This window comes from Paenibacillus sp. CFBP 13594 (assembly GCF_014842675.1).
GTDB classification, from domain to species: Bacteria; Bacillota; Bacilli; order Paenibacillales; family Paenibacillaceae; genus Paenibacillus; species Paenibacillus amylolyticus_B.
On record NZ_JACYVQ010000003.1, the window covers coordinates 57,672 to 288,357 of the forward strand.

The 230,686-nt window shown below is 46.3% G+C and carries 188 protein-coding genes and 1 pseudogene (1 of these 189 running past the window's edge); 133 read left to right on the forward strand and 56 right to left on the reverse strand.

The window, feature by feature from the left end; all coding sequences use genetic code 11:
* Positions 1–202: the 3' portion of an S-layer homology domain-containing protein gene (locus IFU39_RS11160; RefSeq protein ID WP_192132617.1), read on the forward strand. The gene continues 4,142 nt to the left of window position 1, outside the view; 202 of the gene's 4,344 nt are visible here — the last part of the coding sequence; its start codon lies beyond the left edge, outside the window; its stop codon occupies positions 200–202.
* 233 nt (positions 203–435) lie between these two features.
* Here the strand turns inward: IFU39_RS11160 and IFU39_RS32655 are convergent, their stop codons facing one another.
* The 4 genes from IFU39_RS32655 to IFU39_RS11180 form a co-directional block, all read right to left on the reverse strand.
* Positions 436–693 carry a hypothetical protein gene (locus tag IFU39_RS32655; RefSeq protein WP_206759555.1) on the reverse strand — a complete coding sequence of 86 codons (258 nt, stop codon included), beginning with the start codon at positions 691–693 and terminating at the stop codon, positions 436–438.
* Positions 690–1,220: a hypothetical protein gene (locus IFU39_RS11170; protein ID WP_192132621.1), complete on the reverse strand. Its 531-nt coding sequence runs from the start codon at positions 1,218–1,220 to the stop codon at positions 690–692. Before IFU39_RS11170 ends, IFU39_RS32655 begins: the two co-directional genes overlap by 4 nt.
* Positions 1,220–1,459, reverse strand: a complete 240-nt coding sequence (locus tag IFU39_RS11175) for a bacteriocin immunity protein (protein ID WP_192132624.1) — start codon at positions 1,457–1,459, stop codon at positions 1,220–1,222. The genes IFU39_RS11170 and IFU39_RS11175 overlap by 1 nt, the downstream gene beginning before the upstream one ends.
* 398 nt (positions 1,460–1,857) lie before the next feature.
* Positions 1,858–2,847 (reverse strand): quinone oxidoreductase family protein, encoded by a 990-nt coding sequence (locus IFU39_RS11180; protein ID WP_192132626.1) that lies wholly within the window; start codon positions 2,845–2,847, stop codon positions 1,858–1,860.
* Positions 2,848–3,028: 181 nt separating this feature from the next.
* Between IFU39_RS11180 and IFU39_RS11185 the strand changes: the two genes are divergently transcribed.
* Genes IFU39_RS11185 through IFU39_RS11200 form a run of 4 tightly spaced genes read left to right on the forward strand, consistent with a single transcriptional unit; the run spans position 3,029 to position 6,455 of the window.
* Positions 3,029–3,889: a LysR family transcriptional regulator gene (locus tag IFU39_RS11185; RefSeq protein ID WP_192132628.1), complete on the forward strand. Its 861-nt coding sequence runs from the start codon at positions 3,029–3,031 to the stop codon at positions 3,887–3,889.
* Positions 3,890–3,942: 53 nt separating this feature from the next.
* The gene (locus IFU39_RS11190) at positions 3,943–5,043 is read left to right on the forward strand and encodes a threonine aldolase family protein (protein WP_192132631.1); all 1,101 of its coding nucleotides are present in this window, start codon (positions 3,943–3,945) and stop codon (positions 5,041–5,043) included.
* Positions 5,044–5,084: 41 nt separating this feature from the next.
* Positions 5,085–5,546 (forward strand): SMI1/KNR4 family protein, encoded by a 462-nt coding sequence (locus IFU39_RS11195; RefSeq protein WP_197997773.1) that lies wholly within the window; start codon positions 5,085–5,087, stop codon positions 5,544–5,546.
* Positions 5,547–5,576: 30 nt separating this feature from the next.
* Complete coding sequence (locus tag IFU39_RS11200; RefSeq protein ID WP_192132635.1) at positions 5,577–6,455, forward strand: LysR family transcriptional regulator; 879 nt, start codon at positions 5,577–5,579, stop codon at positions 6,453–6,455.
* Here the strand turns inward: IFU39_RS11200 and IFU39_RS11205 are convergent.
* Entirely contained in the window at positions 6,452–7,441 is a 990-nt protein-coding gene (locus IFU39_RS11205) for an aldo/keto reductase family protein (protein ID WP_192132637.1), read from the reverse strand. The two genes, IFU39_RS11200 and IFU39_RS11205, sit on opposite strands and share 4 nt — an antisense overlap.
* A 105-nt stretch (positions 7,442–7,546) precedes the next feature.
* On the reverse strand, positions 7,547–8,581 hold the full coding sequence (locus IFU39_RS11210; RefSeq protein WP_105601035.1) for a PocR ligand-binding domain-containing protein: 1,035 nt from the start codon (positions 8,579–8,581) through the stop codon (positions 7,547–7,549).
* A 305-nt stretch (positions 8,582–8,886) separates the two neighbouring features.
* Here IFU39_RS11210 and IFU39_RS11215 point away from each other — a divergent pair, with 305 nt between their 5' ends.
* The 5 genes from IFU39_RS11215 (at position 8,887) to IFU39_RS11235 (ending at position 17,212) form a co-directional block, all read left to right on the forward strand.
* Positions 8,887–10,029 carry a glycerol dehydrogenase gene (locus IFU39_RS11215; RefSeq protein ID WP_017690500.1) on the forward strand — a complete coding sequence of 381 codons (1,143 nt, stop codon included), beginning with the start codon at positions 8,887–8,889 and terminating at the stop codon, positions 10,027–10,029.
* Positions 10,029–11,798: a dihydroxyacetone kinase subunit DhaK gene (dhaK, locus tag IFU39_RS11220; RefSeq protein WP_192132639.1), complete on the forward strand. Its 1,770-nt coding sequence runs from the start codon at positions 10,029–10,031 to the stop codon at positions 11,796–11,798. The genes IFU39_RS11215 and dhaK overlap by 1 nt, the downstream gene beginning before the upstream one ends.
* A 232-nt stretch (positions 11,799–12,030) precedes the next feature.
* Positions 12,031–14,157, forward strand: a complete 2,127-nt coding sequence (locus IFU39_RS11225) for an alpha/beta hydrolase family protein (protein ID WP_244660957.1) — start codon at positions 12,031–12,033, stop codon at positions 14,155–14,157.
* 454 nt (positions 14,158–14,611) lie between these two features.
* A complete protein-coding gene (locus IFU39_RS11230; protein WP_192132643.1) occupies positions 14,612–15,790 on the forward strand; it encodes an alanyl-tRNA editing protein in 1,179 nt (392 codons plus the stop codon).
* Positions 15,791–15,907: 117 nt separating this feature from the next.
* Positions 15,908–17,212 carry a DUF1963 domain-containing protein gene (locus IFU39_RS11235; RefSeq protein WP_192132645.1) on the forward strand — a complete coding sequence of 435 codons (1,305 nt, stop codon included), beginning with the start codon at positions 15,908–15,910 and terminating at the stop codon, positions 17,210–17,212.
* Between the two features lie 161 nt (positions 17,213–17,373).
* On the opposite strand, the gene IFU39_RS11240 is transcribed toward IFU39_RS11235, so the two are convergent.
* Complete coding sequence (locus tag IFU39_RS11240; RefSeq protein WP_192132647.1) at positions 17,374–17,721, reverse strand: DUF1801 domain-containing protein; 348 nt, start codon at positions 17,719–17,721, stop codon at positions 17,374–17,376.
* Entirely contained in the window at positions 17,718–18,293 is a 576-nt protein-coding gene (locus IFU39_RS11245) for a GNAT family N-acetyltransferase (RefSeq protein ID WP_192132649.1), read from the reverse strand. Before IFU39_RS11245 ends, IFU39_RS11240 begins: the two co-directional genes overlap by 4 nt.
* A 181-nt stretch (positions 18,294–18,474) precedes the next feature.
* Between IFU39_RS11245 and IFU39_RS11250 the strand changes: the two genes are divergently transcribed.
* The 3 genes from IFU39_RS11250 to IFU39_RS11260 all read left to right on the forward strand — a co-directional run bounded on the left by IFU39_RS11250 (position 18,475) and on the right by IFU39_RS11260 (position 20,855).
* Positions 18,475–18,930, forward strand: coding sequence for a GNAT family N-acetyltransferase (locus tag IFU39_RS11250; RefSeq protein ID WP_192132652.1), 456 nt, complete (start codon positions 18,475–18,477; stop codon positions 18,928–18,930).
* 155 nt (positions 18,931–19,085) lie between these two features.
* On the forward strand, positions 19,086–19,367 hold the full coding sequence (locus IFU39_RS11255; RefSeq protein ID WP_105601025.1) for a hypothetical protein: 282 nt from the start codon (positions 19,086–19,088) through the stop codon (positions 19,365–19,367).
* Positions 19,368–19,502: 135 nt separating this feature from the next.
* Entirely contained in the window at positions 19,503–20,855 is a 1,353-nt protein-coding gene (locus tag IFU39_RS11260; protein WP_143786512.1) for an amino acid permease, read from the forward strand.
* Positions 20,856–20,958: 103 nt separating this feature from the next.
* On the opposite strand, the gene IFU39_RS11265 is transcribed toward IFU39_RS11260, so the two are convergent.
* Both IFU39_RS11265 and IFU39_RS11270 read right to left on the reverse strand, forming a co-directional pair.
* Positions 20,959–21,933 (reverse strand): alpha/beta hydrolase, encoded by a 975-nt coding sequence (locus tag IFU39_RS11265; RefSeq protein WP_091015915.1) that lies wholly within the window; start codon positions 21,931–21,933, stop codon positions 20,959–20,961.
* Positions 21,930–22,559: a TetR/AcrR family transcriptional regulator gene (locus IFU39_RS11270; RefSeq protein ID WP_091015914.1), complete on the reverse strand. Its 630-nt coding sequence runs from the start codon at positions 22,557–22,559 to the stop codon at positions 21,930–21,932. Before IFU39_RS11270 ends, IFU39_RS11265 begins: the two co-directional genes overlap by 4 nt.
* A 371-nt stretch (positions 22,560–22,930) precedes the next feature.
* On the opposite strand from IFU39_RS11270, the gene IFU39_RS11275 reads away from it, so the two are divergent.
* The gene (locus IFU39_RS11275; RefSeq protein WP_091015912.1) at positions 22,931–24,685 is read left to right on the forward strand and encodes a methyl-accepting chemotaxis protein; all 1,755 of its coding nucleotides are present in this window, start codon (positions 22,931–22,933) and stop codon (positions 24,683–24,685) included.
* A gap of 114 nt (positions 24,686–24,799) precedes the next feature.
* Here the strand turns inward: IFU39_RS11275 and IFU39_RS11280 are convergent, their stop codons facing one another.
* Entirely contained in the window at positions 24,800–25,711 is a 912-nt protein-coding gene (locus tag IFU39_RS11280; protein ID WP_091015910.1) for a LysR family transcriptional regulator, read from the reverse strand.
* 116 nt (positions 25,712–25,827) lie between these two features.
* Between IFU39_RS11280 and IFU39_RS11285 the strand changes: the two genes are divergently transcribed.
* The gene (locus tag IFU39_RS11285) at positions 25,828–26,871 is read left to right on the forward strand and encodes a 2,3-butanediol dehydrogenase (RefSeq protein WP_192132654.1); all 1,044 of its coding nucleotides are present in this window, start codon (positions 25,828–25,830) and stop codon (positions 26,869–26,871) included.
* A gap of 192 nt (positions 26,872–27,063) precedes the next feature.
* On the opposite strand, the gene IFU39_RS11290 is transcribed toward IFU39_RS11285, so the two are convergent.
* The gene (locus IFU39_RS11290; RefSeq protein WP_091015906.1) at positions 27,064–27,576 is read right to left on the reverse strand and encodes a GNAT family N-acetyltransferase; all 513 of its coding nucleotides are present in this window, start codon (positions 27,574–27,576) and stop codon (positions 27,064–27,066) included.
* 129 nt (positions 27,577–27,705) lie between these two features.
* A complete protein-coding gene (locus tag IFU39_RS11295; protein WP_105601015.1) occupies positions 27,706–28,470 on the reverse strand; it encodes a helix-turn-helix transcriptional regulator in 765 nt (254 codons plus the stop codon).
* Between the two features lie 370 nt (positions 28,471–28,840).
* On the opposite strand from IFU39_RS11295, the gene IFU39_RS11300 reads away from it, so the two are divergent.
* From IFU39_RS11300 to IFU39_RS11320, 5 genes are all read left to right on the forward strand, one after another.
* Positions 28,841–31,162, forward strand: coding sequence for a beta-L-arabinofuranosidase domain-containing protein (locus tag IFU39_RS11300; protein ID WP_149846282.1), 2,322 nt, complete (start codon positions 28,841–28,843; stop codon positions 31,160–31,162).
* Positions 31,163–31,244: 82 nt separating this feature from the next.
* A complete protein-coding gene (locus tag IFU39_RS11305) occupies positions 31,245–31,811 on the forward strand; it encodes a Uma2 family endonuclease (RefSeq protein ID WP_149846283.1) in 567 nt (188 codons plus the stop codon).
* Between the two features lie 394 nt (positions 31,812–32,205).
* Positions 32,206–32,937, forward strand: coding sequence for a hypothetical protein (locus tag IFU39_RS11310; protein WP_091016231.1), 732 nt, complete (start codon positions 32,206–32,208; stop codon positions 32,935–32,937).
* Positions 32,938–32,949: 12 nt separating this feature from the next.
* Positions 32,950–34,638, forward strand: coding sequence for a vWA domain-containing protein (locus IFU39_RS11315; RefSeq protein ID WP_192132656.1), 1,689 nt, complete (start codon positions 32,950–32,952; stop codon positions 34,636–34,638).
* Between the two features lie 18 nt (positions 34,639–34,656).
* On the forward strand, positions 34,657–35,796 hold the full coding sequence (locus IFU39_RS11320) for a toxic anion resistance protein (RefSeq protein WP_192132658.1): 1,140 nt from the start codon (positions 34,657–34,659) through the stop codon (positions 35,794–35,796).
* A gap of 124 nt (positions 35,797–35,920) precedes the next feature.
* Here IFU39_RS11320 and IFU39_RS11325 read toward each other — a convergent pair whose 3' ends face one another.
* Positions 35,921–36,544, reverse strand: a complete 624-nt coding sequence (locus tag IFU39_RS11325) for a hypothetical protein (protein ID WP_091015897.1) — start codon at positions 36,542–36,544, stop codon at positions 35,921–35,923.
* Positions 36,545–36,662: 118 nt separating this feature from the next.
* Entirely contained in the window at positions 36,663–37,262 is a 600-nt protein-coding gene (locus IFU39_RS11330; RefSeq protein ID WP_192132660.1) for a TetR/AcrR family transcriptional regulator, read from the reverse strand.
* A gap of 192 nt (positions 37,263–37,454) precedes the next feature.
* Between IFU39_RS11330 and IFU39_RS11335 the strand changes: the two genes are divergently transcribed.
* Positions 37,455–38,213, forward strand: coding sequence for an SDR family oxidoreductase (locus tag IFU39_RS11335; protein ID WP_192132662.1), 759 nt, complete (start codon positions 37,455–37,457; stop codon positions 38,211–38,213).
* Positions 38,214–38,381: 168 nt separating this feature from the next.
* Here the strand turns inward: IFU39_RS11335 and IFU39_RS11340 are convergent, their stop codons facing one another.
* On the reverse strand, positions 38,382–39,416 hold the full coding sequence (locus IFU39_RS11340; RefSeq protein WP_192132664.1) for a LacI family DNA-binding transcriptional regulator: 1,035 nt from the start codon (positions 39,414–39,416) through the stop codon (positions 38,382–38,384).
* A gap of 445 nt (positions 39,417–39,861) precedes the next feature.
* Here IFU39_RS11340 and IFU39_RS11345 point away from each other — a divergent pair, with 445 nt between their 5' ends.
* The 4 genes from IFU39_RS11345 (at position 39,862) to IFU39_RS11360 (ending at position 44,911) form a co-directional block, all read left to right on the forward strand.
* Positions 39,862–41,148 carry a sugar ABC transporter substrate-binding protein gene (locus tag IFU39_RS11345; RefSeq protein WP_105601003.1) on the forward strand — a complete coding sequence of 429 codons (1,287 nt, stop codon included), beginning with the start codon at positions 39,862–39,864 and terminating at the stop codon, positions 41,146–41,148.
* 137 nt (positions 41,149–41,285) lie between these two features.
* Positions 41,286–42,641 (forward strand): sugar ABC transporter permease, encoded by a 1,356-nt coding sequence (locus tag IFU39_RS11350; protein ID WP_105601002.1) that lies wholly within the window; start codon positions 41,286–41,288, stop codon positions 42,639–42,641.
* A complete protein-coding gene (locus IFU39_RS11355; protein WP_091015889.1) occupies positions 42,638–43,474 on the forward strand; it encodes a sugar ABC transporter permease in 837 nt (278 codons plus the stop codon). The genes IFU39_RS11350 and IFU39_RS11355 overlap by 4 nt, the downstream gene beginning before the upstream one ends.
* 150 nt (positions 43,475–43,624) lie before the next feature.
* On the forward strand, positions 43,625–44,911 hold the full coding sequence (locus tag IFU39_RS11360; protein WP_192132666.1) for an MFS transporter: 1,287 nt from the start codon (positions 43,625–43,627) through the stop codon (positions 44,909–44,911).
* Between the two features lie 186 nt (positions 44,912–45,097).
* Here the strand turns inward: IFU39_RS11360 and IFU39_RS11365 are convergent, their stop codons facing one another.
* The gene (locus IFU39_RS11365) at positions 45,098–47,254 is read right to left on the reverse strand and encodes an alpha-amylase family glycosyl hydrolase (protein WP_192132668.1); all 2,157 of its coding nucleotides are present in this window, start codon (positions 47,252–47,254) and stop codon (positions 45,098–45,100) included.
* A 446-nt stretch (positions 47,255–47,700) separates the two neighbouring features.
* Between IFU39_RS11365 and IFU39_RS11370 the strand changes: the two genes are divergently transcribed.
* From IFU39_RS11370 to IFU39_RS11380, 3 genes are read left to right on the forward strand one after another with little or no spacing between them, the layout of a single operon-like run.
* Positions 47,701–49,080, forward strand: coding sequence for an alpha/beta hydrolase-fold protein (locus tag IFU39_RS11370; protein ID WP_192132670.1), 1,380 nt, complete (start codon positions 47,701–47,703; stop codon positions 49,078–49,080).
* On the forward strand, positions 49,077–50,495 hold the full coding sequence (locus tag IFU39_RS11375) for a hypothetical protein (RefSeq protein WP_192132672.1): 1,419 nt from the start codon (positions 49,077–49,079) through the stop codon (positions 50,493–50,495). Before IFU39_RS11370 ends, IFU39_RS11375 begins: the two co-directional genes overlap by 4 nt.
* Complete coding sequence (locus tag IFU39_RS11380; RefSeq protein WP_192132674.1) at positions 50,489–51,850, forward strand: ANL family adenylate-forming protein; 1,362 nt, start codon at positions 50,489–50,491, stop codon at positions 51,848–51,850. The genes IFU39_RS11375 and IFU39_RS11380 overlap by 7 nt, the downstream gene beginning before the upstream one ends.
* Positions 51,851–52,047: 197 nt before the next feature.
* Here IFU39_RS11380 and IFU39_RS11385 read toward each other — a convergent pair whose 3' ends face one another.
* Positions 52,048–53,820 (reverse strand): alpha-glycosidase, encoded by a 1,773-nt coding sequence (locus IFU39_RS11385; protein ID WP_192132676.1) that lies wholly within the window; start codon positions 53,818–53,820, stop codon positions 52,048–52,050.
* A gap of 223 nt (positions 53,821–54,043) precedes the next feature.
* Positions 54,044–54,625, reverse strand: coding sequence for a hypothetical protein (locus IFU39_RS11390; RefSeq protein ID WP_105600992.1), 582 nt, complete (start codon positions 54,623–54,625; stop codon positions 54,044–54,046).
* Between the two features lie 1,063 nt (positions 54,626–55,688).
* Between IFU39_RS11390 and IFU39_RS11395 the strand changes: the two genes are divergently transcribed.
* The 9 genes from IFU39_RS11395 (at position 55,689) to IFU39_RS11440 (ending at position 72,201) form a co-directional block, all read left to right on the forward strand.
* Positions 55,689–56,711: a hypothetical protein gene (locus tag IFU39_RS11395; protein ID WP_091015875.1), complete on the forward strand. Its 1,023-nt coding sequence runs from the start codon at positions 55,689–55,691 to the stop codon at positions 56,709–56,711.
* A gap of 178 nt (positions 56,712–56,889) precedes the next feature.
* Complete coding sequence (locus tag IFU39_RS11400; protein WP_149846289.1) at positions 56,890–58,245, forward strand: diaminobutyrate--2-oxoglutarate transaminase; 1,356 nt, start codon at positions 56,890–56,892, stop codon at positions 58,243–58,245.
* Positions 58,239–59,672 (forward strand): MFS transporter, encoded by a 1,434-nt coding sequence (locus IFU39_RS11405; RefSeq protein ID WP_223199849.1) that lies wholly within the window; start codon positions 58,239–58,241, stop codon positions 59,670–59,672. The genes IFU39_RS11400 and IFU39_RS11405 overlap by 7 nt, the downstream gene beginning before the upstream one ends.
* Positions 59,650–61,437, forward strand: coding sequence for an IucA/IucC family protein (locus IFU39_RS11410; protein WP_223199850.1), 1,788 nt, complete (start codon positions 59,650–59,652; stop codon positions 61,435–61,437). The genes IFU39_RS11405 and IFU39_RS11410 overlap by 23 nt, the downstream gene beginning before the upstream one ends.
* The gene (locus tag IFU39_RS11415; protein WP_149846291.1) at positions 61,412–63,247 is read left to right on the forward strand and encodes an IucA/IucC family protein; all 1,836 of its coding nucleotides are present in this window, start codon (positions 61,412–61,414) and stop codon (positions 63,245–63,247) included. Before IFU39_RS11410 ends, IFU39_RS11415 begins: the two co-directional genes overlap by 26 nt.
* Positions 63,244–65,430 carry an aldolase/citrate lyase family protein gene (locus IFU39_RS32900; RefSeq protein ID WP_223199851.1) on the forward strand — a complete coding sequence of 729 codons (2,187 nt, stop codon included), beginning with the start codon at positions 63,244–63,246 and terminating at the stop codon, positions 65,428–65,430. The genes IFU39_RS11415 and IFU39_RS32900 overlap by 4 nt, the downstream gene beginning before the upstream one ends.
* The gene (locus IFU39_RS11430) at positions 65,390–67,237 is read left to right on the forward strand and encodes an IucA/IucC family protein (protein ID WP_149846292.1); all 1,848 of its coding nucleotides are present in this window, start codon (positions 65,390–65,392) and stop codon (positions 67,235–67,237) included. The genes IFU39_RS32900 and IFU39_RS11430 overlap by 41 nt, the downstream gene beginning before the upstream one ends.
* Positions 67,238–67,446: 209 nt before the next feature.
* Positions 67,447–68,454, forward strand: coding sequence for a restriction endonuclease (locus IFU39_RS11435; protein WP_192132678.1), 1,008 nt, complete (start codon positions 67,447–67,449; stop codon positions 68,452–68,454).
* Between the two features lie 258 nt (positions 68,455–68,712).
* The gene (locus tag IFU39_RS11440; protein WP_192132680.1) at positions 68,713–72,201 is read left to right on the forward strand and encodes a glycoside hydrolase family 2 TIM barrel-domain containing protein; all 3,489 of its coding nucleotides are present in this window, start codon (positions 68,713–68,715) and stop codon (positions 72,199–72,201) included.
* 109 nt (positions 72,202–72,310) lie between these two features.
* On the opposite strand, the gene IFU39_RS11445 is transcribed toward IFU39_RS11440, so the two are convergent.
* Positions 72,311–72,760, reverse strand: a complete 450-nt coding sequence (locus IFU39_RS11445; RefSeq protein ID WP_192132682.1) for a hypothetical protein — start codon at positions 72,758–72,760, stop codon at positions 72,311–72,313.
* Between the two features lie 173 nt (positions 72,761–72,933).
* Here IFU39_RS11445 and IFU39_RS11450 point away from each other — a divergent pair, with 173 nt between their 5' ends.
* Positions 72,934–73,404: a DUF4362 domain-containing protein gene (locus tag IFU39_RS11450; protein ID WP_192132685.1), complete on the forward strand. Its 471-nt coding sequence runs from the start codon at positions 72,934–72,936 to the stop codon at positions 73,402–73,404.
* Positions 73,405–73,502: 98 nt separating this feature from the next.
* Here the strand turns inward: IFU39_RS11450 and IFU39_RS11455 are convergent, their stop codons facing one another.
* On the reverse strand, positions 73,503–73,748 hold the full coding sequence (locus IFU39_RS11455; RefSeq protein ID WP_192132686.1) for a hypothetical protein: 246 nt from the start codon (positions 73,746–73,748) through the stop codon (positions 73,503–73,505).
* 87 nt (positions 73,749–73,835) lie between these two features.
* Between IFU39_RS11455 and IFU39_RS11460 the strand changes: the two genes are divergently transcribed.
* The 11 genes from IFU39_RS11460 to IFU39_RS11510 all read left to right on the forward strand — a co-directional run bounded on the left by IFU39_RS11460 (position 73,836) and on the right by IFU39_RS11510 (position 92,805).
* Positions 73,836–74,216: a hypothetical protein gene (locus IFU39_RS11460; protein WP_192132688.1), complete on the forward strand. Its 381-nt coding sequence runs from the start codon at positions 73,836–73,838 to the stop codon at positions 74,214–74,216.
* A 517-nt stretch (positions 74,217–74,733) separates the two neighbouring features.
* Positions 74,734–75,690: a DUF4183 domain-containing protein gene (locus tag IFU39_RS11465; protein ID WP_192132691.1), complete on the forward strand. Its 957-nt coding sequence runs from the start codon at positions 74,734–74,736 to the stop codon at positions 75,688–75,690.
* An 82-nt stretch (positions 75,691–75,772) separates the two neighbouring features.
* Positions 75,773–76,057, forward strand: coding sequence for a DUF4183 domain-containing protein (locus IFU39_RS11470; RefSeq protein WP_091015856.1), 285 nt, complete (start codon positions 75,773–75,775; stop codon positions 76,055–76,057).
* Between the two features lie 254 nt (positions 76,058–76,311).
* Positions 76,312–77,565 (forward strand): WXG100 family type VII secretion target, encoded by a 1,254-nt coding sequence (locus tag IFU39_RS11475; protein ID WP_192132693.1) that lies wholly within the window; start codon positions 76,312–76,314, stop codon positions 77,563–77,565.
* Positions 77,566–77,583: 18 nt separating this feature from the next.
* Positions 77,584–78,063 carry a hypothetical protein gene (locus IFU39_RS11480; protein WP_149846301.1) on the forward strand — a complete coding sequence of 160 codons (480 nt, stop codon included), beginning with the start codon at positions 77,584–77,586 and terminating at the stop codon, positions 78,061–78,063.
* 202 nt (positions 78,064–78,265) lie between these two features.
* A complete protein-coding gene (locus IFU39_RS11485) occupies positions 78,266–81,403 on the forward strand; it encodes a DEAD/DEAH box helicase (protein ID WP_192132695.1) in 3,138 nt (1,045 codons plus the stop codon).
* A 337-nt stretch (positions 81,404–81,740) separates the two neighbouring features.
* Positions 81,741–83,522 (forward strand): DNA phosphorothioation-dependent restriction protein DptF, encoded by a 1,782-nt coding sequence (gene dptF, locus IFU39_RS11490; RefSeq protein ID WP_192132697.1) that lies wholly within the window; start codon positions 81,741–81,743, stop codon positions 83,520–83,522.
* 4 nt (positions 83,523–83,526) lie between these two features.
* Positions 83,527–84,915, forward strand: coding sequence for a DNA phosphorothioation-dependent restriction protein DptG (dptG, locus tag IFU39_RS11495; protein ID WP_192132699.1), 1,389 nt, complete (start codon positions 83,527–83,529; stop codon positions 84,913–84,915).
* On the forward strand, positions 84,896–90,115 hold the full coding sequence (gene dptH, locus IFU39_RS11500; RefSeq protein WP_192132701.1) for a DNA phosphorothioation-dependent restriction protein DptH: 5,220 nt from the start codon (positions 84,896–84,898) through the stop codon (positions 90,113–90,115). Before dptG ends, dptH begins: the two co-directional genes overlap by 20 nt.
* Before the next feature lie 66 nt (positions 90,116–90,181).
* Positions 90,182–91,462, forward strand: a complete 1,281-nt coding sequence (locus IFU39_RS11505; protein ID WP_192132703.1) for a DNA sulfur modification protein DndB — start codon at positions 90,182–90,184, stop codon at positions 91,460–91,462.
* Complete coding sequence (locus IFU39_RS11510; RefSeq protein WP_206759556.1) at positions 91,453–92,805, forward strand: hypothetical protein; 1,353 nt, start codon at positions 91,453–91,455, stop codon at positions 92,803–92,805. Before IFU39_RS11505 ends, IFU39_RS11510 begins: the two co-directional genes overlap by 10 nt.
* 8 nt (positions 92,806–92,813) lie before the next feature.
* Here IFU39_RS11510 and IFU39_RS11515 read toward each other — a convergent pair whose 3' ends face one another.
* The 6 genes from IFU39_RS11515 to IFU39_RS11540 all read right to left on the reverse strand — a co-directional run bounded on the left by IFU39_RS11515 (position 92,814) and on the right by IFU39_RS11540 (position 99,491).
* The gene (locus IFU39_RS11515; RefSeq protein ID WP_192132707.1) at positions 92,814–93,947 is read right to left on the reverse strand and encodes a cysteine desulfurase family protein; all 1,134 of its coding nucleotides are present in this window, start codon (positions 93,945–93,947) and stop codon (positions 92,814–92,816) included.
* Between the two features lie 16 nt (positions 93,948–93,963).
* Positions 93,964–94,341, reverse strand: a complete 378-nt coding sequence (locus IFU39_RS11520; protein WP_192132710.1) for a DndE family protein — start codon at positions 94,339–94,341, stop codon at positions 93,964–93,966.
* On the reverse strand, positions 94,338–96,344 hold the full coding sequence (dndD, locus tag IFU39_RS11525) for a DNA sulfur modification protein DndD (protein ID WP_192132712.1): 2,007 nt from the start codon (positions 96,342–96,344) through the stop codon (positions 94,338–94,340). The genes IFU39_RS11520 and dndD overlap by 4 nt, the downstream gene beginning before the upstream one ends.
* Before the next feature lie 17 nt (positions 96,345–96,361).
* Positions 96,362–97,864 carry a DNA phosphorothioation system sulfurtransferase DndC gene (gene dndC, locus IFU39_RS11530; protein WP_192132714.1) on the reverse strand — a complete coding sequence of 501 codons (1,503 nt, stop codon included), beginning with the start codon at positions 97,862–97,864 and terminating at the stop codon, positions 96,362–96,364.
* Positions 97,857–98,957 carry a DNA sulfur modification protein DndB gene (gene dndB / locus IFU39_RS11535; RefSeq protein ID WP_192132716.1) on the reverse strand — a complete coding sequence of 367 codons (1,101 nt, stop codon included), beginning with the start codon at positions 98,955–98,957 and terminating at the stop codon, positions 97,857–97,859. The genes dndC and dndB overlap by 8 nt, the downstream gene beginning before the upstream one ends.
* 186 nt (positions 98,958–99,143) lie before the next feature.
* Positions 99,144–99,491: a helix-turn-helix domain-containing protein gene (locus IFU39_RS11540; RefSeq protein ID WP_192132718.1), complete on the reverse strand. Its 348-nt coding sequence runs from the start codon at positions 99,489–99,491 to the stop codon at positions 99,144–99,146.
* A gap of 193 nt (positions 99,492–99,684) precedes the next feature.
* On the opposite strand from IFU39_RS11540, the gene IFU39_RS11545 reads away from it, so the two are divergent.
* The 7 genes and pseudogenes from IFU39_RS11545 (at position 99,685) to IFU39_RS11575 (ending at position 103,363) form a co-directional block, all read left to right on the forward strand.
* Entirely contained in the window at positions 99,685–100,110 is a 426-nt protein-coding gene (locus tag IFU39_RS11545; RefSeq protein ID WP_192132720.1) for a hypothetical protein, read from the forward strand.
* 174 nt (positions 100,111–100,284) lie between these two features.
* Complete coding sequence (locus IFU39_RS32905) at positions 100,285–101,262, forward strand: WXG100 family type VII secretion target (protein WP_244660958.1); 978 nt, start codon at positions 100,285–100,287, stop codon at positions 101,260–101,262.
* Complete coding sequence (locus IFU39_RS32910) at positions 101,160–101,396, forward strand: EndoU domain-containing protein (RefSeq protein WP_342345666.1); 237 nt, start codon at positions 101,160–101,162, stop codon at positions 101,394–101,396. Before IFU39_RS32905 ends, IFU39_RS32910 begins: the two co-directional genes overlap by 103 nt.
* Positions 101,397–101,408: 12 nt before the next feature.
* On the forward strand, positions 101,409–101,720 hold the full coding sequence (locus tag IFU39_RS11560; RefSeq protein ID WP_192132722.1) for a hypothetical protein: 312 nt from the start codon (positions 101,409–101,411) through the stop codon (positions 101,718–101,720).
* 95 nt (positions 101,721–101,815) lie between these two features.
* Complete coding sequence (locus IFU39_RS11565) at positions 101,816–102,181, forward strand: hypothetical protein (RefSeq protein WP_192132724.1); 366 nt, start codon at positions 101,816–101,818, stop codon at positions 102,179–102,181.
* Positions 102,182–102,311: 130 nt separating this feature from the next.
* A complete protein-coding gene (locus IFU39_RS11570; RefSeq protein WP_192132726.1) occupies positions 102,312–102,809 on the forward strand; it encodes a hypothetical protein in 498 nt (165 codons plus the stop codon).
* Between the two features lie 228 nt (positions 102,810–103,037).
* A pseudogene (locus IFU39_RS11575) lies at positions 103,038–103,363 on the forward strand (nucleoside triphosphate pyrophosphohydrolase).
* Positions 103,364–103,630: 267 nt separating this feature from the next.
* Here IFU39_RS11575 and IFU39_RS11580 read toward each other — a convergent pair.
* The 3 genes from IFU39_RS11580 to IFU39_RS11590 are packed head-to-tail and all read right to left on the reverse strand — an operon-like array spanning position 103,631 to position 106,630.
* Positions 103,631–104,413 carry a MerR family transcriptional regulator gene (locus IFU39_RS11580; protein ID WP_192132728.1) on the reverse strand — a complete coding sequence of 261 codons (783 nt, stop codon included), beginning with the start codon at positions 104,411–104,413 and terminating at the stop codon, positions 103,631–103,633.
* Positions 104,388–105,314, reverse strand: coding sequence for a DUF2268 domain-containing protein (locus IFU39_RS11585; RefSeq protein WP_192132730.1), 927 nt, complete (start codon positions 105,312–105,314; stop codon positions 104,388–104,390). The genes IFU39_RS11580 and IFU39_RS11585 overlap by 26 nt, the downstream gene beginning before the upstream one ends.
* Before the next feature lie 59 nt (positions 105,315–105,373).
* Positions 105,374–106,630, reverse strand: a complete 1,257-nt coding sequence (locus IFU39_RS11590; protein ID WP_192132732.1) for an MFS transporter — start codon at positions 106,628–106,630, stop codon at positions 105,374–105,376.
* 276 nt (positions 106,631–106,906) lie between these two features.
* On the opposite strand from IFU39_RS11590, the gene IFU39_RS11595 reads away from it, so the two are divergent.
* Both IFU39_RS11595 and IFU39_RS11600 read left to right on the forward strand, forming a co-directional pair.
* Positions 106,907–108,205: a galactokinase gene (locus tag IFU39_RS11595; protein ID WP_192132734.1), complete on the forward strand. Its 1,299-nt coding sequence runs from the start codon at positions 106,907–106,909 to the stop codon at positions 108,203–108,205.
* Positions 108,206–108,432: 227 nt separating this feature from the next.
* The gene (locus IFU39_RS11600; RefSeq protein ID WP_192132736.1) at positions 108,433–108,714 is read left to right on the forward strand and encodes a hypothetical protein; all 282 of its coding nucleotides are present in this window, start codon (positions 108,433–108,435) and stop codon (positions 108,712–108,714) included.
* A 101-nt stretch (positions 108,715–108,815) separates the two neighbouring features.
* On the opposite strand, the gene IFU39_RS11605 is transcribed toward IFU39_RS11600, so the two are convergent.
* Positions 108,816–109,352: a hypothetical protein gene (locus tag IFU39_RS11605; RefSeq protein WP_192132738.1), complete on the reverse strand. Its 537-nt coding sequence runs from the start codon at positions 109,350–109,352 to the stop codon at positions 108,816–108,818.
* A 191-nt stretch (positions 109,353–109,543) separates the two neighbouring features.
* Here IFU39_RS11605 and IFU39_RS11610 point away from each other — a divergent pair, with 191 nt between their 5' ends.
* From IFU39_RS11610 to IFU39_RS11625, 4 genes are all read left to right on the forward strand, one after another.
* Positions 109,544–109,918, forward strand: coding sequence for a hypothetical protein (locus tag IFU39_RS11610; RefSeq protein WP_192132740.1), 375 nt, complete (start codon positions 109,544–109,546; stop codon positions 109,916–109,918).
* A gap of 117 nt (positions 109,919–110,035) precedes the next feature.
* The gene (locus tag IFU39_RS11615; RefSeq protein ID WP_192132742.1) at positions 110,036–110,341 is read left to right on the forward strand and encodes a hypothetical protein; all 306 of its coding nucleotides are present in this window, start codon (positions 110,036–110,038) and stop codon (positions 110,339–110,341) included.
* A gap of 42 nt (positions 110,342–110,383) precedes the next feature.
* The gene (locus tag IFU39_RS11620) at positions 110,384–110,956 is read left to right on the forward strand and encodes a hypothetical protein (RefSeq protein WP_192132744.1); all 573 of its coding nucleotides are present in this window, start codon (positions 110,384–110,386) and stop codon (positions 110,954–110,956) included.
* Positions 110,957–110,966: 10 nt separating this feature from the next.
* A complete protein-coding gene (locus IFU39_RS11625; protein WP_192132746.1) occupies positions 110,967–111,470 on the forward strand; it encodes a hypothetical protein in 504 nt (167 codons plus the stop codon).
* 87 nt (positions 111,471–111,557) lie between these two features.
* On the opposite strand, the gene IFU39_RS11630 is transcribed toward IFU39_RS11625, so the two are convergent.
* Genes IFU39_RS11630 through IFU39_RS11640 form a run of 3 tightly spaced genes read right to left on the reverse strand, consistent with a single transcriptional unit; the run spans position 111,558 to position 115,313 of the window.
* On the reverse strand, positions 111,558–112,721 hold the full coding sequence (locus tag IFU39_RS11630) for a Ger(x)C family spore germination protein (RefSeq protein ID WP_091015819.1): 1,164 nt from the start codon (positions 112,719–112,721) through the stop codon (positions 111,558–111,560).
* Positions 112,718–114,220 carry a spore germination protein gene (locus tag IFU39_RS11635; protein WP_256975096.1) on the reverse strand — a complete coding sequence of 501 codons (1,503 nt, stop codon included), beginning with the start codon at positions 114,218–114,220 and terminating at the stop codon, positions 112,718–112,720. The genes IFU39_RS11630 and IFU39_RS11635 overlap by 4 nt, the downstream gene beginning before the upstream one ends.
* A complete protein-coding gene (locus tag IFU39_RS11640) occupies positions 114,192–115,313 on the reverse strand; it encodes a GerAB/ArcD/ProY family transporter (protein ID WP_192132750.1) in 1,122 nt (373 codons plus the stop codon). Before IFU39_RS11640 ends, IFU39_RS11635 begins: the two co-directional genes overlap by 29 nt.
* Positions 115,314–115,508: 195 nt before the next feature.
* Here IFU39_RS11640 and IFU39_RS11645 point away from each other — a divergent pair, with 195 nt between their 5' ends.
* The 24 genes from IFU39_RS11645 (at position 115,509) to IFU39_RS11760 (ending at position 142,771) form a co-directional block, all read left to right on the forward strand.
* The gene (locus IFU39_RS11645) at positions 115,509–116,402 is read left to right on the forward strand and encodes an NAD(P)-dependent oxidoreductase (protein ID WP_105600964.1); all 894 of its coding nucleotides are present in this window, start codon (positions 115,509–115,511) and stop codon (positions 116,400–116,402) included.
* Positions 116,403–116,679: 277 nt separating this feature from the next.
* Complete coding sequence (locus tag IFU39_RS11650; RefSeq protein ID WP_036606252.1) at positions 116,680–117,411, forward strand: nuclease-related domain-containing protein; 732 nt, start codon at positions 116,680–116,682, stop codon at positions 117,409–117,411.
* A gap of 263 nt (positions 117,412–117,674) precedes the next feature.
* Complete coding sequence (locus IFU39_RS11655) at positions 117,675–118,565, forward strand: hypothetical protein (RefSeq protein WP_105600963.1); 891 nt, start codon at positions 117,675–117,677, stop codon at positions 118,563–118,565.
* A gap of 227 nt (positions 118,566–118,792) precedes the next feature.
* On the forward strand, positions 118,793–120,568 hold the full coding sequence (locus IFU39_RS11660; RefSeq protein WP_188310519.1) for a cache domain-containing sensor histidine kinase: 1,776 nt from the start codon (positions 118,793–118,795) through the stop codon (positions 120,566–120,568).
* Positions 120,565–121,629 carry a response regulator transcription factor gene (locus IFU39_RS11665; protein WP_091015810.1) on the forward strand — a complete coding sequence of 355 codons (1,065 nt, stop codon included), beginning with the start codon at positions 120,565–120,567 and terminating at the stop codon, positions 121,627–121,629. Before IFU39_RS11660 ends, IFU39_RS11665 begins: the two co-directional genes overlap by 4 nt.
* 271 nt (positions 121,630–121,900) lie before the next feature.
* Positions 121,901–122,818, forward strand: a complete 918-nt coding sequence (locus tag IFU39_RS11670; protein WP_047844113.1) for an ABC transporter permease — start codon at positions 121,901–121,903, stop codon at positions 122,816–122,818.
* 14 nt (positions 122,819–122,832) lie between these two features.
* The gene (locus tag IFU39_RS11675) at positions 122,833–123,702 is read left to right on the forward strand and encodes a carbohydrate ABC transporter permease (RefSeq protein WP_036606256.1); all 870 of its coding nucleotides are present in this window, start codon (positions 122,833–122,835) and stop codon (positions 123,700–123,702) included.
* Positions 123,703–123,762: 60 nt separating this feature from the next.
* Positions 123,763–125,418, forward strand: a complete 1,656-nt coding sequence (locus tag IFU39_RS11680) for an extracellular solute-binding protein (RefSeq protein ID WP_192132752.1) — start codon at positions 123,763–123,765, stop codon at positions 125,416–125,418.
* A gap of 343 nt (positions 125,419–125,761) precedes the next feature.
* Positions 125,762–126,208 (forward strand): tellurite resistance TerB family protein, encoded by a 447-nt coding sequence (locus IFU39_RS11685; RefSeq protein WP_091015805.1) that lies wholly within the window; start codon positions 125,762–125,764, stop codon positions 126,206–126,208.
* A 40-nt stretch (positions 126,209–126,248) separates the two neighbouring features.
* Complete coding sequence (locus tag IFU39_RS11690) at positions 126,249–126,842, forward strand: TerD family protein (RefSeq protein ID WP_091015803.1); 594 nt, start codon at positions 126,249–126,251, stop codon at positions 126,840–126,842.
* Positions 126,843–126,932: 90 nt separating this feature from the next.
* Positions 126,933–127,508 (forward strand): TerD family protein, encoded by a 576-nt coding sequence (locus IFU39_RS11695; RefSeq protein ID WP_149846313.1) that lies wholly within the window; start codon positions 126,933–126,935, stop codon positions 127,506–127,508.
* Between the two features lie 93 nt (positions 127,509–127,601).
* Positions 127,602–128,183, forward strand: a complete 582-nt coding sequence (locus IFU39_RS11700; RefSeq protein WP_036606267.1) for a TerD family protein — start codon at positions 127,602–127,604, stop codon at positions 128,181–128,183.
* Between the two features lie 26 nt (positions 128,184–128,209).
* Positions 128,210–129,466: a TerD family protein gene (locus IFU39_RS11705; protein WP_091015800.1), complete on the forward strand. Its 1,257-nt coding sequence runs from the start codon at positions 128,210–128,212 to the stop codon at positions 129,464–129,466.
* Between the two features lie 209 nt (positions 129,467–129,675).
* A complete protein-coding gene (locus tag IFU39_RS11710) occupies positions 129,676–130,878 on the forward strand; it encodes an HpcH/HpaI aldolase/citrate lyase family protein (RefSeq protein WP_244660959.1) in 1,203 nt (400 codons plus the stop codon).
* Positions 130,808–132,241 carry a phosphoribosyltransferase family protein gene (locus tag IFU39_RS11715; protein ID WP_192132754.1) on the forward strand — a complete coding sequence of 478 codons (1,434 nt, stop codon included), beginning with the start codon at positions 130,808–130,810 and terminating at the stop codon, positions 132,239–132,241. Before IFU39_RS11710 ends, IFU39_RS11715 begins: the two co-directional genes overlap by 71 nt.
* Entirely contained in the window at positions 132,238–133,389 is a 1,152-nt protein-coding gene (locus IFU39_RS11720; protein WP_192132756.1) for a cysteine protease StiP family protein, read from the forward strand. The genes IFU39_RS11715 and IFU39_RS11720 overlap by 4 nt, the downstream gene beginning before the upstream one ends.
* A complete protein-coding gene (locus IFU39_RS11725; protein WP_192133200.1) occupies positions 133,389–134,237 on the forward strand; it encodes a hydrolase in 849 nt (282 codons plus the stop codon). Before IFU39_RS11720 ends, IFU39_RS11725 begins: the two co-directional genes overlap by 1 nt.
* Positions 134,238–135,287 carry an ATP-grasp domain-containing protein gene (locus IFU39_RS11730; RefSeq protein WP_192132775.1) on the forward strand — a complete coding sequence of 350 codons (1,050 nt, stop codon included), beginning with the start codon at positions 134,238–134,240 and terminating at the stop codon, positions 135,285–135,287.
* A 305-nt stretch (positions 135,288–135,592) separates the two neighbouring features.
* Complete coding sequence (locus IFU39_RS11735; protein WP_192132777.1) at positions 135,593–136,345, forward strand: hypothetical protein; 753 nt, start codon at positions 135,593–135,595, stop codon at positions 136,343–136,345.
* Positions 136,346–136,356: 11 nt separating this feature from the next.
* Positions 136,357–137,460 carry a toxic anion resistance protein gene (locus tag IFU39_RS11740; protein WP_036606281.1) on the forward strand — a complete coding sequence of 368 codons (1,104 nt, stop codon included), beginning with the start codon at positions 136,357–136,359 and terminating at the stop codon, positions 137,458–137,460.
* A gap of 140 nt (positions 137,461–137,600) precedes the next feature.
* Positions 137,601–138,167 carry a hypothetical protein gene (locus tag IFU39_RS11745; protein ID WP_192132779.1) on the forward strand — a complete coding sequence of 189 codons (567 nt, stop codon included), beginning with the start codon at positions 137,601–137,603 and terminating at the stop codon, positions 138,165–138,167.
* Positions 138,168–138,533: 366 nt separating this feature from the next.
* The gene (locus tag IFU39_RS11750) at positions 138,534–140,342 is read left to right on the forward strand and encodes an ABC transporter ATP-binding protein (protein ID WP_091015789.1); all 1,809 of its coding nucleotides are present in this window, start codon (positions 138,534–138,536) and stop codon (positions 140,340–140,342) included.
* Positions 140,323–142,161 carry an ABC transporter ATP-binding protein gene (locus IFU39_RS11755; protein ID WP_091015787.1) on the forward strand — a complete coding sequence of 613 codons (1,839 nt, stop codon included), beginning with the start codon at positions 140,323–140,325 and terminating at the stop codon, positions 142,159–142,161. The genes IFU39_RS11750 and IFU39_RS11755 overlap by 20 nt, the downstream gene beginning before the upstream one ends.
* Positions 142,162–142,435: 274 nt before the next feature.
* On the forward strand, positions 142,436–142,771 hold the full coding sequence (locus IFU39_RS11760; RefSeq protein WP_091015786.1) for a hypothetical protein: 336 nt from the start codon (positions 142,436–142,438) through the stop codon (positions 142,769–142,771).
* A gap of 92 nt (positions 142,772–142,863) precedes the next feature.
* Here IFU39_RS11760 and IFU39_RS11765 read toward each other — a convergent pair whose 3' ends face one another.
* Positions 142,864–144,468: a bifunctional metallophosphatase/5'-nucleotidase gene (locus IFU39_RS11765; protein ID WP_192132781.1), complete on the reverse strand. Its 1,605-nt coding sequence runs from the start codon at positions 144,466–144,468 to the stop codon at positions 142,864–142,866.
* A gap of 258 nt (positions 144,469–144,726) precedes the next feature.
* On the opposite strand from IFU39_RS11765, the gene IFU39_RS11770 reads away from it, so the two are divergent.
* The 5 genes from IFU39_RS11770 to IFU39_RS11790 all read left to right on the forward strand — a co-directional run bounded on the left by IFU39_RS11770 (position 144,727) and on the right by IFU39_RS11790 (position 148,927).
* Complete coding sequence (locus IFU39_RS11770; RefSeq protein ID WP_373419829.1) at positions 144,727–145,722, forward strand: phosphate/phosphite/phosphonate ABC transporter substrate-binding protein; 996 nt, start codon at positions 144,727–144,729, stop codon at positions 145,720–145,722.
* Positions 145,723–145,899: 177 nt separating this feature from the next.
* On the forward strand, positions 145,900–146,697 hold the full coding sequence (gene phnC / locus IFU39_RS11775; RefSeq protein ID WP_062837418.1) for a phosphonate ABC transporter ATP-binding protein: 798 nt from the start codon (positions 145,900–145,902) through the stop codon (positions 146,695–146,697).
* Positions 146,694–147,545, forward strand: a complete 852-nt coding sequence (phnE, locus tag IFU39_RS11780) for a phosphonate ABC transporter, permease protein PhnE (protein ID WP_244660960.1) — start codon at positions 146,694–146,696, stop codon at positions 147,543–147,545. Before phnC ends, phnE (IFU39_RS11780) begins: the two co-directional genes overlap by 4 nt.
* On the forward strand, positions 147,542–148,348 hold the full coding sequence (gene phnE, locus IFU39_RS11785) for a phosphonate ABC transporter, permease protein PhnE (protein WP_017690380.1): 807 nt from the start codon (positions 147,542–147,544) through the stop codon (positions 148,346–148,348). The genes phnE (IFU39_RS11780) and phnE (IFU39_RS11785) overlap by 4 nt, the downstream gene beginning before the upstream one ends.
* 318 nt (positions 148,349–148,666) lie before the next feature.
* A complete protein-coding gene (locus tag IFU39_RS11790; RefSeq protein ID WP_192132783.1) occupies positions 148,667–148,927 on the forward strand; it encodes a hypothetical protein in 261 nt (86 codons plus the stop codon).
* 98 nt (positions 148,928–149,025) lie between these two features.
* Here the strand turns inward: IFU39_RS11790 and IFU39_RS11795 are convergent, their stop codons facing one another.
* Both IFU39_RS11795 and IFU39_RS11800 read right to left on the reverse strand, forming a co-directional pair.
* Complete coding sequence (locus IFU39_RS11795; protein WP_397376327.1) at positions 149,026–151,812, reverse strand: DUF5689 domain-containing protein; 2,787 nt, start codon at positions 151,810–151,812, stop codon at positions 149,026–149,028.
* 222 nt (positions 151,813–152,034) lie between these two features.
* On the reverse strand, positions 152,035–152,511 hold the full coding sequence (locus tag IFU39_RS11800) for an RNA polymerase sigma factor (protein ID WP_076253376.1): 477 nt from the start codon (positions 152,509–152,511) through the stop codon (positions 152,035–152,037).
* 215 nt (positions 152,512–152,726) lie between these two features.
* On the opposite strand from IFU39_RS11800, the gene IFU39_RS11805 reads away from it, so the two are divergent.
* From IFU39_RS11805 to IFU39_RS11840, 8 genes are all read left to right on the forward strand, one after another.
* Positions 152,727–153,440, forward strand: a complete 714-nt coding sequence (locus tag IFU39_RS11805; RefSeq protein ID WP_036606313.1) for a response regulator transcription factor — start codon at positions 152,727–152,729, stop codon at positions 153,438–153,440.
* Positions 153,437–154,903, forward strand: a complete 1,467-nt coding sequence (locus IFU39_RS11810) for a sensor histidine kinase (RefSeq protein ID WP_192132787.1) — start codon at positions 153,437–153,439, stop codon at positions 154,901–154,903. The genes IFU39_RS11805 and IFU39_RS11810 overlap by 4 nt, the downstream gene beginning before the upstream one ends.
* A complete protein-coding gene (locus tag IFU39_RS11815; RefSeq protein ID WP_091015774.1) occupies positions 154,900–156,063 on the forward strand; it encodes a hypothetical protein in 1,164 nt (387 codons plus the stop codon). The genes IFU39_RS11810 and IFU39_RS11815 overlap by 4 nt, the downstream gene beginning before the upstream one ends.
* A 213-nt stretch (positions 156,064–156,276) precedes the next feature.
* Complete coding sequence (locus tag IFU39_RS11820; RefSeq protein ID WP_091015773.1) at positions 156,277–156,960, forward strand: ABC transporter ATP-binding protein; 684 nt, start codon at positions 156,277–156,279, stop codon at positions 156,958–156,960.
* Between the two features lie 18 nt (positions 156,961–156,978).
* On the forward strand, positions 156,979–158,349 hold the full coding sequence (locus tag IFU39_RS11825; protein ID WP_192132789.1) for an ABC transporter permease: 1,371 nt from the start codon (positions 156,979–156,981) through the stop codon (positions 158,347–158,349).
* A 28-nt stretch (positions 158,350–158,377) separates the two neighbouring features.
* On the forward strand, positions 158,378–159,454 hold the full coding sequence (locus IFU39_RS11830) for an efflux RND transporter periplasmic adaptor subunit (RefSeq protein ID WP_192132791.1): 1,077 nt from the start codon (positions 158,378–158,380) through the stop codon (positions 159,452–159,454).
* A 571-nt stretch (positions 159,455–160,025) separates the two neighbouring features.
* Positions 160,026–162,470 carry a glycoside hydrolase family 6 protein gene (locus tag IFU39_RS11835; protein WP_192132793.1) on the forward strand — a complete coding sequence of 815 codons (2,445 nt, stop codon included), beginning with the start codon at positions 160,026–160,028 and terminating at the stop codon, positions 162,468–162,470.
* An 854-nt stretch (positions 162,471–163,324) separates the two neighbouring features.
* Positions 163,325–165,661 carry a rhamnogalacturonan lyase gene (locus IFU39_RS11840; protein ID WP_192133203.1) on the forward strand — a complete coding sequence of 779 codons (2,337 nt, stop codon included), beginning with the start codon at positions 163,325–163,327 and terminating at the stop codon, positions 165,659–165,661.
* Between the two features lie 215 nt (positions 165,662–165,876).
* On the opposite strand, the gene IFU39_RS11845 is transcribed toward IFU39_RS11840, so the two are convergent.
* Positions 165,877–166,503, reverse strand: a complete 627-nt coding sequence (locus tag IFU39_RS11845; RefSeq protein ID WP_091015767.1) for a histidine phosphatase family protein — start codon at positions 166,501–166,503, stop codon at positions 165,877–165,879.
* A gap of 180 nt (positions 166,504–166,683) precedes the next feature.
* Here IFU39_RS11845 and IFU39_RS11850 point away from each other — a divergent pair, with 180 nt between their 5' ends.
* Complete coding sequence (locus IFU39_RS11850; protein ID WP_192132796.1) at positions 166,684–167,697, forward strand: AraC family transcriptional regulator; 1,014 nt, start codon at positions 166,684–166,686, stop codon at positions 167,695–167,697.
* Positions 167,698–167,832: 135 nt separating this feature from the next.
* Positions 167,833–169,338, forward strand: a complete 1,506-nt coding sequence (gene melA, locus IFU39_RS11855) for an alpha-glucosidase/alpha-galactosidase (protein WP_091015764.1) — start codon at positions 167,833–167,835, stop codon at positions 169,336–169,338.
* 157 nt (positions 169,339–169,495) lie between these two features.
* Here the strand turns inward: melA and IFU39_RS11860 are convergent, their stop codons facing one another.
* A complete protein-coding gene (locus IFU39_RS11860) occupies positions 169,496–169,654 on the reverse strand; it encodes a hypothetical protein (RefSeq protein WP_192132798.1) in 159 nt (52 codons plus the stop codon).
* 80 nt (positions 169,655–169,734) lie between these two features.
* Here IFU39_RS11860 and IFU39_RS11865 point away from each other — a divergent pair, with 80 nt between their 5' ends.
* The 6 genes from IFU39_RS11865 to IFU39_RS11890 all read left to right on the forward strand — a co-directional run bounded on the left by IFU39_RS11865 (position 169,735) and on the right by IFU39_RS11890 (position 173,802).
* Positions 169,735–170,094 carry a PadR family transcriptional regulator gene (locus IFU39_RS11865; protein WP_091015762.1) on the forward strand — a complete coding sequence of 120 codons (360 nt, stop codon included), beginning with the start codon at positions 169,735–169,737 and terminating at the stop codon, positions 170,092–170,094.
* The gene (locus IFU39_RS11870; protein WP_091015760.1) at positions 170,091–170,786 is read left to right on the forward strand and encodes a permease prefix domain 1-containing protein; all 696 of its coding nucleotides are present in this window, start codon (positions 170,091–170,093) and stop codon (positions 170,784–170,786) included. The genes IFU39_RS11865 and IFU39_RS11870 overlap by 4 nt, the downstream gene beginning before the upstream one ends.
* On the forward strand, positions 170,783–171,340 hold the full coding sequence (locus IFU39_RS11875; protein WP_192132800.1) for a DUF4825 domain-containing protein: 558 nt from the start codon (positions 170,783–170,785) through the stop codon (positions 171,338–171,340). Before IFU39_RS11870 ends, IFU39_RS11875 begins: the two co-directional genes overlap by 4 nt.
* Positions 171,341–171,470: 130 nt before the next feature.
* Positions 171,471–172,241, forward strand: coding sequence for an amino acid ABC transporter substrate-binding protein (locus tag IFU39_RS11880; RefSeq protein WP_036672520.1), 771 nt, complete (start codon positions 171,471–171,473; stop codon positions 172,239–172,241).
* 112 nt (positions 172,242–172,353) lie between these two features.
* A complete protein-coding gene (locus tag IFU39_RS11885) occupies positions 172,354–173,013 on the forward strand; it encodes an amino acid ABC transporter permease (RefSeq protein ID WP_105600918.1) in 660 nt (219 codons plus the stop codon).
* Positions 173,014–173,046: 33 nt separating this feature from the next.
* Positions 173,047–173,802, forward strand: coding sequence for an amino acid ABC transporter ATP-binding protein (locus IFU39_RS11890; RefSeq protein WP_192132802.1), 756 nt, complete (start codon positions 173,047–173,049; stop codon positions 173,800–173,802).
* Between the two features lie 84 nt (positions 173,803–173,886).
* On the opposite strand, the gene IFU39_RS11895 is transcribed toward IFU39_RS11890, so the two are convergent.
* Positions 173,887–174,099: a hypothetical protein gene (locus IFU39_RS11895; protein ID WP_192132804.1), complete on the reverse strand. Its 213-nt coding sequence runs from the start codon at positions 174,097–174,099 to the stop codon at positions 173,887–173,889.
* Between the two features lie 158 nt (positions 174,100–174,257).
* On the opposite strand from IFU39_RS11895, the gene IFU39_RS11900 reads away from it, so the two are divergent.
* Positions 174,258–174,599 carry a DUF4190 domain-containing protein gene (locus IFU39_RS11900; protein ID WP_192132806.1) on the forward strand — a complete coding sequence of 114 codons (342 nt, stop codon included), beginning with the start codon at positions 174,258–174,260 and terminating at the stop codon, positions 174,597–174,599.
* A gap of 129 nt (positions 174,600–174,728) precedes the next feature.
* Here IFU39_RS11900 and IFU39_RS11905 read toward each other — a convergent pair whose 3' ends face one another.
* From IFU39_RS11905 to IFU39_RS11920, 4 genes are all read right to left on the reverse strand, one after another.
* Entirely contained in the window at positions 174,729–176,915 is a 2,187-nt protein-coding gene (locus IFU39_RS11905) for a YhgE/Pip family protein (RefSeq protein WP_192132808.1), read from the reverse strand.
* 77 nt (positions 176,916–176,992) lie between these two features.
* Positions 176,993–177,571 (reverse strand): TetR/AcrR family transcriptional regulator, encoded by a 579-nt coding sequence (locus IFU39_RS11910; protein WP_149846336.1) that lies wholly within the window; start codon positions 177,569–177,571, stop codon positions 176,993–176,995.
* Between the two features lie 315 nt (positions 177,572–177,886).
* The gene (locus IFU39_RS11915; RefSeq protein ID WP_192132810.1) at positions 177,887–178,375 is read right to left on the reverse strand and encodes a hypothetical protein; all 489 of its coding nucleotides are present in this window, start codon (positions 178,373–178,375) and stop codon (positions 177,887–177,889) included.
* A 333-nt stretch (positions 178,376–178,708) separates the two neighbouring features.
* Complete coding sequence (locus IFU39_RS11920; protein WP_192133205.1) at positions 178,709–180,445, reverse strand: methyl-accepting chemotaxis protein; 1,737 nt, start codon at positions 180,443–180,445, stop codon at positions 178,709–178,711.
* Positions 180,446–181,028: 583 nt separating this feature from the next.
* Between IFU39_RS11920 and IFU39_RS11925 the strand changes: the two genes are divergently transcribed.
* The 11 genes from IFU39_RS11925 to IFU39_RS11975 all read left to right on the forward strand — a co-directional run bounded on the left by IFU39_RS11925 (position 181,029) and on the right by IFU39_RS11975 (position 198,809).
* Complete coding sequence (locus IFU39_RS11925; RefSeq protein WP_091015745.1) at positions 181,029–181,238, forward strand: tautomerase family protein; 210 nt, start codon at positions 181,029–181,031, stop codon at positions 181,236–181,238.
* Between the two features lie 56 nt (positions 181,239–181,294).
* Positions 181,295–182,212, forward strand: a complete 918-nt coding sequence (locus IFU39_RS11930; protein WP_197997778.1) for an ABC transporter permease — start codon at positions 181,295–181,297, stop codon at positions 182,210–182,212.
* Positions 182,213–182,224: 12 nt separating this feature from the next.
* The gene (locus tag IFU39_RS11935; RefSeq protein ID WP_074093756.1) at positions 182,225–183,103 is read left to right on the forward strand and encodes a carbohydrate ABC transporter permease; all 879 of its coding nucleotides are present in this window, start codon (positions 182,225–182,227) and stop codon (positions 183,101–183,103) included.
* Between the two features lie 42 nt (positions 183,104–183,145).
* Positions 183,146–184,183: a response regulator transcription factor gene (locus IFU39_RS11940; protein ID WP_192132811.1), complete on the forward strand. Its 1,038-nt coding sequence runs from the start codon at positions 183,146–183,148 to the stop codon at positions 184,181–184,183.
* Positions 184,180–186,018 (forward strand): cache domain-containing sensor histidine kinase, encoded by a 1,839-nt coding sequence (locus tag IFU39_RS11945; RefSeq protein ID WP_192132814.1) that lies wholly within the window; start codon positions 184,180–184,182, stop codon positions 186,016–186,018. Before IFU39_RS11940 ends, IFU39_RS11945 begins: the two co-directional genes overlap by 4 nt.
* 36 nt (positions 186,019–186,054) lie before the next feature.
* Positions 186,055–186,822, forward strand: coding sequence for an SDR family NAD(P)-dependent oxidoreductase (locus IFU39_RS11950; protein ID WP_192132816.1), 768 nt, complete (start codon positions 186,055–186,057; stop codon positions 186,820–186,822).
* Between the two features lie 34 nt (positions 186,823–186,856).
* On the forward strand, positions 186,857–189,226 hold the full coding sequence (locus IFU39_RS11955) for a DUF4962 domain-containing protein (protein WP_192132818.1): 2,370 nt from the start codon (positions 186,857–186,859) through the stop codon (positions 189,224–189,226).
* 360 nt (positions 189,227–189,586) lie between these two features.
* On the forward strand, positions 189,587–191,137 hold the full coding sequence (locus IFU39_RS11960) for an extracellular solute-binding protein (protein WP_192132820.1): 1,551 nt from the start codon (positions 189,587–189,589) through the stop codon (positions 191,135–191,137).
* Between the two features lie 53 nt (positions 191,138–191,190).
* Positions 191,191–195,624, forward strand: coding sequence for an alpha/beta hydrolase fold domain-containing protein (locus tag IFU39_RS11965; RefSeq protein ID WP_261313680.1), 4,434 nt, complete (start codon positions 191,191–191,193; stop codon positions 195,622–195,624).
* A 340-nt stretch (positions 195,625–195,964) separates the two neighbouring features.
* Positions 195,965–197,965 carry a CotH kinase family protein gene (locus tag IFU39_RS11970; protein WP_192132829.1) on the forward strand — a complete coding sequence of 667 codons (2,001 nt, stop codon included), beginning with the start codon at positions 195,965–195,967 and terminating at the stop codon, positions 197,963–197,965.
* Between the two features lie 199 nt (positions 197,966–198,164).
* Positions 198,165–198,809: a Vat family streptogramin A O-acetyltransferase gene (locus IFU39_RS11975; protein ID WP_192132831.1), complete on the forward strand. Its 645-nt coding sequence runs from the start codon at positions 198,165–198,167 to the stop codon at positions 198,807–198,809.
* A gap of 333 nt (positions 198,810–199,142) precedes the next feature.
* Here IFU39_RS11975 and IFU39_RS11980 read toward each other — a convergent pair whose 3' ends face one another.
* Both IFU39_RS11980 and IFU39_RS11985 read right to left on the reverse strand, forming a co-directional pair.
* On the reverse strand, positions 199,143–199,415 hold the full coding sequence (locus tag IFU39_RS11980) for an HU family DNA-binding protein (protein WP_091015726.1): 273 nt from the start codon (positions 199,413–199,415) through the stop codon (positions 199,143–199,145).
* 99 nt (positions 199,416–199,514) lie between these two features.
* On the reverse strand, positions 199,515–199,715 hold the full coding sequence (locus IFU39_RS11985) for a cold-shock protein (protein ID WP_017690333.1): 201 nt from the start codon (positions 199,713–199,715) through the stop codon (positions 199,515–199,517).
* Between the two features lie 168 nt (positions 199,716–199,883).
* Between IFU39_RS11985 and IFU39_RS11990 the strand changes: the two genes are divergently transcribed.
* From IFU39_RS11990 to mglC, 7 genes are all read left to right on the forward strand, one after another.
* On the forward strand, positions 199,884–200,786 hold the full coding sequence (locus tag IFU39_RS11990) for a tyrosine-type recombinase/integrase (protein ID WP_192132833.1): 903 nt from the start codon (positions 199,884–199,886) through the stop codon (positions 200,784–200,786).
* Positions 200,787–201,120: 334 nt separating this feature from the next.
* Complete coding sequence (locus tag IFU39_RS11995) at positions 201,121–202,854, forward strand: response regulator (RefSeq protein ID WP_192132835.1); 1,734 nt, start codon at positions 201,121–201,123, stop codon at positions 202,852–202,854.
* A gap of 50 nt (positions 202,855–202,904) precedes the next feature.
* Complete coding sequence (locus tag IFU39_RS12000) at positions 202,905–204,677, forward strand: cache domain-containing sensor histidine kinase (RefSeq protein ID WP_192132837.1); 1,773 nt, start codon at positions 202,905–202,907, stop codon at positions 204,675–204,677.
* Entirely contained in the window at positions 204,655–205,827 is a 1,173-nt protein-coding gene (locus tag IFU39_RS12005; protein WP_192132839.1) for a substrate-binding domain-containing protein, read from the forward strand. The genes IFU39_RS12000 and IFU39_RS12005 overlap by 23 nt, the downstream gene beginning before the upstream one ends.
* Positions 205,828–206,001: 174 nt before the next feature.
* Positions 206,002–207,063 (forward strand): galactose ABC transporter substrate-binding protein, encoded by a 1,062-nt coding sequence (locus IFU39_RS12010; RefSeq protein WP_036606548.1) that lies wholly within the window; start codon positions 206,002–206,004, stop codon positions 207,061–207,063.
* A 76-nt stretch (positions 207,064–207,139) separates the two neighbouring features.
* Positions 207,140–208,645, forward strand: coding sequence for a sugar ABC transporter ATP-binding protein (locus tag IFU39_RS12015; RefSeq protein WP_091015716.1), 1,506 nt, complete (start codon positions 207,140–207,142; stop codon positions 208,643–208,645).
* Positions 208,646–208,660: 15 nt separating this feature from the next.
* A complete protein-coding gene (mglC, locus tag IFU39_RS12020; RefSeq protein WP_076214373.1) occupies positions 208,661–209,680 on the forward strand; it encodes a galactose/methyl galactoside ABC transporter permease MglC in 1,020 nt (339 codons plus the stop codon).
* A gap of 277 nt (positions 209,681–209,957) precedes the next feature.
* On the opposite strand, the gene IFU39_RS12025 is transcribed toward mglC, so the two are convergent.
* Positions 209,958–210,293 (reverse strand): hypothetical protein, encoded by a 336-nt coding sequence (locus IFU39_RS12025; protein ID WP_192132841.1) that lies wholly within the window; start codon positions 210,291–210,293, stop codon positions 209,958–209,960.
* 274 nt (positions 210,294–210,567) lie between these two features.
* On the opposite strand from IFU39_RS12025, the gene IFU39_RS12030 reads away from it, so the two are divergent.
* Entirely contained in the window at positions 210,568–212,124 is a 1,557-nt protein-coding gene (locus tag IFU39_RS12030; RefSeq protein WP_223199856.1) for an ATP-binding protein, read from the forward strand.
* 137 nt (positions 212,125–212,261) lie between these two features.
* Here the strand turns inward: IFU39_RS12030 and IFU39_RS12035 are convergent, their stop codons facing one another.
* From IFU39_RS12035 to IFU39_RS12045, 3 genes are all read right to left on the reverse strand, one after another.
* On the reverse strand, positions 212,262–214,094 hold the full coding sequence (locus IFU39_RS12035) for an ABC transporter ATP-binding protein (RefSeq protein ID WP_192132843.1): 1,833 nt from the start codon (positions 214,092–214,094) through the stop codon (positions 212,262–212,264).
* Complete coding sequence (locus IFU39_RS12040; protein ID WP_149846353.1) at positions 214,087–215,871, reverse strand: ABC transporter ATP-binding protein; 1,785 nt, start codon at positions 215,869–215,871, stop codon at positions 214,087–214,089. Before IFU39_RS12040 ends, IFU39_RS12035 begins: the two co-directional genes overlap by 8 nt.
* 102 nt (positions 215,872–215,973) lie before the next feature.
* Complete coding sequence (locus tag IFU39_RS12045; protein ID WP_192132845.1) at positions 215,974–216,408, reverse strand: MarR family winged helix-turn-helix transcriptional regulator; 435 nt, start codon at positions 216,406–216,408, stop codon at positions 215,974–215,976.
* A 239-nt stretch (positions 216,409–216,647) separates the two neighbouring features.
* Between IFU39_RS12045 and IFU39_RS12050 the strand changes: the two genes are divergently transcribed.
* The 4 genes from IFU39_RS12050 to IFU39_RS12065 all read left to right on the forward strand — a co-directional run bounded on the left by IFU39_RS12050 (position 216,648) and on the right by IFU39_RS12065 (position 219,815).
* Complete coding sequence (locus tag IFU39_RS12050) at positions 216,648–217,586, forward strand: NUDIX domain-containing protein (protein WP_192132847.1); 939 nt, start codon at positions 216,648–216,650, stop codon at positions 217,584–217,586.
* A gap of 94 nt (positions 217,587–217,680) precedes the next feature.
* A complete protein-coding gene (locus IFU39_RS12055) occupies positions 217,681–218,166 on the forward strand; it encodes an NADAR family protein (RefSeq protein ID WP_192132849.1) in 486 nt (161 codons plus the stop codon).
* Positions 218,159–219,151, forward strand: coding sequence for a TIGR02452 family protein (locus IFU39_RS12060; protein WP_192132851.1), 993 nt, complete (start codon positions 218,159–218,161; stop codon positions 219,149–219,151). The genes IFU39_RS12055 and IFU39_RS12060 overlap by 8 nt, the downstream gene beginning before the upstream one ends.
* A 241-nt stretch (positions 219,152–219,392) precedes the next feature.
* A complete protein-coding gene (locus IFU39_RS12065) occupies positions 219,393–219,815 on the forward strand; it encodes a macro domain-containing protein (RefSeq protein WP_149846355.1) in 423 nt (140 codons plus the stop codon).
* Positions 219,816–219,949: 134 nt separating this feature from the next.
* Here the strand turns inward: IFU39_RS12065 and IFU39_RS12070 are convergent, their stop codons facing one another.
* The 4 genes from IFU39_RS12070 to IFU39_RS12085 all read right to left on the reverse strand — a co-directional run bounded on the left by IFU39_RS12070 (position 219,950) and on the right by IFU39_RS12085 (position 224,877).
* Positions 219,950–220,897: an iron-hydroxamate ABC transporter substrate-binding protein gene (locus IFU39_RS12070; RefSeq protein ID WP_192132853.1), complete on the reverse strand. Its 948-nt coding sequence runs from the start codon at positions 220,895–220,897 to the stop codon at positions 219,950–219,952.
* 60 nt (positions 220,898–220,957) lie between these two features.
* Positions 220,958–221,974, reverse strand: coding sequence for a FecCD family ABC transporter permease (locus IFU39_RS12075; RefSeq protein WP_091015698.1), 1,017 nt, complete (start codon positions 221,972–221,974; stop codon positions 220,958–220,960).
* A gap of 2 nt (positions 221,975–221,976) precedes the next feature.
* Complete coding sequence (locus IFU39_RS12080) at positions 221,977–223,050, reverse strand: FecCD family ABC transporter permease (RefSeq protein ID WP_081745833.1); 1,074 nt, start codon at positions 223,048–223,050, stop codon at positions 221,977–221,979.
* Between the two features lie 99 nt (positions 223,051–223,149).
* Complete coding sequence (locus IFU39_RS12085) at positions 223,150–224,877, reverse strand: AraC family transcriptional regulator (RefSeq protein WP_192132854.1); 1,728 nt, start codon at positions 224,875–224,877, stop codon at positions 223,150–223,152.
* 548 nt (positions 224,878–225,425) lie between these two features.
* On the opposite strand from IFU39_RS12085, the gene IFU39_RS12090 reads away from it, so the two are divergent.
* Together IFU39_RS12090 and IFU39_RS12095 are read left to right on the forward strand one after the other, a co-directional pair.
* A complete protein-coding gene (locus IFU39_RS12090; protein ID WP_192132856.1) occupies positions 225,426–226,427 on the forward strand; it encodes a Gfo/Idh/MocA family protein in 1,002 nt (333 codons plus the stop codon).
* A gap of 21 nt (positions 226,428–226,448) precedes the next feature.
* The gene (locus IFU39_RS12095) at positions 226,449–227,072 is read left to right on the forward strand and encodes a pyroglutamyl-peptidase I (protein WP_192132858.1); all 624 of its coding nucleotides are present in this window, start codon (positions 226,449–226,451) and stop codon (positions 227,070–227,072) included.
* A gap of 727 nt (positions 227,073–227,799) precedes the next feature.
* Here the strand turns inward: IFU39_RS12095 and IFU39_RS12105 are convergent.
* Positions 227,800–228,642, reverse strand: a complete 843-nt coding sequence (locus IFU39_RS12105; RefSeq protein ID WP_091015692.1) for a 1,4-dihydroxy-6-naphthoate synthase — start codon at positions 228,640–228,642, stop codon at positions 227,800–227,802.
* Entirely contained in the window at positions 228,639–229,544 is a 906-nt protein-coding gene (locus tag IFU39_RS12110) for a futalosine hydrolase (protein WP_197997767.1), read from the reverse strand. Before IFU39_RS12110 ends, IFU39_RS12105 begins: the two co-directional genes overlap by 4 nt.
* Between the last annotated feature and the right edge of the window lie 1,142 nt (positions 229,545–230,686).

A 230,686-nucleotide genomic window follows, 5' to 3' on the forward strand; every position in this document is an offset into this window, starting at 1 on the left:
CGTTGCGCTCATTCTGAGAAAAGATGGACGAATCGTAGATGTCCTAGGTGATCCAACTTCACATGATCAATTCATGCCTGCTGGCGGGACGTTTATTCGAAAACGGGGGATATATACAGGTTCACAACAGTTCTCATTAACCGGTGAATGGAATGAGTTTCCTAAAGGGACTCTACAGTACGTAGACAAACATACACCGTAGACTTGTATTTGCTACAATGATGTTCAGTTTAACAGATGGTACGTCCTAATAACGAAATGAAAATCCTCCATGCTCTGAAAGAGAGTATGGAGGATTTTTTCATTTAACCGGATACGGATACATGCAGGATCTAAGAATTTCGTTCTTCTGCTCCTCTGTTCGTTCACGCGGTGCCAATTCTTCTGTATATGAACGCCCCACCTTGGCGCGCATGAAACGTTCCGCATATTCGTTTAGACGAGAGTGAAGTTCTTTGGCGTACTCACCAAATGAGCTGACATCCCGTTCCATTTCCAACACACTGTTAAGTAGCGGACTGCCCGCATAGAGTAAGGGGCCGTCTCTTCAGATTCAAACTTGAGGAACAGAATAGCTTTCTGTAGGGCGTTGATTTCACCTTGGGTGAGGTAAACAGCCTTCGTAGCATGCTCTCCTGATGCTTCTGCTTCTTCTGATGCTCCTGGTGAAAATGGTTCATGGTCCTGATTCATAGATCATCACTTCCTGTTATGGAATGCAGTTCTCGCTTGGCGGAATCGCCGAAATGCGGATGAGATTGAAGAGATTTTAGCGCAAGGACTGCGCCAAGAACATGTTTGTGAGCAGCAAGAATAGCAAAAGCTGCACCTTGAAGTAATATATAGGCATTCCCCGACAATACATCCTGGGCCAACGTAATCTCAGCTTCCGTAGCAGGTAACAAGGTCAGAGTCTGTAAAGCATAAATCTGTACATCCTCATCTTCTTCCGAGTCACGAACAAGTTGTGCGGCAGCATGACGAATTTCATCCAAAAGTGAGGAAGACTCGGCCATGCCCAAAGCTCGCCATGCTTCGATACGGATGAGATCCTCTTCATGTGTATCCGTACCGATAGATAGAACTTGATGTGTAAGTTGGCTATCGGTTAGTTCGATCAGATCACGAAGTGCCTGGATTTTCTCTTCACCACTGATTTCGTTAAAATCAGGGTGTTCATTGTTGTTATGATTGAAATGATTCATATCAGACATCTGCATCATTCACCTCCTGAAGAATATGAAGATGGGGGCGGAAGAATGATCGGACGAGCTGCCAACGCTTCCTCTACAATCTGTTCCGGCGTCAGGTCTCGATCATCCCAGTAAATCAGGTTACTGATCTCAGCGTGAGGCACCCGCTGTTGTAGCTCCGTCAACATGTCATCCAACTCGGCTTCGCTTCCTTCGGCGTCCATCAGTTTGCGAACCAATTCTACCAGATGCGATCGATTGTCCATATGTAATTACACCTCCTGAATAATTAATATCGTGAACCTACTATTCTTTCATGGGCTGATTCAATGGATCATACGTAATGAGCACCGGAAAAAATTTGGGCTCAAGCATCAGACTAATACGTTGTTCGTCTTGATCAGTATAAGAAATGATATAGTTCCCGAAATGAGACTCGTAGTTGAAGTCTTGGAATTGAAAGGAATGTTCGGGACACTTTATCTTCACATATAACGTAGTAACTCCTCGGGCTAAGGTTTCTTTTAACATAGGAATTTGGGCCAAAAGCATAATAGCGACCAGAAAAATTAATATACGTTTAGCGAGACGGGTCAAATGGATTCACCCCAATTATCATAAATCAATATTTAACAAGCTATGAAGGTCTCTCTCAAAACAGATGTCACTCCATACGTATAGCCAGATTACCAAACTGCTCGCCTTTTTCCATGCGTTCGAATGCCTTCGCTACATCTTGCAACGGATATACACTATCGATCACAGGATGTATGTCCTGTTGCTCCACCCATTGCAGCATCTGGACGAACTCCTCACGGCTACCCATAGAGGTGCCGATCAGACTGATCTGCGGGAAGAAGATGGAGCGAATGGGTACGGTCAGATCATCCCCCGAGCTTGCACCATACATCACGATACGTGCACCTGGTCTGATTATATCAAAATATTTGGGGAACATGGCTTGTCCGATGCTATCCAAAATGATGTCCACAGGTTCCAGATCGTTCTGCATACACCAATCGGCATGACTATCTAAAGCATGGGTAGCACCCAAGCGCAGCGCCTCATTTCTTTTGGCCTCACTTCTGGAGGTAACAGTCACTTTGGCACCAGCAGCGACAGCCATGAGCAGGGCATAGGTCGCTACACCACCACCAATACCGGGAATGAGGATATGTTCACCTTGTTTCAGTTCACCGCGAGTGAACAAAGCACGGTAGGCCGTCAACGCCGAAAGGGACAGCACGCCTGCTTCCTCCCAAGATAGGTGGGCTGGCTTAGGCAGGGCATTTTCAGCAGGTAACGTGATATATTGAGCCAGCGTTCCATCCGTAGGACCACCAACAATATCGGGCACGATGGGCACGTTACTTGCAACTTCCCAACCGAGTGTAGGATGGATAATGACTTCATCTCCTATCGCGCACCCTCTTACGCTTTCGCCAATCGCTACGATAATACCTGCTCCATCGGAACCGGGAATGAGCGGGGTGTCCTGGGTTCCGCGTCCTGCCATGATGAATAGATCCCGATGGTTGATACCAGCGGATTTTAATTGAATCTGCACTTCCCCGGCTTCTGGTACACGAGATGTTGACTCTGTATATTGAAGACCTGCAAGGCCGCTCTGGCCTGAATGTACGATAGCTTTCATATTCAATATTCCTCCTGTCGATATAATCAGATTTCACTACTGAGCCTCATTGTACAGATGGTGCAGATTCACGTAAAATGAACAAAAATGATTGTCAGTATCATTGAAAATAATAGATAAACACTTTGCATGAATTAGATGATGAAGAATGCCGATATAACGACGAGCAGGTGATCAAGGTATGGATGCAGGTGATTTGAAAATATTTCAGGCGGTTGCCCGCGAAGGTAGTATCAGTAAAGCTGCACTCGCACTTAATTATGTACAATCCAATGTGACCACACGAATAAAACAGTTGGAGACACAGCTACAAGTACCGCTGTTTCATCGTTCCAATCGGGGGATGTCTCTTACACCAGCGGGCGAGAATCTGCTTGTGTATGCGGATAGAATTTTGCAATTATTATATGAAGCAGAGCAGGCCACACAAGTGGGTAACCCGCCGTCCGGCCTGCTTCGTCTGGGTGCCAGTGAGACAGCAGCTTCCACTTTCCTCACGCCGCTCTTGGCTGAATACAGTTCATGCTACCCTGAGGTACACCATTCGCTTGTCACGGGTGGGACCCATGAGCTGAACCAGAAGGTCATTCAACATGAATTACATGGCGCTTTAATATATGGCCCAATCGATCATCCTGAGCTGAACTATATGAAGATGTATGACGAGGAATTGGTGTTGATCGCTGAACCTGGAGTGCATGAGATACACGAGTTATTGTCCAGGCCGATGTTGTTTTTTGAGATCGGATGCACACATCGCACTCAGGCGGAATCCTTTTTGAAAGATCAGGGTATCCACTCTCTGCGCATTATGGAATATGGAACACTGGACACGATTCTGAATGGAGTATCTGCCGGGCTCGGTGTATCATTGCTGCCGCGGTCTTCAGTTACCAAAGCAGAATTAAGAGGTGAGATCTCAGTGATGTCTTTGCCAGATCCCTATTGCCGGTTGGAAGTAGGATTTGTGTATTCCCGTGGTGAACATATATCTAGTGCGCTGAGCGCTTTGGTTGAGATTATTACAGAACCAGAACTATAAGAGGTTGTTCAAAAGTCTGTTTATGAATATGCACTATAAAGGAGTGAGTGATCTTGAAAGAAACTGCGCTAACGTTGGGTGATGCATTTAATCAGGCAGACTTTATTATAGGTGGTCATGGCAGTCGCCAAGTGAAGGTACTTCAGAACGTACTGGACCAGATCGATGGGGAGGTGTTCAGTGACCACTACGGCAACGGCTCCATCATTGAAGAATTTCAGCAACAGATGGCTGACATTCTCGGCAAGGAATCGGCGGTATTTTTCCCAAGCGGAACGATGGCCCAGCAGATTGCATTACGGATCTGGTGTGACCGCAAAGGTGTAAAACGGGTAGCTTACCACCCTCTGTGTCATCTGGAAATCCATGAGGAAGACGGATTGAAAGAGTTACACCAGATTGAATCGATTTTGCTGGCGGACAAGGATCGGTTGATTCGTTTGGAAGATGTACAGGCGCTTGATCAGGACATTGCCTGCCTGCTGTTGGAACTGCCACAACGCGAGATTGGCGGGCAGTTGCCAGCGTATGAAGAACTGGAAGCGATCTCGGCCTATTGCCGTGAACGCGGGATTAAGCTGCATCTGGACGGGGCACGCCTGTTTGAGATTACTCCCTATTACGAGAAAACGCCTGCGGAGATTTGCAGTCTGTTTGATACGGTGTATGTGTCTTTTTACAAAGGGATCGGGGGCATTGCGGGGGCCATATTGGCCGGAGACACGGATGTGATGCAAGAGTCAAAAGTATGGAAACGGCGGCACGGCGGAGATCTGATCGGTCTGTATCCGTACATTCTGAGCTCCCAGTATTATTTCAATGAACGCATTGGAAAAATGGAGCTTTATTATGAGCAGGCTAAAGAACTGGCATCTCTATTGAATGCATGTCACGGGATACATACCTTGCCCGAAGTCCCGGTATCCAATATGTTCCATGTACATCTTGCGCTCGGTGCTACCGAAGTTGAACCAATCCTTGTGCAAATGGCTCAGCGGTTTGGTATAGGAATGACTTCATATCTGAACAAGACGAGTGCGAACAGCTGTGCTTTTGAATTGTCCACGGGGGATCGTTATGAGAAACTTCCCCAGGATAAGCTGCGTGCAGCACTGGAATGGCTGGATCAAGAATTGCGTACACAGGTGAGATAACAAGCGGATTCTAGTGTAAAGGGGGAGTTCAAGTGAAGTCGATGGAATTGGAACCGATTCGTGATCTTTTGGTGAAAGCTTACGATACGACAATGGGAGAAGGGTGCACGCCGGAAACGCAACAGAGCATTGAGGATATTGAGCAAAAGTATAACGTAAAACTGCCCGCAGCGTACCGTGCACTTCTGCTCGAATTCGGGGCATGTAATTTCGGCGATCCAGCCTTGTATTCAGCCAAAGAACTGGATTGGGCATATCCCGAGTTTCTGGAAATCTACCGTGAAGTTAAGAAAGAGTACCAGCTGACGGATGACCTCAATCCGTTCCCGATTGGTGGATTTGGCGAAGGAAGTATGGCTATGCTCGATCAGACCTCGGGCAAAATCCTGATGTTGATCCACGATGCAGGAGATACACCAATTCGAGAGATTGCAGCAGACTTTAATGATTTAATGACGCAGCTGACGGAGTCCGCGATCTGGGTACAGGAACAGATGAATTAACAGGGAGACGGAAGGAAGCGCAACAGACCTATGGATATTCGTAAGTTAAGATATTTTATCACTGTGGCGGAGGAACTTCATTTTCACCGTGCAGCGGAAAAATTAAACATGACGCAACCACCCCTGAGCCAGCAGATTCAAAATCTGGAGGAAGAGCTTGGCGTAAAGTTATTGGAGCGCACGAGAAAAATGGTTCGTTTGACGCCAGCAGGTGCCATATTTCTGGAACAGGCCAGACTCATCATGGCCCAGCTCGAACGATCCATTCAGCTTACGCAAAAGGCAGATCAGGGCATCATTGGGCATATATCCGTAGCCTTCGTGGATTCCGCTTCGGGCGGGATCATGGTGGAGGTGCTTAGAAAATTTCGCACTGCGTATCCGCAGATTGAATTGACATTACGTGAGATGACTTCGTCCCAACAATTACAGGCATTGGAAGACGGACAGATCCATGTTGGATTTTTGAGATATCAGGAAGATAATCGTCATGTCTCGTTCCGTCCCTGTCAGATGGAAACGTTGATTGCCGTATTGCCAGATCATCACCCGATGGCTTCTCAGACTCAAGTTTCAATTCGAGAACTGGCGGATGAAGATTTTATTTTATTCCCAAGGCATCTGGGTTCTCCGTTCCATCGTCTCGTTCTGGATTATTGCAGGGAGCATGGTGTAGACCCTCGAATTACGCAGGAAGCGATCCAAATGTATACGATTGTGAATCTCGTTGCAGCGGGCATGGGTATTTCCATTGTTCCCTCCTCAGTGGATGTGTTCCAGCGAAAGGGTGTAGTCTTTCTTCCATTACAAGAAAATCCGCCCTCCGTACCGTTGTATACGGCATGGCGGACGGATATGAATCAGGAAGTGGTATCCCGTTTTATGAACTTTGTTGATGAATGTGTTTAACCCGTCTTGGCTGGATCACGCTCAATCCAAGGATTCAGTATTTCATCAATACGAGTCATGATCGCAGAGTCCAGTTTTACACCGGAGGCTTTTACATTTTCCAATACCTGCTCCGGTCGGGATGCACCGATAATGACGGAACTAACATACGTATGCTGTAGAACCCACGCCACAGCGAGTTGAGGAAGAGTTAGGCCAATCTCTTTAGCGAGCGGAACAAGCTGTTGCACAGCGGTAAGAACATCTTCGCGTAACCACTGTCCAGCCAGTTTATTGAAAAAGGGTGCTCCTGCCTCAGCAGCTGCACGTGATCCGGTGGGCAATGCTTCGTTAGGTGCATATTTGCCTGATAGTATACCCTGAGCCAGTGGAGACCATGTAATCTGTCCAAGTCCTGCTTGGTCGCTTGCAGGCACCACTTCTTGCTCAATCACACGCCATAACATTGAATATTGGGGCTGACTTGCAATGAAGGGGACGTGAAGTTCCCGCGCCAAAGCGGCTCCTCTTGCAATCTGATCCGCGTTCCATTCACTCACCCCGATGTAATGAACCTTGCCCTGACGCACCAGATCGGAGAATGCCAGAAACGTCTCTTCCAGCGGAGTGTTGTAATCATAACGGTGAGCGTAATAGACATCGATATAATCAGTCTGTAGCCGCCGTAATGAACCATTGCAGGCTTCCATGATGTGCTTACGTGAAAGTCCGCGGTCATTATGACCTGTGCCGGTTGGGTGACAGACTTTGGTGCACAGTTCAATACTCTCTCTTCGTATATCCTTAAGTGCTTGTCCCAGTACGGTTTCTGCCTTGGTATTGGAGTACACGTCTGCGGTATCAAATGTGGTAATACCTGTCTCCAATGCCGTTCGCACACAAGCTTCTGCTATTCCATCCTCGACTTGCGCTCCATGCGTAATCCAGTTGCCGAGTGAAATCTCACTGACGGTTAATCCACTGTTTCCTAATTTACGATATTCCATTCATGTCGCCTCCCTAAGTCATCTGGACTCCATTGTAACAATGGCAGATTAATAGGTGAAATATCTTTTAACCTCATCTTTGATACGAAAAAAGTATCAGTGAATCTACATTTTCTCCTGGAGGTATTTACGATAGAGAGCAGGCGTAATTTCCTCGAACTTTTTGAATATTTTGATAAAATATCCCGATTCATTGAATCCCAGCTCGTCACTGATCTGTGAGACAGGCATGTCGGTGACCTCCAGCAATTGCTTGGCCCACTTAATCTTGAGTTTTGCAAGGTAGGTTGTGAAGTTCTCACCCGTTTCCTTGGCAAACAGTCTGCTGAAATAACTCGGACTCAGGTGGCATAGATCAGCCATATGTTTGAGCGAAACCTGTTCGCTTTTGTGACTGTGAATGTATTCAAAAGCAGGCTGAAGCACCGGACTGGAGCTTTCCGCATCACTTGGGCTGTTCTTGAGATAGGCATCTGCAATCGCATTGGTCATCTCTTTTTTGATCGACTCGATATTGCGAATGGAGTACCCAGGCAGAATGGTGGAGAGGTTTAACGACTCCTGATTGCCTGAAGCTTTCTCGAACATTTCCACTAACAGATTTTTGTTGAGTGCTTCTTCCACAATGTAGTTGCAGAGCAGGGATAACATGTTGGAGATTTTCACAATCTCTTCATAGGTCATGACAGGCAGCTGGGCGTAATCGTCCTTTAATTCCTCCAGCTTGGCTGCATGCATGGGTACGTTTTTGGACGTGACAATTTGCTCCAAGTCGCTACCCTTTTCGGGGTCGGCGAGTTTCACTTGTCCTGCCATGACAGCGCCGATATATTTGCCATCAATTGTGATCGGAATCGCGATATCTATAATATTGAAATGGCATAAATACACATAAGGCTCGTTCAATCGAACGGCTTCCAGACCACCGCGTGAATCACATTTTTGGCAGTAGGGGAGAAGCTCCGGGTCTTTACGCACATTCTGGCAGAAAGCCTGACAGCTGCTATGACTGGTTACGGGAATGCCTTTATAATCAACGGTGAGGATCGCCAGTTTGGTTACTGTTGCGAGAGAATCTTGTAGACGCTTCCATTTATTAAGGTCGAGAATTTTATTGATATGCAGATATTCTTTGATCATTGGTGCAACCTCCATAGGCTAACCTGATTCATAATTTAGGCCGTTAAAAGTTAGCAAGTTGTACATATTAAGATGTAATGATGACGGGTAATGTATAATGGGAGGTCAAAATTCAACCATCTCATGACAATAACATACCATGATTGCGCTAAAAAGCAAAAAATTACGATTGTAAATTATAATAATTTGTTATCAAAGTCCACTGTAAACCTGCCGCTCATGCGTTATATTAAGGTCAATTGTAAGAAATTAAAATTTGATGTAATCACTACACGATTTCATATCCTTAGGAGGCATATAATATTATGAGAAAAGCATTTATCAGCCCAACTAAATATGTACAAGGCGAAGACGAGTTGTTGAACCTGGGGTACTTTGTTAAATCCTTCGGAGAATCGGCCTTGCTGATTGCACATCCGGATGATGTACAGCGTGTCAAAGCAAAGCTGGATGCAACAGCAGAGAAATTTAATATTACGTTTGTTGAAAGCGGTTTTAAAGGGGAATGTTCCCGTGAGGAAGTTGCTCGTCTGCAAGCGATCGCGAAGGAAAAAGGATGTGACTCTACCATCGGTCTTGGTGGCGGTAAAGCGATCGATGCTGCGAAATGTGTAGCTGAAGGCGAAGCACTGATCATCTGCCCAACGATTGCGGCAACAGACGCACCGACAAGTCACTCGGCTGTATTGTACACACCGGATGGTTCTTTCGATGACTATGCTTACTTCAAACAAAGCCCAAGTGTGGTACTCGTTGATACAACGGTAATTGCTAATGCACCAACACGTTTCCTCGTATCCGGTATGGGAGATGCGCTCTCTACATACTTCGAAGCAAGAGCAACAGCGAAATCCTATTCCCGTGTAAACGCAAGTCTGCCAATGGGTTCCCGCGAAGGATACACACCATCTGCAGTAGGTACAAATGCTGCACTTGCACTGGCAAAACTGTGTTATGAAATGCTGCTGACTGACGGTGCAAAAGCAAAAGTAGCGAGCGACAGTAACGTTGTGACACAAGCGCTGGAAAACATCGTTGAGACCAACATTCTGTTGTCAGGTCTTGGATTCGAAAGTGGCGGTCTGGCCGCAGCACATGCGATCCACAACGGTTTGACTGTTCTGGAAGGCACACATCATTTCTTCCACGGTGAAAAAGTATCCTTCGGTACGATTGCACAACTTGTACTCGAAAATGCACCAACTGAAGAGCTGCATGAAGTCATGGACTTCTGTCTCGAAGTGGGACTGCCGATCAGCTTGGCGGATATCGGTGTAGATACAATTAGTCAGGAAGAACTGTTGAAAGTGGCAGAGATCGCTTGTATTCCGGAAGAATCCATTCACGCCATGCCGTTCCCAATCACTGTTCCTGAAGTGGCTGCTGCCATAGCAGCGGCTGACCGCATGGGTCGTGAGTACAAAGCAGCTCGCCGGGAGGTAAAATAATGAAGAAAATTATTAACCAGGCCGAACATGTTGTTATGGAAATGTGCAACGGGATTGCGCTTGCACACCCGGAGCTTGAATTTCTGAAAAAATATAAAGTCATCAAACGCAGAGAGATCCAGGCTGATAAAGTCAGCCTGATCAGTGGCGGCGGCAGTGGACATGAACCGGCTCACGCAGGTTATGTGGGTAAAGGGATGCTGGATGCAGCCGTATGTGGAGATGTGTTCGCATCCCCTTCCCAAATCCAGGTATACCAAGCGATCAAGGCAACAGCCAGCAATAAGGGAACACTTTTGATCATCAAGAACTACAGCGGCGACATGATGAACTTCAAGAATGCAGCGCATCTGGCTGAAGAAGATGGCATCGACGTACAATATGTGCGTGTTGAGGATGACATCGCTGTACAAGACAGCTTGTATACCGTCGGACGTCGTGGTGTTGCCGGCACTGTACTGGTTCACAAGATTGCCGGAGCAGCAGCGGAAGAAGGCCGCAGTCTGGCAGATGTGAAATCCGTTGCCGAGAAAGCAGCTCAGAACGTGCGCAGTATTGGTTTTGGATTCACATCCTGTACCGTACCCGCCAAAGGCACGCCTACATTCGAAATTGCTGAAGATGAGATGGAATTCGGCGTAGGGATTCATGGTGAGCCAGGGATTCGCCGGGAGAAAATCGTATCGGCTGATGAATTGGCAGGACGTATGGTCGAAGCGTTGCTCGCAGATATGAAGCTGGACAATGATGCATCCGCTGAGATTGCGGTGCTCGTGAATGGTTTTGGTGCAACACCACTGCAAGAACTTTACCTGCTCAACAATTCAGTTCAGCGTGAACTTGCAGGACATGCAGGTCTGAAGGTCGCTACTACGTTTGTGGGCAACTACATGACAAGTATCGATATGGCGGGTGCATCGGTTACGATCCTGAAACTGGATGATGAACTAAAAACGCTGTTGTTCAAGGAAAGTGATACACCTGCATTTAAAGTATCCGGCCCTCCAGTAGCACCAGTGGCGTATTCTGAAGCGCTGGAGGCTGTTGTGGGTGAAGACGCTCCCGTATCTTACGAAGTGGAGACGGATGCATCAGCTGCGGTAATCAAAGGCAATCAATTTTCACTGGACAATGTCGTCTACCTGATCGATAAAATGGGTGAGATCATCATCAAGAACGAAGTACCGTTCTGTGAACTGGATTCCCATGCCGGTGATGGCGATTTTGGTATGAGTGTGGCAAAAGGCTTCCGCCAGTTGAAACGCGAATGGAACCACATCATTAACGAAGATAAAAAAGACATCGGATCGTTCCTGGATGCATGTTCCTTGGTCATCATGGAATATTGTGGCGGCGCATCCGGCCCGATCTGGGGTTCGGCATTCCGTGCAGCTGGCAAAGCTGTAGGGGATAAACAGCAATTAAACGTTGCTGAATTCGCTGAGATGATCCATGCAGCCGTGCAAGGGATTCAGTCTACTGGAGAGCGTTCCTTCGGACGTGGCGCCGTTGTAGGTGATAAAACCTTGATCGATGCACTCGTTCCGTGTGCCGATTCCTGGACACAAAGTGCGGAGTCTGGAGATGACTTCAAAACAGCATTTGCCAAAGGTGCAGCAGCAGCCGTTGAAGGTGCGAAGAAAACCGAAGACATCGTAGCACGTATGGGACGTGCAGGTGCCGTCGGCGATCGTAGTCTGGGCTACCCGGATGCAGGCGCGTATGCGCTGGGTGTTATTTTCACAGAGCTGTCCGAGTCGATGAAATAAGATTGGTTTCAATCATCCAAAATTCAATATGATATGCAGTGATTGACACAGGTAACGGCGCCGGATGTCCGGCGTCTTTATGTGTGCCTTTTTTAGGCCATATTAAGTCAATTTTTACATGTTATCATTTACATCAATGGGTATATCTTATTTTTTCACGCATATGTTCATTTATTTATCTAACATTTTATATTTATTAAAGGAGTTTTCTATGAGAACAGTCACATCATTCTTGAAAAAACCGCAGGGGTTGCTGGTTTTATCACTAGTTCTGGTTATTTTCGGTAGCTTGTTTGCCGGAATGTTCAATACGTCCTTCTATTCCGTGAAGGTCAAAGAGATCAAATTCCAAGCTGAGCACGGAACACTGTCAGGCCTGCTCTACATGCCTAAAGGCGCGGGTGCAGATGACAAACGTCCAGTTATTATTACAACTCACGGGTATCTGAATACCAAAGAAATGCAGGATGCACCTGCCATTGAAATGTCACGACGCGGTTACATCGTGCTTGCACTGGACATGTACGACCATGGCGATTCTCGCTGGAGTGCAGATATTCCTGTGAAGGACCTGTTTGGCACGTTCTGGATCTACTCGCAATTTGATGCCGCCAAATATATCTATGAGCAGGACTTCACCAAAAAAGATGAGCAAGGCAATGCCTATGTCGCAGTTAGCGGTCATTCCATGGGTGGGTTCTCAACATTGCTATCCATGTACATGGATGAGATGAGTTCCCTGCAAACCGGATACCGCATGATCTATACAGGTATCTCCGTTGGTTCGGATTTCTCCTACGCCGCAGCTGTTGCACCTCAAGATCAGCTTCAAGCAGCATATGGCAGCCGGACTGTAGGCATGATTGCAGGTAAGTATGACGAATTCTTCTTCAACAAATCAGATGAAGAAAAAACAGCGGCAGAGAAAGAAGTGCAAGGTACCGTAACTCGTAAGGACTTTGCTGCAACTGCTTCGGGTAAAGCTTTCCTTGGACTTAAGCCAGATGTGCCAAAAGGCGAGACGGACCAATTTAAAGAAGTAACATCCGGTGATCTAACCGTGGATGGTAAGGTGGTACGTGCTTCTCAGACGGGTGAACACATTATGTATACACCGAATCAAACACACCCATGGAACCATTTCTCGGGAACAACGACCGGTCATTTGATCGACTTTTACACGCATGCATTCAATGGTGTGACCTCACCCAACCAGACAAATGTGAATCTGGATTCCGGTAATCAGATCTGGTGGGCTAAGGAAGCCTTAAATTTTGTCGCTCTGATCGGGTTCTTCCTGATGATTGTTCCGCTGATTACGTTGCTGCTCAGACTTCCGTTCTTGCGTAACGCGGCAACAGGTGAGATTGCAACCGTGTCCGCAGCGGTCAATGGGAAACAAAAAACAATGTATTGGCTCGCTATTGCATTCAGCACATTGATCCCAGCAATCTTGTTCCCTACCTTAATGGATAAAGAGGAGAGCGGACTGAATGTACTCCGCATCATTGCTCTGATTTTGCTGATCGTAAGTGTGCTTGGTGCCATTATTGGATTCGTCGTGGCTGGAAGCAAAAGAAACAACTATTCCGCAAGCCGTCGGGTAAACAATATTGCGGTGGGCAGTGTGCTTCTCGCGATCGTATCTCTGGTAATGTGGGTCATCTTCAACTATGCAGATAAGATTTTGGTTACAAGTTCGTATTTCAATGAACCAACAACAAATCAGATTGTGTACTGGGCGTTGGTATCGGCCTTAATTATGATCCTGGTAACCTTTGCATTCCACTATTTCTCTAAAAAGGATGCTGGAACTCGTTTCAGCGATTATGGTATCAGCCTGAACCCTGTTACGATAATTGCCAGCTTGGTAACTGCAGTACTTGCGGTAGTTATTGGGTACTCATTGTTATTCATAGTACAGGCGATCTTCGGAACAGATTTCCGAATCTGGACGTTTGCGGTCCGTACGTTTGAGAGTGAACACTTCATTACCGCATTGCGTTATACCCCGTTTTTCCTGATATATTACTTTGTCAGCGCGGTTGCCCTGAATGCCAATACACGTGGCAAACGCGGGGGCATGTTCCTGGCCATGGTACTGAATGTTGGCGGGTTGGTGCTGTGGTTGCTAGTGCAATACGGCAAAGACTTTATGACAGGTGTGGCGTTGTATCCAGGTCAGGCATTGAATGGCATTTTGCTCTTTGCACTGGTGCCTTGTCTCATCATCGCTGCCGTGTATGCACGCAAATTGTTTGAAAAAACGAATAACGTATGGCTTGCCGCATTTGTGAACACATTATTGTTCACCATGGTTACGGTGGCAAATACCGCACTGTTTTGGAATTTGGTTTAATGTGAAAAAGATATGGAATGCACCTAGGATTACACTTGACCACTCCGATTGCAGACCATACTTGATTTAGACACTCAGGAACTACACAGACAGAAAACCTTTCGATTTCTCTTATCACCGGATTTCCCCCTGAAGGGAGAAATCCGGTGATAAAGGAGTACGCTTCGCTTCTTCAGGTCCTTTCTGTCTGCTTCGCTCTTGTGTCTGTAATAAGTAATATAACTGCAATCTCCATTCCGGTGTAATCATGGGTCAAACCATATCCAACGTTACATTAAACGTGGATATAAGTAAGGGGACCGCTCTGTAGCTTGGCTTACAGAGTGGTCTTTTTGATATGGAGGAGCGGTCTTGTGTGCCTTAAATTGGATTCGCAGTTCCAGATAGTGTAATCTGGAGGTTAGGTGCAGATCGGTAAAAAACCATTTGAACGAGAAGGGATCGGGATGATTCAATGACGCAAAAAATCTATTATGACTCTGCTTATACAAGAGATTGGCATACAACGGTTACAGGCAGAGTGGACAAGGAAGATGGTATATATGTCACACTGGCGGAGACTGCTTTTTACCCGCATGGTGGCGGACAACCTTGTGATCTGGGACAAATTGGTGGCATCGCAGTTCTGGATGTGAACATTGAAGATGGCGAGGTGTGGCATAAGCTGGAACGCGCCCCTGAACAGACTGAGGTACATTGTGAGATTGACTGGGAGCGCAGATTCGATCATATGCAGCAGCATACGGGTCAGCATTTGTTATCGGCAATCACTCTGAAGCTGACTGAAGCCATGACGCTCAGTTTCCATCTTGGAACGGAGTATGACACGATTGATGTGGCTGCGCCTGAACTGGGAGCGAATCAATTGACCGCCATTGAACAAGAAGTGAATCGCCAGATCTATCGTAACGCTCGCATCAACACGTCCTGGGTTACAGCAGAAGAGGCAGCACAATTGCCACTGGTGAAGCAGCCTACGGTAACGGAAGACATTCGTATCGTCGAGATCGAGGGTGTGGAGTATAACGCCTGCGGCGGAACGCATGTGTCGGCGACGGGTGAGATTGGGATCATCAAACTGCTGAAAACTGAAAAAGTGAAAGGCGGCACCCGCATTTATTTCAAATGTGGAACAAGAGCGCTGAATGAATTCACATCCACACAAAACGTGCTCAATAGCATCATGGTTAAATTGAAGACCAGCAAGGACGAATTGTTGGAGCGCATTGAGAAAATGGAGCTGGAGCAAAAACAGCTGCAAACCGAGCTGAATGCAGTGAAAACAACGAACGATGCCTATTATGCGGAGGAACTTCTGGCCGCCCGGCAGGGGCTGGTGATTGCTCAGGTCTTTGAAGACAAATCGCTCAAGGATATGCAGAGCCTTGCCACCAAGCTGACGGCAGACCATGAAGGCCTTGTACTCTTTGCCAGTATCTCAGAGGCCAAAGTTGTTCTGGCACAGAACGGACAGCCGCCTGAATGGGCTTGTGGACCTTTCTTCAAAGGCAATCTTGGAGCCTACAATGGCAAAGGTGGCGGCAGTGAAAAGATGGCTCAGGCAGGCTTTGTCAGCAGTGAAGATGCACTTGCCTTTTACGAATTCACCAAGGATCAGCTGGGACATCACTGATCCTGATTTGTATTTTCCAGATACGAATACGAGATAGGTAGCATTGAAGAAATATGGAGTAAGGAGTAGACACGTCACATTGTGGCGTGTTTTCCATGGATTTTAGGAGGTGGAAAAATGACAGAACGAATTCCGTGTATACGGGAAGGGTGTACAAATACCATTTTACCTACAACAGTGGCGAAAACGGGTGGGTATTGCATGCCTTGCAAGCAGGAGATGGAGCGAGAGGAGCGCCAGAGATACATTGAAGCGAATCGGCGTGACGTAAACTTGTATGCGGGCATCACAGACCCGGTGGGAATTTTGAAAATTATGCACGAACCTCAGGTTCGCGATCCGCTAATTCGCTACGTGCCGTATGAAGAATCTAAAGAACAGGTGTATCTGTCTTTGTCTGTAGAGCAACAAGATCAGATGAAGGATTATGCGATGCAACGGATTCGTACAGGTGATGAAGATATGGCCAAAGACATTCTGGTATATCTGGTCTGCTACCATGATATATCGTTAACTGCCGAAATTCCTGAGCTGCTGGAACAGAAGATTTATTATCCTGCCATTTTGGTTAAAAGTGCCTCGACTGAAGTGCGAGATCATCTCTTGCAGCAGGTAAACACCGATGATGAGAATAGGAACCATATTTTGCTCATGCTGGCTCATATCGGGGATGATGTTGTCGTGCAGCAGTTCAGGCAGTGGAGACAGTCTCCGCCATCCTGGGCGAGCGAATTGTACGTGGCACCTGAGCATTACACCACTGAAGCGGGTTGGGAGCTTACAAAAGACGGGCAGCGCAGGGAATTATTCACTACCCCAAGTTATTCACTCTATAAAGTAAAAGAGAGTGAAGCAACTAACGTGGCAATAGCCGGAGGTTTGCTCTCGATGCTAACTCCTAGCAACAATTGCTGTCCATGGTGTGGTGGTGCGTTAACGACCTTAATTAATCTGGATGTTAAGCATCCGGCACTGCGGGACGTGTCTTGGCATGCCGAGCGACTTCAGTTCCAGACTTGCGTGATATGCAGCAGTTATGGTGTGGTTTACATGGAGCTGGACGCAGGAGGGGAGCCGTTATGGAGTTCACATAACGTGATGCCTGTGGGAGCAGAAGAGATGGACTTGGATGACTATGGTAAACTTGCACCGGATGTGGGCCGGCAGTTTCGGATTGCGGATGCATCACGTCATGCATTCCATGCCAGTGAGTGGGCGATGGAGCCATCGTTATCTCAGGTCGGTGGTCATCCGGGATGGGTCCAGGATGCCGAGTATCCAACGTGTCCATGCTGTTCCATGAGAATGAAGGCTGTAGCACAACTGGATTGGGGTGAAGTTGAGGAGTATGGTGAGGGTATGTATTACATGTTCATATGTGAGCCGTGTCAGATGACCGCCGTATCGTACCAGCAATCTTGATGGTGGAAGCTATGATTAAAAGCTATTATTAGCAATCATCTTATTAGTAATATTACACCGCTGTTAGGGTTGGAATGACAGTCGCAGCAAACAATAGCAAAGGGGCATCCCGTAAGTTCTTGAACTTCATGGGATGCCTTTATAATGTACGTCAGATTTTCCTACAAGTCCGCAGATGCCTGCTTCAGCAGTCCAGCCAACCATTCATAATCCGGTGTATCTTTTTCCTTGAGCTTGATCGTTTTGCGTTCTTCCGAGCCTTCAAATATCCCATCGGGTAGATCAAGTCCAGTTGCATGAAAGATGGTGAAGGACACGGCTTGTTTGGATGGAGAGATGACCGCAGCGTACTTACCGTTTTTCAAAAAATGAGGTTTCTTGTATTGCACACGTTCCTGTACGTCAGGGATGGTATCATGGACCAACTGTCGCAATTGTTCAGCGACTTGTATTTGCCAGGGGATCTGAATCTGTTCAATAAACGCAGTAACTTCTGCATTTTTGGTCATACTTGTTCACCCTCCGTATGGATCTGACTGTGTGTTTCCCATTCTGGTCTCAGGATTCCCATCATCAAGCGGTCGTAACGCTTGCCATCACGATATACAGCGGAACGTGCCCGTCCTTCCAACTGAAAACCAGCCTTCTCATAGGAGCGAATCGCTTTGGCGTTGTAGGCGATGACATCGAGACCAACCCGGTCCAGATTCATCTCATGGAATGCATATCGTAAAATAAGATTCAACGCTTCCGTGCCATATCCCTTGTTGCGATGTTTGGCAAGTCCGATGCCAATGGCAAGTTGTCCGCAGCGGTTGTTCCATTCAATGCTATGAATGACGACAAAACCAATCAGCGTATCCTCTTCATGCGTGCGCAGTCTGAAGTAAACTTCCTTGTTCTTCGTTTCGCCCTCATCTTCCAACTGTTTCTCTGAATAGGGAATGGCAAGATCAGTATCCACATTCCGAAGGTACTCCGGATCTTCGTTCCATTGCAGCATGGTCTGCACGTCTTCAGGACGTGGGGGAGTCATTTTTAATCGTTTGCTATAAAACAGGTTGTCCGTAGTTAGTGTCATAGGGGTCTCCTTTTGGCATCTGATAGCCTCATCATACTGGAAATTATAGGTGAATCACAATAGCGTATTTCAGTGGATATAAGTAACCTCTTGTCATAAAACCTAACACGGTAGTAATATGAGTTAATCGATATACATTCAGTGATAGAACCAATAAAAATGTCGGCAGGAGTGATACGTTTTGGAGATCAAAGTGGATGATTTAACTGGAGTACAAGTGAAGACATTAATTGCAGAGCACTTGCAAGGGATGGCAGCGGATTCGCCTCCGGAGAGTATTCATGCGTTGAATCTGGATGGGCTTAAGAAACCTGAAATTACATTCTGGTGTGCGTGGGAAGGGGAAGACTTGCTCGGTTGCGGGGCCATCAAAGAACTTGATCCAGCGCATGCAGAATTGAAATCGATGCGTACCGCTTCGGCTCATCTGAGAAAAGGCGTAGCAAGAAAAATTTTGGCCCACATTATGGACGTTGCTGTAGAACGTGGTTATAAGCGAGTCAGTCTGGAGACGGGCTCCATGGATTCGTTTATTCCGGCACGGAAGTTGTACGAAGACTTCGGATTCAAATATTGCGAACCATTCGCGGATTATACATTGGACCCAAACAGCGCATTTATGACGAAAACAATCTAAATGGATTTACGTGAGAAACCAGTATTCTGTTTTTTACAGGATACTGGTTTTTTATTTTTGCAACATATCGTACATTTTTAAAGTTGGAAAAGGAGTAGAATACACGCAATGATGTAACATGGACCATGCTATGAAAAGGGTGGAGGGAGCCGTGGATGATATATTGGTGGTTGGATCAGATGAATCCGCTGTTTGCCGTCTTGGTGTTATGTCCTATAATTGCTGTGGTGCTTGGAGTAGGCAGTTATTTTGCCAAATGGTTTAGACTCTGGGTAGCGCTAGTTATTTCTTTTATGTTGCCTTTGTTGTATATCGCGAGTGATCTTTCAACATTGGGTAGTAACATAGGCGCTTGGTTCATCTATGGGGCAGGGTATAGTTTGATCAGCTGGGTTGTATACAGATTGCTTCATGCAATTGTGGGGTATAAAACATAGATTATGTCCGTATGCTTGGGATGAATTGGCCATAAGGAACTACTGGGCTGATTGATGAACAATAGGGTATACTGGACATTATGTCTATGAAACAAGACAGCAGTACAGACGTTTTTTACATCAGGAGGATTTGAATTGGCTCAGACAGAAGGAACACTACAGAAGAAGCTTAAACCAAGACACATCAGTTTTATGGCTATGGGTGGTGTCATTGGAACAGGGATTTTCAAAGGCAGTGCAGAGACGATCGGACTCGCAGGTCCGGGCGTGATTGTCACGTACATTTTTGCTGGATTATTGCTGTTGGTTGTTATGGCCGCGATGGCAGAGATGGCTACGGTGTACAAGAACAAAAATATGAAAGATTTCGTGCAGGAGGCATTTGGTAGCCGAGTATCCTTTGTTATGGGATGGATGTATTGCTTTCTGTGGTTATCGGTATGTGTCATTGAGGTGATTGCTGCCGGGAGCTTTTTGCAGTATTGGTTCACGGAAGTACCGCTGTGGATGCTGAGTCTGGCTTGTGCGGCGTTCATTATACTCGTTAATCTGTTAAGTGTAGGTGTGTTCGGGGAATTTGAGTTTTGGCTGGCCGGAATCAAAATTGCCATGATCATTATTTTTATCTTCCTGGGTGCCGGGTTGATCTTTGGCATTATCCCAAGTGATAACACTCCATATCTGCAAAATTATACGCAAGCAGGCGGGTTCTTCCCGAACGGATGGTCATCGATTTTCTCGGCACTGCTTGTGGTCATGTTCTCTTATGGGGGATCGGAGCTGATTGGTCTGACCCTGACCGAGACGGAGAATGCAGAAAAAGTGATGCCCAAAATCGTGGGCAATTTCATGCTCAGAATTATTCTGTTCTTCACCTTGCCAATTCTCATCATCTGTGGTCTTATCCCATGGAATGAAATTGGGCCGGAGAGCAGTCCGTTTGTACAGGTGCTCGCCTCCACGGGACTGCCGGGAGCAGCACACATAATGAACTTCATTTTGGTGACGGCAGTTCTGTCTGCTGCAAATTCAGGGATCTATGGTGCATCCCGGATGATGCACTCCATGGCAGTGGGCGGGGAAGCTCCGAAGGCATTGTCAAAGACGAATCGCAACGGTAGCCCTATTAACACACTTCTGGTGTGCTCAGTAGTTTTGCTCGGAGGTTCCTTGCTTGGCCTGTTCGCGCAGGATCAACTGTTCCGTGTATTGCTCGCAGTTCCGGGGTTTGTCGTGATTCTTGTGTGGATCTGTATTGCCTCATCCCAGTTGAAACTGCGGAAGAAATATCCGGTTCAACCGACCTTCAAAGTTTGGGGATTCCCTTATATAACCGGAGTCGTGGTACTATGTCTCAGTGTGATTGCGGTGATGTTTGTGTTTGATGAGGGTAATCGGTTCAGCATTAGCATCTGTCTTGCCGTGCTCGCGGTGCTGATCATCTGGTCCCTGATTCGATTCAGAAAGATGAATGGACGGACCGTTTAGTATTTGTAATATATAGATGTACGATAATACGTAACAAAGAACATCCCGGCGGTGGTATTCGAGCCGGGATGTTCTTTGTGTTAATAGTCTTTTGGTATTCAATTTATTGTCCTACATACTTATCCATAAAGTGATCTACTCTTTGGAAATAATCAGTAGGATAATGATTAATCGCATCAATGTGTTCCGTATTTTGAGGATACCATACTTCTGCATTGGGATTATTTTTTAAGGACTCATAGATCTTTTCTGTATTTTTATAACTTATTTGCTGATCCCCAGTACCGTGAATGAGCATAACGGGCTTGTCTTGCATCTTTTTAACCGCGTCCATGGGTGATACGGAATCGAGATCAACGTTAAAGACCCAATCCGCCATCCATGTCGATGTATAACTGAAAGGGAATGCAGGTAAACCTGAGAAGAATGGCAGGCCCTCTCTCAGAAATAAACCGGCATTACGAAATGGACTATCTGCAATTACAGCCTGGATATCATCACTTTCACTTGTGGCCAGTAGAGAAGTAGCAGCCCCCATAGAGAAGCCGATAACTCCAATATGGTCTCCCGCATGATCTCTGGATTTTAGATAGTCTACAGCCCCAAGTAAATCGTATTTCTCATGTAGTCCCAGCGTAATCAAATTCCCATCGGACTTACCCTGTGAGCTGAGATCAAAGGCCAGTACGTTATACCCCTTTGGAACGAAATGTTCTACCAACTTGGGAGTACGACCTTTGACTAAACGATTACTCGTATATCCATGCACGACAATAATTGTTTTGTTACTTGCTGTGCCTGAAGATATACTCGCTGGAAAGAAAGTTCCTCGAATCGTATTATCATTTTTCATACTCTTGAATTCGACTTCTTCGTAAGGTGTTTTCTCCATATTCAACTCGTAGCTGACATTGGTATCTCGTGGATGGTGTAATAACGTGTCTACTACTTTATAGGATACAAAGAATACAAGAGAGACAATAAGCACAAGTGCTATCCCCAGGCCCCATAATAGTTTCTTGTGTTTCTTCATACGACCTTTAAAGGTCAGAACAGGGGGTAAAGATGATTGACTCATTGAGATTCCTCCAGTGTTTCTTCGTGTTGTATGGGTGCAAACAGATAAAAGGCATGTCCCTTCAGATTCTCCCACTCAGGATGATGAAGGATGTCATCTCCGAGAGTTAAAGCTACTCCATTCAAAAAAGAGATATAACTTCGAGAGATCATCGCTGGAGAGAAGTTTTTGTTGAACTCCCCCATGGCTTGTCCCTTTGTATAGACAGATTCAATCGTATCGGTCATTATTTTAATGCTTTCAAGAACCTTCTGTGTAAGTTCGGGAAATCGGGTTCGTTGCCCCAAGACAGATTGAACAAGTCGCAGCTCATTGGTATAGAAGTAAATATGACTGAATTGTTCTTCTACCATGTTTTTTATCAGCGTACCTGGTGTTCCTTTTTGTTGTAGAGAAGCAAGTGATTTCTTCTGAATATCATCAAGCGGTTCAAGTACAGCGGCATGGAACAGAGCTTCTTTGCTTGGGAAGTATTGAAAGATGGTTCCGGAAGTTACTCCTGCAGTTTTTGCAATAATAGCCGTTGTGGTATTGGAATATCCGCCTTCGGCAAACAGGATCACGGCTTCTTTTAGGATTCGTTTACGCCGCTCGAGTCTCTTTTCCTCATTAACCGGTCTGGCCAAATGAATTCTCCTCTCATCATTACAATTAATTAATTAACTGATCAATTAATTAATAATATAACTGAATTAATTCCTTATGGCAATAGTAAGTTGTCCATTCATTTGCTGAAAGGATTTTAACTAGAAGTGGTTACAAGACAAAGGTATATATTGCAGGTTCTGTTGGGAAAAAAACTAAAATTATGCCTAGATGTAGTTTCTGCTAACAAATCTACCACATCCATGATAGCGTTTTTATGATAACCCAATATTTTCTTGCCTAATTCGACATATTCGTTTACTATTTTCCCATACTTAGTGCTTCAAGCATGTGTTTTTTGGGTATCGCCTAGTCAAAAAGGCTTGGGTTCACGGGAGAGGAAGAGGAGCGGATGATCGGTTTTTTTAGGAAACGTTTGGTTGTACGCATTGTTGCAGTCGTTACACTGGCCATGACGATTATAGCTGTTGGCAGCATGCTGTTACAGGTGGCCAATATGAAGCTGGCTGCGCAGGAGGCCATATCGAGTTACAATATCCAGATTGCTCAGAGTTATGTGAATCAGCTGGATACCGCATCTTATGCCGAGTTTGCCAAGAATCCCAAGGAGAATGACGCGTTCTTGAAGATTCGTGATGAGCTGGATGATTTTCGCGTAAGTATCGGGGCCATGTATGTGTATTTCGTCAAAATAGATGACAAAGGTACGCCACTTATTATGGTGGACGGCATGAAGGATGCAGATAAAGCCTCACCGATTAATGAAGTGACGGATGTCCCTCAGGAGGCTGTACAGAAGCTGTTGCAGGGGCAAACAGCCAGTTCTTCAATCATTAACAACGAGGAGTATGGCGACTATATTTCCTCTTATGCTCCTTTGCTCGATAGTAACGGCGCTGTAACAGGTGTCATTGGTATCGATACGGCGGTATCGGTGATCGGAAGCATTGAGTCAGATATTATGAAGTCGAGTATTCCTTTTTATGCTTTGCTGCTTTTAATTACACTTATAGGCATTGCCGTTGTCATGTGGTTTATCGTGAGGGGACTGCGGCCACTTCAACCGCTTAAGGCGAGTGTGGAAAAAATGGCACAGGGTGAGCTTGCAGAAGCCAACAAAATTTTGACGTCGTATCGTCTGAAAAGCAAAGATGAGATTGGAACCACATATCAAGCGATGATACATATGTCCGGCAACTTGAACAAGATCGTGAGTAACATGGTTGAAGGCGTGGCGGTAACCACCAATATTTTATCGGAATCAACGAAGGAATTTAATCGCAGTACCGAAGAGATGCTTGAGATGGGCAAGACGGTTGACCAATCTGTCGAACAGATTAGACAAGGGGCACATACGCAGAAGCAGGGTGCGAGCGATAGCGCGCATGCGATGGAAGAGATTGCAAAAGGTATTACGGATATCTCCGAATCCTCGATGGTTGTATCGGATGCGGCAACAAGTGCGCTTTCTACGGCGGAGTCAGGTAAACAGAGCATGACACTGATGAAAACACAGATGGAGAGCATCTCACATGTCTCAAGTGAAGTTGTAGCGATGGTTCAGGTGCTGAACAACTACTCCCAGGAAATTGGTGGTGCCCTGCACACGGTTCGTGATTTTGCGAGTCAGACGAAGCTGCTTGCGCTTAATGCATCCATAGAGGCAGCACATGCAGGAGAACATGGCAAAGGTTTTGCGGTTGTGGCGGATGAAGTTCGGAAGCTTGCTGAGGCCTCAAGCACATCCATGGAACGGATTTCCGACTTGCTGCTTCGTATTCAACAAGAATCACAGCAGATTGGCTCACAGATGGGGGTTACTGCAACCGAGATTGGACAAGGGGTTACAATTACCGCAGAAGCGGAGCAAGCTTTCGCCCATGTGGTTGATGCGTTCCAACTGGTGACCAGTCGCATTCAGGAAGTCTCCGCTGCGGCAGAGGAAATCTCGGCAGGTTCGGAAGAGGCTGCAGCCTCTGTCAATACGATCTCGCAGATCTCAGCCGGAGTATCGGATCATTCGGATGAAATCTATCGCTTAATGCGTGAACAATCGGCCATGTTCAACAGGGTGGCGCAGACCTCCACCATACTGGAGCAGCAGACGAACGAGATGAGCGAAGCCGTACGCAAAGTTAAAGTATAGTTTGAGTAAGGTGTAGTAATAGTAACGCAAGAGGTAGTCAGAAAAGTGTTCCGCTCTTGGAGAAGTTGGTGTTCATCCCAAACTTCCTTCAAAGGGAGGAGCACTTTTTTAGATTTAAACTTTTAAATGATCCAGCTCTATCGCCTGTCTGAAGCGTTGGGCGAATCGTTCTGCAGCTACGGCGGACTCCTTGGACTCCGTCTGTACGAAGCCAATTTGCATTTTCGGTTGATCGATTCCAGTGATCTCTACCATCTTCACCAGACCTTCCTTCCATAATGGATTTTGGTAAAAGGAAAAGTCGTGACCAATCGTGGCGGCAATATCGTTTCGTAACACCATGTTGATGGCTTCTGAATTATTTGTTTTAAACAGAATGGACAGAGATCCATGATCATAAGTGAATTCCCTGATGAAGTCTTCGATGAAACCATCTCGATAGAGTGCCAGCTTGTGTTCTTTTAATTGATCAGGTGAAACACGGCTGTGTTTGGCAAGTTCAGACAGGTGATGAGTACCAACTACCAGCTTGCCCGAGTACATGGGACTGAAGTGAAGTCCATCGAATTCCCGCAATTGTTTGGCATAGATCGCGATAAAGCCCAGATGGGTTTTGTTACTCCGAATATCCTCGATAATTTCCATGGACCCTTTCTCTTCAATCGAGATGTTAAGTTGGGAGTGCTCACGCTTCATATCTGCAGCAGACTGGACAAGATAGGGCATGACACTTGGAAAAGTAGCCACATGAAGCTCTCCGCTAAGAGAGGAGGTTTCTGCGTTCAGGGATTTCAATTCATCAATCCGCTGCAAAATGTCCAGTGCCTTGGCAATGAATTGTTTGCCTTCGGGAGTGGGATGAGTTCCTTGCCGAGAGCGTTCGAACAGGATAATACCCAATTCTTTTTCCAGACGATGTACCGATTGGCTGATCGCCGATTGTGTAACATGCAGATGCTCCGAGGCGGCGGAGAATGATTGCGTTTTTGCAATTTCAACGACATATTCGAGCTGTTCCAGATTCATGATTTCATCTCCGTTTAGCATTAATACAACTAATGTTAACATTAGTATCTATAAATATGAATAATACATGAACAGCGATATAATATATAGACAATCATATAAAGGGGATGAACTTCATGAAAGCAGCAGTATGGTATGCCCATAAAGACGTGCGTGTGGAAGAACGGGAGGTTCCGGTTGCTCAAGCGGGTCAGGTCAAAATCAAAGTGGAATATGCAGGGATCTGCGGCAGTGACTTGCATGCCTATCATCATGGTGTGGGCATTCAAGAAGGTGAGAATCATCCGCTCTCAGGACAGAAAGCGCCGCTGACATTAGGTCATGAATTTGCAGGAACCGTGAGTGAATTGGGGAGTAATGTAAGCGGTATCAGTGTAGGGGATCGAGTCGTGGTAGAGCCGTTGTACCATTGTGGAACATGTGAGTACTGTATCCAGGGGCGTTATAACCAGTGTACTCAATTTGGATTCGTTGGACTGAATGGTGATGGTGGTTTTGCGGAGTATGTTGTTGTTGAATCCTACATGGTTCATCCCATACCGGATAACGTAACTTTCGAAGAAGGCGCGCTCGTTGAGCCTACGGCAGTAGCCTTTCACGCGGTTCGTCATAGCAAGCTGAAAGTGGGGAATAAGGTAGCCGTATATGGAGCCGGTCCAATTGGATTATTGACGATTCTGTCTGCCAAAGCAGCAGGAGCCTCTGAAATCTATGCAGTCGATGTATTTGAGGAACGTTTGGACTTGGCAACCAAGCTGGGAGCCATTCCGGTAAACAGTGCCAAAGTCAATGCAACCGAGGTGATCTTGCAACAATCGGGCGGCATTGATGTGGCCTATGAAGCAGCGGGTGTGCAGCCAACGATGGATAGCGCCATTGCGGTTGTCAAAAAAGGTGGAGAAGTTGTTGTCATCGCAGCAATTCCGAACCCGCTTCAAGTGAACTTCTTCGATCTTCTGGTCAAAGAAGCGAACCTGACAGCAACGCTGGCCTATCGCCACATTTTCCCTGAAGTGATTTCATTGATTGCGGAAGGATCGCTCGATGTGAAACAGGTCATCACCAAAAAAATCAAACTGGACGACATCGTGCAGGAAGGACTTGAGCTGTTAATGACCGACAAGAGCCATGCGAAGATTTTGGTGGAGATTGGCGACTAAAAACCGTTCGCTAACGAAGATAGATTTTCATATCAACGTAATTGAAGTATAAGTTTTAGATCGCGAAAAAGACCGTTCATCCGTATGAATGGTCTTTTTCGCGTTATTCAAGTAGAACACGCATCTTTCACTAGCTACTCTTCATCAATCATATTCCGCTGATCGCGGCTCTCAGATTACTTTTACCGTCGACTAGGAGTCATATCGGTAGCAGATCGCCTTACCCCCGCTACTCTCGGAGCTGAATTCCTCATCCTCTGTAAATCCGAAACGCTCATATAAACGGATGGCGTTGACCATCTGACCGCCTGTATATAAATACACCGTATTTTTGCCCATGTTCTTGGCAGATTCCACGCATTGCTGGAGCAATTCTCTGGCGATTCCATGACCTCTCCATTTTGGATCAACACCTAACAGCCGAATAAACGGATAATCGATTGGTAATTCAAAGTCTGGATAAGCCTTGCGCGCTGTTTCGAATAATTGGACTGTACCGACAATCTGATCATCAATCTTGGCGATCCATAATTGTGTCAGGTACGGATTAACCACAGACTCTCGAATATCTTTTAGGTAGGCCTCCCAGCGTTCATTTTGCTCAAAAGTCTCCCGATACTCGGCGTAACTTGCAATAAGGATATCTACAATCTCTGGATGGTCCGTTTCTGTGGCAGGATGAATCGTAACGGCAGCCGTTGTCATCTAATAATTCCCCTTCTCTTATGGGTTAAGTTTGGAATATCGTTTTCTTGCATTTTACCATAACGGATTCAATCCGATTGATTCAAATATTCTATAGTAAACTCAGTCATTTCTATAGATCAAAGCATATCAGCGATTGAGCTGTGTGGAATACAGATGATTGCGATATTCGGTTGGCGTATTGCCTTCGTATTGCTTGAACATGCGCAGGAATAGTTTGTAGTCGGAGAAGCCGCACTGTCCGGCAATTTCTTTTACACTGGCATTGGTGTTCAGCAGCAGCTGTTTCGCCCGGCGAATACGTTCGGTGAGGATATAGGTTTTGAGTCCAGTACCTTTCTCGCGCTTCACCATTTTGGAAATATAGTCTTTGTTAAAATTAAAATTTTCTGCAATCTGACTCACCGTGATGTTTGTATGCAGATGAATATCGACCCACTTGCAGATATGGTCCACAATTGCATTGTGCGGGCGATAATCGGCCTCTATATTACGCTCCAGTTCTCTGAACAACAATAGCAATGCAGCGTCGGCTTCCTCCGGTGAGAAGGATGACACATGCAGCAGCTGCTTAAACAACTGATTGGCCATGGAAGGTACCTGAATGGTGGCATGTGTCCTAAACTGGTTGAAATCTGCCAACATGGCATCATAGTGAACCCAGTAGAAGCTGACGGGGGCGTCGCTGATTTGGTAGCCATAGTGGGTGCGACCCGCGCGCAGAAACAACAGATCGTTGGCACGAACTACATATTGTTCCTCTTCTTCCGCGATGTACATCTCACCTTCCAGCATCAAAATGATCTCATGCACAGGCATGCTGCGTCTCATGTGGCTCCAGTTGCCTTCGGATATGAACTTGCCGCACAGGTAATGTTCCAGTGGCTTTTGCATAGGACGGATTTATCCACCTTTTCTTGGATTATGAGTCTGATGTAATTATATTTTATTTGATAATATGGGGATATTCAAGCTCTGAAGTGGATTGTTGAGTATTGGACATATGGAACAGAACACGGATTTTACCCCTTAAGAATGAATGGATATCTATATAAGTTGAACTAAGCATTTACATGATAACGGAGAGGACAGAAAAAACCTGAAAAAGCGAAGCGTTCGCCTTTATCCCTGGATTTCCCTTGAGAAAGGGGATCAAAAAAATCTGGGGATAACAGCGATTGGAAGGTTATTCTGTCATCGTAGTGTCAGTGTAAATAATCTTTAGTTCAACTTATCTATTACATCCCGAGAAGGAGTGAGTGTCATGATTGATACGAAAAAAGGATTTCTGGGACCGGAACATGTAGATCTGTTAAATGGAGTGTTCCAAACATCACAAGAGGTGGGGGAGCGTTACCTGTTATCGCTGGATATTGATCGATTCCTGGCTCCATGCTTCGAAGCTCATGGTTTACCTGCCCGAAAAGAGCGTTACGCGGGTTGGGAGGCACGTACCATCAGCGGACATTCCCTCGGACATTATCTGTCTGCCCTGGCTGTGACGTATCAGGCAACCGGGAATATCACGTTAAAAGAAAGACTGGATTATGCTGTCACCGAACTGGCGAGAATCCAACAGACCACGGGGAGCGGGTATATCGGTGGTTTGTCCGAAGAACCTTTCCACATGGCTTTTCGAGCAGAGAATATCGGTGGGTTCAACATCGGTGAATACTGGGTTCCCTGGTACAGTGTGCACAAAATCTATCGCGGCCTGATTGATGCGTACAAACTCACTGGTAACGGACAGGCACTTGATGTAGTTACTCGATTTGCAGACTGGGCGGTAGAAGGTTTGCTCCCGATGACAGAAGAACAGATGCAGACGATGCTTCAAAGTGAACACGGGGGCATGAATGAAGTATTTGCACACTTGTATGGGATCACGGGCAAAGCCTTATACCTTGAGATCGCCAACAAGTTTACCCATCAATTGATCCTGAGACCCTTGGAACACAAGCAGGACGATCTTCAAGGCAGACACGCCAATACTCAGATTCCCAAAGTGATCGGTGCTGCCGAAATCTACAATCAGGATCATACCCATGAGAGTTACCGGACAGCGGCAGAGTTTTTCTGGAACACCACGGTGCATCATCGTTCTTATGTATTTGGTGCGACGAGCATTTCGGAGCATTACGAAGCAAAGGGCATGGAGAGTCTCGGGATCAAAACAGGAGAGAGCTGTTGTACTCACAACATGTTGCATCTAACGAAGCAACTCTTCGCCTGGAATCACGATAGTGCCTACATGGACTATTATGAAAACGCCATCTATAATCATATCCTCGGCACGCAGGACCCCGATACGGGGAACAAAACATATTTTGCATCAACGCTACAAGGCCACTACAAAATCTATGGTACTCACGATACCGCCTGGTGGTGCTGCACAGGATCAGGCATGGAGAACCCGGGCAAATATGCCGAGGCCATCTATTTTGAGAATGAACAAGACCTGTACGTCAACCTGTATATCGCTTCCCAACTGGATTGGGCGTCACAGGGATTATCCCTGAAGCTTGAAACCGACTTTCCTTATTCGGAAAAGGTGACCCTGACGATCACCGGAGGCAGCGCCTCGGCTCATCTAAGATTACGCGTACCCTCATGGCTGCAAGAGCCAATGACGGCAACGGTTAACGGGGATACGGAACATCCGTATACACGGATGGAACCCGGCTATCTGTCCATCGACCGCATCTGGTCTGCGGGCGATGTCATCACAATCACCCTGCCGATGTCACTTCGCCAGTACACCTCCCGGGATGATGCCCACAAGGTGGCATTCCTGTACGGCCCGATTGTACTCGCCGGTGCACTGGGAAACGAGGGTCTTCCAGAGGATACGATTGTGGATGAAACAGCACTGAATCCCAAGACCGCACCCGTACCTGTGATCTGGACGGAGCAGGAGGATGTACAAGAGTGGATCAAGGTTGTAGATGCAGACACGTTAACATTCGAACTTAGCAAGGATGTCACTTCCACAGGTGAAGCCGTGAAACTCATTCCGTTCTATGATGTGCATCATGAATTTTATACCGTGTATTGGCCGTTTAACGATGAAGGTGATGCGCTCGAGAAAGAGTTGAACGATATCACGATCGACAGGGTTCAGGCTGACGGTCAGCAGGATGAGATTGGACATCAACTTGATAGCAACTGCCGTGGGGAGCATCACAACGGTTCAACCACAGATGGCCGTAAGAAGTTGCATATGTGGCGAGAGGCTTTTGGCATCAGTGGAGCTTACTTCAGTTATCAACTGGCAGTGGACCACGCCGCAACCAATTATTTATGTGTGGCCTATTGGGGTGGAGATCATTCCCCGTTTGAGCGGGAAGGTACGTTATATGAGAGACAATTCACCATTACCATGGATGGAACACTCATTGGAGAGCAGCGAATTCATATGAACAAGATTGGCGACGTGTTCTATGTGACATATGATATTCCTGAGAGCGTAACATCAGGTAAAGACAGCGTTAAGGTCATGTTCCAGGCGAAGGGCGACAATGGCTGTGCCGGGAAAGTCGTAGAGGTACGTACTACACGAAGCAAACCGGAATCTCTCTTTGCGTAATAAGAGGCATGGTGTGAAAAGGCGCAAACACAATGTTATAATGAAAATAAATTACGGTTAGGTGAAAGAGGAGGTTGGAAGTGTGGCAAAACCCGATAATAAAGGTACTTATAACTTTCAGGATTGGTTAACTTGGGAGGGGGCATGGGAATTAATTAACGGCAAAGCTTTTAATATGTCTCCAGCACCCACTTCATTGCACCAGTTTATTGTGGGTGAGCTGCACTTCTCTTTGCGGACTTTTTTTCAGAATCGGAAATGTTTCGTGTTTGTTGCCCCTTTTGATGTGTATTTTAGCGAAAATGAACAATATGACCTGCCAGATCAAGTTGTACAGCCTGATTTATCGGTGGTTTGCTCCAAAGACCAGATATCTAAGAATGGCTGTAACGGTGCACCTTCTTTAATTATCGAGGTGTTATCGCCTTCGACTGCGCTAAAGGATTTTAACGAAAAATTTAACTTGTATCAGAAATACGGCGTGAACGAATACTGGATTGTTGACCCCGGGAATCAAACCGTCCATGTGTACACGTTGGAGGATGGCAGTTACCAGACCCGTCATCTGTATACAGAGCAGGAAACGATTATATCTGTCTTGTATCCTGAATTGCACATTCCGCTGGATTCGTTGTTCAAGCTCAGGTAGTGGAAACTAAAAAAAGTGAACCAACGCATAAGGGACGAAACCGGATGATTTCCGATTCGTCCTTTTTGCAGTACTATTTTTCAGACAAGTCTTATATAAAAAATGACACGCATAGCTATTTTCCACGTATTACCTGATAACATTTCTTCTCCACAATCTGCTGTTTGAAAAGACGTACTTCTACGGATTGACCACCAAATTTCCTGCCTAGTTCCACGTTGTCCCTGAAAATATGAAATGGGATAAGCCCAAACCACGTATATTATGAGTATTCGAATATCCAATGTTATCCACCTGAGAGCGTTAACATCATGTACAATAAGAAGAAGTTGATCAGGAAAATTACGACATGAGGCACCAATATATAACATGAAAGGAGGTCGGATGATTGAACATGATCAAGTACATAAAATTATTGGGATTAATCCTCGGTATTGTGGCTGTGAATGTTCTGGCATTCTCACCCGGCTTTATCGGGCTGAATTTCGGGGAGGGTGCATTCACAACTGCGCTATCCGTTACCCTGTTGTTCGGCAGTGCAATGGCACTTTTATATGGTAGTTACACCTTGTTGTTGAGGCAGCCGATAGTTCTGCCCGTGAAGCATATCGAAACACATGAAGATTATGTGGAAGCTTTATCTTTTTATAGACGCATCAAAGTCCTCGAAGAAGATATTACACTGGGGCTGTCTCAACTTAGCCGGATGAAAAAGAAGAAAGAAACACTCCTGAATGTGCTTCATCAGCGGTTCGATCCGGGGGAACTAAGCTACAAAAAATTCGCATCGGTCACGCTGGAAGTGGAGAAGTTGCTATATCTCAACATCCGCAGTGTGCTGAACCGGTTGAATGTATTTGATGAAGCCGACTATGCCAACATGATGAAATCCAAATCCTCAAACCTTCCCCAAAAACTTTTTCAGGAAAAAACCAAGGTATACAACGATTATCTGTCTTATGTGAAGAATGCATTACACACCAATGAGGAAATTTTGCTCAAGCTGGATCAGTTGTTACTGGAGATTTCACGCCTCGACAGCTTTGAAGCCGGAGATATTGAACAGATGCCTTGTATGCAGGAGATTGATCAGTTAATCAAGCACACCAAATTATACAGACAGTGAGGGGTTGCTCGTATGGCCAAGAAGGGAAAGTTTTTTTTCATATCGATTGTTATGCTGGTACTCGTATTTGGTCTGGTCTATGCAGGGATTACACTGACGTCGAACTTTGGCAAGTCGACCACACAGGTGAGCACAGAGAATGCAGGTAAGGAACTGGGCAAACTGTACGCGGACATTGCACCAGCGACGGCGGAGCCGGTCAAAGGACAGATAGATCTCGATCCGGTCGACGTAGCAGAATCTCTGCCGGATATCTCCAAATTCGCAATTGCCGTAGAGAATACAACGAATGATTACGTCGAAATCTTCTCTTCCCCAGAGAAGTCGGGCAGCGGGGTAGACGGTTGGTTAACCGAGGTGGGTGAGGAGTTCAACAAAGCAAATATTACCGTTGGCGGGAAACAGGTATCCGTCAAAATCCGCAACATTGCCTCCGGAACGGCTACCGATTATATCAAGTCGGGCAAGTATATACCGGATGCATTTACACCTTCCAATGAACTGTGGGGCGAGATGGTTGAGGCCAGTGGGGTGAAGACAGAGATGGTCTCCAAGCGATTGGTTGGGAATGTCCCTGGTATTGTCATCTCCAAAGCCAAGTATGATGCACTGGTTGATACCTACGGCTCCGTTAATGTAAAAACCGTAACCGAGGCGATTGCCAACAATGAACTCGCGATGGGATATACCGATCCATTTGCCAGCTCCACAGGACTGAACTTCCTGGTGACTGCACTGAATACGTATGATAGCGCCAATCCGCTGGGAGAGAAAGCGATTGAGGGATTTGAGAAATTCCAGACGAATGTACCGTTTACGGCCTCGACAACCATTCAGATGCGGGAAGCTGCCAAGTCAGGCAGACTGGATGCCTTTGTACTCGAATACCAGACGTATGTGAATACCGCCGATCTGAAGAGTGGTTACGTCTTTACACCTTTTGGCGTGAGACATGACAGCCCGCTGTATGCACTGGGACAATTGCCGAAGAACAAACAGGAGATTATCCAGAAGTTTGCGGAATTCGTAACCCAGGCGAAGTACCAACAATCAGCGGAAGAGTTTGGTTTCAACGGGTTGCAGGATTACAAATCCGAACTGGCCACCGTGGATGGCGGCACGTTGTTGTCTGCACAGAAAGTATGGAAAGAAAAGAAAAACGGTAGCAAACCGATTGCCGCTGTGTTCGTGACGGATGTATCCGGAAGCATGGACGGCGAACCGCTTAACCGACTGAAGGAGTCCCTGCGCAAAGGTCAGAAGTACCTGGGTACAGACAACAGTATTGGCTTGGTTTCATACTCCAGTGGGGTAACCGTTAATCTGCCCATTGCCAAGTATGATACGAACCAACAGTCCATGTTTGTCGGAACAGTGGATAGTCTGCAAGCTGGTGGTGGTACGGCGACGTTTGACGGGATCGTGGTGGCGATGAAGATGCTGGAAGATTATATGGTTGCTAATCCAAACGTGAAGCCGCTGATCTTTGTCCTGAGTGATGGCGAGACCAATGAAGGTCATACCCTGAAGGATATCCGGGATCTGGTCGAGACGTACCAAGTGCCGATCTATACGATTGGGTACAACGCAGACATCAAGGCTCTGGAGAGCATCTCCAGTATTAACGAAGCGGCAAGCATCAATGCCGATACCGACGATGTCGTATACAAGATCGGTAACCTGTTTAACGTACAGATGTAATCTAAAGGGGGAACTTAGATGTCATTTTCAATGGAAATACCAAGCCAGAAGGAAATTCAGAAGGTGATTGAAGAAGAGGTAAAACCTGTGCCCGCCGAGGTCGCGGAGCTTCAACAAGTGGCCGATGCCAACGTAGAGATGATTATGACACTGGATCTCGAATCCCTGGAAAAACGCAAAGAGATTCTGCAATCCATTGACGGCTTTGGTATGAACACGATGAGATCCTCTTCCGAGAAAAACGCCTTGCTTCAAGTCTCCGTTGGACATCTGTCCAAGACGGGAGACGAGGGCGGTCAGGTCGCCAAAGGTTTGACCGAGCTGCATATGCAACTGAAGGATCTCGACCCAAGTGTGGTTGATTTCGCCAAGACCGGCTTCCTCGGGAAATTATTCAATCCGCTTCGCGCCTATTTCCTGAAATATCAGAAAGCTGACGCAGTCATCGCTGACATCGTAACCTCTTTGGATAAAGGCAGATCTACCCTGCGTAACGATAATACGACGCTGGAGATCGAACAACAGAACCTGAGAGAACTCACCAAACGACTGCAAAAGGAGATTCAGCTTGGTGTGCTCATGGATGAGTCCATCGATGCGCAGATTGAAGCCGCCAAGGTTCGCAATGAGGACCCCGAGAAAGTCCGCTTTATTACAGAGGAAGTACTGTTCCCGCTCCGTCAGCGGGTCATGGACCTGCAGCAAATGCTGGTCGTGAATCAACAGGGCATCATGGCGATTGAAGTAGTCATCCGTAACAACAAGGAGCTAATCCGAGGGGTAGACCGGGCCAAGAATGTAACGATCTCGGCACTGAAAATTGCTGTTACGGTAGCGAGTGCTTTGTATAATCAGAAGATTGTATTGCAGAAGATTGAATTGCTGAACCAGACAACCAATGATCTGATTGCGGGTACATCCAAAATGCTCAAGGATCAGGGGATTGCCATCCAGAAGCAGGCATATGAAGCCAGCATTTCCGTGGATACGATGAAACAGGCGTTCACCGATGTGTTGTCAGCACTCGATTCGATTAGTCTTTATAAGCAGGAAGCCCTGCCAAGAATGCGCGAGACGATTAACCAGTTCCGTGAACTTGCGGATACCGGAGAGCAGCAGATTCAGCGTTTGGAGAAAGGGCAGAAGCTGGGGCTGTAAGTCAGAAGAGAGAGAAATACAATGTCACTTGTTAGATGGCTATCATTTGTATAATTAGAAAAAGCGATCATTCCTCATTAAGCATGGGGAATGGTCGCTTTTTGGGCTTCTATGAAGATTGGTACTAATGTAGATACCCGATATTCCGTGCATAAGGGTATATCTGTTGCTCGTATTGGTCGAGGAGAACTCCAGCCGCACGTACTTTGGCACGACCTTGTTGCAGTATCTTGGAATTCACTTTGTTTTTAGAAACGGCTTGTTTGTACAACAAGTATCCTTCCAGCTGAAGGTAGCTTCCCTTGACATAATAGGCATGTATTTTCTTAAGTTCAGGATTAGAAGGTTTGATTTGTTTTAACATGGATACCGTTTTTGTATAATTAGGGATCACCGTATTCGTAAGTTTGAGGTACATGGACTTGCGATTGGTTGAACTCACCTCACCTCCCACACTACCCAATGTGTCGATTGCTTTATTCTCATAAGGTACAAGGCGAGATATTTGTTCGAGGTATTTTTCGAAATCCTTTTGATCTTTAGTGAGCTCCTGTTCTGCATCATCTAATTCTAATTCGTCCATAAGTTCTTTGTTCAAATTATCTTCGTTTTCACTATAACTCTGATCTGAATCTGAATATGTAGAGGTTGCTACTTTGGCTGCATCAGCAGAAGCGGCTGGAGAGAAAAGAACTCCTCCAAGCAAAACAAAACTGGTAATCAATGATATAATCCACGACTTCTTCAAATGTATTGTCATCCTCCTTTTGTTTGTATTCCAATGGATAACCTAACATATCATTACCAGAAATTACAGGAATACATTTACATAAAATAGAGTTGCCGATTTTTTTTCAAAATCCCCCTCAATAATCATCTTTTAACACGACATTGTCGGGCCTGTAATGAATGATCTTGAACAATTCCTCGGCCATGTAGGCGGGGCTGTGCTTGAAATCCTGTCTGATCCACTCCATGATCATGCCAAATATCGCATGAGACTGGTAACTTGCCAGCAGTTCAGGGTTAATGTGCTGCGGGAAGATTTGGTTCAGATCCTGTAAGGAAAGATCTCGAAGAACATCGCAGATCATACGCTGAAAATTGGAGGAGGCCTCCGATTTCACAACCAGTGTGTAGAATTGTGCATGCTGGTGCACATGTTCAAATATAGTGATGGCCGAAGAGGGCATCAGACCAACCTCGAACTCTTTCAACCCTTGATAGGGTTTGCGAAAAGAAGTTACCAGATCCTGAATTACATCATCGATGATTTCGTTGAACAGGTCTTCTTTGTACTGATAATGCCTGTAAAAAGTACCTCGATTCAGATCGGCGCGCTGAACAATATCCGTAATGGATATTTCTTTAAAGGGATGTTTTTGCATTAAATGGATGAGAGCATCCTTCAGCGCAGCTTTGGATTTCTTGATTCTTCGGTCCATCGAATTTGGGGTTTCAGACATCTATTTTCCTCCTCGCGAGTTCACTTTATTAATTAAAGAACATTTGGGCTTAGTAGTGTTGTTTAACGTACAACTGGACAAGCTTTTACTGATTGAAGTGAAACGCTATGACTTATTATACTAAGGATAAGAGTTAATGAACATTTGTTTGTTAACTTATTGTAAACGAATACACAAAGGAGGATACATGGAATGAAACTTCAAGATAAAGTGGCAGTTGTTACAGGTGCTGGTTCAGGTATGGGGAAAGCGATCGCCACGTTGTACGCCCAAGAGGGTGCAAAAGTAGTTGTATCGGATATTAACGAGGAATCCGCACAGACGGTAGTGAATGATATTAAGGCACAGGGCGGGGAAGCGATTGTAGTTTTGGCCAATGTAGCCAAAGAAGAAGATGTGCAGAATCTGATTGATACAACGGTGAGCACATACGGTACAGTAGATATTCTGATTAACAACGCGGGCATTATGGATGGCATGGAGCCAGCAGCGGATATAACGGATGAGAAGTGGGAGAGATTGTTCGCTGTGAACACAACCAGTGTGATGCGGACAACACGGAAAGTATTGCCGATCTTCCTGGAAAAACAAAAAGGCGTCATCGTGAACATTGCTTCGGCAGGTGGATTGCACGGCGGACGTGCAGGAGCAGCCTATACGGCGTCCAAACATGCGGTCGTGGGCTTCACTAAAAATACAGGGTATATGTATGCTGAGCAAGGCATTCGTTGTAATGCGATCGCTCCAGGTGCCGTGGCAACCAACATCAGTGCATCCATGGCTGGCATTAGCCCATACGGTGCAGGGCGGCAACAGCTGGGCATGGCAATCAACCCACGCATTGGGACGAGTGAAGAGATCGCCAAGGTGGCGTTGTTCCTCGGATCGGACGAGTCCAGCTTCGTGAACGGAACCGTTGTTACAGCTGATGCAGGCTGGAGCTCTTATTAATCCGTTCAAGCGCAGTCGAGCATGGAGCACTGAAATAGTGCGAACAGTCAGGAAGCCGCATAACCATATGCGGCTTCTTTTTTTGTGTTACTCCGTAAACGGTGGACCATAGCGCCATATCCCGTATAGGACAAACGTTTGCATTACTACACGGATGCTCGAAATGAATCAGTTTGAGGGTGGCTTTGGTTTGGAAAAGAGTGAGGATTCGCGCACGATCAGACGATGGGGGATAATGACCGGATTATGAGGTTGTGGTTCCCCGCTTAGAATTTTCAACAAGACCTGAACGGCTGTATAGCCCAGCTGATAGGTTCCAATGTCTATAGAACTTAATGGTGGTGAAGCCAGCTCCGATAGAGCAATATTGTTAAAACTGACCACGCTGATATCCTCAGGCACCAGATAATGAAGCTCGGCAAGAGCTCTCAGTACCCCAAAGGCCACATTGTCATCAATGACAACGATTGCGGTGGGTCTGTTTGGCAAGGACATGAACAGCGACATCGCCCTGAATCCACTTTCCTGCAGAAATTCGCCTTCCACAATCCAGTCACTATCGGCATCCAGCCCGGCTTGGGCAAGCGCTTTTTGGTATCCTAACATGCGATCATGCGATAACGTAATGTCCGGTGGGCCGCTGACAAATCCGATTCGCGTATGCCCTTGGGCGATCAGATGATGTGTCGCATCATAAGCAGTCTGTACATTATCGTTATCCACCATGGGGGCATTGGGATGAGCTTCACTGCGACCGATTAACACAAAAGGAAACTTTTCCGCTTCCAAAAATGAAATAATGGGATCGTCTCGTTTGGACCCAAGCAACAGAATGCCATCCACTCTGCGACCATGAACAAGACGGGAGATCGCGTGCAGTTCATTGTCTGATGAAGTTTCAGTGGTTAGCAGCAATTCATAATTCATACGGGTGGCATGTGTGATAATACCCCGCAGCAGTTCCCCGAAAAAGTAATTTTGAAACAACTCTTCAGCAGGACGTGGAAGCATAATGCCAAGGGTATGTGTCGTTTTGGAAACCAGGCTCTTCGCCATGATGTTGGGATGGTAGTTCAATTCTTTCATGATTTGCTTCACTTTGAGAGACGTCTTGGTGCTGATTCTGGGATGGTTGGAAATCACCCGTGACACTGTAGAAGGGGAAACACCCGCCAATTTGGCAATATCCTTGATCGTAATCATGTAAAAAATCCCTTCTGAACAATCGTATAAATATCCTCCTATGGTAATCCAAAGGATACGATAAATCAATTGCTAACTGCCAAGTATGAGATGCACAGGAAGTAAAATAAAGGAAGAAAGAGTCTGAACAAGGAAACAGGAAATTACTGTAGGTAGAAGAGGTAAATTGGTTAAAATTGAGCAAATATGGCTTGTGCAAACGTTTGTGCAAAGAAAGTGCAGTATTGTATGATGTGATTGTTATTGTAGCGCTTACATCTGTGGATTTATATACTTCTTGACTAGTTTCCCCCTACATATTGAACGGAGGAGTCATCTTGTTTTCCATTTGAGCAAACGTTTGTACAAAGGTGAACATGGAATGCAAAACCTGACAACATACGCAGACAAAAGGGTGAAAAGCGCGAACATTGTTGGACCAAGCAGAGGGAAGGGGACATTTTAGATGAGAAAATGGCAAGGGGCAACATTGTCCGTCATGATGGCTTTTACACTGGCTGCGTGCGGGGCTGGAGGCGGAAGTCCATCTCCAACTACGGCAGGTGAGAATCCGGAGGAAGTGGTAGAGCTGACAGCCGAGAACCTTCAACCGGAAGAAGGGGCAACGCTGGTGATCTGGGAGGACAAAAATCAAAGCAGTTTTATTGAGCAAAGAGCCAAAAAATTCGAAGAGAAGTATGGGGTAACGGTCAAAATGGAGGAATTACCTCCAACCGATCAGGTAACCAAACTAACGACGGATGGCCCGGCGGGTCTCGCAGCAGATGTCGTCGTTTTCCCTCATGATAAGATTGGTAGCGCTTCAGAGGCGGGACTTATTCTACCCAATGACATATTCGAAGCAGAGACCGTAGAGAACGCCAGCGACAACGCACTGAAGGCGGTGACGTTCAAGGATATCTTGTACGGCTATCCGTACAGCGTGGAGACCTATGCTCTCTTTTACAACAAAGCATTGTATCCAGAAGCTCCGAAAAACTTTGATGAGATTATCAGCTTCGCCAAGACGTTCAATAACGTGAAATCCAATCAATATGCGCTGATGTGGGAATTGCAGCAATTTTACTATAACTATGCATTCCTGGCTTCACAGGGCGGTTATATTTTTGGGGACAACGGGATGGATAGCGCGGATCTCGGTCTGAATAACGAAGGAGCCCTGAAGGGTGGACAGTTCTTGCAGAAGCTGAAGTCGGAAGTATTGCCGCTCAAGATGGGTGACGTGAACTATGATATCAAAAAAGGATTATTCTCCAGCGGCAAGCTGGCTATGGATATTAACGGTCCGTGGACCATTGCCGATTATCGCGATGCCGGTATTGATTTTGGCGTTGCTCCGCTTCCGGCAATTGATGGCAAACCGATGACCTCCTTCTCAGGAGTTAAAGCCTATTATGTAAATGCATTTACACAATACCCGAATGCGTCGAAGCTCTTGGCAGCGTTCCTTTCCAATGAAGAGGCTCAGATGGAGAACTTTGATCTAAACGGTACACTCCCTGCGAACAAAAACGTGGCTGCTGATTCGAAGGTGCAGGAGGACCCGATCAATAAGGCGTTCTTGGAACAGTTCAACAACTCGACACCAATGCCTTCACTTCCGGCCATGGACAGTGTCTGGGGACCGATCACGTCTGCCATTACGGATATATGGGATACCGATAAGGACGTGAAGGCATCGCTGGACAATGCTGTGAAACAGATCCAGGAAAGCCTTGCTACTGTCCAATAGGGACGAACGACGAATGCGAAGATATGCATAAGAATTGTATAGATTGAACTTCATATTTACACAAAAACGGAGAGGTCAGTGTAAGTACACTTTGTTCAATGTATACAGGTTAGCAAGAGGCGGGGAGGAGAGAGCAAATGCAACAGCAGCATGTCCCGGTGCCCGTTGGACCGAACAGGGAAAGACAGCATCGGATGACAGCGGCTATATGTTCCATCATACTGCAAGGTCTTGGGCAGCTGTACAATCGACAGTGGATTAAGGGAATTTGTCTACTGTTACTGGAGGGGGCAGGGCTTGCGTACCTGCTTCCTCGCCTGTCACAGGCCGTATGGGGCATATGGACACTGGGGGAAAATACACAGCGTTTTGTCAAAGTGAATGGGTCCACCGTACTCCAAAGGGGAGACCATTCCATCTTTTTGCTGTTGGATGGCATTATCGTATTGCTTGTGTTTTTTGTGTTTATCCTGATCTACATCTTGAATATCCGGGATGCGTATGTCACGGGACTCGCAAGGGAGGAAGGGAAGAAGACTCTGGGCGCAGCGGCTTCGCTTCGGAACATGATGGACAAAAACTTTCCCTACCTGTTTCTGTCCATCCCGGCACTGGGCATTCTTTTCTTCACCGTTATGCCGATTCTGTTTACGATCACCATTGCATTTACCAACTACTCAGCCCCGGACCACATTCCGCCAGCCAAACTCGTGGACTGGGTGGGCTTCAAGACATTCAGTGATCTGATTCAGTTGAAATCCTGGAGCCAGACATTCTACGGTGTACTGACCTGGACGGTCATCTGGGCCATTCTGGCGACAGTCACCACCTATTTTGGCGGTGTGCTTGTGGCGCTGTTGATTGAACAGCGGGGCATACGCTTCAAGAAGCTGTGGCGTACGATTTTTATTCTGCCTTATGCGATCCCGCAGATCATTTCTTTGCTGCTCATGCGTAATCTGTTTAATGGCCAGTTTGGACCAATCAATACGTACATGAGAGCGTTTGGGCTGGAGGGATTGCCCTGGCTGACAGATCCGTTCTGGGCGAAAGTCACCGTCATTGTTGTCAACATGTGGATCGGTATTCCCGTCAGTATGGTGCTCATTCTGGGTGTATTGACAGCCATCCCTCGTGATCTCTACGAGGCTGCGGAAGTGGATGGAGCATCCGCATTTCAGAAATTTCGAATTATTACGATGCCGTTCATTCTTTTTGCTACAACTCCGGTACTCATTATGCAGTTCGCCGGAAACTTCAACAACTTCAATGTCATCTTCCTGCTGACGAACGGAAATCCGCTACGCGGAGATTATCAGTACGCGGGGGCGACGGACCTGTTGGTAACCTGGCTCTACAAGCTCACGCTCGATAATAACAAGTTCAATATGGCTTCAGCGGTAGGGATTATTATCTTCCTCATCATCGCTTCATTCTCCATCTGGAACTTCCGCCGCTCCAAATCATTCAAGGAGGAGGACATGATTCAATGAAGACACGTAATAATCCGCTGCGTCTGGCCCTGAGTTATGTGTTATTGGTGATTATCGCTATTGTCTCCATCTACCCGGTACTCTGGATCTTTCTCTCTTCCCTGAGACCGGGTGCGGCATTGTTCAGTGAACGGTTGTGGCCCGAAGCATTCACGCTGACTCATTACGGTGAACTGTTCAATAATCCGTCCTTTATGTATGGAAGATGGTATATGAATACGCTGAAAATTGCCTTTTTCACGATGATCTTCTCCACGTTGATGGTGACACTCGGAATGTACGCACTGTCCCGCTTCCGCTTCCGTGGACGTAAAACCATTCTCTCCACCATGCTGATTCTTGGCATGTTCCCAAGCTTTATGAGCATGATTGCGATCTATATCATTTTGCTGCAAGTCAAATTGCTCGATACCCACGCTGCGCTCATTCTGGTCTATTCTTCAGGAGCGGTACTCGGTGGATTTATCGTCAAAGGTTTCTTTGATACGATTCCCCGCAGTCTGGATGAAGCGGCCCGCATGGATGGTGCGAGTCATCTGCGTGTATTTACCAGCATCATCCTGCCCTTATCCAAGCCAATGCTGACCTATGTGGCATTAACCAGTTTTACTGGTGCGTGGATGGACTTTATCTTCGCCCGCCTGGTATTGCGGACGAAGGAAAACTGGACGCTGGCGGTGGGGATGTGGGATCTGGTCAATCGGTATCAGGACAGTAACTTTACCATGTTTGCTGCGGGGGCGGTTCTGATCGCCATCCCAATTACCCTGCTGTTTGTTTTCTTGCAACGATTCCTTGTTCAAGGTCTGACGGCAGGAGCCTCCAAAGGTTAATTCTGTGCCATAACAACATAGTCAGCCGCGATACCTGCGGCACATTCCAACCAGGCACTTCCGTGATGTCATGTCTTTATCGACTGGCAAAGCTGCGGAAGTGCCTGGTTCTATATGGGCTCGAATCATGATTAGGGAGGAACGTGATGTATGGGCATAAACACGTCCAGTGAACCCGAGATTATGGGATATCAAGGAGGACAAGCTGCATTGCAAAATGCCAAGACTCCGCGAACGCTTTGGCGTAATGTTACCTTTCGGAGAATCTTGTACGGCTATGGGATCTCCGTATTCGGGGATTGCTTCAATGGGATTGCGATCAGTCTGTGGGTGTTACAGACCACAGGGAGTGCGAAGAGTATGGCGGCCGTACAGATATGTAATATGGCCGTCAGCTTCCTGTTTGGATCGGTGGCGGGTACGGTTGCAGACCGATTGGATCGCAGGAAGCTGATGCTGGCCTCGGATGTATTCCGCGGCGTAATGGCTGTGCTGATTGCGATTAGCTTATTTGGTTGGCATGCGCCGTTCCCGGTGGTGCTGCTGTTGCTCTCACTCTCCATGTTTTCAAGTCTGTTTCAGGCACCTGCATTCCACGCCTCTGTAGCAAGTATGGTAGGTAGGGAGCATATTCAACAAGCAACCGGGACCATCCACATGGTGGATAATCTTGCCCGGATCAGCGGCCTAGCCGCGGCGGGAGTTGCTGTTGCTGCATTTGGCGGATTCATCGCTATATTAATTACAGGGGCAACCTTCCTATTGTCCGCAGTCTGTGTGCTGATGGCGGGCCGCTTTCCTGAGGTACAGCGATCCGTTAGTCAGCAGACCACGTTTGTTCAGGAATGGCGCAGTTCGTTCGGCTACATTTATCGGAATCGTCTAATTCGATCTATCGTATTGCTCAATCCGGTGCTAATCTTGTTTTTCATGTCTGCCATGATGCTGGTTCAAGTGATGGCGGTCAAGGTATGGGAGGCGAATCCGGTACAGTTTGGATTAATTGAAACCTGTATTCCGCTTGGATATATGATTGGCTCTGCACTGCTGATTGCTTCGGGAAAACGATTGAAACGAAGAGGGAGATGGGTATTTATCGGTCTGATTGTACTAGGCCCACTCTATATTTTTTTGGCGAATGTATCCTCACCAATCATGGCGTTGCCGTTAATCGTGGGCGGAGGTGCGATGTTCGCCTGCTGTACGATGCTCACCCAGATTATGCTGAGGACAGCCGTTCCAGACGAGCTGCAAGGAAGGGTCTATGGTGTCGTTGGAACAATCACCAGTACAGCGCCTATTCTGGGATTGACTGTTGTCTCCGTATTGGCAGATCAGTGGGGGGCAGCTTCTGTGTTGCAAGGCGTGGGCATACTGCTGCTGGCGACAGGTATTCTGGCAGCTACAACCTTGAAGTCGATCCGAACCTATCAATAAAACGTATTAGGGAGTATCAATGTTATGGATTGAACCACATGTACACATCAGCAGAGAGTGGGATAGAGGTAATCTTAGCAGCTTATGAAAAACCTAAGCATTCTGGATAAGCAAAACAAAACAAAACAAAACCCGGAACATACGCTGCGTTAGCGTAACTCCGGGTTAGCTTGTGGACAGAATATTCTATTGCCAGTTTACATTTACAGTCGCTGTTCCGCTGGTTGGTGTGGTGAACGTGTGGTTGGAACCACCTTCCCACGTAATGGTTGCTCCATTTTTCTTGAAGAATTTGAACTCCAGTTGTTTTCCAGCGGGCACGCTCACATCATAGTACCAAGTTGGGTAGGCATGGATAACTTGATTGAAAGCAGGTCCAATAGCGGTGGTGCCCGTACTCCAGTTGCCGAGTTCTGCCACATTACCTGTAAGATAGATGTTCTGACCCAGAGTGGTGGAAGCGTTGTTAATGACAAATCGTACAGTGACCTGATCACCCGTAAGGATGGTGAAGTTGTTATACGCATTGCTGTTGACGCCATTCGCAGCTACTTTCACAGCATAATTGCCTGCGGCAACAGCTGGGATCGTCACTTTGATCTGTGTATCTTCCCATGAGGTGATAGCAGCACCGGTAACGGCTGTTGTACCGAAGTATACGGTACCTTTGGTGGAGCCAAATCCACGTCCGCTAATGGTAACAACATTACCCGGTTTACCCATCACCGGACCTACATGTCCGATCGTTGGTGTTGTTTCACTTGTTGTATACTGCCAGACCGCGGTTGCTCCGGCTGCCAGAGTGAATGAAGAGACGGTACCATTGGTGGAAGTGATGTTATTACCGTTCAGTGCGCCGCCCAGTACATCGGTGTAGTTGCCTGTTGGCAGTGAAGTGCTTAGATTCGCAATGCTCGCTGGTGTGGAGAGATTACGGTTCACGGCAACAACAGCTACACTTTTGCCGAATTTGCGCTCATAGATATACACATCATTATTGATCCAGCGTTGCTGCGTGGAGCCGTAGGCAATGGCCGGATTAGATTTGCGAAGAGGGGCCAGCTTGCTGATGACGTTGAAGGCTGTTGTTGTTTTGGAGAAAGAAGGCATTTTGGCCCGATTGTCAGGGTCTCCGTTACCTGTCAGATACTGTTCGGTACCATAATAGATGGCAGGTACGCCGCGTGAAGTCAGCGTGAAGGCCAGCGCCTGTTCCAGACGACGGTTATTCACGGCACTTGTTTTGAAGCGATCCATATCATGGTTATCAATGAACGTAACTTGATCATTCACCTGATTGTAATCTGCCGCTGTACCTGTAATCATCGAATCGAGGGCATACATGTTGGATGTGTTATCCCGGAAGACGTTACGTACGGCAGAGTTAAAGCGGAAATCAAGCAGGCTCATCCCGGATTCGTTGGCAAATTCCGTGTTATCCGCATCGGATGCAGCAGATCCCAGGAACCATTCACCGAAGGTGAATACTGGCTGGTGTGCATAGATGGAGGACATCCAGCTCTTTTGCCAGCCGAGAGGCATATGTTTCACCGCATCCACGCGAATGCCGTCCACGCCCATATCAAGCCAGAGCTTGATTGCATCTTTGAAATATTGGTCAATGGTACTGTTATTGTGATTCAGGTCAGCCAGGTCATAGAGGTTTTTGTAGATACCATTCTCCAGGGAGGAAAAATCGGAGCCGCCGTTGTGATGGAAAAATCCATTTGTATCATTTGTGTATCCGCCAACCAGATTACCATTATCGTACAACTTGCCATTCTCAGCAAAGGACGTATCGGTTTCCATGGCAGGAGACGTATGGTTCGGTGCAAAGTCAATTACGATCTTGATGCCTTTGGCATGAGCGGTTGTAATCAGAATTTGAAAGTCAGCCATCGTTCCGAAATACGGATTGGTCTTCTTGAAATCACGTGCCCAGTAGCCATGATACGCTGTGTTGATTACGCCGCCATAGTTGATCGTGGCGAAGATATTCTCAACCGGCTGGGAGATCCACAATGCGGTAACGCCCAGATCGCTGAAATAGTTATCGTTGATTTTGTTGATCAGGCCCTGCCAGTCTCCTCCGCAATACAACTTCAGGTTGCTGCATGTAGCATCGTAGGCAGCTCCGGTGGGATTGTTGGAAGGATTGCCGTCCAGGAAGCGGTCCGTAAAGATCTGATAGATGACGTCTGTACTAAAGTTCTGCTTGTTGGTAACTGCGGTATCCGCATCGGCATAGATCGCGGAAGCAGGTAGATAGGGAAGTGCGCCTCCTGCAAGTAAACTGAGTGTCAGTGTTGTGCTGAGGAGTACGCGTTTGGCCATTTGAAACATAGTAATCCACCCTTCTCGTGAATGTAGTAGTTTAAATAAACAACCAACCTGGCTCTTGAATAACAGCGCTTTCAATACAACGGAATGATACGCAGTGGATTGAAGACTTCCCTCCTTTTGACACGCCAACAACCCCGGCATCTCCTTCGGGAGTTACCGGGGTTGTCCTAAACCGCTCTGGTTTAAAAGCATGGCCCTCGAGTTATGATCACAACGTTATCGTAAGAAATATTGGATCTTATGTCAATAACTTTTTTGAGAGCATTTATTTTCTATTTTTATGTTTACAAAAGTACGTTCGCGCATTAAACTATTCGCAGATTCACAATATAAGGGCTATGTATCCCGGGACACGCACGTGTGTTTTGGGACAACCCCGTCTCTTCTGAGGCGGGGTTATTTGTATTATGCAGTCGAATCGGGAGAAGAGAGGCGGTTGATGATCGTTGAGTACCCATTCTGTCATCGAATGTTTGGAAGGCATTCAGGCGTCACGGCTGGGCAATATCCGCAACATTTATGTGTATCTCCCGCCCGGTTACCATGAGCAGACAGCTCGGCATTATCCGGTTCTGTACGTTCATGCAGGGCAGCGGGCATTTGGTCCGTCCGGGCCAGGCAATGAAACATGGAACATGGATCAGGCAGCAGACGGTCTTATTTCTTCCGGGCAGATTGAATCACTGATTATTGTCGGCATTACGCATGTCCGTCCAGTCACGCACAACGAATTCTATCACTTCATCGCTCCGGAGAGAGAGGCCGTGAGTGTGGGATGCTCAGGCATCGACTATGAGTATTTTATCATTCATGAACTCAAACCGATCATAGACCATCGTTACCGGACGTTGCCGGACAAGGAGAATACCGGGCTGTTGGGTTCATCTGCTGCTGCACTTTGTACATTGCACATGGGGATGCGAAATCCGGATGTTTTCGGAAAACTGATCATGATGTCGCCATTCTATGTGGATGTGCAGCTGGACGAAACATCGGAAAGCGGGCTGTTGGAAGAAAACATGTATCGCTTGCCAGAAGAGGTACCCGACGTTCGGATGTGGATGGATATTGGAGACACGGAAGGTCTGTTTCTGCCTTCCCAGGTCAGAAGGGTAGCTCATCAATTACTTGAACGCGGAGTCAGATCGGATGAGGAATTGGCATTTTTGGAACAGCCAGATGCCTGTCATCAGGAAGGTGACTGGGGAGCACGCGTTCATCTCCCGTTACTATACATGTTCGGCCACATTGGTAAACCCACCTCGCTCAAACTGCTTGGCAGGGATGTCATCGGACTACAGGGTGGAATGACCGTGTGTATCAATGCACAAATGCACTACGAGAGCGGATGGGTTCGGAGTCTGCTGAATGGGAATTATACTTCAAGTGACCCGGATGTAATCCAGGTTCGTTCGAGTGGAGAACTGGTGCCTGTCGGTATTGGAAGTGCATCAATCACGCTGAATATGGGGGGACTGTCTGCTACACGCATCTACACTGTCGTTCCTGAATTGTCCACTCATGTGGAGGTCTGCATTCATGCAGAGGTAGCCTCAGAGGAAGGGACGCAGGAAACGATCTATGGTGGGATGGGCATGAAGCTTGTCCGTTCCGGTATCGGTCGATATGAAGGTTGTTACCGAGTTCCGCGTGATAGTGGATTCTCCTTCCGGTTTACTCGCGGTTTCCGTCGTTTCGAGACCGATGTGGATGGCAAACCTGTTTCCAATCGGGTATTTCGAGCGACAGATGATATGTCTGTGCATTATCTAATCCAATCCTGGGGCAGTACGTCAGCCAAAACGGGAACAGGAGGCCAAAAATGATCATTCCTTCATTCGCTCCAGTGCTGGACATTCCCTATTATTATCCCTGCAATTTCCCTCTGATTCATGAAGTGCTCCATCAGCAAGGATCCATCACAAGTCTTGCACTGCTGGCGGCAAGCCGGTTGTACAGCCTTCCATCGTGCGGGGATAACGGACTGGTGAAGCCTTATTTTCACAAACTGGATTATGTAGAGCCGATCTGGGAGATGTACGGTCAGCGGGAGCTGGAAACCTTCGAGGAAGGCAAGGCGCTGATCAGGCAGCATATCGGCGAAGGTGGACTTTTTTTGGCTACAGGAACCAGTTATCATCTGCCTTACTGTGAGGATTATCAGAATCCCGAGTACATTCGCAAACACGTGAAGCAAGGCTCCCGACTGCATCTGGTAGACCATTGGATTGCCGTATATGGTATGGAAGATGAGCATGTTCACGTCTACGATCCCGTGCCCTCCAAGTATAAGGGAAAGGTTACTCAAAGGGCCTTTCATGATTTCTGGAAAGGGAACCAAAGCATACCCGAGCTTGCTCACGCGAAGCGCAAAGAAAAACTCCGAACGTTTGGCACCATGGACATTCGGGCAACTGTGCAGCTTGACTCTGCCGGGTACCGAGACATGTTGACCCAGGCGTTAACAACGCAGATTGAAGAATTTCTGACAGGCCGGACGATTACACAAGGAGAGCGGAATTATTATTTTGGACATGCGGTGTCTCTGCAGCTCCTGGATACGTTACATGGGACGAAAGAAGGGGATCAGGCCAATGAAATGTTAATATCGGGTCTGTTGTTCGATATGCGATGGAGCCGGTATTTTCTTCGAGATCTTCTTCAGGAGTCTGCCTTATGGCTCGGTTCTCCACTTGATCAATATGCGAGAGAATTCAGCGACATCATTGCACGGTGGGAGAAGGCATACAATATGCTGCAGGTCAGCCGGATGAAGAACCGCGAGCACTGGAAAGTACAGCTGACAGGTGTCATTAAAATGTTGGTCACGGATGAATGGCACTGGTATGAGTCGCTTCGACAGTCCATGCCTCAGGCAAATTGCTTTCAACGTCAGACCGTGCCAATGATTGAACAAGAACACAGGGAGGCCTTGCTTCGTATTGTGCTGGATAGTTGCCGGGAGTTAAATGCATACCATAATACATCGATTCCGCTTGGTGAGGGCGGTAACGCTCCGCTATACGGACGAAATGGGCAACTGGATTCGCTGGAACTCGTGTCATTGCTTGCTGTGGTGGAGCAGGGAATTGAAGATCGATGGGGTACGGGAATGGGAGCTGCTCTGGCGGAGATAGCTGCTGCTTCCATGCCGGAAAGTCCCTATCAGACGGTAGGCTCACTTGTCGATTATCTCGCACAGCAATATTCGCCTGCCGGTGAGGAGGAAGCAAAATGTTGAACCAATTCTTGCTTGAACGATTCGCGGAGCAGGGACAGCATCCTGCACTGATCTGGAAGGATCGGGAGTACAGCTACCGTTGGCTGCTGGAACAGGTTGGCATTATGGGTGAGTGGATTATAGCAGAAGGGCTGACGGGGCAACTTGTAACACTGGAGGATGACTATTCCCCATATGCAGCGGCGGCATTGGTTGCTTTGCTCGGACAAGGGTGTATCGTGCTCCCCATGGATCGGTACCTGGTTGAAGCCAAACGACAGGAATACATCGAACTGGCACAGGTGAAATGGCGGTTGAGCGTTGAAGAAGGCAAGCTATGCATTCGGCAAACGTGTGAAACTTCTGGAGAGGTTCCTGTGTTGTTAGCTACGCTGGCACAGGAGGGTGTAGGAGGACTGGTACTCTTTTCATCCGGATCAACCGGAGTGAGTAAAGCGACTGTGCATCGTGCAGATCGGCTGTTACATCGTTTTCGGCGGCAGGTTCGGCCCTTGCGAACGATTCCATTCATGATGTTTGATCATATCGGCGGTGTGAATACAATGCTGCAATCCCTGTCCAGTGGGGGATGTCTGTGTATCATTGCGGATCGATCTCCCGAAGAAGTGTGCCGGACGATTGAGAAGTTTCGTGTGCAGGCGCTGCCTGTCTCCCCAACATTCATGAATCTGTTGCTGCTGGGCAGAAATGATGAGGGGTATGACCTGTCCAGTCTCGAGGTTGTATCATACGGATCGGAAGTGATGCCTGAATCTGTACTGGCAGCCTGGAACCGGAGATTTCCACAGATCAGAACGATACAGGCCTATGGCATGTCTGAACTTGGTATTCTGCCAACCCGTTCCAAAGAACCAGGTTCTCTGCTGTTCTCCATTCAAGATGAAGAGGTCAAGTACCGGGTGGTGGAAGGAGAACTGCAGATTCATACAGCAACTGCGATGATCGGATATCTGAATGCACCATCACCTTTTACGGAGGATGGGTGGCTGCGTACCGGAGATGAAGCCGTATTGGAGCAGGGGTACATTCGCATTTTGGGCCGCCGTTCGGAGATTATTAACATAGGGGGACGGAAGGTATATCCTGCCGAGGTCGAGGGTGTTCTGGAAGAGATGGAATGTATTGAAGCGGCGGTAGTTTCGGGAGAACCGAGTGGTATCACGGGTCAGAGAGTGAAAGTGACTATCCGGTTGGCTACAGAATGTACTCTAACCGATCTGCGGCGGTCCATCTGGGAATATTGTCGGGACAAGCTGCCTTCATACAAGATTCCGCAGAAAATCGTAATTACACAGGGAGAACTCGTAAGTTCGAGAATGAAGAAAATCCGTAAACCGATGATGTCGATATCCTGAACGAAATAATATTTCTCTGATTCGTTAGCCATTGAGTCCGCTTATAAAATGAAGAAATTAACGTGTGGTGGGTTCGTTAGGATATGACGTATAAGATGCACAAGACGTACAAGATGTAGGAGAGGCTGTCTCTGGTCGACAATATGACCTAGGAGACAGCCTATTTAATGTTTTTTTCCTTGTTAGCTGTATTTATATCAGGCCTCAGCTGGTTGTTTGACCTCCATTTGCAGTAGGGAGAAGCCGTATGCTTCCAGATCGAGGGTCAGTTTATTTTGCCTAGCTTCCACGGTGTTTGATGTGTACAGATTCCGCCAAACGTTACGCTCTGCCAAAGGGAGTTCAAGAGTACATGGCTCATCTCCCGCATTCAGCACAAGAAGCATGCGCTCACCCGTATGCGAATCCGATCGTTCGATGGCAAGACAAGGGTCTCCGGCTTTTGCATATACAATCTTCAGTTCCGTGCTGCGCAGCGCAGGGTGCTGTTTGCGAAGGGCAATCGTATGGGTGAAGAATTCCAGTAGTTCACGGTTCTGCTTGGTCTCATCCCATTCCATACACTTGCGGCAACCCGGATCATATCCCCCGTCAAGCCCCACTTCGTCTCCATAATAAATACATGGCACACCTGGATACGTAAGCAGCAGCGTAACGGCAAGTTTCATCTTGCGCTCGTCTCCATCACACAAGGTCAGCAGTCTGGGTGTATCATGACTTCCGAGCAGATTGAAGGCAGCTTCAGTAACCGTTTGTGAATAGGCTGCAAGCAGTTTGCCGATCTCATTGGCAAATCCGAGTCCGTCGAGCTTTCCGTTCACGGCGTAGTCCAATACCGAATTGGTAAACGGATAATTCATCACAGCATCGAATTGGTCTCCCTGAAGCCACATGAGCGAATCATGCCAGATTTCACCGAGCAGATAAGCATCAGGCTTGATGGCTTTTACCGTCTGACGGAATTCACGCCAGAACTGATGATCCACTTCGTTGGCTACATCGAGCCTCCATCCGTCAATGTCCATCTCCTCGATCCAGAAGCGTCCTACCTCCAGCAGGTATGCCTTCACGTCAGGGTGCTCCGTGTTCAGCTTTGGCATAAGCGGTTCAAAGGCAAAGGTATCATAAGTTGGGATGCCATCCTCCACACGCGGCGGCCAGTCTTTGATATAGAACCAGTCTGCGTAGGGGGAAGCGGCTCCATTCTTCATGACATCGACAAAAGGAGGGAACTCTCTGCCGGAATGATTGAATACCGCATCGAGAACGACACGTATGCCGCGCTGATGACAAGCCTCCACAAAGGTCTTGAACTGTTCATTGGTTCCAAAATGAGGATCAACCTTCATATAATCGCCTGTATTGTATTTGTGATTCGTGGTGGCCTCGAACAGCGGACAGAAATAGATGGCATTGACGCCCAGCTGGCTTATATGATCCAGATGATCAAGCACACCTTGCAGGTCCCCTCCGAAGAAGTTCACAGGTGTGGGTTCCCCTCCCCAGGGTTCAGCATTGTTAGGACTGATAGATGGATCGCCATTGGCGTAACGTTCAGGGAAAATCTGATAAAACACGGCGTCCTTCCCCCACGCAGGCGGTTCAAAAATGTCGACCGGATTCATAAATGGAAAATCAAAAAACTCCAGTGGATGATCAGGCAGCGCCTGCTCGAATCCGCGCTCTGTCATCCAGACCGATTCCTCTCCCTGAATTAGTTGGAAACCATACCGTAATCGGCGGTAGGGAGGTGAAGTCTCAGCTTCCCAATAATCGAACATTTCATCCCGGGCAAAGATGTGCATGGGAATGTGTGTGATCGTTCGGTCCCAGGCATATTTATCCCCGGTAATGGCAATCACTGCATCCAGATCATCACGTTTGGAACGAAGTCGCAAATGCATGGTCGAGCGGTCATAAGCATAGGACCAATTGAGTTTGGGGCGATGGTAAATGGCTTCAAGAATCATGTAAAACACTCCTCGTTAAATGATGAGATTTCAGATCAATGCGGCCATGAACGCAAAAAAAGGCACAACCTCAATTGTTCACGAGGTTGTACCTTTCGGCAGCATAGCCTTTTGATTATAGTGTTATTATACGAATTAACTCAGCAAAAGAAAACACTTTTCTTCCTTAAATTTCAAATTGTTTTATTCGAAATGTAGGATGCATATCTGCAATTACTGTTTTTTATAAATCAAATCCAAGTTTATTGGCGTATGCAGAGAATTCTTTGTGAAACTTCTCGATATTTTTCTTGCCAGCAGCAATTTTGGCATTGGATTGTTTCAGGAGAGCACTGTTTACCGTTGTTTTGGAGACCGCTTTTTTAGCAAGTTGGAATCCTTCCAGCTGTGTATAGCTACCTTTGATCAAGTTGGCATGGATTTTTTTCAATTCCGCATTTTGCGGTTTAATCAACTTCAGCTTGGATACATATTTGGTGTAGTTAGGAACCGCTGTGTTGGTCAGTTTCAGGTAAACGGACTTGCGATTGGATGATGTAATGTAAAATCCACCTCCCAAAGCATTAAAGGCTTTCTCCTCATATACCGACGCGGTATCCAACTGATCCAGGTAGTTGAGGAAATCTTCTTCTTCGACTGTAGGGATCGGTTCTTGTTCGGACGTGTCAACTTCTTCATAGTATTCGTCTTCCGAATATGTAGTGGTTGAGTCATCCGCAGCTGAGGCGTAGGACCCCGCAGGTGCGAATACCCCGCCAAGCAAGACAAAACTCATAATGATTGATAGTACCCATGATTTCTTCACGTGTTAATATCCCCTATCTATAGATGTGATTTTATTCCAATGGATAATCTAACATAGTGCGACAAGAAATTACAGGAATTGTTTTACAGTAAAACCCTTGGTTGGATGCATATGAATGCATATGAATGAATAATGTTTCACCAGCAAAAAGGGCTTGCACTAGATGAAGCTAAAAGTAAGAAGAGAAATTGGTATGTTAAGTAAGAAAGAAAAAATTACATATACGGTTTATGTGGAATTGGATTATATCATTGATTTCAGAAGTGATATGGTTTGAAGTAGAATGAAAATTTTTTCCAAATAAATGCTTGTATAATGATTTCATCTCCATTACAATTCAGTTGATAATGAGATTCAATATCATTTATCAGAAAAAGGGAGACGGGTTACATCACATTGTGGCTGTTTACAACAAGTCCATCTACGTAGAAAGGTAAACCGGAAGATCTCGTTACACAGGACATGGTCCAGAAGGTTTTCCAGATGGAGTGTGAGATTGCAGTCGGGTCCACTGTCCGGCACACCAACCATTATCCCGCATGGAAGGGGAAGGAAGCTGAATGGAGAACAGCGTTACACTCAGCTGGCCTGAGGATCTGAAGATGCAGATTTTGGCTGCGGAATATCGACTGACGAAGATCCCAAGAATTACTGTCCGACCTGTCTCAATTTAAACCATTAAGTATTTCTCTACGTGTTCCATGATTACTTCAATAAAGATTCGATGAATGATTCAAGCTATATCTCTATTTTTAACCCTCCTCGTCAACGCTTCTACGTTCAATGCAGATAACAGGAACAGGCAAACTCTTGGTTTCATCTGATTCAGAGATTGCCGCGTATGTTGTACCTGTTATTCGATGTAACAAAACCACGCCGACATAAACTTACTTCAAAATCAATCTTATTTTTCCTTAAAAGTTTATTATTGACAACAAAGAACAAATTGCCATAAAATAGATTTTATATGATATTGATAATCATTATCAATATCAATATCAATCACAATAAATATTGATGAACGTATGAGCGAGTACTTTCATTCGATCGAGGAGGATTTTCAGTGTTTCCGAAAGGGATTCATAATCTGCAAAACCGACTCATTATAAGCAAAGCGAGAGAAATGGGCATCACCTGTGAGCCACTTCTTGAGGGATGCGAAGATTTTCTGAAGCTGTCTGTAGGGGATAAAGAGATCATCATTAACAAGACCAGATCTCATCGTCTGCCGTTAATCGCTGGACTGCTCGCGAAGAACAAGCAGGCATGTAATATGTTGCTGCATGAACAGGGGATGCCTGTACCATCATTTATCGTGATCCCGGAGATGGGGAGCGAAGCAGTAGCTTTTCTGAAAAAATACGGCTCCATTGTAGTGAAACCACTGGATGCGAGCAGCAGCATGGGCGTGACGTTGGATGTGCGTACCGCTGATGAACTGGAGGCAGCCATTCGTCTTGCGAGTGTCCACGGCAGCAGCATTATGTTACAGCAATATGTGACCGGGATCGATTACAGAGTGCTGATTATCAACGGTGAAGTGGTGGCTGTGAACCAGTATCGACCTGTCTATGTCGAAGGAGACGGAACTTCAACCGTTCGGGCGTTAATTGAGCAGTTGAATCAGGATCGAATCGCGATGACGAACATTGGCGAGTATGAAGCGTTTCCCCAGGTGGATGCAGAAACGGAACGACTGCTGGAGGTATTGCATGCACAAGGGACAACTCTGGATGAAGTTCCTGCTGCTGGTGAAGAAATCGAGCTATATGATCTCCGTAACTCAGCCGCCGGAAAAATCAGTGAATTCTACAAGGATTGTACCGAAATCATTCATCCCGAGAATGCGCGAATGATCGTTCAGGCGGCCCAAACTCTTCAGATTGATGTAGCAGGGGTCGATGTTCGTTGTCGTGATATCCGCACGCCGATCTCCAGAGAAGAAGGGGGCATTCTGGAAGTGAACGCCTTGCCGGATCTGACACACCACGTCTTTCCCCATGGGGGGACAACTCGTGATGTGGTTCGGTTATATCTGGAATACTTGTGTCAGGAACAACTTGAATATAAGTCGTATAACTTATAACAACGTATAGATGACAATATATAACGAATATCAGATGATGGATGATAGATACCATCATATATAAATCGGAACTTACCATGATTTTGAACCAAGACACCTTGCCATATATGAATAGTGCAGAACAAGAATCACAGGCAGCAGTTAAGCCTGAATCGATGATAAGGAGCGTTAAAGGGCTATGTCAGTAGAAGTGCAGACGGAATATCTGAAGATGCAAAATGAGAAGGAGTCCAATGCAAGATCGTACCCCAGACATTTCCCGCTTGTCATTAGCAAGGCCCATGGGGTGAAGATTACGGATACGGAAGGCCGCGTATTCTACGATTGCCTGGCTGGTGCAGGAACATTGGCGCTAGGGCATAACCATGACACGGTGGTCAATGCCATTCGCGATGTCCTGGATCAGCAAATTCCGCTACATACACTGGATTTGGCAACGCCGCTGAAGCTCTCATATATGCAAGAACTGTTCTCCATTCTTCCAGCAGAGATGCAGAACAAGGCCAAAATCCAGTTCTGTGGTCCAACCGGAGCGGATGCCGTAGAAGCAGCCATTAAGCTGGTTAAACATGCAACAGGCGGCAAGTCCATTCTTGCCTTTCAGGGTGGTTATCACGGTTCGACCCAAGCAACGATGTCGATGAGTGGCAACCTGAGCAAGAAACAACATTTGCAAAGCCTGCTGCCGGATGTTCATTTCCTGCCTTTTCCTTATGAATACCGCTGCCCATTTGGTGTTGGTGAAGGCATGACGGCCCGGTTAAGCGCACAGTATATCGAGAACTTGCTCGATGATAGCGAGAGCGGTATTGCCGCACCGTGCGGAGTCATTGTGGAGACGGTGCAGGGCGAGGGCGGGGCGATTCCGGCAGACATTGAATGGCTGAAGGAGCTGCGCCGAATCACAGCAGAGCGAAGCATTCCACTCATTATCGACGAAGTGCAGACAGGCATCGGACGCACAGGCCGAATGTTTTCATTTGAACATGCCGGAATTATACCCGATGTAATCATCTGCTCCAAAGCGGTCGGCGGAAGTCTGCCCATGTCTGTCGTCATCTATAAGGAAGAGCTGGACCAATGGCAGCCTGGTGCACACACAGGAACGTTCCGTGGCAATCAGCTGGCCATGGCTGCGGGACTTGCCACACTTCGTTATATCCGGGAACAGGATGTTCTACACAACGTGCATCTGCGCAGTGAGCAGTTCATGAATCAACTGAATGCATTGAAAGAGCGGTATGCAGAGATTGGTGATGTGCGAGGCAGAGGATTGATGATTGGCGTTGAGGTGGTTGATCCAATGGGACGGAAGGATCGTCTGGGACATTATCTGCCTAATGGTGCGCTGGCTGAGTCTATTCAGCGTGAATGTTTCAAGAATGGACTAATTGTGGAACTGGGCGGGCGTCATTCAGCGGTTGTTCGTTTTCTGCCGCCACTGAATATTACGGAACAAGAATCGGGCGCGATCCTGGCGATCTTTGAGAAATCGGTAGCTGAAGCGATTGCCTTAGCAACGGCTGCATGCTGAAGCTGTCCCTGATGAAGAGGCATGCCGTATTACTCGCGATTCTGCTCGGTGCTTTTTCGCTGGTACTAACCAACAGTGCATTCAACCTGCTGCTGCCTTATTTTGTGCAATATTATCAGATCTCTACGACAGCAGGAGGATGGATCATCGCCCTCTACATGCTCGCCATGACATTAACAATGCCACTGGCTTCCCTAATTGTGGACCGACTGGGGCGTAAGCAGACGTATATGTTGGGCATCAGTATCTATGGACTGTTCTCGGTGGCAGGTGCGTTGTTTTATCACTCCATCGAAGTACTCTTGCTGGTTCGTTTCATGCATGGGGTTGCCGCCGGGCTGATGATTCCGTTATCACTTGTGTTGCTGTTTGATGTATATGGACCGGAGGTAAGGGGACGAATTACAGGAGCGTGGGGGTTGCTGCTAATGCTGGCTCCTGCGGCTGGGCCAACGCTGGGCGGTTTCATCATTCAGTATGGACGGCTTGAAATGCTGTTCTGGCTTAATGTGCCGCTGGCTATATTCTCGTTCATCGGGTGCGGTCGAGTCATTCAGACCTATATCCCTGCACGTAGGAAAAAATGGCATCCATCCAGTGTCATAATGCTGATCTGCGCTGTAGGTGCCCTTAGTCTGGGGGTACAGTTGTACGCAAGTCCTGTCGTGGCAGTATGGGTACCTTGGATGCTGATTGCGCTTGGTGTGGTGTTGCTTATTCGTTTTGTCCAAACCGAGAATGGTCGCAAGGAACCACTGATCCGGTACCAGTTACTGCGGCGTAATGCCGTCTTTCCACTGACCGTGCTGATCTCGACCATTCAGGATTGTGTCATGTTTGGCGTGATCTTTGCATTGCCGTTATTGTTCCAGGACGTCTTCCACCTGTCGCCGGCCCTGTCCGGTGCGTTGTTCATTCCCTTGTCGATCTGTACAAGTCTGTTCATGTGGATTGGCGGCAGTTTGCTGGATCGCGGTCGGTCCATGCATTTTATCGCATGGGGTACGTTGCTGGTGTCCATATCGATCTTGTCGTTTGCGGTTCTGCCGATGGGAGCATCGATCTGGATCATCGGTATGCTCATGGCGTGCCGTGGAATTGGCGTTGGTCTGTCAGGCATGAGTATCTCTGCAATTGGCCTGCAAGCATTACCGGACGAAGACATGCACGAAGGGTCAGTGTTATCAACCACGATTGAGCGGCTGGCTTCTTCGTTTGCGGTGATGGGTATGACCCTGTATTACGATATGCGCTGGCAATGGCTAGCCGGGACAGGAACGTCCATGGAGATGGCAAAATGGGGAGCGCTCAAAGAGATCTGTATCGGACTTGGCTGTGCCATACTGCTTACACTTCCCCTGGTCTTACTTATAACCCGAAAGAAGGTTGGCATCATTGTTCGAGATGGAAAACAAGCTCCGGTCTGAGGCTGAGCAGCAGGCCCATGAACATTCGTGCAAGCTGTTGCTGAACTGTTACATACGTGAGCTTGCGCTAGAGAAAGAAAGCGATATTCGGATCAATCCGAATACGCTGACGTACGCGGTTGCTTTTCAAGCCAGCGGGGTGACGGTGACAGGTCGCTTGTCTTATTACTCTGCCATTGGGGAGCATGAATACCTCAGCATGGAATCTGGCGGGGAAACCGTGCATTATCGCGACCTGGTTCGTTGGATCACATCTGAATTAAGCGGGAATGGGGAACAGGGAGCGAGTTTGGATCAACGTGGAATGTTGAAGAGTGCGGTGGAAATGAAGAGTTCACTTGAGCTGGAGAATATACATCCATTGGGTGAAAATACGAACCGTGTCGAGGCGGCGTATGCCAGAGATTTTGCACAAAAGGTAGATAACAGTGTACGTAACCTTACCTTGTATATCGAACAAGCAGCGGGTCTCGACATCAACGACTATCGCACATCGGAACAGTCTTTGTTGGTTGGTCATCCGTTTCACCCGTTCCCGAAGAATTCCAAAGGCTTCAGCGAGCAGGATGTTCAGAAGTACAGTCCGGAGCTGCGCACATCGTTTCAACTCTGTTATATCGCGGTGAGGCAGGATGTCTACGTGCAGGAATGGGTCGATGACGAGGCGGCAATGGATTTGCATGATCTCCTGCGGAGTCATATGGAGCCTATTTTAAAAGGAAAGAGTGAGATGTATGGGCTGCTTCCCGTCCATCCATGGCAATACGCATATATATCTCGGTTGTCCGAGGTACAGCACTATATTCGAGATGAAAAATTAATTCTGCTTGGCAGTGCGGGGCCAATCGTCTATCCGACTTCTTCGGTCCGTACGGTATATGTTCCCGAATGGAACTGCAATATCAAGCTGTCACTGAACATGCAGATCACCAACATGATTCGCACCAATAGTGCTGAGCAGATGCGCAGAACATTGGATGCCTCCAAATACGTCAGCCAGCATGACTGTTTCGGTGCTGAACCGCACACCCATATTGCGTATGAGACAGGCGTAGCGACATGTAACTTTGATGATGAAGAGTTAACCAGTCTGTTTACGATAGCTTATCGGCCCGTTGAGTTTGACGTCGAGAATACGTATGTCTTATCCAGTCTGGTTGAAGCACCGATTCCCGGGATGCGGTCGCGACTGATGACGATGCTGGGTGGTGGACGTGACATAGCTGAGCGCTGGATGGATCGTTATCTGGCATGTTCTCTGCTGCCGATTGTACGGGCGGCGGGAGAGAAAGGCATTCATTTTGAAGCCCATTTGCAGAATACGCTTGTGACATTAAAGGATGGCATGCCTGTGGATTTTATCGTCCGCGATCTGGAAGGGGTCAGTGTGGATGAGGAACTTATCCGTGAGCAGGATTGTGCTGCGTCCGATTTATTATTTTATTCGCGAGAGAACGCCTGGGCGCGGACATCGTACTACTTTATCGTCAATCATCTGGGGTCTCTGATTCATGCCATGGCGCGAGATGTGAACGTCCCGGAGGAGCATTTCTGGAAGCAAGTACGTGAGGTACTTGTGGAGGAACTGGAACGAACGGGCAATGCATATGTGCAACATCTGCTGATAACGGATGCATTTCTGGCCAAACAAAATCTGGTGAGTTGTCTAAGGGGTATCAGTCAGACTCCAGCCTACGTGCCAGTGAGCAATGTAATGAAACGAATAGGGAGTGAAGTGCGTGGGAGTCGTGGGATACAGGGCTGAAGCAGGCGGCAGGACAGAAGCGATATACGTAAATGTACAGGAACGGATCATGCGGCAGACGCTGGAGGCGATGTGGTTCGAAGGCATTTTGGACAGTGATATGAGTGGAAGCGAATGGCGAACCAGCGGCCTTACATCTTCCGGCGATTCTGTGGCGTACACGTGTGAAGCCGAACGAAAGTTTTCATTTGGCCGAGTGAAGGTGAAGAAGGGTTCGATTCAAAGGGAAGGCGTACCCTGCACCGATCTGGATCTGTTTTTGGAGGAAATCGTGCTGAACTCATTGAAGGGTGCCAATGTGACGGCTTTTATTCAGGAGCTGCTCGAAACGATGGCAAAGGACAGCCAGTGCCGGGCGATATTGCCGTTGAACATTCCGCTAGAAGATCGGCATTATGATGCGCTCGAAAGTCACATGACCGACGGTCATCTGTATCACCCGAGTTACAAGTCGAGGTTAGGGTTTTCTCTGAAAGACAATCTGGCCTATGGTCCTGAGTTTAACTCTGAAGTTTCATTAGTCTGGGTGGCTGTGAAAAAAGAACTCGCTCAGACCGCTGTATCCGCGGGATATAGTTCTGAAGAATTGGTAAGGCAGCATCTGACTGCGGAGGACGTAGAGCGATTTCAAGAGGTTCTGGAGGGTGACGGTAAGACAGGTTCTGACGCGGATGATCGATATGTGTTCATTCCGGTTCATCCGTGGCAGTGGGAGCACCAGTTGGAGTCGGTATATGCCCGTCAACTGATGGATGGAGACATCGTGTATCTCGGTCCATCGTCTTCGCCCTATCGTGCACAGCAGTCAATCCGTTCGCTGTCGAACCGGGTGAACCCCGAAGCTCCTTACATTAAGCTGGCTCTCAGCATTACCAACACGTCGAGCACGCGGATTCTGGCACAGCATACGACCCAGAACGCACCGTTGATCAGCGATTGGCTGGATAATCTCGTTCGTGAAGATGAGCTGTTGCAGCGGGCGCAGTTTGGCCTTTTAAAAGAAATCATGGGACTGTCGTTCCGTTATGAGCAGTTGCCTGCAACGCAGTATGGACGGGCCTACGGCACACTCGGAGGCATCTGGCGGGAGAATGTATCGGTTCACCTGAAGCAAGGTGAGACGGCGTGGCCGCTGAATGCGCTGATGTTGGTACAAGCGGATGGTGTTCCATTTATCCAGGATGCTGTAGAACGACATGGCGTGGAAAAGTGGAGCGAGGCCCTCGTTCGCACGGTTACACTGCCGATTATCCATCTGCTCTATGCACACGGGATTGCACTGGAATCTCATGCTCAGAATATCATTTTGGTACTGGAAGACGATCTCCCGAAACGGATTATTATCAAGGATCTGCATGATGGTGTTCGCTATGTACCGGATCAACTGTTACATCCGGAAAGGGCACCGAAGCTGAACCCCGAGCCGGAAACTCATCGCAAGTTCAATCGGTATTCTTTCATCTATGCGGAAGATGTGTCGGAAGTCCGTGACTATACGTATGACGCATTCTTCTTTATCTGTATGACGGATATTGCGTTGGCCTTTGAGAAGTTTGGATTGTCAGAGCAGTCATTCTGGCAGCTGTGCGCAGGTGTAATTGTGAATTATCAGAAGCAGCACCCGGAATACGCAGAGCGGTTTGTTGCATTTGACCTTTTTGCCGAAGATGCACTGATCGAAGAGATGACCAAGCGCCGTCTGTATGGGGATGGGGAGTTGTATTTCCGTAAGGCGAGCAATCCGCTCAAGGTATCGAAGGATGCACTGGAATCACAGGGAACGCTTGAATTAAAGGGAATCGTCGAATGAGAATGAACACGCTGAAGGAAAAAATCTCACGTAAACAGCCCGTGTATGGCCTTTTTGTATCCATACCGCACCCAGTCATCATTGAGATGATCGGACATGCGGAATATGACTTTGTCATTATTGATCTGGAACATGCCGCAACATCGATGGATTCGGTAGAGGAATTGATCCGGGCGGCGGAACTGGTAGACCTAACTCCGCTGGTACGTATCTCGAAGGTAGAGCGAGCGGAGATTCTTAAAGTGCTGGACTGTGGCGCACAGGGCATCGTTATTCCGCATGTCGAGCAGTTGGAGCAGGTGGAAGAAGCGGTTCGTCACGCTTACTATCATCCGGTTGGCATGCGGAGTCTGAATAGTGGTCGTCCTGGGGTATTTGGGAAATATCCTCTCACGGGATACATTGGGGAAGCGAACGAACAAGTGATGATTGTCCCCATGATTGAAAGTGCAGAGGGAGTTCGGCAAAGTGCACAGATTCTGTCTCACCCTCGGGTGAGTTTTGTATTGGAAGGTGCGGCGGATCTGTCGCAATCCCTCGGCGTGCCATGGCAGACCGAGCACCCGGATGTGAGACGTGCGCTGGATGAATTGCATGCTACCGCGCAGCAGCGCGAAGTACCTTATGCTACGGTCACGAGAGGCATGGAAGACATGGCGCTCTGGGCTGAGCGGGGAGTACATATATACGTGCTGGGGGATGACCGAAATACGGCATTTCGGGCGTATGCCCAAAAACGGAATGACTACAGGAAATGCGGGTGGGCAGATATGAAACCAAGTGTATGGCAGGCGATCGATGAACTTCAACGAGGGATGGAAGACCCGGTATGTGCGTATATCTATGATCTGGCTGGCATTCAGGAACAGGTACGTCAGATGCTGGGCAGCATGCCCGAAAATACACAGTTGTTCTATGCCATCAAGGCGAATCCTGATCCACGCATCATTGAGGCGTTGCTTCCATTGGTAAAGGGCTTTGAAGTGGCTTCCATTGGAGAGTTGCTCAAAGTTAGAGCTGTAAGTCGAGAGGTTCCAATTCTGTTTGGAGGTCCGGGTAAAAAGGAGAACGAGCTGCGGTTAGCAATCGAGAATGACGTGAGTTATATCCATGTGGAAAGTCTGCTGGAGCTGCGGCGCATCATTGCGATTGCGAAAGATAGAGAGAAGGAGCAGGCGCAGGTACAGAAGAACAGGCAGCAGCAAGAATGGGAGCAGAAACTGGGGCTGAGGTACACGCAGGAGTACAGAGAGGAACCTATTCAAGGACAGCAAAAGCAGGATCAAGAACATGCGCCCCAACAGAAACAACAACAGAAGCAAACGCAGGAAGTACGCATTCTGCTCCGAATCAATCTGCGAAGCAGTACGTTACCCCGGACGAAGATTGTCATGGGCGGTGGGCCAAGTCCTTTTGGCATCGATGAAGAGTCGGTGGAAGAAGCGATCGAACTCATTCGTGTGGAAGGCGCGGGTATTGTTCGGTTGAGCGGGTTCCATTTTCACTCTTTGTCCAACAATATGGACGCCAGGCTGCATGCTGAGATGATTGAGCTGTATTTGCAAAAGGTAGAGCAATGGCAGCAACAATATGGTCTTCCTGTGGAAGTGGTGAATGCAGGAGGGGGATTCGGTGTCACTTATGATGGAAGTCCCGGATTCGATTGGTCGTTGTTTACTTCCCTGCTGGAACAAAGTGAAGCCAGACAACGCCTTGTTTCACGTGGAGGTGAGTTGTATTTCGAATCTGGTCGACTGCTTGTGGCAGACCACGGGTATTATGCCGCAGAGGTTACGGATATCAAAACTTCTCATGATCAGCATTTTGTTGTGTTAAGAGGAGGTACGCACCATAATCGTCTGCCTGCTTCATGGGGGCATAACCATCCGTTTCAGATCATGACGACGGAGCGTTGGAAGCATTCATTTGCCCGCCCAGAGGTAAGGGATGGTCGAGTCCATATCGTAGGTGAGCTGTGTACACCCAAGGATCGCATGCATTCTGATGCGGAGGTAGCACTGCTGCGGGTGGGAGATATTGTTTTGTTTGAAAAGTCTGGAGCTTATTGCTGGACCATCTCGCATCATGATTTTCTGGGGCATCCGCACCCGGCATTCCATTATCTAACGGAGGACAATAATCATGTCAACACTGATGAAGCATTCCAGTCTGCAAGCCGCTGAACGCCAGATTATGGCGGATCTGATGAATTCATTTTTGGCCGAGCAATTACTCCCACTGGAGGATCACCCATTCATTAATTTTGCCGCAGCACCTGCACCATTCAGACGATTGTATAAGGAATATGACGGCGAAGAGCAGATACAGAATGGTGCTTCTGACATTAGATTGCATACGCAAGGTGTACTGTGTCTGATTGAAACAGGAGTGAGACAAGCGATTCAGTGGGTTCAGGGTTCAGCAATATATGAGGAGAAACCAGATGGAAGCTGGGTTCTCCTTGATTCTGCGGCAGAAGTTGGACGTGCGGTGTTACAGAGGGCTTTGTCGGATGGGGCTTATGCGCAGCCTGGAGTTGCGGAGTTCCTAGCTAGTCTGGATATTGCTGTGGAGCAGTACGCTCTGGGCTGGGAACAAGTTCAGTATCTGTCCGCCTGCGTTCCTGCCTCTGCTTATGAGTGGTTTATCAAAGGGGAGCGCGTTGCGGCATTACGGGATCGTCCATTCCACCCATCGTCCAAAGCCAAGGTGGGATTCAACGCAGAAGATGTTACACAGTATGCAGCGGAATTCGGGAAGGCGATTTCGTTACGCTGGGTGGCTATACGGCTGGATGCCGTGCAGCAAGGTTGCGAAGATGGGTTGTCCATTTTGGACGTCTTAGACGATGTTCAGCGAGGAATGGTGGAGGCCGAGTTTGCCCGAAAAGGGATCACGCTCTACGAATATCTGCCGATGCCTGTTCATCCGTGGCAATTGCAGCATGTGATCCTGCCTCGCTTCACTGGAGAGATTGAAGAGGGCAGCATTGTTGTATTGGATATTGAAGCGGGCGACGTACAGGCCACATCCTCTCTGCGCTCGATGGCCCCATCAACCGAATCTAATCTGATGCTCAAACTACCCGTTAGTGTGCTGTCGCTGGGGGCTGCTCGTTATCTGCCAGTAGTCAAACTGTTGAATGGTCTTGCTGGAGAACAGATGTTAAGACAGGCCGTTGCTTGTGACGAGACGTTGAAGGACAAGGTATATATGTGTGAAGAGCAGAACTGGTGGGGGTTCATGCCCGAATCCATGGGATTGTTCGACGATCATCCCCGGCATCTGGCTGCACAGATTCGTGTGTATCCTCCTGAATTGTTGGATGAATCCTACAAAGTCATCCCTATGGCTGCGCTGGGTGTGAATCTGGATGGACATCATCTATTAACGGAGATTCTGGGAGATGACCTTAGCAGTACGGACGTGGTGGAATTCTATAAGAGTATAGCTACGACGTTCTATGATATCGTGATGCGTCTGTTCAAGGTGGGTGTTGTACCTGAGATTCATGGTCAGAACTGCTGTCTGGTGTTACGGGATAATCAGGTAAAAGGTCTATTGTTCCGCGATCATGATTCCGTGCGTCTGCATCAGCCTTATCTGGACAAACATGGCATTGCAGACCCTGCCTATCATATTCGACCTGGCTACTCGAACAGTCTGTATAACGAGACGATCCAGAAGCTGATCTTTTATGTTCAGTCGCTCGGGACGCAGGTGAATCTGGCTGCGATCATGGAGGCACTGAGCGAGGTGTATCACATCCCGGAAACGAAGTTATGGGAGATCACGGAGCAGGCTTGGAAGGAAGCGCTGACTCATGTGCAGCTTCCTGAAGGTGACCGGGCCGAGCTCGCTCATGCGGTGTTCGAGAGCGAGGCGTGGCCCGTGAAGTTGGTTGTCCGTCCGCTGCTTGAAGCAGACGGAGTGCCTGGCGCGATGCCATCGGGCAAAGGCATAGGGTGGAACCCTTTTCACAAGGAATAGAGGTTAAAGTGAGTTCAAAGCTGCATAAAGTATTACAAAATAAGAGGTGACTTGAGATAATTCAGGTCACTTTTTAGATTTGGTTAACGATCAACTTGCAGTTCAAAGTGTAATAATTACTGAACTATATACAGTTTTCATGCAGGGAATGTCATTTCCATGACGAAACTTCTAATTAAGTTAGAAATAAGCAAGTTATGGAGGAATTTATGAGTAAAAATAATTGGTTTATTAGAGCCGGAGAGAATGCATATCTCTTCGAAGAGTTCAAAGAAACACAAATGATAGCCATTGGTTGGAATGAAGTAGGTTCATTGGCCCAAGTAAGACATATCGATGATGTGAAGAAGCGACTTCGTAACGAGTATCCTGACTATAAGGATGGCAAAGTAAATATAACAGCGGGCCAGTTAATCAGATTTGCTAATGAAATGAAAGTAGGAGATTTGGTTGTTACATATAATCCTCAAACACGCGAGTATCTGATTGGGGAAATTACGTCAGACTATGAATTTGGTGAAGGGGTTATTTCCGACAAAAATCACTATAGAAAGGTGTTGTGGAACGGGCTAGTTAATCGAGATGTTTTAACAGCGAACACACGGAATTCCCTAGGTTCGATAATGACTCTTTTTGCATTGCAAAATGAAACAGTGAAGGAACTGATCCATTTTTTGGAATCCAAAAGTGCTGAGTCTTTTGAATCACAACCGGAAGAGACTGAGAAAGAACAGGCAGAACTAGATACAATCAAGGAAGATGTAATTGAAAGAGCACATGAATTTATAAAGGACAAATTCAATCATTTAGATTGGGAAGAAATGCAGAGTCTGGTAGCTGGTGTCTTAAGAGGCATGGGATACAAAACAAGAATATCTGTAAAAGGGCCTGATCGCGGAAGAGATATTATTGCATCGCCAGATGGTTTGGGGCTACAACAGCCTAGAATTATGGTGGAAGTCAAACATAGGAAAAACGCGATGGGTTCCAATGAAATTCGAAGTTTTATCGGAGGATTAAGACCCGGTGATCAAGGGGTTTATGTTTCAACAGGTGGATTTACCAGAGAGGCTAAATATGAAGCAGAACGTTCTAACATTCCAGTATCTTTGGTAGATGCAGATCTACTGGTAGAGCTGATTAATCAGCATTATGATGCATTTGATTCAGAGGCTAAATCATTAATGCCCCTAAAGAAGATATATTGGCCTCTATAAAACAGAGAAGGTAACCCGGTTGACGGGTTGCCTTTTTGGCTTGTTGTCATTGGGAGTTGAAATACTTGGCGGGGAATAATACGTTCATCAATCTGGCTAAAAAATCTTGTGAAATGGAGTTACAGGAGAGAGACTGATGATATAATCAGGTTATGTGTTATAGTCATACTTGTGTATTATCGAAAAGGTTTTCGTAAAAATCGATATCAACTGTTGTAACCGCAATCATAATTTACTTCAAGAAAGTGAGAATCTACCATGAATCAGAAGAGGCTTTTTAATGATGGATGGCAATTTGTGAAAAGTAAGCTGGACGTTACGGAACCTGCGGGTCTGGTGTATGAACCTGTGGAGCTTCCCCATGATTGGCTGATATATAATACGCTTGAACTGTATGAAGACAGCATTGGATGGTACCGTAAGACGTTCCATTACACGAAGGATGAGCAGCAGCTTTTGCTCTGTTTTGATGGCGTATACATGGACTCTTCCGTGTATGTGAACGGACAGCTTGTTGGGGAGTGGAAGTATGGCTATTCTGCTTTTGAACATGAGATCACAAATGCACTGGTGGAAGGCGAGAATGAAATTTTGGTCAAAGTGGTGCATCAGAGCCCGAACAGCAGATGGTATTCCGGGGCTGGAATCTATCGCAACGTGTGGCTGAAGACAAGAGATCGCAACCATATTGTTACGGATGGAACGTATGTATCTATCAAGCAACAACCGGGTGGCTGGCAGGTGGAAGTGGATACGGAGCTGAACCTGGAACAGAATCAGCAGGCAGAGTTGGTGCATACGATCCGGTATGAAGGTCAGGTGGTGGCATCCAACCAAGCGAATGTTGCGGTTTCGGTGGGTGAGAACGCGGTTGTATCGACAGATAGCCAACAGATCATTGTGCAGAATCCAAACCTGTGGAGCCCAGATGCACCGCATCTGTATGAGCTGGTCACCGAACTGAAACTGATCTCGGAAGATCAGAGTGAAGAGATCATTGAGGCTGTATCCCAACGTATTGGATTCAAGGACGTTAAGCTGGATCCGAGCGAAGGTTTCTATCTGAACGGGGTCCACACGAAGATGAACGGTGTGTGTGAACACCATGATCTCGGGGCGTTGGGAGCGGCATTTAACCTGACGGCATTGCGTAGAAGATTCATCCTGCTGAAAGAGATGGGTGTCAACGCCATTCGAACTGCGCATAATATGCCGGCCAAAGAGTTTATGGAACTTGCAGACGAGATGGGCATGCTCATTGTGTCCGAAGCGTTCGACATGTGGGAACGGGCTAAGACACCGTATGACTATGCGAGGTTCTTCCCGGAGTGGGCGCATACGGACGTGAAGAGCTGGGTGAAGCGGGACCGTAACCATGTCAGTCTAATCATGTGGAGTATCGGGAACGAAATCTATGATACCCATGCGGATGAGCGCGGTCAGGAAGTGACCCGGATGCTGATGGATTATGTGTTGGAATTTGATCCAAAAGGCAATGCGGGCGTGACGATTGGTTCCAACTATATGCCATGGGAAAATGCACAGAAATGTGCGGATATCGTGAAGCTGGCTGGCTACAACTACGCGGAAAAATACTATGATCAGCATCATGCAGAACATCCGGACTGGATCATCTATGGCAGTGAGACCTCATCAGTGGTGCAAAGTCGTGGCATCTATCACTTCCCATTCGAACAGCCAATCCTGGCCGATGATGACGAGCAGTGCTCGGCGCTTGGGAACAGCACGACAAGCTGGGGCGCAAAGTCGGCTGAATATTGCATTCTGGCTGAGCGGGATCGTCCGTATTCGTTGGGGCAGTTCCTGTGGACCGGATTCGACTATATTGGCGAACCGACGCCGTATCATACGAAGAATTCGTATTTTGGACAGTTGGACACAGCAACGTTCCCGAAAGACGCTTATTATATCTACCAGGCGGCATGGACCGATTATAAGAAAAGTCCGATGGTTCACCTGTTCCCTTATTGGGATTTCAATCCGGGTCAGATCATTGATGTACGCGTGTGCAGCAACGCGCCGAAGATTGAGTTGCAACTCAACGGTGAGACGATTGGCACCTACGATATTGATCACGCCCATGGAACACAGCTATCCGGCTGGTGGAAAGTCCCTTATGAAGAGGGTGAGCTGAAGGCGATCGCTTATGATGAGAACGGTGTTGTGATTGCAACCGATGTACAACGCTCTTTTACGGATGCGAAGAAGATTCGTCTGCAGGCGGATCGGGAGCAGCTACAGGCGAGCGGTAAAGATCTCATTTTCGTGGAAATTACGGTGGAAGACGAAGCGGGTAATCCGGTGCACAATGCCAACAACCGCGTCCAGGTTCAGGTGTCCGGTGCAGGGCGATTACTGGGTCTGGATAATGGAGACAGCACGGACTATGATCCATATAAAGGACTCAGCAGAAGGTTGTTTAGCGGCAAACTGATGGCCATTATCGGAGCAACAGATGAGGCTGGGACAGTACGGATCGAAGTATCTTCGGAAGGGTTGGAAGGTGCCGCAGCTGAGTATGAAGTGCAGGTTGTGGATGCGACAGATGTCGATCGTGATATAAAAGAAGTGCATTCCGTCTTCATGGTCAATGAAGAACGTCCGGTGCTGACGGGCAGCGCTCAGGAGATTCCTTTGCGGAAAATCGAGATCATCAGCGAATCAGGACAGCTTCTCGATCCGTCCAACCCAGAGCTGGTCGTAACGGCCAAGCTGTATCCGGAGAACACGTCCTATCGGGACATCGAGTGGGCTGCTGTGAATGATGGAGGCATTGAATCCAACATTGCCAAGGTGGAGGTCATGCCTGCGGGAACGGACGGCAATGGAGAGAATCAACATACGGTGAAAGTATCGGCGATCGGTGACGGGGCGTTCCGACTTCGCGCTACCAGTGCAAATGGTACGGATAAAACAAAACTCATCTCCCAGCTGGAATTCAAGGCGGAGGGTCTCGGAACAGCATACAAAGATCCATACGGCTTCATCACGGGCGGATTGTATGATTACACCAAAGGCGAGGTTGGTAACGGGAATGAACGCGGTGTAGCAACAAGTCGGGACGGGGAGACACATGTAGGCTTCCGTAATATCGACTTTGGACCCTATGGTTCCGATACGATCACCATTCCGATCTTTGCATTGTCGAGTGAAGAGTACTTTATTCAGATCTGGGAAGGCATGCCGGATGAAGAAGGCAGCACAATGATCGCTGATGTGGTATATGACAAGGAATCCAAATGGAATGTGTACCAGGAAGAGACATATAAGCTGTCCAAACGCCTGAGTGGGATTACGTCGATCTGTTTTGTGTTGAAGCAGAAGATTCATATTAAAGGGTTCTCTTTTGAGCCCCAGAGTCGCGCTTTTGAACAAAATGCGGCTGCATCCTGTGACCATCTCTATGGAGATACGTTCAAAATTGAGGGTGACCGTGTTGAAGGTATCGGGAACAACGTGTCGTTGGAGTTCGAAAACATGGACTTTACAGCAGAAGGCACGCCGAAGCTCGTCATTCATGGCCATTCACCAATAGATAAGAATACAATTCATATCCGCTTCGCAGGTGAGGATGGACAGAGTAACCAGCTGGTTGAGTTCACACAATCCGAAGGATATGAGGAGCGGGTGTTTGAGCTTGAACGTGTGACAGGTGTGCAAAAGGTAATCTTTATCTTCTTGCCGGGAAGTCAGTTTGACTTCAACTGGTTCCGTTTCGAGAAGTAAGTATGATGTAAATATAAAAGCCCTTCATGCAGGCATCAGTTCATGGAAACGTGGATCTGAATCGCTTGCGTGAAGGGGTTTTTCTTGTATGTAGATGTGGAAGAAAACATCAATGAACCTGCTCTGCCTCAACGGAGAGATCTAAGTGATGACCTATCCTGCTATAAATGTACAACTTAATATTCGTGTCTTGTAATGCAAGCAGATTGATCGTTTTATCACTATTTCTGCTGATAGATGTCTCCATAGGTTCACTTACTTCATCGACATACATCTTCACATATACCGTGTGGTTGCTGTTGTTTCCAATTGATATGTTGGCATGTGTCCCGTTCGAAGCAACCATTGTGAAGCTGCCGTTGTATGCGGAACGACCTTCATGTTGAGTTGGGGCAATGAGCAGAACAGATGTAGATGTTGGGAAGGAGCGCTCCATTTCATGGGCTAATCCCTTTGACTGTCGTTGGTTCGTTGAAGCTAGAGTCGCTGTATTGGCTGAATGGGTGGATATGAGTACAGATAGAGTCAGTGCTACACCGAGCATTGTTTTTAACGTCATTAAATCAACCCCCTGCTGCTGAATGATAAAATACTAAAATTTCCGTTCCTGTTATCTATATTTCTATGGTTCTAAACGTTTTGCACAGCAGTAGGGTTACGGGGAAATGGAAAAATAAGAATAATGATGCAACAAAGGATAAGATTGAAACGTTCCATACATGAGGTGATGGAATGAAAATTATGCTTATCCTATCGTTAGCTTTAATGCTGTTAACTGCTTGTGAAGCAAATGATCCAACAACGGATGCTTCCGGAATTACGCAAGCTTTTCCAGAAATTATTGAGCCCCATAATCCAGAGCAAGCGGAGCAAAGCGGGGATGTGGTTGTGCTTCATGGAGACATACGGAACGAAGATAAGTGGGACACATTTATGAAAAATGTGAAGAAAAAACAGCAGGATCAGGTTCGTGTAACGATGTATACCATTGAAGGTGGGGCTATTATCCAGGAATTGATATACGATGGCTCAGCTATTCAATCGACTTACGATAACTCAAGGGATCTCTATGGCTCCAAACAGGGAATGAAGACTGACACCTGCAAAGGGATCGGGACAATGAAGAGTGAGCAGGGACATATTTTTTACGTGTTAACCGGGTGTGAGAAGGAAGAAAACCCTTTTTGGATGCCTAAGTTGTAAATGAGATGTATCCACATGCAATTTCTTAATAAAAACTGTGAAGCCGAGGCTGGCTGTGCAGGTTTTTGTAGTTATATGAAAGGTGGATAATCGGGATTTTATCTGTACAAAGCAATTGACTGCCCACCGCCCTGAATCTCATAACCCAACTTCACTTCATGATCTGTATAGGTTTCATTAAGCAGGGTGATGGTAAGCCCTTCTACAGTTTTGGTTTGAGTTGGGATGTTTGAATCGGGAAGTGCGGATTCTTCTGTATTAGTAACTGTAAAATAAAGCACAAGTGGAAGTATCAATATGATAAGGCCAATAATGATAGCGATGATAATATTCCTTTTGTTCAATGTGCCTCTTCCTTTCAGAGAAAAAATGTATTGAAGTGCAGTTGATCATTAATAACCAATTATATCATATTCTGGAGGAGGGATTTAATGAAGAGGTTCTGGATGTTATGTATACTAATACTCCTATTAACAGGATGTAATCAGAACAATAGAGAGAAAGCCATTGATTATCTAACGCAAAATCAAAGAAATGATGCATCACTCATTGTATTTACCGACCGACCTTCGGAGCGACCATTTATTGTTGAGTTACAGACGCAATTAAATAAAGTGAATAACGAGAATTTGAGGGCAGAAGGCCCAATAACTAACGTAACCTTTTATAATGTCCGTGATGAAAATAAGTTTAATTATGAGAAGATTTTTGGTCTGAAATCATATCCATACATGATCCTGTTCGAGAAAGGCCAGATCACATTGGAAACGCAGGAACCGGAAGAGATCGTTCAGCATTTTAAGAAGAGGTAAGAGTCTACTGAAAAAGCTTGCCCGAACACGCAAAATATCTGGCCAATGAATTTTCCATCTACTGCAACTTGAACGAGAAAATGAATCCTCCGTTTGATTCCAATCGACTTCGTTGAAATTTGCGTATAATTACTACGGTCAAGTTGGCTGGTGAAGATAGAATACAACCTATTGAGATTCATCCCGATGGATCGTCTGAGTTAAACATAAAATGTGATATGCGAGGTCTTGTCTGGAAAGACAAAAGACAACTATAGAAGGACTCTTGTCTTTTTTATTGGGCTTCCCTCATAGTTATTCGCACACTCTCCGAATGTGTTAAGGACATAGTATAGGGCATATATACTGTGTGCCTTGGCCTAAGGAGATGATCATTTTGAAGTATCTGAACAAAAGGACAGCCACCCTCAACAAATTGAGGCCCAGTCGTTCTACGTCGAAATGCAGAAACAAACACTTGGGAAAACGAAAGAAATGCCATATTATCCGTAGGTCATATCGGAGAAAACGCTGCTCAATGAAGCGTCCATTAAGATCACAGAAGATGGCCCGTGACAAAAAAGTCATTGCATTACCGAGAGGGGGAGGCAGCAATCCTGTATGTTGTGAGCCTTCCCCCCTGCTCGCTCCGTTGAGACAACATGAATTGGAGACTGTGAGTCTCCCTGGAACGCAAGGTGTGGCAGGTGTCCAAGGCCCCGCGGGATCTCAAGGTGGGCTGGGTCAACCGGGAATTCCCGGAGCGCAAGGCCCGGCAGGCTCTCACGGCGAGCCGGGTCAACCGGGAGTTCCGGGAGCGCAAGGCCCTGCAGGCTCTCACGGCGAGTCGGGTCAACCGGGAGTTCCGGGAGCGCAAGGCCCTGCAGGCTCTCACGGCGAGTCGGGTCAACCGGGAGTTCCGGGAGCGCAAGGCCCTGCAGGCCCTCAAGGTGAACCGGGTCAATCGGGAGTTCCGGGAGCGCAAGGCCCGGCAGGGCTTCAAGGCGAGCCGGGTCAACCGGGAGTTCCCGGAGCACAGGGTCCCGCAGGCCCTCACGGCGAGCCGGGTCAACCGGGAGTTCCCGGAGCACAGGGTCCCGCAGGCCCTCAGGGTGAGCCGGGAACTCCCGGAGTGCAAGGACCAACGGGTCCCCCAGGTGAGCAAGGTCCGCCGGGCACCATACCCGGAATTGAAATCATTCCTACGGCAAACCGTTACTTCTATTTTCCGGATACCGATCTGGATTTGTCGGTCTCAGTTATAATTCCTGCCACAGCATTTACTAATGACGATGGTGACAGCATAACCCAATTTGGCGGGATTGGACTTAACAGCTTTAACAATCTTTATATCAACGGAATCGTTCAACCAGGAAATTCATACAGTGTAAGTGCGAATAGGTTGTCTTTTTCGTCCCAAAACGGTGTGATCTTTGCAGGGACACCTATTACTATCGAGATAATTATAATAACAACCAATATCATAAATGGTTAAAATTGGTTTAATTTACCGGTTCCTTTGCCTTCACTACTCCCAAACCTACCACATATACTATGTTAGGTAGGAGGTGAGAAACATGCCACTTGTGACACCCTTTCAGAACAGTTTGAGATTTGCTGCAACCATTGGTGATGGAACCGGGACTGGAGCAACGTTTGCGATTGCTGCGACAGCTTTTACAAATGACGCGGGTGTAGCTGCAACGGCATTTCCAGGCACGTTCAACTATTACAATCTTTATATTAATGGCCTTATGCAAACAGCAGATACATCCTCGGCTACCACGACTACAATTACAATTCCCGGTGGAGATGCATTAAATGCAGGGACTCCAATTGTCGTACAATTTGTAGTGTCTTAATGACGATGTAATCATGCTGTAACGTTATCTTGTGCGACTTCTATCTGAGATAGAAGTCGTTCTTTTTGTACAAGACTCTCGTCGACATAACAGTATTCATTCATGCATTAATGTGCAAAAATGGTTACCCAAGGATGTTGCCCAACTACCGGATAACCTCTGAGGAAATGATCCTTCCGTTTGATTCCAATCCTCACTCTCACTTGTTAAAATTTAGGTACATAAACTATGGTCAGGTTGGCGGTGAAGATAGAATGCAACGTATTCAGGTACATCCCGATGTGTTGGACGAGAAGGCTCGATTGGTCCAGCAGAAGAAACAGGAACTGGAGCGAATGGTCTGGGAACTGGAGAAATCCATCTATATGTTGCAATCCGATTGGTCGGGTGTGACCGGAGAGCGTTTCTTCTGGGATTTTATGCAGGCAAAAGAAGTGTTCCCAACTACACTCGGACTGTTGGACAAGATCCAGAATGAGTTTACGTTTATCGCAAAGAACTTCAGAACAACGGACGGCTCAGGCCAGGTGGCGTTGTACATTCCAGAAGAGCTGAAGCGCAATTTCGCTGTAGGGCTGCTTGATAAATCCATAGGAGAAACAATAACGGGAATGGGCCAGACGGCAGAAGCTTTCTTCCATAACCCGTTCAGTACAATAGGCAGTGTGGCATATGCCATGACCGTCGGCAAAGTTGTAGATGTTGGGCGGGGCATTCAATTTGCATGGGATGCTGCCTGGGGCACGGGAACGGCGAGGTCGGATATAGAGCAATTCGTAGAAGACCAGAAGAAGCAAATTGATGAGAATGGAGCAGGATATTACGGTGGAGCGATGACAGGTCAGGCTCTGGCGTATGTATTGTTTGGGAAAGCTTTTCGTTCGATGGATGACAAGCATACCGATCTGGGTGGGTCGGGGGGAGGTAAGAAGGAGCACGGGGAGAATGGCTCACATAATAAAGAATTTACGTTTATTACAGACCCCGGAGAAATGAAGAAATATATTACGCCTCCTAAAGATGGATTTCAGGCGTATCTTGAAAGAAATTATATTGAAATTAGAACAAAAGGAATTGAAGATGTACCTATTGTTGCTAAAAATACAGGACTGACAGAAGAACAAGTTACTAACATGAAAAGACATCTATTCTTGAGCACTTATAATTTGTCCATAGAAGGTAAACCGTATAAAGAAAACTACTTTCAAGCCGACGGGGATATAGCATATGCTTGGAAGAAAGCTCAAAACGGTGATCTTAATGAAGCTGAGAAGGATTGGTTTAAAACATTAGCGAATCATGAATTAAGAGAAAAAGAGTTAATGAGTGAAGGAATGCCCCTGAGGGATCGGTCGACTTGGAGCGCGGAATTAGAGACATTTAAAATAGATACAGAGAAAAATGCTCATGATAAAGCTGCTGTAACAGCTCCCAATCCCCCGCCTTTTCCAGGTTACGATCCTAGTAAGGATTTTGGTAAGTACTACGATGATAAGATTGATTACTAAATGTTGAGGTGAAACAGAATGTCATTGAAAAATGCAGTATCCAAACTAAATAATATAAATTGGGCCTTAGTAGGTACTGTTATCTCTGAGGAGGATACTAAACTCGGATATGAATTTCTCAGAAGAATGGCTCAATTTTATAAAGCGGAGCAGCTGAAGCCTATGCCACCTGCATTTACAAATGTGGCGAAACTGCTAGGAGATCAAGAAGAGGAATTAGATATTTCAGCTTATTGTAGTTCGGAGGCTGTTGCGTATTTGAATCAAAACTCATATGTGAAAAGAATATTTGAATATTATCTACAGTTGGCGAAGTACGCAGAGAATACTCCGAGCATCAGCCAGTATCTAGACATATATGAACCGTTAATTATACTTTTTGAACGGGGGGGCTCTTTTACCATCAAACCACTCTCTCTAGAAATTACACAAGTCTCACATTTTCCATTAAACAATTGGTATGAAAAATTTGTTGAGAAAGATCCGATTGATATTTAATAATCTGTAGATCATTAGGTTAATATTTCGCAAAATCGTATTCATAGAAAAGCACTTCTACCAAACCAAACGTAGAGGTGCTTTTTCCTATGAAATCAAACAACTAATGAAATCTCCCACAGATTGGTCGATAATATAGAAGAAACATTTATATACATAGAGAACTATCCACAACCATCCTATACCCACACGAGGTACATTCATGAAACAAGGCATATATGAACAGCTTATTAACACGATCACCAGACAGGAGATTTCGGCACTGGACCCGGATGTGTATAACATTGGGACCGAGAAGCTGGATGCAGAGGAAGCGCGCAAGCTGCTGTCCACGTATTTGGCGGCGGTAACCCGGCGAGCGCTCAAGATTGTGCGGGAACAGACGGAAGATAAAACGGCAGTATTGGCGCAGATTCGAACGTGTAATGAGATTATTGCTACCTTGAAAGGTACGCTGGGGGAAGAAGAGTACAATGAATTGCAACTGGATGAGCAGGGGGAAGTGTTGACCCATGTGTATTCCAAGCTGAACAGCATTCGTGCGGTCCGGGATACCAAGATCGTTCGTCCAGATACACCGATCTCCCAAAGCTCTTTGTTCACAGGTGCAAAGTCCGAACCGAGTATGTTATTAGAGTTGCAAAAGGAGATCGTGACAGCCGATCGGATCGATTGGCTGGTATCGTTTATCAAATTCAGCGGGCTCCGCCTTCTGCTGGAACAGCTTCAACAGTTCACGGCTAGTGGCGGGAAGCTGCGGATTATCACGACCACCTATATGGAGGCGACCGACCTGAAGGCCATCACTGAACTTAGCAAATTACCTAACACGGAGATTCAGATTTCGTATGATACCAAAGTGACTCGGCTGCACGCCAAAACGTACATTTTCCACCGTGATACTGGCTTCACTACTGCCTATGTCGGCTCCTCTAACCTATCCAACCCAGCGCTGACCAGTGGTATGGAGTGGAACCTCAAGGTGACGGAGAAGGATTCACTCGACGTGCTGCGCAAGATTGAAGCGACCTTCGAGAGTTACTGGAATGACCGTGAATTCACGCGATATGTAGCTGAGGATGAAGGGCATGAGGCACAGTTGAAGGCGGCTCTGAATCGTAAAAAAGATCAGTCCAACCACTTTCACCTCGACATCCAGCCTTACGATTATCAAAAAGAAGTGCTGGAACAGCTGGACGCCGAGCGTACGCTGTATGGACGAACCCGCAACCTGATCGTCGCCGCCACAGGCGTTGGCAAAACAGTCATCTCTGCCTTCGACTACAAGCGATTCCGGGCAAGCCATGCGGGAGCTAAGCTTCTTTTTGTCGCCCATCGGGAAGAAATCTTGAAGCAAAGTCGGGACACGTTCCGGTATATCCTGAAGGATATGAACTTTGGTGAGCTGCATGTCGGGAATTACCGAGCAGAGGCGCTGGATCACTTGTTTGTTAGTATTCAGAGTCTTAACTCCATGAAGCTGACGGAGATCACCAGCCCAGACTATTACGATTACATCATTGTGGATGAATTCCATCATGCGGCTGCTCCTTCATACCAGAAGCTGTTGTCCCATTACGAATCGAAGATTTTGCTGGGACTTACTGCGACACCGGAACGGATGGATGGCAAAGACATTACCGCCTACTTCGATCATACGATTGCCGCCGAGATCCGCCTAACCGATGCGATTGATCGGAAGCTACTGAGTCCTTTTCAATATTTTGGCGTCACCGATACCGTCGATCTGTCCCAGGTGAAGTGGTCGCGTAAAGGCTACGACCTGAACGAACTGGAAAAGCTCTACACTCATAACAAAATCCGTGCCAACCAGATCATCCAAAGTCTGAACAAATACGTAACCGATCTGGACGATGTGAAGGGGCTTGGTTTCTGCGTAGGGGTGGATCATGCGATGTATATGGCAAAAATATTTAACGAAGCCGGCATTCCATCCATAGCCCTGCATGGTGGGTCGAGCGAACAGGAACGTCATTCTGCGAAAGGACAACTGGTAAACGGGGAACTGCGCATGATCTTTGTCGTTGATCTGTACAATGAAGGTGTGGATATACCCGAAGTGAACACCATCCTGTTCCTGCGTCCTACCGAGAGTCTGACCGTATTCCTGCAACAGTTGGGACGTGGACTACGGATGGCGGAGGGCAAAGAGTGCCTGACCGTGCTCGACTTCATCGGACAAGCGCATCAGGAGTACAGGTTCCAGGATAAATTCCGCGCCCTGATCGGCGCCACCAAACATTCCATCTCGTACTACGTCGAGAACGGCTTTTCGAACCTGCCACGCGGCACGTTCATTCAATTGGAGAAGCAGGCGAAGGATTACGTTATGCGTAACCTCAAGCAGATGAGTCGTAATCGCAGAGCGTTGATCCAGAAGCTGCAAACGTTCCAGCAAGACACCGGACTGCCGCTGACCTTGGCTCATTTTGTAGAGCATCACGGGATGACACTAGTTGAATTGTATGGTGGACGTACGGGGAGAAGGTATTTCCGCGGCATGTTAGCCGAAGCTGGACTGACAGAGCCTATCGAGAGGGAGCAAGAGGAATATATCCGCAGACTTCCATCTGTGCTGACCATCAACTCCCGAAGCTGGCTAACGTTCCTGATTAACTACATTGAAAAAGGCGAAGAACCGACCAACACTGATGAACAGCGCATGTTGATTATGTTCTATTACACTTTCCACCGGGCCGCACCTGAGAAACTAGGGTTGAGCAGCATCGAAGAGGGTGTGCAGCGTGTGCTGTCTTGTGAAGCATTCCGAGCAGAGCTTGTGGATATTTTTAAATATAATCTGGCTCATCTGCGATTTGTGGATAAAAGCAATTCGTTCCCGTACACTTGTCCACTGGATATCCACTGTATGTACTCCATCGACCAAGTGCTTGCCGCCTTCGGTTATTGGAACGCTGAACAATCACCTGCCTTCCGTGAAGGTGTAAAATATTTTGCAGACGAACAGACTGATATCTTCTTCATTACATTGAACAAATCGGATAAAGATTTCTCACCATCCACGCTGTACGAGGACTATGCGATTAATGAGCGCTTGTTTCACTGGCAGACTCAGAGCAGGGTGTCGGAGCATACGGCTACTGCACAGCGCTATATCCATCACGGGGAGACGGGCAACCGGATTGTGCTGTTCGTGCGGGAATATAAGGAGGAGCATAACTACACGTTTCCATTTGTGTTTCTGGGTGAAGCCGATTATGTGAGTCATGAGGGGAACAAACCAATGAGCTTTGTATGGCGACTGCGGGAAGAGATGCCTGCGAAGATGGTAGCGGTGGCGAATAAGTGTATTGTTTGAATTAGCATTATAAAGAAATCAGACATCTTAAGCGGGATTTTTGTTCTAATCATATTCGAACATGCACAGGTCGCTTGGAAATAATACCTATAAATCTTAATTTTGTACCTTAAGAACCATAAGTGTGGTATATTTATCCTATAAAAAGTCATTTATTGTAGATTAGTGCTTCGCATTATTGTATGTATTGAATTAGTTCCTTTTTGACTTTATGTATGCGGGACCAAAGCATGGTCTATTACACAGTAATCAGCGTATGATGACAGACATGGTTCCTATAGGAGAACTATGTCTTTTTTTGTGGAGATTTATAAAAATGTGTTTTGGAGGATGGGGCATGTCTACAAATATTCATTTCATTGATGTTCTTAAGCGCTGTAAGCAGTCTTCGAAGGAAGCTGTAGAGAATCTTGAGGGATTCAGTGAATTTAAAAAATATATGCATGTTCAAAGACCAGTAGAAAAGGAACTTGAAAACTATATTTTAGAAGCCAATCAAACAAATGAAGCACAGTTAATATTGGTGTGTGGCGGAGTGGGCGATGGTAAATCACATATCTTATCTTATTTAAAAGATAAGTATGATTTTTTAGCTGATCCAGAAAGATTTTATCTACATAATGATGCAACAGAGAGTTTCTCACCTCGGAAAACTTCAATTGAAACGTTGGCCAAGGTACTAAAGCCGTTTTCAGATCAAGAGATTGGAACGGGTCCGAATAAAACCATTGTTTTAGCCATTAATCTGGGCGCTCTGAATAACTTTATTGATGCAGAGGAAGGAAAGGAGTTCACTCGGCTTAGAGAATTTGTACATGCAAAGAGAATTATGGAGTCTGTGATTACAGAGGAAGTGTCTCAGGATGATCACATTTTCAAATATGTGAATTTCAGTGATTATCACATGTATGAGCTAACTGAACATGGTCCTCGTTCTAGTTACATTAGAGGGATTTTACAAAGAATTACTCAGGATACAGAACAGAATCCGTTCTATAAAGCTTATCTAAGAGAGAAGGCTGAACATCCCGAGGTTGTTTTTAAAAATCCTATTATTCAAAATTATGAGTTATTACAATATGAGGATATCCAAGACAAAATTATTGATTTATTGATTCAAGCGATGGTAAAAGAAAAGCTTATTATTTCGACTCGGGCTCTGCTGGACTTTATATACAATATAATTGTTCCCTCCTCAATGGATAATATAGATCATGAGAAGTTAATGGAATTAATCAAACATCAGGATTTTCAATCTTATACGTCATGTTTACTTCCTTTTCAGCTATTTGATCGTGAAGATGCATCTGCTATACATCAAGCCATAAATCATATCAATCCAACACAATATCGTACTGAGTTACTTGATCAGCATTTGATAGATTTTAAATCTAGAAAAGACGGTGCATATTTGTTTAGCCTATATATTGACGTTAATAGGGCACCGTATTTTGCAAAATCTCTTGTTCCACACTCCCCGTGGAAAGAAGAAGACAAAAAGAGTATTCCTTTCAGAAATGAGTTAGTTAAGTTATTTGTATACTTATACTATTTAGTTCCGAAAGAAAAACACGACTCATTTAAGGATCAGGTCTATGATCAATACATGAATTACTTATTTCATTGGAATAGAAGATCTTGGAATATGCTATCCAAACTCTATAGAGAAGACGTTCGTGATGCAATATATAAATGGAATGGTGAGGGACATGGCGGACTTATATATGTTCAGATTGGACAACCACAGACGCATTATTACGCTTTACAGAAGCTCGAAATCGAACCAGCGCTTGAACGAGTCGAATCTAGAGCAGAAGAGATATTAATGAAATTTCTGCCAATGTTAACGATTGCTTTCAGACCCAAAGGCGGAACCCCGGTCGAAATCGATATTGATTTCTCACTATATTCCTTGTTGATTCGAATCAAGAACGGTTATCGACCGAATAAGAAAGACAAGTTCCAATATATCAAGTTTGTTGAATTCATAGATCAGTTGAGTAGTAAAGGAAACGACAAAAATGAGCTTATTTTTGAAAGCAAAAAGTTCGGTAGGTCCCAGCGTTATAGACTGACTTACGATGATTTATTCGATCAATATTCATATACGGAGATGTGAAAATATGGAGTATAAGTTGGATTTAGAAACCATTAAAGACAAGTTCAAATTTGATTCTTCCATTAGGCATAATCCTAAAATTCCTGTTGAACTCTTACCTTACAACACTAAATTTAAAGACATGCAATTCAACCTTAAGGAAGTTGTAGGCGAGTTTTTGCGTCTGGTTGGACAAAAGAAAATGTCCTCGGAAGCGAACCCCGAACAACTAGTCGAAGCTGTACTAAAATCCATTGAGTTCAAAGATATAAATCAAAAAAATGAATTCAAGCAGATGGTTAAAACTTTATTCATTGACGAAAACAATCAACTATTTTTATTCCATCCTCAAACGCTCTATTATATCAATACAGTTGAGAATGAGAACAGAAAGTTGGCTGAGTTTCTTTATGCGGTTTTATGGAATGAAAAAGCAGCATGGGAAATCAGTACAGAAGAACATCAGACGGATGATTTGATGAGTTCGTTAATATTCAAAGCTTTACCAGAGTTGAAAAGTGAGGAGGCACAATCCCGAAAGTTTGCTGTGTTATTACCAGAAATCTCTGAACTATTTGCTGTAGATTTTGAATGGCTTTCTACGAAACAGGATTTATTCACACAACAATTTGAGAAACTTCTATCTTACTATTATTTTTTCTATATTACTCAAATGACACGTAGAAATGAAACTCTGTTTGCCAAATACGAGAAGAGCATAGTGCCCATTTATTTTACATTTGAAGAAGAAGAAAGACTATCGAAAACCAGAGTTAGTTACGAATACGGATGGAAAAACATTGAGCGATCGATCAATCGCATGTTTACTCATGTGAATTTTCTGAAAATGCTGAATGTTTCAGTTGAAGGAGTAGGGAAGTTACTTTCCTATCAAGAGATCTCCGAAATACTTCGTGCAGGTAAATATGAAGAAATCCTTGCGATCGACGAAGCTGTAGATAAGGTGATTGAACAGTATCGTGAGGGTCTGTCTGATGTGAAGTGGAGTCAAATGAGCTTTAATCCTGAAACTTATGACCTACCTGTATTAAATAAGCTATCAACATTATTTCAAATGATTGATTACCAGTTTAATAATTCATTTCGTTCCAAACCGTATAACGAATATAAGATGTGGTTTACTCATTTTTGTCAGAGAACATTCCTCAAATCTAGGGGCAGATCTGGAAAGATGTTAATTCTGGATACAGATTATTTATTATTCCTTACTAAAGTTATCATTAAAGATGAGCCTAAAATCAGATTGAAGAAACTATTTGAACAATTCGAAGTAAGAGGAATTATTTATGATAGAGATACTCAAGGTTCAATCATTGAGTATTTTGAAAAGTTGAATTTGCTAGAGAAAAAAAGTGATAGTGGGGATGCTATTTATGTCAAAGCATTTTTATAGTTATCTTGCTCATCTCGTAGATCGTTTTTTGAGCGAGGTCAATATTCATGCAGGAGAAAAATATCATATTCAATTTGAACGTGAAGAACAAGTCGTAAATCTAGTAAATCAAATTAAGGACATTAATCGAGTTAGTCCGTTCTCAATGCCAACTGAGGATGGATTCTATCAATCGCACATTTTAAATTATGATCAAGCCAAGGTATTAATCGCATCAAATATTGAGGAGATCACGCCAGACTTTCTTACAACATTACGGAATAAAGTTGGCATATATGAAGATCCTTTTGAAAATTTGGCTATGCTTTTAATCCACAATTCAAACTTAGATAGTTTGGTTCAGGGAATGACTTCATTTGCAAAAGAAGGTATGCCTTTTCATATTGATTCAATTGAAAAAGATTTGCAAGAAATGATGAAGCAATCGAATCTATCCTCAGAAGAGAAGCAAATCCTTAACTTCTCGATTGAGTCCATGAAAGCACAACAGGGACTTCATGAGAGAGTAAACTTATTTGACTACGAGAATATACTTACTGTGCTGAATAATGAAAAACTGGAGAAACATGAATATAGAAACTTTGGAATTTTTTATGATGCGGAACTTTTCAATACTCCTAGAACTCCTAAGGAAATTAAAGAAAGACTAAAGGAAAACCATTCGTTATATAATGACGTTGAAATAGCCCATCAATATGGTTCTGCTGAGGTTAGCCTGGAGCGGCATTTTGATGATCAGGGGATCAAGGTTTTATCCGAGTCTGAAACGTGGCAGGATGTTGATTTTGGTTCAGTACGAAGATCGAACCAGAAAAAATTAGAAGGAAAAGGTTTGGAGTATGTAGAGACTGGTAAGAAGTTCACTTTGGAAGGGTTAGAGTATTGGGAGAGAGCCGATGGCGAGACAAAGAGTAAGCAACGTAAACGAAACATTATCGTATTTAATCCTGATCAAAAAGAGAATATCGCTTTAGAGTTTACATTTAATGATTTTATCAAAAATCAGTATATCAATGAAACTAAAATTAAACAGCCAATACAGGTGGAACAAGCAGGTAAGAAGATCCGTGTACACTTAAAACATGAAGTTGGACAGACTACATTCTATGGTGTGAAATACAAGACAGAAGTGTCTCCAGCCTATGAATTTAGAATTACAGTGGTTGAGACACAGTCCAAGCTTCTTCAGACGATACAAACTTCTTATGCCATTACGTTATCAAAATCCAAGGGTTCGTATCTTTTAATTAATTCTGATGCGGAGCATTGGTTTTTCAATAAAGATGCTTCAGAAATCACCAAAGTTAATTTAACAGAATCGCACAGCACATTTGACATTACTGAGGACCAGGAATTAGTTGTTTCCCGTAATGATGAAAATAATAGTGATGAAGAAATGATTTATTTTAACATTCAGCTTCCTCATACAAGTATTCCATTTGCTGTGCAGGATTTAGTTGAACGACCTGTTCCTATTGGTGGTTTTAGTGTGTGGAAGCTGAAACGTGAAAAGCAAGAGCACTTTACCTATCGCGTAGAGAATGAAAAGATGAAGATTGTGCAAGGAACAAGGGAAACTTTTGCTCAAGGAGAATTCAAACGTAATTTAGAGAGGGAACGCAAACTCTTAGAAACCAATCATTTGTATTTTCTCGAAGATAACTTAGGAGAGATTGTTCCGCAAGCTATTTCAGTTTCTGAACCGTTAAAAGAGGCATATTGCGATTTATTACGTTACTTTAGAACTAACGATTTGCTCCCAAGTTTAGCCTATTTCGATGAAGACTATACTGTGCTAGCCCGTAACTATATAGATGTGTATTTACAGGAGCTTGAACAATTACAAAACGGTCAGTCATTAAACCAGACCCAAAGAGATCTTGTTTTAATTGGAACGATTCAGAAAAATCATATAAACCCAGAATGGCTATTCACACCATTACATCCTCTACATTTGGCTTACCAAATGCAATTAAATCAATTGGTTGGTGATGAGTCAATAAATGATGAATTGTTGCATTCCATGAGACCTACGAATTTATTGCCTTATGTTAATTTCAATTCCAAACTATACAAGGCAATTGAAATGATTGATTCATATGAGTGGGCTTCTTACATGGATCAAAGTTTACCAAGATTCGAGTCATCCAAAACATTTGTAAGTAAATTAGTCCAAGAAAAAATCGAAGAGTTTACTGGCCATTTTGGATATCTTTTTGAATTAGATCGTCGTGCTCCCCTCAAAATTAATACAATTAATATGGGAGACTGTCAGGAAATCCTTCAAGGTCTTTTTGAATACTACAAGAAGCAACTTAAAGATAACTTGGAAAAAGGGAATCTACTCCCTATTGAAATTCACATCTATGCTGAAAAAGGAATCAACAATGTCTTTGAGGAGATGTCACAATATGCAGATGCAGAAGAGATTGCTAAACAGTTCAATCTCAAATTGGAATTGGATGGATATCACGCAGAAGAATTGTTAAATGTTTTCCGAGACAAAGTGAAGTTTTATTCTAAAAATGTGGATACTGATCGTTACGAGTACAGTCATGTTACTTTCTATCAGATGAATAAAATCGAGCAGATTGCTACAAGCAATGCTTCGGAGATGATTACGGGAGTTTCATTATTCGGACTTGTTTCAGGTATTCCTTCTGTATTCATCAACGAAGATTACAAAACGGGATTCGGAACGAGATACTATCCGATACAAGAAGCTCAACTATTGAAAATGGTACCGAAATTAAATTCTTTACTGAGAGTTGCCCGAACTCTTGATAATTACCAAGAGGATATTAATATTGTTACTGCGATCTCTGCTGATCATAAACAGCAACTAGATCAAGTCTACGATTCAGCCCATTGGGTTACTTTTATTGAACCAAAAGTAGACCTGAGTTTTTTCAAGAATAGTGATGCCCAAAAAGAGTTGCTTGTTATTCATTACAGTGATCAATATACATCCTCTAGTGGTTTTGATGCTATCACTGTTACCAGAAGATCTAAACAATATCAGCGTTTAATTAAAGAATTCCTTGGACATCAGAGGCTCTATGTAGACGATCATGTCTTGCCTCCAATTATCAATTTCTTTAATGCTATTAATGGCAATTGGCTGCTTCGTCTTTTGGCTCAGAAGAACTATTTTCCAAAGGAAAAAATCAGTATTCTTTCTGCGGTAAAACTATCCCTTGCTGCATATGCACACAGCGATATTATATGGATTCCAATATCAATGGAAGAAATTCTTAGAATTTCAGGTGGAACTGGCCTAAGACAATCCGAAGGTTTATTTTCTGCTAAAAGATTGGGTAGATTCGGTTCTTATAGTGATGATCTGTTATTGATTGGTGTCGAACCTTTTGACCAAGAGATGTTTATTCACTTTTACCCCATTGAGGTCAAAATAGGATATAACGGGGCTAACGTGCAAGATAAAGCGATAAAACAAGTAAAAGAAACCAAGCAACTATTAATGGAGTTCTTAACAGGGGATGAGAAGAATTTTCAAGCAGTACTATATCGTAATTTCTTTATTCAACTAGCGATTGCAAGTGCGGAGAAAATGAAGCTCTACTCAGTGTGGCCTGAACAATCATGGAGTCAAATTACGGACCATGATGTTCGCGAACGTCTTCTTAATGATAAGTATACGATTGTAGATACGTTAGATCAGTATATTGGTCAAGGTGCGGTAATCTCATTTAAAAAGGATGTCGTATTTACCGATATCAAAATGAACGATAATGTGATGGTTTATGACTATCCTGAACAGAGTGGATATGAATTCATACTCAAAAGTGTTGAAGAGATGAAGGAATATATACAGAGTAATCAAGGGGATTTGTCCCCTGAGCAATTGCTGAGTAATTTATATAATTCTTCTAAAAAGTCGAGAATGACGCAGGTTACTGACCAGGTGTTACTTGCTGCTGAAACTCGTGAGCATTATGAAACAGGACTTGGTGAAATAGCAGCTACCACGCACTTAGCTGATGATCAAAGAGTTGAGTTAGAACCTGCTGGAGATCATCATAGTTCTGTTAATCATCAAGAACCGATGAAGTCGCTTGAAGTTTTGTTTGGACATAATGCAACTTCGAATGAAGAGGTCAAATGGTTCCCTACTTCAACGAATAAGATTATGCACACCAATACAGGAATCATTGGAACGATGGGAACGGGGAAAACACAATTCACAAAATCATTGATTACGCAGTTGAGTCGTAACAGCTACGATAATGTTAATCAAACACCAATAGGCATATTGATCTTCGATTATAAAGGTGATTATATCAAGCCTGATTTTACTGAAAAGACAAATGCGAAGGTGTATAATTTACATCATTTGCCGTTTAATCCATTGTCTTTGTATATGGCGGACTCATTTAAAGCATTTTTGCCTCTTCATACAAGCAACTCTCTTACAGATACAATTGTGCGATCTTTCAACCTTGGACAAGTTCAAGCCATTACTTTAAAGGATATTATGATGGAAGCTTATGCTAAAAAGGGCATTGTTAAAGGTGATTCTTCGACCTGGAATTTGCCCGCACCTACGATGAGTGATGTATATGAACTATATGTTGGAAAAGAAAATACCAAAGTTGATTCTCTGTATGCAGCACTTAAAGAGTTATATGAAACTGAAGTGTTTGAAACAGACTCGTCTCAAACGATCTCTCTTTTCGAGATGATTGATGGAATAACCGTAATTAACTTATCTGGCTACAGTGAGAGCATTCAGAACTTGGTAGTTTCCATTACGTTGGATGTCTTCTACAGTCAGATGCAAATGTTTGGACATAGCGCAATTAATGGAGCCTATCGTGAAATTACACGAATGATTCTAGTCGATGAGGCAGATAATTTCCTCAGCAAGGACTTTACTTCCATTAAGAAGATCTTGAGAGAAGGACGCGAATTTGGGGTAGGAACGATCTTATCTACACAATTCCTAAGCCACTTCTCAACGTCCGATAACGATTATGCCAATTATATTCTGACCTGGATTGTGCATAACGTATCTGAAATGTCTGCGAAGGAAATTCGAATGGTATTTAGCACGCAGAGTAAGTCTGAAGAAGATAACATTATGAATCGGATCAAGTCGCTACAGAAGCACTTTAGTATTGTGAAGGCAGGCTCAGGACAGCCAATTTGGATGCGGGATAAAGCGTTTTGGGAGTTGTAATTATATGTATTCGGGGTTGTGAAAAACGTACAACTCCGAAGCATTATTTAATGTGGAGGCGTTAAAATGAGTAATGGAAAACTTGTAGTTATACCGTTTAAGTGGAATGAACATACATGCTATATAGGTAAAGTGAAGTATAAACAGCTTGAGACAATAGTTGACATCCGATCAGATCTTTCAATGAATAGGAATATAGACGACAGAAGAGTAGATAAAATAAAACAATATATTCTAAATGATATTCCAGCGACTTTTTTCCCCCCTACTATTTTAAATAGCAAAGCAGAAATTATATTTACAGAACCTAGCTCATTAGAAGTTAAAAGAGGAATGTTTACTGTAATAGACGGACAACACAGGATAAAGGCTATAATATCTTTGATGAAAGATGTTGAAGGGCAACAAAAGGAATTACTTAATAGAATGGAACTTCCAATTTTCATAGTTGAAGGGATAGAAGATTATCAACATAGAGATCTTTTCTACATGATTAATGAAACACCTAAAAACGTTGAAAGTAATGTCTCAGAACGTTTTGCACCGAAACTTGAAAATTTGTTAGGCTTAAAGTTTTTTACTAAGAATAAGGACTTACTAGCTTCTATTGAGTGGAATAAAAAACAGTCAAGTGAAAAGATAGTATACCTACATATGACGGATTGTATAAGAGAATTAAATCTCACTATATATCCCCTCATGAAGGACTGGGTAGAAAATGAAAAGGAGTTAGTTTATTTAGATGAAGAATATTATCACATAATTGAGGTTTATTGGAATAAATATTTTGAATTAATGCATTCTCTCTCAGAAAATGACCAAGCTTTCTTCAGAAAGAAAATTACACTAAGAGCATTGGTTGAAAATTTAACAATAAAACTAAAAGAAAATGAAGAAAACATACATGAGAAATCAAATGAATTAGCTGAACTAATTGACGAATTAAAAATGATTATTGAGACTTCACTTGAAGAAATGATACAGGTTATGCCAATACCTTACGTTGGTTTAGAAACTGTTAGAAAAGATGTATATAAGTCCTTAAGAAATTATCTTTATTTAAACAATATTCTCAGCAAATATCAGGCTGAGATAATAGAAAACGAGGTAATTAGACAGATTTTAGAGAAAATATTTGATGCGTTTTATGATGATAGAAATTTACTAAGTTTATCTAACACAAATCAAACTACCGATGAAAATATTTTTGAAGAATATATTAAACAACTGTTATCTGAGGAAGAGAAACTAAAGAGTATTGATATAAATTCCATAAAAGAAATCGCAGCGGGAAAACAAACTATAATGGATGAAATTCTCAAACTCAATAGAGAGGAATGTTTATAGTGGATGTTAGAACAAAATATTTGTTGGATTATCCTAAATTTCAAACAAGTTTTATTGTTTCATGCAAACCAGGTCATAGTGAAATCACAATTTTAGATATTTATGAGAGCGGTGGATATCAAAATGAACTAGAAATAATGATTAGCCAAGAGGGGAGTATCTATTATCTTACTATTTACCCTAAAAAAGATAAGGAAAGAAAGTTTGATAATAACAAAAGAAGCTTTCTTGAGAAAATTAAAATAGTATGTGATTACATATCTATTGTGTATGACAATCAGACTATTGATTATATGAGAAAGATTTCTGAGAGTGTTTACGTATTAGAACGTGAATTTCGGACTCTGATTGAAATTATATTTTTAAAAGAGAAGGGAGTAAACTGGTATAAGCACTTATTTAAAAACACGGAAAGAGAAAAGAAAAGAACGATCAACAGAGATAAAATAGTGGAATTATTGAATAATCCTTTAGACGATTTGGACTTTGTCCATCTAAAAGATTTTGTAGAAGAAAGAATAAAATTCTCGAGTTCAAGTATCTCAGATAAATTGAACTCAATTGAGGGATTATTGTCTTCCAATGAAAACATTGTAGGGACTCGAAAAGATATCGATGAACTTTTATCAACTCTAAAAGAAATTAAAGAACTAACCTCAACACGGAATACGGAATTATCAGTATCAACCTTATATAAGCATATCACATCTGAGTTGGCAGACGAATGGGATGAACTCTATAATTTTCGAAATCCTTGGGCACATAACCATTGTTTAATGACGAAAAGTGATTTCGTGAAGTATGAGACCTTGGCTGTATCTGTTCTCAAAAAAATAAGAACTGAGATTACTTTGTTGAGTCTTCTTTACTCTAAGGAAGATTTTAGTATGTCAGGAGATAAAATAAGATTATCTATTTCGCGTTTCTCAAGTCTAGGGACTTCATTCTGTAGGATGAAATTGGAATTTAAAAGCAAAGATATACAGCAAATGTTGGAAGTAAGTGATGCTACGTATGTTGACTTTATTGAAATCCTGAGAATATTGACAGAATTCTCAGGATTTCAAAACCACAACTTTGACATTAAATATATACAAATGAATCCCTTTATTACCGGGAAAATAGAGGAATATGGAAGAGAACTGCTTGCTAATTCAGAATTAGAAAAGAAACTTGATGAAAATTTATTAGAACTCGAAGAACTTTTGAAAAAATATAATGGAAACTATAATTTAAGAAAATTAGAAGGTACAGCATTTACATTAAAAAAAGATGTTGATAAGTATCTAAAGCAGATATCCCATGAAATTACACAGCTAGGGGATAATCATCCACCTGAATAGTGAATTTGCTATTTGATTTCGTTAAATAAATCTAAATCTTTTTCACTCACATCACTACCTAAAGTAATCCTTATCGTCTGACGAACCTCTTCTAGCGTTTTCCCAGTGGCACTCAACACATGACTTGGTTTACTTGAACTACAAGCTGATCCGGAAGAAAGGGCGATGAAGTTAGAAAGTTTTTTCAGTAGCAACTCATTGTTCACACCTATGAATTGAAGACTAATTAATCCCGGAATTTTGTCGTGATCATCGCTATTGAAAATAATTTTATCTCTAAGATTATTCTTTAATATATCAACCAGATAGTTCTCCAATTGAGTTAGACGCTGAACGTTTTTTTCTAGACTAAGTGAAGCAATCTCAGCAGCTTTGCCTAGTCCAACAATGTTGTGAACAGCAAGAGTTCCACTCCGATAGTTATTTTCCTGTCCTCCTCCGTGTAGAAGAGGGGTTAGGCGGGTGAAAATCTCTTTCGACTGTTTCCGTATGATGGCGGCTCCGATTCCTTTGGGGCCGCCTATTTTATGAGCTGACAAGGAGAGGAATCGAATCCCTCGGTGTTTCCTCAAATCAACAGGTATTTTACCTATAACCTGAGTCGCATCAGTGTGGAAGAATAGATCATTAGTTGCAAAAAAATCGGAAATTTCGTCAATCGGATTCAATGATCCAATCTCATTATTTCCCCACATAAATGAAGTAAGAAGAGGCTGGATCTGAGTAACTGTTTCTTTAACATTATGAATATTCACTCTTGCAAAAGTATCGACATCAAGGAACTTCGTTTTGTACCCACGTTCACCGAGAAACTCTACTGTTTCGAGAACAGATGGGTGCTCGGCAGCAGAAGTTAACAAATATTTGGATGAGTTCTCTTTATGACCGTAGTAATCAGCTACTCCCTTAATAATCATATTGTTGCTCTCAGTAGCTCCGCTTGTGAAAACAACCTCGTCTGGGTCACATCCTAATAGTTGAGCGACTTGTTCACGTGCTGTGGCTACAGCTTTTTTAGCGTTCTCTGCCAGAGAATAAAACTTACTGGATGGATTACCGTATTCCTCTTGAAGATAGGGAAGCATTGCTTCTAAAACCTCAGGATGGATCTTAGTTGTGGCGCTATTATCCAGGTATAACATGTGATCACTACTTTCGTTAGATTAACAAATTACGAATGAATTTTTCGTAATTTCCTGCGCTTTTATACTCTGAAGCCAAAGCGCGTATGCCGCGTTCCAGATGAGCGTTAAAATAAGAAGGAAAGAATTCTTCATCTGTTAATTCGCGACCAGCGGCTTGTGTAACCATTGCACGAAAGGTGTAATCAAACTCTCCTGTAACTGTGCTCCGATTCAATACAAGACCATCTGTAAAATCCTTTGTAATAGGTGCAATTGGATTACTTGAATCATTATTTCTCAGAGATAGAGCAACTGCATACCGGATCAAAATGTTGGGAGTAATACCGGTTGAGGCATGAAGTTGCGTTAGCGTCTCTTTAGCATATTTAGATGTTTTTAATGTAAAGTTCATGAATTTTGTCCCGCCTCTCTAACGATATCGAAGTAGCGGTCTTTTACAATCACTGCGCTCTCGAGAGAGGAATTGTATTCTAACGTATAGCAACGAGCTGTAATCTCTTCGATTACATGAAACTGTTCTGACGTGATTTCAGAATCCGTTGTGAACATAAGGACTTGTTCTCCGCAGCGTGGGATGAAATGTTGAATAAGAGATTTTTTATGATCCTGGTCTAGTCTACCCATGAGGGTGTCGAACACAAATGGTAGTTTCCAGCCCGATACTCTAAACATAGCGAGTATAACCGTTAACATCAGCATTTCTTTCTCACCAGCAGATAGGCGCTCTTTTGATATTTCTTGATTCATTCGGTTATAGAGTTTTAATTCGAATGTGGTATGGTCAATATGAATTCGTTTGAGAAAATCTTTCTTACGGAAAAGCACGTCAATCATACGTACGGCTTCATTTGCAACGTCATCAAGCTTTTTACGCCATTGTCGTTCTCTAAAACGTTGACTAACTTTTAGTAATTTCTCAGTCATTTCATATGACTTTTCAGATTTATGATATTCTCGAATCTTGTCTTCTACTTTTTCTTTTTGCAGTATTTTAGCATGCAAGCTTTCAGACAAGGCTTGAATTTCAAACTCAATTTGTTCCATCATCATATTGTGTTGCTCAGCTTGTTTTGTTTTCTGTTCAATGCGTTCCAGAAGTTCTTTGAATTCGCTGGCTTGATCATTCGTTTCTAATTGAGTCCTTAATTCTTGAGATTCTTTTAACAAGATAGCATTTTCATCAAAACGGCTAACATATTCGGTTACATTAAGTGCTTGAATTTGTTTATTCAAATTATGAATCTCGCTACGCTGCTCAAACGATGCACGATGAATTAATTTGGTTTGATCGGGTTTTATTAAATTCAGTAGACCTTCAAATACAGATGTCACTTCACGTTCATCAACCTTTTTGCTTGGCCCAAGTACATTATTAAGAAGAGAAGCTAACTTTTCTTCTACTAGTGAGTTTGCAACATAATTGTATGACTCATATTGTTTTTCTCCATTTAACTGATGATATACTTGTCTGAGTTGTTTCCTTGCTATAAAGAAGGGAAGAAGAGATGAGACGAAATGTCGTACATGTTCTGAATTCGTTTTACGTTTGTTCTCAATGATGTTTACTCTAGAAACAATTTCTTGTCTTTTTTCCTGGAGTAAGCCACCGTGAATTTCGAAATCTTTTTTATCTTGTTTAATAGCGTCATTCAGATTGTTTATCTCTTCTTCATGCAGAACTGTAAGCTGTTGTTTTTCGTCGATTGTTGCTTTGAGTTGATCAATTTCCATCTCAAGTTGTTCATACTGAGCAACTTCTTCTGCTGCACTGGCATTTTGCTGAGCATATTGTATTCGGTATGTGTTCAGATCCTTTTCCAAATTTACGAATAGATCCAGATTAAATAGAATTTTACCTGACTCTTTCAAGTACTCTGGAATTTTTTCTTCAGAAACAATACGCGAAATATCCTCACCATCAAAAAGGCAAAGTTCAAATAGTTTTGGAGGCATTTCTTCACGTAAACGACTCTGGAAATCAGAAGTTTGTTGAGCAGATAAGAATTGATTATCACGTTTAACTGCAAAACTCTCACGAATACGTTCATTTTTTATGCGCCAGCTTCGTACTAATGAATATTCGTGTAATTCGAAATCTTCAGTAGAAATGTAGTCAAGAGTGATTTGAAATTCGTCAGTTACATTTTCATTAATCGCTTTGCGATTTAGCAGCGTTCTAATTTTACGAAAATAGGGTTCATTTTCCGTAACAAAACCATATGCCATGGAGCCAAATAAAACGATTCTTAAAGATTCTAGTATTGTCGTTTTACCAGCACCATTTTTCCCACCAAGTAGTATTACGTTACGGTTAGCCGTTGTACGGAAATCAAATTTATTGAGCTCTCCATGGTAAGCACCTATGTTTCGGAGAGCCAGTTTTTGAATGTGCATTGATTATTAATCCACCTTTATAAATGTAAGAAATCTTGTCTGAGTGTTTTATCAAATGCCTGGAATAGTCCTCTTCTTACTTTTACACCGGAGTATTCTTTCTCAACAGATATTAATTCTTTAAGAAGATTAAGGTTGACTCCTTCTTCTTGACAGAGAGATTCTAGATCGGTGACTTGGTCTTCTTTGAATACAGGACGATCATTTTGATGCCAATCGTAAGCTATACCTGTTTCTTCTTCGACGATCAGAGGAAGTCGATCTTCCCACTGTAGGTCGTCATGCCAATATTTCCGAATCGCCTTAAGCTCTTCAAATGTGATCAATTCAACGTTAGGGTCATGCATTTGGCGAATTTCTTCTTGAGTTTGTAATAATTTTCGAAGAATTTCTTCCCGAGCTTTCATTGTGAAAGGACCGACGCCAAAACGTTTAGGAAGAGCATCTGGATTTTCATCATCAACGATCAAAATATCCAATTCCTCCACAGATGCAAGGTTAATTTTATTTTCTTCAATATAATGCTTCATTTCAGATTTGTAGATTCTCGGGTGACTCAAATCATCAGGATCTATACCGCCTAAATTTGTTGTCAGATAGACTTCGCCATTCATACGATGTTTTTGTCTTTTCGTACGATCTTCACGTATTTGAACAAGGAAATTTCTAAAGTCATATAATGGACGTAACCAATCCACACCGTTATTAATAAATCCGCTCAACGCCTTATCTTCATTAACAACTGTACATGTCCAACACCCGAAACGACTATTTCCACAAGAACCTGCACTTTCTTTTATCTCTTTGTCTACTACGAGAGGGCATTCACTACTTGAATCTTGATAGAGCTGAAGCAGTTCATTATTATCATCGCCCCATGGTGACTCATACTGCAATAAAAATTCCCATACATCATCAAGAGTGTATGAGCGGATAGGAGCAAAGACAAATGCGTTTCGAAGTGTAGAGTGACGCATTAAATTTGAACCTTCTATAGTATGAGATTGCATTACTCCTGCTCTTGTCGAACTTTCGGAATCTCGAACTCCTAGTAGCATAACCACTTCACCAAACTGATCTACTTTATCAAGAATGAAACGGTTAGCAGGCTCGATTTTCAAACGATCCGTACACCATCTGAACTTTTGACGAGGAGTAGGATAACCTTTTCCAATAATAGATGCCCAAAAGGTCTGCTCAACTTTTGGACGTACCTTGTGCGTTTCAATAGGTAAACCTACAGCGAGTGCTTTATTTTGTATGCGTCCAAGGGTTCGCGTTATTTTGTCTATAATTAAAGGAGTTTCTACTTGAGTATCTGATGAAATGACGTACACTTTTTTCTTCAGAAGAGAAGGTTCTAGCTCGGATAAGGCTTGAAAGACTAGCTGTACAACTGCCGTTGAGTCTTTTCCCCCACTGAAACCTACGACCCAAGGCTTCTCATCTGCTAAATAGACTTCTTTGACTAGTTCTTTGGCTTCAACGAACTTGCTTCCAGTATTAAATATGTTAAACATCAGTAGATGTACCTTCTTTTATTTTATTTTCAATTTTCTGCTCGGCTTCTGTTAAGGGGAGCCCTAGTTTGAATTTTATGAGATTTGCAGTCAATTGAATGGTCTCATTTGTCTTGTTAATACGTCCGGTTTGTCCATAAGCACGGCCTAACCAATCCGCTTTATTATCGCGACTCCAGTCGATTTTGGATAGTTCTTTTACGTACAATTCCCATTGATCTGCATGATAACGATAAAGATAGTGGCCGACTATACCAATAGCTTCGAGAAATACACCATGCGCTACAACCGAACCAATACGAAGATCTCTTGGCGAGGTTCGCTTATTGAGTACATCTTGCCATTCTAATATAGAAACACAAAGAAGAGCCCAGAACTCAGACACAAATTTTTTCTCGGGTTCTGAGATTAACTCACCTTTACGCTTGCCTAACAGTTTACAGATCGTATTGAAAATGTGATTCAGAGCGAACAATTTAGGAGAATTTTTGGACAACGACACTTTCTCACGATCCGTATATCGCTCCAATAAAGGAATCTCATTGATTAAACTTTTAGTGATCAAAGATAGTTGATCACGGTGATCGTATAGAATTCCGATTGAAGATGTGGTATTCACTGCATGACGATTCAAATCCGAAAACATTTGCTGAGAGCGCAGAAGTCCAAGATCATGAAAGAATACTACGGATATCGTTTCGTCGCCAAGTTCAGGCGAAATTTTGAGAGCTTCTTCAATAGCTGCGCGTCTATGTTGACCGTCATTAATGAGAAATTGGGCGTCTAAAGAAATATTCAAATAACCAAGATCCTTAAACTCTTCCGATTGTGGCTGGAAAATTAACTCGCCGTTTACTGATGCAGTTAATGAAGAAAAAATATAATCTTTAGGATTCTCAAGAATATAGTTCGTAATATCCGGAATTCTTGATTTATTCATTAAACGCTGTGCACGGTGGTCGGCTGGAATTTCCTCCTCATCAAAGAGGAATATCCTAGGTATTAACTTCAATGGGCACATTACTGTATAAAATTCTCTTCCAGCTTGAATCCCGCGAATCGCAGGAAAACTATAACTAAAGTTCATGGACATCCTCCTATTTTACGTACGTAATATCGTAGAATGTATATTGATTTTATCGTAAGACGAACAAATGTTCAATGTTTAAATTACATAATAAAGTAAAGAAAGTACGTAATTACGTGAATAAATGATGAATAAATAATGAAAAAAAGAATAACATCCCGGTCGTGTAAGAGCGGGATGTTATTCTTTTTTTTAGTTTTTATTATAAGTTTCGAAGATCTCAGTAATGATATTAAGCACCATTAAAATGTGCTTAGGCTCATGGGTTCTTAAAAGAGAAATGATCTTAGTAATATTGGCATCATCATGTGAGAGATCTTCACGCTCCTTAACGTATGTAAACAGTTCATATACACCGACATCTAAAGCGGCAGCAATCTTTTCAAGATTTTTCAATGATATATTTCGTTCTGCTCGTTCAATAAAACCGATGTAACTTGGATTAAACCCCGCATTTTCAGCTAATGCTTCTTGAGACAGATCTCTAGACTTCCTTAGATCTCTTATTCTCGCGCCCACTAATTCTAAAAGTTCGGACATATGAACACCTCTCTTTAATTAGAAGTGTAGAGAAAGAATCATCGTTAATTAATCGATAGATAATAAGTTATTTGTATTTAAAACTACTATGTAGTAATATTTTGTTTGTATCTTGCCCAAAAGTTAAAAATAACATGCAGAGTGCTCAAGTGTAGTGTGGATTCTAAACTAATATGTTGAGGAGTTGATTACCTTGAATCATGCTTACTCCTACAAGAATCGGCAAAATAATGAATTTGAATATCAACGACTTTCCCAGTATCACATCAAACTTGCTACCATTATGCGTAATCACAATCAGTTCAAAGCTTGTCTGATTCTTTGCGAGTGGGCTCTAGCCTCCATGATCAAGGCGTTATATATCCATAAGTATCATTCAGCGCATCCACCCAAGGAACTCACCATGAATGAAATCTTGCCTTTAGTGCATACGGACACTGAACCCGGATTGGATATCGCTTTGTTCATCGGCACGATGCAACATATGTCATCTTTTGAGGAACGCCAAGTGGATCAATATTTAGACCTTGATAACATCGAAAAGCTCCTTCAACGAACGGAAGACATTTTGGAGGAGTTAGCCACTCGATTGAATGATAATTCATCAAAGTTTTTCTGATATAAGGCGTGCCATGATGATCTGGAGGTTCCTTTCACAGGAATGGGACTGGAGAATTATAAGTACTGAAAAATATTCAATTGAAGAAAGGGGAAATCAGGATAATGGGTGGATGCATTTGCAACAAACTTCTGCTAACATTGTAAAATCCTAATTCTAACGGCGGAGAATACTATGAGTACAATTAAAGTGACACCAGAGCAACTGCTGCATGTATCCAGACAGATCGAGCAGGGTAGGCAGCAGTTGGAGGTTATACGTAATGACCTGACTGCACGGATCGGATTTATCCAGTCTCAGTGGGCGGGAGCAACGCAGGAACGGTTTTTCTATGATTTTCAGCAGTCACGTCCTGTACTGGATCGAGCACTGGGAAGTATGGTGAAGTCCTCCCAGGATCTAATGGCGATTGCCGAAAGATTCGAACAAGCGGATCAGGAACAGGTGAGCTTGGGAGCCGTTGCTGGACAGATTGCTGCCCATACAATGATGAACCATAATACAGGTAACACAGAAGAACAAAGACGAATGGTATATAATCCTTTGTTTGGAGTTAACATGCCTGCCAGTGAAGCAGAGGATGGGATGCCAGGACAAAAAGAGTTTGTTAAGTATTGGGAAAATGGTGGCACTTATGAAGAAATGAGAGCTGGACCGAAGCAACCGGAGTCTGGTGGTGGGGATATATATGATGAACAGATCAGCGCATTTAAGGAAGGTCATCATCCTGTAACTGGAGAATCCATACCTGCATGGCAAGCAGCAGTTTCTATAGGAGGTTTACAGACTGCTAAGCTCGTGTTGGCTTTTACAGGAACGTATAATAAGGGTTATAAGGTTCCGAAAGAAGGATTAGGATTCCCAAAAGGTTTGATCGGTGGAAGAATTACAGTAAGTAATGAAAGAATTCACCATGCTTCACTTGGAGATTTCAATTCTAAAAATAGATTGATCAATGGCGGTCACGGTCAAGATAATATTAATTACTTAAAAATAAGATCGCATTTAACATTACTAAAGAATATGAAAACGGTGTACGGGTTGGTAATATACCTAATCACAAAAATAAAGCAAAGCGAAGTGGAGAGGGCCAAGCTTGGTTCCCTAAGGAGTGGACATCGGAAGATATCAAAAAATCAGGTGAGCATGTAGCAAATCTGCCTGAGAATAGAGTTAAGGGTGACGGTGAATGGATGTTTGGAAACTATAATAACGTTAGAGTAGGAGTGATCAAGAACGATGGACAGATCGGAACGATTACTCCAGATAACTCAAGACAACCGTGAGGAGAGCGAACCATGGTAGACTACAGTGAAAAAGTTATCTCATTAGTAAAGAAGAGAAAAGATTTACATCCCGACGATCCAGCTATTCAAACGATATGGAATGAGATGGTAGACATTCTAAAAGAGAATGAGCAGAGTGCCATATCATTTCTAAATCAATGTGTAGAAAAAGATTTATATTGGCTCAGTGAGATATTTGAAGATCTATCTTCTGAATTCCAAAGTCGAGCATTTATAGATTGTCTTCTTCAATTGCAAAAGAAGTATCCTGATCTGGATATGGAGCAAGACATAGAATATGCGATCCAATCAATGGAGGATTAAAAATAAGATCATTGAAAGTAATCAGGAAAACATAGTTTTCAACAAATGAATAAACGGACTCTCAAGTGGGTGGCATGGTGTCAAAAAGTATTTATATGAAGAACAAAGAAGAGGTGCTTGCACCGGAACTTATGGCGTATACCTTGGCCAAATTAGGTTCGTATGAATGGAATAGAACAGAGATGTATAATCCGAATCGGATATATGAGAAACCTGCGGGTTTTTATTTTAGATTCCACAACGCTGATCGGGTTTACGAGCAATTAAAGAATTGTATTCAACACTTTAAGGGCAACCTTGAGTGGATGATCTATGTAAGTCCTATAACCAAAAATCAAAATTATGTCATTGAGCCAGCGGATATGCATCATGCTAAACAAACTGAGGCATATCAGGTGAATTTGGAACTTGAGGAAGTGCTTCAAGATTCATATAAAGAAATCTGTGAGCAAGCGATTTGAGACATCCCATTGTTATGTAACCATATTGAGCAATGGTTTGGGTTGGAACATAAGCAACTACATCCGCCTATAATACCGAATTAATGTGATATGAAGTTACCTGATGTAATGATGTAAGAGGGGTTGTACTGTGGAAAGTTTAGAAATTATTTTGATTGATTTTGATAAAAATAAATTGGATCAATTCATTAAAAATGATTTGAACATTCAGTTGGATCAGATCAAAAGTTCTCACTTTTATGATAACCGTAGTGAAAACGATATTGAATTTCAGCAAATAGAGAGCCTTGAAGAGATTCTTTCTCCTAAGGGAACGGGGAATATACTATTGTCTCAGCTTAACCTGGGTCATACCTTTAACGACGTGATGATTGTATTTTCATTCGATGAGGAATCTGGAGATACTGTAATTAATTTTCCTGAAGAGGAGTTGTTCAGTGGAGAAAATTCAGAGACAACGTTAAAAGCTCAGAAGTTAATAGAGTATATTCTTGATATTAAGAAGAAGTATGCAATTGAGAAGGTTAGAGTCGGTTATGGACCAGCTATGGATGATGACACTTGCTTGGTCGAGATTGATATAGAAATGATGGATACGAATGTTATTGTCTCAAAACTGTTGGTTTAGAATCCTTCTGAACCAGAGTCTAATGCAGAACAATTTGATATTAATAATGGCAGAACGCCCATTTCAACTCGAATACGAGTAGTCTTGGGCTATTTTTATCTCCTCATTCCACCCCAACTACTTTACAAAATCAACCCATCCTTTCACATAGCAACTTGTATAATGGCAACAAGGGAGATTCTGGATCGAAGCTGGGAGACTTCAAGAGCAGAAAGGATGTTATACCACATGCCTACATATAACAAATTGGTGAGGGACAAGATTCCGCATATTATCACATCCAGCGGTAAGGAAAGCCGCACACGCATTCTGGACCCGGAGGAGTATAAGCAAGAGTTAAGAACGAAGCTGCAAGAAGATCGGATGAGTTTGTAAAAGCAGCAAGCGATCAGGAAGCGCTGGAAGAATTGGCAGACATGCTCGAAGTGATTCGGGCGCTGGCGGAGCTGCATGGTGCGAATGCGGCCCAGCTGGATAAGCTTCGAGCAGACAAAGCCGAGGAGCGTGGTGGATTCCAGGAACGGGTGTATCTGATCGATGTCGACGAAGCTTAACGTTAAACTCATTACAGATAACTTGGCAGACGAACTCATTTCCCGGATGCAGCATGCGTCCGGGATTTATATTATGACGTCCTTTATAATGCAGTCTGGTGTGAAGCTACTTGCGCCGCATTTAAAGCGGGCGGCGGAGCGTGGGGCAGAAGTACGGATGCTCGCGGAGACTATCTGTATATCACGCAGCCAGAAGGACTACGGGCGCTCTGTGAGGTTAATCCACGAATCGAGACACGTCTGTGGCGAAGTATGGGGGACTTCTTTTCACTCGAAAGCGTATCTGTTCGATGCCGATTGTATAAAAACCATAATAGCTTCATACAAAAACCTCAAAAATCTCTCATCACCAAACTGATCAAAATAACCCGCATAGCGACGATCCGTCGTATAGGCTTCTGCAATACACCTCAGAATCTCAGCATCACAGACCATAAACTGCTCCAGACAACTTTTCCATTCACCCACTAACGCTTGCACCTCACCAGAAGCAGGGGGCAGGTCCTGATGATTCGCCAACTCCCGAAATACCTGCTCCATATTGATCGAGAACTGCTGGTAGGCTTGTTCTTGCTCTTCCGCAGACAGCTGGCTCACATTCGCTTCGAATTCCTGATATTTCTCGGTATTTCCGTAGATGAACTTCGCCTCGGATTCGTATTGCTCTTGAATGGACAGAATGGATGAGTCGTCAAACAGATTAAGATGAGAGATATCCGTCCCATCCACATACTCGTCCAACTGGTCGATGATGGTTTCGAGCTTTTGTTTGCGTTGAACGAGTGTACTGCGGTGCTCTCTTAGGATATCTTTTTGTTTGTCTTTCGAAAGCTGCATCATGGCTGCAATTTCTGTTAAGGAGAAATTCATTTCTTTGAACAACAGAATCATTTGCAGATTCCCCAGTGCCTCTTGATCGTAATACCGATAGCCATTGTCCTCGACTTTGCTAGGTTTCAAGAGATCCGTTTTATCGTAATAGTGTAATGCGCGTTTGGTGATGCCTGTGATCTGAATAATATCTTTAACGGTGAAATAGGGTGTCTTCATTCCAAAAGTCCTTTGTTTCAGCAAGGATGACACTTGCCGGAGTGATGGTTGCTTCAGTGATTGGTGTACCTGTTTTGTTCAGATAATATTGGATTAGGTGATAACCGCAGGCATAGCCAGCCGCATAGGGCATACCTACGGGCGTGAAGTTTTGCATTGTGGCAAGTTCATCGCCGTATAGATACGGATTAATCTGGTCAAAACCGGTGACATGCAGCTGATCTTTCATTTGCGGCTTGATTACGTTGTTCAAAGTCTCCATATCCGTTTTGGCTACCCAAGGGCCTAGCCACTCTGCTCCATACAGGGACGTCGCAAAGCTCTCAGCCAACCCCTCGCTAACAACCATTTCCCCAAGTGTAATCTGTGGATTCCACTGGATATATTGGTACCTCACATTATGATTGCATTCATGGGCTAACACGGATTGCATACGAGGTAGAGTATATCTATTCGGGATTAGGTTCGCAATAATGTAACCTGGGATTCCACCGTCTCCGCTGATACCTTCGTTCATGGTCAGTGAAGGGCTATTCTTATCGCCCAATAAAATCGTATATAGATATTCGGAGACCGATAGCTCAATCCCGTGCTCTATAAAGGTGGATAGACTCGTATGAACAGCTTCATGACACTGTTGCCAAAATGCTTCAGACGAGATCGCAGCTAACGATTCGTTAATCTCAGATGTGATATCTGCGGGAGCGATGTTCAACAAATTATTCATCATGATCACGTCGAAGCCATTAGGCTCTTGAGATTGAAACGGGATCTGTTGAATGTTCCATTTGTTCATAAAAGGACTCATCATTCGCTCGCGGTATAACTCCAATTTTTCATCGGGTGCAGCCTGGATGATCTCCTCATAGATTTGATCTGAACGTAACGCGGTAATCTTCATACCTGATCTCTCCTTTTTATTCGCTTGAGATCATTATCAAGTATGACCTAACGTAACAGTCAAGCGTTGATGTTGCGCTGCTGGTTCTCTGAATGACTCTTCATCTTCATGGTAAATACCAGCGCAGACAGGATATAGATTAGGCTTAACAAGAGATAAGGGAGTTGCAGCGAGAATACACGATCGAACGTCGTTTCACTAACCCGCACCAATAATCCGCCGAGAAGCGTACCAATAGCACTAATGCCAAAGGACAGAAAGCGAAACACACTTCCAACCCGGCCGAGCATCTCATTAGGAACGGAACGCTGCAGGATGGAGGAACGGGTAACATTGTAGACGATGATGAAAAATGCAGCACAGAAATACAGGCCACCTACCAAGTACGCATTAGTAGTAAGACCAACCACACCGTAGATGATTCCCATGCACAGAATGGAGGAGATAATTAATTGTTTTGTACTCCATTTCTTGCGCATATATGCAACAGCCTGGCTTCCTACAATGCTGCCGATCGTTGCGATGGAGATGAGTATACCGAATGCAAAAGCATCCAACTGAAGCACGTCTCGTACAAAGAAGATCTGAGTAGACAGAATGATGGAATACATCAGCGTAATGGTGACAGACAGAATGGCTAATCCGCGGAGAAAACGATCATGATAGACATATTGAATACCGGACCACATCTCGCGTTTCCAATTATTCATCGGGCGAACTTCCTTCCTGGTTGTTTCGGTATCCCCCGGGTAAAAGTTTCCCTTCATACTGATTAAAAAGAGCAGAGCAATAACAGCCGTTACGGCGTCTATGGCAAAAGGAAAAACAATATGCAGGGTGATGATGAACCCTCCCAGCGCAACGCCCAGAATATCACTTGTGATTAACTGTCCAGCGGTGAACTGCCCATTCGCTTTCTCCAACTTACTCTCATCTACCAGTTGAGGGATGGCCGTCTGCACCGTACTGTCGAATACGACCCGGCTAAGCCCGATCCCGAACATGAACAGAGCCAGAATCGGAATGCTCACCCATCCTCCCCAGATACATAACGTCAGAGCAAGCAGAAGAATCATTCGTGTAAAACCAGCCCCAATCAGCATATGTTTGCGTGAGTACCGGTCGATGAGAACACCCACGGGCAGACTGAAGAGAAGCCATGGTAAACGAAGTGCCGTCATGGTGACAGAGGCATACAGCGTATCGCTTGTAAGTGTTGAAATGAGCCAGGGAACGGCAGCTAGCGTAAGTCCATCACCCAAAAATGTAAGCGAAAATGCACCGAATAGCTTGTTATAGTTCGACTTAATTTTCATCGTTCCCTCCACCAATAAGATGTAAAGCATAGCTATAATAAGATTGGGAAATAATGTGTTTTCACTTAATAACAATGTAAGTTATTGCAAAATGGATTTCAATCCTATTTTTACATTAAATAACTTCACAAAACGCTTACAAACTTTCAATTCTACCCTACCTTTTCCGCTGTGAAGCTGAGATAATGGGAGAGGAATAAAGCATGAAACAGATGCGATAACGATGTTCACCAACAGCCCAAAAATAAAAGCTGCACATCCATAGGAGGATTATTAATGACGACACAACCATTGAATCTGATCCAATCCACGGAGGGCCAAGCGTTACTTGCCCAAATGTATGGAGAATCACAAGTAGCGGAACAGACTGCACGTTACACGAAGTTGAACGCCACGTTCGAAGAGTACTTTGGCGCACAAGAAGGAAGCAAACTGTTCAGCGCGTCAGGACGCAGTGAGATTGGCGGCAATCACACGGATCATAACCATGGGAAAGTGCTGGCGGGCAGCATCACGCTGGATACGATTGCAGTGGCAGCACCAACTGCGGAGTCGGTTATTACCTTTTACTCAGAAGGCTATGACAAGAAATATGTAATCGATCTCACGGACCTCACGCCAAATACGGAAGACGATGGCACAACAGCATTGATTCGCGGTATGGCTGCGGGATTTGGAGAATTCGGATATAAAGTAGGTGGCTTTCAGGCGTACCTGTCAAGTAACGTGTTCTCGGCATCTGGGGTGAGTTCCTCGGCGTCATTCGAGATGCTGATCTGTACGATTTTGAATCACTTCTATAATGATGGAACAATGGATGTTGTGACTTTGGCCAAAATCGGTCAGTATGCAGAGAACCATTATTGGAATAAACCTTCCGGTCTGCTGGATCAGATGGCTTGTGCATATGGCGGACTGATTGCCATTGATTTTGAAAATCCTGCACAGCCAGTTATCGAGCCAGTTCAGTGGGATTTCCAACAGAATGGTTATTCATTGGTTATTGTGAATACAGGTGGCAACCACGCCGATCTGACGGAAGATTACGCGGCTGTGCCCAATGAGATGAGAGCGATTGCTCAGGCGCTGGGCAGTGAGTATGTTCGGGAAATTACGGCAGACGCAATCTACGCCAATCTCAAGAAGGTTCGTGAAGCGGCTGGGGATCGTGCCGTGCTGCGCGCGCTTCATTTCCTGGAGGAAAATAATCGTGTCGATGGTGAGGTTCAGGCGTTGCGAGATGGACGTTTTGCTGATTTCCTGAAACTGATTACCGCATCCGGTAACTCGTCATGGAAGTGGCTGCAGAATGTATATCAGAGTGGTGCTGTGAAGGAGCAAGAGATTGGCATCGCGCTGGCACTGACCGAGAATTATCTGCAAAACCTGGGTGACGGCGCTTGTCGTATTCATGGTGGTGGATTCGCAGGGGTTATTCTTACAATTCTTCCAAACGAAAAAGTGGAAGAGTATATGTCCTGGATGCACGACATGTTGGACACGCCAATTATTGTTGTTAATGTGCGTGCACAGGGTGCAGTATGTCTGAATGCATTAATCGCTAACGCAGGCTAAAAGCACTCAGATAAATAGTTCTAACATGATTCTACGAAGTCCGGGCTAAGCTCGGGCTTTTTGGCCTGTTCATTTTTTGAAAAACTTCAAACTTTTAAGGTCTGTAATGTGTTATTTAAGTAGTGGTTTAGTTAGGTTGGTAGTGACTAGAATACAGGCGTATTGATGATGGTTCGATTAGGTGAGAGGCTGTATCTCAATAATGTTCTCATGGGAGGAAGGATCAGATGATTACACCTACAGTGGCTGCGCAGGAAGAGACTCAATTATACGAGGAGTTGCGGCGTGCGATCGATGAATTCGAAGAGGGTGAGCAGCGGAAAATCGTTCTCAATCGGATGATTAAACAGCTAAGGTTCGCCAAGTGGCGCAAAGATCGAATGCGTAAGATCGATGCATACTGCCAAAGAATCAAGCCCGCGACACTTTGGATCATATTAGCTACAGGAGCACTTGCGCCGGTTTTGTTATTTAGCATGTTCATCTGGGTGTCGTTGTGGGTGGAATGAAGCTCTAGCGAAGGGTTATAACATTATGATATTAATAAAAAGAACCGCTAATCATCGGATAGTAACATTCCGACTATAACGATTCTCTGAACTATTTTAGATTAGTGGGACATTTGTTTAGATTTACTGTCTAAAGATTGCACTTGTCCCTGGATATACTGGTGGTAATCACGGAAGCTGCTGATGTGATGTAAAGAATCGGAATTTTCAGACTGGATCTTAATTTTACCGTCCTGAGGCAATTTTTTCATCTCAGCAATGACCGATTTGGAACCTTGGATATCACCTGACATCTCCTGAATTCGCTGTAATAATACGGGATGTCCTTCATGCTGGAGCATTTCAGCGAGCGGTCTCATCTCCTCCAGCTTTTGGCTCGACCGTTCAAGCATGGTCATCACTTTGCCTCCATCTGTACTTGCACTAAGCGAAACCATCCGGTGGATATGATCTTTCTCCATACGCTCAAGCGCCTCAAGATGGGAAGCTTCCAGTCGTTTGGGATCGCTCCAACTCTCCGAGCGAACGGTGTCATTCTGTTGCTGGGAAGCATTATTCGCAGTGCCATTACCACAGCCCCATAACAGAGTTGAGCAGGTTAACACGGCTCCAACGGCGATGATACTTTTTAACCTCATGCTGTCACTCCTTCGATAATTTTCCTGAAGGTAGTATGAGCTATAATATCCAAAATCATGCTTCTTCTCTTCATTTCATTCTCAGTATGTAATTGAATAACCTTTTAAAATCGAGAGTACATATCTTCGCAAATTTTTGTAGCCTGTATTTTCACGTGAAATTGCAACGGTAAGTAGCGAGGTGAAAAATAATGAATCTTTATACTAATAACATCTGGCGCTGGACCATCAACCTTCTTTATCCTGCCATCATCTTTGTCTTTCAGAGCTGGGGACCAATATTGGATTCTTGGACAGGTCCCATTTTGTTTGTCGCGCTGTTCTGCTTTCTATGGAGTGATGTAAAAGACATGTTCCTCTCAACGGGACTGACATGGTTTATTGCCATCCCGTGTTGGTGGTATTGGATTGAGCGCCCGGAACCATCATTCGGTGCGGAGAATTTTGCCGCACATTTGTGGTTAATTGTACTGATGTATATTGTCTTCGTGCTCATTCCTCAGACATTAATCCTGACTACTCGGTTGCGGGTAATGGATTATTATAAGAAGGATGGTGAGAAGTGAAAGTTAATTGAGAGTAGGAGGACGTTGCGCGCTTTTTTTTATAAAATGAACGCATGGGAGAGAGTTCGATTTTCGAGCAAAGGTATAAGAAGTAAAGAAAGAAGTTTTTTGTACATCATGATTTTCACCTTAATATATGGTCTGACATTACTGATCTGGCCGTTGATCGCATTTGCCATGGGAATGTCGCTCGCTGCACCCACTCCTTCTGAGTATCAGGTTGCAAGTCGTCTGCAGGGAGACATACTAATGTCATACCCACTCTGTGTTATTGGGGCTTTGGTTTCGGGATGGGTTTCTTATCATGAGAAAAGATACATTTTTCCTTATTGGATCATGCAGTTGCCATTGTTATGGATCGTTGCATGGATGCTGGTAGATTACCTTGGGTCAGCACTATCTGACATACCATTTCTACGATAATTAATTGTTTATACAGATTCAAATGTAAGGAGATATTATTCTATGCCCAAGACACGCAACCGTAAACGGCTAACGTACGTGTTGTTCTTGTTCCTCGCTCTGTTTTTGATACGCTCTTGTGGTCCGCAGGACATCGATACCATCTTAAGTGAAAAAGGTATTTTCCCAGAACAGGTGAAGCTTATTACAACTTTTGAACCGCGAACACAAGTGGTTTTATATCAAGATCTCACTACGAATAACCTGACTCCTGCTTTGATCCAGCAAAAGATGTGGTTCTCCGAACTAACCAAAATAGGCGGTGGTCTGCATGATAATCCGGCCGAGCCGCTTTCTTCTCAGATATCAGGATACCAGAAGTCTAAAGGCAAAATGATCTATATTATATACGGTTATCTCTACGATGCTGACATTACCCAGATACATATTCGTTACGAACCAGATCGGGCATCTGCACAGTTGGAAGCGGCGATCGTTGAATCTTCTTCCGATCAATCTAGCCGCAGGTTGTGGTATGCGGTAACCCAGCAGCCGATTCATGAGATGATATGGGATATCAAAGGGTTGGACAACAAAGGTCACATCATCTATTCATCTCTCGATAGCGAGGCTTAGGAGGTAAAATATGAATTACCTAAAAAGGATCAACAAGCCTTACCTCATTTTCCTCATCTGGAACGTACTCATGATCGGTGCTGTACGTGGATTAACCTTCCAGCATGAGCCGGGTAGAGGGGTATCTGGTAACGGTAACCTGGGCCTTCTGGTGTTAGCTCCATCTCTTCTGACCTTTCTCATTCTCTGTATCTGGACGACAAATTTGTCCAAATGGTGGTTATATGATCAGCGTCAGCGCTGGGGAGGGAAGATACATGCCTGTGTACCCTTTGCAGCTCTCTTGCTGTGTGTGTTGTCTGTCGCTTGGGAGCTACACACCATCAATAACCTACGCCTCCAGCTCAATGGATTTACGAATGATCCGGATTCGGCCGTGTACCGTTTTGGTTGGCTGAACCAGTACACGAACACCTTGTTTTATAACGTTCCGATTCTACTGTTTGGTCTGTCATTCTCCATATTTATAAGCTGGCTGATGGAATGGAAACTTCGCAGTCCTAGGTCCACCTAATCCGAACTGCAAACGAAATATATCCTTCATCAACACAAACACCCCTCATCCGTCGTATCAGACGGGCAAGGGGTGTTTCGAGTTATATTACACTTTTCTTTTATATTTTCCTGTATACGGGATGGTGAGATGGATTTTCAGATCCTGGATCGAGTCTTCGGTAAGCATCATCTTGCTGCCATTGTTTGATAACTTACGCCAGAGCTTCGGATTTTTGCGATACAGTTTCTCCTGAAGGCCGTAAATATCCACACCACGCTCAAGGCCGTGACGATAGGTCTGCATAATCTGCTCCCGCAACTTCACTTCACTAATCTGGATCATCTCCTCATAAGAGGTGGGCACCAGATATTCATACAGGGCAGTTAGGTATTGGGCGTCAATATTAAACTTGACCTCTTCACCCTGAATGACAGGCTTGATTTTAATCTTTGGTAAACCTACACTGAGTGCCCCATAGATCGTTCCATCCTTCTGCACAAGCAAGGGAGCACGCCGCATGTCCTTGATCAGCCAGTGATAACCGGGAAGCTGACTGCGTGGAAGGTATTCAAAGTCAACGCCTGTCTTTTCGAAAAAGGCCCCCTCGATTAGAAATAAATCCTTTTTCTTCTCGTTCTCGGCCCATTGGGAATTGTTCAATGCAATACTGGGCAGATACGTCGTGGTAGCCGGATCATTATGCGTTGCAATGAGCTTGAAGCTAAGCACGGGCGGATACAACGATTCTTCCAGATAAGTCGGGAGCGGATTATGAAGAATGCTATCCAAGGGCGACATATTATAGATGGACGTTGCACTGAGAATTTTCTCCAGTGGTTCGCGGGTTCCGTAGACCCAGGTCGTATAACGGGATTCTGGGAACCGTCCCAGCATATCGAACACTTCTTTGATATGTTTGCTGGTGAGCACACCTTCCGCCATAACGATGGCTGTCACATGCCCCCAAGCCATGTGTAATTGAGCTGTACGAAACAGTTCGTTCAGCGCCAGACTCATGGTTTTCCCTTCGGCATGTCCGACCCATACAGGTGGCGTATCTGCACTTTTGGTTGAACTCTCACTTTTGGCGACACTGGCAAAATCCAGCGTTTGTACATACAGGTGATACATCCCGTCTTTGTAATCAATGCCAAAGGCTTTGGCGTAGTCCACCTGTTGGATCTCAAAGGCACTCCAGCATCCACTTGTCATCACGCACATTGATAGGCTTAACAGACCCAGCGTACATCTCCGCAACAAACGCTTCATCTTCCGTTTCCTTTCTTACGCGGTTCTTGAGTCTCAAGATAGACGGGTCTGCGTTTACCCAACCCTTTTGGCAGTTTGAATAATGAAGCTATCGCTTGTTTAAAATGAAGCGGTGTTAACGGCGTGAGATACGGAATGCCAAATGATTTGAGATCGGTCAGGTAGATGAGGAACAGAATCAACGACAGGATGAACCCAAAGATGCCGAGGGAAGCTCCCAGGACAAAACAAAGGAAGCGCAGGATCAGCACAGAACTGGTCATAACCTGATTCACAATGGTTGCTCCAGCTACGACGGTAACTGCGATGATGACAATCATGAGGGGAGAGACCATGCCGGCTCGAATGGCGGAATCCCCTATGATCAGACCTCCAACCACAGTTAATGTCTGGCCGATGGCACTTGGTAGACGTACCCCCGCCTCTCGGAACAGCTCCATGAGCAGCATAATGAGAAACATCTCCACTCCCGATTCCATTGGCAGTCCCATACGTCCTACCGATATCGTGGCAACCAGTGGGAAAGGAATCTGATCCATATGAAATGAAGTCAGCGCAATATAGAATCCGGGCAGGAACACGGTGATCATCAGGCCAAGAAAGCGCAGCATCCGCCCTACGTTGACAGCTAAGAAGGGAAAGCTGGCATCTTCCGGTGATTTGAGCAAAAGAAACAGATTGACTGGCCCAATAATGGCGCTGGGATTGCCGTCGACAATGAGGATAAAACGTCCGTTCAGGAGACATTCTGCAGCAAAGTCAGGCCTGCCCGTATAATGGGTGACGGGAAACAAAGTGATTTTCGAAGGTGACAGCAATTCTTCCAGTTCATTGGCGGTCAAGATTCGTTCGATCTCAATCTTACGCAACCGATCCTGGACGTCTTCGATCAGCTCCGGATTGGCGATATTTTTGATATACATCAATGCCACCTTGGTTGCAGAACGTGTACCGATCAGTTCGATATTGCAGGCAAGTTGGTTCGTACGCAGACGGGTGCGTATCAAGGCAACATTGACGGCAAGGGGTTCAATGAACCCATCTCTTGCCCCGCGGATAGAAACTTCGGTGGTCGATTCCTCCGGTGTTCGAGTAGGGATGTTAGATATATCAATACTCCACATGGCTTGAAGAGATGGTATACAGATTAGCATATGGCCTTCAAAAACACGGAGAGACATCAGTTCTGTTCCAAATGCCGGATCTTGCAGATCCATTCGGGTCCAATCCAGGCTGATGCATTTTTCAATGTCGGATGTACGGATAAAGTGTGTATCTTCATATGTTCGTTTGAGTTCCGGGAGAATAATATCGTAGATCGCTTCACTATCCACCATACCGCTGCAATAGGTCATAAGGAGTTGCATCGGAGGTTCTCCGAACATGTGACTATTGATGATGACATCATCAGATCCCGCAAAAAAGGTGTTCAGGTTATGCTCGTTCATTCGGAACGGTTCAACTTCACGATTATTCTTGGGCTGGGTTGAGATCGGCACGTTTGGGAGCCTCCTTGTCCTTTTTGTGGATTAATGCGGCAATGGTTAATATCACGGTAACGATTGAGACATAGGCCAGCATGACCGGGAACTGAATATGATCTACGTAATAGTCGACGTAATCAATGCGCCACCATTGCATCGCCATAAAGCTCATGATGACGGTGATGGTGAGAATCGCGATATATCGTTTCTTCGGTCTGCGGAAATTCAGCAGATCCACGATGAGATACATAGATATAGCGACCCTTGCAAAGGAACCACTAAGCCATTGATAGATGGACAAAAAATCAACGTGTTGCAGCAGCTTGCCGATATTCACAAGTTTCCATTGCTCATAGGGACTGTTTCGTTGTTTTGCTGCTTCTTCTGGACCAAACTCGACGATGGCTCCGATCGTGGGACCGATCGCCATACTGAGCATAAACACGCCGAGGATCAAAACATGCCACCAACGAATTTTGCCTTTGACTTCATGTTGGAACAACATAAGAATCCAGATTTCCATAAGCCCGGCAAGAGAGTAGATCATGCCCCGCCATACGGGGCCCATGCCGTTCTCCATAATCGGGAACAATAGACTGTAGTCTTTGTATTTCATATTGGCGGACATTACAAAATAACCAAGTAAAATTACAAATGGCAGCAGCAGACTGGAAGTCATCGCAATGGAGCGTATGCCTTTAGCCGCTGCCCACGCGGCAACCAGTGCTCCGCCACCAGCCAGAACGTAAGGTGGCGTGAATTGAAGATATGTGGACACGGTCCAGTTAGTTGTCTCATACAGCGTATGTGTGCCAAGCGTGAACAGTAGAATGGAAGCGGAGATCCGGAAGATCCAGGAAGGAATCGGTCCGAATTCTCGCGTAATCCAATCTGTTAATCGCTGTCCACGTACTCGCCGAATGATGATATACATCATACATAGAAACAACATGAAAAAAGGTCCTGCCACCACGACAGACAACCATCCGTCTCTGCCGCCTGCTTCGAGAATTGCTGGGATGGACAAGACATGGCAGACCAGTCCGGCACTTAATAAAATGATGGAAAAGGACAACCAGATGGTAATTTGACCTTTCTCACGACTCATGGGAATCCTCCTTTCCAATGAAGGAAGTTTCCGTTAGGTTGTACAGCACACAGGAAGTTGATTCCTTTTTCAGATTTTTTCACAGAAAGTTGCAACCGATATGGACGGACTAAGCAGAAAGCTTTAACATACAGATATAGCAATGTCGAAGACAAGCACTGAGCGAAGCATAGAGAAATAGGGAGGAAACCTGCGATGACAAATACAACGAAGGCACCTGGAGAGACGAAAGTTGGCTTTATTGGTACAGGCGTGATGGGTAAAAGCATGGCTGGGCACATCCAGCAAGCGGGATATCTGCTGCATGTGTACACGCGAACTGCTGCCAAAGCGGAAGCATTGGTGAAGGAAGGTGCCGTATGGCATGACACACCAGGCAAACTGGCTGCCACGTGTGATGTCATCATCACAATGGTGGGGTATCCGAAGGATGTCGAGGAGATTTATCTCGGTGAGGATGGTCTCGTAGCCAATGCCAAACCAGGGTCATATCTGATTGATATGACAACATCCAGTCCGTTACTGGCTGCACGAATCTTTGAAGCTGCGGAAGCCAAAGGACTGCATGCACTGGACGCGCCTGTATCGGGCGGTGATATCGGAGCGCAGAACGCGAAGCTGTCCATTATGGTTGGAGGTAGTTCGGAGGCCTTTGAAGCCGTGCGTCCGCTGTTTGAGCAGATGGGCACCAACATTGTGCTGCAAGGCAAGGCGGGAGCCGGGCAGCATACCAAAATGTGCAACCAGATTGCCATTGCCTCTGGCATGATGGGCGTGTGTGAAGCACTCGCCTATGCCAAGACGTCTGGTCTGGACGCGGAGACCGTGCTGAAGAGCATTGCTACCGGTGCAGCCGGAAGCTGGTCGCTCAGCAATCTCGGTCCGCGCATGATCGCAGGCGATTATGAGCCTGGATTCTATGTGAAACATTTTATCAAAGACATGGGAATTGCACTGGAGTCTGCAAAAGCGATGGGCATGAAAACGCCTGGTTTGGCTCTGGCTGAATCCCTGTATCAGGAAATAGCGAATAATGGTCTGGAAGAGAAGGGTACTCAGGTGCTCTACACCTATTATCTTCAGGCTTAACATCCAAGAGAACAGCAGCGTATTCTTTTTCTATTCAGGAAAGGGTTGCGCTGTTTTTTTCAATTTTGCGGTTTGTTTATGCGTCTAAAGTCACGGAATTGGTTAAATGTTCATATGTACTTTGCGTATTGGAGAGAATTTGATCGTTTTCCCTTTATTTTTACCCCGCTTTATCCGACATAAGTAATAGAAGTTTACATAATGAATGTGTCAAAGGATGTTATTCCTCCTGTAATGGTCACCCGTAACCCACACTATAATAGAACGGAGCTTGCCCATGTTCAAGAAAATCCTGTCTCTGTTCAAGACACAACCAGAGCTTGCGAACCAGATTACAGCCTCCGCTTCAGCGTTACCATCGACGACAACCATTCCCCCGCGTATGGTCCGTAGTAAGCGCAAGAAAAAGGCGGAAGGGGATTGGACACGCCAGCCGGAGGAACCTAGTACAGCAGATCAGCTGATCGGTCTTCCAAGTCAATATAAAGTGCTGAACGACCTGCTCGTTACCAATCCGAAGTCACGCTCCGGTTATTCGCAGATTGATCATGTCGTGATCGGTCCGCGGGCAATCTTTGTGATCGAAACCCGAAATCTGACGACAGGTGAGATTCGCGGCGGAAGAAGAGAGGCCAATTGGTCGGTCAGCAGCAGCCGGGTCAAAATGTACAATCCACTCATGCAGCATCGTGCGCACGTGGAAGCCATCCATGCACACCTCGGAGACTACAAAAGAGTGCGTCTCGTCTCCATGGTGACTTTCACCAACCGTTGCCGTATCAGTGTTGATCCTGCTGTGAGATACGTGAATTCAGATGAACTGATCATCTACGATCATGAATTGGTGGAAACGATTCAGCGGAAGACGGAACGACTTGAGAGTGAGGTTCCCGAAACCGTATTTCAAGAGAAGGATATTCAGGCGATCTACGCTCTGTTATCATCGGTCAATTCCACCGATCCTCAGATTCGGTCAGAGCATATGGAGAAGGCTAAAGGGATCAAATAATTACCCTTCACGAACACTGTTGTCCATACGGGCGGCAGTGTTTTTGTGTTGCGGTGGTAGTTAATGTGCGAGTAGTAAAAGGCTTTAGACACAGGTATATCGTCGTATACAACCGATTTTTAACTTATGATAGAATGTAGAGCATGTCCATTGTGTGAATCAAGCATGTTATATGAAAGGATATTTTTGTAAGCGGGTGTTCAAGTCTTGAAGCAGAGGTTAATGGTTCTCAGGAATATACATAGGATAGGGGAAGATTATACATGAAATGGAATTATACGATAAAGACGTTCACAGTTATGCTTGGTTTGGCAGCGATTCTGACAGCTTGTGGTGGCGGAGCGAAAGAGACGTCATCGCCGGAGTCTGCTTCCGGTACAGAAGTTGCTTCATCAGAAACAAGCAGCTCGAATGCTGCTGTAACAGAAACCGCAGCAACCGGTTCGAATGGGAGTGAGCAGACAGGTTCAGCTACAGAAGAATCTTCTTCAGCTGATGACGGCAAGATTGGAAAGGATTCGACACTGGAAGAGTTGAAGCAGCAGTATGCGGATAAACTTGGTTATATCCGTATCCCTCTGAATGATTATCCGGTGCGTCGGGTTAGTGAGGAAGGTTCCAAAAATATTAATGTAGCCAACTACAGCGATGCCGTTGTGGACATGAATGCAGGGGTGCCAATTCACTCTGATTCGCAGCGGTTGATTGATGATGCCTTTCCTTTTTTTACAACCGTACAAGCACCTGACGAATCTTATATAACTTGGGGAGAAGCAACCAATCTGGAGCGTGCCATGGTGAAAACGCTGTTTATCGCGCGTGAAGGGCTGCTAATTACCGAAGATGCGATGAAAAATAAGGACTACAGCAGTACATCGTTCCAGGATTCCAAGGATTTCTTCAGGGTCACAGCGAAATTTGAATCGATGGCACCTGTTGCACAGCATCCACGTGACATTACGTTGAGTACGTTATACGACAAAGCCCGCACGTCATGGGGCAAGCTTGCTGCGATGGACCCGGAGCAGGATGAAGCGGCGTTTGCCGAGATGTACAAGACGACGAGAACCGATGCCAATAATGCCATGGGGTTGCTTAATGTTCTATTGTCTACCAATGAGGATGAACGGATCAAAGAGATTTACGGGGAATAAAAATGCCGTGATCCAGAGTTAATCTGGATCATCCCGGTAACAGGTCTGGATCACATGCCTTCAAACTCTGACTACCGATTGAAGCGGGGTCAGGGTTTTTCTGGTTTTTTCCAATAGGTGTATGATATGTTTTTAGGAGTCAGACATGTCCGGAATATAGGTGAGGTGTGTGAAAGATGTGGTGGATGAACTTTTGTAAACGCTTTAAATTTAAAACGAAGCTAATCTTGTTTTTATCTACCGCAACGGTCTTAATCTCCGGAATCACAGGGTTGATCACCTATCGCATCCATATCGATCTGTTCAATGAAGAGGTCAGTCGCCAGTATAGTCTTACCGCAGAGCAGATTCTTGCACGTCTGGATTCCAGGGTACACGACATGTATAAAGTCACCGATTATATCACACTGAATCCCTCCGTAAAAAATGCCATCAAAGCACAGACCTCTGGCATCTCGTCCTATGATCAGATGAAGCTGGAAGATGAACTGGATGATCAGTTGTATCAGGTAAGGCTGGATGCACCGGAGATCATGGGGCTCCGCATATATGACCTGAAGGAAAACATATTTAATCTCGGTGCCTTTGCCGGCTCATTTCAACAGATGGATCCTTCCTATCTGGCAGAGATGGTTCATAGACTGGAAGGAACGGGCGGCGAATATGGTTGGAATCGTTTGGGGCCGGATGCTTTCTTGCAGGAGGAACAATCCAATTGGATTCTGGCGGGACGATTAATGCGGTCTGTTGATCTGGAGACCTATGGCGTCATGTTAATTCTGTTTAACACCTCATTGTTCGAATCGTATCTCAAAGATCTGCGACTGAATGAGGAAGTTGCTGTCTACTTGTTTGACGCAGATGGTGAGCTTCTTTATGCCTTTCATAATCAGGATGCGGATCCACCACCACTTACCGAGCTAAGCCTAGGGGCGACGGAGATCAGGGACGAGCAGGGAACAACCCAATTGTATACGAAGCAAACGTCTGACAAAGCGGGCTTCACCTTGGTTAGCAAAGTCTCACTCGCTCAGATTCAGAACAAGGGAAAGATCATTGTCAAAGTTGCTGTGTTCTCTGCGGTAGCCAGCATATTATGCTCCTGGTTCATCATTACCATAATTAGCGGCAGACTGTTGCGTCCACTTGCGAGTCTGGTCAACGCGATGAAAAGAGTGCGTGATGGACAGTTCGATACACGGGTTCGGATCGAGACACGGGATGAGCTCGGTTTTATCGGTGAACGATTCAATGCAATGGCTTCCCGGATTGATACGCTTATACATGAAGTGTACGAGCGCGAACTCAGTGAAAAAGAAGCTGAACTCAAAGCTATTCAGGCCCAGCTTAATCCCCATTTTCTGTATAACACGCTGAGCATGTTTTTCTGGAAGTTCTATATGCTTGGCGATGAGAAATCGGCTCGCCTGGTCACTGCCTTGTCCGAGATGCTGCAGTATACGCTGGAACCCGTGCAGCAACTGACGACCGTGCAGGATGAGATGAAGCAAATAGATCACTACCTGCAGATTCAGCAGGCCCGGTATCAGGAAGCCTTGTCGATTGAAATTGCCGTTCCTGCTGAATTGCTTCGCTGTCAGGTGATCCGACTGTTGCTTCAGCCCATCGTGGAGAATGTTTTTGTTCATGCCTTCTCGGACAAAAGGAACAACCGTCATCTGGAGATTCGTGGCTCGCGGCAAAACGGGCATGAAGGAGAGCTAGATCTGCTCATCATTGAAATTTCAGATAACGGCTGCGGCATGCACGCATCGGTCATTGAACACATTATGACGCCAGTGGCACATGCGGATGAGGAACGTCAGCACATTGGCATGCGGAGTGTACTTCGAAGAATTGAGTTGATTCACGGTGAACCCTACGGTGTACAGATCGAGTCGACTATGGGAAAGGGTACGCTAGTACGTCTTCGTTTGCCTTATCAGATCGGTGAGGACTTATGCCGGGAAATTCAGGTGACTGAGAGGAGTAGGTTCTGTTGAATGGACGTATGCTCGTAGTGGATGATGAAGCATTATTTCGTCAGGGTCTGATTCATCTGGTTCGCAATAACCCCCTCGGTTGGGAGGTTGTCGGGGAAGCGGCCGATGGAGAAGAAGCGATACAGGCTGTACACAGCTGCACACCCGATCTGATCATTACGGATATCAACATGCCTGTGATGGATGGTCTAGATTTGGCCGAACGCATACACGAGAGTGGACTGGACATTATGATTATCATTTTGACAGGTTATCGTGAGTTCGAATATGCACAGCGTGCTATCCGGTATGGAGCAATTGAATTTTTGTTAAAGCCGTTTTCGCTCGATGAAGCATGTCAGGTGTTACAAAAGGCACATGAACGATATCGCCGAAAACAGTCCGACATTCGGATCAGGGAACAATACAGCCAGGTGGACCGTACCGAGCGACTGCGAGAGGAACTGACTTTGTTGCTGCTCCATCATCAATTCGGATCGATAATGAATCGGATCGAGGTGTTGCTGGAAGAAGCGTCCGGGATGAGCTTGTCACAAGGCAAAGCGGAGATTCATATGCTTATGAAGGTCATGACGGACTTACTGGTACAACAGCTTCAGCCTCAGGAATCCGGTGGGATGGACTCAACTGCCCCAGATCCACTGCTCTGGATTCATACCATACCTGAAGTCATCGCTTGGGCCAGATGCAAGAGTGAAGAGTGGGTGGATATGCTGATGCGTCTAACTCAGGAACAGCAGGATCATGTCGTTACACGAGTTATACAGTATATTGAAATGAACTATTCCAGCACATGCACGTTGCAGGCCGTGGCTACCCATGTTCATGTGACACCCAACTACTTGAGCCATTTGTTCAAAAAAGAGACAGGACAAGGCTTCAGCCAATATGTCAGCAAGCGCCGAATTGATAAGGCGAAGCTGCTGCTGCACAGCACTCGGCAGAGCATGGCAGATATCGCGGAACTGACCGGGTTCGATAACTCCAGTTATTTTACAACCGTATTCAAACAGATGACGGGTATATCGCCCCGCGAATATCGCAAGCAAGTAGCCAAGTAAAGTGCCCGGTAGCAATCCTCCTTGAACTGCTGCAGGGTCACAATTAAAGAGAAGCCTCCTCTTAATATCTGTTCGTTTCCAAGTTCAACCCCACCATGTGGGGTTATTTTTGCGTAGAAAATTATAAAAGGATCGTTAAATAACAAATGTTTACGCTTACATTTTTATCTAAAATACAACTATAGTACATCAACAGCAGAGAGGAGTGATGGATATGAAGGGGGAACTGACCGCAGGTCCGCCGTCTGGATTACAACCACCGGATAGTGAAATGAAGCATCGGATTCGGCAGCAGCGGCTTCGACGATTCAAGATGAATATACCGTTAATCTTGATGTTTGTTCCGGTGATTATGTTCTACCTTACCTTTCGTTATGCACCCATCGGAGGGCTGGTCATGGCCTTTAAGGATTACAACTTCTATGATGGGCTGTGGAACAGTCCATGGGTGGGCTTTCAGCATTTTCAGACGCTGTTCAGTGATCCGCGCACGGTGGAGATTATTCGCAACACCTTGTTCCTCAGTTTGTTAAGCATCATTATCGGGTTTCCCATTCCAATTATTCTGGCCATTATGCTGAATGAAGTGCGAAACATGGCCTTTAAGCGAACGGTGCAGACGGTGGTCTATATGCCACACTTCTTTTCCTGGGTCATCATTGCGATGATGATCATGACGGTTTTCTCTTTGGAAAATGGGATCGTAAATCGCTGGGTCGAGGCCTGGACGGGAGCACCTTATCCGTTCATGTACAACAAGGGTTCGTGGGTTGCGGTGTTTGTTGGCTCAGGGATCTGGAAGGACATGGGCTTTAATGCCATCATTTTTCTCGCGGCACTAACGACCATTGATCCGAGCCAATACGAGGCTGCACAGATGGATGGGGCCAGCAAAATGCGCCAGATCTGGCATGTCACCCTTCCGGGTATACGCTCCACCATTATTCTCCTGCTGATTCTATCGATGGGGCGGGTGATGGAGGTCGGATTCGACCAGGTGTATATGCTTCAGAATTCCAATGTCAATGAGATAGCGGATGTCATCAGTACCTATATCTACCGCACCGGTCTTCAGGGAGCACAGTTCAGCCTGACAACAGCGATGGGATTGTTCGAATCACTGGTTGCATTTATCCTCATTTTTAGTGCGAATTATATCGCGCGGCGATTTAACGAAGGTTTGTGGTAGGGAGGGAGAACGGCATGAGAAAAACCAAAGGAGAAAAAGTCTTTTATTTAATCAATTATGTATTGTTGTCATTGGTTGCCGTCAGCTGTATCCTGCCCTTACTGAACATTGTTGCCTTGTCATTTAGTGATGCGAGAGCGGTTGTTTCAGGTCAAGTGGGATTATGGCCCGTCGATTTCACCTGGTTCTCCTATCACAGCCTAATTACCGGAACGCCGATTCTGAATGCATTCTGGAATAGTGTGGAGATCACATTGATCGGTACAGGGCTCAGCATGGCGGTGACGATTATGGCGGCATATCCGCTGTCACGTAGACATTTTTATCATCGGCGCTTCTTTACGATGGCGATGGTGTTCACGATGATTTTTAACGGTGGACTCATCCCGACTTATTTGGTCGTGCAAAATCTCGGTCTTGTGAACAGTTACGGTGCGCTTTGGCTACCGGGCCTGGTGAGCACGTACAACATGCTGATTATGCGATCTTATTTTGAAAATCTGCCAGGGGAAGTGGACGAGGCTGCGCGCATCGATGGTTGTGGTGAACTGGGGCTTTTGTTCCGCATCGTGTTGCCATTGTCCAAACCTTTGCTGGCGACTATTGCTCTCTTTTACGGCGTGGGTTACTGGAATTCGTTCATGAGTGTGATGATTTATATCAATGATACGTCCAAATACAACATGACCGTGCTTGTCCAAAATATGATTATGTCCAATCTGAATGTACAGGATTTTACCGATCCAACGATGATATCGAATCTGACCCCGGAAGGCATTCGGGCAGCAGCTGTCATTGTGATGGTCATACCCATTTTGGCAGTGTATCCGTTCTTGCAGAAGTACTTCGTTAAAGGGGTCATGCTTGGATCAATTAAAGGTTAAAGCAGGCTGTGGGTTAACCCGCATGGGTTCATATTACAGGAGAGAAAGAGGGTCTTATCTATGGCGTTAACGATGAAGGCATGGATGAAGTCGGGTCTCGTTCTGGGCTTGATCGGTGGTTTGCTGGCGGGATGTACAGGAGGTAACGGTAGCGAACAGGCGGAAGGCGAAGGCAACAGGGGGAACATCACGTCAACAATCTATGATCGGGGCGCGGTCCCAAGCGGCATGGGTACAATCGAAGATAACATGTGGTCCAAGTGGATCAACGAGAATGGCCCGGCTAATGTAAAATATACAGCAGTTCCCCGATGGGAGTCCCAGTCCAAACTTAACGTATTATTCGCTTCTGGCAGTGCACCGGATATCATTTTTGAATTCGGTACGCCGATCCGTAACACACTGTTTAATCAGAAACAGCTGATGCCGCTGGATGAGTTGATCGAGAACTCGAGTGTGGAATACAAAGCCTTGATGGAGAAATATCCCCAGCTCAAGAAGGCCGGCATTAAAAGCGATGGTAAGCTCTATGAAGTGGGGCGTATGAACGAGGTGTTTCCACTAACGAGCTTTTTCATACGGGAAGACTGGCTGGAAAAGTTGAATCTGGAGGTACCGACCAATGAGGAAGAGATGCTGGCGGTAGCCAAGGCCTTCACGGAGAATGATCCCAATGGAAACGGAGCTAAGGATACATACGGCATCGGTGGATTTCAGTTCGGCGATACAGCGGGTCTGTTTCGCTATATGTACAACGCCAACTGGGTGAATGTGGAGGACGGGGAGATGGTGGTTGGTCCCAACAACATGAAAGAAGCAACGGCATTCAAACGTGCATTATATGAAGCAGGAGTGGTGGATAAGGACTTACTGACCGACAAGGACGGGGCCAAGGCGAAGCAGGATTTCCTGAATGGCAAAATCGGTATGTACGCGGCCATGACTTCGGATTATACCGGGTTTGCGGCGAAGGAACTGGATACGCTGATGCAGAATGTTCCTGAGGCCAAATTAAAGGTCATCGCTCTGCCAACCACGTCCGTAGGACAGCACACGATGGTGTGGAATAACCCGGTTCAGATGACTGCAGCTGTGAATGCACGAGCCAAAAATCCGGAAGCAGTTATGCAATATATCGATTTTCTGACCAAAATAGAGTCAGGCCGGACCTTCAAAAATGGATTTGAAAACACGCATTATACGCTGAACGATCAAGGCTGTCCGCGTATCTCGGATCAGGAGAAATACAAGCAGGAGATCAGCTGGGCAGGCGATTACGCCATGTTGTACAGCCGTCTGGAGGAAGGCAAATGCGGGTACACAGAAATGCTGTTCAGCGAAGAGATCCCATCGCAGAAAGAAGGACTTCGACTATTCAAGGAAGCGCGTGAGGTATATATGACGGATCTTCCGGTAGGAGAGGGTGTTACCCATTCAGAACATATGCCGCAGCTACCGAAGGAACTTCAGGTGAAGTTGACCAATGTGACAACAGCGATCAACGATATTTTTACCCGTTCCATCATTGGCGGAAGCAAATATACAGTCGAACAGGCTGCAACGGAAGCACAGCAGAAGTGGGAGCAAGGCGGTGGCCCGGAGATTGAAGCATGGTACAAAGACTGGTGGAGCAAGGAAAAGAATAATGTACTCGTCTGGGACGATTTCTATGAGATCTATGAACAACAACAGGCTGATTTTGAAAAAGCAGAGTGAATTCAAGGATTCAAATCATTCATAAAATTTATAATTTTGGTGTTGGTAGAAATAAGCGCTCTGATCCCCTGATCAGAGCCTTTTTATGTTTGGGCTTCAAATAGGGGAATATTTGACTGAAAAATGAAGTGAATAGAAAGTTCTCGCCTCTCGCTTGAAACCATATCCAGAACGATGCGTATCATAAGGTATTAATTGTTTTTTAATGTAGAATATTGCCGTATTTCAGAGTATAGTTAAGGAATAATTTAACTTATATTCAATCATGATGTAAGGATGAAAATTACTGAAAACCATGAAAAAAAGTGAAGAACACCATGTATGAAACTATTGGAGGTTGAGTATGAGTTCATTTAAAAGTTGGTTAAATTCAACAAAACAAGGACTTGAAGAGCAAGTCAAAAAGTTTAAAAATAAAGATTTTATGGATGCCGTGGTTGCAGGTTGTGCACTGGTTGCTTTTGCAGATGGTTCCATTGACGAAGCGGAAAAGAACAAGATGGCCGGTTATATCAACCTCAGTCAGGAATTGAAAGTATTCGATATGGCTGAAGTGATTACACGCTTCAATCATTATGTCGCGAACTTTGAGTTCTCTCCAGAGATCGGGAAGCAGGAAGCGCTGAAAGCCATTGGGAAATTTAAAGGTAAGCCAGATGTAGGACGCGTTATTGTGGGCGTATGCAGTGCAATTGGTTCAGCGGACGGCAACTTTGATGATCAGGAGAAAAGAGTTGTTGCCGAGATCTGCAATGTACTTGGACTGAACCCGGGTGAATTCAATCTCTAAGTAGAGTAGATATTTTACATGTGAAGGGAGGTGAAAATCAGTGGCAAGCATTAACTTGGTCAAAGGACAGAAGATTGATTTAACCAAAGGCAATGCAGGACTTACGCAGGTGATTGCTGGTCTCGGTTGGGACCCGGTAACTGCCAAAGGGTTCTTCGGAAGAAAGAAACAAGCGGATATCGATTGTGATGCATCGGCGATCATGTTGAATGAAGAAGGCAAGTTGGTGAAGGACTCCAACCTGGTTTGCTTCCACAACAAGCAAAGTGCATGTGGTTCGGTTATCCACTCAGGTGACAATTTAACAGGACAGGGAGACGGTGACGATGAACAGATCAAAATGGATCTGTCCCGTATTCCTGCTGATGTTCATAAAGTATTAATCGTTGTTAATATCTACGATTGTGTCAATCGCAAGCAAGATTTTGGCATGATAGAGAAGGCTTATATCCGTATTCTGGATGGTAAAAACTCCAGTGAGCTCGTGAAGTTCAATCTATCCGATAACTACACAGGTTCAACAGCGTTGATCTGTGGGGAATTGTATCGTCATGGAGGCGAATGGAAATTCTCAGCAATTGGAGAGGGTTCCCATGCGGTACATATCAATGAACTCGCTCGCAGGTACTCCTAAGTACAAGATTTAACCTAAATCGACAATAATCCTGATATTCATATGTCACGATAACTACAATACACTTAAATAAGCGAGGATGATCATACGATGGCAATTAATCTCTCTAAAGGTCAAAAAATCGATCTGACTAAAACGAACCCAGGTTTGACAAAAATCACAGTAGGCTTGGGCTGGGATACCAATAAGTATGATGGTGGAAAAGACTTTGACCTGGATGTATCGGTATTCTGTACCAATGCAAACGGTAAAGTAGAAGGCGAGAAAAACTTCATCTTCTTCAACAATCCACAAAATGAAAATGGTTCTGTTGTTCACACTGGTGACAACCGTACAGGAGATGGCGATGGTGATGATGAGCAGATCAATATCGACCTGCCTAACGTACCCGCCAATGTAGAGAAAATTGCATTCTCCATTACGATCTACGAAGCTACAGAACGTAGCCAGAACTTCGGACAAGTCTCCCGTGCTTATGTGCGAATCGTTAACGAAGCAAACAACGAAGAACTGATTCGTTTCGACCTGGGAGAAGACTTCTCCATCGAAACGGGTGTAGTTGTTGGTGAATTGTATCGTCATAACGGCGAGTGGAAGTTCAGTGCCATCGGTAGTGGTTACCAGGATGGATTGGTTGGATTGACACGCGATTACGGTTTGCAATAGGACGTACAGAACGACTTACAGGATGGGAAGAACCGTCTCCTGGGCGGTTCTCCTTTTCATTTAATCACATATCTTGGAAAGGTGGAAAAACAAATGACGATCAGTCTTGCCAAAGGACAACGTATTGACCTGACTAAGACGAATCCGGGCCTTACCCGTGTGGTGGTTGGTTTGGGTTGGGATACAAACAAATATAGTGGTGGAGTCGACTTTGACCTGGACGCTTCGGCTTTTTTGTTGTACGAAGATGGAAAAGCCAAAGGTACGGATGACTTTGTTTTTTACAACAATCCAAGCGGCGGTGCGGGTTCAGTGACACATACCGGTGACAATCGTACGGGTGAGGGTGACGGCGATGATGAGCAAGTTGTTGTTGACTTCAGCAAAATCCCTGCGCACATTCACCGGATCGGTATTACGGTAACCATCTATGATGGAGATGGACGAGGGCAGAATTTTGGACAAGTCTCCAATGCTTTTGTTCGTGTTGTAGATGCTGCAAGTGATCGGGAAGTGCTTCGTTTCGACCTCGGAGAGGACTATTCCACAGAAACAGCTGTGGTGTTCTGTGAGTTTTATCGTGCAGGTGCGGACTGGAAATTCCAGGCGGTAGGCAGCGGCTTCACAGGTGGACTATCTGCTTTATGCAAAAATTACGGACTGGATGCACAATAACTTGGCATAAGAAAGGTGAGTCTGCTATGGCGATTTCTGTCGTGAAAGGCCAGAAGAGTGATCTGACCAAAACCAATCCAGGCTTGTCCCGTCTAACGGTAGGCATTGGTTGGGAGGCAGCCTCGGGTGTGGAGCTGGACACATCAGCATTCCTTCTGGGTTCAGACAATAAAGTGGCTGGAGATGAGGATTTTATCTTCTATAACCAGCCCTCTACCGCGTTTATCACGTATATGGATGGTGGGCAGGTTAGCGGTGAGAAGAAACAGTTCGCCATTGAACTTGGCAAGATCCCTACCCGAATTGAGAAAATCGCCTTCAGCCTGACGATTCATGACGGTGAAGCACGACGCCATCATTTTGGACAGGTTCAGCATGGTTTTCTACGGTTTGCCAATGCAGCTACAGGTCAGGAAGTGATGAGATATGATCTGGGAAGCGGTTTTACAGTGGAGACCGCGATTGTCATTGGTGAATTGTATCGCCATAACGGAGAATGGAAGTTCAATGCAATAGGATCGGGTTTTGCAGGAGGTTTGAATGCACTCTGTGCTAACTTTGGTGTGGATGTGGATGGTGGATCAGACGCTGCGCCAACCACATCAACCGTTCCCCCGACAGCTGCACCGACTCCACCACCCCCGGCACCCGCACCAGAACCGACGCCTGCTCCTGTGAATTCGATCAATTTCAGCAAAATTGAATTGAAGAAGAAGGGCGACACCATTAACCTCAAGAAAAATGCGGGGGGACTTGGTGAAATCCTGATTAACCTCAACTGGAATCAACAGGGTAGCAAAGGGTTATTTGGTCGCAGCAAGAGTGTGGATCTGGACTTGGGCTGCCTGTTCGAGATGAAGGATGGTACACGAGATGTGATTCAGGCCTTGGGACAAACGTTTGGTTCACTGAATCGTTTCCCTTATATTGCACTGGATGGAGATGACCGGACGGGATCGGTTAAGACGGGAGAGAATCTGCGGATTAATGGTGCCCGTATTTCGGAAATTGAGCGCATCTTGGTATTCACCTATATTTATGGTGGTGTGGCCAACTGGTCTCAAGTAGACGGTGTGGTAACCATTCAGCAGAAGGACGGTCCCGATATCATTGTTCGAATGAATGAATACGGGAGCCCGCTTGGCATGTGTGGCATCGCGATGTTACGCAATGTGAACAATGAGACATTCAGTATTGAACGAATCGTGCAGTTCTATAATGGGCATCAGGCGTTGGACGAGGCTCATGATTGGGGAATGCAGTGGGTTGCGGGAAGAAAGTAATCATTCGTATTTATTGAATATATAAACGCTGTATCGGTCAGCACCATTGCAAGGATACTGTTGACCAACGTTATCCTCGATAATAGACCATCAATCCCTCCAGACTAAGGAGGGATTGGTTTTTATGCCCCGACAGCTGGAATCAACTATTGCAGATTGGCTATTGCCAAAGGTGCGAGGAGGAGACAACCCTGAAATATTTTAACTTTTTGAGTCTGGAAGAAGAAGATACTTTATTTTTCTCTTCACCCGTCTCGTTCAATCACCGGACTTCCAAAGATCTACTGGCATATGCTGTTGGGGCCGCTTTATATATGCCCGCGACGCGCACTCATATCGCGGACGACATTATGAATGGTAAACATGAAGGTCTGACGACCATTATTATTGATCTGGAGGACGCTGTGGGTGACGACCAAGTAGAGTTTGCCGAGCAGTGTCTGGTACAGCATCTAACTCAACTGATGACTTATATGGAGACAGGCATGCTGAGTCAGGATCAAATGCCTCTTCTGTTTGCTCGTGTACGTTCACCACAACAGTTGGAACGTCTCATTGATACGTTGGGAGAACTGGTGTCCATGCTGACAGGTGTGGCTTTGCCCAAGTTTTGCGTGGGCAATGGAAGAGCCTATTTTGACCAGATCCGCAAGTATAATCAACAGAAACCGAATCAATATCCCGTTCTCTATGGAATGCCTATATTGGAAACGGCTTCAATTATATATCGGGAGACACGTTGGGAGACCTTACTGGGCCTTCGAAACATCCTCGATGAAAATGTTGAATATGTGCTCAATGTACGCATTGGTGCGACCGATTTCTCCAGCCTGTTTGGACTACGCCGAAGCCCGGAATTGACCATATACGATATAGCCACGATCCGTGACTGCATCTCGGATATTATCAATCTGTTTGGTCGGATGGACAAGCCGTATGTGATCTCGGGTCCTGTCTGGGAATATTTCAGTCAGCGGGAGCGCGTGTTCAAACCTCAATTACGACAGACTCCATTCGAAGAAACCTTGGGCAAATCAGGGCTGCATCTGAGAATGAAATATATTACGAACACAATGGATGGATTGATGCGTGAAGTCATGATGGACAAGGAAAATGGAATTGTAGGCAAAACGATCATTCATCCTTCTCATATCAAGCCCGTACAAGCGATGTACGTTGTTACACATGAGGAGTATTCCGATGCCCAAGACATCATCGCCCGTAATGACGGTAGCCTGGGTGTGTTCAAAAGTAATTACTATAACAAAATGAATGAGATTAAACCACACTTGAGCTGGGCAAATCGAATTCTAATCCGATCACAAATATATGGGGTGTTACATGAACAGCAGCATTTTGTCGGGCTCTTGCCCAAGCACGAACAACAACATAACTACGTTCCCAATTCTTGATCAATTCAGTCTGAACGTTCAGGTTACACATAACCCGCTGCAACTTCCACTAGAATCTCTATTTTCCATGGCTGCACGAATCAATAAGAAACGTTCATTTCTGTTTGTAAGCAGACTGCTGGGCAAGCACATCCCGGTTAACCCGTATACCTCGCTTCTGAGTGGCGCAGCATTAGCTGTTCTGTTATATGAGCACCTGACAGAGGAGACGGAAGAGACCAAAGATCAGATCACCGAGTGGAAACGGGAAATGGTCGAAGGATTGATTGATCCCAAGCAAGCTCGGCAAGTGTACAACATGCTGTTGCAAGAAGGCTTGAGCTTGCCGGAAACGATTCGTTTTGTTGGTTTTGCGGAGACAGCGACAGCGCTGGGCCACAGCATGTATGAGATGTTTGCTGATCAAGCTTCCTATATTCACACCACTCGCGAATATGTTCCAGCGATGCATCCAGATATTCAATTTGAAGAAGAACATTCCCATGCGATGGCTCATCGTTGTTATGCGCTGGATCATGAAGCCTTTGCAGGAGAGGGCCCGATTGTTCTGGTGGACGACGAGATTACGACGGGTAAAACGACGTTGAATATCATTCGGGATATTCAGGACAGATACCCCCGGAAGCAATATGTGATTGCTTCGCTGTTGGACTGGCGTACGGAAGCGGACGAGAATCGATTTGCCGAACTGGAAGCTGAACTTGGAATTACCATTACACCGTTAAGCCTGTTGAAGGGCCGCATTGAAGTGGTGGGTACTCCACAGTTGGAAGCAACACAGCAAGATGAGCAGCTATCTCATCCTGCCGTAACGCTTCATACCTCTACCGTTGCAGATGCCTTCGATCAGCTGCATGCCACTTCGGAGGATGGAGAAGGTAAACGTAGCACAGCGAGCTACGTCCAGCATACGGGCAGGTTTGGTATGCAATCCCGACATAATGACGTATTGCGTGAAGAGATTAGCCGGATTGCAGAACGACTTCGGTCACAGCGTACGGGAGAACGGACGTTGGTGATGGGAACAGGGGAGTTCATGTACATTCCGATGCGTATTGCTGCCGAGATGGGAGAAGGTGTGTTTTATCAATCCACTACTCGCAGTCCAATCCATACACATCCAGCTCCAGCATATGCTGTTCGTAGTGGTGCCGGATATGCTTCACCGGAAGACGCTTCTGTTCGTAACTTTATCTATAACATTGCCCCGGGACAATATGATGAAATCTTTGTTTTGCTAGAGAGACAGATGTCCGAAGAACGAATGGAACCGATGTTGAAGGTACTGGGGCAGTTGGGATGCGGACACATTCATATCATATATTGCGGTTTGCCAGAGAAGACAGGGGACAACGAGCAATGAACTTAACTACACTGGAGCTAATCAGACAACGTGAGATTCCGTCTCCCCAGCCGATGGGCAGTTATGCTGCATCGGACGTTGTTTTCCTACTGAAGGATATCAGCCATGTGGATCTGGAAAAGGGAACGGGTGAACGGGAGCAGGCGATCCAATCCGGGGTTCATTATTCGGAGATGCTGCCCGTGGAATACCAGCCCACAGCAGAATACATTGAGCTGTTCCATCAGACGCTGGAACAATCCGCTGCAAGAATCGCACGTCATACCGCCATTGTGGCTGAGAAGATTGTAGAGCGCAGGGGACTGAATCTGGTGCTGGTATCTCTGGCTCGAGCCGGAACACCTGTGGGCATCCTGATCAAGCGTTATATTGAATTGAAATACAAGGTATCGATTCCGCATTATAGCATTTCAATTATTCGTGGCAAGGGTATGGACGAGAACGCAATTTTATATATTTTACAGCAGCATGGTCTGGAAACAGCCATTCAGTTTGTAGATGGTTGGACAGGAAAAGGGGCTATTCGCAAAGTGCTGAAAGAGTCCTGTGACCAAATGGAACGGACTTACGGTGTAAGCCTCGATGATGATCTTGCCGTGTTGGCAGATCCGGGGCAATGCTCAGGCACCTTTGGGACGAGGGAAGATTATCTCATTCCTAGCGCTTGTCTGAATTCCACTGTCTCTGGACTGGTTAGCCGTACAGTACTTCGCGATGATCTGATTGGGCCGGAAGATTTTCACGGGGCCAAATGGTATCGTGAATGGTCCTCTGCGGATGTGTCGACCCAATACGTGGATACTATTGCTCAGCATTTTCCGCAAATGATGGACCTGGCGGAAATTCAAACGGACGACAATGCTACCGATACTTCGGAAATCACCTGGAAAGGCTGGCAAGATATCGAGTCCATCCAGCAATCCTTTGGCATTGCGAACATCAATCTGATCAAACCTGGGATCGGAGAAACAACCCGGGTGTTACTGCGCCGTGTTCCTTGGAAGATTCTTGTGGACCGTCTGGATAATCCGGATTTGCAACATATCATGATGCTCGCCAAAGACAGAAATGTGCCGGTTGAGGTATATCCGGGACTAACCTATTCCTGTTGCGGCATTATTCAATCCCTGGGAGGTGGAGGAGAATGATGATCTACGCAAGTGATCTGGACCAGACGCTGGTGTACTCCCGTCGTGCGCTCCGTATTCCCGAAGATACACCGGGACTTGTTCCCGCAGAGTGGATTAACGGCAAGTTGTCCGCTTTTATGTCAGCATATGCACTGGAGCGGTTGCAGTCTTTGCCACAAGACATTGTATTTATGCCTGTGACGACACGTACTGTGGAGCAGTACCGACGCATTCATATTTTTCAGAGCGAATGTATCCCGAAATATGCAGTGACGAGTAATGGTGGCAACATCATTGTTGACGGTCAGGTAGACGATGAATGGAATCTGCATATTCGTTCTTTGCTTCGTCAGCAGGCAGCTGCTCCCGAAGAGATCCTGGATTTATTTGACGATGTACTGAGTCCGGAATGGGTGATTAATCAGCGATTATGTGATGAGTTGTTCTACGCATTGCTGATCGAACGTGACAAGCTTCCTATGGAGCGCATTGCCGACAAGATTCGGGTGTTAGAGACACTTGGATGGGAGAGTTCGATTCAGGGGCGGAAGCTCTATCTGGTGCCTTCGGCAGTGAACAAACGAGCTGCAGTGGAGCATATTAGGCAACGCATTGGTGATGTGCCTGTGATTGCTTCGGGTGATTCCTTGCTGGATCGCTGTTTGCTGGACTTTGCGCACCACGCCATTGCTCCGTCTCACGGAGAGTTACATGTGGAGAGACAGCGTGTACCTGAGCAGGTACCGTATCAATTTACGAAACAATTCGGTGCTTTTGCAGCAGATGAGATTCTCGATTACGTTCATCGTATTCATAACGATCAACAGACCCAGATAGACCATGCCGAGATAAGGGAGACCGTATAAATGAAAAAAATGAAGATTTACTTCAACCGTTGGTTCTCTGTAACGTATCATTATATGAATGCGATTCGGGACAATGAGGACGGCATGGAATTTGAGATCTACGGTACTCATCCTGATCCGGGACACATGGCATTACAGGGCTGTGATGTTGCAGAAGTTGAACCGCGTGTAACGGGCCGGGAATATGTTGATTTTTGCCTCGACTTTTGCCGCCGTCATCAGATTGATGTATTTATTCCACGCTGGAACATGCTGGACATCAGCAGACATATCTCCCTGTTCGAAGAGATCGGTACACGGGTTATCGTATGCTCGGACACGGAATTGCTGGAACAATTGATGGAGAAAGACCGATTTTATGAATCGGTGCGTGAGAAAGGCATTATGGAGATTCCGGATTATTTCACAGTTAATAATGCTGCACAATTCCAGCAAGCCTATGAGGCGCTGCGTGCACGTGGACACGATGTATGCTTCAAACCATGTAATGGTGAGGGTGGTATGGGATTCCGGGTGATTAACAATGAGCGTGATCCGTTGCAGGAGTTGTTCGGGTATGCGCTGAACTCTATTTCATATGAAGATGCCCTGCGTGCGTTCTCTTCTGCTCCGTCCTTTCCCAACGTCATGGTGATGGAGGTACTGGAAGGATATGAATACAGCATTGATTGTCTTTCGGATCGCAATGGGAAACTATTAACGGCTATTCCGCGTAGAAAAGAAAGAGGACGTTTGCGCTTGCTCGAAGAAAACGAGGAATTGCTGGCGATTGCCCGCAATGTGGCAGAAGTATATCGGATTCCTTATAATTTTAATATACAGATGAAATATCGCAAGGATACACCGAAGCTGCTGGAGATTAATCCGCGTATGTCGGGTGGGTTGCACATGTCTTGCCTGTCGGGCGTGAACTTCCCTTATCTGGCGGTCAAGTCTGCACTTGGCCATGCTATTGGACCACTTCATCCGAAGTTTGGCATATTGGGTAGTCATATCGAACAGCCATTTATAATCGACGTTCAGAAGGTAAGCGGAGTACACCACGTCTAGCTGAGAATTTTCCTCAACATTGACACCTTCTGGATGGTTTTTTTACAATACGGATGAGAGGTTATTCAAAAAGTCCACTTTTGATTACGAATAATGCCTTACGGCATCATCAGCATCGAATATGAAATTCAGCCGAAATAAGCGGGAGGCTTACGAAGTATGTTTCCTTTGGAAACATTGTGGTTGCTCACGTAGTTTTCCTACGCTCCGCTACTCCATTTCTATCTTCATTCCATCTTCTCGGTACTGAAAACAAGACTTTTTGAATATGCACTTTATGTGTTGTTAAGGCAGGAGGACAAGTAATGTTACGGAAAACGAAGATAGGTATAGGCGCATTGGTCGGTTATGGTCTCGCGGCCATCTCGAGTCCCTTTCTACCGGATGTCATCACGTGGGCAATTCCGGCACTGGCAACTGTGGTCGGGGGACTGATTCCTTCACGATCCACGGCACGTACACAGGTTCAGGGTTCGTCTTCAGCCCCTGTACCCATTACAGATATCGGAAATGAACCATCCCGCTTGAATGGTGGACAAGCACCGAGCGCAGTGCCAACAGGGGCGATAGAAGCTTCTCCGGCACAGCCCCATTCCAGTTCCACTCCCGCACAACATGCGGGCATAGAACAAGCGAAGCCTACCCGCACCGAACCAGATCCTGTATTTGATCCGGTGATTGAATACCTGGAGGTTCTGGAGGACATGATTATCTCCGAAGGTCAGAAGAACGAGCTGGATAATGAGATCGTGGAGAAATCACTGGCGTTGTTTGCCCGTCTGCAGCGTGTGATTCCTTCTCTTCAGGAGCTGAACAACGGGGATATCAACCATACGGTGCGCAGACTGATTTTGAAAGACCTGAACGGGTTTATTAATCCATTTCTACGTTTAAGTGGAGAAGCCAAACGTAATAATCGGCGTATGCTACTGAATGGTCTTCGAGACGTGGATTCCAAGATATCGGATATTGTATCAACGATTGAACATAAAGACTTAATGGAGCTCCAGAACAAAGCGGAACTAATACATCAACGGTATAACAGCTCTGAATTATAGGAGGGATTGGCATGGCAACGGAATGGGCTCAGTTGAAGCAGGAAGATGAGCAACGGATTAACCAGGAAGCAACGCAGCTTATTCAGAAAGTGTCCCAAAGTGACCCGGCTCATCTGGATACCTTAATGGATGATATCGGCAAGTTGGGTGTGAAAACACAAGAGAGAGCAGGACAGACTCTCAAGCTGCTTGATCGTCCAGTCAATGAACTGATGTCGGGGAATCGGGCGGAGGTATCCAACATGATCCTGAAGCTCCGTGATGAATGCGAGAGTTTGCAGCAGAGTAAAAATGTGAGTTTTGTTGGGAAGTTGTTACGTAAAAGCCCGCTGAAAAACTATGTATACCGTTATCAATCCGTTCGCACGAACATTGATGCCATCATTAACGGGTTGCGGGATGGCAAGGACAACCTGGAAGAAAGCATCGTGAACATGCGTCAATTGAAACGTTCTTCGATTCAGGAGATCTACAATCTGCAGACCAAAATCTCTTTTGGTAATCAATTGAAAGCATTGTTTGAAACTGAGATCGCAAAGCCCGAGAACGAGAATCGTAAAGCACATCTGGAGCGTGGGTTGCGCAAAGTGGTTACACGTACCCAATCCATGACAGAGATGATCATGCTGTACAATCAGGCGATCGCAGCTACCGACATCATTAATGATAACAATGACAAGTTGATTGATTCAGTGAATAATGCCATTGATAAAACAGCGAATCTGATCACCGTTTCGGCCATGATTGCTATGGCACTCAATGATCAGGAGAAGGTCATTTCTGCTGTGGAAGCGACGAATAAGACGATTGAAGATCAATTCAAGGAGAACGCCAGATTGTTGAAGACAACAACAGAGAAAACAAATGAACTGTTGTCCAAACCGGCGATGTCCCTTGAAGCCGTCAATCAGGCGATGGGTGATCTGATGTCTGCGCTGGATTTGTCCGAGCAGTCTAATCGCCGGATCATCGAGAGTTGTAATGACTATACCAACAAGATGACAACCCTTAACGCCAAAATGAGCGATCGACTGGGTCTGGAAGGGCCAAAAGCTGCTGCCATTCCGGAGAAAAATAAACCGGATTCCAGTGCATTAGGATCTTTCCTGGATTAGGGTAATAGGGCGAGACTCGCTGCATAAGCCAGGAGATTGCTAGATGTATATCTTTCTACGAGGGACGCCGAGTGCGTCTCTTTGTTTCATTTGATAGAATAAAGCTAAAATCTGGGGTTATACGAAGGAGCTTGCTGAACATGCTGGACTTTTCATTCGAGATTATTGATGAGACCAAGATTAATATTCAATACAAATATGGCAGTGAGTTCTTTAACTTTAACCTGTATTATGCAAACGGGGAGTGGACACTGCATCCATTTGACGGCATACTGATCCAAAACCGTGAAATGTGCAGTCTGATTGTATCTGAGCTGCTCCGTAACAAAGATTTTCATGTCATGCTGGCCAAAGAGAAAATCATTTTATCCCAACTACGTACGAGTGTTAATCTCCAGTCCAATGAGCCGGATGAATGGGTTGCAGATCGGAGAAACTCAGATTATTCCAGACATGATGATGAGTTGATGGATTACATAGGGAACCACAGTTTCGAAGACATATTACAGCTTGAGCGAGAACAGATTGAGGACAGAGTGCAATTCTTCCAACAGATCATTCAGAGAATGTTTATGGAGGGGCTTGGACCGGAAGATGCTGATTCTATCAAAGTTCAGGCCGTGATTCGGATATATAAAGAGACATACGATCGCCTGGGAGAGTTGAATGATGACTACCGGGGTGATCGTGGACGCAGAAGATGGTAGTGAACATCTCGCTTGGTATGTAAACAGATAACTATATTTCTGCAAAGTTAGGCAGATGACCTGAGTGTAGATATGCATTTCTTTTTGATCTGAAATATGTCTGTGAGCGGGCGAGCTGTAAGCACTTAACTAGTGTGGGGAAGGGAGACCTTCCTTTTTTTACTGCCAAAATGAAGAGAAGTTTATTGTATTGGGAAAAGTAGGGTAATAAGAATAGAAGCGGCATTGTAAAATACGCTATAATAACCATATGTGTACATAGAAATGATTACATATTGGACGCTGTGGAGAAAACAACATGTCTAATGGAGGCTCTGAGCTGGAACGTGTTATCGGTTTAGGGTGCTCCGAGCCGGAGGAATGCTTATGATCAAGCTGTTGTACTACTTGAAGAAGTACCGAGTTGCCGCGATTGCAGCCCTGGTCATGATGTTAATTGAGCTTGCGGTGGAGCTGGCTCAGCCTTATCTGATCTCCAAGATCATCGATAACGGGATTCAGCAGGGAGACTTATCTGTCGTCTGGTTGTGGGGCGGTGTGCTAGTTGCTAGTGCTGTTGTGGCTTTTGCTGCCGGAATTGCCAGTTCGTTCTTTGCATCCCATGCAAGTCTGGGATTTGGATACGATCTGCGGGAGAAGTTGTATGAGAAAGTGCAAACGTTCTCTTATGCCGTCTTTAACCGGTTCGCGACGTCGTCCCTGATTACCCGATTAACGGGGGACGTGACCCAGGTTCAGGACACCGTCTTTATGAGTCTGCGCTTCATGACACGTGTGCCCCTGGTGGTGATTGGTAGCATGATTATGGCAGTGATCGTGAACCCGAGGTTGGGTCTGCTGCTGGTTGTCATGGTGCCTGTACTGCTCATTGTTGTGGTGTGGATGATCAAAAAGGCAGCGCTGCTGTTCCGCAATGTGCAGCGTAGACTGGATGCCGTCAATGGAGTCATCCAGGAGAATCTGACAGGCATCCGGCTGATCCGTGTTTTTGTACGGATGGGCCATGAGATTGAACGCTTTGCCGGATTCAGCGGCAAGCTGATGAAAGGCACAATCTCCGCGTTGCGTCTGACGGAGACCACGATGCCGTTCATGTTGCTGATGATGAACGTATGTATCATCGCCGTGTTATGGTTTGGACGAGTCGACATCGCCTCGGGTAATGCAACCGTGGGTGAAGTGGTCGCCGTCATTAACTATCTGCTTCGGACAATTGGTGCCATGTCTGCATTGTCATGGATTCTGGTAACCTTCTCGAGAGCAAGCGCTTCGGCGCAACGGCTGAATGAAGTGTTTAATACGGAGGACACGTCGGAGACTGAACAGACGAAGTCGTTATCAACGTCTGCACCATCTGCTGGATCTATGAAATCTTCGCATTTTCCGCAATCTGTATACCCGGCGAAGAAACAGCGCGCTGTGCAGGGAGCGGTTGAATTCCGCAGTGTGGGCTTCAGTTATCCGAATAGTGAAATTACAGTGCTGGATAACATCACATTCTCGGCAAAAGCGGGGGAACGCATTGCCATTATGGGAGCAACTGGCTCAGGCAAATCCTCGCTCGTACAGCTCATTCCACGGTTATACACAGAGGATCAAGGAAAGGTGCGGATTGATGGTGCCGATGCATCAGAGCTGGATCTGTCCATGTTGCGTGGAGCGATTGGTTATGTGCCGCAGGAGGTTGTCCTGTTTACCGGTTCCATACGGGAGAATATTGCCTGGGGTCAGGAAGATGCTACCTTGGATGAGATCGTGGAAGCGGCTAAGCGCGCGCAGATCCATGAAACGATTGAGAATTTACCAAACGGTTATGATACATTGCTCGGTCAACGGGGAGTGAATCTCTCCGGTGGACAGAAGCAGCGACTTTCCATTGCACGAGCACTGGTACGTAGACCAAGAATTCTGATTCTGGACGATAGCACAAGTGCGCTGGATGTAGCTACAGAAGGCAGACTGCTGGATGCGCTGGAAGAATTGTCGTGTACCACGTTTATCATCACCCAGAAGATCAGTTCAACCACTTCGGCGGACCTGATTCTGCTGCTTGATGATGGACAACTCATTGGGCAAGGAAAACATGAAGACCTGATGGAATCGTCAGAGCTGTATCGTCGAATCCATGAATCACAATACGGGGAGGGTGCACAGCATGTTCAAAGCATTCATTGAGCCTTTCCGTCAGCCGCCACCGCCGATTGATCCGGAGACGTTACGATCAGGTGGTGGTCGCAAACCCAAGGCAAGAGCGAAGAACTGGTCCGGTACGCTAGGTCGTATCTGGAGCTATCTGGCACGGCGCAAGGTTAAGCTGTCCATGGTACTGTTGATGGTGTTAGCCAGCTCCGCACTTGCTTTGCTTGGCCCCTACATGGTAGGGGTGGCCGTGGATGATTTCATTGCGGGTGAAGCCGGGGCAAGCTGGACTCGGTTTCTGATTGGATTAACCGCAGTGTACGTTTTGTTCTCTCTTACATCCTGGTTACAAAATATATGGATGATCGAAATTGCACAGGAAACCGTGTTCCGCATGCGGTATGATCTGTTCTCCCATCTGCACAAGCTGCCGATTCCATTCTTCGGTAAACGCCAGCAGGGGGAGATTATGAGCCGGGTAACCAATGATATCGAGAATGTCAGCGGTACGTTGAACAGCTCGGCCATCCAGATTTTCTCGAGTGTATTAACACTGCTCGGAACGTTTGGGGTTATGCTCTGGCTCAGTCCGCTGCTGACCCTGCTTACCTTTATCGTTGTGCCTTTGATGGCCATCGGCATGCGTTGGATTACGCGCAGAACGGGACCGCTCTTCAAGGAACGGCAACGTAATCTGGGTGAACTCAACGGTTATATCGAAGAGACTTTATCCGGGCAGCGGATCATTAAGGCATTCTCCCAAGAGGAGCGTGTGATTCGCGGTTTTGAGGAACGAAATACCCGCATCCGGATTTCCGGTTTCTGGGCACAGACGATCTCCGGTTTTATCCCGAAACTGATGAATGGATTGAATAACCTGAGCTTTGCGATTGTGGCGGGCATCGGTGGTATTCTGGCGATCCAGGGTTCCGTTACGGTCGGGGTGATTATTATCTTTGTGGAATATGCCCGTCAATTCACCCGTCCGCTGAATGATCTGGCGAACCAGTGGAATACGTTATTGTCCGCAATTGCGGGGGCTGAGCGTGTATTCGAGGTGCTGGACGAAGATGAGGAAGCGAAGGATGAAGGGGCAGCGGTATCTCTGGACAAGGTAGAGGGAGCGGTTCGTTTCGACAAAGTATCCTTTGGATACGATGAAGGACGTAACATTTTGCATGACATCAGCTTTGAAGCCAAACCGGGTGAGATGATTGCCCTTGTAGGTCCGACCGGAGCGGGGAAAACAACATTGATTCAGCTGTTATCCCGTTTCTATGATCCTACAGGTGGCACATTAACGGTAGATGGTCGCGATATGACCACCATTCGGCGTGAGAATCTACGGTCACATATGGCATTTGTACTACAGGATTCATTTCTGTTTCAGGGTACGATTCGAGAAAATATTCGGTTTGGCCGTCTCGATGCGACGGATGAAGAGGTGGAAGCAGCCTCCCGGCTGGCGAATGCCCATTCTTTCATAGTGCGAATGAAGGACGGGTACGACAAAGTGCTCCAGGCCGACGGAAGCGGCATTAGTCAGGGTCAGAAGCAATTACTCGCCATTGCCCGGGCAATTCTGGCCGATCCATCCATACTCGTACTGGACGAAGCGACGAGCAGTATTGATACCGTCACAGAGATCAAAATTCAGGAAGGGCTGCAACGTCTGATGCAAGGACGAACGAGTTTTGTCATTGCCCACAGGCTGAACACGATTCGTCAGGCCGACCGAATTCTGGTGCTGAAGGATGGGCATCTACTGGAGCAAGGGTCGCATGATGCACTGTTGGAACAAGGCGGTTTCTACAGTGAGTTGTATTACAGTCAGTTGCGTAAGAAGGCGCAATAGATTTTGGATAATATGTGACATGTATTAGTAAGCTTGTAGGTATGTAAAAAAGAGCAGGGATGAGGGCGCGATGCTCCTCACTTCTGCTCTTTTTGCATATTTTATTGAATAAACGTGGGAAATGGAACTGTGATTGTATGTTAAAATAAGGATATAATGGGATGGGTCCGTTTTTTGGAAGGTTGCCAGCGGTTTTGAAGCATGAGAATGAATTTTTACACGTATGCCTGTAGTCAGTCATGTGATGCATTAAAAGAGAGGAGGGCAATGCGGAATGGAATTCAGATTTGGGAATGCTGCTCTTCTTTTTCCCCCTTTACACATTACGATTATCGCAATCATTATTCTTTTCTTTCTGGTAAGGTGGAGCAAGCAATTAGAAACAAGACGTTTTACGGTTTTCTTTTATTTTTTGATTAGTACGTTCATTACTCCAATTTATTCTCAAAGTACAACAAAAGGTGTCTTTGAGCTATGGATTCCTTTAGGATTTATAGTGATTTTCTTTTATTTGATTCGCAGCGAAAGAAATCATCCATCTAAAATGAAAGCAAGTATTCTAGGATTTTCCATAGCCTTATATCAGTTAATTCTTCAATATGTCGGATAAGGAGACGGGACAGGATAGTTCAATAAGAACAAGTAAGCAATAGGTTGAAAACAAAAGAGCAGATCCTGATCACAGGACCTGCTCTTTCTTATTTAACTTCCAATAACTTTCCAGTTATCCGCCTGCTCCACTTTTAACGGCTGGTGTCTGCGGATGTAATCCTCCACCAGTGCGGCCATGTCCGTGGCACCTTCATGCAGTACCTTTTTGCCTGGATACATCGCATAATCCCCGCCGCCAGCAGCGCGGTAGCTGTTCATCACCACAGAGTACATGCCATCCATATCCATTGGCTTGCCTTCACGTTCCAATTTCACAACTCGACTGCCTACAGGTTGGGAGATGTCCAGCTCATATTCCATGCCAGCCCACATATCGTAATTATAATGTTGGGGTTTGGGTTCCATATAAGCCGGATTGACTGCCACCTCGCCAGAAGCATTCACTTCAAAGTAACGAGCCGTTTGTTCCAGTGCCTCCCGGATATCCTGACCACTCAGCTTCAGCACCGTCAGAGTATTAGGATAGATGAAGTTGGATAACACGTCTCGAACGGTGATGTGACTCCCGAAACCGCGAGCTTCTTCACTCAGCATGGCGGTATTGGAGAGCTGCGCTCCGGTCGCTTCCATCTGCACTTGATGTACAAAAGCAATGAATGGATGTGCCTTGAGTCGCAGGGCCGTAGCATTGGTGATGGATAAATCCCCAGCCACCTGCCCTATGGGTTGATCAAGCCATGCTTGTGCCTCAGTTTCCAGATCATCTGTCAGTTTCATGACGGTTGCATCAGGTTCAACCTCATGATGTTCATCCAGAAGTAACAACCGAGCCTTCTTGTCTGTAATCTGCCACTTGCCGCCCGATGATTGTTCCAACTGAATGGATACATGCCCCGCACCATTTCCACTGAAGCCCGGTTGAATGACGGTTACACCATGAATATTAGCGGTAAGCTGACGATGCTGGTGTCCGGTAAGCAACACATCGATGCCTTCGATGTCCCGGCAGATGGCATAACCTTGATTTTCTCCAGTTAACCGTTCGGTGGGCTCGCCTGTCTCCAGATCACTCTCAAATCCGCCGTGATAGCTGACAACCATTACATCTGGTTGTTCATACTCGCGTATATAGTTAACCCATGCACGGATGGTCTCCAAGGCATTAAGGAACTGTAACCCCTCAATATTCTTCGGATGCTCCCAGTTTGGAATGTAATGCGTAGTTGCGCCCAACAGGGCAATTTTGACACCCGTAGACAATGTTTTGATTAGATACGGAGGACCGAAGGCAGGTACGTCTGGTTGCTCATTTTTTACAATATTGGCAGACAGCCAAATAAAATTGGAAGCTTCAACTGCTCCACGCAACAGATTCTGACCATAGTTAAACTCGTGGTTACCCATCACCGCTGCATCATAACCGAGTTCATTCAATACTGTAATGAATGGATGAACTTCGTTTGTGGAAATCTGTGAAGCAGCATAGGAGGCCAAGGGTGATCCTTGCAGCAGATCCCCGTTATCCACCAGCATCAATTCAGGTGCACGTTCACGTTCCTTACGAATCAGGGAAGCCAGCAGGGCAAGTCCAGCCGGGCGGTAGGCGTTGGTATTGTAATGAATGGGACGGATGGCCCCGTGCAGATCACTGGTGAACAGAATGTCGAAGCTTGCCGTATGGTTTATGGATGTCATTTTACAATCTCCTCTAATATATAAGTTCAGATATATGGAATTACCATAAAACGGAGAAGACAGAATAGGCTAAAGAACCGAAGTATAGGCCGTTATCTCCGATGTTCTTCCTATATCTTCAACCATAATGAGCCTATTCTAACAGATACAAGTCCCGCTGACAGCCTGACAGGAAACTTTACAAAACTCCAAATTCCGTTTCACATCGCGCTAATATTTGGCAACTATAGTAGATAAGTACTGAAAAATAGAAACTCTTTGGAGGGTGTTCGTTTGAAGAAGTCTGCTTTATTTTTACCATTGTTGATTTTGGTTATGTTTCTGAGTGCTTGTGGGTCTAGTAGTACAACTGGTTCGGCTAACGGAGATAATGCGAGTCCCAATGCATCCGGTACGTCGACGGCAGAGACAGAGAAACCTGTCGAAGGTTATGTGCCAACTGAACTGACGGTTCAATTCGTTCCTTCCCAGAATGCAGACACGCTTGAAGCCAAAGCGAAACCGCTTGAGAAGTTGCTTGGTGACAAACTGGGCATTCCGGTAAAAGTCAGCGTATCCACCGACTACAACACAATTATTGAAGCAATGGCTTCCAACAAAGTAGACGTAGGTTTCTTGCCTCCGACAGCTTATGTACTGGCGAAAGAAAAAGGCGCTGCACAAGTTATTTTGCAAGCACAACGTTTTGGTGTAAATGATGAGACAGGTGCTCCAACAGAGCAACTGGCAGATTCATATAAATCCATGTTTATCGTGAAAAAAGACTCACCGATTCAATCCATCGAAGACCTTAAAGGTAAAAAAGTGGCTTACCAAAACGTAACGTCTTCCGCAGGTTATGTATGGCCAGCAGGTCTGTTGCTCGACAGAGGGATTGATCCATTGAAAGATGTAACACCTGTAACGTTGAAAGGTCATGACCAAGGTGTCATCGCTGTATTGAACGGTGACGTTGATGCAGCAGCGATTTTCCAAGATGCCCGCAACACGGTAGCCAAAGACTATCCGACTGTATTTGAAGATACACGTGTACTGGCGTTCACTGAGCCTATTCCTAACGATACCATTGCCGTTCGTACAGACATGAATGCAGATTGGACTGCGAAGATCAAACAAGCCTTCATCGATATCGGTAAAGATACGGAAGGTCACCAGATCATCAAAGAAATCTATACGCATGAAGGTTATGTAGAGTCCGATGATAGCAAGTTTGAGATCGTTCGTCAGTATGGCGAAAAAGTGAAAGGTGAATAAATCTGATCCAAAAGTAGTTCGGGATCTGTTCACTTTGTAGTCGCTTTCTTGGATGGGAACAGCTTAATCGTAGCAATGGACAGGCCAGTTCAGCGTGATCTACGCTGCGCTGGCTTGTGCCATTATAGCAAGCACTTAGGTATGGTTGATCATTATGAATGAAAGAAGGATATTGTCATGATTGAGCTTCATAACGTTACCAAAACTTACGCTAACGGCACCAAAGGCCTGGATAATATTAATCTGAAATTTGAGCAGGGGGAATTCATTGCTGTAGTGGGTCTGTCGGGTGCGGGTAAATCAACTCTCCTGCGATCCATTAATCGACTGCACGACATTAGTGAGGGCGAGATTCTGATTAACGGAAGTTCCATCACAAAGGCGCAAGGCAAACGGCTACGTATGATCAGACGTGACATCGGCATGATCTTCCAGAGTTTCAATCTGGTGAAACGGTCCAGTGTACTTCGTAATGTACTCGCTGGACGTGTTGGATATCATTCCACCATGCGTACCATTCTGGGACGTTTTCCAAAAGAGGATATTGAACTGGCATTCACTGCGCTGGATCGTGTGAATATTTCGGAGAAAGCCTATTCCCGTGCAGATCAGCTATCGGGTGGACAACAACAGCGTGTGGCTATTGCCCGTGTACTGGCACAGGAAGCAAAAATTATTCTGGCCGACGAACCGGTTGCTTCACTCGACCCGCTTACAACGAAGCAGGTCATGGATGACCTGAAACGCATCAATCAAGACCTAGGGATTACCACGATCGTCAACCTTCACTTTATTGATCTGGCGAGAGAGTATGCGACCCGTATTGTCGGATTGAGAGCAGGTGAGGTCGTATTCGACGGTCCGGTGGAAGAGGCAACGGATGAGCGCTTTGCAGAAATATACGGCAGACCGATTCTGGCTGACGAATTGTTGGACAAGCAGGCTGTGCATGAGCAGGGAGAAGTTGTGGTATGAAGGGGCAGTCCAACGTTCCATTTCAGAATTCAGGCGGAGTGGGGAAGGAACCCGGTTCCAGCCCGGCTCAGGTTGTGACTCGCCCAAAACCGCCTGGGCGTACGAAACATCTGCTCACCTTAGTTATCATTCTGCTCTTATTGTGGGCAAGTGCGAAACAGACGGATGCCAGCTTTACGGAGTTGTTTGAAGGTTTTCCCAACATGTTGGATCTGCTGAAGGAGATGTTCCCACCCCGGTGGAGTTACTTTGATAATATCGTGCAAGGCATGCTGGAAACGATCCGAATGGCCCTGATTGGAACTACCATAGGTGCGATTATTGCGATCCCGATCTCGATCATCTGTGCCGGTAACCTGATGCCAAGTCGCTGGATCTACTATCCGGCGCGCTTTCTGCTGAACCTGATTCGGACCGTGCCAGATCTGCTGCTTGCTGCTTTGTTCGTTGCTGTATTTGGTTTGGGGCCCATCCCCGGAATCTTGGCACTGGCTGTGTTCTCGATAGGTCTGATCGCGAAGCTGACGTATGAGACACTGGAAACCATTGATCAGGGGCCGCTGGAAGCGATGACGGCTGTTGGTATGAACCGGATTCAGCTCATTGTATATGGCGTGGTGCCGCAACTGGCTGCCCAGTTCACATCCTATGTGCTGTATGCCTTCGAAATTAATATACGTGCCGCTGCCATTCTGGGATTGGTGGGAGCCGGAGGAATTGGACTCTACTATGAGGCCACACTTGGATTCCTGGAGTATGACAAGACCAGCGTAATCATTCTGTTTACCCTTGTCATTGTTCTGGTCATTGATTATGTAAGTACTAAGCTGCGGGAGAAATTGCTATGATGAAAAATGAAACAAGCCGCATCCGGCCTAAACCACGGAAGAACCCGCTACGCTGGGTTATTGTATTACTGCTGATCCTTGTGTATGTCTGGGCGCTTGCTGGTGTACCGTTTACTGGTTTCAAGGAAACCGCTGCTCAGATTATGAAGGCCATTGTAGCCGGGATTTTCTCACCGGATTGGGATTTTGTATATTTGCCTGAGGGGGAAGACCTGCTGCGAGGACTGCTGGATACACTGGCGATTTCCGTGCTTGGTACCGTAATCTCGGCTGTGCTCTGTATTCCATTTGCCTTTTGGTCTGCCCGTAACATGAGTGGGCATCGTTCCATCTCGGGTGCAGGTAAAATGGTACTGAGCTTTATCCGCACGTTCCCTGAGATTATCATGGCCTTGTTGTTCATCAAGGCAGTAGGTCCCGGATCGTTTGCAGGGGTACTCGCCCTTGGATTACACTCCATCGGCATGTTAGGCAAATTATACGCGGATGAAGTTGAAAATATCGACTATGGCCCATCTGAGGCGCTGCTTGCCTCCGGAGCCAATCGTATGCAGCAGTTGTGGTTTGCCATCCTGCCGCAGGTTATGCCTGGATTCCTGAACTATACGTTGTATCGTTTCGAGATCAATGTACGTTCCGCGACTATACTGGGTGTAATCGGAGCAGGGGGAATTGGTACACCGCTGATCTTTGCACTCAGCACCCGGAACTGGCCGCGAGTAGGTATAATCCTGTTGGGTATTATCGTGATGATCACGATCATCGACTTGATCTCGGGGTATATTCGTAAGAAGCTGGTGTAAGTTGATGTGGAGCTGCGAATTATATTAGATGATAAATTAAGATAAGTTGATAGAGGAAGAAGAGAGGGCTATTCGGTGCCAGAATATTGGCAGGGGATAGTCTTTTTTTGTGTCTGCAAAAAAAGACGGTGCATTCTTGTTGCTCAGCTAACCGTCGAGGAATAAGAATGTTCAAAGAATATGCATCACAATGATTGAATTATTTTCCAAATACATGTAAGATTAATAGGTTTCTATATAAAGGGAATTAAGGATATTAATTAATACTCCTCTTAGATATCCATACAAGAAATGAGTTTTTCGAAAGGAAGGTGACCTATGGAATTATTTCAATATATATGGATTGGGTTTATGGTACTCCTATTGCTGTACAGAATGATCTTTCAGAAGTTTAAAAAACATAACAAAGAAAATATTGGGCTCAGTGCAATCCTGATCATTTTCACAGGAAGCAGTTATACGATTACACAGATGAACTTAATTCTTGTTATTAGTGTCATCGTCGTGGCCGTTTGTTCTGCGGTATGGAACAGCATTATATTTGTGAGAAATGGATATGAGCCTGAACGTTTGAAATGAACCTAAAAAAACCGAAACCATGTTGCCCTGTGAATCAGGCAATGTTGGTTTCGGTTTTTTAGTTGCTTGTTTAAACGTTAGGCTTCTTTAACTGAGACTTAGCTAGCCAAAGGCAACGCTTTGGTCACTTGAACCGTAATCGTCTCTGTGCTGGTTACGCCTGCCGCGTTGATCAGCTCAGCACGGTACGTGTACGTTCCGTTAGCGCGACCGGACAATTCCGTAACCGCACTTTGAGAAGCAGGTGTAGCGGCTTTCAACGCTTGTGTATCAATCAACACATCATTCTCATAGAGACGGTATTCGGTTGCGTTTGTACCCCACCAGAGGTTCATGGATACGTTATAGTTGCCGTCACCATCCCAGTTGTTTTGGGACAACGTAGCTTTGCCTGGAGCAGCATTGGTTACTTGTACCGTCAGCACGTCACTGCGTGTTGTGCCTTTGTCATTGGTCAGCTCGGCTACGTAGGTATACGTACCGTTGGCTTTACCTGTAATAGCTGTTTTGGAGGACTGAGCCGATGGAGAAGCCGCAGACAACTTCTGTGTATCGATCAGAACGCCGTTCTCATACAGTTTGTACTCGGAACCGTTTTCGCCCCACCAGAGGTTCATGCTTACGTTATACGAACCTTCGAACAGGCCAGTGGTATATCCATTATCAGAAGAAAGCACCGGTTTACCCGGTGCTCCTGCAGCTGGAGTGGAAGGCACTTCGCCGCCACCTTGCTCTTCAGCAGGTACAAAATCATTCAAGCTTCTAGGTTTCAATTGATATACATCTTTGAAAATAGCGGAAACGCCTGTGATATCGATTTTGTCCCCAGCAGCATAAGGGAAGGAAGTCTCCGTCACACCTGTACGGGTGTCTACACGGATGTGTGTGCTCGTTCCATCTGCTGCTACCGCGTCGAATTCAAAAGATCCAACTGGTGTAGCACTGATGATATTCTCGATCGTTACATTTTTCAATTGAACCAGTTGACCTTGGTTCGCATCTGTAATTGCAGTAACCTCGATTGGAGCAGGTACGGAAGCCGTACCTGTTTTCTCAATGGCAACGATATCGGTAAGCTCGAACTCGCTGTTATAGATGGTTGTTGCTGCTGTTACTTTCACCTTGTCACCAGCATGGAAGCCGCTAGTATGCTGGAATACGTAGATTCCGGCAGTTTCATCTTGAAGATAGAAGGCTTGTCCACCAAATGCACCCGGCTCTGTCGTCACAACACCTTCAATAGTTACGGTAGTGCCAACAGCTTTGGTGCGTGCTTCAGCAACTGTGATAGCCGCTGGAATCGGTCCTTCTTCTTCCGGAAGCTGTTCTGCTGGCACATTGCCAACGGTCACGGCATTGGTGATCAGGTTGCTGCCATTCAGACGCAGACGCAAGCTGGCAGCGCCAGTTGTACCCGGTTTGATGCGGACGTTCAGGTCTTTGATCCCGCGACCTTGGCTGTCCGAGGTTACACTGAATGTGGAGCTATAGCCGTACGAAGTCGGCCAAGTACCACTTTCATTCTGGATCATGGCTACCTGTGTTCCGCCAGTCAGATAGATGCCGGCACTATAACCGGATACGGTTGTGTTTGGAGCCATGTTCTCCACAACGACACGAATCTGGAAGTCTTCTGCGTTCGGAAGTGTATCCTGTTTCACGAAGCTGTAAGCAGCGTTCGCGCTGGATGCAGGTCCACCGTAAGAACCAGCCTTGAACGTGGAACGATCATACCACTTGTAACCTGCAGCAGGTGCGGCCCAAGGTTCAGCCTGTGGCTCTGTGGAAGCAGCCGGCTCTTCGAATGGCAACAGCGCTGTAGCTGTGTCCAATTCAAGTCCGTTTACTTGACTTAGGCTTGTGTAGTTCTCTTGTGTAGCAAGCCAGTTCACGGTGTTCACGAGCAACACGGCATCATCAGCTTCTTTAAAACCATCATAAGTCGTTTTGCGTGTGCCTGTCTCTTCACGCAAGTATTTTGGCGATGCATCTTCTACTGGAGAGGAGTCACCGATGAAGGCAGCTTTACCTGCACCCAGCTTGGATACAGCCACATAAGGACCTTCTTCGATCCCGCCACCGTTGTAGACACCTTGGTCTACCGCGTTATTCCATTTTGCGTTGGTTTTTGGCAAGTAAACAATACCTTTTGCCTTTTCCGGATCAGTGATTGCGAGTGTTGAACCTGCGTGCATGGCTACACCCGACACCCCTTCTGTGATGCCGAAGGCTTGATCTGCCGGTACAACGATATTGGCATTGATATCGCCAAGTGCGTTATAGCGGAATCGTACGCCGAAGTTATCGGACAACCAGTCCGAACTGGTTATATTTTGCATCGCTTCAGAATTACGCTCATCTGTGCTCATGCCTTTGGCCGGATCTTCGAATGCTCCCCGACGATAGCCGTTGATGACTTCAGAGCCATCCCAGCGGTTTTTGTTACGGTCAGCATTATAGTGATCTCCAACAAAGAAGATGCTGCCACCCGTTTCAACATATTGTTTGAGTGCTGCTTGTTCGGATGTTTTGAAAGGAATTTGAGGCTCTGCAATAACGAATACGTTATACTCTTTCAGATCATCATAGGTAAATGGAGTTGTCTTGCGAAGTTCTTTGACATAATAACCATCATTCGCGAGTGCATTCCCGAAGTCGGAGAAACCTCCATCAATGACCCAGTCTGCAGCTCCAGCCGTTTGGCCGTGAGAGTTGTCGAACAATACTTTTTTACCTGCATTTTGGTTCACAACCTTTGCCTGGATGAACGGTGCCGGGTCTGTCGGTCCTTCCGCATGAACCGATGCATCTCCGTTCCATAATCCGATCTGAAGCGGCAAAGCCATGGACAATGCCAGGAGTGATTTTAAAAATACTCCTCGCATACCTGTTAATTTACCCAACCAAATCCCTCCCAAATATTAGTTGATTCATGAGTTCGTCCATATTCTACCACACGAAAATCTCACATAGTCATAACAATTTGTAAAAATTAACTCGATATTTGTAAAATTGGGTCTTTTGACATATCCATAGGTATTTCGGTCCCGTCATAATCCATTCATTTCTGCGTGTATATTGATTTTACGCAAATAAAAAGCCATCTCTTATGAGATGACTTTGGCCCGAATTCGATTGACGGCATGGAAGACAGAGGATTTAATCATACCTTCACTACGGTTCACCAGCTCTGCTGTTTCCTTAATGGAGTATCCATGGATGAGCCGAAGTTCTAATATTTTACGATGTTCGGTGTTGTTAATATGGGAGACAAGATCATGAACACCCTCGCTAATTTCAAGGTGGGATGTATCGACGTGATGGGTAGGCACCTCTAGACGACTGTCTCGTCTGAGTGTACGGGTCCGCCTGCGGAAGCTGTCCATCGCCAGGTTACGGGCAATGCGTTTGAGATAATAGAGAATGCGATCTTCAGGGATATCCACGGTAACGTTCATTAGTCGAATGAAACAATCCTGTGCCAGATCTTCTGCATCTTGCGGTTGTTTGACGATATGGGATAGATACCTTGTGATTTCTGATTTATAGTTGACATAAGCATCATTAATTTGTGTGCTGTTCATATGATGTGAATCCCCCTTGGATACAGATCAGGCTTGGGTCCGGTCTGGTATAAGTCTCTTATGATTCAAGTATATCGGGAGGTTGTTTCCAAAAGGTTCAGAGTTGTATCGGAGTTGTAACATTTCGTGCTTCCCTCTATTCAAGCATACGGCTTGGGATACAAAATAAAGGCAGATGAAGGAAATTCATAGAGCAGGGAGATTACGAAAGTATCATGAGACAAAAAGAGATTTTAATTATTGAGGACGAGGAGTCCATTCGCGATATTTTGTCCTATTCGTTACGTAAGGAAGGATTTGAGATCAAGGAAGCAGCTACGGGAAAAGAGGGCCTGGATCTGCTTCGGGATTCGAAGCCGGATCTGATCCTGCTGGATCTGATGCTTCCAGACATGAGTGGTTTTGATGTGTGCAGGCAACTATCCGTGAATTCCAAGATACCCGTCATCATGATTACCGCCAAGTCGGACATGCTGGACAAGGTGCTTGGCATGGAGCTTGGGGCGGATGATTATATCACGAAGCCTTTTGATATCCGTGAGGTGGTTGCGCGCATTCGGGCGATTTTTCGACGGATTGATCTGATCAGCGAGACACTGGAGAATCAGTCCTATGAGGTGGTAAGGCTAGGCAAGCATATTGAGATCCGCAAGGATGAACGGGAAGTGTGGAAAGACGGGGAACGGGCAGGACTCACGAATAAAGAATATGATCTGTTGTTATTTCTCGTGACCCATCATCGTAAGGTTCATACACGTTCTGAACTGCTGGATAAGGTATGGGGATTTGATTTTGCAGGGGATACCCGAACAGTGGACATTCATGTGCAACGGATTCGTAAGAAACTGGATAGTGGTGTGCAAGGTATTTCGATGATTGAAACGGTATTCGGTGTGGGGTACAAGCTGAATATTCAGGTACAGACATGAAGTGGACGATCCAGTTTAAAATGGTGGTGCTATTCTCGGTCATTGTATTTATCGGATTCTCCGTCCTGCTGATTCTGTCCAATAAGGTAGCCCAGGAGAATATGTACCGGGAAGTGCATGAGGATATGGTGCAATCCAAAAGAAATCTGGATATCGCGCTGAATCAGTACTTCTTGATTCATAATAAACGCATGAGCAGAGACTCGCTCGAAGCAGGAAGTCGCGAGCTCGCGGAGCAGATTGGATCAGCCGTTGGTGGGGAGATTACGGTATACCGTCCCGATGCTTCGCCCTACGGATCTGCTGGTAGCAAGGTTAACGTTGCTAAGCGCTCTGATCATCCTGATGTGGAGGAAGCCATACAATCCCGGATCGCTTATACCACAGTTGTGGATAAAGGTCGGGTCACCTCCAGTCTGTCCTTCCCGCTTCAGATGGATCAACAATTGATTGGAATTGTGCAGTTGGAGAAGGATTACACCGACTTGTACAAACGCAATCTCCGGTTCCAGAATACGATCAAGCTGTTTGCAGCGGTTATTTTTGTATTTGTATTTATCGCATCCATCTTTATTTCCCGGAAAATTACACAACCCATCCGTGTACTGACGAAACGTTCTGCGGAAGTGGCCCATGGAAGTTTGAATGCGGACATTCAGATTACAACCAAGGATGAAATCGGTGAATTGGCTTCAAGCTTCACCGTCATGATTGATCGGGTACGGGAGCAGATTGATGTGATTGAGCGAGAGCGGGACGAAGTGAAGCAAGTACAGGCGCGAAGCAAAGTTTTTTTTGATAATGTGACGCATGAATTGAAGACACCCTTAACGACGATTCTGGGATACGCCCAGATTTTACGGGATAACGGATTTACCGACCAGGACTTTTTCGACAAAGGCATGAATTATATCATCAAGGAAAGCCAGCGTCTTAACACGATGGTTGCGGATATTCTGGAGGTGTCGGTCTCTTCTGCGGTCATTCAGGCATACCGGTTCGAACGTATCGATATATCAGATATTATTCGTGAAGCTTGCGAGGACATGTCGATTAAGGCGAGCAAGTACAATATAGGCATCCACTATGAGTTGGAGGAACATCAGTATTTACAGGGAGATCGGGATAAGTTGAAGGAGGTCTTCCTCAACATCCTGGATAATTCGGTCAAGTACAGTGATGTGAACTCCATTATCGAAGTACAGTCCTTCCGGTTAGGTGATTCTATTGCTATTGTGATCCGTGATCAGGGGGAAGGAATCGGAGCTGAAGCGCTCCATCATGTATTTGAACCCTTTTACCAGGATAAAGGAATCAACAGAGCCGAGAAGGGCAGCGCCGGACTGGGCTTGTCTATTGTGAAGAACATCGTTGAGCGTCATGGAGGAACAGTGGAGATGAAGAGCATCATGCGGGAAGGGACACAAGTGAATATCAGTCTTCCGGGGGAAATGAACGCATGAGACATCCTGGATTTTGGCGTAAAAACCGTGACAGATTGATGCTGTCAGGGTTGTTGATCGCATTTGTCAGCGGAATTTTTGGGATTGGGAGCCTGTTCAGTCTCGGAAATCTCAAACCAAGAACGGTGATTTTGCCAAGTGAGCAGTTCAACAGCCGTCTGGCACCACCACCTAGCAGTACGATTCAGATCGAGTCGGCTACCAAGATTCCAAATGACTTTGCGATCTTTGATTTTGAAGTGTTAGACCGGAATACGATTATATTTAATCAACCGGAATTTTCCTATTCAGGGCTCAAGCTGTCTCTCCTGCATCTGGATGATAAGGAAGTGAAGAACATTGCGGCTAATACGGATTACGGTGTAACGATCAGTCCGGATCACAAAAAAATCATATACTCCCAGTATCGGGCAGGTCAGACGCAGAAGACAACGTATGAGTATATGATACAGAGCGGGGAACGTCGCAAACTTCCGTACGACAACTCGTATTATCGAGTGTTTGTAGGGAACGACTCCTACATCGGTCAGGATGATCTGTCATTTAAACAAGTTGATCTGAGCCAGGGGAAGAGTCATGTCATCTACACGTATGAAGAGCTGATGAGCATGTTCACAGGACCAAGACAAGGGAAAGGTTCGAGTGATACGTTTATCGTTATGGATGTGTTGCAGGTCAGTGGGGATCACGAGCAGTTTTATATACTGGTGATGCTGAAAGACAAGTATGCCATCTATCGTGTATCGCTTGAGGATGAGCATGAAGTGAAGGCGTATGCTGCAATGGAAGACATTCAACAGTACAAGTTGCTGAAAAATGGTGACATGCTCATCCAGGGAACGATGAATAAGGTACAGGGCCTGTATCGGTATCATGCAGCAGAGGAGCAGTATGATCTGTTATTACAAGGTTCGATCTGGAGCTTCGATCTGGATGCAGATGAATCCCGAATAGCTTACTTTTTCCCGATGGACAGTCAGAATCAGAAGAATGAGTTGCATGTTGCCTACCTGAATGACAGCAAAATTTCGTCGGATACGGTGATCTATCGCAATATTGATAACTTCATCAGTCTGAAATGGAATGACGATGAATTATTTGCTGTAAGCAGCTCAGTGGATAAAAGTGAAATGTACCGCTTTAGTTTCAGAGCCTGGTAAGCTGCGGAAGGTATACGAATATAAGACCTTGGTCTGATGGAGTGATAGCTGCTCTGCGGACAAGGTCTTTTTGTTATGACATGTTACAAGTTGGATACAACTCCGGCCAGCCCAGATACATCTCCACCCTATAATGAAAAGGGAATGTGCTACGCGAATCTTTTTGAACAACCTCTGTACATATTTAGCAAGTAGAAAGGAAGAAATGTAGTAATGCTTCAAGTTGAACAATTATCCCACTCGTTCCGCAATGGCCAGGGAACCGTGCCGGTGCTTCAGGATATCAACCTGACGATTGGAGAAGGCAAGATGGTAGCCCTGCTGGGCAGTTCTGGTTCGGGTAAATCCACACTGCTGAATCTGATGGCGGGGCTGATGAAACCGGATCAGGGCAAGATTCTCATTGCGGGACAAGATATTGTACGTTTCAGTGAAAATCGCCTGGCTGAGTTCAGGCGCAGTCATATTGGGTTTATTTTTCAATCCTATGAACTGCTGTCCAATCTTACGATCCGGGAAAATGTAGAATTACCCTTGGTGTTTATGGGGATAAGCCCTTCGAAACGCAAAGCAAAAGCATTGAAGTTGCTGGAACAAGTGGGACTGGGTGAAAAAGCAAACTTGTTCCCGTCCCAGTTGTCGGGCGGCCAACAACAACGTGTCAGTATTGCACGTTCGCTTATTACCGAACCCTCGGTTATCTTTGCAGATGAGCCTACCGGGAATCTGGATACCGAGACGGAGGAAGAGATTATTGCGATTTTGCAGCAGCTTAACCGGGATATGAATACAACCTTTGTCATTGTGACACATGAAGCAGAGGTCGCGGAGCAGATGCAAGTTGTGCTTACACTGCAACATGGAATACTGGTCGAAGAGGCTGTAAGGGAAGTTTGAGGCAAAAGGAGAGGAAATGTGAGAATACGGGATGTAGCACGTATGGCCTGGGGACAGATCATTCGCAGAAAAATGGTCACACTGCTGTGTATGATGGGGCTGTCCATTGGTTCTGCCGCCATGATTATTGCACTTAGCGTAGGGCAGTCCGTACAGACCTATAGCGAGAAAACATTGAACGACAATTACAAGATGGATGAAATCACGATTACGCCCAATGAAGGCATACGTACCGGGAACGGCAAGGGGAATAGTCAGACATCGAAGTTTGAACGAGGAGCTTTGACGTTGGAAAAGATTCAGATTATCCAAAGACTTCCCCATGTTGTTGCCGTGGCTCCCATGTTAAAGCTGGATTCGCTGGAAATGGTGCTTCCGGATGGTCGCAGCACGTATGTTGAGGTCATTGGTACCCAGCTGGAGACCCTGGGCGGGTTTGGATACAAGTATGCTGAGGGACGTGGGGCAGAGGATGGTCGTATGGCGGTAACCAGTTATGGGGCTGCATTCGGACTCGTGGACCCCAAAGTAACTCAGAAGTTATTCGAGCAGTTGAATGCTGATCCATATAACAACGAGCTTTTGGAACAGTTTATGGAAATGTCCGCCAAGCAGGATCAGCTGGTTCAGCAGCTGGTTCAGTTCCGATATGAAGATTATGCGAATGCAAGCAAAACCAAAATGAGTGGCTCTATACGCGTGTCTGGAGAGTTGACGAAGCCTTCCAACATGGATGAGATGAGCGCTCAAAACGATAAAAAAGTATATCTGCCGCTCGATACAGCTCGTGCATTGCAGGATGAGCTTGGATTACAGCAGGCCGACAGCAGTGCGGTCAAGCATCTTAACTCGGCTCTGGTCAAGGTTGAGGACAAACGTTATGTATCCCAGGTGGAAGAACAGATTAAAAAGCTGACTTTAAATACACAGAGTAATCTGTTCCAGGAAGAAGCGATGTCAGGTCAACTGGCAATGTACCAAAAAGCGGCATTGGGAATCGGCGGTTTTATCATGCTGCTGGCCTCATTATCCATTATTGTAGCGATGATTATGTCTACGCATCAGCGTCGTAAACAGATTGGTGTGATGAAGGTGCTGGGCGCAAATCTGTGGCAGATCCGTCAGATGTTTATTACGGAAGCAGCGATGCTTGGATTAATGGGCGGCGTGGCTGGTGTGGGGATTGCCTTTGCTGCCCTCGGCGGGGTGAACAGTCTGCTGGCGAGTCAGATGGCAGATCAGATGAATGGTCCGATGACCGTCGTTATTCAGCAATCCGCTCTGCCACTCGGCATCGTTTTTGCTGTTCTGGTTGGCATTGTATCAGGTATATATCCGGCAATCAGCGCATCTCGAACCAATGCATTAACTGTGATCAAATCAATGTAATTTTATCAGCGAAAGGGAAATTGGGCACATGAAGAAATGGATTAAAATCATCATCACCGTTGTACTTTTGGCAGGTGCAGGGTACTGGTTGTATGAAAAGTACAAGCCAAAACCGGAGGCACCTATAGAGATTCCGCCCCCGATTACTTTTGATGTGACACAGGAAACGATGACGCAAACGATACAGGTGAAAGGGAAATCCGTATACACCGATCAGACGGATATCTTCGCTCCGTATGCTTCCAACATCAAGCAGTGGCACGTGAAAAGTGGTGAGCAGGTGAGCAAAGGCGATATCCTGTTTACCCTCGACACTTCCACGTTACAAACAGAAGTAGAACAGTTGCAGAGTGATCTGGAGAAAGCCCAGCTGGAAAATAAGATGAATCAGGTTAGCCTGGATCAGGCGAATATGAGTGAGACGCTTGGCGTGACGGAAGAGGAGCGCAAGAAGGCATTTGCAGATCGGGAAGGTAAACGCCTGACGAATGAATTGAATCAAAAAGCGCTGGTCCTCAAGGAGAAGGAGATACAGAAAAAGCAGGCAGTAATAAGTAAGTCTGTTGTGTATGCTTCCGCTTCCGGTATATTTCAGATGAATGAAGAGGATAGCAAGACACGTGCGGTGACGGAAGGACAGCTGATCGGGTCCATTACAAATATCAGCAAACTGAAATTTATGACGATTGTTGGTGAGGAAGAAATGTTCAGGCTCAAGGTGGGCATGCCGGTTAAGGTGCGAATGACAGCACAGAAAGACCTGCAATTCACCGGGAAGGTGAGCAAGGTATCCAAATTCGCCCGCAAGAGTACGGATACGGACCTCAAGCAAGCATCCCAGTTTGACGTGGTCATTGATCTGAAGCCTGACGCCAGAATGTATGGAGGCGTGAGTCTGGAAGGCGATATCGAGACGATGCGGAAGGATAAAGTGACGGTTGTGTCCAGCCTGGCGATTATGCGGGATCAGACCGAGCCTTACGTACTGTTAGACAAGGGCAATGGACAGACCGAGCCGCTGACGATCCAGGCTGGAATGGAATCGGGGGACAAGACGGAAGTAGTTAGTGGCTTGAAACCGGGAGACATTGTCGTTTTGCCTTAGATGTAGGAATTTAAGAATAAGGCATTATATGTAATGACTAGCTAGACGAGCGGGTAAATTCGGCATTGTAAAACACGAGGTTCATTGTGGCAGATTGCCAGGATGGACCTCGTGTGTCTTTTGGAGCAAGGGATGTCCAGAATCCTGCCTGAATTATGGAAAAAAATATAATTAAATTTATATAATTCAATTTACAGTAAAATTTACATGTCGTATAATCAGAACATAAGGAGGTGACACCAAACATCATGTTTGTAGATGGATAGGCGAAGGCCTTTTTTTTAACTGTTTGAAGAAAGCGCTTACCGAATTTAGGATTCAGACATCCCATACGTCATTTTTCACACTTCTTCATGTCTAACACACGTTCAACCACACCCACCATATTATACTCATTCACATGATTCGCCCTCACACACCATTTGTTTGCTCAAGATTCCAGTGATACAACCATTTCTTTTGGAGGTGATACAACCAACTCATCCGAACGTTCTCTTCGTGCTAAGCATCATAATGACACAGAGGATCAGACATGAGTACAACCCAATCTAACTAAAGGAAAGGTGGAACTATGAAGACTAAATTGAAAACCAAATCGAGAGGTAAGAAGATCCTGCGCAAAGGTGTAAAGCAAATGTTGGCAGCAACGCTGCTCGCGGCGGGGATTTTCCCTGGACTGTCTCCAGGCTTGGCTCAGGCGGCTGAAGCACATGTGGATAATCCATTTGTAGGGGCAACGGCCTATCTGAATCAGGACTATTCAGCTCTCGTGGATACGTCCATTGCACTGACCAACGATGCGTCGTTGAAGGCCAAGATGGAGACCGTCAAATCGTATCCAACCGCAGTATGGGTTGACCGGATTGCTGCAATCTATGGCGGTACGGACAACGCTGGTCGCAAAAGTGTAGAGCAACATCTTGATGCCGTTCTCGCTCAAAAGAAACCGGGTACACCGATCACCGCTTCGTTTGTTATTTACAATCTGCCCGGACGGGATTGTCATGCACTTGCATCAAATGGTGAACTTCCACTAACACAGGCGGCACTGCAGACCTATAAAACGGATTATATTGATGTGCTCGCAGATATCTTCGCAGATCCGAAGTATCAGGATATTCGCATTATTGCTGTCATTGAACCGGACAGTCTGCCTAACCTTGTGACCAACCTGAGTACACCAGCTTGTGGTCAAGCCAGCTCAACAGGTATCTATGAGGCGGGTGTGAAGTATGCACTGGACAAGCTGCACGCCATTCCGAATGTGTACAACTATCTGGATATCGGTCACTCCGGCTGGCTTGGCTGGGATAACAACCGCTCTGCAGCAGTCGCGCTGTATACAAGTGTTGTACAAGGGACAGCCGCGGGTCTGAGCAGTGCAGATGGTTTCATTACGAATACAGCGAACACCACACCGTTGGGAGAGCCGAACCTGTCCAACCCGGATCTCAATATCGGTGGACAACCGATTAAATCGGCCAAGTTTTATGAGTGGAATCCTTATTTTGACGAAACCGATTTCACTGCTGCGCTGTATGCCGATTTCGTACAAGCCGGCTGGCCAAGCAGCACAGGTTTCCTGATCGATACTAGCCGGAACGGCTGGGGCGGGGTAGACCGTCCAGCATCCGCTACGGGCAGCAACATTAATGATTATGTGAATTCCGGACGTGTAGATCGCCGGGAGCATCGGGGGAACTGGTGTAATGCCAGTGGCGCAGGTATTGGTGAAGCACCTAAGGCTGCACCAGGACCAGCGCATCTGGATGCTTATGTATGGGTGAAACCTCCGGGTGAATCCGATGGCTCCAGCTCCGAAATTCCGAATAACGAAGGCAAAGGTTTCGACCGGATGTGTGATCCAACCTTCACAACTCGGGATGGTGTATTAACAGGTGCGTTGCCTAATGCTCCGGTATCGGGTCACTGGTTCCATGATCAATTCGTGGCACTGGTGAAAAACGCATTCCCTGTACTTCCTGCAAGTAACGGTGGAGGCAACCCTCCGGGTGGAACAACAGCTCCGGCAGCACCAGCAGCATTGACAGCTTCTGCCGGTAACGCTCAAGTCTCCTTGACGTGGACTGCTTCCACAGGGGCTACAAGTTATAGTGTGAAGCGGGCACTAAGTGCATCAGGTCCATTCACAACAGTTGCAGCTAATGTAAGTGGAACATCTTACAGCAACACCGGTCTGATCAATGGTACAACCTATTATTATGTGGTAACGGCAACAAATGCAGTAGGTGAAAGTGTTAACTCTGCAACAGCAACAGCTACACCTGTTGCAGGTGTAACGGCGCCAGCTGTACCGACTGCTCTCACAGCAACTGCAGGCAATGCACAGGTGAGCCTGACGTGGACCGCTTCTACAGGTGCAACAAGTTATGATGTGAAACGCGCACTGAGTGCAACAGGTCCGTTCACAACGATCGCCGCGAATGTGAGCGGTACGTCCTACACAAACACTGCCCTCACGAACGGCACAACGTATCATTATGTGGTAAGTGCAGTGAATGCAGCAGGGCAAAGCGCCAATTCCGCTGTAGCTTCCGCGACACCTCAAAGTGTCGTTGTACCAACCAGTGACCTTGTTGTGCAATATCGTGCTGGAGATACCAATGCTCAGGATAGCCAGATCAAACCGTATTTCAACATCAAAAATCTGGGTAGTACTGCTGTGAATCTGAGTGATCTGAAGATCAGATACTACTTTTCCAAAGAAGGCTCGGCTGCGATGGATTCTGCCATCGATTACGCTCAAGTTGGTGGAGCCAATATCCAGCGGACCTTCACAGACTCGTATGTGGAGCTGAGCTTCACATCTGCCGCTGGCAGCATTCAGGCTGGTGGACAGACTGGAGACATCCAGCTTCGCATGTACAAAACGGACTGGTCCAACTTTGACGAGACGAATGACTACTCTTTCGATCCAACGAAAACATCCTATCAGGATTGGAACAAGGTAACACTCCACCAAGGTGGAAACCTGGTATGGGGTATTGAGCCTTAAACTTTATTTGTAACAGTCTTAACCGCGATCCTCTGTGTGTTAGAGGATCGCGGTTTTTTGCTATGCATTACAAGAGTCATTCTAGATTGAAGTTCTCACATGAAAATGTATTTAGAATCGCTTGAAGATCCGTAATTAGGGATGTAAGAGCGGGCGTATCAGGCTGGGCTGTCCTCTGGTCATGAAAATAATCAAGGGGAGGGGCAACCCTCTTTCTTTCTAACGAACAGAGGGCACACTATTTAGTTGAATTGATACAGTTGAAAATTCTAACGAATCGTAGACACGCTATTCAGTTAATTTGGGTGGATTTTGCCCCGTTTAGACCCGATTTGGTCCAAATAAGGTTGCTGAGATTCGTTAGGATTCGTTGTTGGAGTTTAACGCCCCAATAGGGTGTGTGAGACTCGTTAGAAAAAACTTGGCGGTGAGCTTAAATCACCCTTCCGACCGAAGCGTCATCGGGTTGATTTTCCAAATGACTCCTAAAAACACTGATTATTAATCGTTTTGGACGGATATTTGCCTAGGGTGTGGCAGGCAGGATGTCTATAATAGAACCCGATGGGCGGGATCTCCTCGCTCCGATTGGAAAGAGAATGGAAGGGGGACGGCACTCTGGTAGTCGGGCAAGCTGATTTCTCTTTTTTAATTTTGTAAGCGTAATCATTATGGGTTGAAACCTTCTTTCGAAGAAGGTCTGTGTGGATTAACGAACGTCCAATCATCATCAATGTGTATATGCGTTACCCATTCTGTCTCAAGGAGCGTGAAGGTGGATGAACTTAGAAACAACAGCGCCGGTACATAAAGGATCGGCTTCAAGTCAGCAATCCGGTCGCAGGAAGGCTCGTATGCCACTTGCAGCCAAGGTGCTCTCTTCGGCACTTAGCGTAGCTTTGCTCATTGGAGGAACAGCTGCCGTTACGGGAGCGGAAGCTTCCAACGGTAATGGGGCGACGGAGAGTGGCCTGCAATCACATAAGGGGGGCAGTCACATGAAAGAGATTCAACTGGAATATCTGGATCGAGGTCTGGTGGCTGCTTCGACATCTGAAGGTGTGTTTCTCAGCTGGAGATTGCTGGGTGATGAGGCTACAGGGTATAGCGACAAAGGGCTGACAGGTACGGACTTTAACGTCTATCGTGATGGCAAAAAGATCGCTACCGTCACCGACAGCACCAACTATGTAGATGCAACGGGCAAATCGTCTTCCCGTTATGAAGTGGCAGCGGTGAACAAGAAGGGCAAGGAGAGCAAACGCAGTGCATCCGTCAAACCTTGGGCGAACGGGTATGTGGATATTCCACTGCAAAAACCTGCTGATGGCGTGACGCCGGCCGGAGAAGCCTATACGTATTCTGCCAATGACATGAGCGTGGGTGATGTGGATGGGGATGGCCAATATGAGTTTTTCGTCAAATGGGACCCTTCCAACGCCAAGGACGTATCGCAAAAAGGATACACCGGTAAAACCTACATTGATGCTTACACCTTGGACGGACAGTTGCTGTACCGAATCGATCTTGGGGTCAACATCCGTGCAGGTGCTCATTATACACAGATGCTCGTTTATGATTTTGACGGGGATGGCAAAGCTGAGATGATGTTCAAGACCGCTCCGGGAACGAAGATTATCAAATATAACAAAAAAGGAAAAGTAACCTCCGAGAAGTACATCACGCTTCCGAAGCAGGATCGCAAGGCAGGGTACTCGAACGAAGATGATTATCGTTTAAGTGCTGATGGGTACTACGATCACGTGGTGGATATGTTCAGAAATTGGCATAAACATGATGAGGTTGTGAAGGGGAACTGGCCTGCGACGTTGGAAGAGGCTTTTGGAATGGAGAAAAAGTATAACTATCCATTATCTCAGCAGGATGCCGAGAGCTTGGCCGATTACTTCATTGATGTCTATGCGGTAGAACGTAGCAACCGAAATGAGTTGCGCAAGTTTGAGGGTTTTATCGTGGATGGACCGGAGTACGTTACAGTATTTGAAGGTAAATCAGGTAAAGAGCTGGAAACCATTCCCTATGAACCTGAGCGTCATGATGATGGCCTGATGTGGGGCGATTATGCGATGGCACGGATCGAACCCGGGAATCGGGTAGACCGTTTCCTGGCAGGCGTGGCGTATCTGGACGGCAAGAAACCGTCTGCAATCTTTGCACGCGGATACTATACACGTTCGACGATGGTTGCCTACAATTGGGACGGCAAGAAGCTGAAAAAGGAATGGAAAGTGGACAGCGGCTGGACGCCAATGAAGAACCCATTCAATGACGGACCACACGGCGTAGATGGTACAGATCCGCAGTATGGTTCCATCACAACTCAGGGTGCGCACTATTTCAGTGTGGCGGATGTGGATGGAGACGGCAAACAGGAGATCATCTATGGCTCCGCTACAATTGATCATGACGGCAGCGTGTTGTACAGCTCCACAGACCTGATGCCTGCCGAGAGTGCTGCACCGGGAACGATTGCCCGTCTGGGTCATGGGGACGCACTTCATGTGGCAGATATTGACCCGGATCGTCCGGGACTTGAGATTTTCATGGTACACGAGGGTGGTCCGTGGGCTCCATATGGCTACTCCTTACGGGATGCGAAGACCGGAGAAGTGATCTATGGTGGATACACAGGGAAAGATACGGGACGCGGCATGGTGGGGGATGTTGATCCAACCCGTCGCGGTCTGGAGACATGGGCTGTAGGCTTGTGGACAGCACAGGGGCAGAAAATCAGTGATCAGGCACCGGGCACGAATATGAATATCCGTTGGTCTGGTGATATGACGACACAGATCGTAGATGGTGCGATTGATGTTACCCCAACCATCAAGGATTGGAATCGTGGCACGTTGCTGACGGCAACAGGCACATTGACCAACAATCACACCAAAGGTACACCTTCTCTTGTAGCTGATATTTTCGGGGATTGGCGGGAAGAGATGCTGGTGAGAGCCACGGACAGTTCCGCGATTCGTATCTATCTGAGTACCGAGAAGACAGACCGTAAGCTGTATACGTTGATGCATGATGCGATGTATCGCGTGGGCATTGCCGGACAGAACAGTGGATACAACCAGCCTTCCTATCCGTCCTTCTACATGGCATCGGATATCGACTGGTCGAAGGTAACGCTACCTAAGTTCTACACGCCAGGTAAGGGCGGGAAATAAACAGGCCGGATCCGCAATAGTAAGAAAGCGTAAAACTCGATCAGATTTGTAACGTAAAGAAGCGATGTCAATGCTTACGAGTAGGCACTAAAGCATTTTGAAGTGCTCTATAGCTCTGGAGTCTCCCATGTGTCTCGGCACATGGAGGCTTCAGAGCTTTTTTACATGAGGCTCTGCGGGTAGAGCTTGGTGTGTTCCAATCCATCCGTGTTACATCATTCTTTTACATCGTTGAAGTTTAGATGCTCGGTAGAAGCGAACGCTTCAATGGTGTAGTTTCCTTGATCATGGATTAGTGTGGTGATAGAGCACTCAGGGATCAATTGGTTCTGCATAGCTATAAAATCGGAATGCAAGACGTTAAGCTCGCGCTCGGTAAAGGTTTGCACCAGAAAATCAGTAATGAGTCCTCCATGTGCAACGACAATAATGTTACGGTTCTCCTGCTCTTCATTAGCCAATTCGGTCAGGAGGGAGGCCAGACGTTCACCAGCCTGTTTTGCCGAGTCACCGACCGGTGGAATGTAATCGGGGTCAGATGTGCATCGATCCCACATCGCAATGAATTCTTCGAATGATTGATCGGGACAATCTCCCCAATTGGCACGTTCACGCAGGCGAGGATCTTCGGTTATATGGGCATGGGTATGGCGGGCAATCATATTTGCAGTTTCTTGGGCACGCCGAAGTGGGCTGGTAAGAATTTTAGTAACAGTAAGGGCAGCTCTGGCAAAATGAAGTGCTGTGGCTTCGGCTTGTAACGCCCCTTCGGAAGTGAGGGGGACATCACCGATTCGTCGTTCTTTGAGGCCGTGCCTCACCAGATGAAAGGTGGTACTCATAATTGGAAACCTCCTTAAGTAAAAATAGTTCAAACAAATCATTAGATGATAAACTAATTATATATTTGTCTAATTATAAAATACAATCATCATTTGAGTCAGGACGTTTATATCCAACCTACATAATTGTTACAATGGAGAAAAGTGAGGATCGATCGTTGAAGGACTGGAGGTATAGACATGAGCATCTCGAAGCGCTGGACAGGAAGCCTGTATCAGGAGGCATTACGAACAGAGGATTGTGGGCCGCGTTTTTACGCGTACTATTACAAGCAGTGGGACAACTACCGTATGTCCTATCACCATCATGATTCCACAGAGATCATGTATATTATTTCGGGAATGTGCCGGGTGGATGTACAGATGCCGGATGGGAGCTCGGAACATACTGTTCTGAAAAAGGGGCAGTTCATTATGCTCGATGCTGGCGTCCCGCACCGTTTACTGGTGGAAGATGGCGTGCCTTGCCGGATGCTCAATGTGGAGTTTGGATTCTCAGGCTCACCTCCCGGACAGCTATCCATCCGTCAGCTCGCGCTGGAGGAGGAAGAAGTTCACACTCTACTCACTAATGCTTCGCCATATCTGGTACTGCCTGATCCGGAAGAGGTGTACCACATTATGAAAAGTCTGGTGTTGGAACTCGATCAGCGTGGTCTACTGGAGCAAGGAAGATCAACTGTGCCGATGAAGATCATTCCACCAGATGAAAGGTCACATCACCGCGAAGCCCGGAATCTCTCGTCCCCGGAACAGGGTATGCTGGTGCGTACACTGTTTATTCAGTTGCTGGTCCGTGTTGCACGTCTGCGCGGAGAAATGAGCCGGAGTGCGCCAGATCAGGCGGAGCTGTATGTCAAACGAACCATTGAATTCATGCATCACAATATGGATCGCAATATTCAGATGAAGGACATTGCCGCAGCCATCAATCTGCATCCGGGTTATTTGCATCGCATTTTCCGTCAGCACACGCAGCGCACACCAACCGATTACCTGACGATGCTTCGGATGGAGAAGGCCAAGATGCTGCTACAGCAGACGAATATTCCGATTTCTGAAATTTCCGACTATGTAGGAGTAGGCAGTCGTCAGTATTTTCATATGTTATTCAAAAAATATACAGGCCGTACGCCCGTTGAATTTCGCTCCTCGATGGAACGACATGTCAGTCAGTACCCGACGAATGAATAAGTTAGGATTTTTGACAACAGAGACTTGAACAAGTCATGATTTTGATAACGCTTCCCCTATTGGCGTTGGTACAATGATTTCATGAAGAGAGTCATTAACCGAAGCGAAAGATTCGGATTAGGGGAGGACATAGACATGACGTTTAAAGTGGCGTTTATCGGGGCAGGAAGTATCGGATTTACACGGGGATTGCTAAGGGATTTGCTGACGGTACCAGAGTTTAACAACATTGAAATTGCATTCTGTGATATTAACCAGCACAATCTCGATATGGTGACTGAGCTATGTCAGCGGGATATCCGTGAGAATGGATTGAATATTCAGATTCAGCCGACAACGGATCGGAAAGAAGCGTTAAAAGATGCGAAGTATGTACTGTGTACGATTCGTGTTGGGGGACTGGAAGCTTTTGCAACCGATGTGGATATTCCACTGAAATATGGGGTGGACCAATGTGTAGGCGATACGCTGTGTGCAGGTGGCATTATGTATGGACAACGCGGAATCGCTGAGATGCTGGATATCTGTAAAGATATTCGTGAACATAGCGCACCTGACGTGCTGCTCTTGAACTATTCCAATCCGATGGCAATGCTCACATGGGCCTGCAATAAGTATGGCGGTGTGCGGACGATCGGACTGTGTCATGGCGTACAGCATGGTCATCATCAGATTGCGGAAGCTTTTGGATTGAAAAAGAGTGAAGTGGATATTGTCTGTGCCGGCATCAACCATCAGACCTGGTATATCCAGGCTTCTCATGAGGGCAAAGACCTTACAGGTGATCTGCTCGAAGCTTTCGAGAAACATCCAGAGTACAGCCGCACCGAGAAAGTGCGGATTGATATGCTGCGCCGCTTCGGCTATTACAGTACGGAATCGAATGGTCATCTGAGTGAATATGTGCCGTGGTACCGCAAGCGTCCGGAAGAGATCAACGAGTGGATCGACCTGGGCAATTGGATTAACGGAGAGACAGGTGGGTATCTGCGGGTGTGTACCGAGGGGCGCAACTGGTTTGAAACTGATTTTCCAAACTGGATGAAGGATGAACCGATGCAATTCATTCCGGAAAAACGGGGTGAGGAGCACGGTTCGTACATTATTGAAGGGCTGGAGACGGGACGTGTCTATCGTGGACATTTCAATACCGTTAATAATGGAGTAATCTCGAACCTGCCAGATGATGCAATTATTGAGGCACCGGGATATGTGGATCGCAACGGTATCTCCATGCCGCATGTAGGGGATCTGCCCCTTGGCCCGACGGCGGTATGTAATGTGAGTATCTCCGTGCAACGTCTTGCGGTTGAAGCTGCGGTGAACGGAGACGACCAATTACTTCGTCAGGCGTTCATGATGGACCCGCTCGTGGGTGCCGTATGTAATCCGAAGGAGATCTGGCAGATGGTCGACGAGATGCTGGTTGCACAGGCCCAGTGGTTGCCGCAGTACGGGGTTGCGATTGCAGCCGCAGAAGCAAGACTTGCTTCAGGTGACTTGATTCCAACGAAGGAATATGAAGGTGCAGCACGTCTTAAGGTGAAAACGGTGGAAGAAATGAAACAGGACCGCGACGCTGCGAACAAAAATGCAGGAGAATCCGATAAAGGGAAAGATCGCGAGAAAGTGCAGCAATAGATAAGAATGCGTAAGGGTCTCTCCGAAATTGGAGGGGCCCTGTTTGTTTTTATTTTTTTTCGACACCACGGATAACAAAGGCAAAAGAAGTATCACCCAAGGAAACCTGCGAATTTTGAGGGGATATCCACCGGGCAAAGGCTCCATAATAATGAGTTCATTTTTCCTGTTCCAACTGGAATGAACCTTCTCGCAAAGAGATGGGACGTGCCTTCCCATTTACATACTCGACCAGAGTGAACTCGTCAGGTGGTACATTTGTATCCAGATGAAAAGCAAGTGAGGAATATTGCTCGATTTGAAGTATCTTTACCATGCGTTACATATTACCTTTACAGACATAGTAATATGTCTTATAGTATACGCAGGATGGAAGAAAGTCGGTGAAGCTCGCAGATGGATGTGCAAGTGATTAACAGTGATCTGATTCGGGGCAATATTGACCCCATCATTCTCAGTGTACTTATACCCGCAGATAACTATGGCTACAGCATCATTAAGGAGATCTATCGCAAGAGCGGAGAGCAGTTTGAACTGAAGGAACCCACGCTTTATTCCAGTTTGAAGAGGCTGGAGAAGAGTGGATATGTGGAGTCCTACTGGGGGGAAGAGACGCAGGGAGGACGACGCAAATATTACCGGATTACAACGCAAGGCCTCGAAGCCTACAGAGAGCAGGTTCAAGCTTGGCATGCAGCCAAGGCACTGATTGATTGCATGATTGTCACTGGAGAAAAAGGAGATGAAGACCTATGAGATTGGATGCTCGCATCACCCGTCATGTGAATCGGCTGTTCGCTCACGCACAAGATACATTGGACAATCGGGAATTAAAAGAAGAGATTCACAGTAATCTCGCTGCGCGGATTGACGACTATATCTCGCAGGGGATGAGTGAAGAAAAGGCATTCCAGACCGCGATTCAGCATATCGCTGGTATGGATCAAGTGATGAGTGACCATCGAAGGGTACAACGTGTTCCTTACTGGACAGCGTTGTTGCAGTCTGCTCTGATTTATAGCCTTATAGCCTGGATCATAACCATTCCAACGAGAGTGGTGATGCAAGGCTCCGCCATAAACAACCTGCTTATGCTCGTGAGCCTCCTTGTTGGGGGGGCATATGTATTGTATATGTTGACCAACAGGACGAATGATCCAGCAACTTCAGTGCAAACCACAGTGATTCGAACCCATGCCTTCATGCAGTGGAATCGCAGAATTTGGTGGTTGTGGGCGGTGTTCATGATTGTACTATGGGGAACGCAGGCGGCGTTGCGATTTGGAAGCAACATCTGGTTTAATCGACCCATTCAAGTGGATGGACCTTATCAGTTTGCTGTGATGGCGATTGCCTTTGCTATCCCGTTACTGAGCGTTATTATTCCTTTGGTAGTGCATCGTGCGTATCGGATCATTAGCAAATATGAAGTGAGTGATGTGTCATGAGAGGGAAAAATATATGGATTATTGCACTCATTGTTCTCGGTGTGGTTGGCCTCGTGTTCGTTGAGGGGTTCGTTAATCCGAGGAACGAGGCAAAGCAGAATCGATATGAAGCAGAACAGCAAAATCCGCTGACGCATGATTTTACCGCCTTAGCCAAATATCGCAGTCCCTATATGGGTGATAATTCAAACCTTAGTCATCTGAATCAGGCTTTACCATTACGTGAAAGATTGAATGGTTACCAACTGTACCCGGAGACGTTCACGGCTCAAGTGAATTATAGCTTGAATACGCATGAGATGGATGCAGAGGAACTTGAGCGGATACTGGTATATAATGCGGTTGCTAACTTTGTGATGATCGATAATCTGGAGCAGGTCGTCTACCAGTTAGAGAATACAAGCCATACCTTACGTCGTGAAGCCGCCCAACAATGGACAGGTACGGAATTAAAGGAGCTTCAGAACCCGGAATTATGGAATTCGATTGTACGCGACAAGCTGGTGGAACCGGAACAAGTGAAAGAAGCTTTTTCACAAATTGTTGACAATTAAGTTACATGAAATAGAAGGAAATAAGCAAGAGACTCGACTCTTCTTCCATGCTATGTTATTATAAATCTCTGATAACGTGGTAACGAACTAAAGCGTTTGGGTTTTGGTTATAGACATGGAGGGGTTCAAGTTGAGAAAAAAAGCGATTCTACTATTATTCATTAGTATATGTGTATTGATTGTGGCTGGTTGTTCCAGTTCCGCAAGCAAAGACGATAACACGATTGTTGTAGGGATTGATGATAAGTTTGCTCCAATGGGCTTCCGGGACGAGCAGAATGAAATTGTTGGTTTTGATATTGATTACGCACGAGCTGCAGCGGAGAAAATGGGTAAAGAAATTACATTCCAACCAATCGACTGGTCTTCCAAAGAGTCAGAGCTGAACAGTGGCCGGATCGATATGATCTGGAACGGGTACACCATTACGGATGAGCGTAAAGAGAAAGTGCTCTTCACGAAGCCGTATTTGGAAAATAGTCAGGTAGCCATTACCTTGGCAGACTCACCAATTACAAAGCTGGATGAACTTGATGGTAAAAATGTGGGATTACAGGCATTGTCCTCCGCGGCAGATGCACTGGCAGCAAGTCCCCTGAAGGATAAAGTGAAAGCTTCCGAATTTAAGGATAACGTGCTTGCACTGACGGATCTGAAGACAAAACGTCTGGATGCGGTCATCATTGATGAAGTGGTAGCGAGATACTACATGTCCAAAGAAGAGGGAACATTCAAACTGCTGGATGAATCTCTTGCACCAGAACAATATGGAATAGGTATCAAAAAAGGCAATGAAGAGCTTCTGAATCAGCTGCAAAAAGCACTGGATGAGCTCAATGCAGATGGAACAGCAGCTAAAATCTCCACCCAATGGTTGGGTGAAGATAAGGTTCTGAAATAGGCAGGTTACACACCTGATATATAGTTTGAAACAAAACAGACCCCGTATTCCACGCTGGAGCGATTTATGCCCCAGAGGAATGCGGGGTTAACAGATTAGAGGAGATAAAACAATGAGTTGGGATTATCTATCGACCATTTTAAAACCGATGCTAGAGGGTGCGCAGACCACCATTTTCATGTTTTTGCTCGCGATCGTGTTATCCGTGCCGCTTGGATTTGCGGTCACGCTTGCGATGAGAAGCCAGATTAAACCACTGGCGTGGATTGCCCATACGTATGTATACGTGATGCGAGGAACACCGCTACTGCTCCAAATTCTATTCTTCTGCTTCGGTTTACCGTTGCTTCCGGTGATTGGAGAGTATCTGGTGTTTGATCGTTTTGTTGCAGCGGGGATTGCGTTCATCCTAAACTATGCGGCGTACTTCGCTGAAATCTTCAGGGGCGGACTGCTTTCCATTGATAAAGGGCAACATGAGGCAGCGAAGGTACTGGGGTTAACAAAGTGGCAAACGATGACTAAAGTCATTATTCCTCAGATGATTCGTGTAGTATTGCCCGCAACGGCCAATGAATCCATTACGCTCATCAAGGATACGGCACTGCTCTATGCCGTGGCTGTACCTGAGCTGTTGTATTACGCCCAAGCGGCGGTAAATCGCGACTTACAGCTGATCCCTTTCTTCGTGGCAGCGGTTATGTATCTACTCATGACACTCGTGCTCACGGTGCTGTTCAAGGCACTGGAGAAGCGGTTTTCATTTGAATAAATTAAATCTGATCAATCAAAGGACTGTCTGCATATGACACATATAATAGAAGTAAATCAATTGAGAAAATCATTCGGCACACTTGATGTACTGAAACAGGTATCTTTCAACGTGGAACCAGGCGAAGTAATTGCCGTCATCGGACCTTCGGGTTCGGGGAAAAGTACGATGCTGCGCAGCCTGATTCATCTGGAGGATATTTCGGGCGGAACAATTCGTATTCAGGATCAGACGTTGGTTGATAATGGCCGTTACGCGGGTGCCGCAGATATTCGCAAGATGACGGATCGTATGGGTATGGTGTTCCAGCATTTCAATTTGTTCCCGCATCTAACTGTACAAGATAATCTGGAACTTGCACCGAAAACCTTGAAAAAAGAAAACTCCAGCGTCATAAGGTATCGTAGTCTGGAATTACTCGGCAAAGTTGGGCTGTCGGACAAGGCCGATGTCTACCCTGGTAATCTGTCCGGTGGACAGAAACAGCGTGTAGCTATTGCCCGCGCACTGATGATGCAACCGGATATCCTCCTGTTTGATGAGCCAACGTCGGCACTCGATCCCGAACTGACGGGAGAGGTGCTGCGTGTCATCAAACAGCTTGCGCAGGAGAACATGACCATGATGATCGTCACGCATGAGATGGGCTTTGCCCGTGACGTTGCGGATCGTGTATTTTTCATGGATAACGGGGAGATTGCAGAGGCGGGACCGCCAGAACAGATCTTCGGCAATCCAAAGCTTGCGCGTACCCGGACATTTTTGCAGCGGGTGGAAGTGGAAGGATAAAAGACATTCCAATCTAAGAAATATATAAAGAACGCAATCCTATGAGTAATAAGGGATTGCGTTCTTTTTTTTGAAAGTAATAGCTTATGTCCACAGGTATATGTTCCAGATCATCAATACCAGGGTCAACACGATATAAGTTACTACATTCCAATGTGTTCGAAATCGATAAGTGGTATAACTCATGATTCCAAACATAACAATACTAAAACATAATACAGCCACATTATTCCGATAAAAAGCAATAAGTACAAGCATCACAATCATAAGTATATTCATGACTTTATCGATTTTCATCGTAGTGATCCCCCAAAGATATTCAGAAAAGTATTACGACTATAATAATATCTATATGTTAGAGGTATTCTTGATTTGTATCATCACACGGATAAAGGGGTTCTTACATTCATATCCTTGAAGTACAATCTATAAGTAAAGAACAGGGAGGATTTACCTTGGAACATCGCGAAAATGATGTAGATCGTTATTATAACGACACATTTCCACCACCGCCTTATGTAGTACCAAAGACCAATAGTAAGTCGATTGTATCACTAGTTTTGGGGATTCTGTCCGTCACGATTCCTTACGTGGGAATTTTAATCGGAATCGCCGCGATTATATTTGCATCTTTGGCCTTCAAAGAGATCAGAGTTCGCATGGAGCAAGGCAGAGGATTAGCCATTGCTGGACTTGTTTGTGGAATAATCGGTACGGCGATGTATGTATTACTTATTGCATTCGTGCTATTGTTTACTTTCGCTGTCACAGGCTTTGATATGTACTCTACATACTAGAAATATTGAAGTTAGCAAACCTAGATTGTATCTCTAACTAAAAAAGCAAAGGCGTACCTTAGCCAACACCTCTGTTGTCCAGAAGAGTGTGTGGCATCGGTACACGCCTTTGCTTTTTATATTCCTTTTTTACAGGTGAATTGCGACTTCACTGCTGACGTTTTCGTTCTCCGTGGTGCGATGCATCAGGAAGTACGTTAAAGTTCCTGCCAGACCCATTAGAGCGAAGATGCACAGAATACCGATCTGATCCCAAGCCACGCCGAACTGTCCGCTTGAGATAACTGCTTTATAACCTGTTACCGAATAGGTCATAGGCAGCCATGGATTAAACACCTTCAACCAGTTTGGAATCAGTTCGAGCGGGAAAGTGCCCGCACTGGTGGTGAGCTGGAAGATCAGCATCAGAATGGCGAGGAATCGTCCCGGATTTTCCAACCAAGTCACCAGTGCCTGAATGATGTACATGAAGCTTAGACTGGTCACAAAGCTGAACAAGAGGAACAACGGAACGCTCTGAACTTCCAGACCCAAGCCGTACAATACGAGCCATGAAGCAAGCAGGGATTGCACAGCGCTCATGAGCGTGAAAGCCAGCGTTTTGCTCACAAAACGATTCCAGCCACTTGCCTCGCTAACCGTGCTGCCGCGAGTTGGCACAACCAAAGTGGCAATCAATGCCCCGACAAACAGCCCCAGTGACAGGAAGTATGGCGAGAATCCTGTACCATAATTGGGTACCTCATTATATTTATGCTCATCGACCTGAACAGGCTCTGCATACATGGTTACCAGTTCATCGGTCTTTTTCACACTAGCCGTCTGCTCAGCCGCTTCATTGAGCTTAGTGGCAAGTTCGCCAGAGCCGTCGGTTAATTTGAGCGTACCCTCTTTTAACTGACCTGCACCGTCATCCAGCTTATGTGAGCCATCTGCAAGGGTTGTGATTCCATCTGTAAGTTGGCTTACACCCGCAACCAACTTGCCTGCACCCGCATTCAATTGAGCTGAACCGTCCGCAAGTTTGGCTCCTCCAGACGCTGCTTCGGATAATTTGGAATTGAATTGCTGTAGTCCCGTCGCAAGCTTTTCATGTCCGGCGGATAATTGCGTGGCACCTTGTACGAGTTGTTGTTCACCCTGTACCAACTGGCTGCTGCCTTGATGCAGTTGCTGCTGTGCAGCGTATAGGTTTTGACTGCCTGCGACCAATTGTTGCCCGCCCTGATACACCTGCTCGCTACCAGCGGCAACTGCCTGACTTGCTGCCAGGAGCTGCTTCATAGCTGGACTTGCGGCCAGTTCTGGACTCGCTTCGGCTAATTGGGCAAGACCTTGCGCAACCGCTTTTGCCCCCTCGCTAACTTTGCCACTGCCCTCAGCAGAACTTTGCAGCCCAGCAGTCAGCTTTGCGCTGCCTTCCTCGGAAGCCGCCAATCCAGCATCTAGCTTAGCTGCGCCTTCTTGAGCAGATTGAATGCCAGCCTGTAGCTGTTTGTCGCCAGTTTCAGCCTGGGTTGCTCCATCACTCAGCTTCGTGCCTGCTGCTGCGAGTTGGGACAGCCCACTGGAAAGGGCACTCGCGCTCGTATGAAGATCACGTGTGCCTTGGACGAGAGTGGACGCACCTTCTTTTAACGGAACTATGCCGGTTTCCAGCTTGTCGGTGCCAGCGGCCAGTTTGGACAGGTTCTCTTTTAATGTAGCAGTACCGTCATCCAGCTTGATCGCACCATCATGAATCTGACCTGCGCCATCCCCTGCATCCGCCAAACCGCCAGAGATTTTTTCGATCTGATCCAATAACGTTTCGGTATACGATTCTGTGACTTTGGCAGCGACTTTGGAGCGAATTTGTTTGACCGCCGTGCCACCAATCTGACCTGCGAGGAAGTTGTATCCTTCATTGGGTTCGTAGATCAGGTCGGCCGGCTCGGGGTGCTCATCCATCAGGGTTGTTGCTTTGATGGAAAAGTCCTCCGGAATCACAATCGTCATATAATACATGTTGTCTTGCATGCCTTGTTCTGCTTGTTCACGAGTCACGAATTGCCAGTCGAAATCATCACTTTTTTTCAATTCATCGACGAGATTCTGACCGACCTCCAGTGATTTGTCATTGTAGACTGCGCCCTGATCCGTGTTGACCACGGCTACAGGTAATTCATTCATTTTGCCATAGGGGTCCCAGAATGCATTCAGGAACAGGCCACTATACAATACCGGAATGAACAGTACAACGAGAATCGGAATAAATACTTTTGGTTTCTTGAAGGCGGACTTCAGATCCTGCCCAAATACGTGGAATGATTTCATCATGTTCTCTCCCTATCCTTACGCTAATCCGTTTGTTCTATCTCTATTAAGTTGTGAATCTATTGGCATGCCTTTCTCTAGGTGGGGGATAAGCCATTCTTGAGAAAGAGGCCCACAAAATCCTTGATCTGATCTTTGTGCAACGTAGGATGCGCTTTGTTCCAATCTGAGGTTAAGGTGACATACAGCTTCAGCAGGACAAAAGAAACCAACTTGGGATCATCCCTCCGAATCTGCTCTAACTCCATGGCACGGCTGACCTGACGCTCCAAATATTCGAGAATGGCTGTCTCCACTTGCTGCAAACCTTCCTTGGCTTGCGGAGTACCGAACTCGTTAACCTCCTGAAAGAGCTTGATCAACAGCTCATGTTCCTCCCGGTACTCCAGCAGAGAATCCATGCTCATATGCACGTTATCCAGAAAGGAGTTCTCTTCCTTCACCGTCTGCTCTGTAATCTGTCTCATATCCGCAATGATCGAGCGCAGAATCTCGCTGAACAGTTCTTCCTTATTTTCGAAAAAAGTATAGATCGTTCCCTTGCCCACATTGGCAAGTCTCGCAACCTGCTCCATCGTTGTGGCTTTGTAGCCAAACAAGGCAAAGGATTTCTCGGCAGAATCCATCACCTGTTGCCTTCGATCTATCGTTTTCATCACATATACACCTCCTTGTAGGTTGAAAGGCTAATGGTAAGGTAAATCCTTTAGTGACCGTTTTACTATTATGGTCAGTTGGTCGTTAACAACTGTAGCACTTGAACAGGGAAGATGGATGTGATCTTTGTCATGGTATGGATGGGGGGCGGACAGCGGATCAAGAGGGCAGGGGATTATTTCTCAAAATAAAATGTTAAAAATAAAAGGCATGTGTGATAACCATATTATTGGTCATCACACATGCCTTTGTGGACATAGCAAATATGTTAGATGTCTTGTTATCTTTAATGTTCACGGGTCAAATAGGATGGATTAATCGTGTATTCCTCCACCTGTGTTAGTAGCCCAGACAGGATACCATCCTTTAGCTATATTCTTTGTATTATAGAGAACTAGATTTCCATCATTTTGCATGATTAGCAGGTCGCCCACAAGATTTTCAGGTACATTTCCCGGGCCATACCACGCATTGGCCCACGCCTGATTGTCGGATGTCCAGTAGGGAGTATTGCTATAGTCCGTCAATTTCAGTCTTCCGTTATATTGATCTATAACAAGCATAACAACTCTGCGTTCCTTGAGATTGGTGCTCCAGATCAAAGTTTTTTTCTTTACATTTCTCAACTCAACGTCACCTTGCACATTGAAATTGAATAGATATCTAGAATTGTCCGATAATAACCTTGTTGTAAAGGTCATATTCTCAGAAACCGTAAGTCTTTCTTGGAACGCAAATGTTGTTGAGGAAAGAGGGAGAAGTAGTAGGAACATAGCTAAACTGAGCAAAAATGTCTTTTTCATAATATCCTCTTTTCTGGTTTTATTTTCTAAATGTAGAGTAACTATATCATAGTAAAGTTTTAAAACATATCATTATTTCCATAACTAAAAATAAATTGAATTTATAGAAATTGAAACTTTCAACTCTTGCCCTGTGTCCAAAATCTAAGACCAGAGTCCAACAATTATATATGCAGAAGAAATACTGTCTGTTAAATGATACCGGGAAGTATAGAACTAGAATTTACCCACCTACCCTGGTAACAACAAAAAAACCAAGGCTTTGAGTGAAGTCACTCATGAGCCTTGGTTTTTTTACTGTGTCTTATTACTTTTATATATATCCTACTAATTCTATTCTGCGCGTACTTTAAAGAATGAGATCAGTTCTTGTAGTTGCTCGGATACAACCGAGAGCTCATCGGAGGCACTCACAATGGCTGCCATGGAGGCTTCCTGCTCATCAATGGACTGCTCAATTTGTTTACTGCTGCTTGCTGCCTTGCTGACATTGGCAGACAGTTCATCGGCCGTGGCAGACATTTCCTGTGTGCTTGCCGAGATCTCTTCCGTAGAACTGGAGATATCCTGAATCTGATTTGCAACTTTATTCGTAGCAGTCAGAATATTCTCGAAGAATACGCCAGTCTCTTGGGTAACTTCCAAGCCTTTGGTAACTTCCTTGGAACCCAACTGCATCGCCTCGGAAGACTGCATGATATCCCGTTGAATTTCTTCAATCAACTGTCGAATTTGCGTCGCTGATTCCTGGGATTGCTCTGCCAGGTTACGTACCTCCCCTGCAACCACCGCAAAACCTCTTCCTTCTTCACCTGCGCGGGCTGCCTCGATTGAAGCGTTAAGTGCAAGCAAGTTGGTTTGTCCAGCAATCTCCGTAATCACGTTAACAATGTTGCTAATCTGGTTCGAGTTATTTTCCAAAGACTGAATCGAGTTTGACGTATTTTGCACCGCACCCGAGATCAGGCGCATCTGTTCAATGACTTGTTGCATCACCACATTACCTGTGCTGGAGCGCTGCTCCATGCTGAGTGCTTCATCTGCCACATCGGCTGAGCTGCTGGCGATCGTCTGCACTACCGTTGACATCTCTGTCATGGCGCGTGCGTTCTCCACAGTGGCTTTATCTTGTGACACCAGTCCAGTAGATATTTCTCGAATATTGGTGCTGATGGATTGAATGTTCACATTATTTTTCTCGGAAATGCCCAGTAGTTGTTTGGAAGATTCCGAGAGGTGATGCGAAGTATTCTGTACTTTATAGATGGTTGTATTGAATCGATCGATCATCGCATTAAACTTTTCATTGATGATACCCAGATCATCTCGCCCGGTATCGATGGTTACGTCCAGATTACCCGTGCTGACTTCTTCGATACCTTTCATCAGATTGCGGATCGGAAGTAACGTTCTTTTCAGCAAAATGAATTGCAACACCATAAACAGGATCAGGAAACCGATCAGGAACATCAAACCGTACGTAAGCAGTTTGTTCAGGCCTTTTGGAACGGCACTTGCATCTACATCGAAGTAAAGAGCGGCGTACATGGAGCCATCTGCGTTATTAATCGGATAGATCAGAGTAGTCCAAGTTCCGTAGTCATCAGTGTAGAAATCACTGAAGGCCGGCTTTCCGTCCTTTTTCATCTGTTCCAGCACCACAACGTTATTCTGAGGCAGTGGGTACATGGCACCTGCGGGCAGATTGTCCTGCTCGAATGGTTCCAACAGGTTCGTTGGAATCGCGATGATGGACGTTCCGTTTCCTTGCTCGAGTTCTGAACCAAAAATGTACGCTTGCGCGATGTTTGGATAGAATTCATGGATGGAATCAAGGTAAGCTTTCATTTCCAGCTGTACAGGACCGGAGTAGCTTTTTTCCTTAGCTGCTTCTGCCACTTTGGCAGTGTCGAGATCGTCATACCATTTCTGGGTGATGACGGTAGCCTGGTCGTGCAACTGTTCAACCAAGATATTTTTTTGCAATTGATACGCGGCAGTAATCAGGATTACACCGATCAACATGATGCTGCCAAATGAAATCACCAAATTTTTGATAAAGAAAGGCATGGTACTCCAGCGAAGCTTATTAAACAAGATGGTTCACTCCTTCTACAAATATGAAAATGCACTATACCTGGATGGGATGCTATACGCTATGTAATCTAACGAATATTTAGTGGGAAAATGCTATCGTACAACTTCTATAATTCTGATTTTTGCTGTGGTTACGTGACATTCTCTCATGCTTCAGTGTGCTTTTTGCATTGTTACAAGTTCTACTTCACTTATAGGACCCCCAGGTAAGTTACTTCGTAGAATATATCGTTATAAAGTCATATTAATATTAGCTTTTGGAGCAAAAATGGTTCTAAGGTACTGGTTCTGTGGGCGTGTTTTTCACTTTCGATCTTTATTATTACGTTTGTTAATGCAAGGTTCTAGTGAGATAGATGAAATTAATTACTATATATCCCAAAAATATTATGTTCTAAGAGGTCCCCATTCGTAAGGGGGCTTTTTGAGCTTGCTTGTCATGACCTAAAGAAAACACAAGTGAACGAAAAGACAGTCCATTGTCGCCCTTTCGCAGGAACGCTAAGATGAAGTTGTTAAAGCGTTTACATCACGTAATGAAGGGAGCTTAAATCGGATGCCAGAAATTACGATCAGATTGTATGAAGGCAGGACGGATGAGCAAAAGCAGGAGATAGTGGAGGTGTTCACACGTGAGCTCTCGCGTATTATCGACCGTGAGCCGGATTACATTTCCATCGAATTCAATGAAATCCCATGGGACGAGAACGTTCCTGATAACTTGAGAAGTGCGCAATCACAGAAGCAGGGAGGGGAGAAGACGTGAAGCCGGCAGATATCGTGCCACCAAGCCGGGGGGCAACCGGACTTCACTCGTCTGGTCTGGGCGTTCGGCTCGGAGATGCGGGACGTTATCTGTGGCGATACCGGATACTATATCTGCTCTCCTTACCGGGTATCCTGTATTTTTTCCTCTTCAAATATGTACCTTTATTCGGTTCAGTGATTGCCTTTCAGAACTACAACATTTTCAAAGGCATCACCGGCAGTGATTGGGTAGGGTTGGAGCATTTCCAGAAGATGTTCAGCCATTATGACTTTTTGCGAATTCTCAATAATACACTTCTGCTCGGACTATATGATCTGGTGATTGCATTCCCGGTACCGATCTTACTGGCCATTCTGCTAAATGAAGTACGGATGATTGTGTTTAAACGGTTGCTGCAAACGATTGTATACATGCCTCACTTTCTATCCTGGGTTGTTATTAGCGGGATCTTCATGGGCATTTTCTCGATGGACGCCGGGGTGGTAAACAAGGCACTTGGGTTTCTGGGGATGCAACCAATCTACTTCCTTGGAGAAGACTCGTACATTCGTTCCATTTTGATTGGTTCCGGCATCTGGCGTGACTCTGGGTATGGAACGATTATTTTCCTGGCAGCCATTGCGGGCATCAATCCCGATCTGTATGAGGCGGCAGAGGTGGACGGAGCCGGGCGTTTGAAGCAAATATGGTCGATTACCCTTCCATCCTTGCTGCCAACGATTATGATTCTGCTGCTGCTGCACATCGGAAAGTTCCTCGATCTGGGTTTTGAGCGTGTGTTTGTGTTCCTGAATCCGCTCAATCTGGAATCGGGTGAAATTCTGGATACGTATATCTACAAAGCTGGACTTCTCTCACAACAATACAGTTATACTACGGCCATCGGATTGTTCAAGTCAGTCGTGGGCTTGATGCTTATTCTACTCGGTAACTTTTTCAGCAAAAAAACAACTGGCGAAAGCCTGTATTAGGAGGCGAGATGGATGCGTACCCCCAGTGTCCGTTACCGTATATTTCGCATTGGCAATCTCGTTTTTCTTACGCTGCTCTCGTTGACGATGATTCTGCCTTTCATTAATGTGCTGGCCCAATCACTTAGCAGTTCGGAAGCGATCATGGGCGGAAAGGTCAGCTTCTGGCCTGTAGCTTTTACCTGGATCAATTACGAATATGTATTCGGCGATGCTGCCTTCTGGCGGGCCTTTGCGGTATCGGTTGGGGTAACGTTAGTTGGTACGCTGGTCAATCTCGCCGCAACGGCATCACTCGCGTATCCCGTGTCCCGTCCAGAGTACAAGGGTCGCTCTCTTGTTGTCATGTTTGTCTTGGTGACCGTCGTATTCTCGGCGCCGCTCATTCCGAACTTTATCCTGATGAAGGAGCTGCATCTGGTCAACAATCCACTGGTGCTGATTGTGCCAGGAGCGATTAACGCCTTTAACTTTTTCGTCATGCGTTCGTTCTTCTCCCAGCTGCCGGGTGAATTGATCGATGCCGCCCGCATCGATGGCTGTGGGGAGTTTGGCATCATCTGGCGTATCGTTATTCCATTGTCCAAACCGGCCATGGCATCACTCGGTATTTTCTATGCGGTGGGTCACTGGAATGCGTATTCCACCGCGCTTTATTATCTGAATGATCCGGCCTGGTGGCCGATCCAGGTAACACTCAAGAAGCTGTTTGAGAGTGACGATATTTCCGTCGATCCGGGTTCTGCCGTCTATAGCACCCTTGCACATACATCGCCGGAAGGCATCAAAATGGCGACCATCATCATCGCCACCTTGCCAATCATTATCATATACCCTTTCCTGCAAAAGCATTTTGTAAAAGGAATCATGGTCGGCTCCGTCAAATCTTAACTACAAGCAGCATACAGATCTGACGGAAACGGGGGAATGGCGATGTTCAGAATCTTGATTACGGACGATGAACCGATGATTCGGATGGGTCTGGCGAAGATGATTGAGCAAGCAGGACTGTTTGATTGTGAGATTCGGCAGGCGGCGCATGGGGAAGAGGCCCTTCAGGTGGTGAAAGACTTTCGGCCACACATCCTGTTCACGGATATTCGCATGCCAACGATGGATGGCATTGAGTTGTGTCGACGTTTATCCGAGCAAGGCAGTACGATGCGCATTATTGTAGTCTCCGGTTATTCAGACTTTGAATATGCAAGAGCCTGTATGGATTATGGGGTAAAACGATATCTGCTCAAGCCAGTGGGACGACAGGAGCTTCATGAACTGTTGCTCAAATTGCTGGCATCCGAAGAGGATAAACCTACGGTATCCCTTGTACCCGTGAGGGAGCTGAATGATTGGGCCATGCGTCTGGAAGACGCTATATGGGAGTTAAGGCAATCCGATGTGACGGAACTGCTCGCAGCATGGTCGAATCGTTATCCGGCATATGCCCTGATGCCTGAGCAGACAGCAGAACTTTTTCAGGAATTGCTGGAATTGATTGTAGCCAGAATGAACGCCCGTGGCAACGGAACGATGAGTACGTCCAGTGAGATAATTGTAAGCGCTTCCTCAAAAGAGTGCTTCGAGGCTCTGGGCAACGAAATCCAGACGTTGATGAATAGGATCAAGGAAAAGCGGAGTGGCAAGCGCAAGCATCCGGTGGAAGAAGCAAAGGCTTATCTGGAGCAGCATTTGCGCCGGGAAGTTTCACTGGACGAGATTGCTTCCAAGCTTGGACTAAACCCATCCTACTTCAGCCAACTGTTTAAACAGACGACAGGTCAGACCTTTATCCAATACCGAATACGCAGCAAAATGGAACTGGCCAAACGCATGCTGGAACAACCGGGCAACCGGATTACGGATATATCCTACGAGGTGGGGTATGCGGATCATCCCCATTTTACCAAGACATTTAAGAAAATTACCGGACTGACCCCGTCCGAATATCGCAGTAAGTTGGGCATTGAATGATGAAGCGAAGCCTGTCGATCCGCTTGTTCTTTCATTTTGCCATCGTAATTACGTTGTCGCTGTCTGCCATTGGCTTGTTTACCTATACCTATGCTTCAACTGAGATGAACGATCAGCTGGCGGACAACATCGCCCAAACGATGCGTAATACGGCGTACCAGACCGATCTGTATTTGCAAAATTATGATCGTGCGACCTACTCCATCCTCTCGAACGGAAGTGTGAAGCACTTCCTCGATATGAATTCGGAGGATAGTTATGCCTATTACGAGTACAGCCGTCAGATTAAAAGGAACGTGTTCCCACCTGTTTTTATGTTATATCCACAGATCAAGTTTCTGTATGTTATCGGGGAGAACGGGCGGGTTGTCATCGATGACAACCAGAATTCAGCGGGCATACCCGATATCGATGCTGCACAGCAGTATAAGGAGGTGCTCGCTGCAACCCCTGCGAATGGCGAATCGACTTTGCTCACCCGCAGTATTCGCAGTGGACAGAATGCAAACGTCATTACGATTGCGCGCCGGATCAGGGGGGTATCCTCCTATACACCAAATGGAGTGCTGGCGATGGAAGTGAATGTGCTGGAGCTTGACAACATCTGGGGAGAACTCGATCTCGGTCAAGGGGGCTATCAGTATGTGATGGATCAGAACGGAAATGTCATCTACACTCCTGGGGACGAGGAGGCGCAGACCGTGATGTCGTCCAGCACCGTGGACAGACTTATGCACATGGAGGCAGGGTCTCTGGAACAGAACACGGATGGTACCAAGCGGCTGTTTATATCGGAGCTGTCTGCCTATTCGGGCTGGCGCTTTGTTGCTTCCGTGCCGCTGTCGGAGCTTCAAAGGCCGATTGCAACGATCCGCTCAGCCACATTATGGGTTGGTGCAGGGACCTTGCTGGCTGCGCTTGTTGTGGCCTACCGAATCGGAGCATCTCAAGTGGAACCTATTCGGGTGCTGATGAACGGAATGAGACAGACGGAGAAGGGAATCTGGAACAAGGTGGAGATGAAGGAAAGGCGCGATGAGATCGGAGTGCTGATCCGCAGCTATAATCTGATGGTCAGCCGTTTGTCGGACATGATTGAGAGTGTATATGAGTCGGAGCTGCGCCGCCAGAAGTCGGAAATTGAGCTACAGCAGGAAGCGTTGGAACGACACCGTGCGGAATTTCAGGCGCTCCAGTTGCAGATCAATCCGCATTTTCTCTACAACACGCTGGAGACGATCAAATGTTACGCCGTTGTACAGGACTCCGAAGAAATTGCACAGATGGTGGAATCGATGGCCCATATGCTCCGTTATTCCATTCAGACCAATCTGGAGGAAATTACGGTTGCCAATGAGCTGAAGCATGTGCTGGCCTACCTTTCCATCATGAAACATCGCATGGATCGGGAGCTTGAAGTGGAGGTCATCATTGCACCGGATCTGTTGCTGGAAAAAATGGTTCGACTCACCCTTCAGCCCCTGGTGGAGAATGTGTTGCAACATGCGTTTCCACAGGGCATGGAACCGGGTCATTATATCCGCATCGATGCTCGGCGCCTAGAAGATCGCTTCCTTGTGATCGTGCAGGATAACGGCATGGGCATGAACGAGGAACGCCTGAAGAAGCTGCGTGACCGTCTGGAATTGAATCGTCTGGCAGGGGAAGATTCCGATGATGTCTACCATCGTGGAGGCATTGGTCTTATGAATGTCCATCGACGGATTCAACTGGTATTTGGAGAAACGTATGGCTTGATGATTGAGAGTGAGCGGGGCTTGGGAACGACCATTACGATGGCGCTTCCGGCCGATCAGCACAGCAAGCGGATTTAATGTAATTGAAACCAATAACAGGGAGGAAGATCAAACATGAATATTAACTTGCAGAACAAAATTGCATTGGTAACAGGTTCCAGTGGAGGGATTGGCGCTGCTATTGCCGGGTCATTGGCTCGCTGTGGGGCAAAGGTGGCTGTGAATGGTCTGCATAATATGGAGCGGGCGGAGGAGGTCGTGGCAGCGATTCGGGATGCTGGTGGTGAAGCGGGGGCATTTCAGGCCGATGTGACCGATATGAATGCCATAGAATCGATGGTTGGGGATATCACGCTTCGTTTCGGCGGTCCAATTGACCTGTTGATCAATAATGCGGGGCATCTGGTGGAGCGGAGCCCTATTGAAACGATGAGCGAGGAGCTTTACAGCCGGATTATGGATGTCAATCTGAAGAGCGCCGTCTTTGTCTCCAAAGCGGTCATTCCTGGCATGAAGGCGGCTGGCGGAGGACGAATTATCAATCTGACCTCCGTAGCGGCTCATAATGGGGGCGGACCGGGTGCAGCTATATACGCAGCATCCAAGGCGGCCATCATTGCGTTAACCAAAGGACTTGCCAAAGAACTGGCTCCTGGCGGGATTACGGTCAATGCCCTTTCACCGGGCTTCATCGGACAGACTGCGTTCCATGCTACGTTCACCTCGGCGGAAGGCCGAACTTCTGCTGTAGGCAGCATCCCGCTTGGACGGGAAGGGACTCCCGATGATGTCGCAGGTGCGGCGCTGTACCTGTGTTCCGAGCTGGGTACTTTTATAACCGGAGAAACGATTGAGATCAATGGCGGAATGTACATGCGTTGATGTTAAAACATTGCGATAAGGAGGGAACGATACGATGGAATTGAAACGGAAGCTTGCAGAAAGACCGTTGTACCAACCCATTAGTGGGCCTTTCCATGTGGACTATGCCCCTGAAGAGCATACCGTTCTGGCAGAGAATCCGCCAAGGTTTACCTGGATGGCGGCACAGCAGGAGGATGAGAATGCCTATCTGCTGCAAGTATCGGCGAGCCCTTCTTTTCAGGAAGAAGAGACGATGATCTTTGCGCCGCTTCCGTATAACTTTTTCACGCCAGACCGGGTGTTTGAACCAGGGGATTATTATTGGCGATATGCGCTGCTTGTAGATCATCTAGTGCAGCAAGGGAGCGAATACGAAGCGGACGTCTTACAGGGGAAGCAAGGGGGAATGTCGGCTTGGAGTGAGGTGCGGCGGTTCACTGTACCAGTGGGATTACCCGAGACACCTCTACCTTCCCGGGCACAGCGATACGTTTCCACAGACACGTCTCACCCACGGCTGTGGCTCGGAGAGGATGAGCTAAAGGCACTTGCTGATGGCATTGCGTCAGATGCTACATATTGCGGCTGGAATGTATTTATGGAAAAATCCGTGGAGCCGTGGGCCAATCGTGAGCCCATTCGTGAACCGCAGCCTTACCCGGAGAACAAACGTGTCGCTTCGCTCTGGAGGCAAATGTACATTGACTGTCAGGAAGTGTTATATGCGATTCGTCATCTGAGTATCGCTGGACGGGTGCTTCGAGACGAACGGCTGCTTGAAGCGGCGAAAACCTGGCTGTTGCATGTGGCGGCTTGGGATACGGAGGGAACGACCTCCCGCGATTATAACGATGAGGCGGCTTTTCGGGTCGCAACGGCGCTTGCTTGGGGCTATGATTGGCTGCATGATGAGTTGAACAGTGAAGAGCAAGATGTGGTAAGACGCAGTTTGCTGCGGCGGACAGAACAGGTAGCCCAGCATGTGATGGTTCGCTCGAAGATCCATCATGTGCCTTATGACAGCCATGCAATTCGTTCATTGTCTTCCGTGCTTGTGCCTTGCTGTATGGCCATGATGCATGAGGAGCAGCAAGCTGCAGAGTGGTTGGATTATGCGATCGATTATTATGCCTGTCTGTACTCCCCCTGGGGAGGAAGTGATGGAGGTTGGGCTGAAGGTCCGATGTACTGGACAACAGGTATGGCTTACGTGACCGAAGCGATGAATCTGCTGCGAAACTATGCGGGCATCGACTTCTTCCGTCGGCCGTTCTTCCAGCGTACCGGGGATTTTCCACTCTACGTGTACCCGCCTGATGCACGGCGCGCCAGCTTTGGAGATCAGTCTACGCTGGGTGACCCGGTAAACTTGAAAACAGGTTATCTTGTGCGCCAACTGGCGGGGGTTACAGGCAACCGCTGGTACCAGTGGTACTTTGAGCGTGTACGTCAATCCGATCCGGGGACAGAGGGTGCTTTTTATAACTACGGTTGGTGGGACTTTAACTTTGACGAGCTGGTATATCGCCACGATTATCCGCAGGTGGAGGAAGAGTCGCCTGTGGACATCGAGCCGCTGAAGTGGTTCCGTGATGTGGGGTGGGTAGCCATGCATCACCGGATGGATGATCCGAATGAGCATATGATGCTTCTGATCAAGTCGAGCCGTTATGGCTCCATCAGTCACAGTCATGCGGATCAGAACAGCTTTACTCTGCATGCGTTTGGTGAGCCGCTTGCCGCGGATACCGGCTATTATATCGCGCACGGCAGCTCCTTCCATCGGGAATGGCGCAGGCAGACACGCTCCAAAAACAATCTGCTGATTGGCGGAGCAGGGCAGTATGCCGAGAACAATAAAGTGCTGAATATGGCTGCAACCGGACAGATCGAAGAGGCCTATTGGCGGGACGGCGATGGTTATGTGCGCGCGGTAGCGACCGATGCCTACGCCAGCACCGTACCGCATGTGAAGCGTGTTGTACGGGAAATACATTTTCTGCAGTCATCGTACTTCGTTATTGTGGACCACATTGATCTGGAGAAGCCGGACAGTGTCCAATGGCTGTTCCATGCACTACACCCGTTACAGCTGAAAGGGCAGAGTTTCCGTCTGAACGGGAATAAGGCAGGGCTTGAGGGGACATTTGTATATGCTTCCTCCGGTGAGCTGTCGCTCAGCCAGACAGATCAATTCGCAGAGGTGGACCCGGCAGAGTATGAAGGGCTGGACAGACATTATCATCTAAGCGCGGAAACGCGGCCTGCTTCAAGCCATAGAATTGTAACGCTGCTTGTGCCGTATAAGATCGATGAGCCGAAGTATGTCCCTTATTTCATCGATGACCAGGATCACGGCATTCATCTCTATTTTACCGACAATGGTGTAACAAAGAAGATCGAGGTATCCAAGACGTACTAGTTAAGATGAACTGAATATTTACACAAGAACGAAGAGTGCAGAACCCATCTGAAGAAGCGAAGCGTTCGCCTTTATCCCCGGATTTTCCCCTCCGAAAAGGGAATCAAAAAAATCTGGGGATAACAGCGATCGGAAGAGGGTACTGCAATCGCAGTGGCTGAGTGTAAAGTTTGTACGTTCAATTTATATACTGCTATATGACTGGATGTGGTTGAACGCTGAGTGCTGACCTAAAGAAAACGCAATCTCATCTAAAACATCCCCATTGTTGCAGGCGGTGGGGATGTTTTAACATCTATTTGAAATCGCTTCACCAACGAGTGGTACCTAAATCTAAATCAGGATGAAAAGAGGGGTAGCATGAAAAAGTGGATGGTCACAGGCATGGCGCTATTGCTGGCGGCAACCGTCATGGCGGGATGCAGCACTGGAAGCGGGGCGAAATCCGGTGAGAATGGGGGAGATGGCAAGACGAGGTTCTCCATGTCACTGCGAACGCTGGCGTATACGTATGTGGAGAAGTCGCCCGACATCAACCAGGATAAATGGGTGAAAAAGCTGGAGGAGCTGACTAATACCGATCTCAAAATTGTCCTGGTGCCTCATAAGGAATATGAGCAGAAAATGGTGCAAATGTTTGCCACCAATGATATTCCTGATGTGGTGCAGGGTGACGGCGGCGTCAACGGCAAGGAGATGGCCGGCTCAGTCGAAGCTGGGGTATTCCAGCCGCTGGATGAGCTGTTGCAGCAGTATGGGCAAGATTTGCTGAAAGCCGTGCCGAAGGAAGCCTGGGACCAGGTTACCCATGACGGCCAGATCTATGCCATCCCCGAATATTTATCCAATCCCTCCCGCCGGGCAACCTGGATTCGCAAGGATCTGCTGGATCAAACCGGATTGCCTGTGCCTACCACGGTGGAGGAGACAATGGAAGTGCTGCGCGCCTTTAAAAAGCTTGGCGTGGAGAATCCATATATGGGGCGTGAGGATTTCAAATATGCCGATACCTTCTTTGGTGCCTATGATGTGCAACAGTTCCTCTCCATGATGGAGCAGCAGGGTGACCAGATTGTACCCAAGTTCATGGATAACGAGAATATGCAGCAAGCCCTGACGGTCTATAAGACGATGTACGAAGAAGGGCTGATTAACAAAGAGTTTGCGACCATCAATTCGACGGTATTCAAAAATACGATTCTCTCCGGTAAGGCGGGCATGTGGTCCATGAATGCCAACGAACTGATCCAGTGGGAGAAGCAGATTAAAGCGTCGGTTCCCGATGCCAAAATCGAGATTATCCCTTCCCCTGTCGGCCCGGACGGAAAAGGCGGTTATTATCTGTACGGTCCGGTGACGCGTGCTTACTTTATTAATAAGGATGCGGCTGATCCGGCTTCCATTATCCGTTTCTTTAACTGGATGGTGTCCGACGAAGCGGAGAAGTTTTTCACGTACGGCACGGAAGGAGAAACCTACACAGAGGATAATGGTGTGATTGCATATACAGCTCCGACAGACTCTGCTGGCGTGGACGAGGAGCGTTACCGTCAATCCTTCTTATGGTTTGTACAGGACACAACATACAACAAAGGCTCCCTATCCCTGACTGAAGAAGGCAGAAAGTTGATGAATATTTATGATACGGTTTTAGCCAAAGAAGGTCGGGATGGCATTAACTTTGATCCGCGTTTGGAAGCTTTTGTACAGAATCCCGATATTGCTCCCAATTCGGATACACCTCCTCAGGTCTTGCTCACACACATGATTAAGATGGTTTATGGTAAGGAGCCGATCTCCGATTGGCCGAAAGTAGTTGAGGAATGGAAATCCAAAGGCGGGGATCAGGCCATCAAGGAAGCCACAGAGAAGTTCAAGAACGGTGAAGGCGTGTCGGCACCGCGTCGCTAGAATTGTACTGGATAAGCAATGATTACCATAAGCAATAGGATGTCCTGCTCACCGTGCGGAAGAAACTAGTCAACAAGAAGCAGCAGCTCTGGAGAACGGACAGATCGCAAAGGTATAACGTCAGAAGAATGGACTACCGTGCGGAGGGGATACAAGTGAATAAATTGTTCAAAACGTGGAAAAAGCGCGTTGTCCTTGTTGCCATGTCTATGATTCTCATTAACGGCACCATCGTTCCCGTGCATGAAGTTCGGGCGATGGAAGATGCTGTTCCTAGCTCTATTCTCAACCCTACACAGGAAGAAAGAGAAAATCTCCCGGAGCCGGCGGGCCCGGAGCTGGAGATTTACGCGGAAAACTTTGATGACCCGGACAATTTTGGCTCTACAGGCGGAATTGCATTGAGAGCTCCCTGGTCGCAGGAAGGGGCAGGTGGAAGCAAGGCCAAGACGTCATCTTCCACAACTGCTCCCTCGCTGCCCAATATGATCAAGATGGACGGGACCGATGCGCTTGCACTGCCTCTAAACTTGACTGGATACGGAAATATACGGCTATGCTACTACACGCGTGCTTCCGCCTATATAAGTGGAAGTGTGATTATCGAATGGTCGAAGGATGGTGGCACATCCTGGACGACGCTGGAGACATTTGAACTTCCCCCGGGCACCCCGGACCTGAAGAATAAGGAAGGCAATACGCTAAAAAGCTGGACGCTGGGTTCGGAAGCGAACAATAACAGCACGGTGAAAATTCGTTTTCGGACAGGAGATGCCATGCAGGCCAACATGTATATCGACAATGTTGCCATTTACGGTCAGGCTATTCCCGGAATAACGCCTGCCCCCTCCCCAGTGCCACCTGGAGAGGAGAACACAGAATTTACTCCACCGCCGGGAGTAACTTTATATGAGGATGTGGAGATTGGCACGGCTGGCGGGCGGGCAATGTATTCATCCATTGCCGTTCCCGAGACAGCGGCAGCTGAACCGATGCCAGTCATGGTCTATATCCATGGAGGTGGATGGAACCACGGGGACCGGAAGCAGGCACTGAACTCCATATGCAACTATGTACTCAAACGTGGTTACATCGGTGTGTCTCTGGACTACCGACTGACGCCTGAGGCACCTTTCCCTGCCCAGATTCAGGATGTGAAGCTTGCTATTCGATACCTGCGAGCTCATGCAGAGCAGTACAATCTGGACCCAAGCCGTATAGGTGTCTGGGGATCATCGGCGGGCGGACATCTGGCTGCATTGCTCGGCACAACAGGGGACATGGTCGCTGGTGACACTGTAGAGCTCGATACAGGGGTGACGGTAGATGTACCTGATCTGGAAGGTTCCGGCGGATGGCCTGAGTATTCCGACAAAGTGCAGGCCGTCGCCGACTGGTACGGACCCGCTGATTTTACGACGACATTTGCCAATAATTATAGCTCGGTCACGGCTCTGCTTGGCGGTCATCGCGCATTGGATGTACCGGAACAGGCCAGACTTGCCATGCCGGGCTCCTATGCTTCACCGGATGATCCACCGTTCTGGATACGGCACGGTGATGCTGACGCCACCATTCCCTATACCGACAGTGTTACTTTCGCGGGACAGCTTCAATCTGCAGGTGTGCCGATTGTGGATATGAAAGTCGTACCCGGTCAGGGACATGGATTTACAGGGGCGGCTTCCGAGACTGCGAATGCAGAGGCATGGGCCTTCCTGGATGAACATGTGAAGAACCGGATCGTTACGGAGCCAATAATTTTCAAAAGCAATCCCGAAAACACTTCGCCTGGAGATGAAGAAGTGGATGAAGAAAAACCGCTGATTGAAAAGGTCATCGCTAGTAAGCTGCCAAGCGACGATGTGGCGATTGACAGCAGCAAGCCTGACCTGAATTTCAATCAGGCTACAGGTTCCAGCAACGGATTACTGAGCATCTCTTCCACTTCAACGACCAAGAAATATGTGTACTTCAAATTTGATATGTCCGGAAATGAGCCGGAAGGAGATCGGTATCGATTGCGGATTGCTGCCAAGAAAGGCACCTCAAATATCGATACCACGTTGTCGCTGTACGGTTTGAATGAAACAGACTGGAGCGAATCTTCGTTAACCTGGTCGAATGCTCCGGTCCAAAGTCTGAACGAAGGTTCGCTGCTCGGCACATTCCAGGTTACGGCAGATCGGAATGGAAGCCCGGCCGTCTATGAAGTGGATGTAACCGATGTTGTGAAGAGTCGTCCAGATGCGGAGCAGGTTGCATTTTTGCTTGCGGATGCGGAATCAACGGGTGTTTCCGTGAACGTATACACCAAGGAAGCGAACGGAACGAGCAATCCGCGTCCACAGTTAGCAGTCATTGCTTTAATCGAAGAAGGCAATGACACGCAGTCACCCGAATGGGAGCAGGGGGCTGAGCTCGAGATTCGCAACTGGGGAACGGAGTTTGCAGAACTGAGATGGCCCGCTGCCAGCGATGATACAGCTGTATCTGCCTACCGGATTTATCGGGATGGAGTTTTGCTGGCTGAACAAGGTAAACAGTCATTTCGTGACAGCGAACTTACAAGTGGAACATCGTACACGTTTCAAGTGAGGGCAATTGATGAGGCGGGCAATATCAGCAGTGCTTTATCAACCGATATGATCACCCTTGCGGTTCCGGTATCATCCCTGCCTGTGGCTTCCGTCACGGCAAGTGGCAGCGATGGCAACCTGGCGACCAATACCCTCGACAATAACAGCTATACACGCTGGTCTGTTGCCGGAGAGGGGCAATGGATTACATTTGATCTGGGGCAGACGCAGACAGTGGGTTATGTTGGGATTGGTTTTTACAAAGGGGACGTCCGACAGACATTTTTTGAGATGGAATCGTCTGTTGACGGTGAGCAGTGGACCCAGGTATTCAACGGCGAAAGCAGTGGGGATACAACCGAAATGCAGGCGTTTGATATCCCAGACACTTCTGTACGTTATGTACGGATCACTGGGCATGGCAATTCCGATGCAAGTATTTATACGAGTCTTACCGATGTGCATCTGTATGCCCCTTTTGCACGGGGAGGAACACCTGTGGCTCTGATCCCATACATCGTGCCCCAACCACCTGAAGGGACGATGCCCTTTATCGTCCCAGGTCTGACGGAAACAGATGGCACACCACATGCTGTCCATGCTCCACATGCCGTGACCGGACGTACAATTGATGTACGCGAATATGGAGCAGATCCTGCCGACAACACGAGTGATGACCGACCAGCAATACAGGCCGCCATTGATGAGGCTAACGAGGGTGATGAAGTGTTCTTACCCAATGGAGTGTACAATTTGTTATCCGGGCCGGATGGAACCACCAACCTGATGCTCAAATCCGGGGTGAATCTGAGAGGGGAGAGCCGTGAAGAAACCGTGCTACAGACATCGCTGGATCAGGTGACGAGCAGTGCCGTTCTGAAGGCATCGGCTCAGCACAGCATTCTCGTATCCAACATGACCCTAACTTCATCCTGGTCCGGCAGCTACACGACTGATCATCAATCCAATAATCCCTCCGCAGGGGGGCCGGATAGTCTGATTCATATTGCCAATTATGGCGAGGTACCATCGTATGACATTACGATTGACGGCGTAATTGTGGAAAAGTTCAAACGAATGGCTATCCGAATTGAGCACAGCCGCGATGTTGTTGTGAAGCATGCAACCTTCCGCAATGCAACAGATCTGGGCCCTGGAGGTTCAGGTTACGGAATTTCGATTCAGGGAACGGCCAAGACCGATCGACTCGGCTTTGACAATGATACGTTATGGAATGTGGTGGAGGACAGTACATTTGAAGGTCCTTATCTCAGACATGGAGCACTGATTCAGTTTGTGGCTCACAATAACGTGTTACGCGGCAATACATTTAATGGAACCAAGCTGGATGCCATCGATCTTCATGGTGAACTTGAGTATTTAAATGAAATCTCCGGCAATGTCATTATGGATGTGCTGACAGGTGCAGGGATTGGGCTTGGCAATACAGGGGGTTCAGCGCCCAGCAACCACAGCAAGTCTGGCAAAGGGAACTACATTCATGACAACACAATCAAGAACAGTCGAATCGGTATTTCGGTGATGATGGGTACCCCCGATACTCTAATTGAGGATAATCTCATCGAGAATACAACCACGATTGCAGATGCGGCTGGAATCAAAGTATTGAATGGACCGGGTACGGTGATTCGAGGCAATGTGATTCGTAACAATACTGCCAGTGGATACTGGGGCGTACGGCTTGAGCGCGACAAAGGCGATGCTGGAGCTGGCAATATTGGCGAAGGGAACCCCGAGAATGTATTGATTGAAAATAACCGAATCGAAGGGAACGCGAATGGAATCGGACTGTTTGCCGGAGTCGGTATTCTGCTAAAGGCTAACATTCTAAACAATGTGAATGAGGACTACTACCAAGCAGAAGGAGTGACCGTTATCGAATTATAAAGGATCAGTATAAGTAGCCTGGCAGGTATCTATATAAGTTGAAGCTCAATTTTACACCTAAACGGAGAGTGCAGAACCAATTTGAAGAAACGTAGCGTTCGCCTTTATCTCCGGATTTTCCCCTTAAACAAAGGGAATGATGAAAATCTGGGGATAAGAGCGATCGGAAAATGGTACTGCAATCGGAGTGATAAGGTGTAACATTTATAGTTCAACTTATGTAGCCTGATGGGCTACTTTTTGTTGTGGTCGTTATTTAAGATTCACTAAAGGTTCGTCCCCTACCATGGTTACATAAGCCTCAGTTGCTTAATAGAAACCAAGAGGGAGGATTCATCATTTGAATATACTATTACGAAAATTTGCAGTAACGGCATTGTCCGTGACGATGGTAACGTCATCTTTTGGCCTGATGGCAGGTCCAAATGCGGCATTTGCCGCAGAGAGCACAGCGACAACCGCGAGTGCAAACGTAACGCAAGCGTATGAACCGTTGTTCCAGACGGACAACGTGATTGATGTGAATGTAACGATTGATGATGCAGACTGGAAGAGTATGCTCGAAAGTCCGCTGGATAAGGATTACAAGAATGTGAGTGTGGAAGTGGACGGCAACAAGCTGGACAACGTCGGTTTCTCCACTAAGGGGAACCTGACCCTGAAAGCCGTGGCCTCGATGGAGGATTCGGATCGATACAGCTTCAGACTGAAGTTTGATAAATATGACAAAACACAAACCCTGCTCGGACTGGACAAAATGGTGCTGAATAACAACTATGCTGATCCATCGTACATGCGTGAAGTTCTTCACTATGAGGCGCTGCGCAGCATTGGCATGGATGTACCGATGACAAACTACGTCAATCTGTATGTTAATGGCGAACGGGTCGGTTTCTACACCGGGGTTGAAGCCGTAGATGACAGTTACTTGGAACGCAACTACGGTGAGGATTACGAGGAAGGTGTCCTCTATGATACGGATGAGAAGAGTTATCTTCAATATGAAGAGGGCAGTGACTACAGTACAATCACCAAAGATTTAGGTACGGATAAAGACAAATCCAAACTCAAAACCTTCATCCAAACGCTGAACGAGATGCCAGAAGGTGAAAAAGGTGATATAGAGAGTGTGCTGGACGTGGATTCGGCACTTCAATATATTGCAGGCAACATGGTTTTTGGCAACTATGACAGTTATAACGGCGACAAAGGACACAACTACATGCTCTATAGTGATGCCGATGGCAAGTTCACCGTTGTTCCTTGGGACTTTAACATGTCCTTCAACGGGTACTCGGGTGGAGGAGGACGAGGTACAGCAACCGGATCGACCACGACCAACACGAATGCAACGAACGTATCTGTGGACGAGCCCGTACTGGGCATTAACATGGAAAATGTACCGATGATTAACAACCTGCTCGCTGTACCGGAGTATAAGGAAAAATATTTGGGCTACGTCAATGAACTGACGGACTATATGGAAGGCATTCAGAATCGTATTACTGACCTTGCCGATATTATTCGTCCTTATGTAGAAGCAGATCCAACGAAATTTTATACGACAGAACAGTTTGAATCCAACATCGCTTATTCTGCAAATGCAGATGCGGCAGGTGGTATGGGCGGTACACCACCAGCAGGATTTGAAGGCTTGACCCCACCTGAAGGCTTGGAAGGTATGACGCCGCCTGAAGGTTTCGAAGGAATGACACCTCCAGATGGAACAACACCTCCAACTCAGCCGGGTGCTGCAACTGGAAACGGTACAACAGATGCAACAACGGCTACAGATAATACGCAGACACGTCCTGGCGGTAACTTTGGCGGTGGAGGCGGAGGTATGGGCTCCATGGCAGCCGGGTCACTAACCACATTTGCACTGAACCGCCTTGCAAATCTGCAAAGGCAACTTGGGCGTGAAGTAACGCCGCTGCCTGAGACTTCGGAAGTGACAGGTTCGAATACTTCATCCGGAACAACCTACAAAACCATTACCGTAACACTCGATGGTAAATCGATCACATTCCCGGATCAGGACCCGCTGCAGCAAAGTGGCCGAGTGATGGTGCCTGTGAACGCCATCCTTGAAGCAATGGGTGCAGAAGTGACTTGGGGCAAAACGGCGAAGACGGTAACAGCCGTTCTGAATGGTCAGACTCTGGTGCTCAAGATCGGAAGCAGCACCGCAACCGTAAATGGAGAGACACTCGAAATTGATGCACCAGCGATCATTCAAAACAGTCGCACACTCGTGCCTGTACGCTTCATCTCTGAAGGACTGGGACTTACCGTGAACTGGGATCAAACCGCTGCACAAGTAAGCCTTACATCCAAATAAGAAATATCTCCTGCAGATCAACGTTGTTGTATGCAGAATAAAAAAGGGATTCGGTGGTCAGATCGAATCCCTTTTTGTTCTGCTTTTCAGGTTAGACGGAGCGAACATCCAGCAAAATCCGGCCTCGTCCATGTCAGACCTCACTTAGTCCATTTAAGATTTACTATCTGTTACAATAGGGAAAAGGAGGGACTGCAATATGGCCCCTAATAAAACAAAACTTTTCCCAAGTGAGAATATCCGAACCGTATGTTACATTCAAAACCTGCCGCCGCGTTCCAACGTGGACATCGGTGATTATACGTATTATAGCGATAACACGAATCCGCCAGAGCATTTCTATGACCGGATACAGCATCATTATGACTTTATTGGTGATCGCCTGGTTATTGGCAAGTTCTGTGCAATTGCGGAAGGTGTGACATTCATTATGAATGGCGCGAATCATCGGATGGAGGGCATGACGACGTATCCGTTCAACATTTTTGGTGGAGGATGGGAGCGTGTGACACCTACACTGGAACAACTTCCATATAAGGGTGACACTGTACTGGGGAACGACGTATGGCTTGGACAAAATGTAACGATCATGCCTGGTATCACGATTGGAGACGGGGCAATCGTTGCATCCAATTCAACCGTTGTTAAGGACATTGAACCCTATACGATTGTTGGTGGTAATCCAGCCAAGACTGTTAAAAAGCGTTTTGACGAAGAAACGATTGCACTGCTGCTGGAATTGAAGTGGTGGGATCAGGATGAGGAATGGCTGGATGCGCATTTGGAATGTCTTGTCTCTACATATGATCTCCAGATCTTGCGCGAACTTTTGAACAGCAAATAGGATGGTTGTGCATAAAAGATAAAAAAAGCTGGTTCCTGACAGAGCTGGCTTCCAAGCAAATCAGGCCCTGGACCGTTTTGAGCGGATCAGGGCCTCTTGTTGTCCAAGATGAAATGTTAATTTAGCGGGTGGGTGGTCGTAGGGTACAATCAGACTTTGCTAGTGGGGGCTTTGAATGAGTATGAGCTTCTGCATGATCCGTGTTTGTCTGTTTGCCTGAATAAAAGTTAATGATATCATCAACGGTAGTAAACACGACATTTAAATCCATATTATCATTGTGTGTTTGAATAAAAACCTCTTTTCAATGGGTTGTTACGTTTGTTACGTGGTTTAATTTAAAGCTTCTTTCATGCTTAAACCTGCTGTGAATACAGGAACTTTACCTGCAGGTAGTTGAATTTCTTTGCCTGTTTTCCGACTTTTTCCCGTTCTTGCCTCACGTTTCTGTACTTCAAATTTCCCGAATCCAACCAGTTGAACTTCTTTGCCTTCTTTGAGAGCTTCGAGAATCGAATCCAATACAACGGTTACAGCTTTTTCAGCATTCTTCTTGGAGAAACCGCCAGCCTTGGCTACTTCTGTGATCAATTGTTCTTTATCCATGGGGAATACCTCGCTTTCATTCTTGTGATGTGGAAACTTTGCTGTGACACATATGTGTAAATAAAAAGCTGCCTTATTAATAAGGCAGCTTTCATATAATTAAAGTTTAGTAACGTTCTCAGCTTGTGGTCCACGGTTACCTTGAGTTACTTCAAATTGAACGCGTTGACCTTCGTCCAAAGATTTGTAACCTTCACCTTGAATTGCACTGAAATGAACGAATACGTCTGTTCCTTCTTCAGTTTCGATAAAGCCGAATCCTTTATCCGCGTTGAACCATTTCACTGTACCTGTTTGCATGTGATTCCTCCAAAAAATAAGTTTTTAGCCGATCATTATGACGAGTATAATTTAAAATTGACACTCACCTGGTGCATTTAAACCACGAACTTGATGTCCGCTAATGTATCGATTAATATGATAATACCATGTCCGCTAATATAAGTCAAGATTTGGAGGTATTTTCTAATGAATCAGTCATCAGGGGTTTCGGTGCAGCGGGAACCGACAGTAGAGGAATTCATACATATGCTTGCTAATGAGGGAGAATTGCATCCCAAAACCGTGAAGGAATATGCAAGTGATCTGAAACACTTTATCGAATGGTACAAGGAAAGCACCATGCTCAGCGAAGAGTTCTCACTGCGAATTGAAGATGTGGATACATCCACTTTAGTCAGTTATCGTGAAGATGCTCACAAAGTTATGTTATTGAAACCAGCCACCATTAACCGGAGGTTGATTACGCTGAAGCGTTTTTTCAAATGGGCTGTCTTGGAATCCAGGCTCAGTCATGACCCTTCCAAACCATTAAAATTCATTCCGGAAGACAAAGTAAGTCCACGTCGAATGACATTTGAAGAAGAGCAGGCATTCCTCGCGGCAGTGGGGTATGGTAATTCCCTTCGTGATCAGACCATCCTGACCCTTATGTTTCACACAGGCTTGCGAACGATGGAGGTATGCAACCTCAAGCCTCATGATATCGAACTTGGTAGACGAAGCGGTCACCTGACAGTGAGAGCCGATAAACGCAACGTGCAACGTAAGATCCCTTTGAATATACAGTGTGTTGTCATGTTGAATGAGTACTTATCTGATCTTGATAACGATCCTGCTTACCTTTTTCCTTCCGAGAAGACAAATGATCGTTTAACGGAGAGAGCACTGCGCCACCTGATTAAAAAAGTAATGATAACAGCAGGGCTGGAAGGACTGAGTTCACACGACCTGCGTCATCGTTTTGGCTACGCCATGGCCGAGCATACGCCTCTGCACCGTTTGGCCGAGATAATGGGACACACCAACCCAGACACAACAATGATTTATTTTAAAACATTAAGTACGAATCATCGTAAAGAACAAGAATAAAGTCTGAATTATAGTCAGAATCAAAACACCTCTTATTAGAAGTACTTCGAAATTTTCCGTGTTTGTATTACTTTAACCTACCTTTAGCATTCATATACGATCCTTCACATTTCACTTAGGCACTGCCCGACAGGGTTGCCTTACCTCTAATAAAGAAAGCGATTACATATTCCTGATAATATTGTATATTATGATGGCAAACTTGGAACTGATCAACATGAGCCCGTAGCATTTGGCATATTTGATGAGCAATAAGATATCCAATGATTCACACTGTCACACATATATTAGTTGCTAGGGCATAAAGCCAGTCATAAAAAGGAGGAATCCAAACGTGTACCGGGTACTGCTGGTGGATGATGAAGAAGATGTGCGTGAAGGACTTGTTGTAGAGGTCGATTGGGAAGCGCTCGATCTGCGGATTGTCGGTTTGGCTGAGAATGGGCGGGAAGCATTGGAGATGGCGGAGCGGGTAGAGCCGGACATTGTGGTGACCGATATCAGCATGCCATTCATGAATGGTTTGGAACTCGCACAAAGATTAAGGAAGCGTAATCCTCTCGTGAAGGTGGTCATTTTGACTGGATATGATGAATTTGATTATGCGAGGCAAGCCATCTCGTTAAGTGTGGACGAATATCTACTGAAGCCGTTCTCGGCAGGACATCTCACAGAACTGCTCACAAGACTGCGCGCCCAGATGGCGGCTGAAGTGGCTGAGCGTGAAGATGTACAACAGCTGCGTGAGCACTATCACACCAGCTTGCCGTTACTGCAGGCAGATCTGATGGCAACCTTGCTCCATCGGCAAAAATCCTCTACATATATTCATAGTAAAGCCAAACAATGCGGATTGGATCTGACAGGAGAACGTTATGGGGTGTCCGTATTGACACTGCATATGGATGGAGATGTACAGAAAGAGAAACCTGAGGGAGTATTCAGCGAGCCCCCACAACGACATAACAAAACAACATCCGAGGTAGCGGATCAGTCTGAGATATTCATTCCCGGAGGTTCCTTGCGTCAATCTGAGGATGCTGAACTGAAACGCTTTGCTGCACTTAACATTGCGGCAGAAGTTTGGGCGGAGCATGGGGCTGGTCATGCCTTTATGCATCAGGAGACGATTGTCCTGCTCTATGTGGATCGTACGGGCGGTACAGATGGAGCGAAGCGGCAGCAGAAGGCATTGGAAAATGTGATGCGTAGCATCAACCACTATTTACGTATCCCGGCTACGGTGGGCTCTGGACAGATTGTGGATACACTCGCGGATGTGAATCATGCCTATGAAGATGCCCTACTGGCGTTGGATTATCGGCTTGTGCCCGGGACGGATTCAATCATATACATTGCGGACGTAGAGCGACAGACGGCGGGCAAGTTGCGGTTCGACGAATTGAAGCAGCAGACGCTGACACGATGCCTGAAGGCAGGTACACAAGCAGAGCTGGAGGAAGCACTGGCGATCATTTTCGGGGAAATTACAGTGGAACACGGGCGAAGTGATATTCAGCTCTATTTAATTGAAGTATTAACAACAGTATGGAAGGCAGCACAGGCATCAGGGGAGGAGATGGAAGACATCTTTGGTGCAGGGTTCCAGTTGTATGCGGATTTGTTCCGACTGCCGGGTCTTACTGAGGCACAGAAGAAGGTACAGGAGGTCTGTCTACTCGTACAACATCGCATTGCCAGCGGACGGCAGCATGTATATAAAGATATTGTCGAGCAGGCGTTGGTCTTCACGAAAGAGCATTATGCCGACCCTGACCTGTCCATTCAGAAGGTGTGCGGGCATTTGCATATCAGCTCCGGTTATTTTTGTGGCATTTTCAAAAAAGAAGTGCAACTTACCTTCCTGCAGTACCTGATGCAGATCCGAATGGAGGCAGCGCGTGAACTGCTTCGCTCGACAGAGCTGAAGTCGTTTGAGATTGCGGAGCAGGTTGGTTTTGCTGAACCCAATTACTTCAGTTTTTGTTTCAAAAAACATATTGGCGTCTCGCCCAAAGAATATCGTAAACAGGCTTCCCAGGCAGTAAGTGAAGGTTCACTCCGATGAACTTCTTGTCGAGGTGGGTGAAGTCCATAGGACTTCAATTACGCTCCAGGATGCGTTCGTCCAGGGTCAGCAGTATCCGGTTTATTATTACGTGGTCTTTCTCCGTCTTCATCGTTCTGGTGCTGACCATCATGGCGATGCTTCTGCATGACAAGTTCACGCAGGCTGCCGAGCGAAGTGCGGAACTGACGACGAGACAGATTGTGGATCAGGTCAGTTATAACCTGGAGGATTACGTTCGCAGTATGTCTCATCTGTACCGTGCCATTGAGGAACATATGCTGCGTGACGGGACATGGGAAGGGGAACTGGTGGACAAACAGCTCGACACACTGCTCAGCAGTCGTGAAGATATCATCTCGATTACGCTGCTCGATTCCACGGGAAAATTGCTCAAGAACCGACCTACAGCCGAATTAAAACCGAGTGCCCATGTGACACAGCAAGGGTGGTTTCAGTCTGCGCTTCGTGTGCCGGATCACCTGAGTTTCTCGTTACCTCATATTCAGAATATGTACACAGGCCCATATAAATGGGTCGTTTCCATGAGCAAAGGCATAACGATACGGCAAAATGGTCAGGATCGGCAGGTTATCCTGCTGGTCGATATCAATTTCAAGCAGATGGACGAACTTAGCCGTCGGGTCAGTCTGGGGCAACGGGGATATGTCTATATCATCGATGAGAGCGCGGGCAATATTGTGTACCATCCGCAGCAGCAATTGATGTATATGGGACTCAAAAGCGAAAATATCGAACAGGCTTTGGTGGCTTCTGGCAGTTATGAAGATGAGGCAGATGGACAGAAAAGGCTGAATACCGTTAAGTCAGTCGCTAACATCGGGTGGAAAATCGTCGGTGTTGCTTATCTGGATGAGATTATGACAACGCGTCAGGAAGTGAACGGATATCTTATTCGTGTATTGGTCGTTGTACTGGTACTGGTCATCCTTGTATCCCTGTTCCTATCCTCCAGTCTGACTCGTCCGATCCGGCGAATGGAACGCAAGATGAAGGCGGTGGAGCGTGGGGATTTCAACGTGGAGCTGCCTATTGAAGGGCCACTGGAGGTGGAACGACTATCCCGTCGTTTCAACCTGATGGTCAATAAAATCCGCACCTTGATGGATGAGATTATCCATGAACAGGAGCAGAAGCGGCGTCTGGAGCTGGAAGCCTTGCAGGCCCAGATCAATCCACATTTTCTATACAATACCCTGAATTCAGTAGTACGCATGGTAGGCATGAGTCGCAATGAGGAAGTGATCACGATGATCACGTCTCTTTCGCGCCTGTTCCGCATTAGTCTTAGTCAAGGTAAAACGATTATCACGATCAGGGAAGAGCTGGAGCATGCGCAGCATTATTTGACGATTCAACAGATGAGGTTCAAGCGCAAATTCAACTTTACCATCAATGCAGATGAGACGCTTCTGGATTGCCTGACATTGAAGCTGGTGCTTCAACCCCTGATTGAGAACGCCATTGTTCATGGCATCGAGTACCACATGGACGAAGGAAGTATTGAGGTCGATGTTTATTGTAAGGACAACAAGCTGGTGTTTCGCATTACAGATAATGGGGTCGGCATGACGGAAGAACAGATGTCGGGATTATTGAGTGGTCGTCCTGTGGTCAAAAGCGGTGCAGGCTCCGGCGTAGCGGTACGAAACGTCCATGACCGAATTCGGCTCTATTATGGGGAGGGTTACGGACTTGAATTTGCAAGTGAGTTGGAAGAAGGCACCACGGTCTGGATTCGGATTCCCATTCAATCGCAGCAGAAGGAGGGCGAGCCTGATGACAGACAAACAAGTGAATAGGAAAGATGCCCATAGAGTTAAAGGATTGAATATCCGTACGTTTTGGAAAAAGGTTGCTGCGGGCTTCCCTGGAATCCGGAAACGTCGGTTAGTAACCCTGACAGCTGCAAGCTGCTGTCTGCTCATATGCAGCGCCTGTGGCTTATCGAGTCCCGATGCTACGGCATCACCGCCACGTATCGCGCTGATTACGCCAGCTGGAACAGGGGAACTTGCGGAAGCCATCCGGCTTGGCGCCGAAGCGGCTGCCAAAGAGAGTGGAGCCGAACTGATGACCGTGGAAGCATACCCTTCCGATGGTGATGTGTACACGCCTGCCATTCTGGATTCTGCTGGAAGTCAGATGCAGGTCAAACAGGCAAATATCAACAGCCAAGTGTTTTCTCGCAGTGCGCGAGAACAGGCTCAAGTGGAGGCCGCCGCATCGGCTCTGAAGCAGGGGGCATCAGCTCTATTGGTTGATCCACTAAGTGAGAAGGCACTTAGTGACATCATTCAGGAGGCACAGAAAACAAATTCCGAGGGAACCATTATTCCTGTCATTGTGCTTAACGATGAATTTCCCGTGAAAGGCATCACCAGTTTCATCTCGATGGATAATGTTGAGGCGGGAAGACAGGCCGGTCAGGCTATGGCGGAGCTTCTGGAAGGGAAAGGGCATGTGGCCTTATTGGGCCCCGATCCTCTCAATTCTGGTCTTATTCAGAGAGAGCAGGGAGTTATGGAAGCCTTGGTACAGTATCCTAATATTCAAGTGGAACCCAAATCGATATGTAATACACGGGACGGATGTTGGCAGACTGCGAAGCAATTGCTGGACCAGCAGGAGGTGGATGGCTTTATCACTCTTCAGGAACCGGCTTCACTGGGAGCAGCTGATGAACTGAATCGACGCAGCTTTGCAGACAAGGTAAGGATTGTTGGATTTGGCAGTGAACAACAGCAACTGGAGCAATTGCAAGAAGGGGTCTTTGATCATCTTATCGTTCAGAATGGATATAGCGCAGGTTATCTGGGATTGAATCAAGCCGTTGCGCGGCTGAACAATCAACAGGTGCAAGCGAGAGTTCTACTTGAGACCAAGCTGGTTAGTACAGACAATATGTTCTGGATGGATAACCAGAAGCTGTTGTTTCCTTTTGTACAATGAACGAATGCTGGAACGAGTGCCGGAACGAATACTGAATGAAGAAATGAAGCTGTTTTTTAACTTGAGGAAGATTTCGATAGAACAGGTGAAGATATTGTATTCGAATTTAATGTAAACCCTTTCATAATAAAGACATCGGTGAAGCCGAATGAACTTGGGGGAGGTCATTAGGATATGAAGAAAACTTGGATGACACTGTTGATTACGGCATGTATGGTTGTGGCGGCGGGGTGTAGCAGCGGCGGAGACAGTGCAGGTGGAAGTACGGGAACAGATACAGGAGGCCAGACAGCAGCTGGGACGGAAACGCCCAAGATTGGAGTTGCCATCTACAAATTTGATGATACATTCATGACGGGTGTACGTAATGCCATGACAGCAGCAGCGGAAGGTGTTGCGACGCTGGATATCGTGGATAGCCAGAATGCACAGCCGACCCAGAACGAGAAAGTCGATCTGTTTGTGTCCAAGAAATACAATGCAATGGCCGTGAATCCGGTCGACCGGACGGCAGCAGGTGTCATCATTGACAAGGCTAAGGCAGCGAATATTCCAGTGGTATTCCTCAACCGTGAGCCAGTGGCAGAAGATATGAACAAGTGGGATAAAGTGTACTACGTAGGAGCAAAAGCGGAGGAGTCCGGTACGATCTCTGGACAGCTGATTGTAGATTACTGGAAAGCACATCCGGAAGCAGACAAAAACGGCGATGGCAAACTGCAATACGTCATGCTGAAAGGGGAACCGGGTCACCAGGATGCAGAGCTTCGGACCAAATATTCGGTTCAGGCGATCCAGGATGCCGGTATCGAAGTGGAAGCACTAGCGGAAGACACGGCGATGTGGGACCGCGTGAAGGGGCAGGAGAAAATGCAAGCGTTCCTGGCATCCCACGGCGACAAGATTGAAGCCGTTCTTGCGAACAATGATGACATGGCCTTGGGTGCCATTGAGGCATTGAAAGCAGCCGGATACTTCAAGGATGGCAAATCGATGCCGGTTGTAGGTGTGGATGCAACAGCTCCAGCCATTCAGGCTCTGCAGGATGGTACGATGCTGGGCACGGTACTCAATGATGCCAAAAATCAGGGTGCAGCCACGGTGGCACTGGCTTCCGTACTTGCCAAAGGTGAGACACCGACGAAGGAAAATACCAAATACGATATTACCGATGGTAAATACGTCTGGATTGCATACAAAAAGATTACCAAAGACAACATTGCCGACGCCCAATAACAACACGAGACAGGGACGTCCGACATTCGGGTAACGTCCCTTTTTTTTGCCGGTCATATGGAAGGGAGGAACCAAGATGGAATCACCTTACCTGCTGGAGATGAATGGAGTTTCCAAAGCATTTCCGGGTGTGCAGGCACTAAGTCAGGTCACATTGAAACTGAAGCCCGGTACGGTTCACGCCTTGATGGGAGAGAATGGAGCGGGCAAATCCACACTAATGAAATGTCTGTTCGGGATGTATCATCCAGATGAAGGGACGATACGCATCGAAGGAAAGGATGTGGATATTCCAAATTCCAAAGCGGCACTTCAGCAAGGCATATCCATGATTCATCAGGAGCTTAATCCGGTCCCACATCGTCCGGTGATGGAGAATATCTGGCTGGGTCGATTTCCAATGAAGGGAATACTGGTGGACGAGAAACGGATGTATACCGATACACTGGCTCTGTTCAAGGACCTGAATCTGGATATTGATCCGAAGGCTCAAGCGGGAACATTGTCTGTCTCCAAGATTCAATCGATGGAAATCGCCAAGGCGGTCTCGTTCAATTCCAAAGTTATTGTCATGGATGAACCCACCTCCTCCCTGACAGGCAAGGAAGTGGAGCAACTCTTCGCCATTATTAATGAATTACGCAATCGGGGTGTGTCCATAATCTACATTTCCCACAAGATGGAGGAGATCCTGACGATCTCGGATGAAGTGACAATCATGCGTGATGGCTTTGTTGTCGGGACTTGGGATGCTGCGGATTTAACGACAGATCTGATTATTACGCGCATGGTGGGTCGTGATCTGGACGAACGTTTCCCGGAACGGACCAACGTACCCGGTGAAGTGATATTGAAGGCCGAGGGTCTGACATCCAACCAGTCCAAATCGTTTTGTGATGTATCCTTTGAGCTGCGAAAAGGTGAAGTACTCGGCATTGGCGGGTTGGTTGGAGCACAGCGGACAGAACTGATGGAGTCCTTGTTTGGACTGCGCGGACTTGCTTCAGGTACGATTTCGATTCATGGGCGCAAGGTGAAGATTAACTCCCCCGCAGCAGCGAAGCGTCATAATATCGCGTTGCTCACGGAAGAACGAAGGGTTACAGGGATATTCCCCGTGTTGTCGGTGTATGAGAATACGATCATTGCCAGTCTGGGGCGCTACCAAAATCGAGTGGGCTTGCTGGACGAGAAAAAGGGACGGGAAGAAGCACGGGAACAGACGCAGAAGTTCAGAACCAAAACGCCTTCAGTTAACACGCTGATTCGAAACCTGTCTGGCGGTAATCAACAGAAAGTTCTGCTGGCCCGCTGGTTGCTGACCGATCCGGAGATTCTGTTGCTGGATGAACCGACACGTGGAATCGATGTAGGGGCCAAGTTCGAGATTTACACCATTATTACGGAACTGGCTCGTCAGGGCAAAAGCATTATTATGATTAGTTCGGAGATGCCTGAACTGCTTGGTATGTCGGATCGCATTATGGTGATGAGCGAAGGGCGTCTAACCGGAATCGTGGACGGAGCCGAGGCAACAGAGCAGGATATTATGAGGCTGGCCGCACAGCAGCGGATGGCTTAGTCAGGAGGGAAACAGATGAACACACAGATGATCAATCAAGTGAAAAATTATGTAACACAACGCGCCATCTTTATCGTATTGATTCTGCTCATCATTGGTATAGCTATTGCCGATCCGAATTTTCTGGCCTTCTCTACACTGCGGGATATCTTACAGCAATCCTCCACACGGGCCATTATTGCACTCGGTGCAGCCTTTATCCTCGTCACGGGTGGGGTCGATCTGTCCGCGGGAAGGGTGGTTGGTCTGACGGCTGTTGTATCGGCATCGATGCTGCAAATTGATGAGTATGCGAACCGCTTCTTCCCCGATCTGCCCCATTTGCCGGTGTTGTTGCCGATTCTGGTTGGAATCACCGCAGGTCTATTCGTGGGTTTGGTCAATGGACTGATTGTCGCCAAATTACATGTGCCCCCTTTTATCGCAACGCTGGGTACAATGGTTGCCGTGTATGGACTGAACTCCATTTATTTTGATACGGAACCCAACCAGTCACAGCCGATTGGAGGATTAAGACCCGATTTTACCGTCATTGGCTCTGGATACATTGATCTGGGCGGGGGTTATTCCATCCCGTATATTGTCCTCATTGCTATTGCGGTGGCATTAATCTGCTGGGTGATCTTTAACAAAACACGTCTCGGCAAAAATATGTACGCGATCGGCGGCAACATTCAGGCAGCGCATGTATCCGGGATTCATGTTGCACGCAACCTGGTTGCCCTGTATGCCATTGCCGGTGCACTGTATGGTCTGGGTGGTGTACTTGAGGCAGCACGCACAGGTGGAGCAACAAACAATTACGGTAACATGTATGAGCTGGATGCGATTGCCGCATGTGTGGTAGGCGGCGTATCGACAGCGGGTGGTATTGGAACGGTACCTGGAGTTATGGCGGGTGTGCTGATCTTCGGGGTCATTAACTACGGTCTGACATTTATCGGTGTAAGTCCGTACTGGCAATTGATTATCAAAGGATTGATCATTGTTGCTGCGGTGGCTTTTGATATCCGTAAGTATATGGCGAAAAAATAAGATGAGCCTCAAGAGGTTACACCAGTCACTCCGATGACAGAACAACCTTCTGATCGCTGTTATCCCCAGATTTTTTGATTCCCTTCTAAAGAAGTGAAAATCCGGGGATAAAGGCGAGGTGCATGCTTCCGAAGTAGCTTTCTTTCAGAAAGCTTTTAGCTCCGCTTCTTCAGGTTATTTCTGTCCTCTACGTTATCGTGTAAACAATTTGTTCATCTTATATGGAAAAGCAACAAAGAAGCCAGCCCTCGGGATATAGAGAGCTGGCTTTAATTGTTTAACCATTGACCATCCAATCGATAACGGGGATAACTGGTCCAATGATGCATAAGAGCAACATAAATCCGGCGAGGTTATAAGATACACTTGTGCCATAATGTGAACGATTTTTTTTGGCAATCAAGAAGGCTGGAATCCAGAAGAGGGCTGCTACTACAAAAGGAATGTGAAGTCCTTGAGTTCCGTTGCTATAAATAGGTATGTTTATTAAGTTAAAAAGATAGTGACTGATCATAAAATTTGCATTGCCCCATTGGAAATTAAAGGCGAGACCCATCAAAAGTACGAGTAGAGAGAGCGTTCCGAGGCCCAGTGGTTTTCGTTGTGTTGTCATGTGATATCCTCCATAACCAAGTATTTATCCTAAATTAATCCATTAATGTATTGTACCACAATAATGATCTATGCGAAGAGGAATTGTTTCACTTTTGTTGATTACAATTACATCATATGTCCTATTGCCTTCATAAATTATACATTCATGTGAATTTGACCAGCCTCCATTAATCGACAACATCAGCTAATCATAATCGATATAATACATGTACATAAGTTGTTTGATGTGAGTTTTATGTCAAAGGGGGCGAGGCTGTTTGCTTAGTTACACGATGAAAATGGTGATATTCCCGCTAGGTTGTCTGCTTGTCATTCTGTCCTCTTATGTTCTCAGGCTTACCCCTCATATGGCAACAATGTCACTTTCGGCGACATTATTGGTAGCAAGTATTTATGGGGAGAGACGATATCCTGTGCTGCGAAAATTTCAGTGGATTTTTCTCGGGATATTCCACTATTTCAGTGAACTGAACTGGTGCAACATGCTGTATTATATGCTCATTATTTCAATGATCCAGGACAAACCAAGGTTGGCGCAGACCTTGCCGATTTCGTTGCTGCTTATGCTGCAATATACGTTGATTCGGCTTTCGTATGTGCCTGTAGATACATATGCTTTGCTGGTTTCGTTATTTGACCTGTTAACCTCGGTTGTTATCATTTTTTTATATCATACCTTAATCAACAGTGAGGTCGAGAAGCGCAGGCTTCGGGAAAAAAATCGGTTCCTGACCCTGCATGATCCGCTTACCGGACTGTTGAATTACGAAGGTTACATGGAGGTGTTACATAAGACAGTAGAAGAGCAGCGGTCTTTTTTGCTTGTCCTTTTGAACGTCAATAACTTTAGCGGCTTTAAAAAAGATTCAGAAGATCCTTGGTGTACGGTAATCACAGGTACAGGTCAGATGATTAGCAATCATTTCACCGAGGCCTATGGCATATCCCGGTATGCAGGAGACCGATTTGCGGTCGTTTTGCCGGAGATACAGGATGTGGAAGAACGAATGTCGTCACTGCTATCCGTGCAGCTTCAAGGACTCCAGGTAAGCTATAGCATCTCCCTGTACCCAGAAATGTCGGATTCGTTGCAGCACTTTATGACGGTAGCCGAGGATAGGCTGCTTCAACAACAGCGCAGCAAATGGCTGAAAAATGAAGAAGAAGTATTTCGTTCCGAAAGACTAAGGGCTGTAGGTGAACTGGCCGCGGGTATGGCTCACGAAATTCGAAACCCGCTTACCGCAATTCGTGGATTCCTGCAGCTTTCCCGTGGACAAGCCTTTAATATCGCGCCATGGTATGAAGTGATTATGGGTGAGGTGACGAGAGTAACCGATCTGACGGCTGAATTTTTGCAGTTTTCCAAACCACATGCCAATCATATGAAGCCTGAACATTTGGGTCACTGCCTTGAACGAGTGATGTCTCTGACCGAGTCAGATGCGGCATCTCGAGGGCATCAAATTACACTTGAAATGACTAATGAGCCAGTTGTGATCATCATGGATCGGGATAAAATTGTACAGGTATTGATCAATCTGATTCGTAACGCTTTTGAAGCAATGACAGACCCTGGTGAGGTTCATATGGATTTGTTGCAGGACGGAGATGCAGTACTCATTTCAATTACAGATACAGGAAGCGGCATTCCGGAAAATTCGCTATCCACCATCTTTAATCCATTTTATACAACCAAAGAAGAAGGTACGGGACTGGGACTTGCACTCTGCCAGAAAATCGTTCAGGATCATAATGGTAAAATTACCGTCCATAGCGAAATGGGGGTGGGTTCTACCTTCACGCTTCATCTGCCAATGGAGACGTAAATCATATAACTTACCCAGAGATAGCAATTAAATAGTCATTAGACAAAAACATAAAAACGCCGCATGGGTCCTAAAGAACCCCGTGCGGCGTTTAGTATTTCGATTAAACTATTGTGCAGTAGCTATGCAGACACACTTTAGTTCGACTTATTGAGCTGTCCCTGATGTAACTGATAGTAGAATCCTTGTTGCTGCATCAACTCGTCATGGCTGCCCCGTTCAGCGATCTGTCCATCATCAATGACGAGAATCTGATCGGCTTCACGAATCGTGCTCAGTCTGTGGGCGATGACAAAGCTGGTGCGGTCTTTCATTAAAGTGCGCATTGCTTCTTGGATCTTCATCTCTGTACGCGTATCAATGCTGCTTGTTGCTTCATCCAGAATAAGAATGGCCGGATCAGCCAGAATTGCCCGGGCAATGGTTAGCAGTTGTCGTTGTCCCTGACTCAGATTACTTCCCCCGGAAATGATGGGGGTATCGTAGCTCTGTGGCAGTTTTCGGATGAACGAATGTGCATTCGCCAGCTCAGCCGCTTGCCTGATCTGTTCATCGGTTGCGTCGGGCTTGCCGTAGGCGAGATTGTCGCGAATGGTACCCGAGAACAGGTAGGCATCCTGAAGTACAATGCCGAGCTGCCGACGGAGTTGATCCTTCTCCAGTTCCGAGATGTCACATCCATCAATGGTAATCCGTCCACCTGTAATCTCGTAGAAACGGGGTAACAGGTTGATAATGGTCGTTTTACCTGCACCGGTGGGTCCAACGAGTGCAATCATCTCGCCAGGTTTTGCGGTAAAGCTAACCTTCTTCAGAATGTCTCGCTCCGCACTGTACCCGAAGGACACATCCTCAAATACAACTTTACCTTGAATCTGATCCAGTTGTTTTTTCTGTTCCTCCACGTATTCGCCAGGCGTATCCATAATGTGAAACACACGTTCAGCACCTGCGATTGCAGCCTGAATCAGATTGTACTGATTGGCCAGATCGTTGAGAGGTCGCTCAATCTGGCGGGAGTAACCGAGAAAGCTGACGATTAGTCCGATGGATGTCAGATCATGATAAGCCATCCATCCACCTACAGAAGCCAGTATGGCAAACCCGATATTGTTCATCACGTTCATCGTAGGCCCAACCAAACCCGAAACGGTCTGGGCCTGTGTGCTGGATGTGCGCAGTTTCTCGTTCAAATTCTCAAAATGTTGATGTGCCTGATCCTGACGGTTATAGGCCGCTACGACTTTTTGTCCAGCAATCGTTTCCTGAGCATACCCATTCAGTTCACCGAGCAATTTCTGCTGGGCGGTGAAGTGTTTGCGTGTTCTTGACGCGATCAGGCGAGTGGCGATGGTAATCAACGGTACCGTTATCAGACTGAGCAGGGTAAGCCGAACATCGAGTGCAAACATGATCGACAAGGAACCAACGAGCAGGATGGCACTGGACATCAATTGAGTTACGCTTTGATTCAACGTTGTAGATACGTTATCGATATCATTGGTGGCCCGGCTCATCAGGTCCCCGCTTTGATTTTTATCAAAAAAACTGACAGGCAGCTCTTGTAGTCGGGAGAACAACGCATGTCGCAGATCCTTAACGGTCAGTTGGGAGACACCAATCATGACATAGGATTGAGCCCACATCAGGAGTGAGCCAAGGACATAAACACTCAGCAAAAGAAGACATTCCTTCAGCAAACCCGCTGTTACTTTGGGCACGATATGTTCGTTAACGGCGCGGCCGAGAAGATAAGGTCCTGCCAGATTGAGCAGTGTACCAAGAGCCGTCAGCACTAATGCAGCGATAACTCCTTTACGATGACGTCCCATATACGACCACACCCGAAACAGGGCATGGCGAGCATTTTTCGCTCGGACTTTGGGGACAGGTCCTCTGCCCGCTGGTCCGGGTCTTCCGATGGGAGGCACGACCGTTTGTTGTATGGAGGAAGATGCAGGTTTAGCCAAATTGAACATCCTCCTTCCGTTGCTGCGAATAATAGATCGATTGGTAGTGTGATGAATGTGCCATAAGGTCATCATGTGTGCCCCTGGCAACGATCTGTCCTTCATCAATGACATATATACAGTCTGCATCCTTCACGGAGGAGATCCGCTGTGCAATCAAAAAGGTCGTGCTGTCTTTCATTAAGGACTGCAAAGCCTTCTGAATACTTGCTTCCGTGCGCAGATCCACAGCACTGGTGCTATCATCCAGAATCAGTACTTCAGGTCGCATGAGCAGGGCGCGTGCAATGGAAATCCGCTGTTTCTGTCCACCGGACAGATTGACCCCGCGCTGGCCCAGTTCCGTGTCATACCCGTCTTTCAGTTTCATAATAAAATCATCCGCAGCCGCAGCCTGTGCCGCAGCACGCAATTCAGCATCCGTTGCATTGGGCCGGCCGAAGCAAATGTTATCCCGGATGCTACCGCTGAACAGAATGGATTCCTGGAGCACAATGGATACACGGCTGCGAAGATCCTGAAGATCCCAGTGACGAACGTTCACTCCATTCACGAGCACTTCACCCTGTGAAGCATCATACAGACGGGGAATCAGCTGCACCAGCGATGTTTTGCCTGAACCTGTTGAACCGATCAGGGCCACTTTCTCACCCGGGCGAGCGATCAGGTTAATGCCGGTAAGTGCATGTTCTCCGTCATAACGGAAAGATACGTCTCTGAACTCCACTTGACCGCCTGTGTGCGAGGGAAGGGGAGACGATTGGTATGAGTTCTGATCACGGATAGAAGACAGTGACTGTACTTTCCCGGAGTTATCGGTTCCCGATTGAATATCTGGCTGTGTATGTAACACCTCGTTGAGCCGGGCAGCAGACACCTTGGCGCGAGAGAAGCTCATCATCATCATGCCGATCGACGTGAGGGATGAGAGGACAACCGTGACATAGTTGATAAAAGCAATCAGATCTCCGGCAGCAATATCGCCTCCAACTACCTGGAAGCCTCCGAACCACAGCACCGCTACAATGGTAGCGTTCAGCATCAAACTGAGCACGGGTGCATTCAGCGTGACTATACGCCAGGCTTTGACGGCGGTTGAAGTATAATCTTCGTTGGATTGCTTGAACCGCTTTTTCTCCAGACGTGCACGTGCAAACGCCTTGACGACACGGATGCCGGCAAGATTCTCCTGGAGCACGGCGTTGACCTGATCAAGTTTGCTCTGAACACTGGCGAACAGCGGATAGGAAGCTTTTATCAGAATAAATAAAATAATAAACAGTACCGGCACAGTGGCAATAAGAATCAAAGCCAGCTTCACACTAATTGTAAATGCCATGATAATACTACCGATAATCAGCATCGGCGAACGGATAAACATCCGCAGCAGCATCTGTACAAAAGTTTGCATCTGGGTAATATCACTGGTCAGACGAGTGATCAGAGATCCTTCCTGAAACGTATCCAGATTGCGGAAGGAGAAGGTCTGAATATGATCAAACAGTTCCTGACGCAGATCCGTGCCGTATCCCACGGCAGCTTTGCTTGAATAGAGTGTGCAGCCTGCGCCGCCAACCCAGCCGATTAACGCAACAAGCAGCATGATCAGTCCTGTAGTCACAATATGGGACAGGTTCCCTGCAAGTACACCATCATCCACGATGCTGGACATCAGTTTGGGCTGGAGCAGGTCCATGGTTACCTCAAGTACCATGAGCAGAGGGGCGACGATTGCCGCCGACTTATACGGGGTCAAGAATCGTTTTAACGTCCACAATAGGAAATCACCTCAGTTTTAATTGCATAAGTGAATCAATTTCATCAACCTTTAACTGCTTCAAGCCAGTTTTTGTTAGCGATGTCGAGAGTTTGCATCACCTCAGGATTCACGCAGGTTTTGGAGCATACGCTGTGCAAGTAGAGACATGATCCGGGATTCTTCCGGTGTAAAATCTTTCTGAGCCTGCTGTTCCAACTCCTGAATCACTACTCTCAATTCTTGAAGCGCAGAGCGCCCCAGATCGGTCAAGTATACCCGCAGACTGCGCAGATCCTTTGGGTCTGCTTCGCGTCTCACATAACCGGATGATTCCATGCGCTTGAGCATGACGGTTACCGTTGCGGGACTGCGCTGAAGTTGTTCGGCCAGGTTTTTCTGGGATTGGCCATCTTCCCGTTCAAGCTGGAACAGCAAAGGGGGCTGCCCCGGGTATAGCTCGGGGTGGTTCACAAGTTTCTCATGAACCTTGTAACGTTTCAGTTTCACGAGTTCGGATAGCTGTCCCATTAACCGCTCATTTTGGACTGGGTTCATATCATCTACTCCATTTCTACCTTCATTCGATCTTCTCGGTACTGAAAACCAGACTTTTTGAACACATCATTTAGTTAGTCGACTAACTAAATTTTAAGTTTGATTTGACATATCGTCAAGTGAATACAGATCATTTATTTTGGATTGGAAATATTGACCTGAGACAAAACGATGTGATAAATTGATATTATCTAATTGTTAATAACAAAACGTTAATAACAGAATGGGGTTTATATCGTATGACTAACGAAGGTTCCTCTGGAGGAAATGCTCCCAATTACCAGGAGCATCAGGATCAGGCACATATTAGTGAAGAACAGTTTTTGGACAGCTATGATGCTGGCGATTATGAACGTCCTTCCGTCACCGTGGACATGTTGGTATTTACGATTCGCAGTGAAGCTCAGGAGAATTATCGCAAGCTTGCGGAACCCGAACTCCAGTTGCTGCTGATTCGGCGAGGTGGCCATCCCTATCTGGGACAGTGGGCTTTACCGGGCGGATTTGTCTCCATGCAGGAATCATTGGAAGATGCTGCTCGGCGGGAATTGTTGACGGAGACGGGGCTGGATGATATTTATCTGGAGCAACTGTACACCTGGGGAGATGTCGATCGAGATCCACGTACACGGGTTATCAGCTGTTCCTATATGGCGCTGGTGGATAGCAGCGAGCTGGAGCTTCAGGCCGGTGATGATGCCAGTGAGGCCAATTGGTTTCGTGTGGAGCAGCGTCTTCTGGAAGAGAAACGCCATATCCATGAGCGTGGACGTGTGACAGAACGCAGGCTGCAATTGATTTTGACCAATGGAACAGAAGAGTTGTCGGCCATTGTTGAGACAAAAGAAACGATAGAAGGAAAAGTGCGGAGCCATCATTTGGCGTTGGATGAGGTTCAGGGGATTGCATTTGATCATGCCAAAATCATTCATTACGCACTTGAGCGTCTGCGATCCAAGATCGAGTATTCAGATATTGCATTCAATCTGATGCCGGAGACGTTCACACTGACTGCACTTCAGAAAGTACATGAGATCATCAGTGGCAAAAAACTGCTGGCTGCTGCTTTCCGGCGCAAAATCGCCGATTGGGTCATTGAGACGGGGGACTATGCGAGCAGTGCCGGTCATCGACCATCACGTTTATACAGATTGAATCCAGAGAGGCATACACCATAGAAAAACGGTAGGAATTAATGAACTCGTACGAAGTGACTCAGGCCAGAGGCCCGGATCGCTGTATACATGAGGAGCAAGTAAAGAGGGGATATGGATGGAAAAGTTTACGTTTTTCTGGCGGACAGCATCGCCGTTCTCACAGTGGCACCCGGCGGACTTTACCGTGAACGGGGTTCACTACACGAGTGCGGAGCAATACATGATGCACCAGAAAGCACTGCTGTTTCGGGATCAGACCATCGCAGACAAGATTTTGAAGGCAAGCTCTGCTTCGGTACAAAAAAAGCTGGGCAGACAGGTCGCAGGTTTCGACCAGACGTTATGGGAAGCTGAGTGCCAGCGCATTGTTTACGAGGGGAATTGGGCCAAATTTACACAAAACGAAGAACTGCTAACCGCGCTGCGTGCCACTCGTGGAACGACCCTTGTGGAAGCAAGCCCGGAAGATCGCATCTGGGGTGTGGGACTGGCGGAGGAAGACCCGCGCATTCGTAATCGAAGAACATGGCGGGGAACCAACTGGCTGGGTGAGATTCTGACCCGTCTAAGAGAAGATATAGGAAGTGATTCAGATGAGTGATCAACAACAGGATAAGAACAATAGCAGCAAAAACAAAAATAGCAGTGGACGTTATATCCACGACAGTAAACCCGATAGATCAACTGGTAATGGTGGCTCTAATTCACGTTCCAAGCGGGCTAATATCGCACAGCAGACGTTGACTATTTTGGATGAAGGGCAATATGTAAATGGTTATGATCGCAAGGTTGAGATAAGTAACGATGTGCAGCAAGCGATCCGAAATTCGGTCTTATACCGTCCAGCAGAATTGTCCGCGCTCGGAGAAAAGCGTCGTACAGAAGCTCACGTTGGAATTCAACCCGTAGCTTCATCCGCTGAGGTTGAAGCTGTGTCAGTTCGCATTGAGGTTACTGGCGAGACTACACTTGGAGCCGCTTCACGTTTGACGGTAGCAGAAGGAAGAGAAGATGTGGTCTGTCTAAACTTTGCCTCGGCAAAAAATCCTGGCGGTGGCTTCCTTGGCGGAAGTCAGGCACAGGAAGAGAGTCTGGCCCGAGCGACAGGACTATACCCGTGCATCGCTCAAATGGATGAAATGTACGATTACAATCGCAAACAGCGATCGGGCCTATATTCGAATTATATGATCTATTCACCGGATGTTCCGGTGATCCGTGATGATGAAGACCGACTGCTGGACAAGTATTATGTATCATCATTCATTACTGCGCCGGCGGTGAATGCGGGTGTGGTGAAAGAGCGTGGAGAAGCGGATGATCTACAGATTGAGTCGGTGATGAAGGAACGCATCCGTTATATTCTGGACGTGGCTTCTGCGAATGGTCACCGCACGATTGTTCTGGGCGCGTATGGTTGCGGCGTATTTCGCAATGATCCGGCAGTGGTAGCGAAGTATTTTCATGATGTGTTAGTGGGAGAGGCATGTAAGGACGCCTTTGAACGAATTGTATTTGCCGTATATGATCGATCAGCAGGTCAGAGAACATTAAAGGCGTTTCAACGTTTTTTGGCAGAGGCCTAATAAAAAAATAAGGGATCTACATAGTTTGAACTAATCATTTGCACGATAACGGAGAGGACAGAAAAAACCTGAAAAAGCAAAGCGTTCGCCTTTATCCCTGGATTTTCCCGTCTAGAAAAAGGGAATCGAAAAAATCTGGGGATAACAGCGATTGGAAGGTTGTTCTGTCATCGTAGTGTCAGTGTAAATAATCTTTAGTTCAACTATTGAATGAGAGCGCTTGATAAAGGAGAGGAATGCGATGCAGTTTCATGAGAGAGAACAGGATTTATTTGAACTGGGGGATGATTACACGCTTGCACACTGCATATCAGCCGATGCAAGGATGGGGAAGGGCATTGCGGTCCAGTTCCGGGAGCGATTCGGATTGGAGAATCTTCAAGAACAGGCCAAACAAGAGCCGCTTGAGATTGGACGATGTTATCCGGTAGGACGGACGCTCAATCTGGTCACCAAAGCAAAGTTCTCCAATAAGCCGACGTACCAATCGTTGACGAATGCAGTAGAATCCATGCGGGACGTATGTGTGATGGAAGGCATCACTAAACTGGCTATGCCCCGAATAGGATGCGGGTTGGACAGACTGAAATGGGAGAAAGTCAGCCCAATTATTCAGAAAGCTTTTGCCGACACGGATGTTGAGATTATTGTCTGTACAGTGTGAGTGTACTTGGTGGAAGAGGATAGATTGCAGCTTGCTGACAGGTCCAAAGCAAAAAACCTCAGCTTTGAGGGGAATAGAGTGTACGTATGATTCATACAAACGCTGTTCCGATTTCAAAGTGAGGTTTTTTTTGGTTATTTTTTGGAGAACATTTCTTTGGCTTCATCCATGGCCATTTTATTACCAATCGATGAGTAATCGAGCCAAGGTTGTGCCCCAATCGGGTAGACATGACCGGCTTTGACGGCTTTCAGACCTTGCCAGATCGGATTGTTTTGCAGCTCCTTGAACATGGTTTGGGCTTCATCATCCGAATTCACAACCACAAAGATTGCATCTGCATTATAGTCCGGCAATATTTCACGGGAGACGACTTGATACGGTTTAGTCGAATCAATATCTGTAATCCCTTTGGCAGGAGTCAGACCAAGATCATCATACAAAATGGGACCCATGGGACGGCGTGTACTGAACACACGTAATTCTTTGGCAGTAACACGAATCGCCATTACGGTACCATCACCAATCGTGTCATGAATCAGAGATTTCACTTCTTCCGTCTCAGTCGCGTAGTCCTGAATGTATTGCTCGGCTTCCTTCTCGCGATTCACGAGTTTGCCAATTTCTTTCAGATGGTCACGCCATGTACCGTCATCCAGATTGAAGACATGCACCGGAGCAATTTTTTCGAATTTGGCAATATCACCACCGGAGAATTCTTCGTCCAGATAGATCACATCGGGTTTCAGGGCAAGCAAAGCTTCCATATCCGGGTCTTTAACCGGACCAAGTGGCGTTGTATTTTGAAGTTGATCAGCAACATGGGACAGGAAACCTTTGGCTTCTCCACCGATAACAGAACCAACCGGCGTAATGCCGAGAGACAGCAGATCATTGGTCAGGTGGATCGACATGGAGGCAATGCGTTGCTCTCCCGTATTTGCACTGTTGTCTTGATTGTTGGTTGAAGTATCAATAGACGAACCACCAGAAGCAGATGATGAATCATTGGCCGTTCCACAGGCAGCGAGTACAAGCACCAGACAGATACTCAGGACAAGCATAAGATTTTTCTGTAACATAGGTAGTCACATTCTCCTTGAACATCTCTTGGATGTCTTTATTGTTTTTTGAAAAAAAGATCACTTGCTTCGTACTAACAGGTACAAAAAGTAAGGTGCGCCAATCGCAGCAACCACTACACCTGCCGGAATGGCGTTAGGCTGAAAGATCGTTCGCCCGACCGTGTCGGCGGTCACCAGAATAACCATGCCGATGAGCCCGGCAGCAGGGATCAAATGCCGATGCATCGGACCAACAAGCCTACGCGCCAGATGTGGTGCGGCCAGACCGATAAAGCCGATCCCACCAGCCATCGATACACTTACGGCAGACAAAGCCACGGCACAGAGCAGCAAAATCACACGCTGGGATCGGACAGGTGTCCCGATACTGGTTGCGGCAGCATCTCCAAGATTGAAGGCATCAAGTGTTTTGGATCGACTCCAAATGTACGAGATACATAGCACCACCCAGGGAAGCAAAGCTTGCACATGAATCCAATCCCGGCCCCAGACGCTTCCTGCGAGCCAGCGAGCGGCAAAGGAATAAGTGTCTTCATCCAGACGCAGGGATAGATAGAGTGTTAACGCATGGAACCCGGCCGCTACCGCGATTCCCACCAGAATCAGCTTAATGGGTGATACGCCGTTATGGCGATCATAAGACAACAGCATGATGATCAGGGCGGCGGCAACACTGCCTGCAAAAGCGAACAACGGAATCAGCAAGGCCACAGAGCCATCCATCGTAAAGGAGAGACTAACAAACACCATTAGTCCAAATGCTGCCCCTGCATGTAATCCCAGAATGCCCGGGTCCGCCAATGGATTGCGGGTGATCCCTTGCAAGGCTGCTCCGGCAATACCAAGTCCCGCTCCGGCCAGTACAGTTACCAGAATGCGAGGCAGTCGGTAATCAAACAGTACAATCTGATCATCCGAACTGCCATTACCAAGTAAAGTCTGGAACACAGCCGCTGGGGAGAGACGAATGGTTCCCGTGTTCAGGCTGATCACAATAACGGCAATGGCGATGCAGAGCAGCGTGATACTGACGATTATTGAACGTTTACCTCGTGAAGGTGTATTAAAATTCATCACTACAAGGCCCTCCTTTCTTTACGGGCCAGATAGAGGAAGAACGGTACTCCAACAAAGGCGACCATAATGCCTACCGCGAGCTCCTCGGGCGGGTTCACAATGCGTGAGCCCAGATCGGCGAGCACCAGTAATATCGCTCCAAGCAGAGAAGACATCGGAATGATGAGTCGATAATCCACACCCACCAGTTTGCGGGAGATATGAGGGATGACCAGTCCGACAAATCCAATCGAGCCTACTGCCGACACGGACACGCCAGCCAGGACAACAACCGCTGCTAGGGCGAGAAACCTCGTCCAGCGCAGGTTGATCCCCAGATTAATCGCCACTTCTTCACCTAGTGACATAAGCGATACACGCCGGGCGAGTGGCATAATCAGCACCAGTGTCACGAGCAACACAGGAAGAATCAGCTTCAGATGCCGCCATTCTATTCCGCCAAAACCTCCTGCATACCAGAAGGCCAGATCCTGACTCAGGTCAAAATAAATGGCAACGCCTGTGCTGAGCGAGGTTAACATGGCTGCAATAACGGCCCCGGCAACGGTCAGTCTAATGGAATTTAGACCACCCGGTGCTGCCATGCCAAGCAGGAAGATAAGCAGTGTGCCCAGAACAGCCCCCACGAATGATAAAAACATAATCCAGCCGTATGGCAGTCCGGGCCAAAAGGCAAAACTCAATGCTACGACAAAAGTGGCTCCAGCATTGATGCCCAGAATGCCCGTGTCTGCCAGCGGATTACGCGTAATACCTTGCATTAAAGCTCCTGCAACGGCAAAGGCAGCACCGATAATAACCGCGGCAAGGACACGAGGCAGCCGCAGTTCATGAATAATCTGATGTGGTGTCAAAGCCGGGTTGTACTGAAATATGGCAGCCCATACGGTTTCCAGCGTTAGCCCTTTGGCACCTAAAGAGATGGCGACAAACATACTTAGCAGCAGTATGGCTATGGCAGACAAAAATGTCAGCCCAACGGTCACTGCAGATTTTCTTGAATTAGACGGACGATGTGGCAGTCCCGGATGTTGAATACGGGTCACTCCTTTGGTACCAACAACGTATTTCATTGTTATTGATTATCATTATCAATTAGTGATCATTATAGAATCTTAATTCAGGCCCGTACATGGCATAAATTAAGATTTTGGAGATGGACATTTTTTAGATTACATAAGTGAAGGTTTGTTCGTCAACATAGAGAGCGCTTCATCGAGCTGGATGTTGATGGAATATGGAGCATATACGACCCACGAGTTCCAGTCGATGAGATGTACACGTCCGTTTTTTACCGCAGGATGGCTGTTCCACAGTGGATTCGAAGCCATCTCTTTCAACAGTGTTGCCTTTTCATGCATAGAATTAATCGCCAGTACCAAAACGTCCGCCTCCAGTCCGTCCCATTCGCCTGGTGTGAAGGGCAGCCAGTTGAATCCAACGCCGGGAGGTTTGCCAGCCAGTTCGGTCTGAATGCGCTGAGGAGCGGCCAATTGCAGACTGCGGTAAAAGACATGTCCGAAGTTCCGATGGCTGTACATCCGTGGCCCTTTAGGCGTTAACGTGCCAACGGCAACGGTAATATCTCCGACGAGTTCCTTCATTTTTTTGCGTGCACGCTCTGCCTTGCGTTCATGTCGATCCAGCCAATCTGTGGCTGCTTGGGTACGATCCACAATGGATGCAATCTGATGCAGATGACCGAAGACATCTGTCTGGTTCCAGGGAATCGTGATGATGGGAGCGACATCGCCAATATGCTCCATCGCTTTGGCAGCTGCATTGTCCTTGGTCAGAATCAAATCAGGATTCACATCGAGGAAAGCCTGACGTCCCTGTTCCCACGGTTCATAAGCGTGGAAGGGCAGTGCCAGCGATTTGGGCAGATGAGGCAGGTGACCCTGGATCTGAGCTGCGCATGGCGTGATGCCAAGTGTCATCAGGTGGTCCGTGTATGGATAGGAGAGTGACACGATATTTCGGTGGACCTGCTTCGAATAGGAAGTTGGCGCATAACCGGCATGGTTTCGGAAACGTCTGCTGAAATAAAATTCGTCACGGTAACCCACTTCACGAGCCACATCACGGATACGCAGATTGGAAGTGAGCAGCAATTCCTTGGCCCGGTTCATCCGCAGATGCGTGATATATTCAATCGGATTTTTCTGCATGCGACTCTTGAATAGCTGTGAGTAATAGGACGGATGCATGTCAGCCAATTCGGCCAGATTTTCCAGCTTGATCTCGTGCATGTAGTTTTCGCGCATGTATTGCAGGGTGGACCTGAGCCACTGTTCCGGTTCATCCTGTCCAGCCGTTTCGTCAGTGGGCTCTTCTTGAGGCCAGAGCATATGTAACAGTTCCGTCAGGAGGAGCTGTGCTTTCAAGCCTGTTTCCAAACCTTCGCTGGTTAATTGTGTAAGCTGTGCGGCAATGCGCTGTATACCGTAAAATGGGCCCTGAATCCAGCCTGTAACAGGAGAATTGAGCTCACGTTCGTAGATTCGTCTCGCTTTTGTTTTCTCCGTAGCCCGATACAGATCGAAATGAATGATATATAGTTCAATATCATGTTCTTCATCTCCGATCAGCTCGATTGCAGTTCCTGGTGTGCACAGACAAGCTGATTTGCGAGCCATGTGGGATTCGGTCCCATTTATGATTAGTTCGCCTGTGAATTTGTGCATGTATATAAAGGTATGATGAGCAAGTTCAGTAGTGGACCAGCGCCATTTTCCATGGTTTATATGTTCTGCCTGACGAAGTTCGATCAGGGTATCATTCAGGAATGCATCCAGATCTGCCCGGTTTAAGGGTTCCTTTTCTAAATTGGGACTCGTCTGCTGATGTAAAGTGTGTGGATTCATGCCGCTGTGGGTGGTACTGGGGATGGTAGTCATGGTGCTTGCGACCTCCTCTCTTATGAAAAGTTATTTGGTTAATGATTGAATCGGGAACGGGACTATATTCGCTCGAATCCGGATCATGCCGTGTGGACACATGTGCAAAATCTGGATCGCGCTTTGTGAAAACTATACCAAGAGCTTACCGTCAGCTCGGAGACGCTGGAGTATAATTATTGGTTGCCTTGTCTGTCAGGGCCCGTTCGCAGTATTGTCAGATATTTTTTTAACCTGTAAGACAGGGATAGGATGTTGTTGATCAGGTGTGATGGTTGATTTAACAGGATTATTGCTGGTTACAACCATGCCAAGGGACAAGACCTTTTGGCTCCTCGTCTGCTGATAATCTTAGCAAATCTACTGGAGAATTGAAATGTACACAGAGATGTTCGAGTCCCTGATGAACTGGAATTCTAATGAGAACACATAATCGAAATCGTTTTCTGACGTAAGCCTTTCTTTTTGGTAAAATAAAGGGGATAACCTGTTGGCCTGATCTGAATCATGAACCTTTTTAACACCATTTGCAGTAGGGAGGCTTTAATATGACAGAAGTAGCGGGACGGGAAAAAGTACGTTGGGGCATTATGGGCACGGGATGGATTGCATCCCAGTTTGCAAGGGATTTGGAGCATGCAGGAAACGCTGTGAAAGCAGCGGTAGGTTCACGGACAGCGGGAAGTGCGGAGAAGTTTGCAGCTGATTATGGTTTTGCACGCGCTTACGGTTCTTATGATGAGATGCTGCAAGATCCTGAAGTAGATATTATCTATGTGGCAACACCTCATCCTGTGCATAAGGAAAATGTAATGGCTTGTCTGGAGGCAGGCAAGGCGGTGCTCTGTGAAAAGCCGTTTACGATGAATGCACGCCAGTTGGAGCAACTGGTGGAGACGGCACGGGAGCGCAATCTTTTCCTGATGGAAGGGATGTGGACACGCTTTTTGCCGCCGATTGCTCAAGCCAGAGCATGGATCGCAGAAGGTCGAATCGGTGAAGTACGTTTGCTGCAGGCAGACTTTGGATTCCGTGCCGGTTGGGAGCCGGAAGGAAGGTTGCTTAATCCGGATCTGGGTGGAGGAGCTTTACTGGATGCAGGGGTGTACCCGATCTCCTTTGCTTCGATGATCTTTGGCGAACAGCCCCAGCATGTATGGAGTACGGCCAATATCGGTGAGACGGGTGTGGATGAGCAATTTTCCGTATTGTTATCCTATTCCGAGGGGCGTTCTGCCTCACTGAGTGCTGCCATTCGTCTGAACCTCAGTAATGAAGCGGTCATATACGGTACGGAAGGCAAGATTCGTCTGCCTTTATTCCTGGCGGGTAAAGAAGCCTATCTGCATGTGAATGGTCAGGACGAGCCCGAGAAGTTTACGGATGATCGAACATGCATTGGTTATGCTTTTGAGGCAGAAGAAGCGGGACGTTGCATCCTTGAAGGCCGAACGGAGAGCCATACTATTAAACTGGACGAATCCCTGGAAATCATGAAGTTGATGGACACGATCCGGGGCCAGTGGGGATTGCGTTACAAATCGGAGTAAACAGACAGGAGCTGACGTGTGATGGTGAAAATTCTGATATCCGGGTTTGAGCCTTTTGGCGGAGATGCGGTGAATCCGACGGGGGCGTTAATGGAGGCTCTTGCAAACGAAGTGATCGAGGGTGCTGAGCTAAAAACAGTGTTGTTGCCCGTGCACTTTGATGAATGTGCAGACCTGCTGATCGCAGAGATGGAAGCCTATCGGCCAGATGTGGTCATCGCCTGTGGGCTGGCCAAGGGCAGAACGTGCATCACACCGGAGCGGATTGCCGTTAATGTCAAAGACATTCCGCCTGGCTCCTATGCAGATAACCAAGGACAGCATCCTGTGGATGAGCCAATTGTAGATGGCAGCCCGGACGGTTTGTTTTCCACGTTGCCCATACGTGCCATGGTGAATGACATGTCCGCAGCGGGTATTCCAGCTACCGTGTCTAATACAGCAGGTACATATATCTGCAACAACACGATGTATCGGGTACTGGATCACATTCGAGTAGGGCAACTTCCGATCCGTGCCGGATTTGTACACTTTCCGGCCTCGACAGCGATGGCTGTGTTGCAGCCTTCCGTCCCTTCGCTACCAATTCCCATGATGCTGGATGCGCTGCGGATCATGATTCGCACGGTTGTGGCGAAATCATAGGGTATGCTTGCGGTCGTTCGGCTGCGGTTGCAGCAGAGCGTAGGCGATGGTTTATTCGTAGACCACAGTTGTGAATGGGAGAACGGTGAGTTGGGAAGGGTTACAGTAGAGTTCCAAGATGACGTGGAGAGTGTGGAGTTGCATGGGTTTCTTTCTGCTTCTATCCTGGGTTGAGTAGGATGATAGGTATGAGTGTAAGTATGAAGTGAATATAGAGTTATATATATAGTCAAAAAAAGAGCTATCCCACCGTCATAAGTCTGACGTTAAGGGACAGCTCTTTCTATTTCGTGTGCTATGTGTCATGTGTCATGGGTAGTGAAGTCCAAGATGGTTAGTGAGGTCACTAGTTTGAAGCAAGTATCTTGATGCTACCAAAGCTCTTATAAAAAACAAGACCCTGGGACACCACCATCACCTGGCTAGTTAAAAAGTTTTTATCCCGGAATGTACCCTATGCAGGACTCTAACGAATCGAGTACACGCTATTAGCCGAAAATCCGCACTTACCGATTTCTAACGAATCGTAGGATCGTTATTGTGCTTGAGTGTGAGAGTTTATCGGCAATTTGAACAAGATTTACCCGAATAAGGTGTCTGAGATTCGTTAGAATTCTCAACGCATGATATTCGGCTAAATAAGGTGCGTTAGATGTAGAGCGTACAGATTATAGCCCACAAAATAGCTAAAGAAATAACTAAAGAAATAGCTGAAAACAATCAAATGTTAGATCCGCAACAGATCAAGATCGAACTCGGGAACAAGTCCTTCCTTCATGGCACGACCAAGAAGTGCAGTAATCGCACCATACCCATCATCGCCCAGGTTGGCGCTAAATTCATTAACGTACAGTCCGATATGCTGTGCAGCAACGTCAGGGTCCATTTCTTGGGCGTGTTCCATCACGTATGCTCTCGACTCATCCGGGTGCGCCCATGCATATTCAACGGAGGCGCGTGCCCATCCGGCGAGGGCGTGAGCATCCATGTTGCGACGTGCAATGATTGCTCCGAGCGGAATCGGAAGACCCGTATCGCTTTCCCACCAGTTACCAAGATCCGTCATCAGTTTGAGATCATAGTTCTGGTATGTGAAGCGTGCTTCATGGATAACAAGTCCGGCATCGATCTTGCCGTCTCGAACAGCAGGCATGATCTGGTCGAATGGCATGACAACAATTTCACCTACGCCGCCAGGAACATTTTGTGCTGCCCATAGACGGAACAACATGTATGCTGTCGAGCGCTCGCTTGGTACAGCGACTCTCCGTCCAGACAGATAGGCTGGATCGGTCGTGCCATTTGCGGTAAGAACCAAAGGACCGCATCCTCTGCCGAGTGCGCCACCAGCAGGGAGTAGAGCATAGTCAGACAACACGTATGGCAATGCTGCATAAGATATTTTCATTACTTCAGGTGTGTCGGGTCCATCGGGATTTGCCGCCAGACCATTGGTAATATCAATATCCGCATAACGGACATCCAGCTCGGGTGCGCCCGGGATCAACCCGTGCACCCACGCGTGGAAGATAAATGTATCATTTGGACAAGGGGAAAATGCAATTTTCATGATGTAATAACCTCCCGTAAAATGGAACTTGCAGCCTGAAGCGCATCGAGGGCATCCTTGATGCGCCAAGCGTCGCGGTCGCGTGGACCGACCGCGTTGGATATGGCCCGCAGTTCGAGTGCTGGCACGCCGAACTGCTGGGCAGCGGTTGCCACGCCGAAGCCTTCCATGCCTTCGGCGGCGGCATCCGGCACGCGGCGCAATAGCTCCGCGGCCGTCTCCGCTGTTCCGGTCGCCGTGGACACGGTGACCGCAGTGCCTCCGCTGACAGCGAGCCCGGCCCGCTGCAGCTCATGGCGCAGGCGAGCGGCAAGCTCCGCGTCCGCCGCCACAATGGACGAGCCGAATCCGAGCTCGTCCACACTAAGGAAGCCGTCTGGCGTCTGCGAACCCAGATCGGCAGCAACCATAGCGTCGGCTACCACGAGGGAGCCGACGTCTGCCCGGCCGGGGAACCCGCCGCCGATGCCGGCACTGATCACCAGCATGTAGGCTGGTGAACTACCGGTCCCGGCAAGGGGCCCCGGCCTTGAAGATGTGGCAGATGTCTGTGCCACATCCGATGGGCTTGGCGCGGTGGAACCGTGCGCCAACGCCATAGTGCTTGCAGCCGCTACGGCATATGCCAATGTAGCGGCTGTTCCTGCTGCGGCCGAGGCTGGGCCAACGCCCGCTGCGATGACGTCAAAACGTTCCGCGGCCGTATCTCCCAAACCACGGAGGACTGCATCTTTTTCCGCATCAACCGCGGTTACAATTAACACACGTTGTGATGAATTTGCTTGTACCGGACTTATATCTGAAGTGTTTATTTCCCCAGTTGAATCACCGTGGTGTCCACTATTTTCGAATGATGCGTTTGGTTTATTATTCTGATCTTCATCCTGTCTATGTTCATTCATCTCGGATTCTCCTTATGAGGTATTAGAGGCGCAGCATATGCTTCCATAGCATCTATCTTACAACAAGCTTTTAGCTACACTTCTTTGAGTTATTACTGGCTTGTATATTTCTGTGTAAATCTATAGTTCAACTTGTATAAATGGAATTCGGGCACATATTTGTTCACTACAAAAGGACATTTATCTTCATTTTGTCTTTCAAAGAGTGGACACTTTTTCTCAAAAGATACTATATCCATTCAGGAAAATGAAACACTACATATAGACTTTTAAGGACTAAAATTTTCAAATAATCTATATGTTGAATATCAATTCCAGGTTGATTGCTTATGTCCGTGTCCACCCTTTGAAAGACATATCTACAATATGTATGCTCAGTGTGGACAGCACGAGTTGGCCCTCCAAACGAACAGATAAACGATTGAAAAGGCTGGAGTCTGCCCGACCCATTCAACGCGAATGATATATAGACCTTCGGATTTTTAGACCAACAAGCCAAATGAATAACGGGCCCAGTCTACACTCGACACTGCATAGTAGCTCCATTTGTGCAAACCCGAATTTAAAGCAAGTACACAGTCTCGCTAACTCTGATTTAGCGGCCTACTGTACGGCCTACCGTTTGTGCAGACAATAGGTCTATAACACAACATATATACGCATAACAGACCTAACAATCAATCAGATTAAACGCGCTCAAAAAAGTAACAAAGATACAATGATTATTGAACAATATTTCATCTCCATCATAACGGAAGGGGAAAGACCTGAACAACCTTTGCATGTAATTCTGTCAAAAGCGGTCAAGCGAAGGTTGCGGGTAGCCGTATCACTTCGAGTAGCCACATCTAGCCATATCGCTTCAGATAGCCGTTTTGCCTCACCTCATGTGAACGTCACCCTGATCGTGCCGCGTCCTAAGTCGAAATGAACTTGCTTCCAATAGTTTTATATGTCAATTAAACCATATAACCTATCTTTATTAACGTACTCCGAATAAAACAGGAAGTCAAAGTCAACAGTTGACAATCCGATTCAACTGTATTAATAATAGTAGTACAGTTAATACACCTAATACACTTCAGATACAGTCATTTAAAACCCATAGGTTATTTCACACATTTACAGAAAGGAGGTGCGGG

Bases quoted from the DNA above. Each gene is read 5' to 3' on its own strand.
- IFU39_RS11180 (WP_192132626.1), bottom strand. From the start codon at position 2,847: ATGAAAGCTATCGTACATTCAGGCCAGAGCGGCCTTGCAGGTCTTCAA.
- IFU39_RS11790 (WP_192132783.1), top strand. From the start codon at position 148,667: ATGGAATTATTTCAATATATATGGATTGGGTTTATGGTACTCCTATTG.
- IFU39_RS11685 (WP_091015805.1), top strand. From the start codon at position 125,762: ATGAGTTCATTTAAAAGTTGGTTAAATTCAACAAAACAAGGACTTGAA.
- IFU39_RS11810 (WP_192132787.1), top strand. From the start codon at position 153,437: ATGAAGTGGACGATCCAGTTTAAAATGGTGGTGCTATTCTCGGTCATT.
- IFU39_RS32655 (WP_206759555.1), bottom strand. From the start codon at position 693: ATGAATCAGGACCATGAACCATTTTCACCAGGAGCATCAGAAGAAGCA.
- IFU39_RS11245 (WP_192132649.1), bottom strand. From the start codon at position 18,293: ATGACACTAACTACGGACAACCTGTTTTATAGCAAACGATTAAAAATG.
- IFU39_RS11375 (WP_192132672.1), top strand. From the start codon at position 49,077: ATGATCATTCCTTCATTCGCTCCAGTGCTGGACATTCCCTATTATTAT.
- dptH (WP_192132701.1), top strand. From the start codon at position 84,896: ATGTCAAAGCATTTTTATAGTTATCTTGCTCATCTCGTAGATCGTTTT.
- IFU39_RS11280 (WP_091015910.1), bottom strand. From the start codon at position 25,711: ATGAATCTGGAACAGCTCGAATATGTCGTTGAAATTGCAAAAACGCAA.
- IFU39_RS11760 (WP_091015786.1), top strand. From the start codon at position 142,436: ATGGAATTCAGATTTGGGAATGCTGCTCTTCTTTTTCCCCCTTTACAC.
- IFU39_RS11465 (WP_192132691.1), top strand. From the start codon at position 74,734: ATGAAGCGTCCATTAAGATCACAGAAGATGGCCCGTGACAAAAAAGTC.
- IFU39_RS11300 (WP_149846282.1), top strand. From the start codon at position 28,841: ATGATTGATACGAAAAAAGGATTTCTGGGACCGGAACATGTAGATCTG.
- IFU39_RS11885 (WP_105600918.1), top strand. From the start codon at position 172,354: ATGAGTTGGGATTATCTATCGACCATTTTAAAACCGATGCTAGAGGGT.
- IFU39_RS11195 (WP_197997773.1), top strand. From the start codon at position 5,085: ATGGAATTGGAACCGATTCGTGATCTTTTGGTGAAAGCTTACGATACG.
- IFU39_RS11955 (WP_192132818.1), top strand. From the start codon at position 186,857: ATGGAATTGAAACGGAAGCTTGCAGAAAGACCGTTGTACCAACCCATT.
- IFU39_RS11230 (WP_192132643.1), top strand. From the start codon at position 14,612: ATGACGCAAAAAATCTATTATGACTCTGCTTATACAAGAGATTGGCAT.
- IFU39_RS11205 (WP_192132637.1), bottom strand. From the start codon at position 7,441: ATGGAATATCGTAAATTAGGAAACAGTGGATTAACCGTCAGTGAGATT.
- IFU39_RS11820 (WP_091015773.1), top strand. From the start codon at position 156,277: ATGCTTCAAGTTGAACAATTATCCCACTCGTTCCGCAATGGCCAGGGA.
- IFU39_RS11745 (WP_192132779.1), top strand. From the start codon at position 137,601: ATGCTGGACTTTTCATTCGAGATTATTGATGAGACCAAGATTAATATT.
- IFU39_RS11850 (WP_192132796.1), top strand. From the start codon at position 166,684: ATGAGCATCTCGAAGCGCTGGACAGGAAGCCTGTATCAGGAGGCATTA.
- IFU39_RS12045 (WP_192132845.1), bottom strand. From the start codon at position 216,408: ATGAACCCAGTCCAAAATGAGCGGTTAATGGGACAGCTATCCGAACTC.
- IFU39_RS11695 (WP_149846313.1), top strand. From the start codon at position 126,933: ATGGCAATTAATCTCTCTAAAGGTCAAAAAATCGATCTGACTAAAACG.
- IFU39_RS11910 (WP_149846336.1), bottom strand. From the start codon at position 177,571: ATGAAAACGATAGATCGAAGGCAACAGGTGATGGATTCTGCCGAGAAA.
- IFU39_RS11470 (WP_091015856.1), top strand. From the start codon at position 75,773: ATGCCACTTGTGACACCCTTTCAGAACAGTTTGAGATTTGCTGCAACC.
- IFU39_RS11385 (WP_192132676.1), bottom strand. From the start codon at position 53,820: ATGATTCTTGAAGCCATTTACCATCGCCCCAAACTCAATTGGTCCTAT.
- IFU39_RS12065 (WP_149846355.1), top strand. From the start codon at position 219,393: ATGCAGTTTCATGAGAGAGAACAGGATTTATTTGAACTGGGGGATGAT.
- IFU39_RS11610 (WP_192132740.1), top strand. From the start codon at position 109,544: ATGAATCTTTATACTAATAACATCTGGCGCTGGACCATCAACCTTCTT.
- IFU39_RS12060 (WP_192132851.1), top strand. From the start codon at position 218,159: ATGAGTGATCAACAACAGGATAAGAACAATAGCAGCAAAAACAAAAAT.
- IFU39_RS11505 (WP_192132703.1), top strand. From the start codon at position 90,182: ATGAGTAATGGAAAACTTGTAGTTATACCGTTTAAGTGGAATGAACAT.
- IFU39_RS11715 (WP_192132754.1), top strand. From the start codon at position 130,808: ATGAACAGCAGCATTTTGTCGGGCTCTTGCCCAAGCACGAACAACAAC.
- IFU39_RS12030 (WP_223199856.1), top strand. From the start codon at position 210,568: ATGAAAATGGTGATATTCCCGCTAGGTTGTCTGCTTGTCATTCTGTCC.
- IFU39_RS11585 (WP_192132730.1), bottom strand. From the start codon at position 105,314: ATGAAGATTACCGCGTTACGTTCAGATCAAATCTATGAGGAGATCATC.
- IFU39_RS12055 (WP_192132849.1), top strand. From the start codon at position 217,681: ATGGAAAAGTTTACGTTTTTCTGGCGGACAGCATCGCCGTTCTCACAG.
- IFU39_RS11365 (WP_192132668.1), bottom strand. From the start codon at position 47,254: ATGTTTCAAATGGCCAAACGCGTACTCCTCAGCACAACACTGACACTC.
- IFU39_RS12090 (WP_192132856.1), top strand. From the start codon at position 225,426: ATGACAGAAGTAGCGGGACGGGAAAAAGTACGTTGGGGCATTATGGGC.
- IFU39_RS11330 (WP_192132660.1), bottom strand. From the start codon at position 37,262: ATGTCTGAAACCCCAAATTCGATGGACCGAAGAATCAAGAAATCCAAA.
- IFU39_RS11980 (WP_091015726.1), bottom strand. From the start codon at position 199,415: ATGGATAAAGAACAATTGATCACAGAAGTAGCCAAGGCTGGCGGTTTC.
- IFU39_RS11450 (WP_192132685.1), top strand. From the start codon at position 72,934: ATGAAAATTATGCTTATCCTATCGTTAGCTTTAATGCTGTTAACTGCT.
- melA (WP_091015764.1), top strand. From the start codon at position 167,833: ATGACGTTTAAAGTGGCGTTTATCGGGGCAGGAAGTATCGGATTTACA.
- IFU39_RS11520 (WP_192132710.1), bottom strand. From the start codon at position 94,341: ATGAACTTTACATTAAAAACATCTAAATATGCTAAAGAGACGCTAACG.
- IFU39_RS12025 (WP_192132841.1), bottom strand. From the start codon at position 210,293: ATGACAACACAACGAAAACCACTGGGCCTCGGAACGCTCTCTCTACTC.
- IFU39_RS11620 (WP_192132744.1), top strand. From the start codon at position 110,384: ATGCCCAAGACACGCAACCGTAAACGGCTAACGTACGTGTTGTTCTTG.
- phnC (WP_062837418.1), top strand. From the start codon at position 145,900: ATGATTGAGCTTCATAACGTTACCAAAACTTACGCTAACGGCACCAAA.
- dndD (WP_192132712.1), bottom strand. From the start codon at position 96,344: ATGCACATTCAAAAACTGGCTCTCCGAAACATAGGTGCTTACCATGGA.
- IFU39_RS11680 (WP_192132752.1), top strand. From the start codon at position 123,763: ATGGCGTTAACGATGAAGGCATGGATGAAGTCGGGTCTCGTTCTGGGC.
- IFU39_RS11360 (WP_192132666.1), top strand. From the start codon at position 43,625: ATGGGCATAAACACGTCCAGTGAACCCGAGATTATGGGATATCAAGGA.
- IFU39_RS11475 (WP_192132693.1), top strand. From the start codon at position 76,312: ATGCAACGTATTCAGGTACATCCCGATGTGTTGGACGAGAAGGCTCGA.
- IFU39_RS11405 (WP_223199849.1), top strand. From the start codon at position 58,239: ATGCTGAAGCTGTCCCTGATGAAGAGGCATGCCGTATTACTCGCGATT.
- IFU39_RS11890 (WP_192132802.1), top strand. From the start codon at position 173,047: ATGACACATATAATAGAAGTAAATCAATTGAGAAAATCATTCGGCACA.
- IFU39_RS11800 (WP_076253376.1), bottom strand. From the start codon at position 152,511: ATGAACAGCACACAAATTAATGATGCTTATGTCAACTATAAATCAGAA.
- IFU39_RS11895 (WP_192132804.1), bottom strand. From the start codon at position 174,099: ATGAAAATCGATAAAGTCATGAATATACTTATGATTGTGATGCTTGTA.
- IFU39_RS11255 (WP_105601025.1), top strand. From the start codon at position 19,086: ATGATATATTGGTGGTTGGATCAGATGAATCCGCTGTTTGCCGTCTTG.
- IFU39_RS11240 (WP_192132647.1), bottom strand. From the start codon at position 17,721: ATGACCAAAAATGCAGAAGTTACTGCGTTTATTGAACAGATTCAGATC.
- IFU39_RS11320 (WP_192132658.1), top strand. From the start codon at position 34,657: ATGTCATTTTCAATGGAAATACCAAGCCAGAAGGAAATTCAGAAGGTG.
- IFU39_RS11515 (WP_192132707.1), bottom strand. From the start codon at position 93,947: ATGTTATACCTGGATAATAGCGCCACAACTAAGATCCATCCTGAGGTT.
- IFU39_RS11705 (WP_091015800.1), top strand. From the start codon at position 128,210: ATGGCGATTTCTGTCGTGAAAGGCCAGAAGAGTGATCTGACCAAAACC.
- IFU39_RS11605 (WP_192132738.1), bottom strand. From the start codon at position 109,352: ATGAGGTTAAAAAGTATCATCGCCGTTGGAGCCGTGTTAACCTGCTCA.
- IFU39_RS11815 (WP_091015774.1), top strand. From the start codon at position 154,900: ATGAGACATCCTGGATTTTGGCGTAAAAACCGTGACAGATTGATGCTG.
- IFU39_RS11840 (WP_192133203.1), top strand. From the start codon at position 163,325: ATGCCACTTGCAGCCAAGGTGCTCTCTTCGGCACTTAGCGTAGCTTTG.
- IFU39_RS11645 (WP_105600964.1), top strand. From the start codon at position 115,509: ATGACAAATACAACGAAGGCACCTGGAGAGACGAAAGTTGGCTTTATT.
- IFU39_RS11565 (WP_192132724.1), top strand. From the start codon at position 101,816: ATGAAGAACAAAGAAGAGGTGCTTGCACCGGAACTTATGGCGTATACC.
- IFU39_RS11700 (WP_036606267.1), top strand. From the start codon at position 127,602: ATGACGATCAGTCTTGCCAAAGGACAACGTATTGACCTGACTAAGACG.
- IFU39_RS12110 (WP_197997767.1), bottom strand. From the start codon at position 229,544: ATGAATGAACATAGACAGGATGAAGATCAGAATAATAAACCAAACGCA.
- IFU39_RS11485 (WP_192132695.1), top strand. From the start codon at position 78,266: ATGAAACAAGGCATATATGAACAGCTTATTAACACGATCACCAGACAG.
- IFU39_RS11480 (WP_149846301.1), top strand. From the start codon at position 77,584: ATGTCATTGAAAAATGCAGTATCCAAACTAAATAATATAAATTGGGCC.
- dndC (WP_192132714.1), bottom strand. From the start codon at position 97,864: ATGTTTAACATATTTAATACTGGAAGCAAGTTCGTTGAAGCCAAAGAA.
- IFU39_RS11915 (WP_192132810.1), bottom strand. From the start codon at position 178,375: ATGAAAAAGACATTTTTGCTCAGTTTAGCTATGTTCCTACTACTTCTC.
- IFU39_RS11755 (WP_091015787.1), top strand. From the start codon at position 140,323: ATGTTCAAAGCATTCATTGAGCCTTTCCGTCAGCCGCCACCGCCGATT.
- IFU39_RS11735 (WP_192132777.1), top strand. From the start codon at position 135,593: ATGTTACGGAAAACGAAGATAGGTATAGGCGCATTGGTCGGTTATGGT.
- IFU39_RS11640 (WP_192132750.1), bottom strand. From the start codon at position 115,313: ATGAGTCGTGAGAAAGGTCAAATTACCATCTGGTTGTCCTTTTCCATC.
- IFU39_RS11865 (WP_091015762.1), top strand. From the start codon at position 169,735: ATGGATGTGCAAGTGATTAACAGTGATCTGATTCGGGGCAATATTGAC.
- IFU39_RS11445 (WP_192132682.1), bottom strand. From the start codon at position 72,760: ATGACGTTAAAAACAATGCTCGGTGTAGCACTGACTCTATCTGTACTC.
- IFU39_RS12105 (WP_091015692.1), bottom strand. From the start codon at position 228,642: ATGAAAATTGCATTTTCCCCTTGTCCAAATGATACATTTATCTTCCAC.
- IFU39_RS11285 (WP_192132654.1), top strand. From the start codon at position 25,828: ATGAAAGCAGCAGTATGGTATGCCCATAAAGACGTGCGTGTGGAAGAA.
- IFU39_RS11315 (WP_192132656.1), top strand. From the start codon at position 32,950: ATGGCCAAGAAGGGAAAGTTTTTTTTCATATCGATTGTTATGCTGGTA.
- IFU39_RS11350 (WP_105601002.1), top strand. From the start codon at position 41,286: ATGCAACAGCAGCATGTCCCGGTGCCCGTTGGACCGAACAGGGAAAGA.
- IFU39_RS11765 (WP_192132781.1), bottom strand. From the start codon at position 144,468: ATGACATCCATAAACCATACGGCAAGCTTCGACATTCTGTTCACCAGT.
- IFU39_RS32900 (WP_223199851.1), top strand. From the start codon at position 63,244: ATGAGAATGAACACGCTGAAGGAAAAAATCTCACGTAAACAGCCCGTG.
- IFU39_RS11340 (WP_192132664.1), bottom strand. From the start codon at position 39,416: ATGATTACGATCAAGGATATTGCCAAATTGGCGGGTGTTTCCCCTTCT.
- IFU39_RS11290 (WP_091015906.1), bottom strand. From the start codon at position 27,576: ATGACAACGGCTGCCGTTACGATTCATCCTGCCACAGAAACGGACCAT.
- IFU39_RS11805 (WP_036606313.1), top strand. From the start codon at position 152,727: ATGAGACAAAAAGAGATTTTAATTATTGAGGACGAGGAGTCCATTCGC.
- IFU39_RS11630 (WP_091015819.1), bottom strand. From the start codon at position 112,721: ATGAAGCGTTTGTTGCGGAGATGTACGCTGGGTCTGTTAAGCCTATCA.
- IFU39_RS11380 (WP_192132674.1), top strand. From the start codon at position 50,489: ATGTTGAACCAATTCTTGCTTGAACGATTCGCGGAGCAGGGACAGCAT.
- IFU39_RS12075 (WP_091015698.1), bottom strand. From the start codon at position 221,974: ATGAATTTTAATACACCTTCACGAGGTAAACGTTCAATAATCGTCAGT.
- mglC (WP_076214373.1), top strand. From the start codon at position 208,661: ATGAACACACAGATGATCAATCAAGTGAAAAATTATGTAACACAACGC.
- IFU39_RS11275 (WP_091015912.1), top strand. From the start codon at position 22,931: ATGATCGGTTTTTTTAGGAAACGTTTGGTTGTACGCATTGTTGCAGTC.
- IFU39_RS11950 (WP_192132816.1), top strand. From the start codon at position 186,055: ATGAATATTAACTTGCAGAACAAAATTGCATTGGTAACAGGTTCCAGT.
- IFU39_RS11985 (WP_017690333.1), bottom strand. From the start codon at position 199,715: ATGCAAACAGGTACAGTGAAATGGTTCAACGCGGATAAAGGATTCGGC.
- dptF (WP_192132697.1), top strand. From the start codon at position 81,741: ATGTCTACAAATATTCATTTCATTGATGTTCTTAAGCGCTGTAAGCAG.
- IFU39_RS11730 (WP_192132775.1), top strand. From the start codon at position 134,238: ATGAAAAAAATGAAGATTTACTTCAACCGTTGGTTCTCTGTAACGTAT.
- IFU39_RS11430 (WP_149846292.1), top strand. From the start codon at position 65,390: ATGTCAACACTGATGAAGCATTCCAGTCTGCAAGCCGCTGAACGCCAG.
- IFU39_RS11590 (WP_192132732.1), bottom strand. From the start codon at position 106,630: ATGAAAATTAAGTCGAACTATAACAAGCTATTCGGTGCATTTTCGCTT.
- dhaK (WP_192132639.1), top strand. From the start codon at position 10,029: ATGAAGAAAATTATTAACCAGGCCGAACATGTTGTTATGGAAATGTGC.
- IFU39_RS12005 (WP_192132839.1), top strand. From the start codon at position 204,655: ATGACAGACAAACAAGTGAATAGGAAAGATGCCCATAGAGTTAAAGGA.
- dndB (WP_192132716.1), bottom strand. From the start codon at position 98,957: ATGTCCATGAACTTTAGTTATAGTTTTCCTGCGATTCGCGGGATTCAA.
- IFU39_RS11210 (WP_105601035.1), bottom strand. From the start codon at position 8,581: ATGATCAAAGAATATCTGCATATCAATAAAATTCTCGACCTTAATAAA.
- IFU39_RS11560 (WP_192132722.1), top strand. From the start codon at position 101,409: ATGGTAGACTACAGTGAAAAAGTTATCTCATTAGTAAAGAAGAGAAAA.
- IFU39_RS11990 (WP_192132833.1), top strand. From the start codon at position 199,884: ATGAATCAGTCATCAGGGGTTTCGGTGCAGCGGGAACCGACAGTAGAG.
- IFU39_RS12085 (WP_192132854.1), bottom strand. From the start codon at position 224,877: ATGACTACCATCCCCAGTACCACCCACAGCGGCATGAATCCACACACT.
- IFU39_RS11355 (WP_091015889.1), top strand. From the start codon at position 42,638: ATGAAGACACGTAATAATCCGCTGCGTCTGGCCCTGAGTTATGTGTTA.
- IFU39_RS11720 (WP_192132756.1), top strand. From the start codon at position 132,238: ATGAACTTAACTACACTGGAGCTAATCAGACAACGTGAGATTCCGTCT.
- IFU39_RS11335 (WP_192132662.1), top strand. From the start codon at position 37,455: ATGAAACTTCAAGATAAAGTGGCAGTTGTTACAGGTGCTGGTTCAGGT.
- IFU39_RS11925 (WP_091015745.1), top strand. From the start codon at position 181,029: ATGCCAGAAATTACGATCAGATTGTATGAAGGCAGGACGGATGAGCAA.
- IFU39_RS11410 (WP_223199850.1), top strand. From the start codon at position 59,650: ATGGAAAACAAGCTCCGGTCTGAGGCTGAGCAGCAGGCCCATGAACAT.
- IFU39_RS11265 (WP_091015915.1), bottom strand. From the start codon at position 21,933: ATGAGTCAATCATCTTTACCCCCTGTTCTGACCTTTAAAGGTCGTATG.
- IFU39_RS11960 (WP_192132820.1), top strand. From the start codon at position 189,587: ATGAAAAAGTGGATGGTCACAGGCATGGCGCTATTGCTGGCGGCAACC.
- IFU39_RS11235 (WP_192132645.1), top strand. From the start codon at position 15,908: ATGACAGAACGAATTCCGTGTATACGGGAAGGGTGTACAAATACCATT.
- IFU39_RS11400 (WP_149846289.1), top strand. From the start codon at position 56,890: ATGTCAGTAGAAGTGCAGACGGAATATCTGAAGATGCAAAATGAGAAG.
- IFU39_RS11945 (WP_192132814.1), top strand. From the start codon at position 184,180: ATGATGAAGCGAAGCCTGTCGATCCGCTTGTTCTTTCATTTTGCCATC.
- IFU39_RS11295 (WP_105601015.1), bottom strand. From the start codon at position 28,470: ATGCAAAAGCCACTGGAACATTACCTGTGCGGCAAGTTCATATCCGAA.
- IFU39_RS12095 (WP_192132858.1), top strand. From the start codon at position 226,449: ATGGTGAAAATTCTGATATCCGGGTTTGAGCCTTTTGGCGGAGATGCG.
- IFU39_RS11860 (WP_192132798.1), bottom strand. From the start codon at position 169,654: ATGGTAAAGATACTTCAAATCGAGCAATATTCCTCACTTGCTTTTCAT.
- IFU39_RS11460 (WP_192132688.1), top strand. From the start codon at position 73,836: ATGAAGAGGTTCTGGATGTTATGTATACTAATACTCCTATTAACAGGA.
- IFU39_RS11650 (WP_036606252.1), top strand. From the start codon at position 116,680: ATGTTCAAGAAAATCCTGTCTCTGTTCAAGACACAACCAGAGCTTGCG.
- IFU39_RS11675 (WP_036606256.1), top strand. From the start codon at position 122,833: ATGAGAAAAACCAAAGGAGAAAAAGTCTTTTATTTAATCAATTATGTA.
- IFU39_RS12070 (WP_192132853.1), bottom strand. From the start codon at position 220,897: ATGTTACAGAAAAATCTTATGCTTGTCCTGAGTATCTGTCTGGTGCTT.
- dptG (WP_192132699.1), top strand. From the start codon at position 83,527: ATGGAGTATAAGTTGGATTTAGAAACCATTAAAGACAAGTTCAAATTT.
- IFU39_RS11435 (WP_192132678.1), top strand. From the start codon at position 67,447: ATGAGTAAAAATAATTGGTTTATTAGAGCCGGAGAGAATGCATATCTC.
- phnE (WP_244660960.1), top strand. From the start codon at position 146,694: ATGAAGGGGCAGTCCAACGTTCCATTTCAGAATTCAGGCGGAGTGGGG.
- IFU39_RS11725 (WP_192133200.1), top strand. From the start codon at position 133,389: ATGATCTACGCAAGTGATCTGGACCAGACGCTGGTGTACTCCCGTCGT.
- IFU39_RS11595 (WP_192132734.1), top strand. From the start codon at position 106,907: ATGACGACACAACCATTGAATCTGATCCAATCCACGGAGGGCCAAGCG.
- IFU39_RS11940 (WP_192132811.1), top strand. From the start codon at position 183,146: ATGTTCAGAATCTTGATTACGGACGATGAACCGATGATTCGGATGGGT.
- IFU39_RS11845 (WP_091015767.1), bottom strand. From the start codon at position 166,503: ATGAGTACCACCTTTCATCTGGTGAGGCACGGCCTCAAAGAACGACGA.
- IFU39_RS11905 (WP_192132808.1), bottom strand. From the start codon at position 176,915: ATGAAATCATTCCACGTATTTGGGCAGGATCTGAAGTCCGCCTTCAAG.
- IFU39_RS11600 (WP_192132736.1), top strand. From the start codon at position 108,433: ATGATTACACCTACAGTGGCTGCGCAGGAAGAGACTCAATTATACGAG.
- IFU39_RS11835 (WP_192132793.1), top strand. From the start codon at position 160,026: ATGAAGACTAAATTGAAAACCAAATCGAGAGGTAAGAAGATCCTGCGC.
- IFU39_RS12000 (WP_192132837.1), top strand. From the start codon at position 202,905: ATGCGTTCGTCCAGGGTCAGCAGTATCCGGTTTATTATTACGTGGTCT.
- IFU39_RS11510 (WP_206759556.1), top strand. From the start codon at position 91,453: ATGTTTATAGTGGATGTTAGAACAAAATATTTGTTGGATTATCCTAAA.
- IFU39_RS12015 (WP_091015716.1), top strand. From the start codon at position 207,140: ATGGAATCACCTTACCTGCTGGAGATGAATGGAGTTTCCAAAGCATTT.
- IFU39_RS11310 (WP_091016231.1), top strand. From the start codon at position 32,206: ATGATCAAGTACATAAAATTATTGGGATTAATCCTCGGTATTGTGGCT.
- IFU39_RS11920 (WP_192133205.1), bottom strand. From the start codon at position 180,445: ATGCCTTTCTTTATCAAAAATTTGGTGATTTCATTTGGCAGCATCATG.
- IFU39_RS12050 (WP_192132847.1), top strand. From the start codon at position 216,648: ATGACTAACGAAGGTTCCTCTGGAGGAAATGCTCCCAATTACCAGGAG.
- phnE (WP_017690380.1), top strand. From the start codon at position 147,542: ATGATGAAAAATGAAACAAGCCGCATCCGGCCTAAACCACGGAAGAAC.
- IFU39_RS12010 (WP_036606548.1), top strand. From the start codon at position 206,002: ATGAAGAAAACTTGGATGACACTGTTGATTACGGCATGTATGGTTGTG.
- IFU39_RS11170 (WP_192132621.1), bottom strand. From the start codon at position 1,220: ATGCAGATGTCTGATATGAATCATTTCAATCATAACAACAATGAACAC.
- IFU39_RS11615 (WP_192132742.1), top strand. From the start codon at position 110,036: ATGATTTTCACCTTAATATATGGTCTGACATTACTGATCTGGCCGTTG.
- IFU39_RS11215 (WP_017690500.1), top strand. From the start codon at position 8,887: ATGAGAAAAGCATTTATCAGCCCAACTAAATATGTACAAGGCGAAGAC.
- IFU39_RS11750 (WP_091015789.1), top strand. From the start codon at position 138,534: ATGATCAAGCTGTTGTACTACTTGAAGAAGTACCGAGTTGCCGCGATT.
- IFU39_RS11975 (WP_192132831.1), top strand. From the start codon at position 198,165: ATGGCCCCTAATAAAACAAAACTTTTCCCAAGTGAGAATATCCGAACC.
- IFU39_RS11440 (WP_192132680.1), top strand. From the start codon at position 68,713: ATGAATCAGAAGAGGCTTTTTAATGATGGATGGCAATTTGTGAAAAGT.
- IFU39_RS11740 (WP_036606281.1), top strand. From the start codon at position 136,357: ATGGCAACGGAATGGGCTCAGTTGAAGCAGGAAGATGAGCAACGGATT.
- IFU39_RS11670 (WP_047844113.1), top strand. From the start codon at position 121,901: ATGAAGCATCGGATTCGGCAGCAGCGGCTTCGACGATTCAAGATGAAT.
- IFU39_RS32905 (WP_244660958.1), top strand. From the start codon at position 100,285: ATGAGTACAATTAAAGTGACACCAGAGCAACTGCTGCATGTATCCAGA.
- IFU39_RS12080 (WP_081745833.1), bottom strand. From the start codon at position 223,050: ATGAAATACGTTGTTGGTACCAAAGGAGTGACCCGTATTCAACATCCG.
- IFU39_RS11935 (WP_074093756.1), top strand. From the start codon at position 182,225: ATGCGTACCCCCAGTGTCCGTTACCGTATATTTCGCATTGGCAATCTC.
- IFU39_RS11870 (WP_091015760.1), top strand. From the start codon at position 170,091: ATGAGATTGGATGCTCGCATCACCCGTCATGTGAATCGGCTGTTCGCT.
- IFU39_RS11830 (WP_192132791.1), top strand. From the start codon at position 158,378: ATGAAGAAATGGATTAAAATCATCATCACCGTTGTACTTTTGGCAGGT.
- IFU39_RS11580 (WP_192132728.1), bottom strand. From the start codon at position 104,413: ATGAAGACACCCTATTTCACCGTTAAAGATATTATTCAGATCACAGGC.
- IFU39_RS11655 (WP_105600963.1), top strand. From the start codon at position 117,675: ATGAAATGGAATTATACGATAAAGACGTTCACAGTTATGCTTGGTTTG.
- IFU39_RS11200 (WP_192132635.1), top strand. From the start codon at position 5,577: ATGGATATTCGTAAGTTAAGATATTTTATCACTGTGGCGGAGGAACTT.
- IFU39_RS11875 (WP_192132800.1), top strand. From the start codon at position 170,783: ATGAGAGGGAAAAATATATGGATTATTGCACTCATTGTTCTCGGTGTG.
- IFU39_RS11795 (WP_397376327.1), bottom strand. From the start codon at position 151,812: ATGCGAGGAGTATTTTTAAAATCACTCCTGGCATTGTCCATGGCTTTG.
- IFU39_RS11175 (WP_192132624.1), bottom strand. From the start codon at position 1,459: ATGGACAATCGATCGCATCTGGTAGAATTGGTTCGCAAACTGATGGAC.
- IFU39_RS11185 (WP_192132628.1), top strand. From the start codon at position 3,029: ATGGATGCAGGTGATTTGAAAATATTTCAGGCGGTTGCCCGCGAAGGT.
- IFU39_RS11345 (WP_105601003.1), top strand. From the start codon at position 39,862: ATGAGAAAATGGCAAGGGGCAACATTGTCCGTCATGATGGCTTTTACA.
- IFU39_RS11625 (WP_192132746.1), top strand. From the start codon at position 110,967: ATGAATTACCTAAAAAGGATCAACAAGCCTTACCTCATTTTCCTCATC.
- IFU39_RS11540 (WP_192132718.1), bottom strand. From the start codon at position 99,491: ATGTCCGAACTTTTAGAATTAGTGGGCGCGAGAATAAGAGATCTAAGG.